Annotated in this window: 186 protein-coding genes and 6 pseudogenes (1 of these 192 cut by a window edge); 100 read left to right on the top strand and 92 right to left on the bottom strand. The window is 71.4% G+C overall.

The window, feature by feature from the left end; all coding sequences use genetic code 11:
- Together ACZ3KP_RS29885 and ligD are read right to left on the bottom strand one after the other, a co-directional pair.
- Window positions 1-51, bottom strand: the 5' portion of a protein-coding gene (locus ACZ3KP_RS29885; protein WP_467503096.1) for a LacI family DNA-binding transcriptional regulator. It extends 975 nt beyond the left edge of the window; the window shows 51 of its 1,026 coding nt (coding positions 1-51); its start codon is at window positions 49-51; the stop codon falls past the left edge of the window.
- 91 nt (window positions 52-142) lie between these two features.
- Entirely contained in the window at window positions 143-1,162 is a 1,020-nt protein-coding gene (ligD, locus tag ACZ3KP_RS29880) for a non-homologous end-joining DNA ligase (protein ID WP_358981853.1), read from the bottom strand.
- A gap of 91 nt (window positions 1,163-1,253) precedes the next feature.
- Here ligD and ACZ3KP_RS29875 point away from each other — a divergent pair, with 91 nt between their 5' ends.
- On the top strand, window positions 1,254-2,318 hold the full coding sequence (locus tag ACZ3KP_RS29875; RefSeq protein WP_467503095.1) for an ATP-dependent DNA ligase: 1,065 nt from the start codon (window positions 1,254-1,256) through the stop codon (window positions 2,316-2,318).
- Window positions 2,319-2,325: 7 nt separating this feature from the next.
- Here the strand turns inward: ACZ3KP_RS29875 and ACZ3KP_RS29870 are convergent, their stop codons facing one another.
- A complete protein-coding gene (locus ACZ3KP_RS29870; protein WP_467503093.1) occupies window positions 2,326-3,516 on the bottom strand; it encodes a zinc-dependent alcohol dehydrogenase in 1,191 nt (396 codons plus the stop codon).
- Window positions 3,517-3,639: 123 nt separating this feature from the next.
- Entirely contained in the window at window positions 3,640-4,104 is a 465-nt protein-coding gene (locus ACZ3KP_RS29865) for a MarR family winged helix-turn-helix transcriptional regulator (RefSeq protein WP_467503092.1), read from the bottom strand.
- A 131-nt stretch (window positions 4,105-4,235) separates the two neighbouring features.
- Here ACZ3KP_RS29865 and pcaH point away from each other — a divergent pair, with 131 nt between their 5' ends.
- Genes pcaH through pcaDC form a run of 4 tightly spaced genes read left to right on the top strand, consistent with a single transcriptional unit; the run spans window position 4,236 to window position 8,073 of the window.
- On the top strand, window positions 4,236-5,009 hold the full coding sequence (gene pcaH, locus ACZ3KP_RS29860; protein WP_467503091.1) for a protocatechuate 3,4-dioxygenase subunit beta: 774 nt from the start codon (window positions 4,236-4,238) through the stop codon (window positions 5,007-5,009).
- Window positions 5,010-5,015: 6 nt separating this feature from the next.
- Window positions 5,016-5,618 (top strand): protocatechuate 3,4-dioxygenase subunit alpha, encoded by a 603-nt coding sequence (pcaG, locus tag ACZ3KP_RS29855; protein WP_358981858.1) that lies wholly within the window; start codon window positions 5,016-5,018, stop codon window positions 5,616-5,618.
- On the top strand, window positions 5,615-6,955 hold the full coding sequence (gene pcaB / locus ACZ3KP_RS29850) for a 3-carboxy-cis,cis-muconate cycloisomerase (RefSeq protein ID WP_467503090.1): 1,341 nt from the start codon (window positions 5,615-5,617) through the stop codon (window positions 6,953-6,955). The genes pcaG and pcaB overlap by 4 nt, the downstream gene beginning before the upstream one ends.
- On the top strand, window positions 6,952-8,073 hold the full coding sequence (gene pcaDC / locus ACZ3KP_RS29845; RefSeq protein WP_467503089.1) for a bifunctional 3-oxoadipate enol-lactonase/4-carboxymuconolactone decarboxylase PcaDC: 1,122 nt from the start codon (window positions 6,952-6,954) through the stop codon (window positions 8,071-8,073). The genes pcaB and pcaDC overlap by 4 nt, the downstream gene beginning before the upstream one ends.
- A 46-nt stretch (window positions 8,074-8,119) precedes the next feature.
- Here the strand turns inward: pcaDC and ACZ3KP_RS29840 are convergent.
- Window positions 8,120-10,799, bottom strand: a pseudogene (locus ACZ3KP_RS29840) (ATP-binding protein).
- A gap of 179 nt (window positions 10,800-10,978) precedes the next feature.
- On the opposite strand from ACZ3KP_RS29840, the gene ACZ3KP_RS29835 reads away from it, so the two are divergent.
- From ACZ3KP_RS29835 to ACZ3KP_RS29825, 3 genes are all read left to right on the top strand, one after another.
- Window positions 10,979-12,259 (top strand): MFS transporter, encoded by a 1,281-nt coding sequence (locus ACZ3KP_RS29835; protein ID WP_467503087.1) that lies wholly within the window; start codon window positions 10,979-10,981, stop codon window positions 12,257-12,259.
- 4 nt (window positions 12,260-12,263) lie between these two features.
- Window positions 12,264-13,406 carry an anhydro-N-acetylmuramic acid kinase gene (locus tag ACZ3KP_RS29830; RefSeq protein ID WP_467503085.1) on the top strand — a complete coding sequence of 381 codons (1,143 nt, stop codon included), beginning with the start codon at window positions 12,264-12,266 and terminating at the stop codon, window positions 13,404-13,406.
- 76 nt (window positions 13,407-13,482) lie between these two features.
- Window positions 13,483-14,595, top strand: a complete 1,113-nt coding sequence (locus ACZ3KP_RS29825; RefSeq protein WP_467503083.1) for a DUF2510 domain-containing protein — start codon at window positions 13,483-13,485, stop codon at window positions 14,593-14,595.
- A 152-nt stretch (window positions 14,596-14,747) separates the two neighbouring features.
- Here the strand turns inward: ACZ3KP_RS29825 and ACZ3KP_RS29820 are convergent, their stop codons facing one another.
- Window positions 14,748-15,362 carry a TetR/AcrR family transcriptional regulator gene (locus ACZ3KP_RS29820; RefSeq protein WP_358981865.1) on the bottom strand — a complete coding sequence of 205 codons (615 nt, stop codon included), beginning with the start codon at window positions 15,360-15,362 and terminating at the stop codon, window positions 14,748-14,750.
- Window positions 15,363-15,509: 147 nt separating this feature from the next.
- Between ACZ3KP_RS29820 and ACZ3KP_RS29815 the strand changes: the two genes are divergently transcribed.
- Both ACZ3KP_RS29815 and ACZ3KP_RS29810 read left to right on the top strand, forming a co-directional pair.
- Window positions 15,510-16,340 (top strand): phosphatase PAP2 family protein, encoded by an 831-nt coding sequence (locus ACZ3KP_RS29815; RefSeq protein ID WP_467503080.1) that lies wholly within the window; start codon window positions 15,510-15,512, stop codon window positions 16,338-16,340.
- Window positions 16,337-17,299 (top strand): DMT family protein, encoded by a 963-nt coding sequence (locus ACZ3KP_RS29810; RefSeq protein WP_467503078.1) that lies wholly within the window; start codon window positions 16,337-16,339, stop codon window positions 17,297-17,299. The genes ACZ3KP_RS29815 and ACZ3KP_RS29810 overlap by 4 nt, the downstream gene beginning before the upstream one ends.
- A gap of 172 nt (window positions 17,300-17,471) precedes the next feature.
- On the opposite strand, the gene ACZ3KP_RS29805 is transcribed toward ACZ3KP_RS29810, so the two are convergent.
- The 3 genes from ACZ3KP_RS29805 to ACZ3KP_RS29795 form a co-directional block, all read right to left on the bottom strand.
- Window positions 17,472-19,520, bottom strand: coding sequence for a phosphocholine-specific phospholipase C (locus ACZ3KP_RS29805; RefSeq protein WP_467503076.1), 2,049 nt, complete (start codon window positions 19,518-19,520; stop codon window positions 17,472-17,474).
- 203 nt (window positions 19,521-19,723) lie between these two features.
- Complete coding sequence (locus ACZ3KP_RS29800; RefSeq protein ID WP_358981869.1) at window positions 19,724-20,179, bottom strand: hypothetical protein; 456 nt, start codon at window positions 20,177-20,179, stop codon at window positions 19,724-19,726.
- 87 nt (window positions 20,180-20,266) lie between these two features.
- On the bottom strand, window positions 20,267-21,202 hold the full coding sequence (locus ACZ3KP_RS29795) for a hypothetical protein (protein ID WP_467503074.1): 936 nt from the start codon (window positions 21,200-21,202) through the stop codon (window positions 20,267-20,269).
- 400 nt (window positions 21,203-21,602) lie between these two features.
- Here ACZ3KP_RS29795 and ACZ3KP_RS29790 point away from each other — a divergent pair, with 400 nt between their 5' ends.
- From ACZ3KP_RS29790 to ACZ3KP_RS29775, 4 genes are all read left to right on the top strand, one after another.
- On the top strand, window positions 21,603-24,653 hold the full coding sequence (locus ACZ3KP_RS29790) for an AfsR/SARP family transcriptional regulator (RefSeq protein ID WP_467503073.1): 3,051 nt from the start codon (window positions 21,603-21,605) through the stop codon (window positions 24,651-24,653).
- A gap of 85 nt (window positions 24,654-24,738) precedes the next feature.
- The gene (locus ACZ3KP_RS29785; RefSeq protein WP_467503071.1) at window positions 24,739-25,404 is read left to right on the top strand and encodes a M15 family metallopeptidase; all 666 of its coding nucleotides are present in this window, start codon (window positions 24,739-24,741) and stop codon (window positions 25,402-25,404) included.
- A 96-nt stretch (window positions 25,405-25,500) separates the two neighbouring features.
- Complete coding sequence (locus tag ACZ3KP_RS29780; protein ID WP_467503069.1) at window positions 25,501-26,016, top strand: RNA polymerase sigma factor; 516 nt, start codon at window positions 25,501-25,503, stop codon at window positions 26,014-26,016.
- Window positions 26,017-26,173: 157 nt separating this feature from the next.
- Window positions 26,174-27,271 (top strand): C40 family peptidase, encoded by a 1,098-nt coding sequence (locus tag ACZ3KP_RS29775; RefSeq protein WP_467503178.1) that lies wholly within the window; start codon window positions 26,174-26,176, stop codon window positions 27,269-27,271.
- A gap of 36 nt (window positions 27,272-27,307) precedes the next feature.
- Here ACZ3KP_RS29775 and ACZ3KP_RS29770 read toward each other — a convergent pair whose 3' ends face one another.
- Window positions 27,308-27,886, bottom strand: coding sequence for a PadR family transcriptional regulator (locus ACZ3KP_RS29770; RefSeq protein WP_467503067.1), 579 nt, complete (start codon window positions 27,884-27,886; stop codon window positions 27,308-27,310).
- A gap of 55 nt (window positions 27,887-27,941) precedes the next feature.
- Between ACZ3KP_RS29770 and ACZ3KP_RS29765 the strand changes: the two genes are divergently transcribed.
- A complete protein-coding gene (locus ACZ3KP_RS29765) occupies window positions 27,942-28,337 on the top strand; it encodes a nuclear transport factor 2 family protein (protein WP_132887224.1) in 396 nt (131 codons plus the stop codon).
- Between the two features lie 151 nt (window positions 28,338-28,488).
- Here ACZ3KP_RS29765 and ACZ3KP_RS29760 read toward each other — a convergent pair whose 3' ends face one another.
- From ACZ3KP_RS29760 to ACZ3KP_RS29750, 3 genes are all read right to left on the bottom strand, one after another.
- Complete coding sequence (locus tag ACZ3KP_RS29760) at window positions 28,489-29,940, bottom strand: amidase (RefSeq protein ID WP_467503064.1); 1,452 nt, start codon at window positions 29,938-29,940, stop codon at window positions 28,489-28,491.
- Window positions 29,941-30,065: 125 nt separating this feature from the next.
- Window positions 30,066-30,572 (bottom strand): LLM class flavin-dependent oxidoreductase, encoded by a 507-nt coding sequence (locus ACZ3KP_RS29755; RefSeq protein WP_467503177.1) that lies wholly within the window; start codon window positions 30,570-30,572, stop codon window positions 30,066-30,068.
- Window positions 30,573-30,624: 52 nt separating this feature from the next.
- Window positions 30,625-31,212, bottom strand: coding sequence for a Dps family protein (locus tag ACZ3KP_RS29750; protein ID WP_467503063.1), 588 nt, complete (start codon window positions 31,210-31,212; stop codon window positions 30,625-30,627).
- A 321-nt stretch (window positions 31,213-31,533) separates the two neighbouring features.
- On the opposite strand from ACZ3KP_RS29750, the gene ACZ3KP_RS29745 reads away from it, so the two are divergent.
- Entirely contained in the window at window positions 31,534-33,276 is a 1,743-nt protein-coding gene (locus tag ACZ3KP_RS29745; RefSeq protein WP_467503062.1) for a pyruvate dehydrogenase, read from the top strand.
- Between the two features lie 17 nt (window positions 33,277-33,293).
- On the opposite strand, the gene ACZ3KP_RS29740 is transcribed toward ACZ3KP_RS29745, so the two are convergent.
- The 3 genes from ACZ3KP_RS29740 to ACZ3KP_RS29730 are packed head-to-tail and all read right to left on the bottom strand — an operon-like array spanning window position 33,294 to window position 35,894.
- Window positions 33,294-34,901, bottom strand: a complete 1,608-nt coding sequence (locus ACZ3KP_RS29740; protein WP_467503060.1) for an MFS transporter — start codon at window positions 34,899-34,901, stop codon at window positions 33,294-33,296.
- The gene (locus ACZ3KP_RS29735; RefSeq protein ID WP_467503059.1) at window positions 34,898-35,638 is read right to left on the bottom strand and encodes a YoaK family protein; all 741 of its coding nucleotides are present in this window, start codon (window positions 35,636-35,638) and stop codon (window positions 34,898-34,900) included. Before ACZ3KP_RS29735 ends, ACZ3KP_RS29740 begins: the two co-directional genes overlap by 4 nt.
- A complete protein-coding gene (locus ACZ3KP_RS29730) occupies window positions 35,619-35,894 on the bottom strand; it encodes a hypothetical protein (protein ID WP_467503057.1) in 276 nt (91 codons plus the stop codon). Before ACZ3KP_RS29730 ends, ACZ3KP_RS29735 begins: the two co-directional genes overlap by 20 nt.
- Window positions 35,895-36,196: 302 nt before the next feature.
- Here ACZ3KP_RS29730 and ACZ3KP_RS29725 point away from each other — a divergent pair, with 302 nt between their 5' ends.
- From ACZ3KP_RS29725 to ACZ3KP_RS29695, 7 genes are all read left to right on the top strand, one after another.
- Window positions 36,197-37,198 (top strand): fumarylacetoacetate hydrolase family protein, encoded by a 1,002-nt coding sequence (locus ACZ3KP_RS29725; protein WP_467503055.1) that lies wholly within the window; start codon window positions 36,197-36,199, stop codon window positions 37,196-37,198.
- Window positions 37,195-38,151 carry a cyclase family protein gene (locus ACZ3KP_RS29720; RefSeq protein ID WP_467503054.1) on the top strand — a complete coding sequence of 319 codons (957 nt, stop codon included), beginning with the start codon at window positions 37,195-37,197 and terminating at the stop codon, window positions 38,149-38,151. The genes ACZ3KP_RS29725 and ACZ3KP_RS29720 overlap by 4 nt, the downstream gene beginning before the upstream one ends.
- A 24-nt stretch (window positions 38,152-38,175) precedes the next feature.
- Window positions 38,176-39,306 (top strand): FAD-dependent oxidoreductase, encoded by a 1,131-nt coding sequence (locus ACZ3KP_RS29715; RefSeq protein ID WP_467503053.1) that lies wholly within the window; start codon window positions 38,176-38,178, stop codon window positions 39,304-39,306.
- A gap of 2 nt (window positions 39,307-39,308) precedes the next feature.
- A complete protein-coding gene (locus tag ACZ3KP_RS29710) occupies window positions 39,309-40,304 on the top strand; it encodes an amidohydrolase family protein (RefSeq protein ID WP_467503175.1) in 996 nt (331 codons plus the stop codon).
- A gap of 5 nt (window positions 40,305-40,309) precedes the next feature.
- A complete protein-coding gene (locus tag ACZ3KP_RS29705; protein WP_467503052.1) occupies window positions 40,310-41,242 on the top strand; it encodes a VOC family protein in 933 nt (310 codons plus the stop codon).
- A 94-nt stretch (window positions 41,243-41,336) separates the two neighbouring features.
- Window positions 41,337-42,308: a fumarylacetoacetate hydrolase family protein gene (locus ACZ3KP_RS29700; protein WP_467503050.1), complete on the top strand. Its 972-nt coding sequence runs from the start codon at window positions 41,337-41,339 to the stop codon at window positions 42,306-42,308.
- Between the two features lie 5 nt (window positions 42,309-42,313).
- Entirely contained in the window at window positions 42,314-43,057 is a 744-nt protein-coding gene (locus ACZ3KP_RS29695) for an SDR family NAD(P)-dependent oxidoreductase (RefSeq protein ID WP_467503173.1), read from the top strand.
- A 67-nt stretch (window positions 43,058-43,124) separates the two neighbouring features.
- On the opposite strand, the gene ACZ3KP_RS29690 is transcribed toward ACZ3KP_RS29695, so the two are convergent.
- Window positions 43,125-44,561, bottom strand: a complete 1,437-nt coding sequence (locus ACZ3KP_RS29690) for an RICIN domain-containing protein (protein WP_467503049.1) — start codon at window positions 44,559-44,561, stop codon at window positions 43,125-43,127.
- A 458-nt stretch (window positions 44,562-45,019) separates the two neighbouring features.
- Here ACZ3KP_RS29690 and ACZ3KP_RS29685 point away from each other — a divergent pair, with 458 nt between their 5' ends.
- Window positions 45,020-47,320, top strand: a complete 2,301-nt coding sequence (locus tag ACZ3KP_RS29685; protein ID WP_467503048.1) for an alpha-L-fucosidase — start codon at window positions 45,020-45,022, stop codon at window positions 47,318-47,320.
- Window positions 47,321-47,585: 265 nt separating this feature from the next.
- Here the strand turns inward: ACZ3KP_RS29685 and ACZ3KP_RS29680 are convergent, their stop codons facing one another.
- The 11 genes from ACZ3KP_RS29680 to ACZ3KP_RS29630 form a co-directional block, all read right to left on the bottom strand.
- Window positions 47,586-48,308 carry a FadR/GntR family transcriptional regulator gene (locus tag ACZ3KP_RS29680; RefSeq protein WP_467503046.1) on the bottom strand — a complete coding sequence of 241 codons (723 nt, stop codon included), beginning with the start codon at window positions 48,306-48,308 and terminating at the stop codon, window positions 47,586-47,588.
- Window positions 48,308-49,312 (bottom strand): aldo/keto reductase, encoded by a 1,005-nt coding sequence (locus ACZ3KP_RS29675; protein ID WP_467503172.1) that lies wholly within the window; start codon window positions 49,310-49,312, stop codon window positions 48,308-48,310. Before ACZ3KP_RS29675 ends, ACZ3KP_RS29680 begins: the two co-directional genes overlap by 1 nt.
- 11 nt (window positions 49,313-49,323) lie before the next feature.
- Window positions 49,324-49,803, bottom strand: coding sequence for a bifunctional 4-hydroxy-2-oxoglutarate aldolase/2-dehydro-3-deoxy-phosphogluconate aldolase (locus ACZ3KP_RS29670; RefSeq protein WP_467503044.1), 480 nt, complete (start codon window positions 49,801-49,803; stop codon window positions 49,324-49,326).
- Window positions 49,800-50,561 carry an SDR family oxidoreductase gene (locus ACZ3KP_RS29665; protein WP_467503043.1) on the bottom strand — a complete coding sequence of 254 codons (762 nt, stop codon included), beginning with the start codon at window positions 50,559-50,561 and terminating at the stop codon, window positions 49,800-49,802. The genes ACZ3KP_RS29670 and ACZ3KP_RS29665 overlap by 4 nt, the downstream gene beginning before the upstream one ends.
- Window positions 50,558-51,601, bottom strand: coding sequence for a zinc-dependent alcohol dehydrogenase (locus tag ACZ3KP_RS29660; protein WP_467503041.1), 1,044 nt, complete (start codon window positions 51,599-51,601; stop codon window positions 50,558-50,560). Before ACZ3KP_RS29660 ends, ACZ3KP_RS29665 begins: the two co-directional genes overlap by 4 nt.
- Window positions 51,598-52,035, bottom strand: a complete 438-nt coding sequence (locus ACZ3KP_RS29655; protein WP_467503039.1) for an RbsD/FucU domain-containing protein — start codon at window positions 52,033-52,035, stop codon at window positions 51,598-51,600. The genes ACZ3KP_RS29660 and ACZ3KP_RS29655 overlap by 4 nt, the downstream gene beginning before the upstream one ends.
- Window positions 52,026-52,925 carry an amidohydrolase family protein gene (locus tag ACZ3KP_RS29650; protein WP_467503038.1) on the bottom strand — a complete coding sequence of 300 codons (900 nt, stop codon included), beginning with the start codon at window positions 52,923-52,925 and terminating at the stop codon, window positions 52,026-52,028. Before ACZ3KP_RS29650 ends, ACZ3KP_RS29655 begins: the two co-directional genes overlap by 10 nt.
- Window positions 52,918-54,243: an L-fuconate dehydratase gene (locus ACZ3KP_RS29645; RefSeq protein WP_467503036.1), complete on the bottom strand. Its 1,326-nt coding sequence runs from the start codon at window positions 54,241-54,243 to the stop codon at window positions 52,918-52,920. Before ACZ3KP_RS29645 ends, ACZ3KP_RS29650 begins: the two co-directional genes overlap by 8 nt.
- 92 nt (window positions 54,244-54,335) lie before the next feature.
- The gene (locus tag ACZ3KP_RS29640) at window positions 54,336-55,379 is read right to left on the bottom strand and encodes an ABC transporter permease (protein WP_467503171.1); all 1,044 of its coding nucleotides are present in this window, start codon (window positions 55,377-55,379) and stop codon (window positions 54,336-54,338) included.
- Window positions 55,380-55,383: 4 nt separating this feature from the next.
- Window positions 55,384-56,946 carry a sugar ABC transporter ATP-binding protein gene (locus ACZ3KP_RS29635; RefSeq protein WP_467503034.1) on the bottom strand — a complete coding sequence of 521 codons (1,563 nt, stop codon included), beginning with the start codon at window positions 56,944-56,946 and terminating at the stop codon, window positions 55,384-55,386.
- 46 nt (window positions 56,947-56,992) lie between these two features.
- Window positions 56,993-58,057 (bottom strand): sugar ABC transporter substrate-binding protein, encoded by a 1,065-nt coding sequence (locus ACZ3KP_RS29630; protein ID WP_467503032.1) that lies wholly within the window; start codon window positions 58,055-58,057, stop codon window positions 56,993-56,995.
- A 525-nt stretch (window positions 58,058-58,582) separates the two neighbouring features.
- On the opposite strand from ACZ3KP_RS29630, the gene ACZ3KP_RS29625 reads away from it, so the two are divergent.
- Together ACZ3KP_RS29625 and ACZ3KP_RS29620 are read left to right on the top strand one after the other, a co-directional pair.
- Window positions 58,583-60,406 carry an alpha-L-fucosidase gene (locus ACZ3KP_RS29625; RefSeq protein WP_467503030.1) on the top strand — a complete coding sequence of 608 codons (1,824 nt, stop codon included), beginning with the start codon at window positions 58,583-58,585 and terminating at the stop codon, window positions 60,404-60,406.
- Between the two features lie 279 nt (window positions 60,407-60,685).
- Complete coding sequence (locus ACZ3KP_RS29620; protein ID WP_467503028.1) at window positions 60,686-62,629, top strand: RICIN domain-containing protein; 1,944 nt, start codon at window positions 60,686-60,688, stop codon at window positions 62,627-62,629.
- A gap of 115 nt (window positions 62,630-62,744) precedes the next feature.
- On the opposite strand, the gene ACZ3KP_RS29615 is transcribed toward ACZ3KP_RS29620, so the two are convergent.
- The gene (locus tag ACZ3KP_RS29615) at window positions 62,745-63,032 is read right to left on the bottom strand and encodes a hypothetical protein (RefSeq protein WP_467503183.1); all 288 of its coding nucleotides are present in this window, start codon (window positions 63,030-63,032) and stop codon (window positions 62,745-62,747) included.
- A gap of 321 nt (window positions 63,033-63,353) precedes the next feature.
- Window positions 63,354-63,656 (bottom strand): annotated as a pseudogene (locus ACZ3KP_RS29610) (carboxymuconolactone decarboxylase family protein); the annotation flags it as partial.
- Between the two features lie 614 nt (window positions 63,657-64,270).
- On the opposite strand from ACZ3KP_RS29610, the gene ACZ3KP_RS29605 reads away from it, so the two are divergent.
- From ACZ3KP_RS29605 to ACZ3KP_RS29585, 5 genes are all read left to right on the top strand, one after another.
- Window positions 64,271-65,554 (top strand): MFS transporter, encoded by a 1,284-nt coding sequence (locus tag ACZ3KP_RS29605; RefSeq protein WP_467503027.1) that lies wholly within the window; start codon window positions 64,271-64,273, stop codon window positions 65,552-65,554.
- 84 nt (window positions 65,555-65,638) lie between these two features.
- Window positions 65,639-66,289: an EthD domain-containing protein gene (locus ACZ3KP_RS29600; protein WP_467503025.1), complete on the top strand. Its 651-nt coding sequence runs from the start codon at window positions 65,639-65,641 to the stop codon at window positions 66,287-66,289.
- 55 nt (window positions 66,290-66,344) lie between these two features.
- The gene (locus ACZ3KP_RS29595) at window positions 66,345-67,409 is read left to right on the top strand and encodes a Rieske 2Fe-2S domain-containing protein (protein ID WP_467503024.1); all 1,065 of its coding nucleotides are present in this window, start codon (window positions 66,345-66,347) and stop codon (window positions 67,407-67,409) included.
- Window positions 67,406-67,576, top strand: a complete 171-nt coding sequence (locus tag ACZ3KP_RS29590) for a hypothetical protein (RefSeq protein WP_165939260.1) — start codon at window positions 67,406-67,408, stop codon at window positions 67,574-67,576. Before ACZ3KP_RS29595 ends, ACZ3KP_RS29590 begins: the two co-directional genes overlap by 4 nt.
- Window positions 67,573-68,511 (top strand): PDR/VanB family oxidoreductase, encoded by a 939-nt coding sequence (locus ACZ3KP_RS29585; RefSeq protein WP_467503022.1) that lies wholly within the window; start codon window positions 67,573-67,575, stop codon window positions 68,509-68,511. Before ACZ3KP_RS29590 ends, ACZ3KP_RS29585 begins: the two co-directional genes overlap by 4 nt.
- Window positions 68,512-68,626: 115 nt before the next feature.
- Here the strand turns inward: ACZ3KP_RS29585 and ACZ3KP_RS29580 are convergent, their stop codons facing one another.
- From ACZ3KP_RS29580 to ACZ3KP_RS29535, 10 genes are all read right to left on the bottom strand, one after another.
- Window positions 68,627-70,771, bottom strand: a complete 2,145-nt coding sequence (locus ACZ3KP_RS29580) for a discoidin domain-containing protein (RefSeq protein WP_467503020.1) — start codon at window positions 70,769-70,771, stop codon at window positions 68,627-68,629.
- 88 nt (window positions 70,772-70,859) lie between these two features.
- Window positions 70,860-72,485, bottom strand: a complete 1,626-nt coding sequence (locus ACZ3KP_RS29575) for a glycoside hydrolase family 13 protein (protein WP_467503018.1) — start codon at window positions 72,483-72,485, stop codon at window positions 70,860-70,862.
- Between the two features lie 30 nt (window positions 72,486-72,515).
- A complete protein-coding gene (locus tag ACZ3KP_RS29570) occupies window positions 72,516-73,397 on the bottom strand; it encodes a carbohydrate ABC transporter permease (RefSeq protein ID WP_467503016.1) in 882 nt (293 codons plus the stop codon).
- The gene (locus tag ACZ3KP_RS29565) at window positions 73,394-74,350 is read right to left on the bottom strand and encodes a carbohydrate ABC transporter permease (protein WP_467503014.1); all 957 of its coding nucleotides are present in this window, start codon (window positions 74,348-74,350) and stop codon (window positions 73,394-73,396) included. Before ACZ3KP_RS29565 ends, ACZ3KP_RS29570 begins: the two co-directional genes overlap by 4 nt.
- Window positions 74,351-74,355: 5 nt before the next feature.
- A complete protein-coding gene (locus tag ACZ3KP_RS29560; RefSeq protein WP_467503013.1) occupies window positions 74,356-75,708 on the bottom strand; it encodes an ABC transporter substrate-binding protein in 1,353 nt (450 codons plus the stop codon).
- A gap of 129 nt (window positions 75,709-75,837) precedes the next feature.
- Entirely contained in the window at window positions 75,838-76,833 is a 996-nt protein-coding gene (locus ACZ3KP_RS29555) for a LacI family DNA-binding transcriptional regulator (protein WP_358987133.1), read from the bottom strand.
- A gap of 66 nt (window positions 76,834-76,899) precedes the next feature.
- Complete coding sequence (locus ACZ3KP_RS29550; RefSeq protein WP_467503011.1) at window positions 76,900-77,715, bottom strand: ABC transporter permease; 816 nt, start codon at window positions 77,713-77,715, stop codon at window positions 76,900-76,902.
- Between the two features lie 18 nt (window positions 77,716-77,733).
- Window positions 77,734-78,597, bottom strand: a complete 864-nt coding sequence (locus ACZ3KP_RS29545; RefSeq protein ID WP_467503009.1) for an ABC transporter permease — start codon at window positions 78,595-78,597, stop codon at window positions 77,734-77,736.
- A 3-nt stretch (window positions 78,598-78,600) separates the two neighbouring features.
- Window positions 78,601-79,788 (bottom strand): ABC transporter substrate-binding protein, encoded by a 1,188-nt coding sequence (locus tag ACZ3KP_RS29540; protein WP_467503007.1) that lies wholly within the window; start codon window positions 79,786-79,788, stop codon window positions 78,601-78,603.
- Between the two features lie 52 nt (window positions 79,789-79,840).
- Entirely contained in the window at window positions 79,841-80,872 is a 1,032-nt protein-coding gene (locus ACZ3KP_RS29535) for an ABC transporter ATP-binding protein (RefSeq protein ID WP_467503005.1), read from the bottom strand.
- 122 nt (window positions 80,873-80,994) lie between these two features.
- Between ACZ3KP_RS29535 and ACZ3KP_RS29530 the strand changes: the two genes are divergently transcribed.
- Window positions 80,995-81,732 (top strand): FadR/GntR family transcriptional regulator, encoded by a 738-nt coding sequence (locus ACZ3KP_RS29530; RefSeq protein ID WP_467503004.1) that lies wholly within the window; start codon window positions 80,995-80,997, stop codon window positions 81,730-81,732.
- 36 nt (window positions 81,733-81,768) lie between these two features.
- A pseudogene (locus ACZ3KP_RS29525) lies at window positions 81,769-82,622 on the top strand (cache domain-containing protein).
- Between the two features lie 90 nt (window positions 82,623-82,712).
- Here the strand turns inward: ACZ3KP_RS29525 and ACZ3KP_RS29520 are convergent.
- The gene (locus tag ACZ3KP_RS29520) at window positions 82,713-83,384 is read right to left on the bottom strand and encodes an MmyB family transcriptional regulator (RefSeq protein WP_467503002.1); all 672 of its coding nucleotides are present in this window, start codon (window positions 83,382-83,384) and stop codon (window positions 82,713-82,715) included.
- A 247-nt stretch (window positions 83,385-83,631) separates the two neighbouring features.
- Here ACZ3KP_RS29520 and ACZ3KP_RS29515 point away from each other — a divergent pair, with 247 nt between their 5' ends.
- Window positions 83,632-84,285, top strand: coding sequence for a helix-turn-helix domain-containing protein (locus ACZ3KP_RS29515; protein WP_467503000.1), 654 nt, complete (start codon window positions 83,632-83,634; stop codon window positions 84,283-84,285).
- Window positions 84,286-84,742: 457 nt separating this feature from the next.
- Window positions 84,743-84,967 carry a hypothetical protein gene (locus ACZ3KP_RS29510; RefSeq protein WP_467502999.1) on the top strand — a complete coding sequence of 75 codons (225 nt, stop codon included), beginning with the start codon at window positions 84,743-84,745 and terminating at the stop codon, window positions 84,965-84,967.
- Window positions 84,968-84,988: 21 nt separating this feature from the next.
- Here ACZ3KP_RS29510 and ACZ3KP_RS29505 read toward each other — a convergent pair whose 3' ends face one another.
- Both ACZ3KP_RS29505 and ACZ3KP_RS29500 read right to left on the bottom strand, forming a co-directional pair.
- The gene (locus ACZ3KP_RS29505; RefSeq protein WP_467502997.1) at window positions 84,989-85,669 is read right to left on the bottom strand and encodes a 4'-phosphopantetheinyl transferase family protein; all 681 of its coding nucleotides are present in this window, start codon (window positions 85,667-85,669) and stop codon (window positions 84,989-84,991) included.
- The gene (locus tag ACZ3KP_RS29500) at window positions 85,617-86,522 is read right to left on the bottom strand and encodes a metallophosphoesterase family protein (protein WP_467502995.1); all 906 of its coding nucleotides are present in this window, start codon (window positions 86,520-86,522) and stop codon (window positions 85,617-85,619) included. Before ACZ3KP_RS29500 ends, ACZ3KP_RS29505 begins: the two co-directional genes overlap by 53 nt.
- A 311-nt stretch (window positions 86,523-86,833) precedes the next feature.
- Between ACZ3KP_RS29500 and ACZ3KP_RS29495 the strand changes: the two genes are divergently transcribed.
- Complete coding sequence (locus ACZ3KP_RS29495) at window positions 86,834-87,955, top strand: ATP-grasp domain-containing protein (RefSeq protein WP_467502993.1); 1,122 nt, start codon at window positions 86,834-86,836, stop codon at window positions 87,953-87,955.
- A gap of 75 nt (window positions 87,956-88,030) precedes the next feature.
- Here ACZ3KP_RS29495 and ACZ3KP_RS29490 read toward each other — a convergent pair whose 3' ends face one another.
- Together ACZ3KP_RS29490 and ACZ3KP_RS29485 are read right to left on the bottom strand one after the other, a co-directional pair.
- Window positions 88,031-90,079: an ATP-binding protein gene (locus tag ACZ3KP_RS29490; RefSeq protein ID WP_467503169.1), complete on the bottom strand. Its 2,049-nt coding sequence runs from the start codon at window positions 90,077-90,079 to the stop codon at window positions 88,031-88,033.
- A gap of 88 nt (window positions 90,080-90,167) precedes the next feature.
- Window positions 90,168-90,668 (bottom strand): cupin domain-containing protein, encoded by a 501-nt coding sequence (locus ACZ3KP_RS29485; protein WP_467502991.1) that lies wholly within the window; start codon window positions 90,666-90,668, stop codon window positions 90,168-90,170.
- A gap of 246 nt (window positions 90,669-90,914) precedes the next feature.
- On the opposite strand from ACZ3KP_RS29485, the gene ACZ3KP_RS29480 reads away from it, so the two are divergent.
- Entirely contained in the window at window positions 90,915-91,901 is a 987-nt protein-coding gene (locus ACZ3KP_RS29480; RefSeq protein WP_467502990.1) for a helix-turn-helix domain-containing protein, read from the top strand.
- Between the two features lie 9 nt (window positions 91,902-91,910).
- On the opposite strand, the gene ACZ3KP_RS29475 is transcribed toward ACZ3KP_RS29480, so the two are convergent.
- Window positions 91,911-92,414 carry a MarR family winged helix-turn-helix transcriptional regulator gene (locus tag ACZ3KP_RS29475; RefSeq protein ID WP_467502989.1) on the bottom strand — a complete coding sequence of 168 codons (504 nt, stop codon included), beginning with the start codon at window positions 92,412-92,414 and terminating at the stop codon, window positions 91,911-91,913.
- Window positions 92,415-92,674: 260 nt separating this feature from the next.
- On the opposite strand from ACZ3KP_RS29475, the gene ACZ3KP_RS29470 reads away from it, so the two are divergent.
- The 3 genes from ACZ3KP_RS29470 to ACZ3KP_RS29460 all read left to right on the top strand — a co-directional run bounded on the left by ACZ3KP_RS29470 (window position 92,675) and on the right by ACZ3KP_RS29460 (window position 96,111).
- Complete coding sequence (locus tag ACZ3KP_RS29470; protein WP_467503168.1) at window positions 92,675-93,211, top strand: NAD(P)H-dependent oxidoreductase; 537 nt, start codon at window positions 92,675-92,677, stop codon at window positions 93,209-93,211.
- 97 nt (window positions 93,212-93,308) lie between these two features.
- The gene (locus ACZ3KP_RS29465; protein WP_467502987.1) at window positions 93,309-94,253 is read left to right on the top strand and encodes an NADP-dependent oxidoreductase; all 945 of its coding nucleotides are present in this window, start codon (window positions 93,309-93,311) and stop codon (window positions 94,251-94,253) included.
- A 178-nt stretch (window positions 94,254-94,431) separates the two neighbouring features.
- The gene (locus ACZ3KP_RS29460; RefSeq protein ID WP_467502985.1) at window positions 94,432-96,111 is read left to right on the top strand and encodes a carbohydrate binding domain-containing protein; all 1,680 of its coding nucleotides are present in this window, start codon (window positions 94,432-94,434) and stop codon (window positions 96,109-96,111) included.
- Window positions 96,112-96,162: 51 nt separating this feature from the next.
- Here the strand turns inward: ACZ3KP_RS29460 and ACZ3KP_RS29455 are convergent, their stop codons facing one another.
- Genes ACZ3KP_RS29455 through ACZ3KP_RS29440 form a run of 4 tightly spaced genes read right to left on the bottom strand, consistent with a single transcriptional unit; the run spans window position 96,163 to window position 102,607 of the window.
- Complete coding sequence (locus ACZ3KP_RS29455) at window positions 96,163-97,413, bottom strand: alpha-L-fucosidase (protein ID WP_467502984.1); 1,251 nt, start codon at window positions 97,411-97,413, stop codon at window positions 96,163-96,165.
- 4 nt (window positions 97,414-97,417) lie between these two features.
- Window positions 97,418-100,462, bottom strand: coding sequence for an alpha-mannosidase (locus tag ACZ3KP_RS29450; RefSeq protein WP_467502982.1), 3,045 nt, complete (start codon window positions 100,460-100,462; stop codon window positions 97,418-97,420).
- A gap of 46 nt (window positions 100,463-100,508) precedes the next feature.
- Window positions 100,509-101,846, bottom strand: coding sequence for a 6-phospho-beta-glucosidase (locus ACZ3KP_RS29445; protein ID WP_467502981.1), 1,338 nt, complete (start codon window positions 101,844-101,846; stop codon window positions 100,509-100,511).
- The gene (locus ACZ3KP_RS29440) at window positions 101,843-102,607 is read right to left on the bottom strand and encodes a DeoR/GlpR family DNA-binding transcription regulator (RefSeq protein ID WP_358985627.1); all 765 of its coding nucleotides are present in this window, start codon (window positions 102,605-102,607) and stop codon (window positions 101,843-101,845) included. The genes ACZ3KP_RS29445 and ACZ3KP_RS29440 overlap by 4 nt, the downstream gene beginning before the upstream one ends.
- Window positions 102,608-102,734: 127 nt before the next feature.
- Between ACZ3KP_RS29440 and ACZ3KP_RS29435 the strand changes: the two genes are divergently transcribed.
- From ACZ3KP_RS29435 to ACZ3KP_RS29405, 7 genes are all read left to right on the top strand, one after another.
- A complete protein-coding gene (locus tag ACZ3KP_RS29435; protein WP_467502978.1) occupies window positions 102,735-103,754 on the top strand; it encodes a carbohydrate kinase family protein in 1,020 nt (339 codons plus the stop codon).
- 70 nt (window positions 103,755-103,824) lie between these two features.
- Entirely contained in the window at window positions 103,825-105,111 is a 1,287-nt protein-coding gene (locus tag ACZ3KP_RS29430) for an ABC transporter substrate-binding protein (RefSeq protein WP_467502977.1), read from the top strand.
- Window positions 105,111-106,067, top strand: a complete 957-nt coding sequence (locus ACZ3KP_RS29425) for a carbohydrate ABC transporter permease (RefSeq protein WP_467502975.1) — start codon at window positions 105,111-105,113, stop codon at window positions 106,065-106,067. The genes ACZ3KP_RS29430 and ACZ3KP_RS29425 overlap by 1 nt, the downstream gene beginning before the upstream one ends.
- A gap of 14 nt (window positions 106,068-106,081) precedes the next feature.
- Entirely contained in the window at window positions 106,082-106,945 is an 864-nt protein-coding gene (locus ACZ3KP_RS29420; RefSeq protein WP_467502974.1) for a carbohydrate ABC transporter permease, read from the top strand.
- Window positions 106,942-109,863 carry a glycoside hydrolase family 2 TIM barrel-domain containing protein gene (locus tag ACZ3KP_RS29415; protein ID WP_467502972.1) on the top strand — a complete coding sequence of 974 codons (2,922 nt, stop codon included), beginning with the start codon at window positions 106,942-106,944 and terminating at the stop codon, window positions 109,861-109,863. The genes ACZ3KP_RS29420 and ACZ3KP_RS29415 overlap by 4 nt, the downstream gene beginning before the upstream one ends.
- 49 nt (window positions 109,864-109,912) lie before the next feature.
- A complete protein-coding gene (locus ACZ3KP_RS29410) occupies window positions 109,913-111,748 on the top strand; it encodes a LamG-like jellyroll fold domain-containing protein (protein ID WP_467502971.1) in 1,836 nt (611 codons plus the stop codon).
- 55 nt (window positions 111,749-111,803) lie between these two features.
- Window positions 111,804-113,477 carry a histidinol-phosphatase gene (locus tag ACZ3KP_RS29405; protein WP_467502969.1) on the top strand — a complete coding sequence of 558 codons (1,674 nt, stop codon included), beginning with the start codon at window positions 111,804-111,806 and terminating at the stop codon, window positions 113,475-113,477.
- 13 nt (window positions 113,478-113,490) lie between these two features.
- Here the strand turns inward: ACZ3KP_RS29405 and ACZ3KP_RS29400 are convergent, their stop codons facing one another.
- Genes ACZ3KP_RS29400 through ACZ3KP_RS29385 form a run of 4 tightly spaced genes read right to left on the bottom strand, consistent with a single transcriptional unit; the run spans window position 113,491 to window position 117,269 of the window.
- Window positions 113,491-113,946, bottom strand: coding sequence for a MaoC family dehydratase (locus ACZ3KP_RS29400; protein ID WP_467503167.1), 456 nt, complete (start codon window positions 113,944-113,946; stop codon window positions 113,491-113,493).
- 14 nt (window positions 113,947-113,960) lie between these two features.
- Window positions 113,961-115,466, bottom strand: coding sequence for an acyl-CoA synthetase (locus ACZ3KP_RS29395; protein WP_467502968.1), 1,506 nt, complete (start codon window positions 115,464-115,466; stop codon window positions 113,961-113,963).
- A 10-nt stretch (window positions 115,467-115,476) separates the two neighbouring features.
- The gene (locus tag ACZ3KP_RS29390) at window positions 115,477-116,352 is read right to left on the bottom strand and encodes an amidohydrolase family protein (protein WP_358985600.1); all 876 of its coding nucleotides are present in this window, start codon (window positions 116,350-116,352) and stop codon (window positions 115,477-115,479) included.
- Window positions 116,352-117,269 carry an SDR family NAD(P)-dependent oxidoreductase gene (locus ACZ3KP_RS29385; protein ID WP_467502967.1) on the bottom strand — a complete coding sequence of 306 codons (918 nt, stop codon included), beginning with the start codon at window positions 117,267-117,269 and terminating at the stop codon, window positions 116,352-116,354. Before ACZ3KP_RS29385 ends, ACZ3KP_RS29390 begins: the two co-directional genes overlap by 1 nt.
- 214 nt (window positions 117,270-117,483) lie before the next feature.
- Here ACZ3KP_RS29385 and ACZ3KP_RS29380 point away from each other — a divergent pair, with 214 nt between their 5' ends.
- A complete protein-coding gene (locus ACZ3KP_RS29380) occupies window positions 117,484-117,903 on the top strand; it encodes a MarR family winged helix-turn-helix transcriptional regulator (protein WP_467503166.1) in 420 nt (139 codons plus the stop codon).
- Window positions 117,900-118,670, top strand: coding sequence for an IclR family transcriptional regulator (locus tag ACZ3KP_RS29375; RefSeq protein WP_467502965.1), 771 nt, complete (start codon window positions 117,900-117,902; stop codon window positions 118,668-118,670). Before ACZ3KP_RS29380 ends, ACZ3KP_RS29375 begins: the two co-directional genes overlap by 4 nt.
- Window positions 118,671-118,736: 66 nt before the next feature.
- Here the strand turns inward: ACZ3KP_RS29375 and ACZ3KP_RS29370 are convergent, their stop codons facing one another.
- On the bottom strand, window positions 118,737-121,403 hold the full coding sequence (locus ACZ3KP_RS29370; protein WP_467502964.1) for an FAD/NAD(P)-binding protein: 2,667 nt from the start codon (window positions 121,401-121,403) through the stop codon (window positions 118,737-118,739).
- A gap of 248 nt (window positions 121,404-121,651) precedes the next feature.
- Here ACZ3KP_RS29370 and ACZ3KP_RS29365 point away from each other — a divergent pair, with 248 nt between their 5' ends.
- On the top strand, window positions 121,652-122,899 hold the full coding sequence (locus ACZ3KP_RS29365; protein WP_467502962.1) for a L,D-transpeptidase: 1,248 nt from the start codon (window positions 121,652-121,654) through the stop codon (window positions 122,897-122,899).
- Between the two features lie 169 nt (window positions 122,900-123,068).
- Window positions 123,069-124,454, top strand: coding sequence for a glycoside hydrolase family 16 protein (locus ACZ3KP_RS29360; protein ID WP_467502960.1), 1,386 nt, complete (start codon window positions 123,069-123,071; stop codon window positions 124,452-124,454).
- Between the two features lie 54 nt (window positions 124,455-124,508).
- Here ACZ3KP_RS29360 and ACZ3KP_RS29355 read toward each other — a convergent pair whose 3' ends face one another.
- Window positions 124,509-125,405 (bottom strand): helix-turn-helix domain-containing protein, encoded by an 897-nt coding sequence (locus tag ACZ3KP_RS29355; RefSeq protein WP_467502959.1) that lies wholly within the window; start codon window positions 125,403-125,405, stop codon window positions 124,509-124,511.
- Window positions 125,406-125,550: 145 nt separating this feature from the next.
- Between ACZ3KP_RS29355 and tkt the strand changes: the two genes are divergently transcribed.
- From tkt to ACZ3KP_RS29290, 13 genes are all read left to right on the top strand, one after another.
- Window positions 125,551-127,641, top strand: a complete 2,091-nt coding sequence (gene tkt / locus ACZ3KP_RS29350) for a transketolase (RefSeq protein WP_467502957.1) — start codon at window positions 125,551-125,553, stop codon at window positions 127,639-127,641.
- Window positions 127,642-127,673: 32 nt separating this feature from the next.
- Window positions 127,674-128,816, top strand: a complete 1,143-nt coding sequence (gene tal / locus ACZ3KP_RS29345; protein WP_467502956.1) for a transaldolase — start codon at window positions 127,674-127,676, stop codon at window positions 128,814-128,816.
- A complete protein-coding gene (gene zwf, locus ACZ3KP_RS29340; RefSeq protein ID WP_467502954.1) occupies window positions 128,816-130,384 on the top strand; it encodes a glucose-6-phosphate dehydrogenase in 1,569 nt (522 codons plus the stop codon). Before tal ends, zwf begins: the two co-directional genes overlap by 1 nt.
- Entirely contained in the window at window positions 130,381-131,316 is a 936-nt protein-coding gene (gene opcA, locus ACZ3KP_RS29335; protein WP_467502953.1) for a glucose-6-phosphate dehydrogenase assembly protein OpcA, read from the top strand. Before zwf ends, opcA begins: the two co-directional genes overlap by 4 nt.
- On the top strand, window positions 131,309-132,985 hold the full coding sequence (gene pgi / locus ACZ3KP_RS29330; RefSeq protein ID WP_467502951.1) for a glucose-6-phosphate isomerase: 1,677 nt from the start codon (window positions 131,309-131,311) through the stop codon (window positions 132,983-132,985). Before opcA ends, pgi begins: the two co-directional genes overlap by 8 nt.
- A gap of 6 nt (window positions 132,986-132,991) precedes the next feature.
- Complete coding sequence (gnd, locus tag ACZ3KP_RS29325) at window positions 132,992-133,870, top strand: phosphogluconate dehydrogenase (NAD(+)-dependent, decarboxylating) (protein ID WP_467502950.1); 879 nt, start codon at window positions 132,992-132,994, stop codon at window positions 133,868-133,870.
- A 6-nt stretch (window positions 133,871-133,876) separates the two neighbouring features.
- Complete coding sequence (locus tag ACZ3KP_RS29320; RefSeq protein ID WP_467502949.1) at window positions 133,877-134,470, top strand: histidine phosphatase family protein; 594 nt, start codon at window positions 133,877-133,879, stop codon at window positions 134,468-134,470.
- Window positions 134,471-134,674: 204 nt separating this feature from the next.
- Entirely contained in the window at window positions 134,675-135,919 is a 1,245-nt protein-coding gene (locus tag ACZ3KP_RS29315; protein WP_467502948.1) for an ROK family protein, read from the top strand.
- A 19-nt stretch (window positions 135,920-135,938) separates the two neighbouring features.
- Window positions 135,939-137,777, top strand: a complete 1,839-nt coding sequence (locus tag ACZ3KP_RS29310) for a glycoside hydrolase (RefSeq protein WP_467502946.1) — start codon at window positions 135,939-135,941, stop codon at window positions 137,775-137,777.
- Between the two features lie 259 nt (window positions 137,778-138,036).
- Window positions 138,037-139,302 (top strand): ABC transporter substrate-binding protein, encoded by a 1,266-nt coding sequence (locus ACZ3KP_RS29305; protein ID WP_467502944.1) that lies wholly within the window; start codon window positions 138,037-138,039, stop codon window positions 139,300-139,302.
- A 20-nt stretch (window positions 139,303-139,322) separates the two neighbouring features.
- Entirely contained in the window at window positions 139,323-140,288 is a 966-nt protein-coding gene (locus ACZ3KP_RS29300; RefSeq protein ID WP_360564602.1) for a carbohydrate ABC transporter permease, read from the top strand.
- The gene (locus ACZ3KP_RS29295; protein ID WP_467502942.1) at window positions 140,285-141,151 is read left to right on the top strand and encodes a carbohydrate ABC transporter permease; all 867 of its coding nucleotides are present in this window, start codon (window positions 140,285-140,287) and stop codon (window positions 141,149-141,151) included. Before ACZ3KP_RS29300 ends, ACZ3KP_RS29295 begins: the two co-directional genes overlap by 4 nt.
- A gap of 27 nt (window positions 141,152-141,178) precedes the next feature.
- A complete protein-coding gene (locus ACZ3KP_RS29290; protein ID WP_467502941.1) occupies window positions 141,179-144,046 on the top strand; it encodes a glycoside hydrolase family 2 TIM barrel-domain containing protein in 2,868 nt (955 codons plus the stop codon).
- Here ACZ3KP_RS29290 and ACZ3KP_RS29285 read toward each other — a convergent pair.
- From ACZ3KP_RS29285 to ACZ3KP_RS29275, 3 genes are all read right to left on the bottom strand, one after another.
- Entirely contained in the window at window positions 143,998-145,923 is a 1,926-nt protein-coding gene (locus ACZ3KP_RS29285; protein WP_467502939.1) for an ArnT family glycosyltransferase, read from the bottom strand. The genes ACZ3KP_RS29290 and ACZ3KP_RS29285 overlap by 49 nt on opposite strands.
- A 179-nt stretch (window positions 145,924-146,102) precedes the next feature.
- Entirely contained in the window at window positions 146,103-147,893 is a 1,791-nt protein-coding gene (locus tag ACZ3KP_RS29280; RefSeq protein ID WP_467502938.1) for a bifunctional sugar phosphate isomerase/epimerase/4-hydroxyphenylpyruvate dioxygenase family protein, read from the bottom strand.
- A gap of 11 nt (window positions 147,894-147,904) precedes the next feature.
- On the bottom strand, window positions 147,905-148,786 hold the full coding sequence (locus ACZ3KP_RS29275; RefSeq protein ID WP_467502937.1) for a shikimate dehydrogenase: 882 nt from the start codon (window positions 148,784-148,786) through the stop codon (window positions 147,905-147,907).
- A 187-nt stretch (window positions 148,787-148,973) separates the two neighbouring features.
- Between ACZ3KP_RS29275 and ACZ3KP_RS29270 the strand changes: the two genes are divergently transcribed.
- The 3 genes from ACZ3KP_RS29270 (at window position 148,974) to ACZ3KP_RS29260 (ending at window position 152,808) form a co-directional block, all read left to right on the top strand.
- Complete coding sequence (locus tag ACZ3KP_RS29270) at window positions 148,974-149,639, top strand: TetR/AcrR family transcriptional regulator (protein WP_358981403.1); 666 nt, start codon at window positions 148,974-148,976, stop codon at window positions 149,637-149,639.
- Window positions 149,640-149,837: 198 nt separating this feature from the next.
- Window positions 149,838-151,199: an MFS transporter gene (locus ACZ3KP_RS29265; protein ID WP_467502934.1), complete on the top strand. Its 1,362-nt coding sequence runs from the start codon at window positions 149,838-149,840 to the stop codon at window positions 151,197-151,199.
- Between the two features lie 319 nt (window positions 151,200-151,518).
- On the top strand, window positions 151,519-152,808 hold the full coding sequence (locus ACZ3KP_RS29260; RefSeq protein WP_467502932.1) for a nucleotide sugar dehydrogenase: 1,290 nt from the start codon (window positions 151,519-151,521) through the stop codon (window positions 152,806-152,808).
- A gap of 37 nt (window positions 152,809-152,845) precedes the next feature.
- On the opposite strand, the gene ACZ3KP_RS29255 is transcribed toward ACZ3KP_RS29260, so the two are convergent.
- Window positions 152,846-153,271, bottom strand: a complete 426-nt coding sequence (locus ACZ3KP_RS29255) for a PPOX class F420-dependent oxidoreductase (RefSeq protein WP_366892601.1) — start codon at window positions 153,269-153,271, stop codon at window positions 152,846-152,848.
- A 207-nt stretch (window positions 153,272-153,478) separates the two neighbouring features.
- On the opposite strand from ACZ3KP_RS29255, the gene ACZ3KP_RS29250 reads away from it, so the two are divergent.
- Entirely contained in the window at window positions 153,479-154,702 is a 1,224-nt protein-coding gene (locus tag ACZ3KP_RS29250; protein WP_467502930.1) for a serine hydrolase domain-containing protein, read from the top strand.
- 10 nt (window positions 154,703-154,712) lie between these two features.
- Here the strand turns inward: ACZ3KP_RS29250 and ACZ3KP_RS29245 are convergent.
- Together ACZ3KP_RS29245 and ribA are read right to left on the bottom strand one after the other, a co-directional pair.
- Window positions 154,713-155,450, bottom strand: a pseudogene (locus ACZ3KP_RS29245) (NAD(P)/FAD-dependent oxidoreductase); the annotation flags it as partial.
- 15 nt (window positions 155,451-155,465) lie between these two features.
- The gene (ribA, locus tag ACZ3KP_RS29240) at window positions 155,466-156,125 is read right to left on the bottom strand and encodes a GTP cyclohydrolase II (RefSeq protein WP_132887117.1); all 660 of its coding nucleotides are present in this window, start codon (window positions 156,123-156,125) and stop codon (window positions 155,466-155,468) included.
- Window positions 156,126-156,163: 38 nt separating this feature from the next.
- On the opposite strand from ribA, the gene ACZ3KP_RS29235 reads away from it, so the two are divergent.
- A complete protein-coding gene (locus ACZ3KP_RS29235) occupies window positions 156,164-156,922 on the top strand; it encodes a creatininase family protein (RefSeq protein WP_467502928.1) in 759 nt (252 codons plus the stop codon).
- A gap of 53 nt (window positions 156,923-156,975) precedes the next feature.
- Here the strand turns inward: ACZ3KP_RS29235 and ACZ3KP_RS29230 are convergent.
- The 5 genes and pseudogenes from ACZ3KP_RS29230 to ACZ3KP_RS29210 all read right to left on the bottom strand — a co-directional run.
- A pseudogene (locus ACZ3KP_RS29230) lies at window positions 156,976-157,902 on the bottom strand (lysylphosphatidylglycerol synthase transmembrane domain-containing protein); the annotation flags it as partial.
- A complete protein-coding gene (locus tag ACZ3KP_RS29225) occupies window positions 157,899-158,846 on the bottom strand; it encodes a methyltransferase domain-containing protein (RefSeq protein ID WP_467503164.1) in 948 nt (315 codons plus the stop codon). The gene ACZ3KP_RS29225 and the pseudogene ACZ3KP_RS29230, both read right to left, overlap by 4 nt.
- A gap of 95 nt (window positions 158,847-158,941) precedes the next feature.
- On the bottom strand, window positions 158,942-160,144 hold the full coding sequence (locus tag ACZ3KP_RS29220) for a glycosyltransferase family 4 protein (RefSeq protein ID WP_467503163.1): 1,203 nt from the start codon (window positions 160,142-160,144) through the stop codon (window positions 158,942-158,944).
- Window positions 160,145-160,149: 5 nt separating this feature from the next.
- Window positions 160,150-160,548 carry a 6-pyruvoyl trahydropterin synthase family protein gene (locus ACZ3KP_RS29215; RefSeq protein ID WP_132887112.1) on the bottom strand — a complete coding sequence of 133 codons (399 nt, stop codon included), beginning with the start codon at window positions 160,546-160,548 and terminating at the stop codon, window positions 160,150-160,152.
- Window positions 160,549-160,697: 149 nt separating this feature from the next.
- Window positions 160,698-161,681 (bottom strand): zinc-dependent alcohol dehydrogenase, encoded by a 984-nt coding sequence (locus ACZ3KP_RS29210; RefSeq protein WP_467502926.1) that lies wholly within the window; start codon window positions 161,679-161,681, stop codon window positions 160,698-160,700.
- A gap of 122 nt (window positions 161,682-161,803) precedes the next feature.
- Between ACZ3KP_RS29210 and ACZ3KP_RS29205 the strand changes: the two genes are divergently transcribed.
- Complete coding sequence (locus ACZ3KP_RS29205) at window positions 161,804-162,607, top strand: CDP-alcohol phosphatidyltransferase family protein (RefSeq protein ID WP_467502925.1); 804 nt, start codon at window positions 161,804-161,806, stop codon at window positions 162,605-162,607.
- A gap of 65 nt (window positions 162,608-162,672) precedes the next feature.
- Here the strand turns inward: ACZ3KP_RS29205 and ACZ3KP_RS29200 are convergent, their stop codons facing one another.
- From ACZ3KP_RS29200 to ACZ3KP_RS29145, 12 genes and pseudogenes are all read right to left on the bottom strand, one after another.
- The gene (locus ACZ3KP_RS29200; protein ID WP_467502924.1) at window positions 162,673-163,395 is read right to left on the bottom strand and encodes a YcnI family protein; all 723 of its coding nucleotides are present in this window, start codon (window positions 163,393-163,395) and stop codon (window positions 162,673-162,675) included.
- A gap of 60 nt (window positions 163,396-163,455) precedes the next feature.
- Window positions 163,456-164,076, bottom strand: coding sequence for a hypothetical protein (locus ACZ3KP_RS29195; RefSeq protein WP_467502922.1), 621 nt, complete (start codon window positions 164,074-164,076; stop codon window positions 163,456-163,458).
- A 553-nt stretch (window positions 164,077-164,629) separates the two neighbouring features.
- Window positions 164,630-164,941: pseudogene (locus tag ACZ3KP_RS29190) on the bottom strand (MFS transporter); the annotation flags it as partial.
- Window positions 164,942-164,950: 9 nt separating this feature from the next.
- Window positions 164,951-166,660 (bottom strand): ABC transporter permease subunit, encoded by a 1,710-nt coding sequence (locus ACZ3KP_RS29185; RefSeq protein WP_467502921.1) that lies wholly within the window; start codon window positions 166,658-166,660, stop codon window positions 164,951-164,953.
- Between the two features lie 3 nt (window positions 166,661-166,663).
- Entirely contained in the window at window positions 166,664-168,178 is a 1,515-nt protein-coding gene (locus tag ACZ3KP_RS29180; RefSeq protein ID WP_467502919.1) for an ABC transporter substrate-binding protein, read from the bottom strand.
- A 40-nt stretch (window positions 168,179-168,218) separates the two neighbouring features.
- Entirely contained in the window at window positions 168,219-168,734 is a 516-nt protein-coding gene (locus ACZ3KP_RS29175; RefSeq protein ID WP_467503161.1) for a GNAT family N-acetyltransferase, read from the bottom strand.
- Window positions 168,735-168,810: 76 nt separating this feature from the next.
- On the bottom strand, window positions 168,811-168,996 hold the full coding sequence (locus tag ACZ3KP_RS29170; protein WP_467502917.1) for a DUF397 domain-containing protein: 186 nt from the start codon (window positions 168,994-168,996) through the stop codon (window positions 168,811-168,813).
- Window positions 168,993-169,862: a helix-turn-helix domain-containing protein gene (locus ACZ3KP_RS29165; protein WP_467502916.1), complete on the bottom strand. Its 870-nt coding sequence runs from the start codon at window positions 169,860-169,862 to the stop codon at window positions 168,993-168,995. The genes ACZ3KP_RS29170 and ACZ3KP_RS29165 overlap by 4 nt, the downstream gene beginning before the upstream one ends.
- 119 nt (window positions 169,863-169,981) lie before the next feature.
- Window positions 169,982-171,340 carry a GH1 family beta-glucosidase gene (locus ACZ3KP_RS29160; protein ID WP_467502914.1) on the bottom strand — a complete coding sequence of 453 codons (1,359 nt, stop codon included), beginning with the start codon at window positions 171,338-171,340 and terminating at the stop codon, window positions 169,982-169,984.
- Between the two features lie 26 nt (window positions 171,341-171,366).
- Window positions 171,367-172,206 carry a carbohydrate ABC transporter permease gene (locus tag ACZ3KP_RS29155; protein ID WP_360564661.1) on the bottom strand — a complete coding sequence of 280 codons (840 nt, stop codon included), beginning with the start codon at window positions 172,204-172,206 and terminating at the stop codon, window positions 171,367-171,369.
- 7 nt (window positions 172,207-172,213) lie between these two features.
- Entirely contained in the window at window positions 172,214-173,206 is a 993-nt protein-coding gene (locus tag ACZ3KP_RS29150; protein ID WP_467502912.1) for a carbohydrate ABC transporter permease, read from the bottom strand.
- A gap of 5 nt (window positions 173,207-173,211) precedes the next feature.
- Window positions 173,212-174,528, bottom strand: coding sequence for an ABC transporter substrate-binding protein (locus ACZ3KP_RS29145; protein WP_467502910.1), 1,317 nt, complete (start codon window positions 174,526-174,528; stop codon window positions 173,212-173,214).
- Window positions 174,529-175,434: 906 nt separating this feature from the next.
- On the opposite strand from ACZ3KP_RS29145, the gene ACZ3KP_RS29140 reads away from it, so the two are divergent.
- The gene (locus tag ACZ3KP_RS29140) at window positions 175,435-176,613 is read left to right on the top strand and encodes an MFS transporter (RefSeq protein WP_467502908.1); all 1,179 of its coding nucleotides are present in this window, start codon (window positions 175,435-175,437) and stop codon (window positions 176,611-176,613) included.
- Between the two features lie 177 nt (window positions 176,614-176,790).
- Entirely contained in the window at window positions 176,791-178,488 is a 1,698-nt protein-coding gene (locus ACZ3KP_RS29135) for a carbohydrate binding domain-containing protein (RefSeq protein ID WP_467502906.1), read from the top strand.
- Between the two features lie 71 nt (window positions 178,489-178,559).
- On the opposite strand, the gene ACZ3KP_RS29130 is transcribed toward ACZ3KP_RS29135, so the two are convergent.
- Window positions 178,560-181,916: a lectin gene (locus ACZ3KP_RS29130; protein ID WP_467502904.1), complete on the bottom strand. Its 3,357-nt coding sequence runs from the start codon at window positions 181,914-181,916 to the stop codon at window positions 178,560-178,562.
- Between the two features lie 907 nt (window positions 181,917-182,823).
- On the opposite strand from ACZ3KP_RS29130, the gene ACZ3KP_RS29125 reads away from it, so the two are divergent.
- From ACZ3KP_RS29125 to ACZ3KP_RS29115, 3 genes are all read left to right on the top strand, one after another.
- Window positions 182,824-184,440, top strand: a complete 1,617-nt coding sequence (locus ACZ3KP_RS29125; protein ID WP_467502902.1) for a hypothetical protein — start codon at window positions 182,824-182,826, stop codon at window positions 184,438-184,440.
- Between the two features lie 86 nt (window positions 184,441-184,526).
- Window positions 184,527-185,021 carry a hypothetical protein gene (locus ACZ3KP_RS29120; RefSeq protein WP_358981383.1) on the top strand — a complete coding sequence of 165 codons (495 nt, stop codon included), beginning with the start codon at window positions 184,527-184,529 and terminating at the stop codon, window positions 185,019-185,021.
- A gap of 100 nt (window positions 185,022-185,121) precedes the next feature.
- Window positions 185,122-186,333 carry a cytochrome P450 gene (locus ACZ3KP_RS29115; RefSeq protein WP_467502900.1) on the top strand — a complete coding sequence of 404 codons (1,212 nt, stop codon included), beginning with the start codon at window positions 185,122-185,124 and terminating at the stop codon, window positions 186,331-186,333.
- A 101-nt stretch (window positions 186,334-186,434) separates the two neighbouring features.
- Here the strand turns inward: ACZ3KP_RS29115 and ACZ3KP_RS29110 are convergent, their stop codons facing one another.
- On the bottom strand, window positions 186,435-186,872 hold the full coding sequence (locus ACZ3KP_RS29110) for a glutaredoxin domain-containing protein (RefSeq protein WP_467502898.1): 438 nt from the start codon (window positions 186,870-186,872) through the stop codon (window positions 186,435-186,437).
- Between the two features lie 79 nt (window positions 186,873-186,951).
- On the opposite strand from ACZ3KP_RS29110, the gene ACZ3KP_RS29105 reads away from it, so the two are divergent.
- The 7 genes from ACZ3KP_RS29105 (at window position 186,952) to ACZ3KP_RS29075 (ending at window position 195,570) form a co-directional block, all read left to right on the top strand.
- Complete coding sequence (locus tag ACZ3KP_RS29105; RefSeq protein WP_467502896.1) at window positions 186,952-189,123, top strand: TerD family protein; 2,172 nt, start codon at window positions 186,952-186,954, stop codon at window positions 189,121-189,123.
- Between the two features lie 291 nt (window positions 189,124-189,414).
- Entirely contained in the window at window positions 189,415-190,500 is a 1,086-nt protein-coding gene (locus ACZ3KP_RS29100) for a fatty acid desaturase family protein (RefSeq protein WP_467502894.1), read from the top strand.
- Window positions 190,501-190,658: 158 nt separating this feature from the next.
- Complete coding sequence (locus ACZ3KP_RS29095) at window positions 190,659-191,861, top strand: L,D-transpeptidase (protein WP_467502893.1); 1,203 nt, start codon at window positions 190,659-190,661, stop codon at window positions 191,859-191,861.
- A 226-nt stretch (window positions 191,862-192,087) separates the two neighbouring features.
- On the top strand, window positions 192,088-192,462 hold the full coding sequence (locus ACZ3KP_RS29090) for an antibiotic biosynthesis monooxygenase family protein (protein ID WP_467502892.1): 375 nt from the start codon (window positions 192,088-192,090) through the stop codon (window positions 192,460-192,462).
- The gene (locus tag ACZ3KP_RS29085; RefSeq protein WP_467502890.1) at window positions 192,459-193,346 is read left to right on the top strand and encodes an NAD(P)-dependent oxidoreductase; all 888 of its coding nucleotides are present in this window, start codon (window positions 192,459-192,461) and stop codon (window positions 193,344-193,346) included. Before ACZ3KP_RS29090 ends, ACZ3KP_RS29085 begins: the two co-directional genes overlap by 4 nt.
- Window positions 193,343-194,335 (top strand): amidohydrolase family protein, encoded by a 993-nt coding sequence (locus tag ACZ3KP_RS29080; RefSeq protein WP_467502888.1) that lies wholly within the window; start codon window positions 193,343-193,345, stop codon window positions 194,333-194,335. Before ACZ3KP_RS29085 ends, ACZ3KP_RS29080 begins: the two co-directional genes overlap by 4 nt.
- Window positions 194,332-195,570 carry a cytochrome P450 family protein gene (locus ACZ3KP_RS29075; protein WP_467502886.1) on the top strand — a complete coding sequence of 413 codons (1,239 nt, stop codon included), beginning with the start codon at window positions 194,332-194,334 and terminating at the stop codon, window positions 195,568-195,570. The genes ACZ3KP_RS29080 and ACZ3KP_RS29075 overlap by 4 nt, the downstream gene beginning before the upstream one ends.
- A 68-nt stretch (window positions 195,571-195,638) precedes the next feature.
- Here the strand turns inward: ACZ3KP_RS29075 and ACZ3KP_RS29070 are convergent, their stop codons facing one another.
- Window positions 195,639-196,004 carry a hypothetical protein gene (locus ACZ3KP_RS29070; protein ID WP_358981338.1) on the bottom strand — a complete coding sequence of 122 codons (366 nt, stop codon included), beginning with the start codon at window positions 196,002-196,004 and terminating at the stop codon, window positions 195,639-195,641.
- Window positions 196,005-196,316: 312 nt separating this feature from the next.
- On the opposite strand from ACZ3KP_RS29070, the gene ACZ3KP_RS29065 reads away from it, so the two are divergent.
- The gene (locus tag ACZ3KP_RS29065; protein WP_467502883.1) at window positions 196,317-197,405 is read left to right on the top strand and encodes a M23 family metallopeptidase; all 1,089 of its coding nucleotides are present in this window, start codon (window positions 196,317-196,319) and stop codon (window positions 197,403-197,405) included.
- Window positions 197,406-197,858: 453 nt separating this feature from the next.
- On the opposite strand, the gene ACZ3KP_RS29060 is transcribed toward ACZ3KP_RS29065, so the two are convergent.
- Both ACZ3KP_RS29060 and ACZ3KP_RS29055 read right to left on the bottom strand, forming a co-directional pair.
- Complete coding sequence (locus ACZ3KP_RS29060) at window positions 197,859-198,527, bottom strand: response regulator (RefSeq protein ID WP_467502882.1); 669 nt, start codon at window positions 198,525-198,527, stop codon at window positions 197,859-197,861.
- Window positions 198,528-198,592: 65 nt separating this feature from the next.
- Window positions 198,593-199,882 (bottom strand): sensor histidine kinase, encoded by a 1,290-nt coding sequence (locus tag ACZ3KP_RS29055; RefSeq protein WP_467502881.1) that lies wholly within the window; start codon window positions 199,880-199,882, stop codon window positions 198,593-198,595.
- A 187-nt stretch (window positions 199,883-200,069) separates the two neighbouring features.
- On the opposite strand from ACZ3KP_RS29055, the gene ACZ3KP_RS29050 reads away from it, so the two are divergent.
- From ACZ3KP_RS29050 to ACZ3KP_RS29040, 3 genes are read left to right on the top strand one after another with little or no spacing between them, the layout of a single operon-like run.
- Window positions 200,070-200,303, top strand: coding sequence for a hypothetical protein (locus ACZ3KP_RS29050; RefSeq protein ID WP_358981333.1), 234 nt, complete (start codon window positions 200,070-200,072; stop codon window positions 200,301-200,303).
- Window positions 200,300-201,049 (top strand): ABC transporter ATP-binding protein, encoded by a 750-nt coding sequence (locus ACZ3KP_RS29045; RefSeq protein ID WP_467502879.1) that lies wholly within the window; start codon window positions 200,300-200,302, stop codon window positions 201,047-201,049. Before ACZ3KP_RS29050 ends, ACZ3KP_RS29045 begins: the two co-directional genes overlap by 4 nt.
- 3 nt (window positions 201,050-201,052) lie before the next feature.
- Complete coding sequence (locus ACZ3KP_RS29040; protein ID WP_467502877.1) at window positions 201,053-203,620, top strand: FtsX-like permease family protein; 2,568 nt, start codon at window positions 201,053-201,055, stop codon at window positions 203,618-203,620.
- Window positions 203,621-203,871: 251 nt separating this feature from the next.
- Here the strand turns inward: ACZ3KP_RS29040 and ACZ3KP_RS29035 are convergent, their stop codons facing one another.
- Complete coding sequence (locus tag ACZ3KP_RS29035) at window positions 203,872-204,921, bottom strand: aldo/keto reductase (RefSeq protein ID WP_467502875.1); 1,050 nt, start codon at window positions 204,919-204,921, stop codon at window positions 203,872-203,874.
- A gap of 75 nt (window positions 204,922-204,996) precedes the next feature.
- On the opposite strand from ACZ3KP_RS29035, the gene ACZ3KP_RS29030 reads away from it, so the two are divergent.
- On the top strand, window positions 204,997-205,533 hold the full coding sequence (locus tag ACZ3KP_RS29030; RefSeq protein ID WP_467502873.1) for a TetR/AcrR family transcriptional regulator: 537 nt from the start codon (window positions 204,997-204,999) through the stop codon (window positions 205,531-205,533).
- Between the two features lie 80 nt (window positions 205,534-205,613).
- Here the strand turns inward: ACZ3KP_RS29030 and ACZ3KP_RS29025 are convergent, their stop codons facing one another.
- Entirely contained in the window at window positions 205,614-209,654 is a 4,041-nt protein-coding gene (locus ACZ3KP_RS29025; RefSeq protein WP_467502871.1) for an NB-ARC domain-containing protein, read from the bottom strand.
- Window positions 209,655-210,240: 586 nt separating this feature from the next.
- Between ACZ3KP_RS29025 and ACZ3KP_RS29020 the strand changes: the two genes are divergently transcribed.
- The 4 genes from ACZ3KP_RS29020 to ACZ3KP_RS29005 all read left to right on the top strand — a co-directional run bounded on the left by ACZ3KP_RS29020 (window position 210,241) and on the right by ACZ3KP_RS29005 (window position 212,868).
- Window positions 210,241-210,381: a hypothetical protein gene (locus tag ACZ3KP_RS29020; RefSeq protein WP_165939255.1), complete on the top strand. Its 141-nt coding sequence runs from the start codon at window positions 210,241-210,243 to the stop codon at window positions 210,379-210,381.
- Window positions 210,382-210,979: 598 nt separating this feature from the next.
- On the top strand, window positions 210,980-211,300 hold the full coding sequence (locus tag ACZ3KP_RS29015; protein WP_467502869.1) for a peptidase inhibitor family I36 protein: 321 nt from the start codon (window positions 210,980-210,982) through the stop codon (window positions 211,298-211,300).
- 588 nt (window positions 211,301-211,888) lie between these two features.
- Window positions 211,889-212,446: a hypothetical protein gene (locus ACZ3KP_RS29010; protein ID WP_467502867.1), complete on the top strand. Its 558-nt coding sequence runs from the start codon at window positions 211,889-211,891 to the stop codon at window positions 212,444-212,446.
- On the top strand, window positions 212,443-212,868 hold the full coding sequence (locus ACZ3KP_RS29005; protein ID WP_467502865.1) for a hypothetical protein: 426 nt from the start codon (window positions 212,443-212,445) through the stop codon (window positions 212,866-212,868). Before ACZ3KP_RS29010 ends, ACZ3KP_RS29005 begins: the two co-directional genes overlap by 4 nt.
- Window positions 212,869-212,898: 30 nt before the next feature.
- Here the strand turns inward: ACZ3KP_RS29005 and ACZ3KP_RS29000 are convergent, their stop codons facing one another.
- A complete protein-coding gene (locus ACZ3KP_RS29000; RefSeq protein WP_467502863.1) occupies window positions 212,899-213,513 on the bottom strand; it encodes a DUF6817 domain-containing protein in 615 nt (204 codons plus the stop codon).
- A 181-nt stretch (window positions 213,514-213,694) separates the two neighbouring features.
- Between ACZ3KP_RS29000 and ACZ3KP_RS28995 the strand changes: the two genes are divergently transcribed.
- Both ACZ3KP_RS28995 and ACZ3KP_RS28990 read left to right on the top strand, forming a co-directional pair.
- Window positions 213,695-214,600 carry a LysR family transcriptional regulator gene (locus ACZ3KP_RS28995; RefSeq protein WP_361342941.1) on the top strand — a complete coding sequence of 302 codons (906 nt, stop codon included), beginning with the start codon at window positions 213,695-213,697 and terminating at the stop codon, window positions 214,598-214,600.
- A 163-nt stretch (window positions 214,601-214,763) separates the two neighbouring features.
- Window positions 214,764-215,447 (top strand): NAD(P)-dependent oxidoreductase, encoded by a 684-nt coding sequence (locus ACZ3KP_RS28990; RefSeq protein ID WP_467502861.1) that lies wholly within the window; start codon window positions 214,764-214,766, stop codon window positions 215,445-215,447.
- Between the two features lie 419 nt (window positions 215,448-215,866).
- On the opposite strand, the gene ACZ3KP_RS28985 is transcribed toward ACZ3KP_RS28990, so the two are convergent.
- Complete coding sequence (locus ACZ3KP_RS28985) at window positions 215,867-216,256, bottom strand: hypothetical protein (protein ID WP_467502859.1); 390 nt, start codon at window positions 216,254-216,256, stop codon at window positions 215,867-215,869.
- A gap of 499 nt (window positions 216,257-216,755) precedes the next feature.
- Here ACZ3KP_RS28985 and ACZ3KP_RS28980 point away from each other — a divergent pair, with 499 nt between their 5' ends.
- The 7 genes from ACZ3KP_RS28980 to ACZ3KP_RS28950 all read left to right on the top strand — a co-directional run bounded on the left by ACZ3KP_RS28980 (window position 216,756) and on the right by ACZ3KP_RS28950 (window position 225,778).
- Window positions 216,756-218,945, top strand: a complete 2,190-nt coding sequence (locus tag ACZ3KP_RS28980) for a PIG-L family deacetylase (protein WP_467502857.1) — start codon at window positions 216,756-216,758, stop codon at window positions 218,943-218,945.
- Window positions 218,946-219,285: 340 nt separating this feature from the next.
- Window positions 219,286-219,690 carry a hypothetical protein gene (locus ACZ3KP_RS28975; RefSeq protein WP_467502855.1) on the top strand — a complete coding sequence of 135 codons (405 nt, stop codon included), beginning with the start codon at window positions 219,286-219,288 and terminating at the stop codon, window positions 219,688-219,690.
- Window positions 219,691-220,355: 665 nt separating this feature from the next.
- The gene (locus ACZ3KP_RS28970; protein WP_467502853.1) at window positions 220,356-221,696 is read left to right on the top strand and encodes an aminotransferase-like domain-containing protein; all 1,341 of its coding nucleotides are present in this window, start codon (window positions 220,356-220,358) and stop codon (window positions 221,694-221,696) included.
- Between the two features lie 52 nt (window positions 221,697-221,748).
- Complete coding sequence (gene dpgA / locus ACZ3KP_RS28965) at window positions 221,749-222,897, top strand: 3,5-dihydroxyphenylacetyl-CoA synthase DpgA (RefSeq protein WP_467502852.1); 1,149 nt, start codon at window positions 221,749-221,751, stop codon at window positions 222,895-222,897.
- A gap of 23 nt (window positions 222,898-222,920) precedes the next feature.
- Complete coding sequence (dpgB, locus tag ACZ3KP_RS28960) at window positions 222,921-223,622, top strand: enoyl-CoA-hydratase DpgB (protein ID WP_467502850.1); 702 nt, start codon at window positions 222,921-222,923, stop codon at window positions 223,620-223,622.
- Window positions 223,623-223,666: 44 nt separating this feature from the next.
- Window positions 223,667-224,980, top strand: a complete 1,314-nt coding sequence (gene dpgC / locus ACZ3KP_RS28955) for a (3,5-dihydroxyphenyl)acetyl-CoA 1,2-dioxygenase DpgC (protein WP_467503159.1) — start codon at window positions 223,667-223,669, stop codon at window positions 224,978-224,980.
- Between the two features lie 150 nt (window positions 224,981-225,130).
- Window positions 225,131-225,778, top strand: a complete 648-nt coding sequence (locus tag ACZ3KP_RS28950; protein WP_467502849.1) for a histidine phosphatase family protein — start codon at window positions 225,131-225,133, stop codon at window positions 225,776-225,778.
- 16 nt (window positions 225,779-225,794) lie between these two features.
- Here the strand turns inward: ACZ3KP_RS28950 and ACZ3KP_RS28945 are convergent, their stop codons facing one another.
- The 4 genes from ACZ3KP_RS28945 to ACZ3KP_RS28930 form a co-directional block, all read right to left on the bottom strand.
- A complete protein-coding gene (locus ACZ3KP_RS28945) occupies window positions 225,795-227,096 on the bottom strand; it encodes a cysteate synthase (RefSeq protein ID WP_467502848.1) in 1,302 nt (433 codons plus the stop codon).
- 129 nt (window positions 227,097-227,225) lie between these two features.
- Entirely contained in the window at window positions 227,226-228,284 is a 1,059-nt protein-coding gene (locus ACZ3KP_RS28940; RefSeq protein WP_467503157.1) for an alpha-hydroxy acid oxidase, read from the bottom strand.
- A 59-nt stretch (window positions 228,285-228,343) separates the two neighbouring features.
- Window positions 228,344-229,459, bottom strand: a complete 1,116-nt coding sequence (hppD, locus tag ACZ3KP_RS28935; protein ID WP_467502847.1) for a 4-hydroxyphenylpyruvate dioxygenase — start codon at window positions 229,457-229,459, stop codon at window positions 228,344-228,346.
- A 211-nt stretch (window positions 229,460-229,670) separates the two neighbouring features.
- Window positions 229,671-230,675 carry an alpha/beta fold hydrolase gene (locus ACZ3KP_RS28930; protein ID WP_467502845.1) on the bottom strand — a complete coding sequence of 335 codons (1,005 nt, stop codon included), beginning with the start codon at window positions 230,673-230,675 and terminating at the stop codon, window positions 229,671-229,673.
- Window positions 230,676-230,686 lie beyond the last annotated feature (11 nt).

Here is a 230,686-nt window from a genome sequence, read left to right as displayed (position 1 = left end):
GGCCCGCGCGGCCACGGCCTCCAGAGTGGGGCGCGACACTGCCTCGGACACCTCGGTCCTCCTCGTCGGCGGCTGCCGATCAGCATAGCCCCGCGTGACAGGAGGTCAGGAAGCGCGGACGGCGCCCGGGACGGCCGGCGCGTCAGGAGGGCTGTTCGGGCCGGGCCCGGCTCGGCTGGACGCGCTTCGGCTCGCCCGGCATCTTCGGGTACTCGGGCGGGTACGGCAGGTCGCCGAGGCCGTGGTCGTGTTCGTCACGGCGGGCGAGTTCCAGGAGCGGGTCGAGGGAGAAGGCGTGGTCGTCCATGTCGGCGTGCACGTCGCCCACCTCGGCGAACCGCGCCGGCATGGTGACGAGGTCGAAGTCCTCCGGGCGGACGTCGTCGACCTCCACCCAGCGCAGCGGCGCGGAGACGGGGGCGTCCGGGCGGGGCCGCAGGGAGTAGGCGGAGGCGATGGTGCGGTCGCGGGCGGTCTGGTTGTAGTCGACGAAGATCCGCTCACCGCGTTCCTCCTTCCACCACTTGATGGTCACCCGGTCCGGCATCCGGCGTTCCAGTTCGCGGCCCACCGCGATCGCGGCGCGCCGGACCTGGGTGAAGGTCCAGCGCGGTTCGATGGGCACGAAGACGTGCAGCCCACGGCCGCCGGAGGTCTTGGGCCAGCCCCGCAGTCCGCCGAACTCGTCGAGGACGGCGCGCAGTTCGTGGGCGGCGCGGACGGCGTCGGCGAAGTCGGTGCCGGGCTGCGGATCGAGGTCGATGCGGAGCTCGTCGGGGCGGTCGACGTCGGTGCGGCGCACCGGCCACGGGTGGAAGGTGAGGGTGCCGTACTGCGCCGCCCACACCACGGCGGCCTCTTCGGTGGGGCACATCTCGTCGGCGGTGCGGCCGCTGGGGAAGGTGATGTGCGCGGTGGGGATCCAGCCGGGCATGCCCTTGGGCGCCCGCTTCTGGTAGAACCACTCGCCCTCGACGCCGTCCGGGTAACGCTGGAGGGTGGTGGGGCGGTCGCGCAGCGCGCGCAGGATGCCGGGTCCCACGGCCGCGTAGTAGCGGGCGACGTCCAGCTTGGTGAAACCGCGCTCCGGGAAGAACACCTTGTCCGGGCTGGACAGCCGTACCGTCCGCCCGGCCACCTCCAGTTCCACCGCATCAGCCATGCGGCCACGGTAGGCGCACCGTCCCCGCCCCGCACATCGGCCCGCGCCGCGCGACGAGCGGGGCGCGGGGAGCGCTCGTAGAGTCGGACGCATGGATCTGCCGGTGATGCCGCCCGTGAAGCCGATGCTCGCCAAGCCGGTGGCGAGGATCCCACCGGACATGCAGTACGAGGCGAAGTGGGACGGCTTCCGCGCGATCGTGTTCCGGGACGGCCCGGAGGTGGAACTCGGCAGCCGCACCGGGAAGTCGTTGACCAGGTATTTCCCGGAGCTGGTGGCGGCGCTGACGGAGCGTGTGCCCGAACGCTGCGTACTCGACGGGGAGATCGTGATCGCCCGGGAGGGCCGGCTGGACTTCGACGCGCTGACCGAGCGGATCCACCCGGCGGACTCCCGGGTGCGGACGCTCGCGGAGCGGACGCCCGCCTCCTTCGTCGCCTTCGACCTGCTGGCCCTGGCCGACCAGTCCCTCCTGGACGTCCCGCTGACCGACCGCCGCGCCCTGCTCACCCGGGCGCTGTCCGGGGTGACGCCGCCCGTGCACCTGGCCCCGGCGACGACCGACGTCGAGGTGGCCCGGCAGTGGTTCGAGCAGTACGAGGGGGCCGGACTCGACGGGGTCATCGCGAAACCGCTCACCCTGCGGTACCGCCAGGACGAGCGCGCCATGTTCAAGGTCAAGCACGAGCGGACCGCCGACGTCGTGGTGGCGGGCTACCGGCTCCACAAGAGCGGCCCGGTGGTCGGCTCGCTGCTGCTCGGCCTGTACGACGACCGGGGCGCCCTCCAGCACGTGGGGGTGTCGGCCGCGTTCCCGATGAAGCGGCGGGCCGAGCTGGTCGAGGAGCTGGAGCCGCTGCGCATGGCCGACGTCTCCGGGCACCCGTGGGCCGCCTGGACCGAGGAGGCGGCGCACGAGTCGGCCCGGCTGCCGGGGGCGCCGAGCCGCTGGTCCGGCAGGAAGGACCTCTCCTGGATCCCGCTGCGGCCGGAGCGAGTGGCGGAGGTGGCGTACGACCACATGGAGAACGGGGCGCGCTTTCGGCACACGGCCCGGTTCCGCCGCTGGCGCCCGGACCGGGCACCGGACAGCTGCACCTACGCCCAGCTGGAGGAGCCGGTGCGGTACGACCTCGCGGAGATCCTGGGGTCGTGAGCTGCGGCTACGGCTTGAAGAGGATCTTGACCGCGCCGTCCTGCTTGCGCTGGAACATCTCGTAGGCGTGCGGTGCCTCGGACAGCGGCAGCCGGTGGGTCGCGAAGTCCGCCACGCCGAGCGGGTCCTCGTCGATCAGGTACGGCATGATCCGGTCGGTCCAGCGGCGGACGTTGGCCTGGCCCATGCGCAGCTGGATCTGCTTGTCGAAGAGGGTGAGCAGCGGCAACGGGTCGGCCATCCCGCCGTACACCCCGCTGAGGGAGATCGTGCCGCCGCGGCGGACCAGGTCGATCGCCATGTGGAGGGCGCCGAGCCGGTCGACGGCGAAGCGTTCCGCGAGCGGTCCCGCGATCTTGCGGGGCAGCAGCCCGGTCGCGGTCTGGGCCAGCTTGGCGGCGGCGCTGCCGTGCGCCTCGGTGCCGACGGCGTCGATCACGGCGTCCGGGCCCCGGCCGTCGGTCACGTCGTGGATCGCCCGCACCAGTTCCTTCTCGTCGTCGAACACCCGCAGGTCGTACGTCTCGACACCCCGGCGGCCGGCCCGCGCCAGCCGTTCCGGCACCAGGTCGATGCCGAACACCCGCTCGGCCCCGCGCGCCTTGGCGATCCGGCAGGACATGTCGCCGATCGGACCGAGACCGAGGACGGCGACGGTGCCGCCGGGCGGTACGGCGGCGTACTCGACGGCCTGCCAGGCGGTGGGGAGCACGTCGGAGAGGTAGACGAAGCGGTCGTCGGGCGGCCCCTCGGGCACCTTGATGGGGCCGTAGTGGGCCTGCGGGACGCGCAGGTACTCGGCCTGGGCGCCGGGTACCGCGCCGTAGAGGCGGGTGTAGCCGAACAGGGCGGCGCCCATGCCCTCGCCGGTGACCTGGGTGACCTCGCACTGGGTCATCAGGCCGGACGAGCACATGTAACAGTGCCCGCAGGCGATCTGGAAGGGCACCACGACCCGGTCGCCCCGGCGCAGGTTCGGCACCTCGGAGCCGGTCTCCTCCACGATCCCCATGGGTTCGTGGCCGAGGATGTCACCCGGGGTCATGAACGGGGTGAGCACTTCGTACAGGTGCAGGTCCGAACCGCACAGGCCGGACGAGGTGATGCGGATGACGGCGTCCGTGGGCTCCTCGATCCGGGGATCGGGTACGTCCTCCACCCGTACGTCCCGCCGCCCCTGCCAGGTGACTGCCTTCATGGCTCGCGCTCCCTCTGTCGCGTGCGCCGGTGGCGGCCACGCGCTCGACTTCACGGCCCCGGCCGGGTACCCGGGCGCTTCCGCCCGAACCGCCCCCGGCCACGGCGAGGGCCGGCAGCGGCATCAGCCCTGGCCGGCCGGCGGCTCCCCGGGGTTGCGCAGCCCCTCCGCCGCGTCCGCGACACGGCGGATGAGCTCGAAGAACTGGGTCTGTTCCGCGGCCGACAGCGGAGCCAGGAAGACCTGGTTCATCCGGGCGGTGCGCACGACGAGCTTGCGGTGGGTGCGCAGCCCGACGTCGGTGAGGCGCAGCAGGAAGCGGCGGCCGTCCTGCGGGTCGCGCACCTTGTCGAGCAGCCCGCGCCGGGTGAGCCGGCTGATGACCTCGGCGATGGTCGACCGGTCCAGGCCCACCCTCTCCCCCACGGTCCGCTGGTCCAGCCCCGGCTCGGCGACCAGCGCGTTCAGGACGGCGAACTGCGGCGAGGTGATCTCCTCCGAGACCATCGTGTTCCACAGCAGGTAGTGGGCCTGCTGGAGGCGCCGGGCCAGGTGCCCGGGGTGGGTGGTGAGGTCCACCGCGGCCATATGCGCTCCCTGCTCCGAGTTGGTTGGTGCACTGAACGATACTCGGCCTTGACGGGTAGCCCAGCCGGTGGCAGCGTGAGAAGCAGATCGCCGAAATACTCAGTGCCCTGATTAATTGAGAGACACGGCTCATGACACTCACCCAAGCCGACATCGACCGCGAGATCGCCGCCGAACACGCCGCCTACGAGAAGCGCGTGGCCGAGGGCGCCCCCGTCGAGCACCACCCCCGGCGCGACTACGCCCCCTACCGGTCCTCCCTGCTCCGGCATCCGAAGCAGCCGCTGGTCGCCATCGACACCAGCAAGGACCCGGAGCTGGTGGAGCTGCACTCCCCCGCTTTCGGGGAGCGGGACATCACCGAGATCGACAACGATCTGACCCGGCAGCACCACGGCGAGCCCATCGGGGAGCGGATCACGGTCTCCGGGCGGCTGCTGGACCGCGCCGGCCGGCCGGTGCGGGGGCAGCTCATCGAGATCTGGCAGGCCAACTCGGCCGGCCGGTACGCCCACCAGCGGGAGCAGCACGACGCTCCGCTGGACCCCAACTTCACGGGCGTCGGCCGTACCCTCACCGACGCCGACGGCGGCTACCGCTTCACCACCGTCCAGCCGGGTCCCTACCCCTGGCGCAACCACCTCAACGCCTGGCGACCGGCGCACATCCACTTCTCGATGTTCGGCTCGGCGTTCACGCAGCGGCTGGTGACGCAGATGTACTTCCCCAGCGATCCGCTGTTCCCGTACGACCCGATCATCCAGTCGGTGACGGACGACGCGGCCCGGCAGCGGCTGGTCGCGACCTACGACCACAGCCTGTCCGTGCCGGAGTTCTCGATGGGGTACCACTGGGACATCGTGCTGGACGGCCCGCATGCCACCTGGCTCGAAGAAGGGCGCTGACCTGCCATGACGAAGATCGACACGAGCAGCCCCGAGCACGTGCTGCCGACCCCGTCGCACACGGTCGGCCCGTTCTACGGCTACGCCCTGCCGTTTCGCGGCGGCGAGGACATCGCGCCCCTCGGTCACCCGGACACGGTCACCGTCCACGGGTACGTCCTCGACGGCGAGGGCGCCCCGCTGCCGGACGCGTTCGTGGAACTGTGGGGCGCCGACCCGGAGGGGAACGTGTCCACCACCGACGGTTCGATGCGGCGCGACCCGGCGAGCGGTGGCCATCTCGGCCGCAACGGCGTGGAGTTCACCGGCTGGGGCCGGATCCAGACCGACGCCGACGGTCACTGGTACGCGCGGACGCTGCGCCCCGGTGCCCGCGGCGCCGGCGCCCCCTACATCAGTGCCTGCGTGTTCGCACGCGGGCTGCTGGTGCACCTGTTCACCCGGATCTACCTGCCCGGCGACGACGCGGCACTCGCCGCCGACCCGCTGCTCACCCGGGTGGGCGAGCGGCGCGACACGCTGATCGCCGCCGAGGAGGGCCAGGGGACCTACCGTTTCGACATCCGCCTTCAGGGCGAGGGCGAGACGGTCTTCCTGGAGTTCCAGTGACAGCAGCGACGAACGGCGGCGCCGACACGGGGCTGCTCGGCCCCGGGTGGTACGGCTCCGCCGCCGCGTCCGCGACCGGTGACGGTGCCTATCTGCGGGCGCTGCTGGACGCGGAGGCGGCGCTCACCCGTGCCCAGACGGCCGTCGGGCTGGCCCCGGCCGGGGCCGCGGCGGCGGTGACCGAGGCGGCCGATCCGGCGCGCTTCGACGCCGGCGCCCTCGCGGAGCGCGCCCGGGCGGGCGGCAACCCGGTCATCCCGCTGGTCGCCGACCTGACGAAGGCGGTCGGCGCGGAGTACGGGCCGTACGTCCACCGGGGTGCCACCAGCCAGGACATCATGGACACCGCGACCATGCTGGTCGCCGCCCGCGCCCTGGACCTGGTGCTGGCCGACCTCGGGCGCGCGGCGGCGGCCCTCGGGAGGACGGCCGCCGAGCACCGGGACACCCCGATGCCGGGCCGCACGCTCACCCAGCACGCCGTACCGACCACGTTCGGGCTGAAGGCGGCAGGCTGGCGTTCGCTGGTGCTCGACGCCCGGGACCGCACGGCACGGGTGCGTGCGTCGCTGCCGGTCCAGCTCGCGGGCGCGGCCGGGACACTGGCGGCGTTCGGGGCGTACGGTGTCGCGGACCCCACCGTGCTGCCCGAGGCCTACGCCCGGGAACTCGCGCTCGCCGCGCCGCTCCTGCCCTGGCACACGCTGCGCACCCCGGTCGCCGACCTCGCCGGGTGCCTGGCCCTCACGGCCGGGGCGCTGGGAAAGATCGCCGTGGATGTCCTGACGCTGTCCCGGACCGAGATCGGCGAGGTCTCCGAGGGCAGCGGCGGAGGTTCGTCGGCGATGCCGCACAAGGCGAACCCGGTGCGCTCCACACTGGTCGCGGCGGCCGCCCGGCGGGCCCCGCAGCTGGCGGCCGTCCTGTACGGCTCCCTGGTCGCGGAGGACGAGCGGCCGGCCGGCGCGTGGCACGCGGAGTGGGAGCCGCTGCGGGACCTGTTGCGGACGGTGGGGGGCGCCGCGCGGGACACGGCGGAGCTGACGGAGGGGCTGCGGGTGCGTCCGGAGGCGATGCGCGAGCACCTCGGGCTCACCGAGGGGCTGATCGTCTCGGAGCGGCTGTCCGCCGAGCTGACCCCCGTGCTGGGCCGGGCCCGGGCGAAGGAACTGCTGACCGAACTCGCCCGCCGCACCCACGCCGAACACCGAACGCTGCGTGACCTCCTCGCCGAGGAAACGGAGTTGCAGGGGATCGACCTGGACGACCTCACCGATCCCGCCCGTTACACCGGTGCCGCCGGTGTCCTCACCGACCGTGCTCTGGAGCGACGTTGACCGAGAGACTGCTCAACCACCGTGTCGAAGGCTCCGCTTCGGCGCCCCCGCTGCTCCTCGGGCCGTCGCTGGGCACCTCGTACGCGCTGTGGGACGACGTGGCACCCGAGTTGTCGACCGGTCACCGGGTGGTCCGCTGGGATCTGCCCGGGCACGGCGGTTCGGAGCCCGGCCTGATCGGGGCGGAAGCGACCGTGGCCGACCTCGCCGGCCTGGTGCTCGCGCTCGCCGACTCGCTCGGCATCGAGCGGTTCGCGTACGCCGGGGTGTCGCTGGGCGGTGCGGTGGGCCTGCACCTGGCCGTCCACCACCCCGAGCGGCTGGAGAGTCTGGCCGCGATCTGCTCCTCGGCCCACTTCGGCGGGTCCGGTCCCTGGGAGGAACGCGCCCAGCGGGTACGCCGGGAGGGAGTGGCGTGGCTGGCGGAGAACGCCCCCTCCCGCTGGTTCACGCCGGGCTTCACCGTGCCCCGGCTGGTGGCGGACCAGCGGACGGCCGACCCGGAGGCCTATGCCGCCTGCTGCGACGCGCTGGCCGCCTTCGACCTGCGCGACCGGCTCGGCGAGATCTCCGTGCGCACCCTGCTGATCGCGGGTCGGCAGGACGTGGCGACCCCGCCGCCGCACCTGCGGGAGATCGCGGACGCGGTACCGGCGGCCACCACCCTGGTCGAACTGCCCGGGGCGGCTCATCTGGCGCCCGCGCAGTGCCCCGAAGCCGTCCTCACCGCCCTGCGCGCCCATCTGGACGGGGGCGCGAGGCGTGGCATGGCGGTACGCCGGGAGGTGCTGGGCGATGCGCACGTGGACCGGGCGCAGGCACGCCAGACGCCGTTCACGGCCCGCTTCCAGGACTTCATCTCGCGCTACGCCTGGGGCGAGATCTGGACCGACCCGACCCTCTCCCGCCGCGAGCGCAGCATGATCACCCTCACCGCGCTGGTGGCCCACGGCCACTACGAGGAGCTGGCGATGCACGTACGGGCGGCCCGGCGCAACGGGCTCACCCCCGAGGAGATCGGCGCGGTGCTCCTCCAGACGGCCGTCTACTGCGGCGTCCCGGCGGCGAACTCGGCGTTCGCGGCGGCCCAGCGGGTGCTGGCGGAAGACGAGGGGTGATCCCGCCGGGGGCGGCTGCGTCGCCGGTCCGCCCGCCCCGCCCCCGTCAGCGCAGGCCCCGCCCCGTGTCCAGCACCTCCCGGGCCTGGGCGACCAGCCCGTCCGCCCCGCAGGACCGGGCCAGCGCGAGCCCGCGGTTCAGCTCGGCCACCGACCGCGCGGCGATCCCGTACTCCACCCGCGCCGCCGCGTGCTCGTACTGGCAGGGCGAGGCCTCCAGGTAGGCCACCGCCTGGGACGCGAGCCGTACCTGCCGCTGCCCGGTCTCCAGCGCGGCGGCGCACCGCAGGGCCTCGCCGATCGCCGTGTCGGTGCCGAACCGCTCCGCCTGGCGCCGGGCGTCGGAGGCCAGCCGGGCCGCGCGTACCGGGTCCTCGCTCGCGAGCGCCCGGGCGAGGTCGAGCGCCCACGGCACGATCACGGGGGTTGAAGTGACCGCGTGCGGCGGCCGCCTTCTCCGCCGCCTCCAGTTCGTTGACGGCCTCCTCCCTGCGCCCGACGGCGAGCAGCAGCCGGCCGCGTACCGACCGGGGGTCCGGCATCACGATGGTGGAGGGGTAGGGCGGTGCGAAGCCGTACTGCTCGGCGGTCTCCCAGGCCTGCTCGACATGGCCGCGGGCCAGCAGCGTGTCGACGAGGTTGCAGGTGGCGGTCCAGTACAGGGGCAGCCCCCGGCCGACCCGCTCGGCGATCCGCAGGGACTCCCGCAGGGAGGTCTCCGCGTCCCGCAGTCGGCCGCGCCTGCGGTGGCCGAGGCCGACGTAGGCATGGGCGAGGGCGAGGTGGCCGCCGCTCCAGCCGGCCGTCTCGTAGGTGCGCAGCGCCTCGTTGTACAAGGCCTCCGCGCGGTCGAGGCGGTCGGTGTAGGCGTAGGAGCTGGCGAGCATCAGCAGGAGTTCGATGCCCCACTCGGTGTCCGTCCAGCCGAGTCCCGGTGCGAGCCGGCCGTTGACGAGGGAACGGTCGCACAGTTCGACGACCTCCTCGGCGCTCTCGCCCTGGATGAGCAGGTCGAAGCCGCGCAGCATGAGCAGGGCGCGCTCGGAGTTGTCGCGGCCGGTGCAGGTGTCCGCGAGTGCGGCGAGGCGTTCGGAGCGGCGCGGGAAGACGGCTTCGCCCGCGATGCCCTCCCACATGAACTGGACCGCCTGCAGCCGCAGTCGGGCGGGCCCCTCCTCCTGCCGGGCGGCCTCCGCCTCGACCGTGCGGACGGCCTCCTCCAGCTGGTCGTTGTGGAGCAGGGCCTGGGAGAGGCGGAAGACGGCGTCGACGCGTTCGGCGCCGGCGAGGCCGGACATGCCGAGCGCGCTCCGCAGATGGCCGATGGTGACGACCGGCTTGGTAAGCAGGGTGGCGCAGCCCAGTTCGTAGAGCACGCGCGCGTGAACCTCGGGTACGGGCGGTTCGCGCAGGGCCCGTTCGAGGCAGCGGCGGGCCGCGTCCGGGGCGCCGACGGCAAGGTGTTCCTTGGCCGCGTCCCGCAGTTGCTCGACGAGTTCCTCGTCGTCGTCCGGGTGCACCTTGAGCAGGTGGCGGGAGGCCTCGGCGATGCCCCGGCCGTCGTCCAGGACGATCTGGGCGGCGATGCCGTGCATGGCGGTGCACATCGCGGGCGGGATGGAGTTGTAGACGGCGGTGGCGATCAGCGGGTGGACGAACTCCAGGTCACCGACGCCGGACGGGGAACCGACCGGGTCGGGCTCGGTGAGGATACGCGCGTTGCGCAGCAGTTCGGCGCAGCGCACGGCGTCGTCGACGGTCATGCTGGCGAGCTGGGCGACGAGGTCGACGGAGATGCCGGTGCCGAGGATGGCGGCGGCCCAGGCGAACCGGGTGGCGTCGACGCCGAGGCCTTCGAGGCGGGTGACGAGTCCCCCGCCTCGGGCGGAGCGGTTCAGGGCGCGCAGTTCACCGGCCCGGGCCTCGACGGGTTCGACCTCGCTGTCCTGGACCTTGGCGAGGAGTTCGACGGTCTCGTAGGGGTTTCCGCCGGTGACGGCCCAGACCTCGCGGCAGAACGGGGCGTCGGCGTGGGCGCCGAGGGTGGCGCGGGTGAGGCCGGCGACCGCGTCCGGGGTGAGGGCGGTGAGGTTGCGCAGCGGCCGGCCGGCGGCGGCCACGGCGTCGAGGAGGCGGGCGCTGTCGCCGCTGACCTCGCCGGGCCTGCGGGCGACCAGGACCAGGACGGAGAGGTCGTCGAGGCGTTCGACGAAGGCGGCGAGCCAGGCCAGGGTCTCCTGGTCGGCCCAGTGCGCGTCGTCGATCAGCAGGACCAGCGGCCAGTCGCGCCTGGCGAGCCTGCGGACGACCGCGACGAGGCCGTCGCGGACACCTTGCGGGTCGGCCTGACGGTCGCCGGGGTCCGTGATACCGAGGGCGGGCCCCGCGATGTCGTACCAGTCGCCGAGGTACTCCCGGGCCTCCTCCGGCAGCAGCGAGACCAGGGCGGGCTGGAGCAGCTGCCGCACCACGTGGAAGGGGACGCTGCGCAGGGTCTCGACGCCGCGGGTGGACCAGACGGTCCAGCCGCGGCGCTCCGCCATCCGGCGGGTCTCGGTCAGCAGCGCGGTCTTGCCGAGCCCGGCGTCGCCGCGCAGGACCAGCAGGTTGCCGCAGGAGGAGGCGTCGGAACCCAGCACGTCGAGTGCCTCGGTGATGGCGGCGAGCTCCTCGTCACGCTCCCAGAGGGGCGCCGTGGCACACCCCGGGGGCTGTTCCTCCGTCATCCCGCTACCTCCCCAAGTCGCCCGAACGACGTACAGACCACGAGCGTAGCCGTCCTGTTGGCTGACCGGAGGCGGGACCGGACAGCTGTTGCCGTGACGGGTGACAGCGGACCGGCGGGCGACGCGGGTCGGCCCCGACCTGCCGCTGCGCAGCGAACGGACCGTCAACGGGCAGGGAAATGAACCTGGTTCATGAAGATCGTGAAGATCGTGCGGCGGCCGGGCGGAACCGGCCGCTCCGGGCGCTGGCCGCGGGCTCGGTCGGCAACTTCATCGAGTGGTACGAGTTCGGTGTCTACGGTTATGTCGCGACGACGGTCGCCGAGCAGTTCTTCACCCCGCAGGGCGGGAGCGCGACCGAGGGCCTGGTGCGCACCTATGCCTCCTTCGGGCTGGCGTTCTTCTTCCGTCCGCTGGGCGCGGCTCTGTTCGGCCGGCTGGCCGACCGGCTCGGGCGGCGGCCCGTGCTGATTCTCGTGGTGGCGCTCATGACGGGTGCCACGGCGCTGATCGGACTGCTCCCGACCTATGCCCGGGCGGGTGCGCTCGCGCCCTGGCTGCTGACGTTCCTGAGGGCTGTTCAGGGCTTGTCGGCGGGGGGTGAGTTCGGGGGCGCGGTGGCGATGCTGACGGAGTACGCGCCGCCCGGGCGGCGGGGGCTGTACGGGTCGTGGCAGTCGTTCACCGTGGCGCTGGGGCTGCTCGGTGGGGTGGGTGTCGCGGTCGGGCTGTCCGGCGGGCTGACGGCGGACGAGTTCGCGTCGTGGGGCTGGCGGCTGCCGTTCCTGCTGGCGCTGCCCCTGGGCGGGCTGGCGTTGTGGTTGCGGGTGGGGCTGGACGAGACGCCGGAGTTCCGGGAGCCGGCCGTGGCGGACGTGCGGGTCTCCGCGGGGGCGGTCGCGCTCGCCGTCGGCCGGGTGACGGGCTGGTCGGCGGCCGGGTACACGTTCCTGGTCGTCCTGCCGTCGTACCTCCAGACCACCCTGCACACCGGTTACCGGGCGGCGCTGCTGGCCACCGCACTGGCGAACGTGGGTTTCGCGGCGGCGATCCTCCCGGCGGGGCTGCTCAGCGACCGGGTGGGGCGGCGGCCGGTGATGCTGGCGGGCGCCGGGCTGGTGGTGCTGCTGGCGTTGCCGCTGCTCGGCGTCCTCCAGGACGCGGGTACCCCGCAGGCGGTGCGGGGGGCGGCCCTGTGCGGTGCGGGTGCGCTGGTGGGGCTGATGGCCGGCCCGGGGCCCGCGCTGCTGGCCGAGATGTTCCCGGCGCGGACCCGGTGCACGGGGCTGGGACTCGCCTACGCCCTGTCCAATGCCGTGTTCTCGGGCTGTGCTGGGCTCATCATCACGGAGGCGGTCAGGCGCACCGGCGATCCGGACGTCCCCGGTTACTACGCGGCGGCGGCCTGCGCGGTCAGCGTCCTGGCGCTCCTCGCGACGCCGAAGCGGAAGGCGGGTTGAGACGGTGCTGGTGATCGGTCTGATGTCCGGGACGTCGTACGACGCGGTGGACGCGGCGGCGGCCGAGCTGCGGCTGGCGGACGGCACGCTGCTGCTGAAGCCGCTGGGCATGGTGAGCACACCGTACGACGACGAGCTGCGCGAGGCCCTGGCGGGAGCGCTGCCTCCGGCCGCCGTACCGCTGGCGCGGGTGTGTCTGCTGGACACCCGGATCGGACAGGCGTTCGCGGCGGCGGCCGTCCGGGCCGACCGTGAACTGTGCGGCGGGCGGGCCGAGCTGGTGGCCTCGCACGGGCAGACGGTCTTCCACTGGGTGGACGGCGGCCGGGTGCACGGCACGCTGCAGCTCGGGCAGCCGGCCTGGATCGCGGAGGCGACGGGGCTGCCGGTGGTCGCCGACCTGAGGCCGCGGGACGTGGCTGCGGGGGGCCAGGGCGCGCCGCTGGTGAGCCTCGTGGACCTGCTGTGGCTGCGCGGCCGGCCGGGTGTGCCGGTGGCGCTGAACCTCGGCGGGATCGCCAACCTGACCGCACCGGACGGCACGGCCTTCGACACCGGGCCGGGGTGCGCGCTGCTGGACGCGGCGGCCCGGGAGTTCACGGGCGGGCGGCTGCGGTTCGACGTGGACGGCGCCCTGGCGGCCCGTGGCCGGCCGGATCCGGCGCTGCTCGAAGAGCTGCTGGCGGAGCCGTACTACGCGCTGCCCGCGCCGAAGACGACCGGCAAGGAGCTGTTCCACGCGGGGTACTGGCGGGCGCCCGAGGGGATGTCGGCCGAGGACGCGCTGGCCACGCTCACCCTGCTGACGGCCCGCACGGTGGCGGACGCCGTGCGCGGCGCGGGGGCCACGGAGGTGGTCGCGTCGGGCGGCGGCACCCGCAACCCGGTGCTCCTCGAGACGCTCCGCGGCCTGCTGCCGGGGACCCCGGTCCGTGTCTCCGACGAACTCGGGCTGCCCGCGGCGGCGAAGGAGGCGTACGCGTTCGCGGTCCTCGGCTTCCTCACCGCGCACGGTCTGCCGGGCACCGCCCCGAGCGCCACCGGTGCCCGGCACCCGAGCGTCCTCGGCTCGCTGACGCCGGGCCGGGACGGGCTGCGGCTGCCGCCGCCGGCGGCGGGTCCGCCGGCGCGGCTGCGGATCGAGTGAGCCCAGCGAAAGCAGCCATCCGAAAGTCGGCGCATCCTCTCATCCGACTTTCACCGACGCCTCATACGGTAGGAGCATGACGCAGGTGACTCCTCCCGGGTGGTATCCCGACCCCGGGCAGACAAGTGACGGTCCGGCCACCGAACGCTGGTGGGACGGCAAGGCGTGGACGGAGCAGACCCGCCCCGCCGGTTCGGGCGCCGACTGGGGTCCCCCGCCGCAGCCGCCGGTCGGTCCGCACCCGGCCGCCGACGGGACGTACCCGGGGGCCGCCGGGGTGTATCCGGCGTATCCTGCGGCCCACCCCGCGTACCCGGGCCATCCGGGCCATCCGGCCGCGCCGCCCGGGGACAGGCACGGGCTGCGGATCGGCATAGCCGTCGGCATCGCGGCCGCGGTGCTCATCGCCATCGGAGTGGGCACCTACGCGCTGACCACCGGCGGCGGTGACAACGGCGGCCAGGCCTCGCAGCAGGGGTCCGGCGGCCCGGGCGGTTTCGGCCAGGGCGGTCCCGAGGGGCAGAACGGGCAGGACGGGGGGCAGGGCTTCCCGTTCGGCGGGTCGGGCGGCGGTTCGGGATCCGGCGGTTCGGGAGGCTCCGGCGGGTCGGACGGCGGCGCGTCGCCCTCGCCGAACCAGTCCGAGGCTCCGAAGGTGCGGGGCGGCGGCAGGGTGCCGGACTCGGTGAACGCCATCAGCCTGCCGGTTCCGGACGGCTGGACCGGACAGGCCGGACAGGTCGGTGCGCAGATCACCTCCGACGACTCCTACAAGTGCCCCGGCGACGCCTCCGACACCTGCACCACCGGGGGCGCCTACTCGGCGCCCGCCGTGGTGCTGGGCACCTCGGGCAGCACGGCCGAGGCCGTCGCCAAGGCGGACATAGCCGCCAGCGCCAAGGAGTCGTACGGCGGCAAGACCTACGGCTCGATCACCTCGCACCAGGTGCTGGCCTCCAAGGCGGTGACGGTGGCCGGGCAGAAGGGCTACATGGTGCGCTGGAAGGTCGTCACCAGCAAGGGCGCCGACGGGTACGTCGAGTCGCTGGCCTTCCCTTCGCCGGCGAACGCCCGGCAGATCGTGGTGGTCCGGTTCGGGGTGGACGTCGGCCAGAAGGAGTCGGTGATCGACACGATCACCCGGGGCATCAAGGTGTCCTCCGGCGGCGGCAGCGGCCAGACCGTCTGACCCCCGCCCGCCGCCGGCACGACGTCGGCCGGGTGGGGTGCCCCTCCGCTCAAAGGGGCACCCCCCCCGGCCGGGGTGCGCGCCGCCCCCGTCCCCACGGTGCGGCGCGAACAGGTCACCGTCCAGTCATCCCGTGGACGGCGGCCTGGGTCCTAGGTCAGTCCGAGTGCGGGCAGCACCACGGCCTCCACGAAGCCCCGCAGGTAGTCGGCGTCGGCGTACTCGCCGGTCAGCACCGGGCGGATGCGCAGGATGCCGAACATCATGGCGGGGACGTACTCGAGGGCGGGATGTCCGGCGGGCACCTCGCCGCGCTCGACACCGCGCCGCAGGATGTCCGCGAGGGCGCACATCTCGGGGTCGACCAGCGCCTCGCGCAGCGCCAGGGCCAGCTCGGGGTCGGAGGTCACCGCGTGACCGAGCGCCTGGAGCAGCCTGGTGTCCTTGTGTGACCAGTCCCCCGCCACGACGGCGACCTGACGCAGGTCGCCGGCGAGCGTACCGGTGTCGATCCCGACGAAGCGCACCTTGCGGTTGGCGCGCAGCGCGGCGGCGACGAACAGCGGCTTGTTCTTCCACTGCCGGTAGAGCGTGGACTTGCTGCACCGGGTGCTGGCGGCGACGCCCTCCATGGTCACGGAGTCGTAGCCGCACTCGCGGATCTGTTCGAGCACGGCGTCGAAGAACTCCCGCTCACGCTCCGGCGTGATCTTGGAGCGGCGCGAGGCGGCGACCGTGTCCGGTCCGTCCGCGGCCTGCGACGTCATGCGCTCTTCTCCTCGCTCCTCGAGAACCTACGACCAGTGTGGCCCACGTCTATCGATACGCCACTGTACCGGTACTCGGCCGTATCGGTACAGTGGCGTATCGGTACGCTTTCGTATCGATGAGTATCGGCAGTGAGGGGGCCTGGGATGAGATCCCAGTCCAAGGGGGCGGAACCGGAGCCGGGCGCGGCAGCCCGGCCGCCGCTCGTCCGTGAGTTCCTACTGGTCGCGGGACTCTTCCTCGTCTACAAGTTCGGGCGGCAACTGGCCACCGGCCACACCGCCGAGGCGCTGCGCAACGCCCACCGGATCTGGGACCTGGAACGGACGCTGCACCTGCCCTCGGAGGTCGGTGTGCAGTCCGCACTGCTGCACGGCGACACCCTCGTCCACCTCGCCAACACCTACTACGCGACGGTCCACTTCCCGGCCACCCTGGCCTTCCTGGTCTGGCTCTACCTGCGGCGCCCCGCGCACTACCGCTGGGCCCGCCGGGTCCTCGCCGGGGTCACCGCGGCCGCGCTGGTGCTGCCCTTCACGTTCCCGCTGGCACCGCCCCGGATGCTGGCCGCGACCGGCCTGGTCGACACCGCCCGCGTCTACGGCCCCTCCGTGTACGGCCCGCCCGCCCGCGACCACCTCTCCAACCAGTTCGCGGCGATGCCCTCACTGCACTTCGGCTGGGCCCTGATGGTGGCGATCGGCCTGATCGTCGCGACCCGGTCCCGGTGGCGCTGGCTGTGGCTGCTGCACCCGGCGATCACCCTCCTCGTGATCGTGGGCACCGCGAACCACTACTGGCTGGACTCGGTCGTCGCCACCGCGATGCTCGGCGTGGCCCTCGCCCTGATCCGTCCCGGGACGTCGGCCGGGGGGACCGCCGCCCCGCCCCGCCCGCACCGCACGGCGGTCCCGGCCGGCCGGGGCACCCGCACCCTCGTCCCGGAAGGGCCCGTGCCGGCGGGGGCGGGCCGATGAGCACCGCAGCCGTCGTCGCCGTCGCCCTCTCCCTGGTCTCGGCGGTCGCCTACGCGGCCGCCGCCGTCGCCCAGGAGCGCCTCGCCGCGAAGACCGCCGGAGCGGGTCTGCTGCGGCTGCTCGGCTCCGGCGCCTGGTGGGCCGCGGTCGGCCTGAACGCGGGCGCCGCCCTGCTCCACGTCGTCGCCCTCAAGTACGGCCCGCTCACCCTCGTACAGCCGCTGGGCGCGCTCACCCTGGTCGCGGCCGTGCCGATGGGGGCGCGGGCGGCCGGCCGCCGGGTCAGCGCCACGGAGTGGCGGGGTACCGCCCTCACCCTGGTGGGGCTCGGCGCCCTCCTCGTCACGGCCTCGGGTCCCGCGCCCCACCAGGTGCTGGGGCTGATCGAGGCCCTCGTGGTGGCCGGTACGACGGCCGCCCTGATCGGCGTCCTGTGCCGCCCCGGCACCCGCCCCGGGCTGCGCCACGCCACCGCGTCCGGCCTCGCCTCGGGCGTGGCCTCGGCCCTCACCCAGACGGTGACGGTGGCGGCGACGGAGCGCCCGGGCCCGCCGCTGAGCGCCGAGGTGGTCGTGGTGGCCGTGCTGGTGGCCGCGTTCGCGGTGGGCGGCCTGCTCCTGTCCCAGACGGCCTACCGGGGCGGCCTGGGCGCCCCCCTGGCGGTGGTCACCCTGTCCAACCCGATGGCGGCGGCGGTGATCGGCCTGGCCCTGCTGGGCCAGGGCCTGCGGGGCGGCGCGGCGGGCATCCTGCTGGCGCTGGCGGGCGCGGCCCTGGCCTCCTGGGGCGTGGTCCTGCTCACCCGGGTGTCACCGGCGAGCCCGGTCGTCGAACCGGACGAACCGCACCCGGTGGCGGCGGTCCTGGCCCTGGAGGAGGCGAGGAGAGCAGCGGAACAGGCCCTGCTCCCCCGGCTTCCCGAACAGAAATCGGAGCCGGGGCACCTCACGGCCCTCTGAGCGGCACTGCCGTCGGCCGAAGCGCCCCGGAAGGGGCGCGGGGAACTGCGCGACCGGCCCCCACCAGGCCGTATCCGCGCGACAACCGCTCCCGCCCCCACGGAGGGCGTGACGCCACGGCCGACGCCCGCCGCTTTCCACGGACGTCGGCCGTATCCGGCTCACCCCCCGGTCACTCCGTGATGATCGCGGGGTCGCTCACACCCGGCTTGCCGTTCTCGACGTGTCCGGCGAACCGCCGCAGGAACGTCCGGTCGGCGTCGGAGGTGACGGTCACGTCGTACCAGCGGTGGCTGTGCGCGAGGCCCACGACGTGCCGCACGGTCGCCCCGGCGCGCACCGTGACCGTGCACGGCCTGCCCCCGTACCCGTCGGTCAGCGTCAGCCGCACGGTCCCGGACCCCTTGTTGGTGAGGGTCAGCTCGATGTCGTCGCCGTGCGGCCGTGCGGTCACCTCGGGACCCGCCGCCTTCCCCGGCCCCCGGAAGCCCCGCAGGAAGCCGTTCGGGCCGTGCACGGTCAGGTCGTACGAGCCGCCCGAGTACGCCGAGTTCCAGGTGTCGGAGACGGACTTGCCGGCCTCGGTGGTGTAGCTCCAGGGCCCGTCGGCTCGGTTGTCGGAGGTGACCAGGAAGGCGGCGCCGGCATGGGCGCCCGACGCGAAGGTGAGCGTGAACTTCCCGGCCGCCGCGTCCAGCGCGCCGTCCACCACCGGGGCGTACCTGAGCGGCCGGGTGGGTCGCGAACCGCGCTCCTGCCTGGGCAGCGTGGGGTTGGCGGGCGGGGTGGGCACGTAGTCGGGGTGCCGGTTCCCGTCCGGCGGCCGGTAGCCGTCGGTGGCCGGCAGCGCGACCGGCTCGGCGTCCTTGCGGGAGAAGTCGAACGCGGCGGTCAGGTCGCCGCTGACCGCGCGCCGCCAGGGCGAGATGTTCGGCTCGTGGACGCCGAAGCGGGCCTCCATGAACCGGATGATCGAGGTGTGGTCGAGCGTCTCGGAGCAGACGTACCCGCCCTTGCTCCACGGGGAGACGACGAGCATCGGCACGCGCTGGCCGAGGCCGTAGGCGCCGGCGGCGTGGCTCGCGTCGCCCTTGAAGAGGTCCAGGGCCGGGTCGACGGTCGACTTGCCCTGGGCGGCGGAGGCCGGCGGGAAGGGCGGGATCAGGTGGTCGAAGAAGCCGTCGTTCTCGTCGTACGTGATGAACACGGCCGTCCTCGCCCACACCTCGGGGTCCGCGGTGAGCGCGTCGAGGACCTGGGAGACGTACCAGGCGCCGTAGTTGGCGGGCCAGTTGGGGTGCTCGGTGAACGCCTCGGGCGCGACCACCCAGGAGATCTGCGGCAGCTTGCCGGCCCTGACGTCGGCCTTGAGCAGGTCGAAGAAGCCCTCGCCCTTGGTGGCGTCGGTGCCGGTGCGGGCCTTGTCGTACAGCGGGTCGCCGGGCTGGGCGTTCTGGTACTGCTTGAAGTACAGCAGCGAGTTGTCACCGTAGTTGCCCCGGTAGGCGTCCTGGATCCAGCCCCAGCCGCCCTTCGCGTCCAGGCCGTCGCCGACGTCCTGGTAGATCTTCCAGGAGACGCCCGCCTGCTCCAGGCGCTCGGGGTACGTGGTCCAGCTGTAGCCGGCCTCGTCGTTGCCGAGGACCGGGCCGCCGCCCTGCCCGTCGTTGCCCGTGTGACCCGTCCACATGTAGTAGCGGTTGGGGTCGGTGGAGCCCATGAACGAGCAGTGGTAGGCGTCGCAGACGGTGAACGCGTCGGCGAGCGCGTAGTGGAACGGTATGTCGTCCCGGTTCAGGTACGCCATGGTCGTGGAGCCCTTGGCCGGCACCCACTTGTCGTACTTGCCGTTGTCGACCGCGGTGTGCGTGTCGCTCCAGCCGTGCGGGAGGTCCTGGATGAAGGCCAGGCCCAGGTCGTCGGCGTCCGGGTGGAACGGCAGGATGTCCTTGGTGCCGTTCGACTGGTGCCACACCGACCTGCCGTTCTGGGTGACCGGACGCGGGTCGCCGAAGCCGCGGACGCCTCTGAGGGTGCCGAAGTAGTGGTCGAACGAACGGTTCTCCTGCATGAGGACGACGATGTGCTCGACGTCCTGGATCGACCCGGTGCGATGGTTCGCGGGCAGCGCGGCGGCCCGCTGGATGCTGCTGGACAGCGCGGTGAACGCCGTGGTGGCGCCCGCCAGCTGAAGGAATCGGCGCCGGTTTACTTCGGTCATGGGTGGGCGACCTCTCATCCTGACGTACGGGACGGCCGGAACAGGGCGGATGCGTGCGGGTGCGAGTGTTCCAAGGGCAGCGAACGTCAGGGAAGGGTCCGGTGGCGCGGATGTGAAGGTCGGCGGTACGTGGGGTGGGGAACGGGTGAGACGTCGGAACCGGTCCCGGCCTCAGGACGGCCGGGACCGGTTCCGACGCGGGGTCAGCTGATGAAGGAGCCCGCGGCGCAGGCGCTCTCCGTCACCCACTGGTGGGACATGATGTTGTCGTTCATGGAGTTGCCGTCGGTGAAGTGGTCCCGGGTGAGGTCGTCCACGTAGAGCTCGCCCGGCTTCAGGCAGCCGTAGCCGCCCGAGTAGTTGGCGTAGTAGTAGAAGGCCACGACGTCCTTGCCGCCGACGTAACCGCTGTTCATCACGGAGGAGGCGACGTTGCCGACGCCCTGGAAGCCGCCGGCGTTGTCGGCCCAGCTGGCGTCGTTGCCCGCGCTGACGCCGAGCAGGCCGCCCGCGCAGTCCCAGTCCCGCCAGGCACGCACGTTGCCGTCGCGGCCCGGCCAGGCCGCGTTGCAGCCGGCGGAGGCCTGCGCGTTCACCGGGAGGGCGAAGCCGACGGCCGCGACGGCCAGGGTGGTGAGGGCGAGGGTCATTTTGCGCATGATGGATCCCGTTCTGCCTCGTCGGAGGCGGTCGGTGCCGGAAGGGGCCGCGGCGGACGCCGCGGTGTCATGGGGTGGTGGCAGGGCTCACGTGCGGGCGGGCACGATCCGTTCGGCGCGCTCCAGCGCCTTCAGGCGCACCTGCCGGTAGGCCTCAAGCCGGGCGCCGTACTCGCCGTCCAGCTGGGCCAGGTAGTGGGCCTCGCGGTCCTGGCCCACGGACCTGAGGGAGACCTGGCGGGCGCAGGTGGCGTCGGCGACCGCGATCCGGGTCTCGGTGGCGAAGCTCCGCGCCTCCTCGGCCCGGGTCTGGACCGCGGGGTGCTGCCGGGTGGCCTGCCGGGCCGCGTCGGGGTCCCGGTAGGGAAGGCCGGCCCGCTTCATGCAGGCCGACCACGCGTGCACGGCGGCGGTGAACCGCCGGTCGCGCAGCAACTTGCCGACGTACAGCGGGCGCAGGTTGCTCGCCGTGGTGTCGAGCCGGAACCAGGTCCCCGGATCGCCGTACAGCTTCCGCTCCGCCTCGCCGTCGCAGCCGCCGGTCTGCTTGCTCACCCTGCCCCCGCCGGGGACCTCGGTGCGCAGCAGCTCGGCCGTGCGGCCGCCGTCGAGCGCGGTGTCGTACGCGGCCCCGCGGGTGGCGCCGAGGCCCTTGCGGTAGGCGAGGTTGGGGTTGCGCAGCCGGGCGCGGTCCTCCTCGGCGGTGATCCGGCTGCCGTATCCGTAGGTACGGGCCCAGCGCACGTCGTCCTGGACGTAGCCGAGCGGCCTGCTCTCGGCCAGGCTCAGGGGGCGGTCCGTCCAGTAGCGGAAGCCGTGGCCGGCCATGCACCGGGCGACCAGGCGCTGTTCGGCGTCCGAGATGCGCAGGTCCTCGGCGTAGGTGAGGTCGCGGGTGCGGTGCGCGGCGGCCGGGGCCGGGCCGGCTCCGGACCCTCCGGCGCAGCCGGTGAGGGCGAGCGCGGCGACGGCGGCGACGGCACTCAGCCGCGCGGCGCTTCGGCGAGAGGCGGTGCGCTTCATCGGGCGACTCCCTGGGGCGTACGGCGGAGCGGTCGGTGCTTACGAGCCGTTGACGCCGCAGCACCGGCGTTCGTATGACCTGCGGTCGCGGCCAATTTCCGGCGCTGCGGATTTCGTGGCGGATCCGCGTGCGCGGTCATACGAGGGCCGGCCGCCGCCGGTCTCCCGCACGGGGGGCGCTGTGGCCACCCGCAGAATCCAGCCAACTGCGACAGGAGGACGGAAGGCTCCCACGACATCGACGGGCCCCGGTCCCGTTCGCCACACCGGGCGTCGCGCCGGTTCCGTCCGGTCGATCCGACGGACGGGTTCCGGACACGGCGGCCCGGATTTCGGCCTGCCCCGACGGTGGCCGCCGATATCGTTGTCGGCATCCGCTGGGAGCGGCGATCGGGGATCGATGTTCGAAGTACGTCTGCTCGGGCCGGTGGAGGTCTGGGAGGGCGGCCGGCGGGTCCCGCTCGGCGGCTCCAGGCCCCTTGCCGTCCTCGCCTCGCTCGTCGTGCACCTGGGCGAGGTCGTCTCCACCGAGCGCCTGGTGGACCTCGTCTGGGACGAGGAGGCCCCGGCCACCGCGGGCGCCCTGGTCGCCACCCATGTCTCCGCCGTGCGCCGCGCCCTGGCCCGGGTGGACGCGGCCGAGGTGATCCGCACCCGGCCCCCCGGCTACCTCGCCGACCTCGCCCCCGCCCAGGTCGACGCCCGCCGCTTCGAGGAACTCCTCGCGGCGGGGCGGTCCGCAGGGCGTACCGAGGAGGCGGCCGGGCTGCTGGCCGAGGCGCTCGGGCTGTGGCGGGGCCGGGAGGCGCTGGAGGGGCTCGGCCAGTCGTTCGCGCGCATCGAGTCGGCCCGCCTCGCCGAACTGCGGCTGGTGGCCGAGGAGGAGTCCTTCGGGCTGGCGCTCGACCTGGGCCGGGCGGACGCCGTGATCGCGCCGCTGCTCGGTCATGTGGCCGCGCATCCGCTGCGGGAGCGGCCCCGCGGCCAGCTCATGACCGCCCTGTTCCGCACCGGCCGCGTCTCCGACGCCCTGCGCGTCTTCCAGGAGGGCCGTACGGTCTTGCGCGAGGAGCTCGGCATCGACCCGGGGCCGGAGCTGCGGGCGGTGCACCAGGCCGTCCTGACCCATGACACCGGTGTGCTCGGCAGCGGACGCCCGGCGCCGGTACCGGTGCCGGCCCAGAGAAGCGGGCGGTCCGGTCCGGCGCCCTCCCATCTGCCGCCCGACATCGCCGACTTCGTGGGCCGGGCGGACCAGGTGAAGTGGGCGACGGAGCTGCTGCGGGGCGTCGGTGACAGCGGCCGGACCGCCCCGCCGATCGGGGTGATCTCCGGGCGCTCCGGCATGGGCAAGACCGCCCTCGCCGTGCATGTCGGCCACCGCACCGCCGAACTCTTCCCGGACGGCCGGCTGTTCGTGGACCTGCGGGCCGCCGACACCACCCCGCTGGAGCCCGCCGACGCACTCGCCCGGCTGCTGCGCGCGATGGGCGTCGAACCGGACACGCTGCCCTCCGGCGTCGAGGAGCTGACCGGCCTGTACCGCACCCACATCGGGCACCGGCGGGTCCTGATCGTCCTGGACAACGCGTCCGGTGAGGCGCATGTCCGGCCGCTGCTGCCGCCGGGGCCCGGCTCGGCGGTGCTGGTCACCAGCCGCCGCAGGCTGGTGGCCCTGGAGGGCGCCGCCCATCTGGACCTCGCGGCGCCCGACGAGGCCGAGGCACTCGAACTGCTGCGCCGCGTGGCCGGCGAGGGACGGACGGGGACGGAACCGGAGCGGGCCGCCGAGATCGTCGCCCTGTGCGGGCGGCTGCCGCTCGCGGTCCGCATCGCCGGAGCCCGGCTCGCCGCCCGCCCGCACTGGGCTCCGGGCCGGCTCGCCGGACGGCTGCGCGACGAGCGCCGCCGGCTCAACGAACTCAGCGCCGGGGACCTGGAGTTGCGCACCAGTCTGGAACTCGGCTACGCCGACCTCGATCCGCAGGAGCAGCGGGCCCTGCGCCGGCTGGCGCTGCTGGAGCTGCCCGACTTCGCGGCCTGGATCGCCGCCCCGCTGCTCGACATAGGGATCGAGGACGCCGAGGAGGCCGTCGAGCGGCTGGTGGACTGCCACTTCATCGATGTCATCGGCGTGGACGGCACCGGCCTGCCCCGCTACCGCATCCACGACCTCGCCCGCGAACACGCCCGTGAGCGCTGTCTGTCCGAGGAGAGCGCCGAGGACCGCGCGGCGGCGGTCCTGCGGCTGGCCGGCAGCTGGCTGGACCTGGCCCGCAAGGCCGCCGCCCGGGGGCCCGGCGGAGCGGTCCGGTACTTCCCCGAACCGGCCGCGGTGCGCCCGCTCGACCCGGAGACCGAGGAGTCGCTGCTCGCCCGGCCCGCGGCGTGGTTCGCCGCCGAGCAGGCCGGGCTGCTGGCCGCCGTCACGCACTGCGCCGAGCACGGCATGGCGCGCGCCGCCCGGGATCTCGCGGGGGCGCTGATCGCGAGTTCGGCCGCGCTGTACAACCAGTTCGACGCCTGGTCCCGCGCCCACACGGCGGCCATGGCGGCGGTGCGGCGCGGCGGCGACGCCGAGGGCGAGGCCTGGCTGCTCGTCGGCCTCGGCCAACTCCGTTACGAGCAGGACAGGTTCGAGGACGCGTACGCCTACTTCGCCGACGCGCTGCGGCTGTTCGAGGACGGTGCGCCGGGCGGCTGTGCGGTGGCGCTCGCCGGGATGGGCACCGCCCGGCGCGAACAGGCCCGCTACCCGGAGGCTCTGGAGCTGCTGGAGGCCGCGCTGGAGCGGTACGGCGACACGGCGGACGCCGGGTCCCGGGCCCGGGTGCTGTACGGCATCGGTTACGTGCACCGCGAGCAGGGCCGGGGCGGACCGGCCCGGCAGGCGCTGTCCGGGGCCCTCGACCTGTACCGGGCCGCCGCCGACCGGCACGGCGAGGGACTCACGCTGCGGTCGCTGGCACTGTGCGACCGGGCCGAGGGACGGTACCCGGAGGCCGAACGGCTGCTGCACGACGCACTGCGCGTCTTCACCGGACTCCAGGACACCTTCGGCGTGATGTACACCGAACAGGCCCTGGCGAAGGTGGAGTTGCGGACCGGTCGCACCGAGGAGGCGGGGCGGCGGCTGGCGCGCTGTCTGGCGGTGGCCCGGGAGCGGCAGGACCGGTTCGGCGAGGCGCTGGTGCTGCGCACGCTCGGGGAGCTGCGGCTGGCCGACGGGGACACCGCGGGCGCCCGCGAGCCGCTGGAGCACGCGGCCGCCCTGTGGGCGGAGTTGGGGCTGCCGCTGTGGCGGGCGCGCACGATGTGGGACCTGGCCCGGGTGTGGTCGGCGGACGGTGACACCCGGGCCGCGCGCGGGGCCCGCGCCGAGGCGCTGGAGGTGTTCCGTTCCCTGGGCGGACGGGAGGCGTGGGAACGGCGGGACGACCTGCTGCCGTAGCCTCGCCGGGACTGCAGAAGTCCTGGTGGTGTGCTTGCAGGGAACCTGCAGAGCATTTGCAGGGGCCGTGGGCACGCTGTTTCTCGTGACGGACATCATCACGCTCTCCGACTCCCGGGTCGCCGAGGTCACCGTGCAGGAGTGCGGTGAACCCCTGGTCGATCTGCGCGACACCCCCGGCCTGCGGATCGACCGCCGCCAGGCCGACGCCGACGGCAGTTACGCGCACCTGCGCCTCTCGGTGCTGCGACGGCTGCTGCGGGCGCAGTCGCTGCTGCCGGCCGGCATCCGGTTCCTGGTGGTCGAGGGCTACCGGCCGCCGGGGTTGCAGCGCCGGTACTTCGAGGAGTACGCGGCGACCCTGCGGGCGGCCCGTCCCGACGCCGGTCCGGCCCTGATCCGCGAGCTGGCCAGCGCCTACATCTCGCCGCCCGAGGTGGCCCCGCACGTCAGCGGGGGCGCCGTGGACCTGACCCTGTGCACCGCGGACGGCACCGAGCTGCCGCTGGGCACGGAGGTCAACGCCACACCGGAGGAGAGCGCGGGGGCCTGCCGTACCGGGGCGGCGAACATCGGAGCGCGGGCCCGCGCGCACCGGGCGTCGATGGACCGGGCGCTGACCGCGGCCGGTTTCGTCAACTACCCCACCGAGTGGTGGCACTGGTCCTACGGCGACCGGTACTGGGCGCTGCTGACCGGGGCGCCGGCCGCCCGGTACGGCCCCGCCACCGCGCCCGTGCGGACCGCCTGACCCGCGGTCCGGCCGCCTGCGCCGCACCCACGACCAGCACCGCACCATCCGACCGACCGACGGGGGACAATTATGGAAAGCCACGGCGGCACGTGTATGCGTGAGCCACGCGAGAGCGTGCGGGAGCACATGAGCCCTGGGGAGTTCGACGCCTCCTTCACCGCCGACATGCCCAGGCTGCGCAGACGGCTGATCGCGCTGACCGGCAACCCGCACGACGCCGACGACCTGCTGCAGGAGACGTATCTGCGGCTGTCCCGGCGGGCCAGGGCCCGTAGCCTGACGCCCCAGCAGCATCCGTACGCCTACACCTGCACGGTCGCGCTGAACCTGCTGCGCGACTCCTGGCTGCACCCCTCCCGTCGTGAGCGCACCACCGACCGGCTGCCCGAGGCGGGCTGGGACGGCGGGCTCGGCACGTACGAGGCCTCGGCCACCGCCCTCGCGCTGCTGAGCATGCTCTCGCCGAAGGAGGCGGCCGCGGTGATCCTCGTCGACCTGGAGGGGCTCACGCACGACACGGCCGGGGAACGGCTCGGCGCCCATCGCGGCACCGTCCAGCGCAACCGGATGCGGGCGCTGGCCAAGATGCGGGCGGCGCTGGCCGGTTGAGTTCCGGGTGCCGCGTCCCGACGGGGGTGGGACGCGGCATCCGGTCAGTTCGTCCGACCCCCGCACCCCGACTGGATGTCGACGAAGGATGTGCATCTTGAGACTCACCACACCCGGCAGGGCGGTCGTCGTCGCGGCGGCTCTCGCGACGGTTCCGCTGCTGTCCGTCACCGCCCACGCCGCCACCGCCCACGCCGTCACCGCCCCGCGTGCCGCCCAGGACGCCACCTGCGGTGTGCTGGCCTCCGGCGCGTCCGCCACCGCCGAGGCCGCCGTCGCGGCGGCCTGCTCACAGATCGGTGTCTGGTACAGCTGGGGCGGCGGCCACGGCGCCACGCCCGGTGCCACGTACGGCTACTACGACGGCTCCGACCCGGACAGCCTGCACGACAACGAACGCAAGGGCTTCGACTGTTCGGGCCTGATGCGGTACGCCTACTACCGGGCCACCGGCAGGGACCTGCTCAACGGCACGGCCGACGACCAGTACCACAGCCCGCAGGCCGCGGCCCGGTTCTCGGCGGCCCAGGGCACGGCTCCCCTGGTCCCCGGTGACCTGATGTTCTGGGGCAGCGGCTACATCCACCACGTCGCCATGTACCTGGGCGCCGGGCAGATGGTGGAGGCGTACGAGTCGGGTACGCACATCCGGGTGACGTCGGTGCGCACCGGGGGCGACTACGCGGGCGCCGTCCGCATCAACCCGTCCGGCACTCCGGTGCCGCCGCCGGCCGACGGCGGCTCGACCTTCGAGACCTGGGGCACGGGGGTGCGGACGCACTCCACGCCGAGCGTGCGGTCCTCGGTCGTGGACACCTTCGCGGGGCCGACCCAGGTCTCGGTGCAGTGCCAGGAGCACGCGGAGACGGTGACCGCCGAGGGGTACACCAACGACATCTGGTCGAAGCTGGCCGACGGTTCCTGGCTGACCAACATCTACATCAAGGGCCCGGCGGAGCTGCCCGGCATCCCGGACTGCGGCGGTGACACCCCGCCGCCGCCGAGCGGGGGCAGCACGGCGTTCCAGACCTGGGGCACCGGGGTGCGCACGCACGACGAGCCCAACGTGAACGCCGGTGTCGTCGACTACTTCGCGCAGCCGACCACGGTGAACGTGGTCTGCCAGGAGCACGCGCAGACGGTCACGGCCGACGGCTACACCAACGACGCCTGGTCCAAGCTGACCAACGGAGCGTGGCTGACCAACATCTACATCAAGGGCCCGGCGTGGCTGCCGGGCGTGGCCACCTGCTGACCCGAGCCCGGCGGACGGGACACCCTGTCCGCCGGGCTATTCACTTTGTTGCCCATCAGTCCTCACCCGTTGCGCCAGTCGCCGCAGCGTCAGGTCCCCCCACTGGAGGTTCTCCCGCTCGAAGGCCATCCCGCGCAGCAGGGTGAGGTACGGGCCGACGCGCTCCGCCTCGGCGAAGAACGCCTCCTCCGAGCGTCCGGCGAGCAGGCGCTGCCGGATCCGTTCGTAGCGGGCCAGTTTGGCGGTGGCCCGTTCCATCCGCTCGGCGACGGCGGCCCGGACCGCCTCCAGGTCGCCGGCGTCCGCGCACTGCACCTTGACCAGCAGTTCGTCGCGGACCGCGGTGGGCCGGGCGAGGGGCTCGGCCGTATAGGCGCGGATCGCCTGGCGGCCGGCCGGCGTCAGCGCGAAGAGCCGTTTGGCGGGTCGGCGTTCCTGCTCCACGACACGTGCGGTGACCAGTCCCTCCGCCTCCATCCGCTCCAGTTCGCGGTAGAGCTGCTGGGGTGTCGCCGTCCAGAAGTTGGCGACCGTCGCGTCGAACCCCTTCGCGAGGTCGTATCCGGAGGCCTCGCCCTCCAGGAGGGCCGCCATCACCGCGTTCCGCAGAGCCATGGGGGCACGCTAGCATGCGGAGATACTCAACTTTTTGACTAGGTGAGGTGGACCCATGCATCCCTTCCGCGAGGCCGTCGAGAACGGCGACATGGACGCGGTGGCCGCGCTGCTGGCCGACGACGTCGTCTTCACCAGCCCGGTCGCCTTCAAGCCGTACCCCGGCAAAGCGATCACCGCGGCCATCCTGCGCGCGGTGTCCCAGGTGTTCGAGGACTTCACCTACGTACGGGAGATCGCCGACCCCGGCGGCCGTGACCACGCCTTCGTGTTCACGGCGACGGTGGCCGGCCGGAAGCTCCAGGGCTGCGACTTCCTGCACTTCGACGAGGAGGGGAAGATCGACGACTTCACGGTGATGGTGCGTCCGCTGTCGGCCGCCCAGGCGCTCTCCGAGGCGATGGGCGCCAGGTTCGGGCAGATCGCCGAGGAGGCCGCCGCCGGACGGTGACCGGGGCGGCCGGGGCAGGATCGTGATCCGTCTCCGAGGGGTCAGCGGATGGTCGTGCCGTGCGCGGTGAACGTGGTCGCGCCGCGCGCCCCGCCTGACGACCACCTCACCGCCCCCTCACGGTCCGGCCACGGACACCCGGCAGTAGGCCCTACTGCGGCGGCTGGAAGCCGCCGATCTTGTGCTCGAGCAGTTCGGCCAGCCGCAGCGGGGTGCGGTCCTCGAACATCGGGCCGATGAGCTGCACTCCCACCGGGAGGCCCTCGGGGGACCGGCCCGCTGGTACGGCGGTGGCGGGCAGGCCGGGCATGGTGGCCAGACCGGCCCAGACGAGCTGGTCGAAGTACGGGTACGCGACACCGTCGATGTCGATTCGGCGTTCCAGCGGATCGGGGTTGTGGTCGTGCGGGAACGCGGGAGTCGGCGTGATGGGACACACCACGGCATCGAACTCGGCGAAGAGCTGCCGCCAGCCGTGACGGTGGAGTTCGCGACGGCTGTTCGCCTCGATCCAGTCGCGGTGGCTCAACACCATCGCGCGCAGCAGCGCCGCATCCAGACTCTGGTCGTCCGCGCTCAGTCCGGCGGCGCGGGTCCGCAGCTGCTCGTAGGAGTCGACGGGGAAACGTGCGACAGAGCCCGAGAACAGCAACTGCCGGTACAGCATGCCGGCTTCGGTCAGGTCGGGCAGCAGCGGAGTGTGCCGTTCGACGCGGGCCCCGCCGTCGACAAGCGCGTCGGCCACCTGGTTCACGCCCGCCCGCACGGCGGACCCGGTCGGAATGAGCGGATGCTCCTCGATCACCAGGACCCGGAAGTCGCCGAGCCGCTCGTGGCGCGCGGGCGGCAGTGTCACGTCGTACGCCACACCGTGCGTCATCGGGTCGGGTCCGGCCATGACGTCGAGCAGGAGCGTGAGGTCGCGGGCGGTGCGCGCCATCGGACCGACGACGGCGAGGTCGGGGTCGGCCGGCAACGGCGGTGCCGGCGGCGCGACCATGCCGCGGGGCGCCGCAAGTCCGAGTGTCGGCTTGTGCGCGTAGATGCCGCAGAAGTGCGCGGGGGTGCGCAACGAGCCGGCGAGGTCGGAGCCGATGGACAGCGCGCCGAACCCGGACGCCAGGGCCGCCGCTGATCCGCCCGAGGACCCACCCGGCGTGCGGCCGTGATCCCACGGGTTGTTGGTGGTGCCGTAGATCTCGTTGAAGGTCTGGATGTCCTGCAGCCCCAGCGGCACATTGGTCTTACCGAGCACCACCGCGCCTGCTGCCTTGAGCCGCGACACCTGGACCGCGTCCTCGATCGGCATGAAGTTCGCCTGCGGCGGCATGCCCCAGGTCGTGGGCAGACCGGCGATGTTGTAGGACTCTTTGACCGTCACCGGAACACCCAGCAGCGGCCGGTCTTCGCCGCGGGCGCGCGCCTGGTCGGCACGGCGCGCGGCGGCCCGTGCACGGTCGAAGTCCGGCACGCAGATGGCGTTGATCACCTCGTCGTCCCGCTCGATACGCGCGATGGCCTCGTCGGTCAGCTCCACCGATGTCACTTCACCGGCGCGCAGGGCGGCCGCGAGTTCTTCTGCGGTCTGAAAGCTCCACTCCATGAATCCGACCGTACTGACCGCTGGGAGAGGTCACGAAATGCCGATTCGCGCAACGGGATGGGTGTCTCAAGCCGATGCCCTGCCGGTACCGGCGTTCGGTCCGGGGCCGGTGGCCGGGCTCCGCCCTACCAGCCACGGCGCCCATGAGTGCGGCCCGTACGTAACAGGGTCACCAACTCACGGCGCAGGGAGCGGTCCTCCTCCGTCTCCACCGATGTGTCCAGTTGCACGATGTCGATACCGGCCGTGCGCAGCCAGGCGATGCGGTCCGCCACCGTGGGGGGCGGGCCGACGAACGCGGCGGCCAGGGAGCGGCGGATGTACGCGGTGATCCCGGCCGGGCCCGGACCGGGCACCGAGCGGCCGCGTTCGCGGTCGCGGTCGAGCTGGACCGCCTCGGTCCAGCGGGCGCTGTCGGTCGCGGTACTCAGCCGGACGGCGTCGTCGGCGATCCGCCGGGCCTTGGCCAGGGCCTGTTCGTCGGTCGGGGCGAGGACCAGGCCGACGGACCGCCGGACGCGCAGCGACCGTCCGTGCCGGGCCGCGGCTGCTCTGATCTCGGCGACACGCAGCCGGGTCGCGGTGAGCGGCAGGGGGGCGACGGCGTACACCTCGGCGTACCGGGCGGCCAGTTCGAGGCCCTCCGCCGCGTCCTGGGACAGCGTCCGCTTCTGTCGGGTTCTCTCAGGCGCGGACCAGAGGAGTGTCGACCAGGTGCTCCGCCAGGAACCAGGCCTGCAGCTCCCCGGTGCGGATCACCTGCGAGACCAGCAGGTCGTTGGTGCCGTCGTCGCCCGTCTCGGCGGCCCGGGCGGCCGCGTCGTGGGCGTCGACCAGGATCGTCTCGTGGGCCTCCAGGAGCCGTGAGAGCATCGCCGGGACCTCCTCGACGCCGTCCGGCGGACGCGGGATCGACGTGATCTCGGCGACGTGCCGCGGGTCGCCCACCGCGACCCCGCCCAGGGTCTGGACCCGCTCCGCGACCGTGTCCACGAGGGCCAGCTGGTCGTCCGCGTGCTTGTCCAGCAGCAGGTGCAGCTGGTAGAAGGTCGCGCCGCGCAGCAGCCAGTGGTGCTTCTTGTAGAGGCCGTAGAGGATCTGAGTGTCCGCCAGGACCCGGTTGAGGCGCTGGCAGGAGTACATGCGCGTCTCGTACGAGAGGCCGAGGGGGAACTGCTTGACGGTCCCGAACTCCTGGATGACCTCGCCCTTCTGGTGCAGCCACGGCTGACTGTGCTGCAGGGCTTTCCCGGACTCGGAGCTGGTGGTCATGGCGCGCCTCCTGGCGGATGTCCGATGCGGCTGGTACGCGAGCGACGCTAGTCGCGGCGGCGGAGGAGGCATTGCCCTGGAGTGCCCGGTCCGGCACCCCTGAGTGCACCCGGTTCACTCCGGGACCGACCGCCGTGCACGCACGGACACGGGCCGTCCGCCGTACCGCTCTACCGTCGCTGTCGCGATGAAGGCGCTGTTGCGGCGTGCGCTGCCGGAGGTGATCCGGTGCGCTGGTGGTCAAGTCCGGTTCTACCTCGGCCGTTACCGTGACCGGCGGCACGGCGGCCCCCGCAGTGCCGCCGGAGGCGAAGGAGTGGCATGGCCAGGCAGACCATCGCGGAGCAGTACGTCGACCTCATGGCGCGCGCCGGCGTGCGCCGTATGTACGGAGTGGTCGGGGACAGCCTGAACCCGGTCGTCGACGCGGTCAGACGGCATGACGCCGTGGAGTGGGTCCAGGTCCGCCACGAGGAGGTCGCGGCGTTCGCGGCCGGCGCGGAGGCCCAGCTCACCGGCCGCCTCGCCGCCTGCGCCGGCTCCTGCGGCCCGGGAAACCTGCACTTGATCAACGGCCTGTACGACGCCCACCGCTCCATGGCGCCGGTGCTGGCGCTGGCCGCTCAGATACCCAGCGGGCAGATCGGCACCGGCTACTTCCAGGAGACCCACCCCGACCGCCTGTTCGCCGAGTGCAGCCACTACTCGGAGCTGATCTCCTCGCCGCACCAGATGCCGCGCGTGGTGCAGACGGCGATCCAGCACGCCGTCGGCCGCCGTGGTGTCTCGGTCGTGGCCCTCTCCGGGGACACCGCCGCCGAGGACACCCCGGACGCGGCCCCCGAACTCACCCTGCCTCTGGACCTGCCCGCCATCCGCCCGGGCGACCGGGAACTCGCCCGCCTCACCGAGCTGGTCGACGCCGCCGAGCGCGTGATGGTGTTCTGCGGCCGGGGCGTCGCCGGTGCGCACGCCGAGGTGATGGCCTTCGCCGAGAAGGTCAAGGCACCGGTCGGTCACGCGCTGCGCGGCAAGGAGCACATCCAGTACGACAACCCGTACGACGTCGGCATGAGCGGACTGCTCGGCTACGGCGCCGCGTACGAGGCCATGCACGAGGCCGACCTGCTGCTGCTCCTCGGCACGGACTTCCCGTACAGCGAGTTCCTGCCCCGCCATGTGCGCACGGTCCAGGTCGACGTCCAGCCCGAGCGCCTCGGCCGACGCACCCAGCTCGACCTCGCCGTGTGGGGCGACGTGGGCGAGACCCTGCGTTGCCTGACGCCCGCCGTGCGGGAGAAGCCGTCGCGCCGGTTCCTCGACCGCATGCTGGAGCGGCACGCGCACGCCCTCGAAGGCGCCGTGAACGCCTACACGCGCAACGTCGGGAACCAGACCCCGATCCACCCCGAGTACGTGGCCGCGGTACTGGACGAAGAGGCCGCGGACGACGCCGTGTTCACCGTGGACACCGGCATGTGCTGTGTGTGGGCGGCGCGTTATCTGACGCCGAACGGCCGTCGGCGCATCCTCGGCTCGTTCGTGCACGGCTCGATGGCCAACGCGCTGCCGCAGGCGATCGGCGCCCAGTTCCTGGACCGCGGCCGGCAGGTCGTCTCGCTCTCCGGCGACGGCGGATTCTCCATGCTCATGGGCGACTTCCTCACCCTCGTGCAGTACGGCCTGCCGGTGAAGGTCGTCGTCTTCAACAACTCCTCCCTCGGCATGGTCGACCTGGAGATGATGGTCGACGGCCTGCCCCCGCACGCCACGAGCTACCCGCACACCGACTACGCGGCCATCGCCACGGCGGCCGGAGCACGGGGTATCCGGGTCGAGAAGCCCGCCGACGTGCGCGGCGCGCTGCGCGAGGCCTTCGCCCATGACGGGCCCGCGCTGGTCGACGTCGTCACCGACCCCGCCGCCCTGGCCGTCCCGCCGAAGATCACCGCCGAGCAGATCAGCGGGTTCGCGCTCGCCGCGAGCCGGACGGTGCTGAGCGGCGGAGTCGGCCGCATGGTCCACCTGGCGCGGGCCAACCTCCGCAATGTTCCTCGTCCTTGAGTGTCTGACCGTGAGGCTCAGGGCCGTACCGCCGGTCCGCCCGAGGTGTCGAAGGCGTGCGTCACCTCGGGCGCGGTGCCCGGGGTGAGCAGTGCGCGGGCCTCCTCCTCGAACCGGCGGTCGGTGGCCGTGAGCCGCACGTGGTGCTGGGCCTGGTGCTCCGCCCAGGAGGACACCAGGTAGTTCTCGACGAACCGCTCCGGGTCGTGGCCGTCCTGGTAGAGGCCCCAGGACAGGGCTCCGGTACGGCGCCGGGAGCGGGCCACCCGGTGCATGCGGTCGGTGAACTCGGCCTGTCGGTCCGCCGGGACGCGGTACACGACGGAGACCAGGACCGGACCGTCGGACTGCCCGGGTTCGAACACCAGGGGAGGCGCGGGCCAGTGGTCCGACGGCGTGGGGTTGATGCCCTCGGCGTCCCGCAGCGGCCAGCGCCGTACGCTGGCCGCGCTCAGCAGCATCACGCCGCCGGCGATCAGCAGACAGGCGCTCAGCCCGAGCCAGTCGGCCACCGCACCCCACAGGGGTGCGGCCAGCGCCTGACCACCCTGGAAGACCAGGAGATAGACGGCCAGTCCGCGGGCTCTGACCCAGCCGGGGAGCCGGGTCTGCACGGCCGCGTTGAGCGTGGCGAGTACGGCGATCCAGGCGAGGCCCGCGGGCAGCAGAGCGAGCGCCGCCAGCCACGGCACATGGACCGTGGCCAGCACCGCGAGCACCCCGGCGAACACCAGGGCGCCGACGGCGAGGGTGGCGTTGGCGCTGAGCAGGCGACGGGCGCGGGGCAGCAGGAAGGCGCCACCGACCGCGCCGGCGCCCACCGCCGCGAGAAGCAGTCCGTAGCCGTTCGAGCCGAGGCCGAGGGAGCGGCTCGCGGTCAGGGGCAGCAGGGCCCACAGGGCGGCGGCGCCGGGGATGAACAGGAGCGTGCGCAGCAGGATCCGGCGGACGCCGGGCGCGTTCCAGACGTAGCGGCGGCCGGCGTACAGGGCGGCCAGCAGGCCTTCGTTCCCGGCGGGCGGGGCGGCCTCCGCCGCGGGGCGCCGCCACAGCAGCAGGACGGCCGCGATGCCCAGGTAGGACGCCGCGTTGAAGGCGAAGACCCAGCCCGCGCCCGCCGCCGCGACCACCGCCCCGCCGAGGGCCGGCCCGACGGCACGGGCCAGGTTCACGTTCACGGCGCCCAGCGCAGCCGCCTGACCGAGCCGTTCCCGCTCCACCAGCTCGGGCTGGACGGCCTGCCATGCCGGGCCCATCAGCGCGGTGCCGCAGCCCAGCAGGAAGGTCAGGAGCAGCAGGGCCGTCGGCGACAGCGCGTCCAGGAACGCGAGCACGGCCAGCGCCCCGGACACCACGAGCATCGCGAACTGCGCTGTCACCAGCACCGCCCGCCGGTCGAACCGGTCGGCGATCACCCCGGAGGGCAGCGCGAGGAGGACGACGGGCAGACCGGACGCCGTCTGCACCAGCGTCACCAGTGCGGCACTGTGACCGACGAGCAGCCACTGGGCGCCCACGGTCTGCATCCAGCTGCCGATGTTGGAGACCAGCTGGGCGATCCACAGTGCCCGGAAGACACGTGCCGCGAGCGGCGCCCACGGGGAGTCGGTGGCGGCGTCGCTCATGCCGCCCCCGATCCGGTCCAGGCGGGGTCGCCGCCGGCCAGTCGGTGCGTCGCCAGGGAGGTGACGAGCAGGAGCAGCAGGGCCAGGCCCAGGGTGAGCACCAGGTGGCCGTGGAGCAGGAGTTCGGTCCCCGCGAACGCACCGAGCAGCATGGCGAGCACGGACAGGATCCGGCGACCGGGCCGGGGCGCGACGCCGCCCGCCGGGGTGGAGTCCGCGGCCAGGCCCGTCAGGGTCAGCGTCAGCACGGTCGTGGTCATGTCGGGGACACCGAGGCGCCGGGCGACCGCGTTCTGCAGGCCCAGAGCGAGCCCGAGGGACACGATCAGGGTGTACTGCACCCCCGTGCCGGACCGGCCGTCGGTGATCGCGGTGACGGCCACCGCGGCGGCGACCAGCACGGTCCCCACGGCCGTCGCCGTCTTCAGCAGGTTCCCACGGTGGGTGGCGAACCGGGTGCCGAGCCGCCCCCCGGCCAGTGCCCCGACGAGGAACGCGGCCAGGGCGACGACGGAGGCGAGGGCGGACAGGTTCGGGGCTCCCGCCAGCGCGAAGGCGAGGAACACCACGTTGCCGGTCATGTTGGCGACGAAGACATGCCCCAGGGACAGATAACTCACCGCGTCGACCATCCCGGTGACCACCGTCAGCGTCAGCAGCAGAGGAGGCAGCGGCCCGTGGCGGTCGTCCTTGGGCGGTACCAGTGTGCGGAGCGCGTCAGTCAGCAGTTTGCGCATGGTGCGCTCCTTCCGATGCGGCAGGGGGCGGGATCACCAGCCGCCCGGGCGCGTCCACGACCTCGGTGCCCGAACCGGTGTGGGGGGCGACGTCCTTGTCGTCGCCGACGACCGTGACCGCACCGTCCCGGACGGCTGTCGCCCCCGCACGGGGGCGGTTCGGGTCTCCGGTGTGGATCTTCGCGTTGCGGACGACGGGTTCTGCGGGATCGTCGACGGCCTGAGGAACCGGACCGCCGACCGGTATCGAGGACACGCTTGCGGGACCCCCTCCGGGATGGGCATGGCGCTGCCGGGGTCCGTGTTCGCCGTCGAAACAGAGGCGGACCGCGACCGCCGAGCCGTCACGCTAGGTCTGGTCCCGGCCGCCGGGTGTCCCGTGCGCGCACTCGCACCTGCCCCGCAGCGCACCGCCGTGCCCGCCCCGCACTTCGTGCCGCAGGCAGTCCCAGGAGACTCGCATGGAAGATAAACGCGGTGGATGCCGATCATCCACAGAATCGATTTCCCTGATCGCAGGGTGCGGGTCCAGATTGGTCGCACCGCAATCAGGAGGACATGTCCGTGAAACCCGAACCCGCGTCCGCGCTTTTCGCCGGACCGTTCGCACTCGCCACCCTCTCGACGCCGAACGGGCCGGAATTCCCGGCCCTGGTCACCCCCGACGGCCAGGCCCTCGATCTGCGGGACGCCTTCGGCGACGACCGGCTGACCGTGCTGGACGTGCTGGACGGCTGGGACACGGCCCTGCCGCGGCTGCGCGCCCTCGCCTCCGACACCGGCCTGACTCGAACGGCCGTCGAGGACCTCCGCGTGCACGCGCCGGTGGCACCTCGCCAGGTCTTCCAGTCGGGCGCGAACTACCGACAGCACGTGATCGACCTGCACGTGGCCCACCGCGCCCCGGGTGACGACCGGCCGGAGAGCGAACGGCGCGCGGAGGCCGCCGAGATCATGGACCGGCGGGCTGCCGAGGACCTGCCGTACGTCTTCACCGGCCTGCCCACCTCGATCACCGGCCCGTACGACGACGTCGTCCTGCCCGGATGGGCCGCGCAGCCCGACTGGGAACTGGAGCTGGCGGTCGTCATCGGCAAGCCCGCCCACCGGGTGCCGGTGGAGGACGCGTCCGAGTACATCGCCGGCTACACGATCGCCAACGACCTGACCGACCGTGCCACCGTGTTCCGCCGGGACATGCCGCAGATCGGTACCGACTGGCTGCGCAGCAAGAACGCCCCCGGTTTCACCCCGCTCGGCCCCTGGCTGGTACCGGCCGAGTCGATCGCGAACCCCGACGACCTGCGCGTCACGCTCAAGCTCAACGGCGACACCATGCAGGACGAGTCCACCAAGGACATGATCTTCAAGGTCGCGCGGATGGTGGCGTACGTCTCCGGGACCGCACGCCTGCTCCCCGGCGACCTGGTCCTGACCGGCAGCCCGGCCGGCAACGGCATGCACTGGAGGCGGCTGCTGCGCGACGGCGACGTCATGGAGGGCTCGGTCACCGGACTCGGACTCCAGCGCACCCGTTGTGTCGCGGAGGGCGCCGTATGAACCGCCAGGACCCCGAGGGCTCGATCGCCGAGGCCGCCAAGGCGTGCTGCAACTGGGGCCGTTGGGGCCAGGACGACAGGCTCGGAACCCTGAACTTCCTCACGGAGGACAAGCGCCGCGAGGGCGCGGCCCTGGTCCGACGCGGCGTCAGCTTCTCGCTGTCGCAGTCCTTCGACATGAACGGCCCCCAGAAGGGCTGGCGGCGCCGCACCAACCCGGTCCACACCATGCTGGACACCGGCACCGACGCGGCCCTCGGCGCCCAGGGTTTCCCACACGGGATCGGCGGCGCCGACGACGTCATCGCGATGCCGCTCCAGTGTTCCACCCAATGGGACGGGCTCGGCCACATCTTCGACCACGGCAGGGCGTGGAACGGCCGCCCGGCCGAGAAGGTCGTCACCTCCGACGGCGACCTCGTCACCGGCATCGAGCACATGGCCCCGCACGTCGCGGGCCGCGGCGTGCTGCTGGACGTCGGCCGGGTGGTCGGCACCGACGGGGAGCTGCCGGACGGCTTCGCGATCACCGAGGACCATCTGACGGCGACAGCCGAGGCGCACCGGGTGACCGTCGGACGCGGTGACATCGTGCTGGTCCGCACCGGGCAGCTGACCCGCGCACGGCGCGAAGGCTGGGGCGACTACGCCGGCGGCAGCGCGCCGGGCCTGTCGTTCACGACCGCCGGCTGGCTGCACTCCAGCGAGATCGCCGCGATCGCCACCGACACCTGGGGCTTCGAGGTCCGCCCCAACGAATTCGACGACGCCTTCCAGCCCCTGCACCAGGTCGCCATCCCGAACATCGGCCTGCTGATCGGCGAGATGTGGGACCTGGAGGCTCTGGCCGAGGACTGTGTCCGCGACGGCGCGTACGCGTTCTGGCTCACCGCCGCACCCCTGCCCATCACCGGAGCGGTCGGCTCCCCCGTCAACCCGATCGCAGTCAAGTGACGCTCGGAACGAAGGAGTTCCCCTATGAACGATCCCCGCACGGTCCTGGTGATCGGCGGTGGCGCCGCAGGCAACGCCGCGACGATCCTTCTGCGTCGCGCCGGCCTCACGGTGGACCTGATCGAAGCCAAGGACGACTGGAACGCCACCGCCGGCTCCGGAATCACCCTCCAGGGCAACGCCCTGCGCGTCCTGCGTGAACTCGGCGTCTGGGACCGGGTCGGCGCGTCCGGCTTCGCTTTCGGCTCCGTCGGCATCACCGCTCCCGACGGCACCGTCCTGCACGTCGCCCATGACCTGCGCACCGGCGGCGACGACCTGCCCGCCACCCTCGGCATACAGCGCCCCCGGCTCCAGCGGATCCTGATCGACGCCGTCCGGGCCAGTGGCGCCACCGTGCGACTCGGGACGACCTGCCAGATCCTCGGCCAGGACCCGGACGGCGTCTCGATACGGTTCTCCGACGGCAGCGAGGGCCGCTACGACCTGGTCGTCGCGGCCGACGGCCTCGCCTCGTCGACCCGCGCGGCGATCGGCATCGGCGACAAGCCCGAGCCGACCGGCATGGCCATCTGGCGCGTCGCCGCCCCACGCCCGGCCGGAGTGACCCGCACCGACCTCGCCTACGGCGGCCCCGCCTACATCGCCGGCTACTGCCCCACCAGCGACACCACCCTGTACGCGTACGTCGTCGAGGCGAACCGCGATCGCGCCGCCGTCCCGCCCGAGACGTACGCCGACGAGATGCGGCGCCTCGCCTCCGCCTACGGGGGGCACTGGCCGGAGATCACCGAGCACATCACCGAACCGGCGAGGATCAACTACACCTGGTTCGACCGGCTGCTGGTGGAGGGCGCCTGGCACCGCGGCCGGGTGGTCCTGATCGGCGACGCCGCGCACTGCTGCCCGCCCACGCTCGCGCAGGGCGCGGCCATGTCCCTGGAGGACGCGTGGGTGCTCACCCAGATGCTGACCGCGTCGGGGTCCTGGGACGACGCGCTCTTCCAGGCGTACCACGAGCGGCGCATGGCTCGCGTCCGACCGGTCGTGGAGGCGTCCGTGCAGCTCGGGCAGTGGCAGCTCGACGGCGTCCGTGACGCCGATGTCCCCGGCCTGATGGGCCGCATGATGACGATGCTGCGGGAGCTGCCGTGACCATGGCCCCCACCGTGGACGTCCACGCTCACGTCCTGCTGCCCGAGGTCGAGGCCCTGGTGGGCGACCTGCCGGGCCTTGCAGAGGCCAAGGCGCTGGACGCCCGGCGCAACGGTCCGGCGGCACTCGCCGTCAGCGGGCCCATGGTGCGCGAGCGCATCCCGAAACTGACCGACCCCGCCGCGCGGCTGGCCGCGATGGACGCCCAGGGCGTGGACGTGCAACTGGTCAGCCCCTCCCCGTCGCACTACCACTACTGGGCGGACGAGGAGACGGCGGAGAAGGTGTACCGGCTCGCCAACGAGGCGACGGCGGCTCACTGTTCCGTCGCGCCCGGCCGGTTGCGCGGTCTGGGCCTCGTACCGTTGCAGCACCCGCGACAAGCCGTGCGCGCACTCGAACACGCCTTGCAACAGGGCCTGTTGGGCGTCGAGATCTCCAGCCACGCACCGGGGCGGGAACTCTCCGACCCGGCGTACGAGCCCTTCTGGACCGGGGCCGAGGAGACGGGGGCGATCGTCTTCCTGCACCCCTTCGGCTGCACGCTCGACGAACGGCTCGACCGCTGGTACCTGTCCAACACCGTCGGCCAGCCGGTGGAGAACGCCGTCGCGCTCTCCCACCTGATCTTCTCCGGCGTCCTGGACCGCCACCCGGGCCTGCGGCTGATCGCGGCCCACGGGGGTGGTTACCTGCCCACCCACATCGGCCGCTCCGACCACGCCTGGCAGGCTCGCTCCGACGCCGGATCCGGCTGCGCCCGGCTGCCCAGCAGCTATCTCAGGCGTCTGTACTTCGACTCCCTGGTGCACGACCCGCACGTGCTGCGGGAGCTGGTCCGCGCCGTCGGGCCCGAGAGGGTGCTGCTCGGCTCCGACTTCCCCTTCGACATGGGCACGGACGATCCGCTGGGCGCCCTGCGCGCGGCGGGCCTGTCCGACACCGACTTCCACGCAGTACGCGGCGGCAACGCGGCCGCCCTCCTCCGGAAGGACTGACCGACATGCGTCTGCTCACCCACCTCCGGCACGTCGACCTCGCCGTGCCCGACTACGACAAACAGCTCGACTTCTACGCCGGCGTCTGGGGCCTGACCAAGGTCGCCGAGGACTCCGGCATCTCCTTCCTCGCCGCCGAAGGCTCACCGGAGCAGTACGTCGTACGACTGCGCAAGGCCGAGGAGAAGCGCCTCGACCTGGTCTCCTACGGGGCCGCGTCCGCCTCCGACGTCGACACCCTCGCCCAGCGGCTGCTCGCCGGCGGCGTACAACTCGTCTCCCAGCCGGGCAAGGTCGACACTCCCGGCGGTGGCTATGGCTTCCGCTTCTTCGACATCGACGGCCGTACCATCGAGGTCTCCGCCGACGTCGAGGTCCGCCGGCACCGCAAGATCGAGGAGAGGGAAGCGATCCCGGTCAAGCTGTCGCACGTCGTGCTCAACTCCCCCGACCTGGACCGCACCCGGCAGTGGTACGAGGAGCACCTGGGCTTCCGGCTCTCCGACACGCTCAACTCCCCGCACATGGGCGACGTCATGCATTTCATGCGGATCAGCAACCAGCACCACTCCATGGCGCTGGCGAAGGGCCCGCACACCGCGCTGCACCACATCTCCTTCGAGATGCGCGGCATCGACGAGTACCTGCGCGGCTCCGGCCGGGTCATCCGTGCCGGGCACCGGAAGATCTGGGGCCCGGGCCGGCACATGGCGGGCGACAACACCTTCACCTACTTCCTCGACCCGCACGGCAACACCGTCGAGTACACGACCGAGCTGGAACTCCTCGACGAGGACACCTGGCACCCGCACGTCTACGACTTCTCCCAGCCCGAGGTCACCGACCAGTGGGGCACGGCGAACCCGATGAACGAACTGGTCGCCAAGGAATCGTTCAACGACGTCGACCGCGGCGTCTTCGTCGCCCCGCCGGTCTGATCCCGTCCCCGCTCCCGGGGGCGCGGCCGGCCCTGTCATCCGCCCTGACTCAGTCCCGCCGCGCCCTCGGGCCCAGCCTGCCCGGAGCCGCACCATGCGTTTCGCCGCCTACGAACACCATCACCGCCGTCGCGTGGCCGTCGTGGACGACGACGGCACCCTGCTGCCGATGCCCGAAGTCACCTCGCTCACCGCCCTGTTGTCGGACTGCGGCGGTCTCCCCGGCCTGCTCACCGCGGGCGCCGCCGCGCACGACGCAGCGCCCGGCCCGCACGTGTCGGAGGTACGGCTGCTGCCGCCGCTCCAGCCCGTGTCCGTACGGGACTTCGTCACCTTCGAGGAGCACGTCGAAGGCGTACGGCGCTCGGTGAGCGGCGCGGTCGGCGTACCCGAGCAGTGGTACGCCGCGCCGACCTTCTACTTCACCAACCCGCACGCGATCCACGGCCCGCACGACGACATCCCCGTCCCGCCCGGCTCACGTGTGCTGGACTTCGAACTCGAGGTGGCCGCCGTCATCGGCCGCGAGGGCCGCGACCTCAGCCCCGAGCGGGCACGCGACCACATCGTCGGCTACACGGTCTTCAACGACTGGTCCGCGCGCGACCTGCAGTCGGCGGAGATGACCGTCGGTCTCGGCCCCTGCAAGGGCAAGGACACCGCCACCACCCTCGGCCCCTACCTGGTCACCGCCGACGAGGTGGAACCGTACCGGGACGCCGACGGTTTCCTGCGACTCGCGGTCACCGCCGACATCAACGGCGAGGTCGTCGGCCGGAACTACCTGTCCAACATGAGCTGGACGTTCGAGGAGATGGTCGCCTACGCCTCCCGTGGCACCCGCGTCGTGCCCGGTGACGTCCTGGGTTCCGGCACGTGCGGCAACGGCGGCTGCCTCGCCGAACTGTGGGGTCTGCGAGGTGAAAGGACCCCGCCGCCCCTGAAGCCCGGCGACACCGTCACCCTCACGGTCGAAGGGGTCGGCACCGTGTCCAACACGGTCGTCCCCGGCAGCGACCCGGTGCCGCTGCCCACCGGTCGGCGCCGCTCCCGGGAGCGGCCGTGAGCGAGGTGGGCGCCGAGCGGCTGCTCGGCAAAGTCGTCGTGGTCACGGGTGCGGCCCGTGGCCAGGGCACCGCGGAGGCGGACGCGCTGACCCGGGAGGGCGCCCACGTGATCGCCACCGACATCCGGCCGGAAGGCGGCTGCCGCCGCCTCGACGTGACCAGCATCCAGGAATGGGCCGACCTCGCCGCCGAACTGAAGGAGTCGTACGGGCAGGTGCACGGGCTGGTCAACAACGCCGGCATCACCTGGCGCGCCCGCCTCGGCGACATCAGGGCCGAGGACTTCGACCGGGTCCACGCCGTCAACGTCACCGGTCCGCTGCTGGGCATCCAGCACCTCGCACCGCTCATGCCCGCCGGCTCGTCCGTCGTGAACGTCGGCTCCTCGGCGGCCCTCACCGCCCACTATCCCGTCGCGTACACCGCGAGCAAGTGGGGGCTGCGGGGGCTGTCCAGGACGGCCGCGCTGGAACTCGGTCCACGCGGCATCCGCGTCAACACGATCCACCCCGGCTACATCGAGACGGAGATGACCGCCTCGGCCGCCCCCGCGTTCCGCGCGGCGAACATCCGCGAGACCCCGCTCGGCCGTACCGGAACCGTCGACGAGGTCGCTCCGCTGGTCGTGTTCCTGCTGTCGGACGAGTCGTCGTTCATCACCGGTGCCGACATCCCCGTCGACGGCGGGATGACCGCGCACGGCGGGGTCAAGTCGGTCTCCGACGCACTGCGCGAGGCGACCTCGTGAAGCGGCTTGAGGGCAAGGTCGCCCTGATCTCCGGGACGGCCCGGCACGGCTCTCGCCCCCGGTCCCGTCAGGCGGCGCGCTTCAGGAACTGTTGGTTGGTGCCGGTGCCGCAGGGCCACTGGATGAGGCGGGCGCCGTTCGCGGTGGAGGCGTCCTTCACGTCCAGGCACTTGCCGCTGTGCCGGGCGACGAGGTGGTAGTAGCCGTTGCCCTTGTCCTGGAAGAGCCACTGCTGGTTGGTGCCGGTGGTGCACTTGTACTGGTTGACGTAGGCGCCGTCCGCGGTGGAGGCGTTCGACACGTCCAGGCACTTGCCGCTGTGCTCGGCGACGATCTGGACGTAGCCGCCGCCGGCGTCGGTGAGCCGCCACTGCTGGTTGAGGCCGCCGTTGCAGTCGTATTGCAGGATGACCGCACTGTCGGCGGCGGAGTTGTCCGAGACGTCGACGCATCGGCCGCTGTGCCGGGCGACGAGGTCGTAGTACGGGCCGCCGCCCATGCCGTTGACCGTTCCGGCCGCCGTGTCGACGGCGATCCCCGGGTACCACGGCAGGTCCATGGTGGTGCTGGTGGGGAAGGTCAGCGGCAGCCAGACGTACTGGGAGTCCTCGACCGTGCCGCCCATGGAGTTGCCCCAGCGGTCACCCATGTACAGGTAGGAGGTGCCCGAGGTGCCCTGGACGGGCAGGACGAAGGCCGTCTGGGAGCCGTAGGCCGTGTCGTTGCCGACGTCGGTCATCGCGGTCCACGGGCCGGCCAGGCTGGTGGCGGTGGCGTACCGCTGCTGGTTGGGCTTCCAGCCGCTGTTGGCGGAGGTGAGCATGAAGTAGACGCCGCCCCGCTTGAACAGCGCCGGAGCCTCGCGGTAGGTGCCGGGCCACGGATCGGCGACCAGGCTGTCGACCCCCGTGTAGTCGGCGGTGAGCTTGAAGATGTCGAGGTCGGCGTTCTCGTTGGCGGAGGCGACCAGGTAGGCCGAGCCGTCGATGTCCTGGTAAAGGGTCATGTCCCGCGAGGTGATGCCGAGCGGCCTGAAGCTGCCCAGGTAGGTGTAGGTGCCGTCGACCGTGTCCGACACCGCGACGGCGACGCGGGCCTGGGTGTAGTCGGTCGCCAGTTCCTTGTGCATCCACATGACGTACTTGCCGGTGCTGCTGTTGTAGACGACCTTCGGGCGCTCGATGTCGGCGGAGGCGAGCTCGGCCGCGCTGTTCTGGGTGAGGACGTTGTTGCGGAACTCCCAGGTCTTCAGGTCCGTCGAGCGGTAGACCGACACGTACTTGAAGGAGTTGTCGGGGTTGCGGTTCTCGCCGAACCAGTAGTAGTAGGTGCCGACCTTGATGACGCCGCCGCCGTGGGCGTGGACCACGGCTCCGGTGGTGTCGGTGAACTGGGTCGCGTTGGTCACGGTCACGGAAGCGGCCTGTGCGGGCGCGCCGGTGGCCAGCAGCCCGGACACGCAGACGAGTACGGCGGACAGCAGCAAGCAGACACGACGGAGCATGGTTCGGCTCCTCTCGGGTGGCGGCTCATCCACCCGGCGACTTGGATAAATGTCGGAAGGTGTGCGTTTCTGCTGGAGCACGGTAGGGCCCGACAGGTGCCTCGTCAACGCTTCGAGCGAACCCGGTCTTTGATCCCTCATGCCTCCACTACGCTTCGATACATCCCATGTCTGGCTCGATCCCCGAAGCACTCACAGGGTTCCCCTGGGCTCTTCGCCGAAAGTTGCGTCATAACCCTGGACAGAAGCGCCATGCGTATTCGTTAATCCATCCAATGTCTTCGGGCGGAGTCGGACGGAGAGCGGGACTCTCATGGCTCCCCGGGCCCACCGGTCGAGCCGTGCCGACGCCTGACCCAGGGGCCGCCGCCCCGGGGCGCCTTTCTGACGATCAAACAGGAGGAACCACGTTGCCGGAATCCCTCTCACGCAGATCGGTTCTCGCCGGAATGGCGGCCATGACGGCGGCCGCCGCGGTCGGCTCCCTCGCGCTGACAACACCCGCGTACGCCGCAACGGCCGCCGCCCCTCTGCCACTGCCTCCCCTGCGCATCCCCGGGACCGACATGGGCCTCGAGCAGCAGCCCGACTCCAAGATCCAGTGGCTGCAGGACGCCAAGCTCGGCATGTTCGTCCACTGGGGCGTGTACTCGGGGCCGGCCAAGGGCGAGTGGTGGATGCACAACGCCCCGATCACGCCCTCCGACTACCAGAAGTACGTCACCGACGCCACGAGCGAGCAGTTCACCGCGGACGCCTACGACCCCACGGCCTGGGCGCAGTTGGCCAAGGACTTCGGGGCGAAGTACGTGACGCTGACGACGCGTCACCACGACGGTTTCGCGCTGTGGCCGCTGAACCACCCCAACAGCTGGAACTCCGGACAGGCGCCGCTGAACCGGGACTTCGTCAAGGACTACGTGGCGGCGGTGCGGGCGGCCGGGCTGAAGGTGGGCCTGTACTACTCGCCGATCAACTGGCGCTACCCCGGCTACTACGACGTGTACGGCACCAATTGCGCGACCAACCCCTGGAACTACACCACCGACCCCGCGCACAAGGAGAACGCGCGGATCATGAAGACCGAGGTGTACGAGTCGATCAAGGAGCTGGTCACCCAGTACGGCGTGATCGACGACCTGTGGTGGGACGGCGGCTGGCTGGCGGAGAAGGGCAGCGACGCCGATGCGGCGTTCTTCTGGGAGCCCGGGCAGTACCGGGACACCGCCAACCAGTGGCCGGTGGACACCGTTTACGGCGAGACCGACGCGTCCGGCAAGCCGCTGGGTCTGATGGGCATGGTGCGCAAGCACCAGCCCGACATCGTCGCCAACCTGCGCTCCGGCTGGCGGGGCGACTACATCAACGACGAGGGTCCCTCGGTGCCCACCGGGGCGGTCCGCACCGGGGACCTCGTCGAGAAGGTCTTCACCGTCGGCAGCTCCTGGGGCTACAACTCCGACGGCAAGGTGATGAGTTACGGCACCGCGATGAGCATCCTGGTCAACTGCTGGGTGCGGAACATGACCGCGATGGTCAACATCGGCCCGGACCGGCACGGCACCGTCTCCTCCGGGCAGGCGAGCCTCCTGCGCCAGATCGGGACCTTCATGACCGCCTGCGGCCAGTCCGTCTACGCGACCCGCGGCGGCCCGTGGAACCCCGTCGACGGCCAGTACGGCTTCACGTACAAGGACAACACCTTCTACGTCCACCTCCTGCCCGGCTACAGCGGCACCTCCTTCACCACCCCCTCGATCGGCGACGCCCAGGTCACCCGCGTCTTCGACGTGCGCTCCGGCGCCGGCCTCCCGTACACGGTCGGCACCGACGGCCGGGTCGCCGTCAGCGGCATCGACCGCACCACCCACCCCCAGGACAGCGTCATCGGCGTCACCCTCGACCGGTCCGTGCAGCCCGCCGACATCGCCGCCGGCAAGACCGCCACCGCCGACAGCGAGGAGACCTCCAAGGGCAACTACGCCGCCGACGCCGTCGACGGATCCACCTCCACCCGCTGGTGCGCGAACAACGGCGACACCGGCCACTGGCTCAAGGTCGACCTCGGCTCCACCCGCTCCCTGACCGGCACCCGCATCGCCTGGGAGCTGGACAAGACCAACTACCGGTACAAGATCGAGGGCTCCACGGACAACACCACCTGGACCACCCTCGTCGACAACACGGCGACGACCAGCACCAGCCAGGTCCAGATCGCCGTCTTCCGGGCGCAGGCGCGGTACGTCCGGGTCACGGTCACCGGTCTGCCCTCCGGCGTGTGGGCCTCCGTCCGCAACCTGGAGATCTACGACCGGCCCTTCACCGCAGACCTGGGCACCTTCAAACTGGTCAACCGCAACAGCGGCAAGGTGATGGACGTCAAGGACGCCTCGACCCTCGACGGCGCCGACATCATCCAGTACCCGTGGGGCGGCACCAGCAGCACCAACCAGCAGTGGAAGCTGGTGCCGAACACCGACGGCTCCTACCGGTTGATCTGCGTCAAGAGCGGCAAGGCCCTGGAGAGCCCCAGCGGCTCCGCCCAGGGCGCCCTCCTCGACCAGGCGACCGACGCCTCGGCCGACAACCAGTGGTGGACCCTGGTCCCCTCCAAGACCGGCGGCTACTACCGGCTCGTCAACGTGCGTACCGGATGGTGCGCCGACGTCAAGGACGGCTCGACCGCCGACAGCGCCTACGTGATCCAGTGGCCCATGAACGACGGCCCCAACCAGGACTGGCAACTCGTCGCGCTCTGAACGGCGAACCGTGGTGCCGGGCCGCACGCCGACCCGGCACCACGCCCGCACCTCCATCGCCTCCCCCTCGGAGCGCGATGTGCGTGGACGCCCAGAACGGCTGCACGGCCGACGGCACGCCGCTCATCGAGTGGCCGCCCACCACCGGCAGCAACCAGGAGTGGCAGATCGTCGCGCTGTGAGCCACCGGGGCGCCGCCTACGGCCTTACCGATCGACTTGCTCCTCGGGCTGAAGGGCGAGGGCCCCGGCCTTTGGGGCCGCCGTCACTCCTGGGCGGTCATGGCCCATGGGAGCGCTTGTTCCGAGCGCAGGTGCGCTCTCAGCCACTGCTCGGTGTTGCTGACGTGCAGGAGCGCGGCGGCCTGGCTGAGAGAGGTGTCGCGGGCGGACAGGGCGCGGAAGATCGCCTCGTGTTCGGCGAGGGTGCGGTCCGAGGCCTGGGTGTCGGCCAGGCCGCGCCAGATGCGGGCGCGCAGGGTACGCCCCGAGATGCTTTCCAGAAGGGTGAGGAGGGTTTCGTTGCCCGTGGCCGAGATGACGGCGCGGTGGAAGGCGGCGTCGTGGGCGTTGAGCCGCTCCACGTCGTCACGGGCTTCGCGCATGGCTTCCAGGTGCCACTCGACCTCGGCCAGTTGCTGGTCGGTGATGCGGGTGGCGGCCAGTGCGGTGGCGACCGGTTCCAGGAGGCGCCGTGTCTCCATGAGGTCCTGCAACGCGGTCGAGTCACCCTGCAGCAGTTCCACCGCACCGCCGAGCCCTTCCAGGAGCAGACTCGGCTGCAGGCTGGTCACATAGGTGCCGTCACCCCGCCGGACCTCCAGGACCCGGGCGACAGCCAACGCCTTGACGGCCTCCCGGGCGAGGTTGCGGGAGAGGCCCAGCTGGGCGGCCAGCTCCGGCTCCGGCGGGAGTTTCGAACCCGGTGGCAGCGCTCCGCTGCGGATCAACTCCCGGATCTGCGCTATGGCCCTGTCCGTCAGTGACATCACGGCCGCCTTCCGGGCCGGTGCGCCGTGGGCACGTCCGGCCTGATGAGTCCCCGGTCGCTGAGATCGTCCCAGAGGGCTTCGGGGACATGCCTGCGGTGGAGTTCCACGTTGCGTCCGACCTGTTCCGCGGTCCGCATGCCGACGGTGACGTTGATGACATGGGGATGGCTGAAAGGAAAGGCGAGCGCCGCCGCCGGCAGGGTCGTACCGTGCGCCGCGCACACCTCGGCGATGGCCCGGGCGCGGGCCACCACGTCGATCGGGGCGTCCTGGTAGTCGTACTTCATACCCTCGGTGGGCCGGTCCTGGGAGAGCAGGCCGGAGTTGAAGACGCCGACCGCGACGACGCTCTTGCCGTGTTCCTGCGCGGCGGGCAGGACGTCGTCGAGGGCGGACTGGTCGAGGAGGGTGTAGCGCCCGGCGAGCATCACCACGTCGGCGGCGGTCTCGCGCAGGAAGCGGGCCAGCATGGCGGACTGGTTCATGCCGGCGCCGATCGCTCCGATCACGCCCTGGTCGCGGAGCTCCGCGAGGGCGGGCATGGCCTCGTCGGCGGCCTGCCGCCAGTGGTCGTCGGGGTCGTGGAGGTAGACGATGTCGAAGCGGTCCAGGCCGGTGCGCCGCAGGGTTTCCTCTAGGGAGCGCAGGATGCCGTCGCGGCTGAAGTCCCATTGGCGGCGCAGGTCGTCGGGTACGACGAAGCCCTGGTCGTCGACGCCCTGCGGGTGTTCGTTGGGGACCAGGAGACGACCCACCTTGGACGAGACGACGTACTCCTCGCGGGGCCGGTCGCGCAGGGCGGTGCCGAGCCGGCGTTCGGACAGTCCGAGGCCGTAGTGCGGTGCGGTGTCGAAGTACCGGACTCCCGCGTCCCAGGCCGCCTCGATCGCGGCCTGCGCGTCGTGCGCCGGGGTGACTTTGTACAGGTTGCCGATGACGGAGGCCCCGAAGCCGAGTTCGGTCAGCTCGACGGGGGTGCTCCCGACTTTCCGGCGCCCCATGCTCGGACGTGTCAACTCTTCTCCTTGGGAAGCGGGGGCGGCGTGAGCGCCCATGGGACGGTCACCTCCTGACGGCGGCCGAACCGCCTGCGATGAAGGAACAGCTTGACCGTGTCGAGGCCGGCCTTCAGCGCGCGCATCAACTCCGTCGCCGTCGCCACGCCCGGTGCGACGGGCACCCCCAACTCGCGGGCCGCGGCGATGACTTCGTCGTCGAAGCCGGGCGAGACGAGGAAGCGGGCGCCGGCCGCCACGGCCCGTTCCGCCTGCTCCGCGGTGAGCACGGTCCCGGCACCGACGGTCAGAGCGCCGTGCGCCGCCATCGCCTTCACGACCCGTTCGACGTCGGGTGTGCGGAAGGTGACCTCCGCACAGCGGGCGCCGCCCGCCGCGAGCGCGTCGGCCAGGGGGCCGGCACTCGCGACGGACGGCACGGTGAGCACGGGCAGCAGACGCGACTCCGCCAGTAGGGCGGCCAGGCCGGTGGTCATCGTCCGAGCCAACCGCCGTCGACGGGCAGGGTGACGCCGTGGACGTAGTCGGAGGCGGGGGAGGCGAGGAAGACGGTGGCGCCGGCGAGGTCGTCGGCGGTGCCCCAGCGACCGGCGGGGATGCGCTCCAGGATGGCCTTGCTGCGTGCCGGGTCGTCCTGGAGTGCCTGGGTGTTGTCGGTGGCGATGTAGCCGGGCGCGATGGCGTTGACGTTGACGCCGTGCGGCGCCCACTCGTTGGCCAGCGCCTTGGTGAGACCGGCGACGCCGTGCTTGGCGGCGGTGTAGCCGGGGACGGTGATGCCGCCCTGGTAGCTGAGCAGGGAGGCGGTGAAGACGACCTTGCCCTGTCCACGGGCCACCATCGTGGCACCCACGGCCCGGGTGAGCGCGAACTGCGCGGTGAGGTTGACCTGGAGCACCAGCTCCCAGTCCGCGTCGGTGTGTTGGGCGGCCGGGGTGCGGCGGATGGTGCCCGCGTTGTTGACCAGGATGTCCACCGGGCGTTCGCGTCCGGCGAGGTCCTCGCCCAGAGCGCGTACGGCCGCCGGGTCGGCGAAGTCGGCGCGGATCGCCTCGAAGCTGCGCCCGGCGGCGAGGACGTCCTTCTCCACCGCGCTGCCGGACTCCTCCAGGTTCGCGCTCACCCCGATGACGTCCGCGCCGGCCTCGGCCAGTGCGCGGGCCATCGCCCGGCCGATGCCCCGCCGGGCGCCGGTGACGACGGCGAGCCTGCCGGTGAGGTCGAAGGCGCTCATACGGCGGCCTCCTGGGTTTCGTCGGTGCAGTCCACGAGGATCTTCATCACGTCTCCGCCGCCCTCCAGGGCCTCGAACGCGGCCGGCGCCTGCGTGAGCGGCACGACCTTGCTGATCAGCCGCTCGGCCGGAATGGTGCCGTCGGCCACCAGCGCCACCGCCTGCTCGAAGTCGGAGCGGTCGTACAACCGGGCTCCGACGAGGGTGAGTTCGCGCCAGAAGAAGCGGTGCAGGTTGACCTCGCGAGGCCGGGGATGGATCGCGACCAGGCAGAGGCGCCCGCGCACACCCAGCACTTCCACCGCGGTGTCCACGCCGCCCGCCGCACCCGACACCTCGAACGCGACGTCCGCTCCCGCCTCCCCGGTCCACTCCCCCACCAGCTCGGCCATGTCTCCGGCGGCCGGGTCCCACACGGTCAGTCCCAACTCCTCGGCGAGCCGCCGCCGGTGGGGGCTCAGCTCCACCACCCGGACATCCGCCCCGGCGGCCCGGGCCACCAGGGCGATCAGAACGCCGACCGGGCCGCCGCCGACCACGACGACCCGCTCGCCGTCGCGCACCCCGGCCCGGCCGACGTCATGCACGGCGACCGCGGTGGGCTCGACGAGGGCAGCCCGGTCCAGGGGCAGGGAATCGGGCAGCCGGACGAGCGTGGAGGCGGGCACCGTCCAGCGCTGCTGCATCGCACCCGGGGAGTCGATGCCGATGAAGTCCAGGTGCTGGCAGATGTGCTGGTGGCCGGCCTGGCAGGCGGGGCAGGTGCCGTCCCAGCGCAGCGGCATCACGGTGACCGCGTCCCCGGGCGCCCAGCCCGTCACGTCGGGGCCGGTGCGTACGACACGGCCGGACATCTCGTGCCCGATGACGGCGGGCGCGGCGACCCGGGCGTCCATGTCGCCGTGGAAGATGTGCAGGTCGGTACCGCAGATACCGACGTAGGCGGGGGCCAGCTCCACCTCACCGGGGCCCGGGGAAGAGGGTTCTGCGGGGGCCGTGTCCAGGGTGCGGGCAAAGAGGTATCGGGCGGCGATTGTCATCGTGTCGTCAGGGTCCCTTCAGCGCGGACGCCGATGGTCAGCAGCAGGTTGGCGTAGGTACGGGTGTCAGCGGTGACGATCGCCAGTGCCAGGTCGGGTGAGCGGGCGGCGTCGTAGAACTCGAAGCGGCCGAGCGCGTGGACCGGGACGGGCGCCAGCATCGTGCGGTACTCGGCGATGGCCGGTGGCTCCGGCTCGCCCTCGGGCGGCACCATCACATGGGCCGCCTCGACGGGCAGGGCGCGCAGCAGCACGTCGAGCACGGTGGTGACGTCGAGCAGCCCGGGGGCCAGGTTGAGGTGGACGGTCCTTGCGCGCTCGCCGGTGGCGGTGCTCGCCGGGTAGTGGCCGTCGGCGAGCAGCACGCGGGCGCCGTGGCCTGCTCCGGCCAGGGATTCGAGGATGCCGGGGTGCAGCAGTTCGGTCAGGAGCATGAGGTTCCCCCCTGTGGGGCGGAGTCGAGGCGGTAGAACGCCGTGGCGGTACCGGCGAGGACCGCCTCCGTCTCGGCGGCGGAACAGCCGGCCAGGAGTTCCTCGACGGTGGCGGCCCAGCGGTTCCAGCCGCCGGCGAGTGAGCAGACGGGCCAGTCGGAGCCGAACATCAGCCGGTGGGGACCGAAGGCGGAGAGCAGGACGTCCCACACCGGGCGGATGTCGTCGATGGTCCACGTGTCGTGGTCGGCCTCCGTGACCAGTCCCGACACCTTGCAGTGGACCTGGGGCTGTCGGGCCAGCATCCGCAACCGCTGTGTCCACTCGGCCAGTTCGCGCCTCGCGATGGGCGGCTTGCCGGCGTGGTCCAGGACGAGCGGCAGATCGGGGAGCCGCTGCGCGAGGAGGATCGCCTGGGGAAGCTGGTGGCTGCGGACCAGCACGTCGTATCCGAGCCCGCGCTCCCCCACCGCTCGCAACCCCCGTTCGACGTCCGGTCGTTGCAGCCAGTCGGGATCGGACTCCCCTTGGACGAGGTGCCGTACGGCCCGCAGATACCGGCCGTCGGGACCGGTCCGCAGGTCGTCGAGTACGTCGCCGACCGCGGGGGACGTCAGGTCCGCCCAGCCGACGACCGCGCCGATCAGCGGATCGCCGCCGGCCAGGGCGAGGAGGTCGCGGGTCTCGGGCACGGAGGCGATGCACTGCACGACCACCGTGCTCGTCAGCCGCCGTCCGGCGATCGACCGGGTCGCTGCCGAGCGCAGGGCGTGCGTTCCGAAACTGCGGCGGATCGGCTCGTGCCCCGGTTCGTCCAGCCAGGGCTGCGGCCGGACGTCCAGGTCCCACACGTGGTGGTGGGCGTCGACGAGGCCCTGGTTGTCAGACACGAGCGGTCCAGACGGGGCCGTCGGGGTAGGCGTACTCCTTGAAGGAGGCGGGGTGCATCTGGGCGCTCAGTCCGGGCAGGGTCGGGGCGAGGTAGTGGCCGTCGGCGATGCGGACCGGGTCGACGAAGTGCTCGTGCAGGTGGTCGACGTACTCGATGACCCGGTCCTCGGTGGTGCCGGAGACGGCGACGTAGTCGAACATCGACAGGTGCTGGACCATCTCGCACAGGCCGACGCCGCCGGCGTGCGGGCAGACCGGTACCCCGAACTTGGCGGCCAGCAGCAGGATCGCGATGTTCTCGTTGACTCCGCCGACCCGGGCGGAGTCGATCTGGACGATGTCCACCGCGCCGGCCTGGAGGAGCTGCTTGAAGACGACCCGGTTGGCGATGTGTTCGCCGGTGGCGACCTTGATGGGGCTGACCGCCTTGCGGACGGCGGCGTGGCCGAGGATGTCGTCGGGGGAGGTGGGTTCCTCGATCCAGTAGGGGTCGTAGGGGGCCAGGGCCCGCATCCAGTCGATGGCGGGCTGGACGTCCCATCTCTGGTTGGCGTCGACGGCGATGCGGATGTCCGGGCCGACGGTCTCGCGGGCGGTGCGCAGGCGCCGGATGTCGTCCTGGAGGTCGGCGCCGACCTTCAGCTTGATCTGGGTGAAACCGTCCGCGACGGCCTCGCGGGACAGGCGGGCGAGTTTCTCGTCGGAGTAGCCGAGCCAGCCGGGGGTGGTGGTGTAGGCGGGGTAGCCGCGTTCCAGGAGGCGGGCGACGCGCTCCTCGCGGCCCGGCTCGGCACGCCGCAGGATCTCCAGCGCCTCCTGGGGGGTGAGGGCGTCGGACAGCCAGCGGAAGTCGACCTGGGCGACCAGTTCCTCGGGGGACATCTCGGCCAGGAAGCGCCACACCGGCTTGCCCGCGCGCTTGGCGGCCAGGTCCCAGGCGGCGTTGACGACCGCGCCGGTGGCCATGTGGATGGCACCCTTCTCCGGGCCGAGCCAGCGCAGTTGGGGGTCGTGGACGAGGGAGCGGGCGAAGGCGCCGAGGTCGGAGCAGACCTCCTCGACCGACAGGCCGACCACGTGCGGGGCGAGGGTGGCGATGGCGGCGGCCTGGGCGTCGTTGCCGCGTCCGGTGGTGAAGGCCAGGGCGTGGCCCTCCAGCCCGTCGCCCGCATCGGTGCGCAGGATGACGTAGGCGGCCGAGTAGTCGGGCTCCGGGTTCATGGCGTCCGAGCCGTCGAGGTGCTCGGAGGTGGGAAACCGCACGTCCAGGACGTCCAGGGCGGTGATGCGGGAGGGTGCGGGCACGGGGGAGGACATGGCGGCAACTCCTGTGGGGAGCAAGGGAGGAGGTTCCCCTTGCGACGAGACGTGAACGCGGCGCAGGTCGGGCGGGCGGTGGGCCGCCCGGGTCACTCCTGGACCTTGCCGCCGGTGATGCGGGAGATGGCGAGGGCGACCAGGATGATCAGGCCGTTGAGGGCGCCGATCCACTGGGCGGGGACACCGCCCAGCGTGAGCACGTTCTGGATCATGAAGAGCAGCAGGATGCCGCAGAACGCGCCGAACATGGTGCCCTTGCCGCCGTTGAGGCTGATGCCTCCGATGACGGCGGCGGCGAAGACGGTGAAGATGTAGCCGTTGCCCTGTGCGGAGGCGACCGAGGCCAGGCGTCCGGAGAGCAGCAGTCCGGCGAGGGCGGCGAGCACACTGCCGGTGACGAGGACGATCCACAGCACGCGGTCGGTGCGGATGCCGGCCGCCTTCGCGGCGTCCACGTTGCCGCCGATGGCGTACAGGGAACGGCCGAAGCTGGTCCAGCCGAGCACCACGATCGCGACGGCGAACAGGGCCAGGCAGATCCAGATGGAGGCGGGCATGCCGAACCATTCGGCGGTGCCGAGGTAGAGCATCGACTGCGGCAGCTGGAAGAAGGTCTGGCCGCCGGAGATGCCGGTGAGGACGCCGCGCAGGACGATCAGCATGCCGAGGGTGACGATGAAGCCGTTGAGGCCGAAGCGGATGATCAGCAGCGAGTTGATCACACCGACGAGCGCGCCGACGGCGAGGGTCACGGGGACGGCCCAGGCGCCGGGCAGCAGTCCGAGCCCGTGGCCCGCGCCGACGGGCACCACCAGCCAGGCGGCGACACCGGGCGCGAGACCCATGGTGGACTCCAGGGAGAGGTCCATCTTCTTGACGATCAGGATCATCGTCTGGGCGAGGACCAGCAGGGCCATCTCGGACATGGTCTGCAGGACGTTGATCAGGTTGTCCGTCTGCAGGAAGACCGGGTTGACGATCTGTCCGACGATCGCGATGACCACGATGGCCGGGACGAGCGCCAGGTCGCGCAGCCGGGCCACGGATATCCGGCCACCGAACAGGCCGCTCCGCTTCGCCTGACGTTCCGGGCCCTTGGCCTCGGCGGCGTCCGCGAGGACGGTTTCAGGCATTGCCTCAGGCATTGAGGTCCACTCCTTCCATCGCGGCCACGAGGTCGTGGTCGTGCCAGCCGCGGGCTATCTCGGTCGTGACCCGGCCCTGGAACATCACCAGGACCCGGTCGCACATGCGCAGGTCGTCCAGTTCGTCGGAGGCGATGAGCACTCCGGTGCCGGACTCGGCGGTCTCCTCGACCTTGCCGAGGAGGAACTCCTTGGAGCGCACGTCCACACCGGCGGTCGGGTTGATCAGGACCAGCAGCCGGGGGTCGTCGGCCAGGGCACGCGCCATGACGACCTTCTGCTGGTTGCCGCCGGACAGCGCGGAGACGGGCAGCTCCGGTCCGGGGGTCTTGATGGCCAGTTTCTCGATCATGCCCTCGGCGAGCCGGTCGCGCCGGCCACGGCTCAGGAACCCGTTGGGACCGAGCCGCTTCGGCACGGACAGGGTGGCGTTGTCCGCGATCGACATGCCGGGGACGAAGCCCTGGTGGTGCCGGTCCTGCGGCACGAACCCGGCTCCGGCGGCGAGCGCCGCGGGCACGCTGCCCGGCCGGGGCCGCCGCCCCCCGATCTCCACCTCACCACCGTCCGCGGCCCGCAGCCCTACGACGGTTTCGGCGACCTCGGTACGACCGCTGCCGGCAGCCCCCGCGAGGCCGACGATCTCCCCGGCACCCACCCGGAAGGTGACGTCCTCATAGGTGCCGCCGCTCAGGCCCGTCACGGCCAGAGCCGCTGTCGCCCGGGAGTCGAGAGCGCTCGCCCGCTCCGCACGGCGGTCACCCGCCGCCTCGCCGGTCATGGCGGCGACGAGCTCGGCACGGGGCAGCTCGGCGACCGGTGCGGTCAGGATGTGCCGGGCGTCCCGGAACACCGTCACCATGTCGCAGATCTCGTAGACCTCCTGGAGGTGGTGACTGATGAACAGGAAGGTCACGCCCTGGCGTTGCAGGTCGCGGATGCGGTCGAAGAGCCGGTTGATGGCCGCCGCGTCGAGCTGGGCGGTGGGCTCGTCGAGGATGATGAACCGGGCCCCGAAGGACAGCGCCCGGGCGATCTCGACGAACTGCCGCTGCTCGACGCTCAGATCACCGGCCGGGGACTGCGGGTCGACGTCCACCGACCAGGCCGACAGCAGCTCCCGCGCTCCGTGGCGGACGCCGGTCCAGCTGATCAGCCGGTTGCGGCCGTGGTGGTGCCGGTTCAGGAACAGGTTCTCGGCGACGGTCAGGGTGGGGATGATCGTCGACTTCTGGTAGACGCAGGCCACGCGCTGCCGCCAGGCGTCGCGGTCGCTGAGCCGGGGGGCGGGCTCGCCGCCGAAGGTCACCGTGCCCTCGTCGGGGCTCTGAAGGCCGGTGAGAACCGACACCAGGGTCGACTTGCCGGCTCCGTTGCGGCCGACCAGGGCGTGGGTCTCGCCGGGCCTGATGGTGATCCGGGCGCCGTTGAGGGCCACGGTCTGGCCGAATCGTTTGACTATGCCCGCCGCCTCGACGACGGGCGGGGCTGCGGGGGCCCGCCCGTCGTCCGCCGGGGCGGGCGCGGGGGTGGCTGCTCGTTCCCCGTCGCTCATTTCAACCGCCTTGGTTCGCTAGCTGCTGGCTCGGCGTACTGCGCTGTCAGCCGATGTTGTTGGCCCACAGGGACTTGTCGTCGGGCTTGATGCTGGGGACCCCGTCGTAGGTGCCACCGTCGGCGGTGACCAGCGGGGCGGAGAGCTGGTCCTCCAGGAGGCCGGCGCGGACCTGGATGATGGTGCTGTCGTGGTCGGTCTTGCCGGGCTTGAACGTCTTGCCGTCGATCGCGGCCTTCAGGTAGTACAGCGCGTACTTGGCGTACAGGTCGGCGGGCTGGGAGACGGTGGCGTCGATCTTCCCGGCGGCGATGTCCTTCATCTCCTCGGGGATACCGTCGTTGGACACGACGAAGACGTGCTTCTTGTCCTGCGGGCCGACCAGCAGGCCCTTCTGCTTGAGGAGCTGGAGGGTGCCGGACAGGGCGAAGCTGGCCTCCATGTAGACGCCCTTGATGTCCGGGTTGGCGGTCAGGTCCGTCTGCAGCTTCTGCACGGCCGTGGCCCCGTCCCAGTTGGTGGCCTCGCCGAACACCTTGATGCCGGGGTAGTTCTTCTTCATGCAGTCGCTGAACGCCTCGGTGCGGTCACGGCCGTTGATGGAGTCCAGGCCGCCCTCCAGCATCACGACCTTGCCCTTGCCGCCCAGCTTGGCACCGAGGTACCGGCACGCCTTGTCGCCGTAGGCCCGGTTGTCGGCCCGCACGACCATGAACACCTTGCCGCTGTCGGGTCGGGTGTCGACGGTGACGACCGGGATCTTCTTCGCCTCCAGCTGCGCCAGGGTCGGCGCGATCGCCGCGGTGTCCTGCGGCGCCATCGCGATGCCCTTCACGCCCTGACTGATGAACGTCTGCGCGTTGGCGGTCAGTTTGGCGACGTCGTTCTGTGAGTTCGTCGTCTTCAGGTCCAGCCCCAGCTGCTTGGCGAACTCGGGCGTGTACTTGATGTACGAGTTCCAGAAGTCGCTGTCGGACCGCGGGTAGTCGACGCCCACGAGCGGCTTGCCGCCCGACGACGCCGCGGTGCCGGAGCCGCCGCTGCACGCGCTGAGCAGCGCCAGTGCCGAGAGGGTGGAGGCGGTGGCACGGAGGGCAGTCTTGAGTCTCATCGGTACTTCCTCGCGCTGGCCCCGAACCGGGGGAGGGGATTGTTTCGCCGGCGTGACTACTGGGTGTCGGGCACCGGATAGATGGGATGTTTATAGGGGTCGGTTGATGGCGTTGTCTAGATGGAGTGGGCGAAATTCCAGACCAAACAGATGCGAGCAATCCAATGACGCTGGCCAGGGAGACCTCGGCCAGATCGATCCATCCCATCTAAGTTGCGCATCTGTGATGCGTTGGCCCTTGCGCACGCACTCTCCGGGTGCTCGTGTCCGACCGGCTGCGTTCCGTCATGCATCCCATGTCTTGGGTCACCCTGTACGGCTGGGTCATGGCCAGCGACCAGCAAGCCTGTGAAACGGCGTCCGCAGCCTGGACAAGGAGTGCGGCCATGGCGGTTAATACATCCCATGTTCAGCGGAGCTGCTTGAGCTCCGACTGGCACGAGCCGCCGTGCTCCGCCGTCGGCGCTGTACTCCGACGAGTGGTTCTTGCACCCCCGTGTCCTTCACCCCTCCAGGAGCCGCACCATGCCCTCCGCCCCCCTCAGCAGACGATCCCTGATCAAGGCCGCGGCGCTGGCCGGCGGTGCGGTGGCGTTCGGTCTGCCACAGACCCTGTGGCCCACCACCGCCGAGGCCTACACCGTCTCCTCGAAGCTGGACTGGTGGTACCAGGCCCGGTTCGGGATGATCATCCATTTCGGGTCCTACTCCCACCTCGGGCAAGGCGAGTGGGCGTTCGACACCCAGAACTGGAGCAAGTCCGCCTACCAGACCCAGGTCACCCAGGGGTTCAACCCGGTCAGCTTCAACGCCGGCCAGATCGCCGATCTCGCCAAGAACGCCGGCATGAAGTACCTCGTGATCACCACCAAGCACCACGAGGGCTACGCGATGTGGGACTCCAACGTCGCGGGCTTCACCGACGTCACCGGCACCAAGCTCTACAACCTGCACGACTACAACGGCTTCCAGCGCGACCTGCTGGGCGAGATGAAGGCCGCGTGCGACGCCCGGGGCATCAAGTTCGGGCTCTACTACTCGATCCTCGACTGGAACCACCCCTCGCAGACCTGTGACAGCGCCAGGGGCTTCTCCACCATGTCGTCGACGACCGCCCGCACCGGCTACATCAACGACATGAAGGCCCAGTTGACGGAGCTGATGAACAACTACAGCCCGGCCCTGCTGTGGTTCGACGGCGACTGGTGCCAGGACCTCGCCACGCCCACCCTCGCCGACTGGTGGAACAAGGCCGACGGCGTGGACCTGTACAACTGGCTGACCACGAACTGGCCGAACGTCGTCATCAACGAACGCGTCAAGCGGGACGACGGCCTCGGTGACTTCGCGGTGGCGGAGTTCGGCATCCCCACCGAGCCCGTGGACCGGCCGTGGGAGTACGGCACCACCATGAACGGCGCCTGGGGCTACGACGCGAGCAAGGAATCCAGCTACCGCTCGCTCAAGACCATCATCCAGGAGCTGGTACTCATCGTCTCCCGGGACGGTAACTACATGCTCAACATCGGCCCCGACGGCGGCCACAACGCGGACGGCACCGCGAACGACGGCCACGTCACCGCCGGGGCGCAAAGCATCCTGAACGGCCTGGCCTCCTGGATGGCCACCTACTCCGACAGCATCTACGGCACCAGCGGCAGCCACGTCAGCACCGAGCCGTCCTGGGGCAAGATCACCAAGAAGAACGGCAAGCTGTTCGCCCACGTCTTCACCTGGCCCACGAACGGCACCCTGGGGATTCCCGCGGTGTCCAACACGATCAACCGCGTCTACCTGATGAACAACCCCTCGGTCTCGCTCAGCTACTCGGTCAGCGGCGGCCGGATCAACGTCCAGGTGCCGGCCACCGCGCCCGACTCCAACGTCTCCGTGGTCTGCGTCGAGGTCACCGGCATGCCGGCCGTCCTCGCCAACGGCGTCTACACCTTCGCCTGCTCCCGCAGCGGCAAGGCCCTGGACGACGCCAACGTCAGCACCGACGGCGGCCAGATCATCCAGTGGACCCTGAACAGCGGCTCAGCGCAGCAGTGGACGGTCACCGACCTGGGCCACGGCTACTACAAGCTGATCTCCGTCCGCAGCGGCAAGGCCCTCGACAACAACAACAGCACCTCCGACGGCACGGCGGTGGTGCAGCGGACCGACGACAGCAGCCGGCAGCAGCAGTGGGCCGTCACCTCGCTCGGCAACGGCGGGTACCAGCTCGTCAACCGCGTCAGCGGCAAGGCGCTGGACAACGGCAACACCACCACCGACAGCAGCCCGATCATCCAGTGGACCCAGAACGGCGGCTCGCCCCAGGTCTGGAACGCGGCCAAGGTGGGCTGAGCACCCGTACCAAGCGCTCGGAACGGAACAGCGCATCGCCGGGGCGGCCTCCGTCTCGGCGGTGCGCCGAGGGGCCTTGCGAAACATGGCATGTCTACGGCGGCACGAACACCAATAAACGGCGTAAACGGTTTCTTCTGCTCCGTTCCTGAGCACATTCGTCCGCTTACCTGTTGACACCGGGCAGCTACATCACCGACCTTCATGCGTAACAATCGGCGCCCGCAGCCGCCTCACCCCCCGACATCACAGAGCCACCCGAAACCCGGGAGTACACCCATGCTGTCAGGAAGAGGATTGTCCCGCCGTACCCTGCTGAGCGCCGCCGGCGCCGCCGTGGCCGCGAGCGCACTGCCCGTGCTGCCCGGCTTCTCCCGCCTGCTCCCCCAGGCGGCCGCCGCGGACATGCAGACCAATCTCAGCAACCTGGTGAACATGCGGTTCGGCATGTTCAACCACTTCAACATGGGCACGTTCACCAACGAGGAGTGGGCCACACCGAACCAGGACCCCACCCTCTTCGCGCCCACGGCGGTCAACTGCGACCAGTGGGCGGCGGCCGCGGCCGCGGCGCAGATGAAGTACGGGGTGCTGACCACCAAGCACCACGACGGCTTCTGCCTCTGGCCAAGCGCCTACAACAGTTACAACGTCGCCCACAGCTCCTACAAGCAGGACATCGTCGCGCAGTACGTGACCGCCTTCCGGGCCCGGAACCTGAAGGTCGGTCTGTACTTCTCCATCTGGGACCGCACCTACAACGTGCAGGCCTACGACACCCGCCACAACGTGGCCGCCGACCAGGCCGTCCAGCCCGGCGACATCACCTACATCCTCGGCCAGATCACCGAACTGCTCACCAACTACGGCACCATCGACATGTTCATCACGGACGGCTACGCCTGGCAGATGGGCCAGCAGGCCGTCCCCTACCAGCTCATCAGGGAACATGTGAAGTCCCTGCAGCCCGACATCGTGATGATCGACCACGGCGGGCTGTCGGTCCCCTTCCTCGGCGACGCCATCTACTTCGAGGAGCCTCTCGGCATCACCTCACCGACCGGCAACACCTATGCCTCGCTGCAGGGCCAGACGATCAGCAACGGTTGGTTCTGGCACCCGTCGACGCCCACGGAGTCGTTGCTGAGCCAGCAGACCATCCTCTCCCATCTGGGGGACCTGGAGCCCAAGTACACCTCGTTCATCCTCAACTGCCCGCCCAACCGCGACGGTGTGCTGGACAACAACATCGTCCAGCGGCTCACCGACGTCGGCAACGCCTGGGGCGGTCCCAACGCCAACCGGCCGCCCCTGCCCACTCAGATGCTCCGCGTCGAACACCCGGTGACCCCCGTGGCCGCCTACGCCACCGCGTACCACACCGGCGAAGGTCCCCTGAACGCCATCGACGGCCTCAGCGACAAGAACTTCGAGACCTGCTGGTCCACCTGGAGCCTGCCGCTGCCGCAGAGCATCACCATCGACCTCGGCGGCGTATGGAGCAACATCTCCAGCCTGGAGTACCTGCCCAAGCAGTGGAACCGCAGCAACACCACCGACGGCGACATCACCGCCTGCACCATCTCCACCAGCACCGACGGTGTCACCTTCACCCAGGTCGCCGCCGCCTCCTGGGCCGGCGACCGCACCACCAAACTCGTCGAATGGCCGGCCCGCGACGCCGCTTTCGTCCGCATCCAGGTCACCGCCGCGACCGGCGGCTACGCCAACATCGGCAACCTGCGCGTCGGCGGCCGCACCGCAACGCCCACCCGGGTCTCCCCCCTCTTCCCCGGCGACGGCACCGTGTACCGCCTCGTCGCCCGCCACAGCGGCAAGGCCGCCGACGCCACCGGAGGCAAGACCGCCGACAACACGCCCGTCATCCAGTGGCCCTGGCAGAACCACTCCAACCAGAAGTGGACCATCGTCCCGGCCGACAACGGCTACTACAAGATCCGCAACGTCAACAGCGGCACCCTCATGGAAATCGGCGGACTCTCCCGCGCGAACGGCGGCACCGCCGACATCTGGAGCGACGCCGGCGCACCCCAGCAGCACTGGGCCGTCACCCCCACCGGCGACGGCTACTACCTCCTCACCAACCGGCTCAGCGGCCTGTCCCTCAACGTCGACAGCGGCTCCACCGCCGACGGAGCCGCCATCAACCAGTGGAACTACACCACCCTCCCCCAGCAGCAGTGGCAGATCATCCCCTCCTGACAAGGGGTCGCAAGAGACGTGCACCGGCGCGCACCGGCGCCGGATGCCCGCCTCGGGTCCTCGAACGCTGGAGCGTGATCAACCAGGTTCTGCCCGGCGAGGGCTCGCAGAGGCGTCACGAGCGCGCGCAGAAGACGATGCCCTTGTGCATGGGGTGCGACCAGTCGACGTTCTTCGACTCGTCCTCGTGCTCGCGGAAGTTGCCGGAGGTGTGGAAGAACTTCTTGGGCACGATCGGCGCACGCAGCGTCACGTCGTCCAGGGCGAGGCGTTCCCCGCTCTCCGAGACCCTGCCGTCACGCTCGAAGTACTCGCGCGTCGAGCCCACTTCCAGGGGAATGACAAGCCGCTCCGCCAGCTCCAGCCGCCCGACGCGACCGTCGTCGAAGGTGATCAGTTTCATGGTGTCCCGCTTTCGGTGTGTGGTGTGTCGCGGTGCTCCGCCTGGTCTGCCTGATCCACCGGGCCTTCGCCCGCGAAGACCCGCAGCTGAAGGGCCAGCAGCGCGTAGTAGCCCACCAGCGCGGTGAGTTCGAACAGACCTCGCTCTCCCCACGCGGCCACCGTCTCGGCGTACTCGCCGTCGCTCAGCGCCCTGGTTCGGGTCAGCGCGGCGGTCGCGAGCAGCGCCGCCCGCTCCGGCCGCGTCCGGCAGGTCCGGCAGTCCGCCGGCGCGCAGGGCGTCCAGCTCGGGTTCGGTCAGGCCGTGCGTCCGGCCGACGGCCTCGTGGGCCGCCCACTCGAAGGCACTCCCCCAGTGGGCGGCGACGACCAGGACGGCCATCTCGCGCACACGGTCGGACAGGATGGACTCGTAGCGCACCGCCGCCCCGACCGCCTGGACGGCCGGCCCGACGGGCGGGCTGAGCGGCGTCGCGTTGAACGGTCCGCGCAGCCGACCTTCCTCGTCGACGAGGGCGAACGCCTGTGGTCCCGCGGCCCGGGGGCCTGCGGTGACGGCCCGGTAGACCTCGCTCTGCTGCTCGTCCAGCTCGCCGGGCAGCAGTCCGGCAAGGCGTGCGGTCATCCGCACTCCCTTCGAGACAGGTCCCGTCGCGATCCTGCTCCGGCCTCACCGGCCGCGCAGGCGTTCCTGCGTCTCGCGCTCACCCGCCTGCCCGGGCCGGGAGCACCTGGGTTGGAGGAGGTACCGGGTTCGGCCGGGTCCGGCGAACGGTGACGGGCTGCTGCCCGCACCGTCGGACGGTGCCCCCGGCGGCAGTGTGCCGCAGGCAGCGGTGACCGCTCGTCCGCACGACGACGGCAGTCCTCGACACCCGTTGCGTGGCCGGCACCGGCACCCCGTACGACCAGGGCCCGGCCCTGTCGCCGGAGTACTGCCGGAAGGCGGGGCCCCGCACGTGCCCGGCATCCAGGAACCGGATGATTCACATCAGCGATCTCGATCGGACGAGGGCTAGGCAGGCCCTGCCCGCTGCCCGATAGTCGTCTCAACCCGACGTCCGAGCCGCACCGTCAGCCGCTGCCCCAACCCCGCCGTACGTCGCGGCGCGCCGGCCCGCCGCGACGTCCGGCCGTCATGGGCGCCGCTGCCGCGAGCCTGCTCACGGGTACCGGGCGGCCCGGCCACCACGGCCGAACCATCCCGCCCCCTCCCGACACGCCACGTGGAGATCCCGCATGCCTGCACCCGTGCCCCCGCCCCCGCCTCCGCCGTCCACGACGGACGCGTCCGTCCCCACCGAACAGGTCGTGACCGGTCCCGGACACCGGCTTCGCCTCACGCTGCTCATGGCCGGCGCATGTCTGCCCATCCTGGGGGCCGTGCTCATCGCCCCCGTCCTGCCGCAGCTGCACGACCACTTCGCCACCGTCCGGGGCGTCGACGTGCTCGTCCCCATGGCCCTGACGATCCCCGCCCTGTCACTGGCCCTGCTGGCCCCCTTCGCCGGCGTCCTCGTGGACCGGCTCGGCCGCAAAGGCCTCCTCGTCACCGCCACCGTGGTGTACGCCTTGCTCGGCACCGCGCCCCTGTGGCTGGACTCCCTCGGCGCCATCGTCGCCAGCCGTGCCCTCGTCGGTGTCACCGAGGCAGCCATCATGACCTGCAGCACCACACTGATCGGCGACTACTACTCCGGCCGGCAACGCGACCGCTATCTCGCGATGCAGACGATGTGCGCCGCGATCTCCGCGACGGCCTTCCTCGTCCTGGGCGGTGCGGCCGGATCGGCCGGCTGGCGCGCACCGTTCTGGGCCTACGCCATGAGCCTGCTCCTCGCCCCCGCCATGGCCGCCTTCCTGCCCCGGCCCCGGTCCGACGAGCACGCCAAGGCCTCCTCCCCCACCGTCTCGAAGCCGATGGCCAGGCGCCCCTTCCCGTGGCGCGCGTTGGCGGGCACCTGCGCGCTGACCGTCTTCGGCGCCGTCCTCTTCTACACCCTCCAGGTGGAGATGTCGTTCCTCCTGGACGACATGGGCGTGAGCAACTCCGGCGTGATCGGACTGGCCACCGCCATCACCAGTGCCGCGATCGTGGTCGGCTCCGTGGTCTTCGCCAAGGCCGGCCGCAGCCCGCAAGCCTGGCTGCCCACCGCCTTCGGCCTGTGCGCCCTCGGCTTCGCGGTGGTCTGGCTCGCCCCCAACCCGGTCCTGCTGACCCTCGGTGCCGTCGTCAATTGCCTCGGTGGCGGCATCATGCTGCCCAGCCTGCTCACTCTCGCCATGTCCAAGCTCCACTACGCCGACCGTGGCCGCGGCACCGGCCTGTGGACGGGTTCCTTCTTCCTCGGCCAGTTCCTCTGCCCGCTCGTGGCCCTCGCCCTCACCTCCGCCGTCGGCACTCTGTCGAACGCGATGGGAGTACTCGCCCTCGCCGCAGCCGCCGCCACCGCCGCGCTCGGCCTCGCCGCCCGGACTCGGACGGCGGCGGTTCCGGAGCCGATGCGACAGATGGCCGACTGACCAGTCCGTCCAGGTCGGTACCGCAGACCTCACCACGCCGGCGGTGCCGACCGCCACTCCTTGCGAACGTCCGAACGGAGAACGATGCTGACCCTGATCGCCGCCGCCCGCCGCAAGCCGGGCATGACACACCGGGCGTTCCTGCACCACCTTCACCACGTGCACGGGCCCCTGTCCGCCGCGAACCCTCTCCGCATCCGGCGTTACGTCCAAAACCACGTGTTCGACGCGTCCTTCGGGACCGAGGGGGACTCGGCCCACCTGACCGAGTTCGGCCGGGACTCCGTCACCGAGCTGCGGTTCGACGACATGGAGGCACTGGCCGCCACGATGTCCGACCCGTACGTGCGTGAGGTCATCGCTCCCGACGGCGCCCGGTTCAGCGACCTGCCAAGTGCCCTGGCCCTGCTGACGCGCACCGAGGTGCTGGTGCCGCCACCGGCGTCCGACGGGGAGGCGGCTCCCGTGAAGGTGCCCCACTTCGTCCACGCGGCGCAGGGACTCAGCCAGGACGACGTCGTCGGCCGGTGGCGGGCCGCCCATGAACAGGTACTCGCCGAAGAGGACTCACCGGCCGAAGCGGTGCGCGGATGTGTCCAGCACCGTCAGGTGCCTGGAGACGAGAGGGCGTTCCCTGCCGGATTGTCACGTGAGGCTCTGACCAGCGTCTTCACAGAAGTCCTTCCGCCTGACAGAAGCCGCCTTGCCGAGCCGATGCAGGCCTCACGACCCTGATTCCAACCACGGCACGCGGGGCGACGACGCCCCGCCGACAGGGACGGGAACCGCCATGCCGCACATCACCGCGTTCGCCAGGAACCAGTGGTACGTCGCCGCCTACAGTCACGAGGTCGGACGGGAGTTGTTCGGGCGGACGATCCTCGGGGAGCCGCTCGTGTTCTACCGGGCCGAGGAGGACGGCGCGCCGGTCGCCCTCAGCGACCGCTGTGTGCACCGGCGTTACCCGCTGTCGGAGAGCGGACTCGACGGCGACCGGATCGTGTGCGGGTACCACGGCTTCACCTACGACCGGAGCGGCGCGTGCGTGTACGTGCCGGGGCAGAAGCGCATCCCGCGCACCGCCCGGGTCGCCTCCTACCCGGTGGTCGAGCAGGACTCGCTGGTGTGGGTGTGGATCGGCGACCCCCAGCTCGCCGACGCGGCCACCATCCCGCGCGCCCGTCACCTCGACTCCCCCGGCTGGACGACCGTCCGCGGCATGGAGCCCATCGACGCCGACTACGGCCTGCTCGTCGACAACCTCCTCGACCTCTCCCACGAGACCTATCTGCACGGCGGTTACATAGGCACCCCCGAGGTCGCCGAGACGCCGATCACCACCGAGGTCGACGAGGGGGCCGGGATCGTACGGGTCAGCCGGCACATGGACGACGCCGAGTGCCCGCCGTTCTACGCCCGTTCGACCGGGATCGAGGGCCGGATCACCCGGTGGCAGGACATCGAGTACCACGCGCCGTGCCTGTACCTCCTGCACAGCCGGATCGCGCCGGTCGGCGTGGTGCCGGAGGCCGACGGCAGCGACCCGAACGGCTTCCACACCGAGATCACCTACGCGATCACCCCGTCCGCGGACGGCAAGGTGTACGACTTCTGGATGGTCTCCCGGGACTGGGCGACCGACGACGCCGAGGTCACCGAGTTCCTGCGCGGCAACAACCACACGGTGGTCATGCAGGACGTGGAGGCCCTGAACCTCCTGCAGCGGACGCTGGGTTCGGAGCGCGCCGGCTACCAGGAGCTGAGCATCAACATCGACACCGGCGGCCTCGCCGCCCGCCGTATCCTCGCCCGCCTGGTCGAGGAGGGCGACAAGCCCGTGGAGAAGGTCCTGTGAGCACGCCGACCGGTGAGGTCTACCGCATCGACTGGCTGCCGGGCACCGACGTGCTGCACGGCACCTGTCACTGCGGGGCCGAGCACACCGCCCAGGACCCGGTCGAGATGTGGGAGTGGATGCTCGGCCACCCCGAAGGACACCAGCCCCCGGAGCGCACCGCATGAGCCTGTACGAAGCCGAACTCGTCGTCAGCGAGAGGGCGCCGGCGGCGGACGGTGTCGTCGCCCTCACCCTTCGGCACCCGGCCGGCGAGGACCTTCCCGGCTGGGAGCCCGGAGCCCATCTCGACGTGGTGCTCGGACCGGACCTGGAGAGGCAGTTCTCGCTCTGCGGGGATCCGGGTGACCGTACCGGGTGGCGGATCGCGGTCCTGCGGGAACCGGACGGGCGGGGTGGATCCGCCTTCGTCCACGAGCGGTTGCGCGTCGGCGACAAGGTGCGGGTGCGCGGGCCCCGCAACCACTTCCGGCTGGAGCCGGCGTCCCGCTACCGGTTCGTCGCCGGGGGCATCGGCATCACCCCGATCCTGCCGATGCTGGCCGCCGCCGAGGCCGTAGGCGCCGAGTGGACGCTGCTGTACGGCGGGCGGACACGTCGGTCGATGGCCTTCACCGAGGAGTTGGCCCGGTACGGCGACACCCGGGTCACCGTCGCCCCGCAGGACGAGACCGGGCTGCTGGACCTCGGCGCGGTGCTGGACGACGTCCCGGAGGACACCCTCGTGTACTGCTGCGGTCCCGGGCCGTTGCTGGACGCGGTGGAGGAGCGCTGCCCGGCGGGTGCCCTGCGGGTCGAGCGGTTCCGGCCGAAGGAGCAGGAGGCGGGTACGGAGCGGGAGTTCGAGGTCGTCCTCGCGCAGAGCGGTCGCAGCGTCACCGTCGTGCCCGGCGTCTCGGTGCTGGACACCGTCCGGGCCGCCGGCGTCGAGGTGCTCTTCTCCTGCACCGAGGGCACCTGCGGCACCTGCGAGACGGATGTCCTCGAAGGCACCCCGGAGCACCGGGACTCGGTGCTCACCGAGCAGGAGCGGGCGGCCGGGGAGACCATGCTGATCTGTGTCTCGCGGTGCCGTGGGGAGCGTCTGGTGCTCGACCTGTGACACCACCTGTGACACCGCGGCCGAAAGCGGGTCGCCCCGCGCTCGGCCGCACCGCGGACCCCTGGGTGCGAGCAGGTCCGGGCGGCCGGGCACGGGGTTTCCGGGGTGGCGGCGGTCACGCGGTCAGGTAGGCCTCCACCTCACTGAACTGCCCGGCCGGCCAGCCGTCGTTGGCGCTGACGGTCAGCCGCAGCCAGCGCAGCCCGGTGCCGCCGGGCAGGGCCACGGTGACGGTGTTGCCGGTGGCCGGGTCGAAGCGGTAGCCCGTCGCGCCCACCACGGTCGTGTAGGACGAGCCGTCGGTGCTGCCGAGCACGGTGACGGTCTGGGTGCGCGCGTTCCAGGCGGCCTGCGGGGGGAGTTTCAGAACCAGTCGGCGGACCGCGTAGGAGGAGCCGAGGTCGACGGTCAGTGACTGCGGGAAGGCGTGGTTGGTCGACTCCCAGTAGCTGTTCGCGTCACCGTCGACCGCCTTGCCGGGGGTGTAGACGTCCTGCGAGCCGGTGGCGGTCGCGGGGCGGCCCTTGGCGAGGTTGCGGGCCGGGTCCGGGTCGGGGTTGCCCTGTCCGGGCGCCGGCCAGGAGGAGCAGTCCGACCAGGTACCGGGCCAGCCGGAGTTGCCACCGCCGTCGGTGAGTGCGAAGGACCCGGAACCGGCCGGGTACGGGCAGTTGTAGACACCGGCCGCGCCGACCCCGGTGGCCGTGACGTCGCGGACGGTCGCGGCGCCCTGGGCCTCGGCCTGGACCACCACCGTGCCGGTGTTGCGGACGGTGGCCCCGGCCACGGTGACGTTCCGGACCGGGTACCCCTGCCCGCCGCCGGAGACGAACTCGAAGGCGCTGTACGGGCTGTCGGAGATCGTGGTGTCGGTGATGTTCACGGTCGCGTTGATGGCGCTGTCGTAGGAGTCGACGCGCAGCGCGCCCATCGGGTGGTTCCAGTTGGGGTTCATCGCGCCGGTGCGGACGAGGGTGTTGCCGTCGACCGTGATGGTGCCGGCCAGGGGACTGAACGGGTCGAGGAACTTCTGGTTGGAGATGGCGATGCCGCTGCCCAGGGCGTTGGTGTCGGAGACCAGGTTGTTCTTCACGGAGATGTCGGTGCCGCCGTAGATCGCGATGCCGTTGGCGAGGTTCGGCTGGGAGATCGTGTTGTTCGCGAAGCTCGAATCGGTGTCGGGCGAGTTCAGCGACCACATGGCGAGCGAGTCGTCGCCCTGGTTGCGCAGGAAGTTGTTGCGGACCTGGACGCCGTGGGCGTTGCCGTTGAGGTTGAGGCCGTCGGCGGTGGTGTCGAGGACGCGGTTGTTCTCGACGACCAGGTTGTCGTTGTTGCCGGTCAGCCAGAACCCGCACTTGAGGTGCTGGATCCACATCCCGGAGACCGAACTGTTCGGTCCGAGAGAGCCGTTGACGAAGTTGTCGGGGCTGGAGTCGACGCGTTCGGTGACCTCGCCGGCGACCGCGAAGTTGTTGATGTGGACGTTCCCCGAGGAGCCGGACTGGTCGATGAACCGGGAGGTGTGCACGACCGAGTACCAGCTGCCCGCGCCCAGCAGCGTCACGTTCTGCAGGCCGCTGAGGGAGGACGTCAGCCTGTAGTCGCCCGGCGGGATCCACACCGTCCCGCCCTGGGCGGCGGAGATGGCGTCCCGGAAGGCCTGGGTGGAGTCGCCGTTGCCGCTCGGGTCGGCGCCCTTGGCGGTGACGGAAACCGAACCGGCGGGCTGCGGGGCGGCCGCGGCGACCTGCTCGAAGTCGGCGACGTCGACGGTGACCTGGGTGCCGGTGGACTCGAAGGCGACCTTGTCGCCCGCCTGGATGTTCTGGCCCAGCAGCATCCGGGCGTCGTCGAAGAAATGGTGCTGCTTCGCGCCCGCGATCCAGCCGGTGTCGACGTAGGAGTACTTCGAGGTGACGGCCAGGGTTCTCGCCAGCCTGACCCCGTTGACGTACACGTTGAGGGTGCCGGTCTGGCCGTCGGGAACGCTGTAGGAGACGTTCACGGCGTCGGACGCCCGGGGTGCGGTGAACTCGACCCGCTGTCCGGAGGTGAGCCGCACGGCCTGGCGGCCGGAGGCCTCGGAGGCGAGGGTGCCCTGGGTGTAGTCGGGGCCGATCTTCGTACCGGTGGTGGTCGCCGCCTCCGCCTCCACCGAGGTGAAGGGGAGGCTCGCACCGGCGGCCGCGTGGGCGGCGGGCGCGACGGCGACGAGCGCGCCGGCCGCGAGTGCTACGGCCGCCGCCACGGCTGGCATGCTCCTGACAGTCCGGTCGATGGTGTGCTGCATGTGCTGATCCCTTCGGGGGGTGGGGGACGGGGACAGCGCGAGCGGTACCGGCGGCTCAGGTCGCCAGCCAGACCGCCGTGTCCTGCGGCAGCCGGCCGGCGTCGTCCAGCGGACCGCTGCCGACCAGGAGTTCGGAGTGGGCGGGGAGTTCGGCGGAGGTCGCGGCGAGGTTGACCACGCAGGTCACACCCTCGGCCCGGGCGAAGGCGAGGACGCCCTCGGGGGCGGGCAGCCAGCTCAGCGGGGAGTCGCCGAAGCGGGGCCGCAGGGCGATGGCACGGCGGTAGAGCGCCAGCATGGAGCCAGGGTCGTCCTGCTGGCGGTCGACGGCGTACGACTCCCAGCCGGCCGGCTGCGGCAGCCACGGTTCCTGGCGGGATCCGAAGCCCGCGTACGGCGCCCCGGCCGACCAGGGCAGCGGCACCCGGCAGCCGTCCCGGCCCGGGTCGGTGCCGCCGGACCGGAAGTACATCGGGTCCTGGACGCGGTCGGCCGGGATCTCCGCCTCCGGCAGCCCCAGCTCCTCCCCCTGGTAGACGTAGACCGCGCCGGGCAGGGCCAGCGAGAGCAGTGCGGCGGCGCGGGCCCGGCGGGTGCCCAGGGCGAGGTCCGTCGGGACGCCGAAGGCCTTGGCGGCGAAGTCGAACCCGGTGTCCACGCGGCCGTACCGGGTGACCGTGCGGGTCACGTCGTGGTTGCACAGCACCCAGGTGGCCGGGGCACCGACGGGCGCGTGCTCGGCGAGGGTGGTGTCGATCGACGCGCGCAGCGCGGCCGCGTCCCAGGGGCAGGACAGGAAGGAGAAGTTGAAGGCGGTGTGCAGTTCGTCGGGGCGCAGGTAGCGGGCGAAGCGTTCGGCGTCGGGGAGCCAGACCTCGCCGACGAAGACCCCGTCGTAGGCGTCGGCGACCGTGCGCCAGTTGCGGTACACGTCGTGGAGTTCGTCGCGGTCGACGAAGGGGTGCGGCCGCGGCTGGGTGGCGAGGTCGGGCAGCTCAGGGTCCTTGGCGAGCAAGGCCGCCGAGTCGATGCGGACACCCGCGACACCGCGCTCGAACCAGAAGCGCAGGATGTCCTCGTGCTCCTGGCGGACGACCGGGTGGGCCCAGTTCAGGTCGGGTTGTTCGGGGGTGAAGAGGTGCAGGTACCACTCGCCGTCGGGGAGCCGGGTCCACACCGGTTCGGTGGAGCCGACGAACTGCGACGGCCAGTCGTTGGGCGGGAGTTGGCCGGCCGGGCCGCGGCCGGGCCGGAAGTGGAACAGTTCACGCTCGGGACTCCCCGGGCCTGCGGCCAGCGCGGCCCGGAACCAGGGGTGCTGGTCGGAGACGTGGTTGGGGACGATGTCGACGATCGTGCGGATGCCCGAGTCCCGCGCCTCGGCGATGAGTTTCTCCGCCTCGGCGAGGGTGCCGAAGGCGGGGTCGATGGCCCGGTAGTCGGCGACGTCGTAACCGCCGTCCTTCATCGGGGACGGGTACCAGGGGCTGAACCACAGCGCGTCGACGCCGAGTTCGGCGAGGTAGGGCAGCTTGGCGCGGACGCCCGCGAGGTCGCCGGTGCCGTCGCCGTCGCCGTCCGCGAAGCTGCGGACGTACACCTGGTAGATGACGGCGGAACGCCACCAGTCGCGCTCGTCGCGGTCCTCGTGGTTCTTCGGGGCATGGCTGGGCTGTCCCACGGTGCGTGCCTTTCTGTCGGAGGTAGGGCGTCAGCCCTTGCTGCCGCCCGCGCCGATCCCGGCGATGATGTGCCGCTGGAAGACGAGGAAGAGCGCGACCATCGGGATGCTGGCGATCACCATCGCGGCGATGAGCACGGTGAGCTGGATGTTCTGCGACAGCTGGACCAGGGCCACGCTGATGGGCTGCTTGTCGGTGTCGGAGAAGACCATCAGCGGCCACAGGAAGTCCTGCCAGACCCCGACCAGGGCGAAGATCGAGACGACCCCGAGCACCGGCCGGGACATCGGCAGCACGACCGACCACAGGACCCGCAGCTTTCCGGCGCCGTCGATCTCGGCGGCCTCCAGCACGTCCCGCGGCAGCTGGTCGAAGAACCGCTTCAGCAGGTAGAGGTTGAAGGCGTTGGCGACGGCCGGGAGCCAGATGCCGAGCGGGTCGTTCAGCAGACTGGTGTGGATGAGGGGGAGGTCGGCGACGGTCAGGTACTTGGGTACGACCAGGGCCTGGGCCGGGACCATCAGGGTGGCCAGGATGCCGCCGAGGACCACCTTCCCGAACGCCGGTCTCAGCCTGGACAGGGCGTAGGCGGCGGCCGTGCAGAACACCAGCTGGAAGGCCCAGGCGCCGGCGGCCTGCACCACCGTGTTCCACAGGTGTTCGGGGAGCTGCATCAGGTCCCAGGCGTCGGTGTAGGCGGACAGGTGCCAGTGCCTGGGGACCAGGGTGGGCGGGGTCCGGGCGATCTCGTCCGGGGATTTCGCCGCGCCGGTCACCATCCAGTACACGGGGAACAGGAAGGCGAGCGCGAAGAGCAGGACGACGGCGGTGAAGACGCTCCAGTAGACGGCCTTCCCGCGCGGGCGGGCCAGGGTCGCCGGGGAGATCAGGGTGCGGGTGGTGGGGCTCATCCGTCCTCCCCGGAGCGGGTCAGGCGCAGGTAGCCGGCCGAGAAGACGCCGAGCAGCACCAGGAGCATCACGCTGAGCGCGCAGGCGCCGCCGAAGTCGTCGTAGAGGAAGGCGTACTTGTAGATCAGGTAGAGCACGGTGACGGTGGCGTTCTCCGGGCCGCCCCCGGTGATGACGAACGGTTCGGTGAACACCTGCATCGTCGCGATGATCTGAAGGAGCATCAGCATCAGGATGACGAAGCGGGTCCCCGGAACGGTCACGTGCCGGACGCGCTGGAGGAGGTTCGCGCCGTCGAGTTCGGCGGCCTCGTACAGTTCGCCGGGGATGGACTGGAGTGCGGCGAGGTAGATCAGCACGGTGCCGCCCATGTTGGCCCAGGTGGCCACGATCACCAGGGAGACGAGGGCGGTGCCGGTGCCGTTGGTCCAGTTCGAGGTGGGCAGGTGCAGGAAGCGCAGGGTCTCATTGGCGAGCCCGGCCCCGGGGTCGTAGAACCACTTCCACAGCAGGGCGCTGACCACCGGCGGGATCATCACCGGGAGGTAGACGACGATCCGGAAGAACGCCTTGGCGTGCCGGAGTTCGTTGAGGACCAGGGCGAGGACGAACGGGATCGCGAAGCCGATCAGCAGGGCCAGCAGCGTGAAGGCGAGGGTGTTGCGCCAGGCCGCGGAGAACTCGGGGTCGTGCAGCACCCGGGTGAAGTTGGCGGTGCCGACCCACTCGGGGGACGAGCCGGGCGTGTACTTCTGGAAGGAGATCACGACGGCGCGGATCGCCGGGTACCAGGAGAACAGGGCGAAGCAGATCAGTCCGCCGAGCAGGAAGCCGTAGGCGCGGGCCTGGTCGACGAGGCGGCGCCGCCTCCGGTCCCCTGTCGGGGGCGGCGCCGGGACCCGTGCGGCGGCGACCGCCGCCGGGGCGGGTGGTCGTGCGGCCGTCTTCGTCATCGCGGTCAGCCCCGGGCCAGGATGCCGTCGATCTTGTCGTCTGCGTTCTTGAGGAGCTGGTCGATGTCGGCGTCCTTCTGGGTGAGGACGGCGGAGACGGTGCCGTCGAGGACGGAGTAGATCTGCTGGGCGTCCGGCGGCTCGATCTTCATCCGGAGGGTCCGGTCGCCGTCCAGGAACGCCTGGTAGTTCTCCACCGGGACGTTGGCGTTGGCCTTCTTGACCTGCTGGTCCTTGGCGTCGGCGGCGCCGGTGAACAGGCGCGGCTCGGGCAGGCCGACCGGTGCGTCGTGCTTCCTGGCGCGGGCGTAGTCGCCGAGGAAGCCGTCACCGGGGGTGAGAAACATGGAGTCGAGCCACTTCAGTCCGGCGCGGATCTGGGCCGGACTGTCCTTCTTGTTGAACATGTAGCCGTCGCCGCCGATGAGCGTGCCCTTGCCACCGGGCATCGGGCCGAGCGCCAGGTCCTTGTAGTTGCCGCCCTTCTCCTTGACCAGGATCGGGATGTTGTCCGGGGCGGCGAGGTACATGCCGAGCTTGCCCGAACCCATCATCTGCTGGACGTCGTTGATGACCAGCAGCTGCTTGCTGCCCATCGAGTCGTCGGTCCAGCGCATGTCGTGCAGGTTCTGGAGGACCGCGTGGCCCTCGGGGGTGTCGACGGTCGCCTTCTTGCCGTCGGCGGAGACGACGTCGCCGCCCTGGGAGTACAGCTCGGCGGTGAAGTGCCAGCCGCCCTGGTTCTGCGCGCTGTAGTCGGCGTACCCGACGGTGCCGTTGCCGAGCGCGGCGATCTTCCTGGCGTCGGCGCGGACCTCCTCCCAGGTGGTGGGCGGCTTGTCCGGGTCGAGGCCGGCCTGCCGGAAGAGCTCGCGGTTGTAGATCAGGCCCATCGAGTAGCCGGTGCGCGGGATGCCGTAGACCTTGCCGTCGACGGTGTAGATGTCGCGCAGTTGCTTCTGGATGGTGCCGTAGCTCTTCAGGTCCTCGAGGTACGGCGTGAGGTCGGCCGCCTGGTGGATGTCCACGACGTGCCTGGCGTCGGTGAAGTAGGTGTAGAAGACGTCCTCCATCTGGCCGCCGGCCAGTTTGGCGTCGAAGGTCTTCGGGTCCTGGCAGGGGAACGCGTCGTGCGCGACGACGTCGATGTCCGGGTGCTGCTTCTCGAAGGCGGCGATGTCCTGCTCGAAGAACGACCGGTCGACCTTGGCGCTCTTCGGCGGTTCGCAGTTGACGGTGATGCGCGTCCCGCCGCTCGCCGTGTCGTCACCGCCCGACCCGCAGGCCGCGGCGGTGAGCGCGAGCGAGGAACAGACGCCGATCGCGACGAGCGCACGACGGTACCCGGTGCTGGACATCGGTGGACCCCCAGAGCAGGAGCGGTGGCGCCGCACCGGAACCGGTGGGCGCCGCACACTCAAGCACCGGCGCCATCTCTCCGCAAGATGTCGCGCAGAATATGTAATTATTCGACAGACGGTCGGATCTCAGGGACGGGGCGCTTGCGCGGTGGAACCGCGCACCACCAGCTCCGGCTCGAAGAGCAGCTCGTCGGGTGCTACGACGGTGCCGTTGACCTGGGCGTTCAGCAGTTCCACGGCTGCCCTGCCCATGGCCTCGATCGGCTGCCGGACGGTGGTGAGCGGGGGCTCGGTGCAGTTCATGAACGCCGAGTCGTCGTAACCGACGACCGACACCTGGGACGGGACGCCCAGGCCGCGGCGGCGGGCCGCCCTGATCGCCCCGAGCGCGAGCGGGTCGCTGGCGCAGATGATGCCGGTGACACCCCGGTCGATCAGGCGGGTGGCGGCCGCGTGGCCGCCCTCGATCGAGAACATGGCCCGGGCGACGTGCGCCTCCGGGAGGTCCCCCAGGGCCTGCGCGGCGGCCAGCTTGCGGGCCGAGGGAATGTGGTCGGCGGGCCCGAGGACGAGACCGATGCGCTCGTGGCCGAGCGAGGCGAGGTGGCGCCAGGCCTGTTCGACCGCCACCGCGTCGTCGCAGGACACGGCGGGGAATCCGAGGTGTTCGATGGCCGCGTTGACCAGCACCACCGGGATGTTGCGGTCGGCGAGCTGCCGGTAGTGGTCGTGCGGCGCGTCGGCCTGGGCGTACAGCCCGCCGGCGAACACCACGCCGGACACCTGCTGTTGCAGCAGCAGTTCCACGTAGTCCGCCTCGGACACCCCGCCCTTGGTCTGGGTGCAGAGCACCGGGGTGAGCCCGAGCTGGGCCAGCGCGCCGCCGATGACCTCGGCGAACGCGGGGAAGATGGGGTTCTGGAGCTCGGGCAGGACCAGACCGACGAGGCGGGCGCGTTCACCGCGCAGCTGGGTGGGGCGCTCGTAGCCGAGGACGTCCAGGGCGGAGAGCACCGCCTGGCGGGTGGCCTCCGAGACCCCGGGCTTGCCGTTGAGCACGCGGCTGACCGTGGCCTCGCTGACCCCGACCTTCTTGGCCACTTCCGCAAGTCGTCGCGTCATGTGCGCAAGAGTAGCGCAATTGACGCAAGCCGTTTGCGTGGCTGAGGAACGGTCTGCGGGCGCGCGTCAGACGCGGCTGCCGGTCGCCGTGTCCGCTGACAGTCTCTGGGCGAGGTAGATCGGGACGACGGACAGCAGGACCAGCATCGCGGCCACCACGTTCACCACCGGGGCCTGTTGCGGACGGGTCATGTTGTCGAAGATCCACAGGGGCAGGGTCTGCACGCCGGGACCCGCTGTGAACGTCGTCACCACGATCTCGTCGAAGGAGAGCGCGAAGGCGAGCAGCCCGCCGGCCAGCAGCGCCGAACGCACCAGCGGGAAGGTGACGTCGACGAAGGCACGGAAGGTGTCGGCACCCAGGTCGGCGGCGGCCTCCTCGTAGCCGCCGGAGGTGCGGCGCAGCCGGGCGACCACATTGTTGAAGACGATCACGACGCAGAAGGTGGCGTGTCCGACGACGACGGTGAACAGGCCGAGTCCCACGCCGAGCGGCTCAAGAACCGTGCTGAACGCCGAGTTGAGCGCGATCCCGGTGACGATGCCGGGCAGCGCGATCGGCAGGACGACCACGAAGGAGAGGGCGTCGCGGCCGAAGAAGCGGTACCGGGCCACCGCGAACGCGACGAGTGTGCCGAGCACCAGGGCGATCGCGGTGGCGCCGAGCCCCGCCCTCAACGAGGTCCACAGCGCCTCGCGGGCCCCGGAGCTGTGCCAGGCGGCCGACCACCAGCGGGTGGTCAGACCGGACGGCGGCCAGCTCGCGCTGCGGTCGGGGCTGAGGGAGTTCACCAGGACCAGCAGCAGCGGGACGTAGATCACGGCGAAGCCGAGGGCGGCGGCGACGCGGAGGGCGGCTCGGGCGGACCGGGAGAGTCGCATGGGAGGTGTCCCCCGTCGTCAGAGGCTGCTCAGCGCGCCCGTACGCCGCATCGCCAGCAGGTACAGCACGATGACGACGACCGGGACGGTGGCGAGCGCGGCGGCCATGGGCAGGTTGAGTTCGATGTTGGCGTAGACGAGGTTGCCGATGAGCTGGGTCTTGCCGCCGACGATCCCCACGGTGATGTAGTCGCCGAGGCTGAGCGAGAAGGTGAACACCGACCCGGCGGCGACGGACGGCAGCACCATCGGCAGGACCACCGACCGGAAGGTCCGCCCGGCGCGGGCGCCCAGGTCCGCGGACGCGTCCAGCAGGTTGTCGGGCACCTGCTCCAGGGCGGTGTGGATCGGAAGGATCATGTACGGCAGCCACAGGTACGTCAGGGTGACCACGGTGGCCGGCAGGCCGAAGCCGGGGCCGCTCAGCCCGAACGGCCGCAGCAGCCAGTCGGCGAGCCCGCCCTCGGACAGGATCAGCCGCCAGGCGTACACCTTGACCAGGTAACTCGCCCACAGCGGGGTGAGGATGGCGACCACGAGGAGCGGGCGGCGGCTGGGCCTGGCGACCCGGGCGGTGTAGAAGGCGACGGGGAAGGCGATCACCGCGCACAGCGCGGTCACCGCGAGGGCGACGCCGACGCTGCGCAGGACCACCTGCCGGAACACGGGGGTGGTGACCAGTTCGTGGAAGTTGTCGGCCGACCAGACCTTGACGACCTGCGAGGTGAAGGAGTCCGTCGTCCAGAAGGCGGAGACGAACAGCACGGCCAGCGAGCCGAGGTAGAGCACGGCCAGCCACAGCAGGGGGGCGGTCAGCAGCAGCGCGAGGCGGAGTCGGGGGCGCCGGTGCAGCGCCCCCGCGGTCCGGGTGAGCACGGTCACGGCTCAGCCCTTGATCTCGGTCCAGGCCTGCACCCACTTGGCGTACGGCACGCACCTGACGTCGGTGCGGCCGTCCAGGCACTGCTCGATGGGCGTGTTCCAGAAGGCGATGTTCTTCCAGTAGCGCTCGTCGGCCGCGTGGTAGGTCGTGCAGAAGTTCCTGTCGCTGGTCAGGTCGCAGGCCTTGGCGTTGGCGGGGGCCTCGCCGAAGTACTCGGCGACCTCGGCGTTGACCTTCGGGGAGGCGATCCAGTTCAGCCACCTGTAGGCGCAGTTGGGGTGCTTGGCCTTGGCGGAGACCATCCAGGTGTCGGACCAGCCGGTGGAACCCTCCTTGGGTACGAAGGCCTTGACCTCGGCGCCCTCGCCGGCGGCCAGGTTGGCGATGACCTGCCAGCTGGTGCCGATCACCGAGTCGCCGCTCTTGAAGGCGGAGATCTCCTTGAGGTAGTCGCTCCAGTACTCGCCGATGTCCGCGTTCTGCTTCCTCAGCAGGGCCACGGCCGCGTCGAACTGCTTCTGGTCGAGCGCGTAGGGGTCCTTGATCTTCAACTCGGGCTTGGTGGCCTTGAGATACAGGGCCGCGTCCGCGATGTAGATCGGCGAGTCGTAGGCGGTGACATGGCCCTTGTACGTCCCGGCGTCGTCGAAGACCGCGGCCCAGGACGTGGGCGCGGGGCGGACCTTCTGGGTGTTGTACATCAGCAGGTTGGCGCCGCGGCCGTGCGGGATGCCGTACATCTGGCCCTTGACCGAGTTCCAGGCGCCGTTCTTCAGACCGCTGAAGACGTCCTTGTAGTTCGGTACGAGGCTGGTGTTGACCGGGGCCGCGTCCCCGGAGGCGATCAGGCGCAGCGAGGCGTCGCCGGAGGCGGAGACGGCGTCGTACTCGCCGGTCTTCATCAGCTTGACCATCTCGTCGGAGCTGGCCGCGACCTTGGAGTGGACCTGGCAGCCCGTCCGCTTCTCGAAGTCGGTGACCCAGTCCGCCTTGGGGTCGTCGGAGCCGTCCTCGACGTAGCCGGCCCAGGCGATCAGGTTCACCTCGCCCTCGGACGTGCCGAGCTTGGCGAGCGGCTTGAGGTCGGGCGGGTCGAAACCGTTCGGGGAACCAGAGTTGCCGGAGGACCCGCAGGCTGTGGCCGCAAGCAGCAGCGCGGCGGCCGAGGTGAGGGGACGGATGAGGCGCACGACGTACTCCAGACGTGGGGAACGGCGGATCCGGACGTGAGGGGACGGCGAGTCAGTCGGGGACGCGGACGGTGTGCCGGCGCTGCCAGCGCAGCCGGACGCGGCTGCCGCGGTACGCGGCGGCGTCCTCGGCGGAGGTGTCGAGGTTCTGCTGGAGCGCGGTGAGCCGGCCGCCGCCGTCCAGGTCGACCAGGAAGCGGGTGGCGTCACCGAGGTAGACCACGTCGGCGACGGTGCCCGGCGCGGTGACGTGGCCTTCCCCGTCCGGGTCGGCGGTCTCCTCGAGGACCCGGATCTTCTCGGGCCGGACGCTGTGGGTGCCGCTCTCCCCGAGCACCCGCAGCGCGGCGTCCCCGGTGAGCAGGTTGGAGGTGCCGACGAAGGAGGCGACGAACGCGGTGGCGGGGCGTTCGTAGATCTCGGCCGGCGTACCGACCTGCTCGATGCGGCCCTGGTGGAAGACGGCGACGCGGTCGCTCATCACCAGGGCCTCCTCCTGGTCGTGGGTGACGAAGACGAAGGTGATGCCGACCTCGCGTTGCAGGGCCTTGAGTTCGGTCTGCATCTGCTCCCGGAGCTTGAGGTCCAGGGCGCCGAGCGGCTCGTCCAGGAGGAGCACGCGGGGACGTCCGACGAGAGCGCGGGCGAGGGCGACGCGCTGGCGCTGGCCGCCGGAGAGCTGGGCGGGGCGGCGGCCGCCGTAGCCCTCCAGACGGACCTCGGCGAGAGCCTTGCGGGCGCGGACCAGGCGTTCGGCCTTGGGGACGCCGCGCACCTTGAGGGAGTAGGCGACGTTCTGCTCGACGGTCATGTGCGGGAACAAGGCGTAGTCCTGGAAGACCGTGTGCACGTCCCGTTCGAAGGGTGCGCGGCCGGTGACGTCCTGTCCGGCCAGTTCGATCACTCCGGAGGTGGGGGGCTCGAAGCCGGCGATCATGCGAAGGACGGTCGTCTTGCCGGAGCCGGACGGGCCGAGCATCGAGAAGAACTCGCCGTCGCGGATCTCCAGGTCGACCCCCGCGACGGCGCTCGTGTCGCCGAACGACTTCCGCAGATCCCGCAACCGGATCGCGCTGCCCCCCATGGCGGGAACCTTCCTGCCGTCCTCCTGCGTTGACCCTGGCGAACGGAAAGATATGAAGTCATAGTTCAAATCTCAAGACCCCGCCAAGGTAAAGCTTGGGTCAACGCATAGGGTGGTGGGCCGTGAGACAGCAGCGGACCGGCGGCGCCCGAGAGGCCGTCTTCGCCCCCGTGGACGGTGGAGCCCGGGTGCATGCCGTGGTGCGCCGGATAGGCGACGCCATCGACCTGGGCCTGCTCGCCGACGGGGAGCAGCTGCCCGGCGAGACCGAGCTGGCCGGACAGCTCGGGGTGTCCACGGTGACCCTGCGGGAGGCCCTGATGGCGCTGCGCCAGCAGGGCCTGGTCGTCACCCGGCGGGGGCGCGGCGGCGGGAGCTTCGTGTCCTCCCCCGAGACGCCCGACCAGGAACGCCTCAGGGACCGGCTGCGCGGCTGGAGCACCGAGGAACTGCGCGACCTCGGCGACCACTGGGCGGCCCTCTCGGGCACCGCCGGGTACCTCGCCGCCGAACGCACCGAGGACCACGATCTGGAGCAACTGCGGCGGACCGTAGCGGAGTTGAGCAGGGTGCCGGATGCGCCGACCCGTGGCCGGCTGTACGGCCGCTTCCACGTCGAGCTGGCGGCCGCCGCCCAGTCGGCCCGGCTGACCCGGGAGCAGGTCGCGCTCCAGACGGAGGTCGGGGCGCTGCTGTGCCTTGTGCTCGGCGACGACGAATATCGTGAAGAGGTGGCGGACCGTCACCGGGACGTGATCTCGGCGGTGCAGGATGGGGCGCACACATCGGCCAGGGAGCTGGCCGAGCGGTGCGTACGGGACACGACGGCACGGCTCATCGCGCTGCGTCTGGCCCGGTAGGCGCCGTGCCCGCTCCCCCGTCCGCGGGAGGGCAGCATGCGCCGCAGCACCGCCCCCTGCGGTCCGGCGGCCGGCACGCTCGACGCCGCCGGGAAGGACGCCGCCGGGGAGTGCACGGCCGGGAAGGACGCCGCCGCGGACTGCACGACCGGGGAGTACGCGGCCGAGAGGGACGTGGCCGCGCGGGTCGGCGGCGCCCTGGAAGCGGTGTTCGACGCCGTGGCCCAGACCCGCGCGGACACCGCGGCGCTGCTGGCACGGGTGATCGCGGAGGGCCGCCGGCCCGTGACCGCGGACCTGGCCGCGCTCCGCCCCGGACTCCATCTTCGGCTGGCCCGGCAGGAGTTGGTGTCCGGCGTCGGTTTCGTGGCGGCGCCCGGCGTGCTGGCCGACGTGCCGGCCTGGCTCGAGTGGTGGCAGAGCGACGCCGGCGGGGACGTACGGCCGCTGCTCCTCGACCTCGATCCGCGGACCTCGGCGTACTCGGACTACACGCACTGGGACTGGTTCGCCCTGCCGCGGAACACCGGGCGGCGGGCGGTGGCCGGGCCGTACGTCGACTACCTCTGCTCGGACGAGTACAGCCTGACGCTGTCGGCGCCGGTAGAGGTGTCGGGCCGCTTCCTCGGGGTGGCCGCGGCCGACGTGTACCTGCGGCACTTCGAGGCGGCCGCGCTGCCCCTGCTGCGGGAACTGTCCGGACCGGCCCGGCTGGTCAACGCCCCGGCCGGGTGGCGGCTTCGACGGACCCGGGACAGCTGGCCGGCGCGCTGGCCAAGGGCCCGGACTTCGCGAGCGTCCTGACGACCGGCCGACCGGACGTCGTCGGCCGACTGCGCCTGACACCCTGCCGGGGCGTGCCCCTGGTGCTGGCCGTGGACAGGCGGTGAGGGGCGACGGACGGCTGGTGGGGGGCCGCGGCGGGAAGGGGGGGTGTCCGGCCCGGCGCCGTCGGCGACCTGAACGCCGGCGGTGCCGGGTCAGCCTTCGGGGGCCGGGACGACGGTCAGATGGGGGCCCAGGCCGCCCGCTCGGCGCGAGCGGCGCGGGGCGGTGACAGGGCGGGGGGTGGCGCGCAGCACCAGGGTGTAACGCGCGTAGCCCATGTCGAGAAGGGTCTTGGGGGTCTCGGCGACCACCCGGCACTCGGTGGCGCCCAGCAGCGGGTCCGGGTGCCGCAGCGGACGGACCGCGCCGTCGAGTCGGGCGCCCTCCTCGCCGACCGCGCGCAACCAGTGCGGCAGCCCCTGCCGGAAGGCTGCCTCCATGATCGGGTCCTGGGCGATCTCCCGTCGGAGCGACTGGAGTTCGTGGTCGTGCGCGTACCGCTCGAGAGCGGCCTTGAACTGCGCCAGCATCGGCAGGCACCAGCCCGCCTCGTGGCCGCCGAGCACCGCGCCGGCGTCGGGATGGAACAGCACGAAGCGGAGGAAGTTGTCACCCGGCATGGCCGTCGGATGCGGGGCGACCGCCTGGAAAAGTGTCTCGAACGCGCCGTTGGCGAGCACCACGTCCCAGCGGTGGTCCACCACGAGGGAAGGGAACGGCAGCGCGTCCAGCAGCAGCGCGTAGTCCTGGAGATACGCCTGGCCCTCAGGACTTGCGGGGACGGGCCGCGGCGCCGGTCGCCGCCCACCTGCCTGATATGCCATCGGGAGGTCACCCCTCTTGCCTATGCGGCCTTCTCGCGGCGATGTGATCCTGCTGCCCCACCTGCAGTCATGTCAACTATCGTGGCATTTCATGCCTGTTGACGGCCGAAATTGGCCACAGTTGTGGCGAGACCTGGATGTGAGTTCGAACGAACCGCTAATCTCCGGGAGGTTCCACGCCGGTGCGTCCACGGCGACCGCTTGTGAGAAACCCCTGATTCCCCTGAGAGACACAGGAGTTCTGTCGGTGACGGATGGCTACCAGGATCCGGGCGCCACGGCGACCGCCCAGCTGCCGGCCGTCGTCGCCCGCGTCACCGCGCTGGCCGACCGGCTCGGCGTGGCGCACCCCGAGGTCTTCGACATCGGCCGGCTCTCGTACGCCAGCGGTGTACCCGAGCCCGTGGTGCGGGCGCTGTTGGGCGGCCGGCCCGCGGGCGAGGAGCCGGACGTCCAGGAACGCTTCCTGCAACGCCTCGACCTGCTGCGCCGCACCCGGCTCAAGCCCAACGGGCGCAAACACACCCAGCAGGAGATCGCGGACGGCGCGGGCATGTCCCGGCAGCAGGCCGGCGCCCTGCTCAACGGCGACCGGCGGCCGACCATGGAACACTGCGACGCCCTCCAGCGCTTCTTCCGCGTGCACGCCGGATTCCTCACCGCCGAGGACTCCGAGGCCCTCGCGGGCGCCCTCCAGCGCGTCGAGCAGGAGTTGCTGCAGAAGCTGGCCGACCGGGAGCGGGCCGCGGCCGCCCCCGCCGAGGACCCGCTGGAACGGCTGCTCCAGGACCACGGGGTGCGGGGCATCGCCTGGCGGGCCGCCCAGTTGCCCACCGACCAGCACCGGGACAAGGTCGCGGAGTGGCTGGACATGCTCCTGGAGAGCGTCCAGCGGCCCTAGGGGCTGGCTGGCGGGTCATGCCGCAGACGCGGGGTCCGGCACGCCCTCCCCCACTGCCCCAAAGGCGTGGGACCCCCAGCGGCGTTGTCGTCGGTCCCCGACGTCCCCCAGCCTCCGGCCGGGAGGTGCCCCCACCGCGTCGCCCGCCACGGCAGCGGCTGATCGGCCACGGCTCCTCCGCCGTGCAGCCGGACGCACCAGACCCCGCTCACCTCGGCCGACGAGTCACCGTTGCTTCCCTGCGACTTGATCCGCCGGACAGCCCTAGTCGCGGAACCGGCCCTGCCCGCTCGGCTCCCGCGCGGGCCTGGTCGCGCGTCCGCTGAGCGGGCGAACCGGAGTGTGGTCGGACCCCGTTGTCAGTGGCGGACGGCAAGCTGGGGGGTGCGCACCGCACCGGCGGTACGCCCGCGCCCTCAGGGCGTGCGACCGCGACGACCGACGGGGAGACCGACCGATGCCCACCGCCGTACTGACCGACCGCGAGCGCACCGCCGTCCAGGCCTATCTGCGGCTGCTCCACACCGTCCGGGCGGCCTTCGACGGACCAGACGGCGCCCGCCCCTTCGTGGTCCCGCCCGCCGTGCTCGCCGAGGCCGAGGCGGCCCTGGCGGGCGCCGGACTCAGGGGCAACGAGGAGGAGTTCTTCCGGCTGCTGCACGACTGGTGCCCGCCCACCTGAGCCGACGGGGCACGGGGCCGCTCAGGCGTGCGGTACGACCACGGCCGAGGTCAGCATGGAGTGCGCCACGCTCCAGCGGCCCTCGAAGAACCCCAGCCGCTGTCCGCCCACCTCCGGCCCGGGGACCAGGAGGCGGGCGCGCAGGGTGCCGTGCGCCCGCCCTCCGGGCTCCGGGACGAGTTCGATGTCGGCCTCCATGAAGTCCAGCCACTTGCCGGTGAGGGGGAACCACGCCTTGTAGACGGACTCCTTGGCGCTGAACAGCAGCCGGTCCCAGTGCACGTCGGGCCGCGCGGCGGCGAGCCGGTCGAGGCGCTCCTGCTCGGCGGGCAGCAACACGGCCTCGGCGACCCCTTCGGGCAGCGGGGCGTGCGGTTCGGCGTCGATGCCCAGGGAGACCAGGTCGGTGGCGCGGACCAGGGCGGCGGCGCAGTAGCCCTCGCAGTGGGTCATGCTGCCGATCAGCCCGTCGGGCCAGCGCGGGGCGCCGCGTTCGCCGGTCAGGACGGGCTGCGGCGAGACCCCGAGCTTCTCCATGGCGCGCCGGGCGCAGGCGCGCACGGCGGAGAACTCACGGCGCCGTTTGGGCACGGCACGCGCGACGAGCGCCGCCTCCTCCGGATAGAGGGGGGCTTCGTGGATCGCGTCGTCACCGAGCATCTCCACGGCCACCACCGACTCCGGGAGCAGCTCCTCGATCACCGGTTCCGACCTCCATCGGCAGAATGCGACGCAGCTCGCCCGGGGGCCGGGAGCGCTTGCGCCACTCGCGGGGATATCCCACGGAGACCTCTTCGAAGCGGACCCCGTCCAGCCAGGTGGTCCGGGGGATGTGCAGATGACCGTAGACCATGGTCGCGACGCGGAACCGGCGGTGCCAGTCGGCGGTGCGGGTGGTGCCGCACCACATGGCGAACTCGGGGTGCCAGAGCACGTCCGTGGGGTGCCGGTCCAGCGGGTAGTGGCCGGCCAGCACGGTCGGCAGGTCCTGCGGCAGGTCGGCGAGCCGGCGCTCGGTGGCCTCGACCCGGGCCCGGCACCAGTCCTCGCGGGTCGGGTAGGGGTCGGGGTGCAGCAGGTACTCGTCGTTGCAGACGATGCCGGTGCCGTGCGCGTAGGCGAGGCCTTCCTCCTTGGTGGCGCAGCCCGCCGGCAGGAAGGAGTAGTCGTACAGCAGGAACAGCGGGGCCACGACGGCCGGGCCGCCCTCGCCCTCCCAGACCGGATAGGGATCCTCGGGGGTGACCACGCCCAGTTCCCGGCAGAGCCCGACGAGGTGCTCGTAGCGGGCGACGCCGCGCAGCGTGACCGGATCCTTGGGGTGGGTCCACAGGTCGTGATTGCCGGGGGCCCACAGCACTTTGCGGAAGCGGCTCGCGAGGGTCTCCAGCGTCCAGCGGATGTCGGCGACGGTCTCCGCGACGTCACCGGCGACGATCAGCCAGTCCTGGTCCGTTTCCGGACGCATCCGCCGGACGAGTTCGCGGTTCTCCGGGTACGAGATGTGCAGGTCGCTGATGGCCAGCAACCGCTCGGTACCGGCCGTGGACTCCACCCCGCACCCCTTCCGATCATGTTGTCGCTCCCACCAGAGCACATTACGTCGCCGGAGGACAAGAGGCCCTGTCGGCCTGCCGTCGGAGCGTCAAGGAAACCGGCGGGGACGGCGCAGGAAAACACGGGTGGACAGGTCGGGGAAATCCGTAACACTCGCGTTGCACGCGGGGCCCCTCGGAAGCCGTATGATCCCCCCAACACCACCGCCACGAACTTCCCTTCGTACAGGGCGGTTTGGTGACCCTCCAACCACCCTGCCCGGGCACGGGCCCGCTGAGCCCTGCCCGAAAACCCCGAAAGGCGGCTTTAATGCGCTCTCGCGTACGCGTCTGGCTCAACCGCACGTACGCGGAGAACGTGTTCTTCATGGAGCAGCTGCGGAGAAATCCCAGCGACCGGGCGGTCGAGATCCACGCCACGCACGGCGACGCCGACTCCCCCGTGCTGGCCGCCGCGGACACCGCCGAGCTGGAGCCGGAGGGACTGTCCCCTGCGGGCTACGTCGAGTACGCGCTCGACCAGTGCCGGCGCCGTGGCATCGATGTCTTCGTGCCCCGGCTGCACCAGTCGACGATCGTGGCCCACCGGGCGGACTTCGAGGCGGCCGGTACGGCGCTGCTCGCGCCGACGCCGGAGGGCACCGCCGTCTTCGAGGACAAGGCGACCGCCTACGACGTGGTCAGCTCGGTGGGGGTCCCGGTGCCGCCGTGGTTCCGGGTCCGCACCGCGGACGAACTGGTGGCCGCCGTCGAGGAGTTGGAGGCGGGCGGGCACAAGGCCTGCTTCAAGCCGGCCACCGGTGCGGGTGGGGTGGGATTCCGGGTGATCACCCGCGCCCCCTTCTCGCTCCTCCACCTCAACGGGTTCCCCGGGCCGCACGTCCAGCTCGACCTGGTCGTGGACGCGCTGCGGCGGGCCGAGGACCCGGTGAACTGGCTGGTGATGCCGCGCCTTGAGGAGCCGGAGGTGTCCGTGGACTGCCTGACCGGGCCGGACAACCGGCTCCGGCTGGCCGTGGGCCGGACGAAGAAGGGCCGTCGGCGCGGCTTCACACTGGACGAGCAGTGGCTGGAGCCGGCGCGGATCATCGCCGAGGGCTTCGGACTGCACTACCTCTCCAACATCCAGTTCCGGATGTTCGGTGACGAGCCGGTGCTGCTCGACGTCAACACGCGCCCCGCGGGCGGCCTGCACCAGCTGTCGTTGTGCGGGGTCAACGCCCCTTGGGCGGCTGTGCAGTTGGCGTTGGGCGAGGACCCCGGAGTGATCGAGCCGCCGTTCCTGGGGCAGGACTACGCGGTGGTGTCGGGGCCGAAGCCGGTGCTGCCGTCGGTGCCCGTGCCGCGCGAGGAGGCCGACGTCATGCCGGCGCCGACGCTGCCCGTGGAAGTGGAGCCGGTCGACGCCGCGGCCGCGGTGCTGCCGCTCTAGGTGTATTGACCCGCACTTGGTTCCCCGAGCCCGCCGGGCGTTCAGTGCCTGACGCCCGGCGGTCCCGTGGAGACCTCAGTCCTCGGTCGGCGAGTCCGGCTGGACCGGTGTCGATGTCGTGGCCGGTTGTCGCAGCAGTTGTTCGATGAGGCGTTCCTTGGCCAGCGTGAGGTGGCGCCGGTAGGTGCCGTAGGGCACGCCGAGCCGTCGGGCGGCGGCCCTGTGGGTGCGGGAGGCCGTGAGGTATGTGGCGGTGAGAGCTTCGTGGGCTTTGACGCCCGCGGGGTCGGTCTGTATCGCGTCGAGGGCGGTGACGATGGCGCCGCGCAGGTCGGCGTACGGGTCGGGTGAGCCGTGCGGCACGAGACGGGAGCGCAGCAGGACGCTGGTGGCGAATGCGCGGGGGGTGTGCCAGGTGCGCAGCGCCTCGAGCACGCCTTCCGCGAACACCGCGCGCGGCAACTGGTCGCCCGGGCCACTCCTGGCGCCGGTCGCGGGCCATGTCGTCACGGGTGCGACCGCTGCGCGAGCCCGGTGCTGCACCCACTGTTCCACTGTCTGCCGTCGCCAGTCCCGGCCGAAAATGTGCTGTCGCCGGCCGCCGACGTCCACGGCCGCGAGCTCCGGCATCCCGGCCTCGGCGAGATAGCGCCCCCACCGCTCGGCGTCCTCGAACACGGTGAAGGTCACCGCGCGTCCGTGGGTCCTCATCTCCTCGCCGATGGTGCGCCGGCTGGTGAGCTCCATCAGGGGTGAGGGCCGCTGCTGCCCGCCGGGTTGCACCGCGAAGCGGCGGATGCCCAGATGCTCGCCCGGCCCGAGGGGGGCGGCCGCGGCCACGAGGTCCCAGACCGCCGCGATCACCGGGTCCGCGGCACGGTCCTCGGCCAGTGGTGCGTCCAGCCTCAGGACGGCCATGAAGGACACGGGCGCGGAGGAGCCTGCGTAGCGGTGGACGCGGAAGGCCTCCGGCTGTCGGCGCACCCAGTGCGCGACCGCTGCCGCCGATGCCGGGCCCTCCGCTTCCTCGGCCATGCGCAACACGGCGGGCACGTCCTTGGGCCGGAGCGCGGTGTCTTCGATGTGCGGGTGCGTCCGGTAGTTGTACAGGGTGTCCGTACTTCCCCGATCACGGAAGAGGAACATCCACTCCGCGACCCGCAGCAGCGCGTCGTCCTCGGCGGCGCCGCGTACGGCCCGCAGGCCCGCGAGCGAGATGCGGACACGGACGTCGTCGTAGCGCTCGGGGTCCCGCCAGCGCAGGTCGGCCTCAAGGGTGGCCCGCACCGCGTCGTGCGGGTGCAGCCCTTCGGGCGTGGCTTCGATGTAGGGCAGTTGGCGCAGCCAGGAGAACACCATGTCGGTGTCCTCGTCGCCCAGCACCGCACGCAGCAGGGGCTCGCGGGTGACGTAGGCCTGCGCGACGACCTCGAGGGCGCGCCGGTGGACGGCGCTGGGCAGGTCGCCCACGAGCCGCTCGACCAGGGTCGTCAGCACGTCGCCGGTCGGCTCCCACGGCGCGCCCGGCGCCGCGGCGGGCACGGAGGCGGCCAGCGAGAGGGCGAGCGGGCTGCCTCCCGCGAAGGCGACGAAGGCTCCGCGCTGCTCGGCGGGGACACCTCGGGCGGCGAGCAGGGCGTGGGACTGGGCGGCGTCCAGCGGCCGCACGGCCAGCGCGGTGAACAGCTGCGCCCATCCAGGGTCCAGCGACCATTCGACGTCGGGGGCGACCCTGCCGGCCAGAATCACGATCGCACGGTCGGCGAGCCGTCGCAGGAACGTCTCGCGCAGCCATGCCTCAAGAGGCCGGCACTGCTCGAAGGTGTCGATGAGCAGCACCGCGCCGGGCTCGGCGCACGCCGGGGCCGCGGCCTCCTCCAGCCGGCGCGGATCGGCGTCGAGGAACCGGCCGTCCAGGTGGACCACGCGGCGGCCGCTGAGTTCGGCCCGCCACGCGGCGTAGCGCAGCAGCGAGGTCTTGCCGATGCCACCGGGACCGTGCAGGTAGGCCACGGGCGGGGTGTCCGCCGCGCCCGACAGCGTCCGGTCGAGCACCGCCCGTTCCGGCTCCCTGCCCACCAGCGCGTCGGCTCGTGCCGCGGCCAGCCGGTCCGCCAGTCCCACCGCTCCCAATCCGCGCTCCTCGCAGATAGCAGTAACAGTCCGCCCGACTCTTGGAGGCGGGCCGCCCGGGCCCGTCGTCCCTGACGGCCTAGAGGAACTCGCTCCGGTAGGTCGCGGCCAGCTCGGCCGCACGGCGGCGACGCTCCATGAGCTCGTCCTGCGACAGTTGCGGCGGCGGCGCGTCCTTGCCCGCGACGACATCGCCGATGCGCAGGAAGTACTCGTCCTGGCCGGCGGGGGTGCACATGCACAGCATGCGGGCCGGAGCACCCGAGACGTTGCGGAAGTTGTGCGGCGCGTTGGCCGGCACGTTGATCGTGGACCCGGCCCGCACCGTGCGCTTCTCGCCGCGGAAGGTGAACTCGATCTCGCCCTCGAGGATCGTGAACATCTCCTCGAAGTCGTGCCGGTGCGGGGGCGGGCCGCCACCGTCGGGCACGCGCATGTCGATCAGGCAGTACCGGCCGTCGGTCTGCTCGCCGGTGACCAGCATGGCGTACGTGTTGCCCACCAGCGAGACATACGTCGTGCCGGGGTCATCCGGGTTCGCCACGGTCAGCGAACGGGACGGATCGTCATCGGGAATCATCGCGGTCGTCTCCTCGAAGGTCGGTCAGGCGGGAACCATCCGCCGGCGTGCCGACGACTTCGCCACCGGGCGGCGCGCCCGGTGGCGCCCGCGTGCACGGCGGCAGCGCGTCCCGCGGCACTCGCGGGCGGAAGATCGTCAACGGCTGGGTCGCAGCCAAGAGTAGGAACAGCCGCGCGAAGGAAGCGTGTACGTTTGCGACACCGAACGGGATCCCGGCGACATCTTCATCGGCGCGGAGGACACATGACCAGCACACCGCGTTCCCTCGGGACGAGCGGCAAGGTGGGCGCGTTCACCGCCGATGCCGACGCCACCGGCTCCGGCCGGGAAACGTGGGAGTTGTTCGTCGACACCTGGAACGACCGCATGGGCGACCTGTACCCCCTCCCGGAGTTCAGCGCTTCCACGGTCGACGGTTTTCAGGGAACCATGCACTCGGTGACCCTGCAGGACACGGTCATCAACGAACTCTGGGGCTCCTCATCCGTGCGCACCCAGGCGGTCGGTACGCACGAGCACGACCACATCAGGCTGTACGTCGGGCTGCGCGGTGCGGTGACCCTGTCGGACCCGCACGACCAGGGCGGCGACGCCTGCATCTCGGCCGGCACCTACTTCATGCACCACGTCGTGACGGAGAACCACTTCCACACCACGCCCGAGATCGGCCACCGCATCTTCATCTTCCCCGGTGACGCCTTACGGTCCCTGGTCGGGGGGAAACCCCGCGCAGGCCGGACCACGTCGCCCGCGGCGCAGGTCCTCCTGGCGCACGCCACCATGGTCCAGCGGACCATGAGCGACCTCGGCCCGGCGGCAGCGCACGCGTCCCGCAACGCCCTGCTCGAACTGGCCAAGGGGCTGGTCCTCGACCACTTCGACGACCGCGAGCCGGCCTTCACCCCGGCGCTGGCCCAAGCGGCCAGGGAACTGGCCGACGCCCGCCTCGCCGACGCCGACCTGTCGCCCGCCGCCGTCGCCGCGCACCTGCACGTCTCCGTCCGCACCCTGCAGCGGGCCTTCGCGAGTCTGGACGAGTCGTTCAGCGCCTACGTTCGCCGCCGACGCCTGGAGGAAGCGGCCGCGGCACTCACCGTCCCCGGGTCGGGTCTCACCGTGTCCGAGGCCGCCGCGCGCTGGCACTTCACCGACAGCAGCCATTTCATCCGCGCTTTCAAGATGCAGTACCGGGAAACACCGGCGCAGTTCGCACGCCGACGGATCCGATGACGCGAGTCCTTACGCTCCGCCTCTGCGGCGGCGAGATGCGGCCGAGCGGGGCGGCGTCGATCGCATGTGGTCGCGCACCGGCGCCAGCAGATCGGCGAGGACCTGGACGTCGTCGGGCGAGAGCGGTGCGAACAAGAGGCCGTTGACCACCTCGACGTGCCCCGGCAGCACCTTCGCGAGCCGTTCCCGTCCGGCATCGGTGAGGGTGACGGTGATGCTCCGCTCGTCGTCCAGTGAGGGAGCGCGGACGACCAGGCCCTCCTTCTCGAGCAGAGCCACCTGGTACGTCAGGCCGCTGCGGCTGTAGACGACGCCGTCGGCCAGGTCGGTCATGCGGTGACTGCCCGTCGGCGAGTCTCCGAGGCGGGCCAGCAGTTGGAACTGCACATAGCTGAGATCACCGGTCTCGCGCAGCTGCTGCTCGACCGCATGCCTCAGCAGGCTGGTCACTTCGACGAGGTCGAAGTAGGCACCGAGCTGCACGGGGTCGAGCGACGGCGGGGAGTCAGGCATGACCGGAGTCTACTGCTTCGAATTCGAAGAGTGTGGCGCGCGGTGTGGGCACTGTTGGGCCCGACTGAGCACCGTGGACCATGGAGATCGGGCAGGGATGCGGCGCAGGGTTGCGGATAGGAGGACGGCGCCGCCGCCCAGGGATCCCGAGGACCGGCCATGAGCATTCCCTGCCTCGCACAACACGAGGACCGGCAGCGACTCGGCAACGCCGCCCTCGGATGAGCACCGCCGCGTGGAGTCCGGTGTCCTTGGCCGTCGTGAGCGCCGGCGCCGGCCATGCGCACCCGGCTCGCCTGCTCGCGGACTGGGCCGCGGAGGCCGTGTGCCGGTCACTGGCGGCCGACGGTGCGCGCGCCGAAGTGGAGGTGCTGGAGCTGCACCGGCTGACCGCCGACCTCGCCCAGCACTCCACCCGGGGCCGCGCCAGCCTCGACCTGCGGGAGGCGATCGCGGCGGTCGTGGCGGCCGACGGGCTGGTGGTGGCGACCCCGGTGCTCGCCGCGTCCCCGAGCGAGGTTTTCGACTCGTTCTTCGCCGTCCTCGGGGACCGGATCCTCTCCGGCATGCCGGTGCTGCTCGTGCTCGACAGCGGCTTCCGCCGGCAGCCGCCCGATCTGGCGCAGTTGATACGCAGGCGCCTGACCGACGTGCAGGCCGACCCCGTGCCCACGGTCGTCGTCGCGGACCCCGCCGACTGGCGGGCCACGGCTCACAGCGATGCGGTGCGGCTGCGCGCCTGCATCGACCGGGCCGCCGCCGAACTCGCCGCCGCGATGCGCTCGCACCGGCAGTGATCGACCACACTTGCTTCGAATTCGAAGTAGCTGTACGGTCATCATCAGTTGCTTCGAATTCGAAGCAACACCGACCATGACGAAGGCGAGAACCGACATGAAGGCAGTGCGTTTCCACGAGTACGGCGACCCCGGCGTCCTGCGTCACGAGGACGTGGCGCAGCCCGTCCCCGGTGCCGGCGAGGTCCGCGTCCGGGTCGCCGCGACCTCGTTCAACCCCGTCGACGGCAACATCCGTGGCGGCTTCATGCGCGGCCCCATACCGGTGGAGCTGCCCCACACCCCCGGCATCGACGTCGCCGGCACGGTCGACGCGCTGGGCGAGGGCGTGGACGGCATCGCGGTCGGTGACCACGTCGTCGGCTTCCTGCCGATGGACAAGCCCGGTGCCGCCGCGGAGTACGTCCTCGCACCGGCCGAGGTCCTCACGTCCGCACCCAAGGGCCTCCCCCTGGCGGACGCCGCCGCCCTGCCCCTGGTGGGCCTGACCGCGTACCAGGCGCTGTTCGACCACGGCGGGCTGACGGCCGGGCAGCGTGTGCTGATCAACGGCGCCGGCGGCGCGGTCGGCGGCTACGCCGTACAGCTGGCCAAGAACGCCGGCGCCCACGTCATCGCCACGGCCGGTCCGCGCAGCAGCGACGCGGTCAGGTCCGCCGGCGCCGACGAGGTGATCGACCACACCACCACCCGCGTGCCGGAGGCGGTGTCCGAGCCGGTCGACGTCGCACTCAACCTCGCCCCGGTCGACCCGGCCGAACTCGCCGCACTGGTCCCCCTGGTCCGTTCCGGCGGCGTGCTGGTGAACACCACGGTGTGGATGCCCGCCCCCGGCGACGAGGAGCGCGAGGTGCGGGGCATCGACCTGTTCGTCCGCAGCGACGCCGAGCAGCTGGCGCAGCTGGTGGCGCTGGTCGACCGCGGCGAGCTGCGCGTCGACGTCGCCGAGCGGGTACCGCTGGCCGAGCTGCCGGCCCTGCACGCGCGGGCCGCCCAGGGCGCGGTGCACGGCAAGGTCGTCGTCGTTCCGCCCGCCGCCTGACGCCGCACCGCCGCGGGAGCACAGCCCGCGGAGACGCGAGGAAGCCACCCCACCGGTCTGGACCAATTTCCGCCTGCCTTCTTGACAGGCGGATTGGTCCATACCAACTTGGTTGCGCACATCCTGCACTCGCACCCTCGTGCACTCCCGAACACCCCCATCCCCTCAGGGAGATCGCGTGCGCAACCCACTCGGACGTCCCAGACACCGGATACTCGCCCTGCTCGGATCCGCCGCCCTCGCGCTCGCCGGGGCCATCGCGCTGCCCGGCACCGCGCAGGCGGCCAACGTCCTGTCCAACCCCGGCTTCGAGTCGGGGAGTCTGTCACCCTGGTCCTGCTCGGGGAACCTCGGCTCGGTCGTCTCCTCCCCCGTGCACGGCGGCGCCAAGGCCCTCGCCGGGGCGGCGAGTTCGAGCGACACCGCGCAGTGCGCCCAGACCGTCGCGGTGCAGCCCAACACCACGTACTCGCTCAGCGGCTGGGTGCGCGGCTCGTACGTCTACCTCGGGGTGACCGGCGGCGCCTCCACCTGGACGACCTCGACGTCCCAGTACAGCCGGCTGACCGTCTCCTTCACCACCGGCGCCACGCAGACCAGCGCCGAGATCTACGTCCACGGGTGGTACGCCCAGGGCACCTACTACGCCGACGACATCAGCCTCGACGGCCCCGGCGGCGGCTCCGACACCCAGGCACCGACCGCGCCCGCGAACCTCACCTCCACCGGGAAGACCTCGTCGAGCGTGTCCCTGTCGTGGTCGGCGGCGACGGACAACGTCGGGGTCACGGCGTACGACGTCTACCGCGGGTCGACCCTGGCGACGAGCGTCTCCGGGACCTCCGCCACGGTGAGCGGGCTGGCGGCGAGCACGGCGTACACCTTCACGGTGAAGGCACGGGACGCGGCCGGGAACGTGTCCGCCGCCTCCAACGCGGTGTCCGTGACCACGAGCGCGGGCACCGGCGGCGGAAGCGGCTTCACACAGGCCGCGCCGTACCTCTTCGAGGGCTGGGGCGACCCGCCGAGCCCGTCCACCGTGATGAGCGCGACCGGCATCAAGAACTTCACCATGGCCTTCGTGCTGGACTCGGGCGGCTGCACCCCGGCCTGGGACGGCAGCAGGTCGCTCACCGGGGGCGTCGACCAGACCGCGATCAACCAGATCCGGGCGGCCGGCGGTGACGTCACCCCGTCGTTCGGCGGCTGGCAGGGCAGCAAGCTCGGCGCCAACTGCTCCTCCGCGAGCGCGCTGGCCGGGGCGATCCAGAAGGTGGTCGACGCCTACGGGCTCAAGTCCGTCGACATGGACATCGAGAACACGGACGAGTTCGAGAACGAGGCCGTGCAGGCGAAGATCCTGACCGCCCTGAAGACGGTCAAGGCCAACAACCCGGGCCTGCGGACGATCGTCACCTTCGGGACGTCCACCACCGGTCCGACGTACTACGGCAACCGGCTGATCGAGCAGGCCCAGTCGATCGGCGCCGACATCGACGTCTTCACGATCATGCCGTTCGACTTCGGCGGCGGTTCCGACATGTACGGCAACACGGTGAACGCGGCCGAGGGCCTGAAGGCCAAGCTCAGGTCCACGTTCGGCTGGGACGACGCGACGGCCTACGCGCACATCGGGATCTCCGGGATGAACGGGCTGTCCGACCAGCAGGAGACCACGACCCCGGCGATCTGGACGCAGATCCGTGACTGGGCGAACTCGCACCACATCGCCCGGCTCGCGTTCTGGGCGGTCAACCGGGACCGCGGCTGCGCGGGCGGCGGCGTGGTGAGCAACTGCTCCGGGATCAGCCAGAGCAACTGGCAGTTCACCTCGATCACGGCCGGCTTCACCGGCTGAGCACCGCAGGCCACGGCGACCCGAAAGCCGCCGTGGCCTGCCTGTTTCCGGTCAGAACCGTCCCGACCCCCGGTACAGCTCCAGCTCCCCGTCCAGTTCGACGGCGAGGACGGTGGCGTACGGGTCGAGGTCGGCCGCGGCCGGCGGGTCGATCCACAGCACGCCGACGGCCTCGTGCAGCCCGCCGACCACCCGGTGGCCGAGCTCGGTGCCGCTGCCCACCACGGTGACCTTCCTGACCTTCGTGGCCAGACCGCGGACCCCGATCTCGGCGCGCGGCGCGTCGAACAGGGTGAGGTACAGGGTGCGCCGGTCGGCGGAGAGGGTGCTGGGCCCGTAGTGGTGCCCGGCGGGCAGCCCGCGGCCGGTCCCGTACACCGCCTCCGCGTGCCGCCGGATCCACTCCCCCAGCCCTTCCAGTCGCTCCACCTGCGGCTGCGGGATGGTGCCGTCCTCCATGGGGCCGACGTCGAGCAGCAGATTGCCGCCGCCCCCGATGGTCTCGGTGAAGTAGCGGATCAGCTGGGCGAGCGACTTGTGGTTGTGGTCGTGGTGCTGGTACCCCCACGAGTCGTTGATCGTCAGGCACAGCTCCCAGGGGCCGTCCGGCGGCACGACGGGGGCGCCCTGCTCCGGGGTGGCGTAGTCGCCCTCGCTGAGCATGCGCGCGTTGAAGACGACCTGCGGCACGTACGAGCGGATCAGCGCGGCGAGTTCGGGGATCCGCCACTGCTCCTCGCTGCGGTCCCACTCCCCGTCGAACCACATCAGGTCCGGCCGGTAGCGGGACGCCAGCTCCGTCACCTGGCCGTCCCGGTAGGCGAGGAAGCGGTCCCAGGCGGCCAGGTCCTCGTCCTCCGCCGCGACTTCGGAGTAGCGGTTGTCCTCCTGCTCGGGCGGCCGGCCCGGCTTGCGCGTGGACGCGTAGTCGGGGTGGTTCCAGTCGGAGTGCGAGTAGTACAGGCCGACCTTCAGTCCCTTCTCGCGCAGGGCGTCGGCGTAGGGGCCGATGTAGTCCCGGCCGAGGTTGAGTTCGCCGAACTCCGTGTCCCACAGGGCCACTCCGTCGTGGTGACGGCTGGTCAGCACGGCGTACCGGGCGCCGGCGCGGGCGAACAGGTCCGCCCACGCCTTCGGGTCGTACGCCGCGCCCGTGAACCGGCCCAGCTGGGACATGTACTGGTCGTGCGGCACGATGTCGTCGTAGAAGGACCAGGACTCCTGGACCCCGTCGACGGCGTAGATGCCCCAGTGCACGAAGATCCCCAACTTGGCTTCCGTGAACCACGGTTGCATGGCCATGCGGTCAGCTCCTGCGCAGCCGGAGGGTGAGGATCTGGAAGGGGCGCAGCTCCACCGCGACGGAGTCGCCGTCGGTGGCCGCGTCCTCCAGCGGGCGCTCCAGCAGGTCGGTCACCTGGGCGCCGGCCAGCGCGAAGCCGGTGCGCAGCACCCCCCGGGCGCGGCCGCCACGGGACTCGTAGAGCCGGACCACCACGTCGCCGGAGGCGTCGTCGGCGAGCTTGACCGCCTCGACGGTCACGCCGTCGCCGTCCACCGACACGACCGGCGCCGGCTCGCCCGCCGAATCCGCCACCCGCAGCGGGAGGTTGAGGGCGTAGCCCTCGGTCACCGCGTCCCCGATGGTGGCGCCCGGCAGCAGGGAGTAGGTGATGCGGTGCCTGCCCTGGTCGGCGCCCGGGTCCGGGACGCGCGGGGCGCGCACCAGGGAGAGCCGGACCGTGGTGGTCGTGCCGCCGTCCTCGCGGACCGTGCGGGAGACGTCGTGGCCGTACGTCGAGTCGTTGATGACGGCGACGCCGTAGCCGGGCTCGCCGACGTGCAACCAGCGGTGGCCGGAGACCTCGAAACGGGCCGCCTCCCAGCTGGTGTTGGTGTGCGTGGGCCGCTGCACGTGACCGAACTGGATCTCGGCGGAGGAGTGCGCGGCCCGGATGTCCACCGGGAAGCCCGCCTTGAGGAACTTCTCGGCCTCGTGCCAGTCGATGTCCGTCTCGAAGTCGATCCGGGGGCTGCCGGCGCGCACGGTGACCGTCTGGACGATCGTGGAGCCGTTGCCGAACGGGCGCGTGACGCGGATCGAGCCGAGCAGCGGGTCCGTGTCGACGACCGTGATCTCCGAGGGCTCCAGCAGGTCGGTGTAGCGGTTCTTGTAGTGCTTGTCGACGTCCCAGGCGTCCCAGTAGTTCGGCAGGTCGGTGTGCAGGCGGAGCAGGTTGCCCTGGCCGGCGAGGACCTCGCGGTTCGCACGGAGGTCGAAGACGGACGACAGGGTGCCGTCCTCGGCGATCTCCACCCGGACGAGTCCGTTGTCGATGACCCGGCCGTCGACCGTCACGGCCGCCGGGGCCTCGGCGGCGGCCGTCAGCGGGGCGCTGCCGCTCGCGGGGACCTCGACGTAGACCGGGGTGCCGGCGGTGTCGCGGACGACCTCGGCACGGGCGTACGGGCTGGTGTTGAAGACCCGGACCGTACCGCCGCCCAGCGCCGTGACCGCCTCGGCGGTGAGCGCCTCCAGCTCCTCGGCGACGCGGGCGTACTCGGCCTCGGCCTCGCGGTGCACCCAGGCGATCGAGGAGCCCGGCAGGATGTCGTGGAACTGGTGCAGCAGGACCGTCTTCCAGAGCCGGTCCAGCTTCTCGTACGGGTAGCGGTAGCCGGGCGCGTGCAGCGCGGCCGTCGTCGCCCACAGCTCGGCCTCGCGCAGCTTGTGCTCGCTGCGCCGGTTGCCCTGCTTGGTGCGGGCCTGCGAGGTGTAGGTGGCGCGGTGCAGCTCCAGGTAGAGCTCGCCGACCCAGACCGGGGCGTCCTCGTACTCGGCGCGGGCCTTGGCGAAGAAGGTGTCCGGGTGCTCGACCTCGACGCGCGGGGAGCCCTCCAGGTCCTTCAGGCGGCGGGCCCGCTCCATGATCTCGCGGGTGGGGCCGCCACCGCCGTCGCCCCAGCCGAACGGGGCCAGGGAGCGGGTGGCGGCGCCCTTCTCGGCGTAGTTGCGGACCGCGCGCGACATCTCCTCGCCGCTGAAGCGGGCGTTGTAGGTGTCGACGGGCGGGAAGTGCGTGAAGATGCGGGTGCCGTCGATGCCCTCCCACCAGAAGGTGTGGTGGGGGAACGTGTTGGTCTGGTTCCAGGAGATCTTCTGGGTGAGGAACCACTCGTTGCCGGCCAGCTTGGCGAGCTGCGGATAGGCCGCGTTGTAACCGAAGGAGTCGGGCAGCCAGACGCCCTTGGTCTCGATGCCGAAGTGCTCGATGAAGAACCGCTTGCCGTGCACGAGCTGGCGGGCGATCGCCTCGCCGCCGGGGAGGTTGCCGTCGGACTCGACCCACATGCCGCCGACCGGGGCCCACTGGCCCTTCTTCACGGACTCCTGGATGCGGGCCCAGACCTGCGGGTAGTTGTCGCGGACCCACTCGTACTGCTGGGCCTGCGAGCAGGCGAAGACGAACTCCTCGTACTCGTCCGCCAGCGACGTCACGTTGGAGAAGGTGCGGGAGGTCTTGCGCTTGGTCTCGCGGATCGGCCACAGCCAGGCCGAGTCGATGTGCGCGTGGCCGACGCCGGAGATGATGTGCGCGCTGGCGTGCGCGGGCTTGGACAGGGCCGGCTTCAGGGCCTCGCGGACGGCGGCCGCGGAACCGGAGATGTCGTCCAGGTCGAGCAGGTCCATCGCGTGGTCGAGGGCGTGCGCGATCTCGTGCCGGCGCGGGTCGTGCTCGCCGAGCTCCAGCATCAGCTCGCGCAGCACCTGGATGTCGAGGTCGAGGTGCCAGACGTTCTCGTCCAGGACGGCGATGTCGGCGCGCTTGAAGGTGTAGAGCGGCTTGTCGCCGGCCGTCAGCACATCACCCAGGAGGGTGGGCTCGCGGAAGTCGTTGGCGAGGATGTCCGGGTTGGACGCGGCCTCCACCAGGTAGTCGATCACCTCACCGCCGGCCGCCGGGTTGGCGATCGGCACGTACTGGTTGAGGGGGTTGACCGCCTTGAGCGGGGTCCCGTCGGTGCGGTGGACCAGGGCCTCGGCCTGGTTGCCCGGCCAGTCGCCGACGAACCCGAGGTCGATGACGGCCTCGACCCGGCGGCCCGCGAACTCCGCGGGCACCTGGCCACGCATCCGGAACCAGGTGGTGCCCCAGGGCGGACCCCACGGGGTGTCCATGGCGAACGGTTCGTAGGGGGCTGCCGCGGCCTCCTCGAAGGGGACCGGCTCGCCGGGGGCCTGCCAGGCGGTCACCTCGAAGGGGACGGCGGCCGCGTGGATCGCGGGCCTGATGCGCTGGTTCTGGAGGCGCTCTACGCGCTCCTCGATCCGGCGGCGTTCGTCGTGCATGGAAGTCTCCAGAAGAGGGGGTGGAAAGCGCTTTCCGGGCGGCTGGCTACTTAAGATACGCGAGGCCGGGGTGGGCGTCGGTGTACCCCTCCAGCAGGCGCCGGGCGACGTTCACCGAGTCGACCAGCGGGTGCAGGGCGAACGCCTTGACGGCCGTCGCACGGGAGCCGGACTCGGCGGCGGCGAGCACCTCGCGCTCGACGGCCTTGACCGCGCAGACCAGGCCGGTGGCGTGGTCGGGCAGCGGGGCGACGGCGACCGGGTGGGCGCCGTTGGCGTCGACCAGGCAGGGCACCTCGATGACGGCCTCGCCGTCGAGCACCGAGAGGGTGCCGCGGTTGCGGACGTTCAGGATCAGGGTGGTGCGCTCGTCGCGGGCGATGGCCCGCATCAGGGCCAGGGCGACCTTCTCGTAGCCGCCGGACAGGTCGTCGGCGTCGCGCTCGCCGGCGCCGGCCGTCTCCCGGTTCTCCGCCATGTAGGTGGCCTCCCGCTCGGCGCGGGTGCGGTCCCAGACGTCCAGGGCCTTCGAGCCAGGGTCCGCGACCGTCTCGTAGAAGTGCGCCTGCTGGTCGCGCAGGAAGGCACCGCGGGTCTTCTCGGCCTGCTGGTAGGCGCGGACGGCCTCGCGGTTGAAGTAGTAGTAGTGCAGGTATTCGTTGGGGATCGCGCCGAGGGACTGGAGCCAGTCGACGCCGAAGAGCTTGCCCTCCTCGAAGGAGCCGAGCAGGTCGGGGTCGGCGAGCAGGCGCGGGAGCTCGTCGCGGCCCGCGACGTGCAGGCCGCGCACCCAGCCGAGGTGGTTGAGGCCGACGTAGTCGATCCAGGCCTCGCGGGGGTTCGCGCCGAGCACCCGGGCGATACGGCGGCCGAGGCCGACCGGGGAGTCGCAGATGCCGATGACGCGGTCGCCGAGGTGGCGGGACATGGCCTCGGTGACGAGTCCCGCGGGGTTGGTGAAGTTGATGACCCAGGCGTCGGGGGCGAGCCGGGCCACCCGCCGGGCGATCTCCACGGCGACCGGGACGGTCCGCAGGCCGTAGGCGACGCCGCCGGCGCCGACGGTCTCCTGGCCGAGGACGCCTTCGGCCAGGGCCACCCGCTCGTCGGCCGCACGGCCTTCCAGGCCGCCCACCCGGATCGCGGAGAAGACGAAGTCGGCGCCGCGCAGGGCCTCGTCGAGGTCGGTGGTGGCGGTCACGGCGGGAGCGTCGGGCACGGGGGCCGCCTGCTCCGCCAGGACGCGGGCCACCGCGGACAGCCGTCCGGCGTCGAGGTCGTGCAGGACGACCTCGGTGACCCGCCCCTCACCGCGGTCGGTCAGCAGTGCGCCGTACACGAGCGGCACCCGGAACCCGCCGCCGCCCAGAATCGTCAGTTTCACGCTTGAGCCTTTCCTGCCAGGACCATCTCGACACCGGCCTCCTCCAGGGCGGCACGGGTCGCCGGGTCGACCGGCGCGTTGGTCACCACCACGTCCAGGTCCTCGGGACCGCAGACCTTCGCCATGCCCGTACCCGGGAACTTGGCGGCGTCGGCGAGCAGGACGACCTTGTCGCTCGCCTTGATCATGGCGCGCTTGACCGGCACCTCCACGACCGTCGTGTCCATCACCTGCCCGCCGGGGCGCACCCCGCTGGTGCCGAGGAAGAGCCAGTCGGCGTGCAGCTGGCGCAGGTTGTCCTCGGTGAGGAAACCGACCAGGGAGCGGTACTCGCGGCGGACCATGCCGCCGAGCAGCACCAGCTCTATGCCCTCGTCGTCGGCGAGCTCCTCGTAGACCACCAGGTTGCTGGTGATCACGGTGAGCCGGCGGCCGTGCAGCTGGCGGGCCAGCCGGTAGGCCGTCGTGCCGATGTCCAGGAGCACCGACTGGCCGTCGGCGACGAGAGCCGCCGCGCGCGCCGCGATGGCGTCCTTCTCGGCCACGCGCACCTCGGCGACCTCGGCGAAGGGCTGGTCGCCCTCCTCCGCGACGGCACCGCCGTGCACCCGCGTGAGCAACCCGTCCTCTTCCAGTTTGAGCAGGTCGCGCCGGATCGTGGCGGGGCTCACACCCAGTTGCTCGGAGAGATCGGTCACGGCCGCGGGACCGCCCGAGCGCAGGGCCCGCAGGATGAGTTGATGTCGTCGTTCTGCCAGCACGCGACGAACACTACTCGTCATCTTCAATCAAATCCATGCTCAGTTCTGCTCGGGTATTGACCAATCTCACAGAGCGGCGCACGATTCCGGTCATCGAAATGACGAGTTTTGACGAGAGGCTGCGCGCGTGGACGACGACAGGCCCGATGTGCTGCTGACCGGGCTGCTCTTCTACGACCTCGTCCTGACGGGGCTCGGGAAACCGCCGACGCCGGGCGAGGAGATCTGGACGGCGGGTATGGGCTGCGGCCCCGGCGGCATCGCGAACCTCGCGGTGGCCGCGTCCCGGTTCGGCCTGCGCACCTCGCTGGCCACGGTCTTCGGCGACGACTTCTACGGCGCGTACTGCCGGGACGTCCTGAGCGACCAGGAGAACGTCGACCTCTCGCTCTCCCGCGTCGCGGACCAGTGGCCCACCCCGGTCACCGTCTCCCTCGCGCACGGCGACGACCGCGCCCTGGTCACCCACGGCTCGCAGCCGCCGTACTCGCAGGACGCGCTGATGGGCGACCCGCCCGAGGCGCGTACCGCGCTGGTGCACCTGGAGGCCGAACCGCGCGAGTGGATCGCCAAGGCGGCCGCGAACGGCACCCAGGTCTACGCCGACGTCGGCTGGGACCCCACCCAGCGGTGGTCCCGCGCCCTCCTCGACCAGCTCGCGCTGTGCCACGCCTTCCTGCCGAACGAGGCCGAGGCGATGGCCTACACCCGCACCGACAGCGCCATGGCCGCGCTGGGCACGCTCGCCGAGCTGGTCCCGGTGGCGGTGGTGACGCGCGGCGGCGCCGGCGCGCTGGCCGTCGACCAGCACACCGGCGAGTACGCGGAGGTCCCGGCCCTCGCCGTGGACGTCCTCGACGCGACGGGTGCCGGGGACGTCTTCGGGGCGAGCTTCGTGGCCGCCTCGCTGGGCGGCTGGCCGCTGGAGGAGCGGCTGCGGTTCGCCGTACTGGCCGCCGGGCTCTCCGTCGGCCGGCCAGGCGGGGCACTCGCGGCCCCCGGCTGGTACGGCGTCGACAGCTGGTGGCGGTCGCTGACCGATCCCGACCTCCGGCGCGCCTACGGCTTCCTGGCCGACCGGCTCCCGGCCGACCCCGGCCCGCCGGTGCGGTACGCCCCCGTGACTCCCCCCGCACGGTCGCACTGACCCCACCCCCCCCACCCCCCCCCCCACGCTCATGTGAAGTCCCGAAAAGATCCGAAAGGCGGTGGGAGCTGTGCGGCTCTCACGAAGAGGCCTGCTGCGCGCGGGCCTGGCCGGTACGGCCGCCACGGCGTTCGGCGGCCTGGCGTCCGGCTGTGCCGTTCCGACCGGTTCCACCGGCCGGAACATGGTCCTGTGGTACTGGGACGGCGGCCTGGGTGACACGGTCGTCAAGAACGCGAAGGCCCGCTACGGGGCGAGCGTCGACCTCAGGGCCGTCAAGATCGGCGGCTACTACCGGTCGAAACTGCTCACCACGATGACCGGACGGGCCCGCATTCCCGACATCGCGGGGCTCAAGGGCGAGGACATGGCGTCCTACCTGCCCGACGCCGACCAGTTCGTGGACCTGCGCACGCTGGGCGCGGACACGTACAAGTCCCGTTTCCTGTCCTGGAAGTGGGAGCAGGGCATCGCCGACGACGGCACGATGGTCGGCTTCCCGATCGACTGCGGCCCGGTCGCGCACTACTACCAGTACGACGTCTTCCGCAGGGCCGGGCTGCCGTACGAACCCGCCGACGTCACGGCCGGGCTGGACACCTGGGAGAAGTTCTTCGCGGCGGGCGAGCGGCTGAAGAAGCGGCTCCCGGGCACGTCCCTGGTCACCGACGTCAACTCGATCTTCGAGAACGTGGTGCAGCAGGGCGGCAAGCGGTACGTCGACAAGGACCGCAACTTCATCGGGGACCAGGACCACGTGCGCCGGGCGTGGGCGCTGGCCGTGGAGGCCAAGCGGCGCGGGATCGTCTCCGACCTGGTCAGCGGGACACCGGACCAGCTCTCCGCGCTCCAGGACGGCAAGCTGCCCAGCCAGCTCAACGCCTCCTGGGCCACCAACGACATCAAGTCGGGCGTGCCGAAGACCAAGGGGAAGTGGCGGGTCGCGCAGATGCCGGTGCGGCCCTCCAACAACGGCGGCTCGTTCCTGTCGATCACCAAGGCCTGCCGGGAGCCCGAGCAGGCGTTCCACATCATCGCCTGGATGCTGGACGCCGCCAACCAGGCGCAGGGCTTCGTCGACGCGGGACTCTTCCCCTCCACCCCGGCGTCGTACGCGATGAAGACGCTGCGCGAGCCCGACCCGTTCTTCGGCGGCCAGGTCACCATGGACGTCTTCGGGCCCGCCGCGCAGAAGATCGCGGTCGCCTACAACAGCCCGTTCGACGTGGCGCTCTCCCAGCCCCTGAAGGACGAGATCAAGAACGTCGGTGTCCTCGGCAAGAATCCCGACCAGGCCTGGAAGGACGCCATGAGCAAATGCCGGCGCATAGCCAAGCACCTGGGGGTGACCTACTGATGGCCACCGCACTGGAAAAGCCCGCGCCGAGCGTGGCACGCCCACCGGCGCCCGGTCCCCGCACGGGGCTGCGCAGGTACTGGCACCTCTACGCCGCGATCTCCCCCTTCTACCTGCTCTTCGTCTGTTTCGGCCTGATCCCGGTCGGCTTCTCGCTCTACGTCTCCCTGCACCGCTGGGACGGCCTCGGCTCGATGGAGTGGGCGGGCCTGTCGCAGTACCAGTACCTGCTGAGCGACACCGACTTCTGGACCGCCGTCGGCAACACCCTCCTCATCTGGGCGCTCGCCACCTTCCCCATGATCTTCCTGGCCATGGTGACGGCCGTGATGCTCAACTCGGCGGTCCGCTTCAAGAACGTCTACCGGTTCGCCTACTTCCTGCCGAACGTCACCTCGGTGGTCGCCGTCGCGATCATCTTCGGCTCGGTGTTCTCGACCAACTTCGGCCTCGTGAACGCCTTCCTCAACGCGGTCGGCCTGGACCAGGTGGCCTGGCTGAACACCCCGTGGGGCATCAAGATCGCCATCGCCACCCTGATGACCTGGCAGTGGACCGGCTACAACGCGATCATCTTCCTCGCCGGTCTGCAGACCGTTCCGGGCGAACTGTACGAGGCGGCCCGGATGGACGGCGCCGGTCCCGTGCAGACCTTCTTCCGGATCACGCTGCCGATGATGCGGCCGGTCCTGCTGTTCGTGCTCGTCGTGTCGACCGTCACGGGCCTGCAGAGCTTCTCCGAACCGCAGGTGCTGCTCCAGACCACCTCCAACGACTCGACGTTCGCGGGCGGTCCGGGCCACGCGGGCCAGACGATGGTCCTCTACTTCTTCCAGCAGACCTTCGACAACAACGACTTCGGCTACGGCGCCGCCGTCGCGTGGGGCATCTTCCTCGTCGTGATCATCTTCTCCATCGTCAACTGGCGCCTGGTGCAGCGCCGGGGCGAAGACTAGGGAGGCCGCACACCATGGCATCCATCCAAGGAACCCGTCGGCCCAGGGCCATCAAGGGCACCCGGGGCCGCGGCATCGCCCTGCACGCCGTACTCGTCGTCGGTCTGCTGCTCTCGGCCTTCCCGTTCTACTGGGCCGTGATCATGTCGACGCACACCTCGTCGGAGATCTTCTCCTACCCCCCGAAGCTGCTGCCGGGCGCGCACTTCCTGGAGAACCTGCGCGGTCTGTTCGACAACATCGACTTCTTCGGCTCGATGTGGAACTCGCTGCTGGTCGCGGGCTCGGTGACCTTCCTGGTCCTGTTGTTCGACTCGCTGGCGGCCTTCGTGTTCGCCAAGTTCGACTTCCCCGGCAAGAACGTGCTGTTCGCGCTGCTCATGGTCATCTTCATGGTGCCGGCGCAGCTGTCCGCGATCCCGCAGTTCGTGATCATGGCGAAGCTGGGCTGGATCGGCTCGATGACCTCGCTGATCGTGCCGGCCGCGGCCAACGCGTTCGGGATCTTCTGGATGCGCCAGTACATGAAGGGCGCCATCCACGACGAACTCCTCGACGCCTCCCGCATCGACGGCGCGCACTTCCTGCGCCAGTACTGGCACGTGGCCCTCCCGGTGGTCCGGCCGGGCCTCGCCTTCCTCGGCATCTTCACCTTCATGGGCCAGTGGAACGACTACGCCTGGCCGCTGATCGCCCTCACCAACCCGGACAACGTCACCCTCCAGGTGGCCCTTTCCCAGCTCAACGGCACCCACGGCACCACCGACTACGGAATGGTCATGACCGGCGCACTCCTCGCCCTCGTTCCCCTGCTGATCGTGTTCGCGATCGGCGCCCGGCAGATCATCGGCGACCTGGCCAAGGGAGCCATCAAGTGACGGACCCGCTGGCGGCCGTCCGCCCCTGGGAGGCACCCGAGGTGACCTCCTGGGGGCGTCTGCCCATGAACGCCGTCGACCGGCGCTCCGGAGCGCTCCCCCTGGACGGCGACTGGCGCTTCCAGTTGCTGCCGGCTCCGGACGCGCCGGTCGGCGGTGCGTGGGCGACGGCGCACGTGCCCGGCGCCTGGACCGTGCAGGACACCGACGACCTGCCGCAGTACACGAACGTGCGGATGCCGTTCCCCGAGTTCCCGCCGCACTCCCCCGCCGCGAACCCGACGGGCGTCTACGAGCGTGAGCTGGACGTCCCCGCCGCATGGGCGGGGCGCCGGATCGTGCTCCAGGTGGGCGCCGCGGAGAGCGTGCTGCTCGTGCACGTCGACGGGCGGCCGGTCGGCGTCTCCAAGGACTCGCACCTCGCCGCCGAGTTCGACCTGACGGCGGTCGTCCGGCCCGGCGAGCGGTCGGTGCTGCGGCTGACCGTGGTCAAGTGGTCGGACGCCACGCACATCGAGGACCAGGACCACTGGTGGCACGGCGGGATCACCCGCTCCGTGCTGCTGTACACGACCGACCCGCTGCGGCTCGCGGACGTGACCGTGCGGGCCCGGCGGGACGGCGAGCTGCGGGTGGACTGCCTGGTGCGCGACGACCGCGGGGCGCTGCCGGGCGGCTGGTACGTCACCGCCGACCTGGACGGCCGGCTCCTCGCGCAGGACGCCGGGTTCGACCGGCGCAACGCCGAGGACGACCGGGTCTCCGACTTCCTGGGCGAGGCCCGCATCCACGCGGTCGTGCCCGAGGTGCGCACCTGGAACGCGGAGGAGCCCGAACTGTACGGGCTGACCGTCCGATTGCACCGCGCGGACGGCACGGTCGCCGACACCTCGTACCACCGCGTCGGCTTCCGCGACGTCGAGATCGTCGGCCGGGACCTGCTGATCAACGGCGAACGGGTGTTCGTCCGGGGCGTCAACCGGCACGACTTCCACCCGCTCACCGGGCGGACGGTGTCGTACGACGACATGCGGGCCGACCTGGTGGTGCTCAAGCGGTTCGGGTTCAACGCGATCCGCACCTCGCACTACCCGAACGACCCCGCGCTGTACGACCTCGCCGACGAACTGGGTTTCTACGTCGTGGACGAGGCGGACATCGAGTCCCACGACCACGCGCACGAGATCGCCGACGACCCGCGCTACCTGAACGCCTTCGTGGACCGGGTCTCACGCATGGTGCTGCGCGACAAGAACCACCCGTCGGTCATCATCTGGTCGCTGGGCAACGAGTCCGACTACGGCGCCAACCACGACGCGGCGGCGGGCTGGGTACGACGGCACGACCCGACCCGGCCGGTCCAGTACGAGGGGGCCGCCAAACGCGGCTGGGCCGACCCGGACGTGGCCTCCGACCTCGCCTGCCCGATGTACGCGCCGCTGGAGGAGTGCGTGGCGCACGCGCTGTCCGGGGAGCAGACGAAACCGCTGATCCAGTGCGAGTACTCGCACGCCATGGGCAACAGCAACGGCACGCTCGCCGACCACTGGGCCGCCATCGAGTCCACTCCGGGTCTTCAGGGCGGGTTCATCTGGGAGTTCTGGGACCACGGAATTCTCCAGCGGGTGAGCGACGGAAGACCGGTCGGGCGCACGGGCGCCGGACTGTATGACAACGGTGTCGCCGCGCCCGGCCACCGCTGGGCGTACGGCGGCGACTTCGGCGAGGCCCTGCACGACGGGGCGTTCGTCGCGGACGGCATCGTCTTCCCCGACCGCACCCCCAAGCCCGCGATGTACGAGCACCGGGAGATCGCGGCGCCGGTCCGCATCCGGTGCTTCAGGCACGAGGGCGTGGTCCTCGCCAACCACCAGCACTTCCGGAGCCTCGACTGGCTGACGGGCACCTGGGAGCTGGCGCTGGCCGACGGCCGTACCCTGACCGGTCCGGCGCGGCTGCCGCAGCTGCGGCCCGGCGAGACCGCGGCCGTACCGCTGCCGTTCGCGGTGCCGGCGGACGGCGGGGAGGCCTGGCTGACCCTGCGGGTCACGGTCGCCGAGGACCAGGCGTGGGCGCCGGCCGGAACGGAGGTCTGCGCGCCGCAGATCCGGATCCGGGCGGCACACGCGCCGGGGCGGCCGGTGGCGGCGGGACCCGCGGTCGAGGTGGACGAGGAGGGGCTGTTGCGGCACCCGCTGCTGACGGCCGCGCCGACGCTCTCGCTGTGGCGGGCGCCCACCGACAACGACGAACTCGGCGGGATGGCGCCGCGCTGGCGGGCCTGGGGGCTGGACCGGCTGGTGCGCAAGGTGGTCTCGGTGCGCAGGGACGGCCGCTCGGTGGCCGTGGTCGCCCAGTACGCGGGCACCGTGGGGGTGGTACGGCACCGGCAGGAGTTCACACCGGTCGAGGGCGGTGTCCGGGTCGACGAGTCGGCCGAGCTGCCCGAGGAGTTCTCGGACGTGGCACGGGTCGGCTCGGTCTTCGAGACGGTGGCCGGGCTCGACGTGCTGGACTGGTTCGGTCAGGGTCCCTGGGAGTCGTACCCCGACCGCGCCGCCGGAGCCCCCGTCGGCCACCACCGGCTGCCGGTGGACGAGCTGTTCACCCCCTACCTGCGGCCCCAGGAGAGCGGCGGCCGACACGGTGTACGACGGTTCACCCTGTCGGCGCCGGACGCCCCCGGACTCGCGGTCGAGCTGGACGAACCCCGCCAGGTCTGCGTCAGCCGCTACCGCGCCGAGGACCTCACCGCCGTCACGCACCACGACGAACTCGTGCCGCGGGCCGGCTGCGTGGTCCACATCGACGCCGCGCACCGGGGCCTGGGTACGGCCTCGTGCGGCCCCGACACCTTCCCCTCCTACCTCGTCGCACCGGGTGTCCACCGCTGGAGCTGGACCCTGCGCGTCCGCTGAGATCCCCCCACGCCCTCCGCCGTCACTTCTGCACACTCACGGAGCACTCGTGTGTACTTCGCATGACCCCCTCCAGGGCGAGGCCGCGCAGGCCGGAGCCGGAAGACGTACCTTCCTCAGGGCCACCGCGCTGCTGGGCGCCGCCGCCACGGCCGCCGGCGCCGGGGTCGCCGTGCCGGCCGTCGCCGAGGCGTCCGCCGGCTCCCGCCGACGGCCCGACACCGAGAGCCGCCGCTTCACCCTCGCGGTGATGCCCGACACCCAGTACCTCTTCGACGGACCGAGCATCGACCCGGCGCCCGTCGAGGCCTCGCTGCGGTACCTGCTGGACCAGGCCGAGGAGGACAACATCGTCTTCCTGTCCCACCTGGGCGACCTCACCCAGAACGGGGCCGTCGAGGAGTTCGACGCGATCAGCAGGGCGTTCCGGATCCTCGACCGGCGCGGGGTCGGCTACAGCGTGCTGGCCGGCAACCACGACATCACGTCGTCCACGGACGACCAGCGGGGCGCGTCGCCCTACCTGGACGCGTTCGGCCCGCAGCGGTTCAAGGACGGCCCGACGTTCGGCGGGGCCTCCCCGGACGGCTACAACACCTACCACCTGTTCCGGGCGGCCGGGCGCGAGTGGCTCGTCCTGGCGCTCGACTGGCGGCTGTCGGCGACAGGGTACGCCTGGGCGAAGGACGTCCTCGCCGCGCACCCGAAGACTCCGGTCGTGCTCACCACGCACGAACTGGTCGTGGACGACGACGAGTTGTCGTCGTACGGGCAGCAGCTGTGGGACCAGCTGGTCGACGACCACGACCAGATCTTCCTCACCCTGAACGGCCACTACTGGCCGGCCGGTCGCGCCACCCGCAAGAACGCGGCGGGCAACGAGGTGCACCTGCACCTGACGAACTACCAGAACCGGTACTTCGGCGGCGCGGCGATGATCCGCCTGTACCACTTCGACCTGGACCGGAACGTCATCGACGTGGAGACGGTCTCGCCGTGGATCCTCGGCCGGGCCAAGAAGGGCCTCAACGAGCTGGAGCGTCAGGAGATCGAACTCAGCGGCGACGCCGACCGGTTCTCCGTCGACATCGACTTCGCGGACCGCTTCGCCGGTTTCGACCCGGTGCCCGCCCGCCCAGCCCGGCCCGCCTCGCAGCTGCTGGTCCGGGGCACGGCCGCGTACTGGCGGTTCGACTCGGCGGTCGCCGGCACCGTCCGCGACCTGTCGGGCAACGGCAACGACCTCACCGTGGTCTCGGTGGGCGGCGGCACCCTCGGCTGGTCGGCGGACCACCACCCGGACCAGCCGGCCCACGGCAGCCTGGAGTTCACCGGGTACAAGTCGCCGCTGAAGGGCGCCTACCTCCAGACGATCAGCAGCGCACCGCTCAACAGGGCCACCTTCGAGGACGGTTACACCATCGAGGCGTTCTTCCGGCTGCCCGCCGACTGGGACCCCGGCCACCACGCGTGGGCCGGCGTCGTCAGCCGCCGGGGCACCGGCGGAGCCGCCGGCAAGACCGGCGACGACCCCGACGAGCCGGTGGCCACCCTCTCGCTGTCCAACGACCGCGAGCCGCAGTGGGCGATGCGCCCGCTCAACCAGGAGGGCATCGCCACCAACTGGGGCCAGGAGACACCGCTGGAGACCTGGTGCCACCTCGCCGTCGTCAACGACGGCAGGCGCACCACCCTGTACGTCGACGGCTGCCCGGTGGTCCGCAACCCGAAGGCCGCCGCGGTGGGCATCACCTCGGTCGGCGAGCCCTGGCTGCTCGGCGGTTACACCTACGCCGACAAGATCGACCAGATCCTGTACGGCCGTCTCGGCGACGTGCGGATCGTCTCCCGGGCACTGCCCGTCTCCTCCTTCATGACCCACTGACTTCATGACCCACCGACTTCATGACCCACCGACTCCCGTGACGAGGATCTTCTCCATGACCGAGCAGCAGCTGCCCACCTGGGCCGACCCTGCCGTCTCCGCCGCCGAGCTGGACGCCCAGGGCATGTCGAGGCGCGGACTCCTGCGCCGCGCGGGCCTGTTCGGCGCCGCGTTCGCCCTCGGCTCCGCCGCCACCCCTGCGTTCGCCGCCTCCCCCGCCCGGCCGCGCCTCGGCGGCGCCGACCCGCGCCTCGCCTACCTGGTCGGCGACCACCACGTCCACTCCGTGTACAGCCACGACGCCAAGTACACGTTCACCCAGCAGGCCCGGGCCGCCGCCCGGTACGGCCTGGACTGGATGGTGTTCAACGAGCACTCCAACTTCGGGCACGCCCACTACGGCGCCGAGCTGGAGCACGCGGAGATCCTCAAGGCCCGCGCGGCGAACCCGCGCCAGTTGATCTTCCAGGGCCTGGAGTGGTACATCCCGGCCGCCGAGCACTGCACGGTGTTCGCCGCGCCCGGCCCGCACGAGACCGACCTGCTGACCCGGTTCGAGCTGGCCTACGACGGCAAGCTGCTCAACTACACCGAGGGTTCCGCCGGCGCGGCCGACACCGCCCGCAACGAGGCCCACGCGGTCAAGGCCATCCAGTGGCTGGCCGAACAGCGCCGCACCGGCTACGTCGACGACGTCCTCGTCCTCGCCAACCACCCGCTGCGCCTCGGCATCGACTCACCGCACGAGCTGCGCAACTGGCGGGACGCGGCCGCCGAGATCATGATCGGCATGGAGGGCGCGCCCGGCGCCCAGGGCGCGGCGATCCCGGGCTGGCGCGGTGCGACCTCGATCCGCGGCGAGTACGAGAACAAGCCCTCCGCCCAGTCCTGGGCGGGCTACCCGGCGGACGCGTACCTCACCTACGGCGGCTTCGACTGGGCGACCGCCACGGTCGGCGGCCTCTGGGACGCGATGCTGTCGGAGGGGCGCCTCTTCACGATCACCACGAACTCCGACAACCACCGCACGGTCTTCGACACCTGGAAGAACGGCGACTGGCCGGCCGGGCAGAACTTCGACAACACCGGCAAGCTGCCCGACCCGGTGAACACCGACACCCCGCAGCCCGGCAGCGACTTCTGGCCCGGCGAGTTCAGCCGTACGCACGTCGGCGTCACCCGCTACGGGTACCGCGCGGTGATGGCGGGCCTGCGCGCGGGCCGGGTCTGGCTGGACCACGGGCACCTGCTCGACGGTCTCGAGGTCCGGCTGAAGCGGGACTGCGACCACGGTGACGGTGTCACCCTCGGCGGACGGCTGCGGGTCCGCAAGGGCGAGCGGCTCACCCTGAACGTGACGGTGACGACCGCGTCCCGGGTCAACGCCCAGGGGATCCTGCCCCAGCTGGCGCACGTCGACGTCATCCGGGGCGCGGTGCGCGGCCCGGTCGCGGACCGCGACACCTGGCAGGCGCCGGACACCAGGGTCGTCCAGACGAAGGACGTGTCCGGCCGCAAGGGCACCTACACCCTGCGCATCCCGGTCACCGCGGGCGACGAGTCGTTCTACGTCCGCCTGCGCGGCAGCGACGGCAACCGCAACGGCACGGGTTACCTGGGCGCGGCGATCGACCCGCACGGCCCGATCCCCCACGAGCCGGGCAACGGCGACCCGTGGGCGGACACGTGGTTCTACTCGAACCCGATCTTCGTGGACGTGGTGGACTGAGCTCGACGGAGCCTTACGCGTAGAACCGCGACAGGCTCTGCAGCACCGCGGCTGGCTTGCTGCCGCCCTCGATCTCGATCGTCCCGTCGACCGCGATCTGGACCCCGCCCGGCACGTCCTCGACCTCCGCCAGGCGGGCGGCCAGCCGGATCCGGGAGCCGACCTTCACCGGCGCGGGGAAACGCACCCTGTTCAGGCCGTAGTTGACCTTGGTGGTGACGCCCTGGACGTCGAGCAGCTCGGTGAACAGGGGGATGAACAGCGACAGGGTGAGGTAGCCGTGGGCGATCGGGGCGCCGAAGGGGCCCGCGGCCGCCCGCTCGGGGTCGACGTGGATCCACTGGTGGTCGCCGGTCGCGTCGGCGAAGGTGTCGATGCGTTCCTGGGTGACCTCGATCCAGTCGCTGGTGCCGAGGTCGCTGCCCGCGAGCTTCTTCAGTTCGTCGAGGCCGTTGACGGTGACGCCCATGTCGCTTTCCTTACTCATGAGGTGGTGCCGTAGCGCTTGCGCACCCGGGACTTGAGGAGCTTGCCGGAGGCGGTGCGCGGGAGTTCGTCCGCGAGCACCACCGATTTGGGGAGCTTGTACTTGGCGAGCCGGCCGGACAGCGAGGCCAGCACCTCGTCGGGGTCGAGGTCGGCGCCCTCCCGGGGCACCACCACCGCGCGCGGCACCTCGCCCCACTTGTCGTCCGGCACCCCGATGACCGCGCACTCCACGATGTCGGGGTGGGCGAGGAGCAGGTCCTCGATCTCGGCGGGGTAGATGTTCTCCCCACCCGAGATGATCATGTCTTTCAGGCGGTCGACGATGTAGACGTAACCGTCCTCGTCGACGCGGGCCGCGTCCCCGCTGCGGAACCAGCCGTCGGCGAAGGAGGCCGCCGTCTCCTCCGGCAACCCCCAGTAGCCGGACATGACATGGGGGCCGCGGACCACGACCTCGCCGGGCTCGCCGACGTCGACCGGGGTCAGGTCGGGCCGTACCACCCGGACGTCGCTGAAGAAGTGCGGTACGCCCGCCGAGCCCGCCTTGCCGATGGCGTGCTCGGCGTCGAGGAAGAGGGTGCCGGGCGAGGCCTCCGTCATGCCGTAGCCCTGGAGGAAGGTCAGGCCGCGCTCCTGGTACGCGGCGATCAGCGGGGTGGGCACCGGGGAGCCGCCGCAGGTGAGGATGCGCAGGGAGGAGAGGTCGGCGTCCGGCCAGCGCGGGTGCCGGGCCACCTGGTCGAACATGGTCGGGACCCCGAACATGAAGGTGATCCGGTGCTGTTCGATCAGGTCCAGGGTCGTGGCCGGGTCGAAGGACTCCACCAGGACGCACGCGCCGCCCTTCAGGAGGACCGGCAGGGTGAGCATGTTGAGGCCCGCCGTGTGGAACAACGGGGCGGAGACCAGGGCGCGTTCGTCGGCGATCAGGTCGGTGTCGACCAGCACGTTGAGCGCGTTCCAGGTCAGGTTCCCGTGGGTGAGCATGGCGCCCTTGGGGCGGCCGGTCGTCCCCGAGGTGTACATGATGACGCAGGTGTCGTCGGGGCCGACGGGCTCGTCGATCGGGTCGTCGGCCGCCCCCGCGAGCAACTCCTCGTACTCGGGGCCGACTTCGATGTAGGTGCGGACGTCGCTGGTGCCGGGCAGGCCCGCGACGAGACCGGTGTGCGAGGGGCCGTAGAGCAGGGCCTTGGCTCCGGAGTCGGCGAGCTGGTAGGCGATCTCGGGGGCCGCCAGGCGGGTGTTGAGCGGGACGAAGACCGCGCCGAGGGTGCCGGCCGCGAACAGCGTCTCCAGGTAGGCGGGGTGGTTGGGGCCGAGGTAGGCGATGCGGTCGCCGCGGCGGAGACCCCGGGCGCGCAGGGCATGGGCGAGGCGGGTGGTGCGGTGGTGCAGGGTGCGGTAGTCGGCCGCCCGGCCGTCGTGCACCAGCGCCGTACGGTGCGGGGTCTTGCGGGCCCGGCGTGCGGGCCAGGATCCCAGTCCCTCGTTGCGCATCTGCGACCCCTTACGGCTTGGTCAGCCCGAGCAGACGGGCGGCGTTCTCCTTGAGGATCTTCGGCCGGACCTCGTCCTTGATCGGCAGCTTCGCGAAGTCGGCGAGCCAGCGGTCGGGGGTGAGGACGGGGAAGTCGGAGCCGAACAGGACCTTGTCCTTGAGCAGCGTGTTCGCGTACTGCACGAGCTGCGGCGGGAAGTACTTCGGCGACCAGCCGGACAGGTCGATGTGCACGCCCGGCTTGTGGGTGGCGACGGCGAGGGCCTCGTCCTGCCACGGGAAGGAGGGGTGCGCCAGGATGATCTTCAGGTGGGGGAAGTCGGCGGCGACGTCGTCGACGTGCAGCGGGTTCGAGTACTTCAGGCGGATCCCGCCGCCGCCCGGGACGCCCGCCCCGATACCGGTCTGGCCGGTGTGGAAGAGGGCGATGGTGCCGGTCTCCTCGATCACCTCGTAGAGGCCGTAGGCCACCGCGCGGTCGTTCGGGAAGAAGCCCTGGATGCTGGGGTGGAACTTGAAGCCCTTCACCCCGTACTCCTCGACCAGCCGGCGGGCCTGCCTGATGCCGGCCTTGCCGCGGAAGGGGTCGACGGAGGCGAAGGGGATCAGCACGTCGGAGTTGGCCGCGGCGGCTTCCGCGACCTCCTCGTTGGGGACCGGCGGGGTGCCGGTGGCGGACTCGGCGTCCACCGTGAAGATCACGGCGGCCATGTTCCGTTCCCGGTAGTGGGCGGCGGTCTCCTCGATCGTCGGCTTCCGCTTGCCCTCGACCTTGAAGTAGGCGGCGGAGGCGTCGTGCAGGTCGTCGTCGAGGGAGGCGTGGCCCCGGGAGGAGACCTCGGCGTGCGTGTGGACGTCGATCGCCGTCAGTGCCTCGATGTCCATCACGCCTCCGGCAGCTTGGGCGCGGGGATGCCCACGGACTGGAGTTCGGCGCCGACCGAGGTGGGGAAGGCGTCGGCGAGGGTCTCCGGGGTCCAGCCGCCGTCGGCGTAGGCCGCCCGGATCTCCTGCGGGTGCGACCAGAGTGCCACCTTGTCGCCGCCGATGCCGATGGCCTGGCCGGTGATCCCCCGGGCGGCCGCGGAGGCCAGGAAGGGGACGACGGCCGCGCAGTCCTCGGGGGTGCCGAAACCCTCGCCCTTGCGCAGGAAGTCCGGGAGCGGCTCGCCGCTTCGCATCGCCTCGACGTAGGGGGCGAAGGCGGGGATGGTCTCGGTCATGGCGGTGGCGGCCACCGGGACGATCGCGTTGACCGTGATGTTCGCCCGGCCCAGCTCCATCGACCAGGTGCGGGCCATGGCCGCGATGCCCGCCTTGGCGGCGGCGTAGTTGGTCTGGCCGAAGTTGCCGCGCTGCCCGGCCGGGGAGCCGACCAGGATCAGGGTGCCGCCCTCGCCCTGCTCGCGCATCCGTACGGCGGCGGCGCGGGCGCAGGTGAAGGTGCCCCTGAGGTGGGTGGTGACGACCGCGTCGAAGTCGTCGTCGGTCATCTTCCACAGCACCTTGTCACGCAGGATGCCCGCGTTGGTGACCAGGACGTCCAGGCGGCCGAACTCCTCGACGGCCCGGTTCACGAGCCGGTCGGCGGCCTCGGCGGTGCCGACCGGGACCACCTCGGCGACGGCGGTGCCGCCGGCCTCGGTGATGGACTTCACGGCCTGCTCGGCGACGGCCTCGTCCACGTCGTTGACGACCACGGACGCGCCGTGGGCGGCGAGGGCGTGCGCGTAGGCGAGGCCGAGGCCCCGGCCGCTGCCGGTGACGACGGCGGCCTGGCCGGTGAGATCGATGGTGGGCACGGCTGGTCCCTTCACGTGGGTCGCATGGGTGCGGCTGCGAGATCGAAGCTAAGAGCAATGATTGTTGACGTCAATAGTTGTTGCCGTCCCACGGGTGCGTCATGCTGGAATCCGTGCCACCGACCGCCCCGTCGCCGGGGCCCGTACCAGGGAGCCCGCCATCGCCCGCCAGCACACCGAGAAGACGCCCGCCATCGACGCCGACGAGCCGTGGATGCGCGGGCTGCACGCGGACACGGGCTACCTGCTGTACCGCCTCGGCCTGCGGTCGGGGCAGTTGTTCAACACGTCCCTGCAGGAGTCGGGGCTGCGGCTGCGCCACTACGCGGTGCTACGGTTCCTCGCCACGTCGCAGGGGGTGCTCCAGCGCGAGCTGAGCACCCGGCTCGGCTACGACCCGAGCGCGATCGTCGGCCTGGTCGACGACCTGGAGAAGCAGGGCCTCGCCGAGCGGCGCCCCGCCCCCGACGACCGCCGCAGCCGGATCGTGGTCCTCACGGAGAACGGCCGGGCCTTCCTGCGGGACACCGACGAGGCGGGCCGGCGGGTGACGAACGACCTGCTGGCCCCGCTCGACCCCGCCGAGCGCGAGGCCCTCCACGCGCTCCTGCTGCGCGTCGCCGACCGGCCATGACCACCGTCGCCCGCTCCGCGCCGGACCGGCTGCTGGCGGTCCTGGCCGCGTTCGACCACGGGCACCCGGCGCTGACCCTGACCGAGATCAGCCGCCGGGCCGGGCTGTCGCTGACCACCGCGCACCGGCTGGCCGGCGCGCTCACCGAATGGGGCGCGCTGGAGCGGGACGCGGAGGGTCTCTACCACGTGGGGCTACGGCTCTGGGAGCTGGCGGCGCTCGCTCCCCGAGGTCTCGCGCTGCGCCAGATCGCGCTGCCGTACCTGGAGGACCTGTACGAAGCCACGCACGAGAACGTGCAGTTGGCGGTGCGGGACGGCACCGAGGTCGTCTACATCGAATGGCTTTCGGGGCGTTCCGCGGTGGGGGTGCACATCCGGGTGGGCGCGCGCTGGCCGCTGCACGCGACGGGCGTGGGTCTCGCGCTGCTCGCGCACGAGCCGCCCGCCTTCCAGCAGGACTACTGTGCGGGCCCGTTGGCCGCCTTCACGCCGTACACCATCACGGACCCGGCCCGGCTGCGCCGCTCCCTGGCCGAGGTGCGCCGGACCGGCGCGGCGGTGAGCAGCCGTCAGGTCACCGACGACGCGCTGTCGGTGGCGTCCGCGGTGCGCGGGGCGACGGGGCAGGTGGCCGCGGCCGTCTCGGTGGTGGTGCCCCAGGCCGACGCCCAGGTCCCGGCCCTGGTCCCGGCGGTCCGCCTGGCAGCCCGCGGCATCTCCCGAGCCCTGGGCTGGCACCCGGAACGCTCGGTCGGCGACGGGTAGCCCCGGCCCCGGACGGGACTGAGGCGCCGTCGGGTGGGACCGGGGACCGCGGGGTGTGGCCGGCGGTCAGGAGGGCAGGGTTGCGCGCAGGCGTTGGTCGCGGGGGGCCTGTTTGCGGTTCAGGCGGGTGTCCAGGAGTCGGCGGGCCGCGTCGCAGCGGCCGGCTGCGACCAGCGCGTACAGCAGGGTCTCCTCGACGACCTCGCGCTGGGCCGCGCTGCCGCCGACCCTGGCCAGCACCGGCAGCAGGGCGTCGAGCTCCCGGGCCGCCTCGTGGAACCGCTCCTCGACCAGTGCCGCGAACGCCTCGCACAGCGGAGCGATCACCTCCCGCTGCACCGGATCGGCACCGGCCGCGTGGTCGCGGAGCCGGTGCAGCGCCGGCAGGTCCCCGGCGGCGGTCAGGGCGACGGCCGCGTGCAGCGCGGTGAACGCGGTGGCGGGCCGCTCCAGCACCTCCCGGGCCACCGAGTCGAGCACGTCCGTCGCCGGCAGCTCACCCTCCCAGCTGTCGCTGAGCCGGGCCCGCCACAGCAGCGACCCCGAGTCCACCAGCGCCCGCATGCCACGCACCCGCCCCGGCGCGAGCTGGCCGAACCAGCGGCGGCGCACGGCGCCCGGGTCGTCGAGGGCGAGTTCGTGCAGGGCGATGTGCCAGGAGAAGTGCGCCCGGTGCACGGCGCCCCGGCCCCGCCCGGCCACCCAGCCGTCGAGCCAGTCCCGGCCCGCCTCGTGCGCCCCGGACTCGTAGTGGACGTGGGCGAGGGCGTGCACCGCGTGCCCGGAGGCGGGCTCGGCGGCCAGCGCTCGGTGGGCCAGCTCCGCCGCCTCGTGCAGCCGCCCCTGCTCCTGGCGCAGGAAGGCCAGCAGCGAGGTGTGGAACCAGTGTCCGTCGTACACGGGCGAGGTCAGTTCGAGCAGCCGCAGCGCGTCGGCGTCCTGGAGATCGCTCACCCCGGAGAACGCGATGGTCGGCACGGCCGCCGCGAGCGCCAGCGCGTCTCCGGGGTGCTCCCGCAGATGCCGTACGAGCGCCCCGTCCCCGTCGTCACCGGTCACCCGGCGCGTCACCACGTCCACGAAGGACCGCTCGCGCTCGTCCGCGCGCTCCCGGGCCGCGCGCTGGGCGTCGGCGAGGGCGCGGGGCACGTCGACGGCGGCGGCGCACTCGTGGCCGAGCAGGGCGAGGGCCGCGTGGCCGAGGGCGAAACCGGGGTCCAGGGCGACCGCGCGGGCGAAGGCGTCCTCCGCGCCGGAGCGCACCTTGAGGACCCGGTCGAGCCCGCTGCGGTAGGCGGCGGCCGCGTCGGCGCGGGTGGACAGGGGCTGCCCGTGACCGTCGACGGGACGCCGCCCGGCCCGCCTGCGCTCCGGTGGCGGCAGCAACTGCTGCGCCAGCTCGGCCGCCTGGACCCGGATCTCGGGTATCGCGGTGGTCTCCCACAGTTCGCCCCGGCGCGGCGCCCCGAGCGTGAACAGGGGCAGCCCGGTACGGCCGCGGGCGTCGAGGAGGCGGCCGCCGCGGGTGGCCGCGCCCATGCCGAGGGGTCCGGGGACGGCCGCGCCCGAGGCGAACAGCCGCTGCCACAGCGGGTCGTCGAGGCGGCGGCCGGGACCGGTGCAGTCGACGACCCAACCGACGTGCAGGGTACGGCCGTCGGAGAGTTCGACCGCGAGACCACCGGTCCCGGTGGCCGTCACCCGGGTGACCGTGCCGGTGTGGACCTGGAGGCGGCGGGCGGTGCGGGCGCGGGAGACGTGTTCGGCGGTGGCGGGGGCCATCCGGTGGCGGTGGGTGTTCCACAGGGCACCCTCGCGGGCCAGGAAGTCCTCGCGCTCCTGCGGGGTGAGACTGCGCCACAGCCGTGCGGTGTGCGGACGGAGACTGTCCAGGGCGGGGCGCCAGTCGCCGTGGGTGCGCACGGAGCGGCTGAGATGGCGCCAGACCACGCGGCGCAGCCGGCCCAGCGAGGTGTCGTCGAGGCCGTCCGGTGCCGGCATGGCGCCGGCCGGGCCGAGGGCGTGCGCCTGGGGCAGCAGTCCGCTGCGGGAGAGGGCGTGCAGGGTGCGTCCGGGCCGGTCGAGGCTCAGCGCGAGGTCGACGGCGGTCAGGCCGGTGCCGACCAGCAGGATGTCCTCGGGGCTGTCCCGTACGGGGTCCAGGGCACCCGGTGCCCAGGGGGCACCGACGAACCGGGGCGAGGTGCGCAGCGCGGCCGGCGCCCAGCCGGCGGTGGCACCGGCGGGACCGGTGGCCAGGACCGCGCCGTCCACCGTCAGGGGTCCCCCGGCGGCGAGGTGGAGCTCCACCCGGCCGTCGGGAGTGCCGGTACAGCTCTGCGCGCGGGTGCGCAGCCGGCGTACCGCGACCGTGCCGTGGGCCCGGACGAGGGCCTGGCCGAGGGTGTCGGCGAGGTAGGCGCCGTAGCGGTAGCGGGTGGCGAAGTCGGCGCCGGTGACAGTGGGTTCGCCGTGCCGGCACAGCCAGCGGACGAAGTGTCCGGGGTCGTCCGGGTAGGCGCTCATGCTGCCCGCGGGCACGTTGAGCCGGTGCCGGGGGTCGCGGGTGGCGTAGGCGGTGCCCCGGCCCGCCTCCGGGGCCGGGTCGATCAGGACGAGGTCGAGCGGAGTCCGGCGGCGGTGCGCGCTCTCGCAGAGCTGGACGGCGGTGAGGGTGCCCGCCGCCCCCGCTCCCACGATGGCCACGCGCTGCCGTGTGCGGACGTCGGTCACGGAATACCTCCGGCGGCTGGGCGGGCCCGGTGTTTCCGGTGCGTTCCTCCCGGGCGTTCACACTGTGTTCAGGATCGGGGGCGCGGACAACCCGGGTTCCGGCCGACTCGGCCGCGTGGAACCCGCCGGTCCCGGCGGCGCCCGCTCCTCATCGGAATCTCAGGGACGACCCCCGTGATTCAAAGAAGCCGCCCAGACAGCGAGCGCAGGATGCCCTGACACAGGTGGACAAGTCAGGAAGGCGTGGCGTGGACGTCCAGCACATATCGAACCGGTACGGACGGCAGTCGGGGACGTGGTCCCGGCGCGGGCTCCTCGCCGCTCTGGGCGCGGTGCCCGCGGGCGCGGCACTGGCCGGATGCGGTTCCTCGGCGGACGCCTCGGCCGCGCCGGACGGCAAGGATGCCACGGCCTCGGCGAAGTCGGCGACCAGGAAGGCGACCATTGCCGTCACCCCCGCCGACGGCACCACCAAGGCCGACTTCTCCAGCCCCGTCCAGGTCACCGTCACCGACGGCACGCTGGCCTCCGTGAGGGTGACCGGCAACGACGGCTCCACGCTGGCCGGGACCCTCAACGCGGCGAGAACCAGGTGGACTTCGGCGGGTAACCCGTACTCGGGCACGAAGTACACGGTCACGGCGATCCCGGAAGACGGGACCGCCAGGACCGCGACCTTCACCACCAGGTCCCCCGGCGAGACCTTCGTGGGGTACTTCACCCCCGAGGCGGACTCCACCTCCGGCGTCGGCATGCCGGTGTCGGTCAACTTCACCCACGCCGTGTCCGACCGGGCCGCCGTCCAGAAGGCGATCACCGTGACCGCCGAGCCCGCGGTGGAGATCGTGGGCCACTGGTTCAGCGACACCCGGCTCGATTTCCGCCCCGAGACCTACTGGGCGCCCGGCACGAAGATCACGCTGGGCCTGCGGCTCAAGGACGTACAGGGCGCGGACGGCGTCTACGGCGTCCAGTCCAAGGACGTCACCTTCCACATCGGCCGTGCGCAGATCAGCACGGTCGACCTGGACACCAAGGAGATGACGGTCAGGCGCGACGGCTCGGTGATCGCCACCTACCCGGTCTCGGGCGGCGACTCCGACCACACGACCTGGTCCGGGATCATGGTGATCAGCGAGCGGTTCAAGCAGACCCGCATGGAGTCCTCGACGGTCGGCCTCGGCGACGAGTACGACATCTCCGACGTCCCGCACGCCCAGCGCCTGACCACCTCCGGGACCTTCGTGCACGGCAACTACTGGGCGCCCGCTTCGGTGTTCGGGCACAAGAACACCAGCCACGGCTGCGTGGGCCTGCACGACGCGAAGGGCGCGAACGACACGTCCGTGGACGGCTACACGTTCTACGACAGCTCGATGCTCGGCGACGTCGTGATCGTGAAGAACTCCGGCGAGAAGACCGTGGAGGCGTCGAACGGCCTCAACGGCTGGAACCTGTCGTGGGCGGACTGGAAGGCGGGCAGCGCCCTCCGGTGAACGACCGGCCGGCTTCGGAGCGTGAACTCGGTTGGTCAGCAAGGTGATTCTTTGTTTTAACTCTTGACGGCCGCAGGCACGGGGAGCACATTGGGCCCACTTTGAGAGCGCTCTCAAGAGCTCTCGAAGACACCCGCGCTCACTCCCCCCGTACCCGAGAGGCACCCCCATGAGCGAAACCTCCGGTATACCCAGACGGCGGCGGGCCCTCGTCGCCGTGCTCAGCACCCTCGGTCTGGCCGCGGCCCTCGCGACCGCCGCCACCCTCCCCGCCAGCGCCTCCGCGCCCGGGGTGCCGTCCGGCTGGAGCCAGGTCTTCCTCGACGACTTCAACGGCACCGCGGGCACCGGCGTCAACACCGCCAACTGGCAGTACGACACCGGGACCTCGTATCCCGGAGGCGCGGCCAACTGGGGCACCGGCGAGGTCGAGCGGATGACCTCGTCCACCAGCAACGTCGCCCTCGACGGCAGCGGCAACCTGAAGATCACGCCGGTCCGCGACTCGGCCGGCAACTGGACGTCGGGCCGGATCGAGACCACCCGTACCGACTTCCAGCCCCCGGCCGGCGGCAAGCTGCGCGTCGAGGCGCGCATCCAGATGCCCGACGTCACGGGCAACGCGGCCCTCGGCTACTGGCCGGCCTTCTGGATGCTGGGCGCCCCGTACCGGGGCAACTACCAGAACTGGCCGGGCGTCGGCGAGCTGGACATCATGGAGAACGTCAACGGCATCAACAAGACGTGGGCGACCATGCACTGCGGCACCAACCCGGGCGGCCCCTGCAACGAGACGACGGGGCTGGGCAATTCGACCGCCTGCCCCAACACCACCTGCCAGTCCGGCTTCCACACCTACACGATGGAGTGGGACCGCTCGGTGAGCCCGGAAGCGATCCGCTTCTACGTCGACGGCGTCAACTACCAGACCGTGACGGCCAGTCAGGTCGACGCCACCACCTGGGCGAACGCCACCAACCACGGGTTCTTCGTCATCCTGAACGTGGCGATGGGCGGCGGCTTCCCGGGCGCCTTCGGCGGCGGCCCCACCAGCGCCACCGAGTCCGGCCACCCGATGGTCGTGGACTACGTGCAGGTCCTGCAGTCCAGTGGGAGCGGTACCACCACCCCGCCCACCGGCAACCGGGACGCGTACAGCCCCATCCAGGCCGAGTCGTACGACAGCCAGTCCGGGGTGACCGCCGAGACCACCACCGACACCGGCGGCGGCCAGGACATCGGGTACGTGGCCAACGGCGACTGGGCGCTCTACAAGGGTGTCAACTTCGGCTCCACGGCGGCCACCCAGTTCTACGCGAGGGTGGCGAGCGGCGCGGCCTCCGGGGTGAGCGGCCTGGTCCAGGTCCGGCTCGACAGCCCGTCCAACGCCCCCGTCGGAAGCTTCGCGGTGGCCAACACCGGCGGCTGGCAGACCTGGACGACGATCCCGGCGAACATCGGCTCGGTGACGGGCACCCACGACGTCTACCTGACCTTCAGCAGCGGCCAGCCGGCCGACTTCGTCAATGTGAACTGGTTCGACTTCGGGCACTGACCCGCGAGGCGGGCACGCGGCGGCGCCGGGGAACTCCCCGGCGCCGTCGGCGTGTCAGCGCAGCTCCGCCCGGAACGCCACCGGGGTCTGCCCGGTGTGCAGCTGGAAGAACTTGGAGAAGTTCGCCGCGTCGGGGAAGCCGACGGCCGCGCCGACGCGGCCGATGGGCAGGTCCGTGTGGGCCAGGAGGCGCTTGGCCTCCAGCACGACCCGCTTGTCGATGAAGCCCTTCGGGGTCTCCCCTGTCGCGGCGCGGACCGCGCGGACCAGGGTGCGCCGGGAGTAGCCGAGGGTGTCGGCGTAGGCGCTGACGCTGTGGTTCGTGGCGAAGTCCTTCTCCACCGCGTCCCTGAAAAGGGTGAATGTCGTATCGGCCTGACGGCGTGCCGCCTCCGCCGAACTGGCCGCGAGGTGGGCGAGGCGCAGCAGCAGCGCGGTGAGGGAGTGCCGCAGCACCGAGGCATGGAGGGCCGGAGGGAGGGTATCGGCGTCCTCGTACTCGCGTTGCAGGTTCGCCAACGCCGCCTGCAACGCGCTGAGCTGCGGTCGGTCGGGGTGGAGCAGAGGTGGCAGGTCGTAGCGGTACAGACCGGTCGCCTCCACGATCGCGCGCGGCAGGAATCCGGGCTGCATGGTCAGGACGGTTCCGCGGTACTCGCAGGTCGGCGAGAAGCGGTGCACCTGACCGGGCCGGATCCAGAGCAGATCGCCGGCCCCTGCCTCGTACTCGGCGAAGTCGATCATGTGGCGGACGGGGCCCGCGGTGAAGAGCATGACCACGTGGAAGTCGATGCGGTGCACCCGCTCCAGGGGGGCGTCGGCGTGCCACCGGCGCCCGGCCCCCATGGGGCCGACCTGCATGCCGACACCGCCCACGCTCAGATCCACCGGGAAGGGGAAGGTTCTGATTTCGTCACCGTCACCCGCCGCGCCGGGCGTTCTGTCCGCCATGTCCTTCTCGTGCCGTCCCTGTCGAAGATCCGTGTCCCACTTTCACCACAGACTGACACACCACGACCTTCCCTCCATTAAGTCAGACTTTTACTTTTGAACGCGTCAGGCCAGCCAGAACGCTTCGAACGAGGACTTCTTGAAGATGAGCACGCAGACAGCAGCCGGCTTCGACGACGACTTCGAGTGGACCGACCTCGACCGGCGCGCCGTGGACACGGCCCGGCTGCTCGCGGCCGACGCCGTGCAGAAGGTCGGCAACGGGCATCCCGGCACCGCGATGAGCCTGGCCCCGGCCGCGTACACGATCTTTCAGAAGGTGATGCGTCATGACCCGGCCGACCCGGAGTGGACCGGCCGCGACCGGTTCGTCCTCTCCCCCGGTCACACCTCGCTGACGCTCTACACCCAGCTGTTCCTCGCCGGGTACGAGCTGGAGCTCGACGACCTCAAGGCCTTCCGCACGCACGGCTCGAAGACCCCGGGCCACCCCGAGTACGGGCACACCGCCGGTGTCGAGACCACCACGGGACCGCTCGGCCAGGGCGTCGCCAACGCCGTGGGCATGGCCATGGCCGCCCGCTACGAGCGCGGCCTGTTCGATCCGGAGGCCCCCGAGGGCACCTCCCCCTTCGACCACATGATCTGGGCGATCGTCTCCGACGGCGACCTGGAGGAGGGCGTCTCCGCGGAGGCCTCCTCGATGGCCGGCCACCAGAAGCTCGGCAATCTCGTCTTCGTCTACGACGACAACCACATCTCCATCGAGGGCGACACCGCGACCGCCTTCTCCGAGGACGTCCTGAAGCGGTACGAGGCCTACGGCTGGCACACCCAGCGCGTCGAGCCCACCGCCGAGGGCGACGTCGACCCACGGGCCCTGTACACGGCGCTGAAGGCGGCGCAGGCCGAGACCGGACGCCCCTCGATCATCGCGATGCGCACGATCATCGCCTGGCCCGCCCCGAACGCGCGGAACACCGAGGCCGCCCACGGCTCCGCGCTCGGTGCCGACGAGATCGCCGCCACCAAGCGCCTCCTCGGCTTCGACCCGGAGCAGTCCTTCCAGGTCGACGCCGAGGTGCTGGCCCACGCCCGCCGCGCCCTGGACCGGGGCGCCGAGGCGCACGCGGCCTGGGACAAGCGCATCGCCGAGTGGCGCACCGCGCGGCCCGCGCAGGCCGCGCTCTTCGACCGGGTCGTGGCCGGCCAGCTCCCCGAGGGCTGGGAGTCCGCGGTCCCCGTCTTCGAGGAGGGCAAGGCGGTCGCCACCCGCGCCGCCTCCGGCAAGGTCCTCCAGGCGCTCGGCCCGGTGCTGCCCGAGCTGTGGGGCGGCTCCGCCGACCTCGCGGGCTCCAACAACACCACCATCGACAAGACGTCCTCCTTCCTGCCCGCGGGCAACCCGCTGCCGGAGGCGGACCCGTACGGCCGTACCGTCCACTTCGGCATCCGCGAGTTCTCGATGGCCGCCGAGATGAACGGCATCGCCCTGCACGGCAACACCCGGATCTACGGCGGCACCTTCCTGGTGTTCTCCGACTACATGCGCAACGCCGTGCGGATGTCGGCGCTCATGCAGCTCCCCGTGACCTACGTCTGGACGCACGACTCCATCGGCCTCGGCGAGGACGGGCCCACCCACCAGCCCGTCGAGCACCTGGCCGCGCTGCGCGCCATCCCGGGCCTGAACGTCGTCCGCCCGGCCGACGCCAACGAGACCGCGACGGCCTGGGCCGAGATCCTGAAGAGGCACGCCACGCACCCGGCCCCGCACGGGCTCGCGCTGACCCGCCAGGGCGTGCCGACGTACGCGCCGAACCCGGACGCGGCCAGGGGCGGCTACGTGCTGCGCGAGTCGTCGACCGAGACCCCGGAGGTGGTCCTGATCGCCACCGGTTCCGAGGTGCACCTCGCCGTCGCGGCCCGCGACCTCCTGGAGGCCGAGGGAACCGGCACCCGGGTGGTGTCGATGCCGTCCGTGGAGTGGTTCGAGGAGCAGCCGCGCGAGTACCGCGAGAGCGTCCTGCCGCCGGCCGTACGGGCCCGGGTCGCCGTGGAGGCCGGGATCGGCCTGACCTGGTACCGGTTCGTCGGCGACGCCGGCCGGATCGTCTCCCTGGAGCACTTCGGTGCCTCCGCGGACGCCGGCACCCTGTTCGCCGAGTTCGGCTTCACCCCCGAGAACGTGGCGGCCGCGGCCCGCGAGTCCCTGGCCGCCGCCCGCACCGCCTGATCGACCAGCCAGAAACAGTTCAGTAGAGGAAGATGATCACTGTGACCGAAGCAACCGCCACCGCGGGAGCACTCAAGCGCCTCTCCGACGAGGGTGTCTCTATCTGGCTGGACGACCTGTCGCGCAAGCGGATCAGCACCGGCAACCTCGCGGAGCTGGTCGCCACGAAGAACGTCGTGGGCGTCACCACCAACCCGTCGATCTTCCAGGCCGCCATCGGCTCGGGCGAGGGCTACGAGGAGCAGCTCGCCGACCTCGCCGTGCGGGGTGTCACGGTCGACGAGGCCGTGCGGATGATGACCACCCAGGACGTGCGGGCCGCCGCGGACGTGCTGCGCCCGGTGTACGACGCGACGGGCGGCCGGGACGGCCGGGTCTCCATCGAGGTCGACCCCCGCCTCGCCCACGACACGGCGGCCACGGTCGCCGAGGCCCGCCAGCTGGCCTGGCTGGTCGACCGCCCCAACGTGATGATCAAGATCCCGGCGACGAAGGCGGGGCTGCCCGCGATCACCGCGGTCATCGCCCAGGGCATCAGCGTCAACGTCACGCTGATCTTCTCCCTGGACCGCTACCGCGAGGTCATGGCCGCCTACCTGGCGGGCCTGGAGCAGGCCGCCGCCAAGGGCCTGGACCTCGCCGCGATCCACTCCGTGGCCTCCTTCTTCGTCTCCCGCGTCGACGCGGAGATCGACAAGCGGCTGACCGTGCTCGGCACGGACGAGGCCCTGGCCCTGAAGGGGAAGGCCGCGCTGGCGAACGCCCGGCTGGCCTACGAGGCGTACGAGGAGGTCTTCGCCGGCGCCCGCTGGACCGCACTCGCCGGCGCGAAGGCCAACAAGCAGCGTCCGCTGTGGGCCTCCACCGGGGTGAAGGACCCCGCGTACAAGGACACCCTGTACGTCGACGAGCTGGTGGCACCGGGCACCGTCAACACCATGCCCGAGGGCACGCTGAACGCGACCGCCGACCACGGTGACATCCACGGCGACACGGTGACCGGCGGCTACGCGCAGGCCCGCGCGGATCTCGCGGCCGTCGAGAAGCTGGGCATCTCCTACGACGAGGTCGTGGGCAAGCTGGAGGACGAGGGCGTCGCCAAGTTCGAGGTGGCCTGGCAGGAGTTGCTGGACGCCGTCACGAAGTCCTTGAACAGCAAGGGAGTCGATGCGTAATGAGCGAGACAGCCAAGGACGTGCGGGTGCCGGTGGCGCCCGCCGCGGACTGGGACAACCCGTTGCGCGACGCGCGCGACCGACGGCTGCCGCGGGTCGCGGGACCGTCCGGTCTGGTCATCTTCGGCGTGACCGGCGACCTGTCCCGCAAGAAGCTGATGCCGGCCGTCTACGACCTGGCCAACCGCGGACTGCTGCCGCCGGGCTTCTCGCTCGTCGGCTTCGCCCGCCGGGACTGGGAGGACCAGGACTTCGCCCAGGTCGTCCACGACGCGGTGCGCGAGCACTCCCGGACCCCGTTCCGCGAGGAGGTCTGGCAGCAGCTCGCCGAGGGCATGCGGTTCATCCCCGGCGACTTCGACGACGACACCGCGTTCAAGCAGCTCAAGGCGGCCGTCGACGAGCTGGACAGCTCCCGGGGCACCGGCGGCAACTTCGCCTTCTACCTCTCGGTGCCGCCGAAGTTCTTCCCGAAGGTCGTCCAGCAGCTGAAGAAGGTCGGTCTCGCCACCCCGCCGAAGGGGGCCTGGCGGCGGGCGGTCATCGAGAAGCCGTTCGGCCACGACCTGGCGTCGGCGCAGGAACTGAACGCGGTCGTGCACGACGTGTTCGATCCCGACCAGGTGTTCCGCATCGACCACTACCTGGGCAAGGAGACCGTCCAGAACATCCTGGCGCTGCGCTTCGCCAACCAGATGTACGAGCCGATCTGGAACCGGTCGTACGTCGACCACGTCCAGATCACCATGGCCGAGGACATCGGCATCGGCGGCCGCGCCGGCTACTACGACGGCATCGGCTCGGCCCGTGACGTCATCCAGAACCACCTGCTCCAGCTGATGGCGCTGACCGCCATGGAGGAGCCGATCGCGTTCGACGCGGACGCGCTGCTCACCGAGAAGCTGAAGGTGCTGAAGTCGGTGCGGCTGCCCGACGACCTGGGCCGGCACACCGTGCGCGGCCAGTACGCCGCGGGCTGGCAGGGCGGCGAGAAGGTCATCGGCTACCTCGACGAGGACGGCATCGACCCGAAGTCGAAGACCGACACCTACGCGGCCGTCAAGCTGGGCATCGAGAACCGCCGCTGGGCGGGCGTCCCCTTCTACCTGCGCACCGGCAAGCGGCTGGGCCGCCGGGTCACCGAGATCGCGGTGGTCTTCAAGCGGGCCCCGCACTCCCCCTTCGACTCCACGGCCACCGAGGAGCTCGGCGCGAACGCGATCGTCATCCGGGTCCAGCCCGACGAGGGCATGACCGTCCGGTTCGGCTCCAAGGTGCCGGGCACCTCGATGGAGATCCGGGACGTGACGATGGACTTCGCGTACGGCGAGTCGTTCACCGAGTCCAGCCCGGAGGCGTACGAGCGGCTCATCCTGGACGTGCTGCTCGGCGACGCCAATTTGTTCCCCCGTCACCAGGAAGTGGAAGAGTCCTGGAAGATCCTCGACCCGATCGAGACGTACTGGGCGAAACACGGCAGGCCCGCGCAGTACGAGTCGGGCAGCTGGGGACCCAAGGAAGCGGACGAGATGCTCGCACGAGACGGACGGAGCTGGCGCAGGCCATGAAGATCGACCTGACCGACACCACGGCAAGCAAGATCAACAAGGCGTTGGTGCAGGGCCGCCGCGCCATCGGAACCCCTGCGGTGGGCATGGTCCTGACGATGGTGATCGTCACGGACGAGGAGAACGCCTACGACTCGATCAAGGCGGCCGAGGAGGCCTCGCACGAGCACCCCTCGCGCACCCTCGTCGTCATCAAGCGGCACGCCCGCACCCTGCGCGACCGGACCACCTCCCGGCTGGACGCCGAGGTCCGGGTCGGCTCCGAGGCCGGCACCGGCGAGACGGTCGTGCTGCGCACCTACGGCGAGGTCTCCGACCACGCCGCCTCGGTGGTGCTGCCGCTGCTGCTGCCGGACGCCCCGGTGGTGGTGTGGTGGCCGGTGGAGGCCCCGGACACCCCGTCCAAGGACCCGCTCGGCGCGCTCGCGCAGCGCCGGATCACCGATCTGTACGCGGTCGAGCGGCCGATGCAGGTCCTGGAGACCCGCGCCCGCAACTACGCGCCCGGCGACACCGACCTCGCCTGGACCCGGCTCACCCTGTGGCGGTCCATGCTGGCCGCCGCCCTGGACCAGGCCCGGGTCACGGTGACCTCGGCGGCCGTCGAGGCCGAGGCCGACAATCCCAGCGCCGAACTCCTCGCCCGCTGGCTGGAGGCGCGCCTCAAGGTCACGGTGGACCGCGTGGTCTCCGAGGGACCGGTCGTCACGGCGGTGCGCCTCGGCACCGCGAACGGCGACATCGTCATCGACCGCCCCGAGGGCCCGCTCGCCAGCCTGACCCTGCCGGGTCAGCCGCCGCGCACCCTGGCCCTCAAGGTCCGCCCCACCTCCGAACTGATCGCCGAGGAACTGCGCCGCCTCGACGCCGACGAGATGTACGCCATCGCCCTGCGCGCCGAGGGCACCAAGGAGACCGTCTCCCATGCCTGACACCCCCGAGCTCACCCACCGGCCCGAGTGGGCCGCCCTGGAGGACCACCGCGGCCAGGGGCAGCCGGTCCTGCGTGAACTGTTCGCGGCCGACCCGGCGCGCGCCGAGCGCTACGTCGTGCGGGTCGGCGACCTGTACATCGACTACAGCAAGCACCTGGTCACGGACGAGACCCTGGCCCTGCTCCAGGAACTGGCCACCGCCACCGACGTGTTCGGACTGCGGGACGCCATGTTCCGCGGCGAGAAGATCAACATCACCGAGAACCGCGCGGTGCTGCACACGGCCTTGCGTGCCCCGCGCGACGCGGTGGTCGAGGTCGACGGCGAGAACGTCGTACCGCGGGTGCACGCGGTCCTGGACAAGATGAGTGCCTTCGCCGAGCGGGTCCGCTCGGGCGAGTGGACCGGCCACACCGGCAAGCGCATCCGCAACGTCGTCAACATCGGCATCGGCGGCTCCGACCTGGGGCCCGCGATGGCCTACGAGGCCCTGCGCGCCTTCACGGCACGGGAGTTGACGTTCCGCTTCGTGTCCAACGTGGACGGCGCCGACCTGCACGAGGCGACCCGTGACCTGGACCCGGCGGAGACCCTGTTCATCGTCGCCTCCAAGACGTTCACCACGATCGAGACGATCACCAACGCGACCTCGGCCCGCACCTGGCTGCTGAACGGCCTGGGTGATGGGGGCCCCTCCCATTCGAGCGAATTCGAGAATGGGGGAGAGAAGGCGGTGGCCAGGCACTTCGTGGCCCTCTCCACGAACGCCGAGAAGGTGACCGACTTCGGCATCGACCCGGACAACATGTTCGAGTTCTGGGACTGGGTCGGCGGCCGCTACTCGTACGACTCCGCCATCGGCCTCTCCCTGATGATCGCCATCGGCCCGGACCGCTTCCGCGAGATGCTGGACGGCTTCCACCTGGTCGACGAGCACTTCCGCACCGCGCCCGCCGAGGCCAACGCGCCGCTGCTGCTGGGCCTGCTGGGCATCTGGTACGGCAACTTCTTCGATGCCCAGTCGCACGCGGTGCTGCCGTACTCGCACTACCTGTCCAAGTTCACCGCCTACCTCCAGCAGCTGGACATGGAGTCCAACGGCAAGTCGGTGGACCGGGAAGGCCGTCCGGTTCAGTGGCAGACGGGTCCCGTGGTGTGGGGCACGCCCGGCACCAACGGCCAGCACGCCTACTACCAGTTGATCCACCAGGGCACCAAGCTGATCCCGGCGGACTTCATCGGCTTCGCCGAGCCGGTCGCCGAGCTGAGCGGTGAACTCAGGGCGCAGCACGACCTGCTGATGGCGAACTTCTTCGCGCAGACGCAGGCGCTGGCCTTCGGCAAGACCGCCGACGAGGTCCGCGCGGAGGGCGTGGCCGAGGAACAGGTCGCGCACCGCACCTTCCGCGGCAACCACCCGACCACGACGATCCTGGCCCGCGAGCTGACCCCGTCGGTCCTCGGCCAGCTGATCGCCCTCTACGAGCACAAGGTGTTCGTCCAGGGCGCCGTCTGGAACATCGACTCCTTCGACCAGTGGGGCGTGGAGCTGGGCAAGGTCCTCGCCAAGCGCATCGAGCCCGCCCTGACCGAGGGCGCCGCCGTACCCGGCCTCGACCCGTCCACCACCGCCCTCGTCTCGACGTACCGCACCCTCAGGAAGTGAACTGACATGCAGCTCGGACTCATCGGCCTCGGCAAGATGGGCGGCAACATGCGCGAGCGCATCCGCCGCGCGGGCCACACCGTCATCGGCTACGACCGCAACCCCGACGTCTCCGACGTGAAGTCCCTCGAAGAACTGGTCGAGAAGCTCGACGCGCCGCGCACGGTGTGGGTGATGGTCCCGGCGGGTCACGCCACCCAGTCCGTCGTGGACGAGCTCAAGGACCTGCTGTCCGAGGGCGACACGGTGGTCGACGGCGGGAACTCCCGCTGGACGGACGACGAGAAGCACGCCGCCGAACTCGGCGTCAAGGGCATCGGCTTCGTGGACGCGGGTGTCTCCGGCGGTGTGTGGGGCCTGCAGAACGGCTACGCCCTGATGGTCGGCGGCCACAAGGAGCACGTCGAGCGGCTCCACCCGATCTTCGAGGCGCTCAAGCCGGAGGGCCCCTACGGTTACGTCCACGCCGGCAAGGTGGGCGCCGGGCACTTCTCCAAGATGGTCCACAACGGCATCGAGTACGCCATGATGCAGGCGTACGCCGAGGGCTGGGAGCTCCTGGAGAAGGTCAAGTCGGTGGACAACGTCCGCGAGGTCTTCCGCTCCTGGCAGGAGGGCACGGTCATCCGCTCCTGGCTGCTCGACCTCGCGGTCAACGCGCTGGACGACGACGAGCACCTGGACAAGCTGAAGGGCTTCGCGCAGGACTCCGGCGAGGGCCGCTGGACCGTCGAGGCCGCCATCGACAACGCGGTGCCGCTCCCGGCGATCACCGCCTCCCTGTTCGCCCGGTTCGCCTCGCGACAGGACGACTCCCCGCAGATGAAGATGGTCGCGGCGCTGCGCAACCAGTTCGGCGGCCACGCCGTCGAGTCGAAGGAGTAGGCCGCCGTGGGGGACCTTCTTCTGGTCCGCCACGGTGAGACCGAGTGGAGCGTGTCGGGCCAGCACACCAGCTGGACCGACCTGCCCCTCACCCAGCACGGTGAGGAACAGGCCAAGTCGCTCGCCCCGCTGCTCGCCGACCGGACCTACGCACGGGTACTGGCCAGCCCGCTGGACCGCGCGATCCGCACGGCCGAACTGGCCGGCCTCACCGGGATCGTGCCCGACCCCGACCTGCACGAGTGGGACTACGGCGGCTACGAGGGGATCACCACGGCGGAGATCCACCGCTCCCGCCCCGACTGGTACCTGTGGACCGACGGCGTACCGCCGGGCCCGCAGGGGCACCCCGGCGAGTCGCCCGAGCAGATCGGCGCCCGCGCCGACCGGGTGCTCGCCAAGCTGGACACGGCGCTCGCCGGGGACGGCGGCGATGTGGTGCTGGTGGCCCACGCCCACTTCCTGCGCGTGCTGACGGCCCGCCGACTGGGGCTGCCGCCCGCCGAGGGCCGGTTGTTCCAGCTGGCGACCGGGACGGTCAGCCGGCTCTCCACGGAGCACGGGTGGCCCGTGATCACCGAGTGGAACCGGATGCCCTGATCGACGCCTGAGCGGCCCGCCAGTGACAACTGGCGGGCCGTTTCCATGTCTTGAACGCCGACCGGTACGGCGGGCCGGCCCGGCAAGTTTCTACGGCCCCTTTCCTAACCCCTTGTCGAAAGTCCTGCCGAGCCATAGCCTTGCGCCGCGCCGGTGCCGTCGTCCGACCCGGCCGGGTCGTGACGGGATGGGAGGGGCAGCCGCGTGAAGCGCACATCGCGTGACATCCGCACCGCGAACCGCTACGAGGTGCTGCGCCAGATCATCGCCCAGTCCCCCACCTCCCGGCAGACGCTGGCCGCCGCCACCGGACTGAGCGTGGCCACGGTCGCCACGCTCGTCGGGGAGCTGCTCGACCTGCGGATGATCACGGAGGTCGGCTTCGAGGACTCCGCGGGCGGCCGCCCCCGCGGGCTGGTGGCCGTCAACACGGCGGGCGGCGCGCTGATCGGCGTCGACATGGCGGAGACCTACGTCCGGGTGGAGCTGTTCGACCTGGGGCTGAACGTGCTGGTCCGGGCCGAGGAGGACATGCGCTCCGGCGAGCACCGGCCCGAGCAGGCGGTCGGCCAGGTCGCCACGGCCGTCGGCTCGGTGGTGGCCCAGGCCGGGGTCGAGGGCGCACGCGTGCTCGGTGTCGGGGTGAGCGTGCCGGGCCAGGTGGACCGGGACACCGGGGTCGCCGAGTACGCGCCCAACTGGGACTGGCACGACGTCCCGTTGCTCGACCTGCTCGCCGAGCACATCGCCTACCCCCTGTACCTGGACAACCCGTTGCGGGCGAGCGCGGTGGCCGAGCTGTGGTTCGGGGCCGCGCGCGGACGCGAGGACGCCGTGGTGGTGAACCTCGGGACCGGGGTGGGGGCCGGGCTCGTCCTGGCCGGCGGGCTGTACCGGGGGGTGAGCAACAGCGCCGGGGAGTGGGGGCACACGACCCTCGTCCTGGACGGGCGGCTGTGCCACTGCGGCAACCACGGCTGCGTCGAGACCTACGTCGGCGCTCCCGGCATCATGCTCAACCTGCGCGAACTCAGCCCCCGCAGCACGCTGTTGCACCCCGAGGACCAGACGGCGACCATCGACGCCCTGTCCCACGGGGTCGCCGCGGGCGATCCGGTGGCCGTCAAGGTGGTCCGGGACACCGCCCGCTATCTGGGCGCCGGCGTCGCGGACCTGGTGAACCTGTACAACCCCGAAGTGGTCGTGCTCAGCAGCTGGGTCGCCAGGAAGCTGGGCGCACCCCTGCTGGACGAGGTCCGCGAGGCCGTCCGGCGGCACGCGCTCAGAAGGCCGTTCGCGGCCACCGAGGTCCTCCTCTCCCCCATACCCACCGATCCGGTGTGCCTGGGCGCGGCCACGTTCGCGCTGGAGGGCGCCCTGCAGTCGGTGGGACAGCGAACCCCCAGACGCACCACCCCCGTGAGGAGCCGTACCGCACGACCCGCATGACGACGGAAGGGATGCCGTTTTGACCCGCACCAACAGACCGGTCCTCGCCACGGCCGCGGCCGCACTGGCCGTGACCGGCGCCCTGATCAGCTCCCCGGCGGCGAACGCGGCCGGCGGCGCCCCCGCTGCCGCCGAGGTCTCGCCGCACGCGGCCCAGACCATCGACGACATCGGCGCCTCGGGCGCCTGGTGGGTGAACGACCTGCGGCACTTCGACCCAAAGGTGCAGGCCAGGGTGGCGAGGCTGCTGTTCTCGAAGCAGGGCCTGGCGATGTCCTCGTACCGCTACAACATCGGCGGGGGCGGAGCCGCGGTCACCACCCCCGCCCGGGCCGCCGAGGACTTCCTCGACCCCGACGGCTCCTACGACTGGAGCAAGGACAAGGGCGGCCGGACGTTCCTGCGGTACGCCGCGAAGTACGGCGTCAAGGACCTGATCGGCTTCGTCAACAGCGCGCCCGCCCGGTGGACCACCAACGGGCAGAGCTGCGGCGGCCAGTTGAAGGCGGAGCACGTGGGCGACTACGCGAAGTACGTCGCCGACGTCACCGACCACTTCGCCCGCCAGGGCGTGCGGCTGGACTACATCAGCCCCTTCAACGAGCCCGACAACGACTTCGGCTCGTGCGGCCAGGAGGGCATGCAGGTCACCGTCGACCAGCGCGACGACATCGTGCGGGCGCTCGGCGCCGAGCAGCGGGCCCGGCACCAGAAGACGTCCATCATCGCGGACGAGTCCAGTCAGACCACCCAGTTCGTCTCCGAGCTCCCGCAGTGGATCTCGCAGCCCGGCACCGCGCAGTACGTGTCGGCGCTGGCCCACCACACGTACAACAACCCGAACGACGGCCAGCTCGGCAACGTCTACGAGACCTCGCGGTCGGTCGGCAAGAAGTCCTGGGCCTCGGAGATCTGCTGCTTCGGCAAGGGCTCGACGGGCTGGAACCAGGAGTACGACCCGACCATCGACAACGCCCTGCTGATGTCCCGCATCATCTACAAGGACTTCGCGAGCGCCCACGACTCCGCCTTCCAGTGGTGGGTGGCCCTGGCCAGCGGGTACGGCACCTCCCCCACCGAGAAGAACGACGTCGGCTGGAACGACGGCCTGATCTACTACGACCCCGACTACGCCACGAACGGCAACCAGACGCTGTACTTCACCAAGCGGTACTACGCGCTCGGCCAGTACAGCAAGTTCGTCCGGCCGGGCTCGGTGGCACACAACGTGACCGGGGCGCCGGACGGGGTCGAGGTGTCCTCCTACGACCGGAACGGCACGTGGGTGGTCGTGGTCAACAACCACAACGCCACGGACACACCGCTGAGTCTGCACTTCAACAGCAAGGCGCCGGTACGGGCCAGGCAGGCGGTGCGGACCTCGGCCACCGAGGACTGGGCCGACGTGGCGAAGCCGACGGTAAGTTCGGGCACGGTCTCCGCGACCCTGGCCGCCCGCTCGATCACGACGTACGTCTTCGACCAGAAGGGCCACGGCGGTTCCGCCGTCACCGGCGTGCTGGTCGGCAAGCAGTCCGGCAAGTGCCTCACCGCTGACGCGTCGGGGGCCGCGCTGGCCACCTGCACGGGCGCGGGCGGCCCGTCCTGGTCGTACGACGCGGACGGCACCCTGAAGGGCGCGAACGGCTATCTGACGGCCTCCGGTTCGGCCCTGGCCGCCACCGCCGAACCCACCGGCGACGCGAGCCAGCGCTGGCTCCTGAACGCCAACGGGCAGATCCTGAGCGAGGCGTCGGGCAAGTGCCTGGACGTGAGCGGGCAGGCCACCGCCGACGGCAGCAGGGTGATCCTCTACAGCTGCAACGGCGGCACCAACGAGGCCTGGATCAGGCAGTAGCGAGCACCGCTCCCACCAACCGAGGGCCGCCGGCCCCTCCCTGACCGGCGGTCCTCAACTGTCCCTGCCTTCCCCTCTGTTCGTCATTCCGAACCGGGTACAACGTTTCGCGCAGACTTCGTCCAACCTCTTGCCGAAGCATTAGCCGAAGGTTAACGTCCCGCTCCGCACCGCAATTTCGGCCATCTGGCTCGCGAGGTGTTCCAGGCCCCGCACAGCCGTAGCACCACGGCCGCTCTCGACAGACAAGGACGTCAGCATGTCGGCACTGAGCAACAACAACTGGTCCCGCCGGTCTCTGTTCCGGGCGGCCGCGGGCATGGCCGCCGCCGGCACCCTGGCCGCGTGCGGCAGCAACAACGGCCGAGGCGGCGGCAGCGGCTCGGGCACCCAGCTCACGCAGTACTTCCACGCCTACGGCGAGGCGGGCACCGAGCAGGCCCTCAAGCGGTACGCGGCGGCCTACAAGAAGGCCGACGTGAGCACCAGCTGGATCACGGGCAACAACTTCGAGTCCGCGCTCTTCGCGGCCCTGCTCACCAAGAAGGCCCCCGACGTCTTCGAGTTCCACCCGCAGCTGCAGCTTGTCAAGAGCGGTCAGGTGGCGGACCTCAGCGACCTCATCGACCCGGTCAAGGACGACTTCAACCCGGCCGACATCAAGTCCCACACGGTCGACGGGAAGATCTACGGGATCCGGATGATCGACGACCCGCAGTTCTTCTACTACCGCAAGTCGATGCTGGAGAAGGCGAAGGTCGACGTCCCGACCACGCTGGACGAGCTGATCGAGGCCGCAGCCAAGCTGACCACCAGCAAGGTCAAGGGCGTCTTCCTCGGCAACGACTTCACCGCGATCCAGAACACCCTCATCTGGTCGGCCGGCGCCGACACCCTCGACGCGAAGAACCAGATCGCCTACCACACCCCGGGCGTCATCGAGGGCCTGAAGAAGCTCAGGACCCTGTTCACCAGCGGCAACGTGCTCCTCGACGCCCCGACCGACTTCTGGGACCCCTCCTCGCTCAACCAGGGCCTGTGCGCCATCCAGTGGGGCGGCATGTGGTCCATGCCGGCGATGCAGAAGGCCCTCGGCGACGACCTCGGCATCTTCCCGTTCCCGAAGATCGGCAGCGCAGGCAAGCAGTCCGTCTACAACGGCGGCTGGTCGATCTTCGTCAACGCCAAGGGCAAGAACGTCGACGCGGCCAAGGAGTACGTCAAGTGGCTGTGGATCGACCAGAAGCAGTACCAGGAGGACTGGGCCACCTCGTACGGCTTCCACATCCCGCCGCGCACCTCGATAGCCCAGTCGGCCACCAAGCTGAAGTCGGGCCTGCCCGCTGAGGGCGTCAAGCTCTTCACCGACTACGGCCACTTCGACAACATCGGCTTCGACCAGACCATGATCACCGCCTTCAACGACGTGATCGCCTCCTCCGTGCGCAAGAACGGAGACCCCGAGGCCGCGCTCGACGCCTGCGACAAGAAGGTCAGCGTCGAGCTCAAGAAGCTGTTCGGATAGGCCCCCGGGAAGACCAGGACATGTCGACCACCACCACACGCGGGGTCGCCCAGCCCGCCCCGGCCAAGGCCTCCCCGGCCCGGCCGCGGCGGGGCCTGCGCGGCAACCCGACGTTCAACTTCTGGCTCTTCACCGGTCCGTTCCTCATCGGCCTGGTGATCTTCGTCTTCGTGCCGATCGTCTGGAGCTTCTGGCTCAGCTTCTTCGACGCCCGGTACACCGTCACGCCCAGCCATTTCATCGGCTTCGACAACTACAAGCAGATCCTGACCAACAGCAACTTCCCCGCCTCGCTGGTGACGTTCACCGTGTTCGCCGCGTTCATCGTGCCGACCACCTGGGCACTGTCGCTGGGTCTCGCGCTGCTGGTGAACCAGCTGCGCTTCATGCGGGCGTTCTTCCGGTCGGTGTTCTTCCTGCCCACCGCCGTCTCCTACGTGGCCGCGGCGCTGATCTGGAAGATGTCCATCTTCAACGGTGTCCGGTTCGGCCTGGCGAACACCGTCATGAGCTGGTTCGGCGTGGACAGCATGTCCTGGATATCCAACCCGAGCCCGCCCTGGTACTGGCTGGTCATCGTGACGCTGCGGCTGTGGATCCAGGCCGGCTTCTACATGATCCTGTTCCTGGCGGCACTGCAGAACATCCCGCCGGAGCTGTACGAGGCCGCCTCCATCGACGGCGCCAAGCGGGGCTGGCAGACCTTCCGGTACATCACGCTGCCCCAACTGCGCGCCACCTCCACCGCGGTGATCCTGTTGCTGCTCATCGCCGCGTACCAGGCGTTCGACGAGTTCTTCAACATCATCGGGACCAAGGCGACCTGGGCGCAGACACCGCTCATGGAGCTGTACAAGACGGCCCTGGGCACCGACCAGGACTACGGCGCCGGGAGCGCCGGCGCGGTCATCCTGTCCGTGCTGATCTGCATCGTCACCCTGGCCCAGGGCAAGATCATGGGCTTCGGCGGAGGGGAGGAGAAGTGACCGTCACCGCACCGCAGGTCCGCAAGGGCCGCAAGAAGCGCTCAGGCCCCCTCGGCAACACGGGTCTGTACATCGCCGTCAGTGTCGCCGCGTTCCTCTTCCTCATCCCCTTCTACCTGATCTTCCGCAACGCTCTCTCCACCGACCCGGAGATCACGGGCGAGAACTGGAAGCTGCTGCCCTCCTTCCAGTGGGGCAACATCTCCGAGCTGTTCGACGACCCCACCGTCGAGTTCGCCCACTCCATGTGGAACTCCACGGTGATCGCCGTCCTGAGCACCGTCGGCACGCTGTTGTTCTGCTCCCTGGCGGGATACGGTCTCGCCCGCATCCCCTACCGGCACGCCAACAAGGTCTTCTACGCCGTTCTGGCGACCCTGATGGTCCCCACGGCTGTCACCTTCGTGCCCAGCTTCGTGCTGGTCTCGTCCCTCGGCTGGATCGACACCTACCGCGGCATGATCGTCCCGGGTCTGTTCAGTGGTTTCACCTGCTTCCTCTTCCGGCAGTACTTCCTGGGATTCCCCAAGGAACTGGAGGAGGCGGCACGCGTGGACGGGCTCGGCTACTGGGGCGCGTACTGGCGGATCGTCGTCCCCAACTCGCTGAACTTCTTCGCGGCGATAGCCACGATCACGTTCATCAGCGGCTGGAACGCCTTCCTGTGGCCGCTGGTCATCGGCCAGGACCCGAACGCCTGGACCGTGCAGGTCGCGCTCTCCTCGTTCATGACCAACCAGACCGTGAACTTCCACCTGATCTTCATGGCCGCCGCCATCTCCATCCTGCCCCTGGTGTTCGTCTTCCTCTTCCTCCAGCGCTGGCTGGTGCAGGGGATCGCGCAGACCGGCATCAAGGGCTGACACCGCACTCTCACGACCTGGAGACCGATGTCATCGCGCACCTCCGCCACCGACTACGTCGAGGACGTCTCCCCGGGCTCGGGGGCCCTGCCGCCCCGTGCCTGGTACCCACGCTCGGACGCCGCGTCGCTCTCCCTGAACGGCGGGTGGCGTTTCCGGCTGTCGCCGGCCGCCGACGCCGAGGACGACGCGTTCGCCGAGCCGGGGTACGACGCCGGCGGCTGGGCGGAGGTCTCGGTCCCGGGGCACTGGGTGCTCCAGGGCCACGGCTCGCCGATCTACACGAACCACCTCTACCCGTTCCCGGTCGACCCGCCCCACGTGCCGACCGAGAACCCCACCGCTGACCACCTGCGGTTCTTCGACCTGCCGGAGGGCTGGGACGTCACCGACGGCGGCGCGGTCCTCCGCTTCGACGGGGTCGAGTCCTGCGCCCGGGTCTGGCTGAACGGCACGGACATCGGCGAGTTCAAGGGCTCCCGGTTGCCGCACGAGTTCGCGGTCGGCCATCTGCTGAAACCGGCCGGCAACGTCCTCGCCGTCCGGGTCCACCAGTGGTCGGCCGGCTCCTACCTGGAGGACCAGGACCAGTGGTGGCTGCCCGGAATCTTCCGGGACGTGACGCTGCTGCACCGCCCGGCGGGCGGCGTCCTCGACTTCTTCGTGCACGCCTCCTACGACCACGCCGCCGGCACCGGCACCCTGCGGGTCGACTCCGACGTGGCCGGCCGGGTCACCGTGCCCGGCCTCGGCATCGACATCGCAACCGGCGAGTCGGCGACCGTCCCGGTCGAGCCGTGGACGGCCGAGACCCCGACTCTGTACGACGGGCTGCTGGCCACTGAGGGCGAGCGGGTGCCGTTGCGGATCGGCTTCCGGACGGTGGAGTCGGCCGGGGGACTGATCAAGGTCAACGGGAAGGCGGTCCTCTTCAAGGGCGTCAACCGGCACGAGTGGCACCCGGAGCACGGGCGCGCCCTCGACCTGGAGACCATGCGGGCGGACGTGCTGCTGATGAAGCGGCACAACGTCAACGCCGTCCGCACCTCCCACTACCCGCCCCACCCGGCCTTCCTCGACCTGTGCGACGAGTACGGCCTGTGGGTGATCGACGAATGCGACCTGGAAACCCACGGCTTCACCGAGCAGGCCTGGCGGGACAACCCGGTCGACGACGACCGCTGGACCCCAGCCCTGCTGGACCGGGCCGCCCGGATGGTCGAACGCGACAAGAACCACCCGTCGGTGGTGATCTGGTCGCTGGGCAACGAGGCGGGCACCGGGCGCGGGCTGACCGCGATGGCCGAGTGGATCCACGGCCGGGACGCCTCGCGCCTCGTGCACTACGAGGGTGACATCGACTGCCGGGACACGGACGTGTACTCACGGATGTACCCCGAGCACGCCGAGGTCGAGCGGATCGGCCGGGGCCTCGACGGCGGCACCCGCAAACGCCGTGCGCTCCCCCTCATCCTCTGCGAGTACGCCCACGCCATGGGCAACGGGCCCGGTGGCCTCGCCGACTACCAGCGGATCTTCGAGTCGCACGACCGGCTCCAGGGCGGTTTCGTCTGGGAGTGGATCGACCACGGCATCGAGGACGAGCGGTTCGGCTACGCGTACGGCGGCGACTTCGGCGAGGAGCTGCACGACGGGAACTTCGTCTGCGACGGCCTGGTCTTCCCCGACCGGCGGCCCTCCCCCGGCCTGCTGGAGTACAAGAAGGTGATCGAGCCGGTCGGCATCGACGGCGACGGCGACGGCGACGGCACCACCGTTCGCGTCACCAACAAGCAGGACTTCGCCGATCTGTCGGCGCTGGCCTTCGCGTGGTCGTACCAGGTCGACGGCGAGACCGTGGAGTCGGGCAGCCTGGCCGTACCGGCGCTGGCGGCGGGTGAGTCGGCGGAGCTGAAGCTGCCCGAGCCGCCCGCGACGGACGGCGGCGAGACGCAGTGGACGGTACGGGCCCTGCTGGCCGCCGACACCGCCTGGGCGCCGAAGGGCCATGTCGTGGCCTGGGGGCAGTCCGCTCCGCGTGCGCGGCGGGCACCGGCACTGGTCGCGTCCGGTGGGCCGGTGGCGTCGGGCGAGGGGCTGATCGCCCTCGGTCCGGCGGTTTTCGACGCCCGCACCGGCACGCCGCGGAGCATCGGCTCGGTCGAGGTGACCGGGCTGCGCCTGGACGTGTGGCGGGCGACGACCGACAACGACGACGGTGCCGCCTGGCAGAGCGATCCGCGCTACGCCGAGCTGTGGCGCGGATTCGGGTTGCACCGCATGCGGCACCGCCTGGACGCGGTGGAGCAGGCGGGCGACGCGCTGACCGTGCGGACCCGGGTGGCGCCGGCCGGCCGGGAGTTCGGTCTCGCGACCGTCTACCGCTGGACCTCGGACGGCGACCGCCTCAGGCTGACCGTCTCCGTCACCCCGGACGGTGACTGGACGGTGCCGCTGCCCCGGCTCGGCATCCGCTTCGGACTGCCGGCCGCCGACCGGGTGCGGTGGTTCGGCGGCGGCCCCGAGGAGGCCTACCCTGACACCAAGTCGGCTTCAATGGTGAGCCGTTGGGAGTCGACGGTCGACGAGCTCCAGACTCCGTACGTCCGTCCGCAGGAGAACGGCGCCCGCGCCGACGTCCGCTGGGCGGAGCTGGGCGGCCTGCGGATCGACGGCGACCCGGAGTTCTGGCTGACCGCCCGCCGCTGGACCACCGAGCAGCTGGACGCGGCCGCCCACCGCACCGACCTGACGCCGTCCGGCACGGTGTGGGTCAACCTCGACCACGCCCAGCACGGCATCGGTTCCGCGTCCTGCGGCCCCGGCGTGCTGCCGCGGTACCGACTTCACGCCGAACCGGCGGAGTTCTCCTTCGTGTTCACGGACGTCGGCTGACCGGTGCCGCCGTGCCCGGCGGCCCCGCACCGGTACAGGACGTAGCGCGGGACACGGACGGGTGAGCAGTGATCGACGGCCCAGCGGACCAGGGCCCGGCCGGGGGTCTTCGCGCCCAGCGCGCGGGGGGTGACGTCCGCCTTGGTGAGCAGGACGTAGCGGAGCCGGCCGGTGTCGATCAGGTGGTGGAAGGCGGCGGCCGTGGGGTACGGCACCCGGGCGGTGAAGCCGCCGAGCGGGAGGACGGAGGCGTTGTCCGAGAGGATGTACGGCGCCGCCATCTGCCAGCGGGGCACCGCGGCGAGGTAGCGGGCGCCGTCGCGGTGGGCGGTGAGGTAGGCGTAGACGCGCTGCTGGGCCGGGTCCAGGGCGAGGGCGCCGTTGCGGGTCGCGATGGATCCGGGGCCGATCCGGCCGAAGCCGCCGGGCTGGTTGTAGCGCAGGGAGGTCGCGGACGCGGACCACACGGTGGGCACGACCAGGACCGCGGCCAGAGCAACGGCCAGGGCGGCCCGGCGCGGACGCGACCCGCCGACGGTGAACAGGGCGAGCGCGGGCAGGGCCAGGACCACGGCAACGGCGACCGACCAGGCGAAGAACCGCGGGTAGTACAGGGTGAGGGCCGCGCACCAGCCGACGTTCACCGCCAGGACCGCGCCCAGCACGCTCCGGCGCCGCACCCGGGTCACGGCCACCGCGGCCATGGCCGACAGGGCGACCGCCACCACGCCCATGTAGTAGGTGTGTCCGGTCACGCTGCCGAGACTGAAGACCAGGAAGAACGTCACCAGCCAGACGCCCCACAGCAGGTAGCCGGCCAGGAACGGGTCGGTGCGCCCGGGCCTGCGGCGCCACACCGCGTAGGCACCGGCGGCCAGCCCCAGCGCCGCCAGCGGGTACAGCCAGCCCGTTTGGCTGGCGAGCCCGGGGCTGAACATCTTCCAGACGCTGTTCCCCATCCCCACCGGTGCCCTGCTGTGCGCCTGGTCGGCGACGATGCTGCCGGTGCCGGCCGCGTCGACGCCCAGCGCGTGGAAGCGCGTCAGGAAGTTGTAGCCGACGACCAGGGCGACCGGCGAGTTGTCGGTCGTGCCGTCCAGGTAGGGGCGGGCGGCGGCGGGGGTGAGACCGGCGGCCAGCATCCAGGACAGGGACACCGCCAGCATGACCGTGCCGGCCACGGCGAGGTCCCGGATCCGGCGGCGCAGCGTGGTGGGCGCGGCCACCAGATAGGTCACGGCCAGCGCGGGCAGCACCGCCCAGGCCTCCAGCATCTTGCACTGGAAGGCCACCCCGACCCAGACGCCGGCCAGCACGAGGGTGCGCAGCCGGGCGTGGGCGGTGGCCCGCTGGGTGGCCTCGGCGGCCAGCAGCAACAGCAGGACGAACGGCGCGTCCTCGGTGACCGACCGGCCCAGGCCCACGGTCACCGGGGTGAGCGTGAGAAAGGCGGCGGCCAGCAGCCCGGCCGGTACGCCGGCCCAGCGTCGTACCACCACGTGCAGCAGGACCACCGAGGCCACGCCCTCCAGGGCCTGCGGGACCACCAGGGACCACGGGTGGAAGCCGAGGACCATGGCCGACAGGGCCTGCGGCCACAGGAAGCCGGGCAGTTTGTCCAGGGTGATGGAGCCCGCCGGGTCGAAGGAGCCGTAGAGGAAGGCGACCGGGTTGTCGGTCATGCTGCGTACGGCGCTCGCGTAGAAGGAGTGGTAGGCGCTGTGCCAGATGCCCCAGAAGAAGAGCAGTGCGGCGACGGTGGCGATGCCCGCGAGGATCGGGCGCTCGTAGCGCTGGGTGCGGCTGCGCGCCGGGGCCGACCGCGGTGGCGGTCCCTCGACAGGGACCAGCGGCTCGGCGCTGACAGGGCTCGGCATCGCGGACGGCCTCCAGGACTCCCGTATCCAGGGCTCCCGGAACGCCCTGGACTGCTACGGCCTGTAGGACGACTGGATCCCGGCCGACGTCACGTCCGGAATGTCAAGGAACATGCAGGATGTTCGTGAGGATCGGTCATGGAAGCCGTAAGAATCCCACGCCCCGCCCGCGCCCGGCTTCAGCGGGCCGATCGCCCGGCGTGCTGGGCCGCGAGCCGCACCGGCGCGTTCTGCGCGCCGTACCCACGGTAGCCGGGATCGCGCTGGACCAGTTCGAAGAACACCCGTCCCACGGTGTGGGTGTAGCAGTGCCGAAAGGCCCCGCCGGCGTCCCGGTCGTAGAGGATGCCGAGGTCCCGGTACGTCTCCACCTCGCCTTCGGGGAACTCGAACCGGGCGGCGAGGTCGTCGTGGTAGTTGCCGGGGACGGGCAGCAGGCCCCCGCCGGCCGCCCGGAAGGCGCGGGCCGCGGCCACCACGTCGTCGGTGGCCAGGGCGATGTGCTGGGCGTGGAGGGTGTCGTCGGCGGGGGCCGCACCCACTCCGAGGGCGATCCGGACGCCGCCGTCGGCGCTGGTGACGGCCCGGGAGCGCAGCAGCCCGTAGGGGTCCGCGACATCGATGCTCTCCTGGGCGTGCAGGCCGAGGACGGCGCGGTGGAAGAGCGCCGCCTCGTCGTACTGGTGCCAGGGCTGGACCAGGGCCACGTGGTCGACCCGGGCCGCGGCCCGAGCGGGCTCGTGCGCCACGGCCACGAAGTCGTCCCGCCAATCCCGGAGTTCAGGTCCGCGACCGGTGGCGCAGAAGAACAGTTCCGTGCCGTCGGGCGCCGCGACCGCGTCGAGCGGGGCGTCCTCGGGGGCGCGGCGGCGGGGCAGCACGGGGGCGAGCAGTGCCTCGGCGCGCCGGGCGGCGGCCCGCGGGTCCGGTGACTCCAGGCCGATCGCGGCGAGCCCGGTGCCGTCGCGGCGGGCGGCGGGACCGGTGTTGACCAGGATCCGCGCGTCGCCCAGCTCCCACAGGTCGACGGGCTTGCTGCGGTGCCGGGCGGTGCGGGCGAAGCCGAGGGCGCCGAGCAGTGCCGCGACGGGTTCCGCGTCCGGGGTGACCAGTTCGGCGAACGCGATCCCGGTCGGCACGACCGGCGCGGGCAGCTTCCCCACGCCGACCTCCTCCTCGAGCGCCAGCAGGGAACGGCGCGCGTCCACGGCGGTCGGCCCGGCCTCGGCCTGCCGGAAGACGTCGTTGAACACTTCGAGGGAGAGCGGTCCGTCGTACCCGGTCCGCAGCACATGGCGGACGAGCCCGGCCACGTCGAACCCGCCCTGGCCCGGGAAGCAGCGGTGGTGACGGCTCCACTGGAGCACGTCCATGCCGAGCAGCGGGGCGTCGGCCAACTGCAGGAAGAAGATCTTCTCGCCGGGGATGTCCTCGATGCCCTTCGGGTCGGACCCACGGGAGAGGATGTGGAAGCTGTCGAGACAGGTCCCGAGAGCGGGATGCCCGGCCGCCTCGACGATCCGCCAGGCGTGGTCGTACGTACTGACGTTCCGGCCCCAGGCGAGCGCCTCGTAGGCGACGCGGACACCGGAGTCAGCCGCGAGGTCGGCGAGCCGGGCCAGCTGTGCGGCGGCGAGATCGTCGTCGTCGATGGCGAGCGGGGAGACGGAGGAACAGACGAGCACGGTGTCGGCTCCCAGTTCCCGCATGAGGTCGAACTTGTGCCGGGCGCGGCGGAGGTTGCGCGCGAACTCGTCGGCGGGGACGGCTTCGATGTCCCGCATGGGTTGGTAGAGGTCGATCGTGAGCCCGAGATCGGCGCAGCGGGCCCGTATCTCACGAGGAGACAGCGGACTGGCCAGCAGGTCGTTCTCGAAGATCTCCACCCCGTCGAACCCGGCCCGGGAGGCAGCGGTGAGCTTCTCGGTGAGCGACCCGCTGAGCGAAACGGTGGCAATGGACGTACGCATGGCCTTCTTCCTCACACGACCTGTCCCGCCGACCGCTCGGCCAGCTCCCCGATGTCCGCCAGCATCCGCGAGGCATCCGCCTCCCTGCCCGTGAACAGCCGAAACGCGTCGGCGGCCTGGAACACGGCCATCCCACCCCCGTCCAGCACGGCACACCCCAACTCCCGAGCGGTCCGCACAAGTTCCGTCTCCAGCGGCCGGTACACCACCTCGGCCACCCACAGCTCGGGCCGCAGCAACTCCGCGGGCAGCGGCAGCCCCGGATGCGCGGCCATCCCCGTCGGCGTCGCATGCACCAGCCCGTCGGCCCCCGCGAGCACCTCCGGCAACCGCTCCGGTACCGCGGCCACCGCACGCCCCGCGCCGAAGTGCCGGTTCAGGGCCGCCGCGAGATCGACGGCCCGGTCGGCGAGCGCGTCCACGACGGTGACCCGTTCCGCCCCCAGGGTGAGCGTCGCGTGCGCCACCGCGGCCCCCGCGCCCCCGGCGCCGATCTGCACCACCCGTTCCAGCGGAGCGTCCCGCAGCCCCCGCGCGAACGACGCCGCGAACCCGGTCACGTCGGTGTTGTGACCGACCGCCCTGCCGTCGGCCTCGAAGACCACCGTGTTGACCGCGCCGAGCGCCTCGGCCCCCGGGGAGAGCGCGTCCAGGTGCTCGATGACCAGCTGCTTGCACGGATGCGTGATGTTCAGCCCGTCGAAGCCGAGGTCGCGTGCCGCCCGCACCAGGTCGCCCACGGCCTCGGGGGCCACGCCGAGCACGTCGACGTCGATCAGCCGGTACAGGTACCGCAGCCCCTGGCGGTCTGCTTCGCGCTCGTGCAGGGCAGGGCTGAGCGAAGGGCCGACACCGGCGCCGATCAGCCCGACGAGATAAGAGTCCTTGGCCACGCGGCCCTCCCGAGCGGAATCACACTGCACGAATCACACATGCACGAATCACTAATGTACGAACTAGTACGTTAGCTATAGCACCGGAGACCACGACAGGGGAAGACCTCTCCGGGAACGCCGGCGGCACGGGCTTCTAGAATCTCCGCACCGGCCACCCCTCCGAAGGCACCCGATAGGAACCCCGATGACCAGCGTCGACGAACCGGCACAGACCAACGGGCGGATCCGTGACGCCGCCCGCACCCGGGCCGAGATCCTCGACGTGGCCACCCAGGAGTTCGCCCGGGCGGGCTACGACGGTGCCCGGGTGGACGAGATCGCGGCCCGCACCCGTACCACGAAGCGGATGATCTACTACTACTTCGGCGGCAAGGAGCAGCTGTTCACGGCGGTCCTGGAACGGGCGTACGGCGTGATCCGCGAGGCCGAGCAGCAGCTGGACGTGGAGCATCTGGACCCGGTCGCGGCGATCCGCCGGCTCGCGGAGCTGACCTTCGACCACCACGAGCAGCATCCCGACTTCATCCGCCTGGTCAGCATCGAGAACATCCACGGCGCCGAGCACATCGCGGCCTCCGAGGAACTGGGCAGGATCGGCTCCCCCGCCCTGGAGGTGATCCGCCGGATCCTCGCCGCGGGACAGGAGTCCGGCCTGTTCACCGCGGACGTCGACGCCGTCGACCTGCACGCGATGATCAGCTCGTTCTGCTTCTTCCGGGTGGCGAACCGGGCCACCTTCGGCGCCCTGTTCGGCCGCGACCTGGTGGACCCCGCGCAGCGCGAGCACTACCGGGCCATGCTCGGCGACATGGTGATCGCCTACCTCACGGCGGAGCGTGCGGCGGACTGACCGTCGCGGCCGGGGGTTCCGGCGCAGCCTCTTGACAGCGGGGAAACGCGGGCGCAACATCCGTACCCATCGCGACTAACTACCCAGTGGGTTAATTATCACCGGCCCCCTGGTCCGCCGACCCGTCATCCCTGGGCACCGGCCTTCTCCCCCGCCGCTCACTCCGCCTACGTTGGAGTTCCCCGAAGGAGCACCGTCGTGTCCGTCCCCGCCCCGCCCGCCGCCACCGCCGTGCCGCCCGGCGGCCAGCCGAAGAAGGCCGCGCTGGCCGCCTGGATCGGCAGCGCCCTTGAGTACTACGACTTCTTCCTCTACGGCAGCGCGGCCGCGCTGATCTTCCCGAAGGTCTTCTTCGACGAGTCGGACCCGGCCGACGCGACCCTGCTCTCGCTGGCCACGTTCGGGGTCGCGTACGCGGCCCGGCCGGTCGGCGCGCTGTTCCTCGGGCACTTCGGGGACCGTATCGGCCGTAAGAAGATCATGGTCTTCACGCTGGTCCTGATGGGCCTGTCGACGTTCCTGATCGGCTGTCTGCCGAGCCGCGCCCAGGTGGGGTCCCTCGCCCCGGTGCTGCTGGTGCTGTGCCGGGTGCTCCAGGGCATCTCGGCCGCCGGTGAGCAGGCCAGCGCCGGTTCGATGAGCCTGGAGCACGCGCCACCGGACCGGCGCGGCTTCTTCACCAGTTTCACCCTCAGCGGCACCCAGGGCGGTCAGCTGATCGCCACCCTCGTCTTCATCCCGGTCTCCCAGCTGCCCGACGACCAGTTGCTGTCCTGGGGCTGGCGGGTGCCGTTCTGGGCGAGTGTGGTGGTCGCCGGGGTCGGCTGGGCGATCCGGCGCAGGCTCCAGGAGACCCCGGCCTTCGCGCAGCAGGCGACCGGCGAGGGTGTCGAACGGCTGCCGCTCGTGACGCTGCTGCGGCACCACTGGGCGGACGTGCTGCGGGTGATCGGCGGTGCGCTGATCGCGTCGGTGAGCACGATCTTCACGGTGTGGGCGCTGGCGTACGCGACCAGCGACTCGGTCGGCATGTCCAAGACGTCCATGCTCTGGGTGGGCGCGCTGGCGAACCTGGTGGCGCTGGGCGCGATACCGGCGTGGGCCACGCTGTCGGACCGGATCGGCCGGCGGCCGGTGTACCTGATCGGCGCGGTGGGCAGCGCGGTGGCGATGGCCGGCTACCTGTGGGCGATCTCCACCGGCTCGTACCCGCTGGTCATGCTTCTCGGGGTCGTCGCCTTCGGTGTCGTCTACAGCGCCGCCAACGGCATCTGGCCGTCCTTCTACGGCGAGATGTTCTCCACCCGGGTGCGGCTGTCCGGCATGGCGATCGGCACCCAGATCGGGTTCGCGGTGGCCGGGTTCGCGGTGACCTTCGCGGCGCGGATCGCGGGTCCCGGCGGTGACGACTGGTCGGCGGTGGCCCTGTTCACGGGCGCGTTGTGCGTGCCGCCGGTGATCGCCGCGCTGACCGCCCGGGAGACCCACAGGGTGCCGACCGAACTGCTCGGCGAGCGGCCGGAGACCGCGGCGGCGCGACCGGCGACGGTCTCGGCCTGAGCACGCCGCCGGCGGGGACGACTACGCGCGGGGGGCACGGTCGGCAGCCTTGCTCCACATGGGGGAACCGGCACATTGCTCCATGCGGGTGCGGCACGGCCAAGTCCGCTCCCCCCACGCCGCTCCGGACGTCGCGAACAGGTGGTCGGTTTCGCCTGGTTCGAGGCAGGCTCGGGCGGAAGCTCTCGACGTATTGCTTTACAGTCGGAAACGGCGGCACGGACGGGGAACGTCCGGGCGCATCGGATCCGTACGACGCTTGCCGTCGAGGGCGGAGAGAATCCCTATGCAGGTCGAAAAGGCCGTACCGCTCGGGGGCTTGAGCGCATCGATCGGGGACGGGGAGCGGACCGACGGCTTCGAACTCGCCGTCATCGGGCTCGGCCGTGTCGGGCTGCCGCTCGCGCGGGAGGCGTCGGCGGTCGGGCTGCGCGTGGCGGGTCTCGACGTCGACTCAGGGATCGTGGCGGGCCTCGACGCCGGCCGTTCCCATGTCGAGGACGTCTCGGACGACGACGTCGCCCGGATGCGGTGGGCCGGGTTCACCCCGTTCACCGACGACGCGTGTCTGGCCCGTGCGCAGACGATCGTGATCTGTGTGCCGACCCCGCCGGACGGGGACGGCGGACCCGACCTGGGCGCGGTGACCTCCGCCGCCCGGTCCGTGGCGGGCAGGCTGCGCCGCGGACGGCTCGTGATCCTGGAGTCCGCGACCTGCCCGGGCACCACCGAGGAGGTCGTGAAGCCGCTCCTGGAGGAGTCGGGGCTGCGGGCCGGCGACGACTTCGCGCTGGCCTGCTCCCCCGCGCGCACCGACCCGGGCAGCACCACGCACGGGCTGCGCGAGACACCGAAGGTGGTCGGCGGCTGGACCCCGGCGTGCGCGGCGCGGGCGGCGGCCTTCTACGGCAGGATCGTCGACACCGTCGTGCAGGCGAAGGGCATCCGCGAGGCCGAGACGGCCAAGCTGCTCGAGAACACCTACCGGCACGTCAACATCGCCCTGGTCAACGAAATGGCCATCCTCTGCCGTGAGTTGGGGATCGACGTGTGGGACGCGATCCGGTGGGCCGGCACCAAGCCGTTCGGCTTCCAGGCCTTCAGGCCGAGTGCCGGGGCGGGCGGCCACTGCCTTCCGATCGACCCCGACCACCTGTCGTCCCAGGCGGGTTCGTCGGGCCACGAGTTCCGGTTGGTGAAACTCGCCCGGGAGATCAACGCCCACATGCCCCAGTACGTGGTCCGGCGCGCCCAGGACCTGCTCAACCACGAGGGACGGGCCCTGCGCGGCTCGCGGGTGCTGCTCCTGGGCGTCACCTACAAACCGGACGTCGCCGACCAGCGGGAGGCACCGGCGCCGCCGGTGGCCCGGCTGCTGCGGGAGCGGGAGGCCGAGCTCGCCTTCCACGACCCGTTCGTACCGGCCTGGTTCGTGGACGGCGAGGCCGTGCCGCGCGTCACCGACGTGCTGGCCGCGGCGCGCTCGTACGACCTGACCGTCCTGCTCCAGGACCACTCCGCGTACGACCTCGGTGCCCTCGGCGACGCGGCCCGGCTGCTCTTCGACACCCGGGGACGGATCTTCCGCCCCGGTGTCGAGGTCCTGTAGCCCGCTCCACCTCCGCCACCCGCCGCTGCCGCGCCCCCTACGCGCGCGGGATGCCGTACGCCCGTTCCACGCGGAGTCGGAGTACCAGGCGGCGGTCGCGGACCATCGCGGCGCGGTAGTCGTCCCAGTCGGGGTGTTCGCCCTGGACGTCGCGGTAGAGGCGGATGAGCTCCTCCACCGTCTCGTCGTGGGGGTCCTGGGCGACCGGTGACAGGTCGGCGGTGCCCTCGGCGACCGTGTAGGCCCAGCGGTCGGGGCTGGTGACGTGGTAGGAGGCGCGGGGGTCGCGGCGCAGGTTGCGGGTCTTCGCGCGGTCGTCCGTGATCGACACGCGCACGGTCCGTTCGTCGGGGTAGTAGGCGTGGCTGACGTTGGACAGCTGGGGGCGGCCGTCGCGCTTGAGGGTGACCAGCACCCCGGCGTGGCCTTCGGCGAGCAGCTTCAGAAGTGTGTCCTGGGTCATGACAGGGGCAACCGCGGCGCTCCGGCCCGGCATTCCCGCCGTCACCCGGGGCACACGCGTTCGGGGCGCCCGCACGTCGGGTGCCCGGTGTCCCTTCTATAGCGTCCGTCACACCGCACGCGGATGAGCGCGACCATTCCCCTCTTCCTGCGCGACGATGAGGTCCAGGTCGGACCGCACCGCGGACGACACGACCGGAGGAGAGCGATGGCACAGCTGCGACAGGAAGTCGACCCCGGTGAGGTCGGGCTGGACGCGAAGGCGCTGGACCGCCTCGACCAGCACTTCGCCCACTACGTCGACGAAGGGCGCCTGCCCGGCTACCTGGTGGCCGTGGCGCGCGGCGGCCGGGTCGCCCACCTCACCACGCACGGCCTCCGGGACCGCGCCGCGGGGCTGCCGGTCGAGCCGGACACCATCTGGCGGGTCTACTCCATGACCAAGCCGGTCACGGCGGTCGCGGTCCTGCTGCTGGTCGAGGACGGGCAGCTGTCGCTGGACGACCCGGTCGACCGCTACCTGCCGGAGTTCGCCAACCCCCTTGTGTACGTGAGCGGTTCGGGTGCGGACATGGTGACCAGGCCCGCCGACGGGCCGATCCGGATCCGCCATCTGCTCACCCACACCGCCGGGTTCACCTTCGCCTTCTACCACGCGCACCCGGTGGACGCCCGCTACCGGGAGGCGGGCCTGGAGTTCTCGGTGCCGGCGGGCGCGGACCTCGCCGAGACGACCGCCGTGTACGCGCGCATGCCCCTGCAGTTCGAGCCGGGCACGCAGTGGAACTACTCGGTCGGCTTCAACGTGCTCAGCCGGGTCGTCGAGGTGGTCTCCGGGCAGCGGCTCGACGAGTTCTTCGCGGACCGGATCTTCCGCCCGCTCGGCATGCCGGACGCGGGCCTGCACATCGTCCCCGAACAGGCCGACCGGCTTGCGGAGTTGTACGGGGAGACGGGCGACGGCGGCATCGAGCCGGTCCCCGGGCTGCCGTTGCGCGGCCGCCCCCGCATGCTGTCCGGCAGCGGCGGCCTCGCGGCGACGGCGTACGACTACCACCGTTTCATGGAGATGCTGCGCCGGGGCGGCGAGCTGGACGGCGCCCGGCTGCTCTCCCCCGCCTCGGTCGGGCTGCTCTCCCGCAACCACCTGCCCGGCGGCACCGACCTGCGTGCCTTCGGCGCCCCCGCGCACCAGGAGCCCGGCAACGACGGCCTGGGCTTCGGCCTCGGCGTCTCGGTCGTGATCGACCCCGCCCGCACCCTCTCGCCGAGCAGCCCCGGCGCCTACGGCTGGACGGGGGCCGCCACCACCGCCTTCTGGGTCGACCCGGCGCACGACCTGACCGTGCAGTTCCACACCCAGCTGCGGCCGAAGACGCTGAAGGTCTTCCCGGAACTGCGAAGGCTGGCCCACGAGGCGATCCTCGACTGACCCCTACCCCTCACACGAGGTGGGTCTCCGGGCGCGGGGCGTCCGCCGCGAACCGGTCGGCGCTCAGGGGCCGGACGTCCAGGAAGGGTGCCCTGCCCAGGTACAGGTCGCGGATCACCTCGCCGATCAGGGCGTTGTGGTCGGGCGTGTTCTCGTACAGGCCCGACCGGCCTCCGGTGCGGCGCGCGTCGAGCAGGGCCGGGGCGCGTCGCCGCTTCGCCTCGTACAGGCGGGGGATCCAGCGGTCGCGGGCGTCGACGGCGAAGCCCGGCCGTTCGTCGGGGTCGGACATGCCGAACGGCAGGCCGGGGCCCTCGGCGTGGAAGTACAGTCGACGCCGGCCGTCGCGCCGACCGCCCGCGACCAGGGGCCGGCCGCACAGATCACCGTGCCGGTGCCGATCCGGCCGAGGCCGGTGTGCACGGCGGTGACGTAGGGGCCGTCCCGTTCGATGCCGGGGACCTCGGTGTGGCGCAGTATCCGGGCGCAGTGGCCGTCCGTCGGGGAGCAGGCGGCGGCCAGCAGCCCTTCGGTGTTGATCAGCGGGGCAAGCCGGGCCGCCTCCTTCGGGGTGAGCATCCGGCTGGGGACGCCCAGGTGATTCCGGAGCCGGACGCTCGCCTCGAAGGAGGCGACCCTTGAGTTCGTCGGAGAACTGGGCACGCACTCCGCCCGCGGCCTTCGCGGTGGATCCGGCGTCCAGTTCGTCGCGTTCGACGAGGACGACGTCGCGGACGCCGGCGCTCGCACGCCACCCGGTACCTCAGGACCAGTGGGCCACCGCGTCGAGGTGGGGCAGCACGTGGTCCAGCCGCTCCCGCTTGGTGCGCAGGTACGTGATGTTGTTCTCGCACGGCTCGATCAGCAGCGGGACCGTCTCGGCGACCTCTATGCCGTGCCGTACCAAGGACTCCCGCTTGCGCGGGTTGTTGGACATCAGGCGTACCGAACGCACCCCGAGGTCACGGAGCATGCCGGCGGCGACGCCGTAGTCCCGGGCGTCGACCGGCAGGCCGAGCGCGAGGTTCGCCTCGACGGTGTCCAGGCCCTCCGCCTGCAGGGCCATCGCGCGCAGCTTGGCGAGCAGTCCGATGCCGCGGCCCTCGTGCCCGCGCAGGTAGACGACGATCCCGCTGCCCTCGGAGACGACCGCGCGCAGCGCGGCCGCCAACTGGTCGCCGCACTCGCAGTGCTGGGAGCCGAACGCGTCCCCGGTGAGGCATTCCGAGTGCAGCCGGGTCAGCACCCGCTCGCTGCCGATGTCGCCGTAGACCAGGGCCACTTGCTCGTCACCGCGGTCGTGGTCCAGGTAGCCGATCGCCTGGAATTTCCCGTACACGGTGGGCAGCGGTGCATTGACGACGCGTTCCACGCCCGAACGCCGTGGGGACTTCGTGCCGAGTACGCCGATGTTTTCTGTCATGATCTGATTCCTAAGCAGAGACGAAAGGCCGTGAAAAGATGAGTGGTTCGGGCGCGCGTACGGCGGCGAACGGTCTGTTGCCGGCGGACACTACGGAGGAGGTACGGACCAGGGGGGCGGGCGTTTCAACACAGGTCGCCGTCCTTCCCGTGGGGAGCTTCGAACAGCACGGCCCCTACCTCCCGCTCGCCACGGACACGCTGGTCGCCTGTGCCGTGGCCCGGGAGATCGCCGCCGCGTACCCGGTGCACCTCCTTCCTCCGGTGACCATCTCCTGCTCGCACGAGCACGCGGCCTGGCCCGGGACCGTCAGCATCTCCTCGGTCACCCTGCACGCGGTGGTGAACGACATCGCCGCCTCGCTGCGCCGCTCCGGTGTCGAGGCGCTGGTCGTGGTCAACGGCCACGGCGGCAACTACGTGCTGGGCAACGTCGTGCAGGAGGCGTCCGCGCGCGGCGAACGGCTGGCGCTGTACCCGGCCGCGGAGGACTGGGAGACAGCGCTCAGCCGGGCCGGAGTGGAGACCTCGGCGCTCACCGACATGCATGCCGGGGAAATCGAGACGTCCATTCTGCTGCACGCTCATCCCGAATTGGTCCGCCCTGGTCACGAGTCCGCCGATTTCACCGCTGACGACCGTCGTCATCTCCTCACCCTGGGAATGTCCGCCTATACCGAGTCGGGCGTCATCGGCCGCCCTTCCCTGGGATCGGCGGAAAAGGGGAAGGAACTCCTGGCGGGACTCGTCGATTCGTTCGGGGCGGTTTTCGAACTGCTCGCCCCGGGACGGGAATAGCGCAGCCCGGTGTACCAGCGGACGACCAGGACCACGAGGCCCGGCAGGGCGGCCACGAAGCTGAGGACGCCGTAGACGACGGCGGTGGCGAGCCCGCTGTCCGCGCCGAGGCCGGCCGCCGCGAACGCCCAGGCGGTGACGCCCTCCCGGGGGCCCCAGCCGCCGACGTTCAGCGGCAGCCCCATGGCGACCAGGGCGAGTACGCAGATCGGGACCAGCGCCGCGACGGAGGCGTGGGAGCCGGCCACCCGCGCGGAGACCACGAACATCCCGACGTGCCCGGCGAGGATGACCGCCGAGGACAGGGCGACGCCCGGCCCGTTCTGCGGGGACAGCAGGGCGCGGCGGGCTTCCGCGAGGGTCGAGCGCAGGGCGCCGACGCGCTTGCCCGGGGCCCGGTTCATCCACAGGGCGACGACGATCGCGCACGCGCCGGCCACGCCGGCCGCCGCCAGCGGGGCGAAGCTGCGGACGTCGTCGCGGACCGGTGAGGGCAGGATCAGCAGGGCGCCCGCGCCGAAGACGGCCAACGCGAGCTGTCCCGCGGCCCGTTCCAGGACGACCGCGCGGACGCCGCGTCCGATGTCGCCCTCGCTCTGTCCGTGCCGCACCGCCCGGTGCACGTCACCGAGCACCCCGCCGGGCAGGGCCGCGTTGAGGAACAGCGCCCGGTAGTAGTCGCCGACGGCGGGTCCGAGCGGCAGCCGCAGACCGAGGCTGCGGGCCACCAACTGCCAGCGCCAGGCGCTCAGCACGGTCGTGACCGCGCCGATCGCCAGGCCCATGAGCAGGGTCGGCGTATCGATGCGGCGCAGTCCGTCGACGAAGACCCCGGTGCCGAGCCGCCACAGCAGCACCGCGAGGATGGCGACCCCGCCGAGGGTGCCCAGGTGGGTGCGCACGGCACGCAGGTCCGGACGCCGGAGCACGGTCACCGGGGCGACCGGTGCGCTCTCGCGGACCAGGGCGGGGGTGGTCATGCGGTGCCTCCGGTCGGGCGGGCGAGGGCGAGCAGGTCGCTGTGGTGCAGGAGGACCCGCAGTTCCCCGGCCGCGTTCGCGGCGAGCCGGTCGGCCAGGTAGGCGTCGGCGCGCTCGGCGAGTTCGGGGCGCTCCTCGACGGCGGCGCCGACCCAGCCGCGCAGCCACTGCTCGGTCAGCGCCTTCTCGGCGGCACCGAGCCGCCAGGGGCTGGGGTGCACCTTCACGGTGGCGCCGCGGTCGGCGAACGCCTCGCAGGCGGCGGTGACCGCGTCCGGTCCGAGCATTCCGCCGCGCCGTTGGTGGGCGTTGAACGCCTCCGCGATCTCCTTGTCCAGCGGGTGGGACGGGGTCAGGTCGACGCGTCCGGCGACGGACAGGGTCAGCAGCGCGGGGCAGCCGGCCCCGGTGCAGGCCTCGGCGAGGATGTCGACCTCCTCGCGGGTGAGCACGTCGAGCAGGGCGGAGGCGGTCACCAGCGAGGCGCCCTTGAGCGCGTCGGGGGTGAGCCGGGCGACGTCGCCGCGCCGGGTCTCCACGGTGACCCGGCTGCCGTCGGCGGCGGCCCGGGGCGAGGCGACGGCGGCGAAGTGCAGCAGGTAGGGGTCGCGGTCGTGCAGGATCCAGTGCTGGGCGCCGTCCAGGCGGGGCGCCAGCCAGCGGCCCATCGAGCCGGTGCCGCAGCCCAGGTCGTGCACGACGATCCCGCCCGCCTTGCCGGGCAGGTTGGCCAGCCGGATCCGCAGCGGGTCCAGCAGATCGTGCGCCCGGGCCGCCGCGTCGGCGCCCTCCCGCAGTTGCAGCCACTCGGGCGCGTACCGCGGCGGCTCCTCGGGGTCGGTCTCGCGCAGTCGCAGGGTGGCCCGCTCGCCCGGTCGGGTGACGGGGCCGGCGCCCGGGATCACCTCGGCACGCGCGGGGTCCTTGGAGGCAGCCGCGTCCATTCGCTCTCGTCCCACCCCTGCATCCGTAGCATCCGCGGGTCCCGGCTGCGCGGGGATCGCGCCGACCGGAGTAGTGGTCGTGGTCTCGCCGGTGGTCATGCCGCCCTCCGGGGTTCGTCGGGGAGCCGCAGCAGGACTCCGGCCAGGCTGCGGGCGGTGGTCGCCCAGCCGTCGAGGGCCGCCCGCCGGCCGCGCGCGGCGGCCTTCAGGCGGCGGCGCACGTCCGCCTCGCCGAACCAGCCGCGCAGTTCGGCGGCGAGCGCGGCGGGGTCCTCCGGCGGCACCAGGATGCCGGGCACGCCGCCGTCGGGGGCCCGGCCGACCGCCTCGGGCAGGCCGCCGACGTCGGTGGCGAGCACCGGGATGCCCCGGGCGAGGGCCTCGGTGACCGCCATGCCGTAGGTCTCGGCGTACGAGGTGAGGACCATCAGGTCCGCGGCCGCGTAGCTGGCGTCCAGGTCGGCGCCGGAGCGCGGGCCCGCCAGGTGCAGCCGGTCCGTCAGCCCGTGCCGCGCGATGAGGGACCGCAGGTGGGCGACGTACTCGGGGTCCTGGTTGAGACCGCCGACGCAGGTGCAGGTCCACGGCAGGTCCCGGACCGCGGCGAGGGCCTCCACCAGCCGGTGCTGGCCCTTGCGGGGGGTGACGGCGGCGACGCACACCAGGTGCGAGACGCCGTCGGTGCCGCCGGCGAGGGGGGCGATGTCGGCGCCCGGCGCGGCGACGTGGACGCGGTCGGGGGCCAGCCCGTGGTGCGAGACCAGTCGTCGTACCGCCCAGTCGCTGGTCGCGATCACCGCGGGTACGGCGCGCAGCACCGCGCGTTCCCGGGCGTCCAGGTCGGCGGCCACGGCGCGGTCGAGGCCGGTCTCGTCACCGAGCGGCAGGTGCACCAGGACGGCGAGCCGCAGCCGTTCCGCCTCGGGGACGACGATCTCGGGTACGCCGCAGGCGACCAGGCCGTCCAGCAGGACGACCGCGCCGTCGGGCAGTTCCCGCAGGGTGCGGGCGAGGCCGTCGCGGGCGGCCTGCTCGGGGCGCGGCCAGGAGCCGGCCACCGCGTGCCGGGTGACCTGCCAGCCGAAGCCGGGCAGGTCCAGGCAGACCCGCCGGTCGTAGGCGTTGCCGCCGCTCGGCTGGGCCGGGTCGTCGACACCGCCCGGCATGAGGAAGTGCACGGTGCGCAGGGACATGGGGAGGATCCCGATGTTCGCGGGGGCGTTGTGGCCCGGGAGGTCGGCGGTGGCCGCGCGCTGCGCGGGCACGTAGGTGAGGGCCGGCGGGCGGCCGATGGCCATGTCGGTCACAGGGCACGCTCGTAACTCGCCCAGGCGACGTGGGACTCGTGGAGGGTGACGGTCAGTCCGGCGAGGCCCTTCGCGCCCTCGCCGAGGGCGCCCTTCTCGATGCGTTCGGCGAGCCGGTCCGCGATGACCTTGGCGAGGAACTCCGTCGAGGTGTTGATCCCGGCGAAGTCCGGCTCGTTGTCGAGGTTTCTGTAGTTCAGCTCACTGACCACGGCGCCCAGTTCCTGGGTGGCGAGGCCGATGTCGACGACGATGTTGTCGTCGTCCAGCTGTTCACGGCGGAAGGTGGCGTCCACGAGGAACGTGGCACCGTGCAGTCGCTGCGCGGGCCCGAACACCTCGCCGTGGAAACTGTGAGCGATCATGATGTGATCGCGGACGGTGATGCTGAACAACGGACGACCCTCCAGGTGCGGCGCGTCTGGTCCCCCGGCGGAACCCTGCCGGGGGACCCACTAATACGGCTCTCGACTTCCCCGTGTTCAGTCCACTCTCACTCTTTTCTCAGGTCAGGACCTCTTGGGGGGCCGCGTTTTACACCGCGTCAGCCTGCCTCGGCGTAGCTGACCCGGTGACAGAGGGCCGGGATCTCGCCGGAGGCGAGCCTCGGGAGCACCTCGGGCAGCTCCTCGAACGCGCTTTCGCCCGTGATCAGGGCGTCCAGGGCCGGGTCGGCCAGCAGGTCCAGGGCGACGGCGAGGCGGTCGGTGTAGCTGCGGCCGGCCCGCGCGGCCGGGGAGACGGTGCCGACCTGGCTGCTGCGCACGGTGAGGCGGCGGGAGTGGAAGGCCTCGCCGAGCGGCAGGGCGACGCGCCGGTCGCCGTACCAGCTCAGTTCGACGACCGTGCCCTCCGGGGCGAGGAGTTCCAGGGCGCGGGTGAGGCCCCCTTCGGTGGCGCTGGCGTGCACGACCAGGTCGCAGTCGCCGAGGGCGTCCTCGGGGGCCGCGAAGGCGACGCCGAGCGCCTCGGCGGTCCTGGCGCGGGCCGGATCGGCGTCGACAAGCTGGAGCCGTACGCCGGGGAAGCGGGCGAGCAGCGCGGCGACCGAGCAGCCGATCATGCCGCCGCCGACGACCGCGATCCGGTCGCCGACCAGGGGCGCGGCGTCCCAGAGGGCGTTCACGGCGGTCTCGATCGTGCCCGCGAGCACCGCACGCGCCGGTGGTACGTGCTCCGGTACCACCGTCACCGCGCTCACCGGTACGACGTAACGCGTCTGATGCGGGTACAGGCAGAACACCGTACGCCCGATCAGCGGAGCGGGGCCCTCCTCCACGACGCCGACGCTGAGGTAGCCGTACTTCACCGGCCCCGGGAACTCGCCCTCCTGGAAGGGCGCCCGCATCACCGCGCGTTGGCTCTCCGGGACACCCCCGCGGAACACCAGGGTCTCGGTGCCCCTGCTGACCGCCGAGTACAGCGCGCGGACCAGCACCTCGCCCTCGGAGGGCGCCGCGAGGGTGACGTCACGCAGCTCTCCGTGGCCCGGAGAGCGGAGCCAGAACGCGCGGGCCGAGCGGTTCATCGGCATCCTCCTGAACGATCGGGAAGTTGTTCACGTACCGAGGTGTGCACAGCGAACACGTGCACAGGCCGCGCACAGTACGCGGCGTTGATCGACTCTGTCACTCGGCCGGAGGACGTGCGGTGGCCCTGAACAACACTTACGAAGCCAGGCTGGTCCAGCAGGAGACCGCGGTGGGAGCGGGCGTGCAGATCCTGTTGCTGGCGCTGCTGGGCTCCGCGATCGGCATGGGGCCGGCGGGCTGGCTGACGGGCCTCGCGTTCGCGACGGCCACCTGGGCGGTCCTCTCCAGGGCCCTGCACCGCACCCGGCCGCGTTCCTTCGGCCCCGCCAACCGGGTCACCCTCGGCCGCGCGATCCTCGTGGGCGGGGTGACGGCCCTGGTCGCCGACTCCTTCGAGAGCTCCCCGCCGGTCACCCTCCTGGTCGGCCTGACCGCCGTGGCGTTGATCCTCGACGGCGTCGACGGCAAGGTGGCCCGCCGCACCGGTACGTCGACCGCGCTGGGCGCCCGCTTCGACATGGAGGTCGACGCGTTCCTGATCCTGGTGCTGAGCGTGTACGTCTCCACGCAGCTCGGTCCCTGGGTGCTGCTGATCGGCGCCATGCGCTACGTGTTCGTCGCGGCGGCGAAACTCGCCCCCTGGCTGAACGCGCCGCTGCCGCCGTCGATGGCCCGCAAGACGGTCGCCGCGATGCAGGGCATATGCCTGCTGCTGGCGGGCGCGGACCTGCTGCCGTTCGCGGGCAACCTGGCCGTGGTGCTGCTGGCGCTGGGCTCCCTGGTGTGGTCCTTCGGCCGGGACGTGGCCTGGCTGTGGCGCAACGAGCGGGGTACGGCGGCCGCGGCGGCGGCCGGGGCCGAGGAGACCGGCGCGACGGTGGCGGCGCTGGAGCGGGAGCTGCTGGAGCTGGCGGTGCGGTAGCCGGCGGAGCACGACGGAGGGGCCCGGACCGGGGGATGGTCCGGGCCCCTTCTCACGCCCGTGGGTTACGAGCGTGCGCCGCGCGTCCGGACGAACGTGAACGCCGCGGCCGCCAGGCCCAGGGCGCCGACGACCAGGCCCGCGATGCCGAGGCCGCGGGCGGTGGAGTCACTGGCGTCGGCGGACGCGGTGGTCGTCTTGGCGCTGCCGCTCTTCGCCGCGGGGGCCGCCGAGGCCGCGTCGTCGGCGGCCGTCAGCTTGAGGGCGGGCGCGGGGTTCTCCGGCTCGTCGTCGCCGCTCTGGGGCACCTCGATCCAGCGGACGACCTTGCCGTCGGAGTAGGTCTGCAGGGTCTTGAAGGTCAGTTGGTCGGTGTCCTCGGGCAGTTGGCCGAAGGCGACGTCGAAGTCCTGGTACTGGCCGGGTCCGATTTTGCCGCCGGTCCAGGTGATCTCGGAGGCGGCCTCGGTGATGGTGCCGTCGTCGGTCTTGACGGGCTTCTTGAGCTTGGTGGTGGTGACCTTGGCGGTCCAGCCGGCCTGCGGGGTGACGAGGACGCCGAGCACCGGATGGTCGGTGGGCAGGACGACCTCGACCTTGGTGGTGGAGGCGGTGTCCTCCTCGTTGGGCACCCGGAAGGTCAGGACGCCGTCGGTGGCGCCCTTGGCGTAGCTCTCGGGGTGGACGGTGACGTGCGCGGCGGCGGCACCGGCGGCGGCGAGGACCGAGGCGGCCGTGAGTGCGGTGACGGTGGCGGCACGGCGCAGGGCGGGGCGGGGTGTGGACATGAGTGAGTGGATCTCCGTACGAAGGAGGGAAAAGAAAGGGAAGGGGAGGCTGGTGCGGTGTCAGACCGCGTACGGGATCGCGCTCGGCGGCCCACGCCGGCTCACCGCGTGCCGCAGGGTGAGCAGCCGGGGGCGGACGGGACGGGCGGGAGCGGGCAGGGGGTTGTCGGCCGGCGCGGGCAGCGGGGCGTCGTGCCACCAGGCCGCGAGGCCGGGGACGAGGGCGGCCGTACGGCGCAGCAGCGACCACAGGGCGGCCTCGCCCCGCCGCAGCCACCAGGAGGCGACCAGCGCGGCGAGGACGTGGGCGAGGGTGGCGTGCGCGGTCAGGAGGTGCGCGTGCTGCGCCGTCCCGGCGACCATGGCGTGACCGTCCGGCGGCATGCTCATAGGCATGCCGGCCATGGGGGCGGGGCGCCCCGGGGTGATCCCGCGCGCCGCGTCGAAGCCGACGTGCAGACCGCCCTGGGTCAGGAGCATGCCGGCGCCGATCTCGGGCAGTCCCCGCTCGCGTCCGGCGAGGGCGCGGCCGACGGCGAAGACCGCGCCGAACGCGGCGAGGTCGGCCCAGAGCGGCGGCATGTCGCCCATGGCGAGGCCGTGCCCGGCGGCGGCCAGGAGTACGCACACCGCGGCGAACACCGCGGCACGCAGGCTCCGTACCGCCGGTGACGCACTCATGGTGAGCGATCCTCCCACGCCAGGGTGATACGCACGGCGCACACACCCCGTTCAGCCACAAGGCAACCCGGGAGACGGCACCCCTCAGGCGCGCAGGCGCGGCACCCCTCAGGCGCGCAGGGACGACGCCCTTCAGACGCGCGGGGGTGACGGCGGCCCCTCCGGCGCGCGGACACGGCGCCCCTCAGGCGCGCGGACACGGCGCCCCTCAGGCGCGCGGACACGGGGACTCCTCAGGCGCGCGGGCGCGGCACCCCTCAGGCGCGCAGGCGCGGCACCCCTCAGGCGCGCAGGCGCGGCACCCCTCAGGCGCGCAGGGACGGCGCCCCTCAGGCGCGCGGGGGTGACGGCGGCCCCTCCGGCGCGCGGACACGGCGCCCCTCAGGCGCGCGGACACGGGGACTCCTCAGGCGCGCAGGCGCGGCACCCCTCAGGCGCGCAGGGACGACGCCCCTCAGGCGCGCGGGCGCGGCACCCCTCAGGCGCGCGGGCGCGGCACCCCTCAGGCGCGCGGGGACGGCGGCGGCCCTCAAGGGCGCGGGGACGGCGCCCCTTAGGGGCGCGGGGAACTGCGCGACCAGCCCCCGCGCACCCGCACCCGGGACCGGGCCGTCGCCACCCCTCCCGCCCTCGGCGACAGCACCACCGCCACAGCGGTCACCCCGGCCGGCGGCAGCCACGCCGTGTCCAGCGGCGTGCCGGTCCCCGCGTTGCCGAGCCGGACGATCAGCCCCGAGACCGAGGAGAGCGCACCGGTGTAGAGGCCGAGGCGGCCGTCCTCGGCGAGGTCGGGCACCCGGGCACGGGCGACGGGGGCGACGAGCATCCGGCCGAGGGTGAGCAGGACGACCAACAGGGCGGCGGGGCAGCGGGCTCATGCGGACTTCCGTGACGCCCGGGCGCCTTCGGCGGACGCGGCCGCGGTCACGGCCAGCGCGCCCAGCAGGGCGAGTACGGCGGCGGGGGCGAGGACCGCCCAGGGGGCGCGCTCGGCGTACGGCTGGTTCTCGGCGAGGAGCCGACCCCACTCCGGGGACGGCGGCTGGGCGCCGAGCCCGAGGAAGCCGAGCGAGGCGAGGGCGAGCGCGACGCCGGGGAGCCGGAGCAGGGCGTGCCGGACGACGGGCGGCAGGACGGCGGGCAGCAGGTCACGGCGGAGCAGGTACCGGCGCCCGGCGCCCAGGGCGGCGGTGGCGGTGACGTGCAGGGTGGCGCGTTCCTGCCGGAGCAGCGCGGCGGTGTGGGCGGCGAGCGGCGCCCAGGCGACGGCCGCGACGGCGCCGGCGGCGGTGCCGGGTCCGCCGCCGGCGACCGCCGTGACCAACAGCGCGGCCAGGACGGGCGGGACGGCGTTGACGGTGTCGACGAGCGGTCCCGAGAACCTGGGCAGCAGCCCGAGGAGCACTCCGGTGAGCAGGGCGGCGGCGCTGATCGCCAGGGCGAGCAGCAGGGTGCCGAGGGCGCCGTGCGCCACCCGGGCCAGCAGGTCGCGACCCAGCGCGTCGGTCCCGAACGGGTGCCCGGGGGAAGGGGGTCGGAGCCGTTCGGCCGTGTCGAGGGCCAGGGGGTCGCGGGGCAGTCCGGTGACGACGACCGCGAGGAGTACCGCGGCCAGGGCGACGGGGGCGGCCCGGCGGGCGGGTGCGGCGGGCCGCTGCAGGGCGGGCAGCGCCCCGTCGCGCAGGGCGGGCCCGACGAGCAGGTGTACCAGGGGACGGATGGCGAGCGCGGTGGCCGTGGCGAGCAACAGGAGGGCCAGGGTGCCGGCCTGGAGGACGGGCAGGTCCTGGGCGAGGGCCGCCTGGAGGGTGGTGCGGCCGAGTCCCGGGATGTCGAAGACCTGCTCCACGGCGACGGCTCCGCCGGTGAGGCCGACGACGAACAGGCCGAGGTTGGGCAGGAGTCCGGGCAGGGAGCGCCGCAGTGCCTGGCGTGCGACGCGGTGCCGGGGCATGCCGCGGGCGGCCGCGGCCCTGGCCCAGGGTTCGGCGAAGGCGCCGGGCAGCAGGTCGTCGAGGAGCCGGCCGAGGACGGCGCCCGCGGGCAGGCCGAGGGCCAGGGCGGGCAGCAGCGTCCACCGGGGGCCGTACCAGCCGAGGGCGGGCAGCCAGCCGAGCTGGACGCCGACGACGGTGGCGAGGACGGAGGCGGTGAGGAACTCGGGCAGCGTGGCGAGCACGGCGGAGCCGGTGCCGCCGGAGCGCCGGGTGCCGCCGGTCCGCAGCGTGCGGGCGCACACCAGGGAGGCTGTGCAGACGGCGATCGCGAGGGCGACCGTCATCAGCAGCAGGGAGGCGCCGAGCGCCGGGAGGACGGCCGGCGTCACGTCCCCGCCGGAGATCCACGACCGTCCGGCGTCACCGTGCGCCAGCCCGCCCGCCCAGTCGGCGAGGAGGTGGAACGGGCCCTTGTCCAGGCCGAGTCGGGTACGGATGTCGGCGAGCACCTCGGGCGTGGGGTCGCGGTCCTGGGAGCGCGCCTTGAGGACGGTGAGCGCCGGGTCGGTGCCCGCGAGCCAGGGCAGCACCCCGATCCCGCACACCAGGACGATCGCGAGCACGGCCCGCCACAGCAGGGTCGGCATGGGTCAGCGCCGCGTCCCGGTCCCGACGAGGACCCGCTCGTACGGGTCGAGGCGCACGCCCTTCACCCCGGCGCCGACGCCGGTGATCACGCGCTGGTGGACCAGCGGGACGACGGCGTCGGTCCGGAGGATCCGCGCCTCGGCGGCCAGCGCCGCGTGCTGCCGCTTCCCGGTGTCGGCGGTGGCCTCCGCCTCGGCCACGGCCCGGTCGACCCCGGTGTCGCACAGCCGGGCGAGGTTGTAGCCGCCGTCGCAGGTGTGGTCGGAGGCGAGGACGGCGACCGGGTCGCCGGTGTCCACGAGGGTGTTGCGGGCGAGCACGAACGCGTCGAACTTCCCGGCGAGGGCGTCGCTCTCCAGCCGTGAGTAGTCGCGTACGACGAGCCTGACGGCGAACCCCGCCTTCTCCAGCTGCTGCTTCAGCACCTGGGCCACCTCGGGGAGTTCGGGCCGGTTGTCGTAGGTGGCGAGGGTGACGGCGGTGCCGTCGGGCCGCGTCGCCCTCGCGCGCCCCACGGGCCGGCCGCGCCCCGCCGCGGCCCAGGTCACGGCGGGCCCGTAGATCCCGGCTCCGGCGTCGGCGTGCCCCTCGTACACGCCCTTGGCGAGTGCGGAGGTGTCGACGGCGGCGCGGGCGGCGGCACGCAGTCCGGCGCTCGTGAAGGGACCGGACCCGGAGTTGAGGAGGAGGCTGGTGGTGCGGGTGGTGGCGGTCTCGCGCCGCATGTCCGCGTCCAGGGTGGCGGCCTGGGCCACCGGGATCGCCTCGGCGATGTCGACGTCGCCGGTGCGCAGGGCGTTGGCGCGGGCGGTGCCGTCGGCGACGAAGCGGACGTCGAGGCCGGCGGTCTGGGCGCGGCCGCCCCAGTAGTCGTCGTACCGGTCGAGGGTGGCGGCGGTGGAGCCGGTGACCTCGGTGAGTTCGAAGGGACCGGTGCCGGCGCCGACCGGGTCGACGCCGCCCTTCGCCCCGTAGGCCTTCGGGGCGAGGACGGCGAGGCCGGGGCTGGACAGCCGCAGCGGGAGTACGGGGTCGGGCGCGCCGGTGGTGACGCGCACCGCGTGGTCGCCCCCGGCCTCGGCGGTGAGGGTGACGCCGGCCAGGGCGGCCGGGGCGGGCTTCGCCCGGGTGGCGTGGGTGAGGGCGGCGGCGACGGCGGCCGGGGTGACGTCGGTGCCGTCCTGGAACTCGGCCTCGCGCAGGGTGAACACCCACCTGCGCGGCCCTTCCCTGCGCCAGGACTCGGCGAGGGCGGGTGCGGCGGTGCCGTTGGCGTCGAGCGAGGTCAGCCCTTCGGTGACGCCGAGGCGGGTGAGGATCGTAGCGTCGTCGCCGTACGGCGAGAGGCGTTCGGCGGGCGGGAAGGCGAGGGCGACCCGGAGCCGGGTGCCGTCGCCGCCCGCCTTGCCTTCGGCGGCCGGACCGGCGCCCGACTCGGCGAAGCAGCCGGTGAGCAGCGGGGTGAGCAACAGGGCGGTGAGTAGCCGGGGACGGCGCGTGGGGCGCGGGAGCGACATGTTCCTCGGTTCGGTGCGACGGGGGTGCGGACGAAGACGATCACCACCCTACATGACAATCATTTTCATCAAGCCGTCGCACCGCCCCCGGCATCGGCACCTCGAAGTGCACGATCCCCTGCCCTCCGCCCGGCTCCTCGCGCTCGTCGAGCACGACCTTCCCGAGGGACCGCCAGAACGCCTCGGCGCCGGGCACGGCGGGGTCGGTGTGCAGGTACACGGCCCGGTACCCGCCGTCGGCGACGGCGAAGTCGACGAGTTCGGCGACCAGTCGCCGGGCGATTCCGTGCCGCCGGAACTCGGGCCGCACGTACAGCCGCCGCAACTGAGCGGTCTCCCCCGACGGGTACCGGTCGGCCAACTCCCGCGGGTTGGGCGGATGGGCGGGGCCCCGCGAGTCGAGCGCCCCGCTACCGACCACCCGCCCGCCCCCGTCGACCGCTACCAGCAGCGTGTGCCGAGGGGAGGCGAGGTAGGCCGCGGCGGGATCGACGATGTCCCCGTGCCACCGGGGCACGTACCCGGTCCCGAAGTCCCGGTAGACGGTGTCGAGCATGACGGCCCGCGCGCCGTCGAGGTCGTCGGGGGTCGCCGCCCTGATGCTGATGCCATGCACTTGCGCATCATATGCATTAACGCCTGGCGGACCACCCCACGAACTCCGCCCAACCGTCCCGGCCCACGGCGAAGTGCGGGCGGGACACATCCTTGGAGTCCCTTATGCAGACGGCCTGTTCGGTGACAGCGACCTCGATGCAGCTGTCTCCCTGGCTGCCGCTGTGGCTGGACTTGAACCAGGCGAGTTCCGTGGTGCTCATAGTTCTCCTCGCAGTCGCTTCAACAAGCCCTGCGATTCTGTGGGATTGAGGGCCTGCGAGCGCAGTGTGTCATAGCGCTGCTGGAGCAGGCTCACCTCTTTCACGTCACCGATCAGCCGCCCGTTCTGCTGCCCTTCGGAGTACGCGAAGCGCCGCCCTTCCGGCGTTTCCAAGAGTTGCAACGGCCCGTCGAGACACGCATGCAACCCCGCCCCCAACGGCACGATCTGAAGCGTCACGTTACGCAGTGCGGCCCGCTCCAGCACGTGGTCGTACAGGGCGCGCATCTGCTCGGCGCCCCCGAACCGCCGCAGGAACACGTGCTCTTCGACGATGAAGCTGAACGGCACCGTCGGCCGCTCGTACAGCATGCGCTGCCGCTTCATCCGCACGTCGAGCAGGTTCTCCAGCCCCTCGTCCGTGACCACCGGAATGGTGCCGTCGAACACGGCCCGCGCGTATCCGTCCGACTGGAGCAGCCCCGGCACCAGCCTGCACTCGTAGGTACACAGGCTGACCGCGATCCGCTCCAGCCGGGCCCATCGCCGGAACCACGCCGCCAGCCCGGTGTCGCCGCGCGTCAGGAACTGGGCCGCCTTCCGTAACGCCCCGGTGTCCCCGAGCACTTCCTCGGCCCGCTCCACCAGCGCCCGGTCCGGCATCCGCCTTCCCAGCTCCACGGACGCGACCGTGTGCTTGGAGTACCGCACCAGCTCGGCGAACTCGGCCCTGCTGTACCCGGCGTGCTCCCGCAGGGCGTGGACGACGGCCCCGAAGGTGCGCAGGCTGTCGGAGGGATCGGGTTCGCGCTCCACCTCGCAGCCCGTCACGTCGTCGCCGTCACTCTCGTCCACTTCGTCGGTCATCCGCGGCCACCTCCAGGTACGTTCCCGCGATCAACTCACCCAGAGTGACGGAGAGCTCGGCGTACTGTCCACGGAATGTGCTCGTACGCTGACGCAGCGTACGCGGGACGTGGTCGGCGTCAGGCCGCCTTTCTGGTCCGGGTTCGGTGGGCGCGGATGATGTCCGCGTACCGGTGGCCGCTGCCCTTGATGGTGCGGACCTGGGTGTCGTAGTCGACGTGGACCAGGCCGAAGCGCTTGGCGTAGCCGTACGCCCACTCGAAGTTGTCCAGCAGCGACCAGGCGAAGTAACCCGCCAGCGGAGCCCCCTTGCGGGCCGCCGAGGCGCACGCCGCGAGGTGGCCGACCAGGTACTCCTGGCGCTCGGGGTCGTCGATCGTGCCGTCGGGGCGGACCACGTCCGGGTAGGCCGAGCCGTTCTCGGTCACGTAGATCTTGCGGGCGCCGTACTCCTCGGTGAGGCGCAGCAGCAGCGTCTCGATGCCGCTCGCGTCGATCTCCCAGTCCATGCCGGTGCGCGGCACGCCGGGGCGGTGGACCGAACGGGCGTAGGGCGCGGGGCCGTCCGGGTCGTTCTCGACGTACGCCGGGAAGTAGTAGTTCAGGCCCAGCCAGTCGAGCGGGGTGGCGATGGCCTCCAGGTCGCCGGCGCGCTCGGGGAGTTCGACGCCGTAGGTCTCGACCATGTCGGCCGGGAAGCCGCGGCCGTGCACCGGGTCCAGCCACCAGCGGTTGACGTGCCCGTCGTGGCGGCGGACGGCCTCCGCGTCCTCGGGACGGTCCGTGGCGGCGAACACGGTGGAGAGGTTGTTGACGATGCCGACCTCGGCGCCGGGGGCGGCGGCCCGGATCGCCTGGGCGGCCAGGCCGTGGCCGAGGAGCAGGTGGTAGGAGGCCCGGACGGCGGCCGTGAGGTCGGTCCAGCCGGGGGCCATCGTGCCCTCCAGGTGGCCGATCCAGGCGGAGCAGGACGGCTCGTTGAGCGTGGTCCAGAGCTTGACCCGGTCACCGAGGCGCTCCGCGACCACGGAGGCGTACGCGGCGAAGTGCTCGGCGGTCGCACGCTCGGGCCAGCCGCCCCGGTCCTGGAGGGCCTGCGGCAGGTCCCAGTGGTAGAGGGTGACCGACGGGGTGATGCCGGCCGCCAGCAGGGCGTCGATCAGCTCGTCGTAGAAGTCGAGCCCCTTGGCGTTGACCGGGCCGTCCCCGCCGGGCCGCACGCGCGGCCAGGCGACCGACAGCCGGTAGGCGTTGGCGCCCAGTTGCCGCATCAGGCCGATGTCCCCGCGCCAGCGGTGGTAGTGGTCGCAGGCGACGTCGCCGTTGTCGTCGCCTGCGATCTTCCCCGGGGTGTGCGAGAAGGTGTCCCAGATGGAGGGTGCACGGCCGTCCTCGGCGACGGCTCCCTCGATCTGGTACGCCGCGGTTGCCGTGCCCCACAGGAAGTCGTGCGGGAGTGCGGCGAGGTCGATGGTCACGTGGGTCCTCTCGGAACTGGGCGGGGTCACTTGACGGCGCCGGCGGTCAGCCCGGCGACGAGGTAGCGCTGGAGGAGCAGGAAGCCGGCCACGACGGGAACGCTGACCACCAGCGAGGCGGCCATGATCTGGTTCCAGTACACGTTGTTGAGCGTGGAGTAGCCCTGGAGGCCGACGGCCAGGGTGCGGGTGGTGTCGTTGGTCATCACCGACGCGAACAGCACTTCGCCCCAGGCGGTCATGAAGGCGTAGACGGCGACCGCGACGATGCCGGGGATCGCGGCGGGCACGACGATCCGCAGCAGCGCGCCGAGCGGCCCGCAGCCGTCCACCAGCGCCGCCTCGTCCAGATCCCGCGGGACCGAGTCGAAGTACCCGATCAGCATCCAGATCGAGAACGGCAGCGAGAACGTCAGGTAGGTGAGGATCAGGCCGCCGCGGGAGCCGAACAGGGCGATGCCGGTGGCGTTGCCGATGTTGACGTACAGGAGGAACAGGGGCAGTAGGAAGAGGATGCCCGGGAACATCTGCGTGGACAGCACGGTGACCGTGAAGACGCGTTTGCCGCGGAACTCGTAGCGGCTCACCGCGTAGGCGGCGAACACCGCGACGACGACCGAGCAGACGGTGGCCGCGACCGACACGATCAGCGAGTTCACGAAGTACCGGGCGAGCGGGATCGTCGACCAGATGTCGATGTACGGGCGGATCGTCAGGCCGCTCGGCAGCCAGCGGAACTTGCCGGTGACGTCCGAGAGCGGCTTCAGCGAGCTGGAGATCATCACGTACACGGGGACCAGCACGAACCCGGTGAGCAGCGTGAGGAAGATCCGCCGGGACCAGAGAAAGGACCGTGGCGGGGCCATGGGCGAGCTAGACATCCGAGGTCCTCCGTCCGCGCGAGGTGAACACCAGGTACCCGCCGGTCACCACCAGCAGGAAGAGCAGCAGGAGCACGGACATGGCCGAGCCGGTGCCGAAGTTCCAGGTGACGAAGGAGGCCTGGTAGATGTGGACCGAGATGAGGTCGGCGGCCTCCGGCGCGGACTTCCCGAACAGCACGTACGGCGTGTTGAAGTCGTTGAACGTCCACAGGAACAGGACCAGGACGAGCACCTGGTTGACCGGGCGCAGCGACGGCAGGGTGATCCGGCGGATCTGCTGCCACAGGCCCGCGCCGTCCAGGGCGGCCGCCTCGTACAGCTCCCGGGGGATGTTCTGGAGGCCCGCCATCACGATCAGGAAGGCGAACGGCCAGCCCTTCCACACCGACACGATGAGCAGGGCCCAGAAGCTGTTGTCGCCGATCAGCCAGAAGGAGGGCTTGTCGGTGAGGTGCAGCTGGTCGTGCAGGACGTGGTTCACCAGGCCGTTGTCGTGCTGGAACATGAACACCCAGGTGATGACGGCCGCGTAGACGGGAAGTGCGTACGGCACCAGGAACAGGGCGCGCAGCAGGCCGCGGCCCCTGAAGGTGTCCTGCATGAACACCGCGGCCGCGGTGCCGATCAGCCAGCACAGGCCCACGGAGAGCAGGGTGAAGGCGACGGTGACGACGAACGAGTGCAGCAGGGCCTTGCCGATGGGGGCGTTGAACTCGACCGAGAGCTTGTAGTTGTCGAACCCGGCCCAGGGAGCGGTGGTCCAGTCGCGGATGTAGAACTGGGTGAGCTCCTTGAAGCTCATCACGACGCCGATGACCATCGGGACGAGATGGACGAGGAGTTCGAGGAGCAGGGCGGGCAGGAGCAGCAGGTAGGGCAGTCCGATGCGGCGGATCCGCCCGGGGCGGCGGCCCGAGCCGCCCGCCGCCCCGGGGGAGTTCACCCGCGCCGGTTCGTGCACAGCGGTGGTGGTGGTCGTCATGGTGCTCAGGCCGCCGGCATCTGCTGCTGGGCCTTCTCCAGCTCGGCCTTGACGGAGTCGGTGGTGATGGCGCGGCCGGCGGCGGCGTCGGCGAACAGGTTCTTCACGGCCGTACCGACGGTGGTCTCGAACTGCGACTCCGCCGCCACCTGGGGCAGCGCCGCGGCGCTGGTGGCGAGGGTGTTCTTCAGGACGGAGTTGGCGGGGGTGCTGAAGGCCGCGGCCCCTTGGGCGGTCTTGACCGGCGGGATGGAGCTGTAGGCGGTGTTGAGAATCTTCTGCTCGTCGTCGCTGGTCATGAACTTCACGAACTCGGTCGCGCCGTCGAGGTTCTTGGTGTTCTTGAAGACCGCCAGGTTGATGCCGGCGACCATCGAGTTGACCTGGGTGCCGGTGCCGGGGGTGCCGGACTGCACGGGCACCGGGGCGATGCCGTAGTCGCTGTCGCTCATGCCCTGCGACGTGAGGTTGGAGGAGGCCGACTGCCACAGCAGCATGGCCTGCTTGCCCTTGGCGAAGTCGCTCACCGACTGGTTCTGCGCGTACTCGGCGTCACCGGTCGGGATGACCTTGTCCTTGGCCATCAGGTCGACGTACTGCTTGACCGCGGCGACGATCTTGTCGTTGGTGAAGTCCGGCTTGCCGTCGGAGGTGAAGAAGTCGGCGCCGTGCTGCTTGGCGAAGACGAAGACGTGGTGGATGTTCTCCGAGACGTTGCCGCCCTCGGCGCCGAGCACCGACTTGCCCTTCGCCGATATCTTCTTCCCGTCGGCGATCAACTCGTCCCAGGTGGCCGGGGGCTTGGCGATGCCGGCGTCGGCGAAGATCTTCTTGTTGTAGTAGAGCGCGTACGCCATCGAGTACAGCGGTACCGCGGCCGGGTCCTTGCCCTCGGCGCCGGTGGAGCCGAGGGCGGAGTCGACGAAGCGGTCCTTGCCGCCGATCTTCGCGAAGTTCTTCGCGTCCCAGGGCAGCAGCGCACCCGTCGCCTGCAGCGAGGCGCTCCAGGTGTTGCCGATGTTCAGCACGTCGGGGCCCTGGCCCGAGGTGGTCGCGGTCAGGATCCGGTTGAGCAGGTCCGACCAGGGCACGACCTCCAGCTTGACCTTGATGCCGGTCTGCTTCTGGAACTTGTCGAGCTCCGGCTGGAGCACCTTCTTGTCGACCTCGATGCTGGCGCCCTGGTTGGAGGCCCAGTAGGTGAGCGTCTTCGGGGAGTCGTTCGACCCGCCCCCCGTGGACGAACCGCCACCGCAGGCCGTGGCCGCGAGGGCGAGAGACAGGGTGACGGCGCCTACGGCCGCGGCTCGGATGCTGCGCATGGCTCCAGCTGTGCCTTTCCGGGAGTGGAGAACCCCGAGAGGGCTTCACGCGGGTCGGCTCCCGAAGCCCCTCACGGCTTAATTTAGGACGTGAGTTAATACTCCGATCAGGGGCGCGTCAAGAGATCCGGCACGGCCGCCGACGCAGGCGGCCGGGGGAACAGCCGGTTCCGGGGCGGAGGGCGGCGGCGCCCGGGGGTGTGACCTGGGCCGAAGCGGCCCGATGGGGGCGCGGCGGCGGCCGGACGCCGTTCCGCAACGGTTGTGTCTCGACGTGACACCGGCAGACAGGTCACGGTTCGCGCCCGGCGGGCGCCGGAGCCGTCCGGGCCGTCCGGGCCGTCCACAGCGACCAGGAGCGGGTCCCGGACCCCCTCCCGCGGACCGAGCCCTTTCACGGCACTTCGCTTTCGAGCCGGGACACCGGTTTCGCTCCTTTTCTCCACCCTCGGGGAATTGCACGCCTCATTGCCCCGGCATTTTCCGGACATTCACCCGGCCGACGCCGACAACTCCGCGTGAACAGACGGCGCTTTCCGCTTCGGCGGCCAAGGCCGCCGCAACTCCAGCGATTGGCCGAAAACCAGGCTTTACAGCTCTCCGTGGGACATCGGGACGACCCGTCCAGGCCCGGCACCTGCGGGAGTTGGTGTGGAACATGTGTGGACCTTCCGTGAAGTGCCGTTCTGAGCTGAGAAATTAGGACCCCGCCACGGTCACGGCGGGCACGCAATGGCCGGGAAGTGGCCCGTGCCGGTGGCCGGTGGACGCTCTCCCGGCGGGAGAGCGGGCCTAATCTGATGCGGGAGCGGGATGAATAGGACCGGCAGGCGCACGGATTGGACTGGATTGGACACGGAAAAGACGCGGAGAGCGCCGTTCGCCGCGCTGCGCCCGGGTGCCGGGATGCCGGTCGCCGCACAGGTGCTCATCGCGGGAACACTGTTCTCCCGTCTGGGTGACACGCTCGCCTCACTGGGTCTGGTGCTGCACGCGGCGGACCGGGACATCCGGTTCGGCGTGACCGAGGTGATGCTCGCCGAGCTCATTCCCACGGTGCTCGCGGCGCCGTTGATCGGTTCCGTGGTGGACCGGTTCAGTGCGCGAGCGGTGTGCCTGTGGGCGTTGCTGGTCCAGGCCCTCGCCCTCGGTGCGGCCACCGGGATCGGCGGGTTCCACGTGAAGGTGGCGCTGATCGCGCTGTCGTGCCTGGCCGGAGTGGCCTCGGTGGCCGCCGGGTTCAAGATGCTGCCCGCCGTGGCCGGCGAGAAGCACACGGGCCGGGCGAACAGCCTGCTGACTGCGGGCCTGTCCGTCGCCGGGCTGGCGGGTCCTCCCCTGGCCGGCTTTCTGAACTCCCAGTGGGGCACGCCCGTGCTGCTCGCGGTGGACGCGGCGTCCTTCCTCGTCCTGGCGGGCTGCACCATGCTGGCCGTTCCGGGCACCGTGGACGTGGCGATCGGCCGCCGTCCCGCCACCAGGCTCGCGGACGGCTACCGGGCGCTGCGCGACGCGCCGGTGGTGGGCACGCTGATGCCGGCCCTGGCCGCGGCGATCCTGGCCACCAGCATCGAGAACGTCGCGGGCGTCTACTACCTGCGGGACGTCGTCCATGGCAACGACACCGTCTTCGGCCTCTTCCTGGCCACCTGGGCCCTTGGCTCCGTGCCGGGCGCGCTGCTGGCGGGCCGCGCGGGCTGGTCGGACCGGCACACCCTGTTGATCGTCGGCGGCATCATGGGCATGGGGCTCGGCCTGCTCTTCGCCGGCCTCCTCCCGGTCGCCGCGGTGATCTTCCCGCTGTTCCTGCTGGCGGGCTTCGGCAACGGCGCCTGCAACGTCGGCCTGCGCAACGCGGTGCACTCACGGGTACCGGCCGAGGTGCACGGCAGCGCCTGGGCCTGCTTCCAGGCGCTGTCCCGCAGCTGCATCGGCCTCGGCTATCTGCTGGGCACGCCGAACTCCCTGGTCTCCAGCCGGGGTCAGGTGATCGTCTCGGGTGTCATCCCGCTGGCCGCCATGGCCTGGGCGGCCCTGGTGATGTTCCGCCGGGGCGAGACGGCCGTGCCGGAGCGGTCCGCCTGAGAGACGGAGCGGCCGATCGGCGGGCGGAGCCGGGCGACCGATCGGCGGGCAGAGCCGGACTCTCGTTGGTCTAGTCCTCTTGACGGAGGGGACTTCCGGCGCTTTGGTATGTACCAAACCGCTCCGGCCCACCCCCACCCCTCCGCCCCGATGGGCGTCCCGAAAGGGGCGAATGTCATGTCCTTGGCAAGAATGGCAGCCTCCGCGTGTGCGCTCGCACTCGCGGCCACCGGCGTCACCGTGGCGCTGGCCCCCGCCGGCAGCGCCGCGGCGAACAGCGTCTACTCCGTGGCTCCCTACGTCGACATGTCGAACGGTCAGGAAGGACTGCTCGACACGGCCGTCACCGGCCACGGGCTCAAGGCCTACACGGCGGCCTTCGTGCTCGGCGAGGGCTGCACCCAGATATGGGGAGACACGCTCCCCGTCGGCAACGACCCCTACACCGACCCCGAGATCGCCAGGGCGCGGTCCGAGGGGGCGTCCGTCATCGTCTCCTCCGGCGGGGCGAGCGGCGAACCGCTCGCCTGGACCTGCGCCACCCAGAGCAGCATCGACGCCGGATACCAGGCGATCATCGACGACTACGGCGTCACCCAGCTCGACTTCGACGTCGAGGGCGCGGCGATCGCCGACACCGCCGCCGCGGCCCGTCAGATGCAGGCGATGAAGGACCTGAAGGCGGCCAACCCGAACCTGCGGTTCTCCATGACCCTGCCGGTGCTGACCAGCGGGCTGACCGCGGACGGCGTCAACATCCTCAAGGCCGCGAAGAACGCGGGCCTCAGGATCGACGTGGTCAATCTCATGACCATGGACTACTACGCGGGCACCGGCACCGAGATGGGCCAGGCCGCCGTCTCCGCGGCCCGGGCCACCCTGGCGCAGATGCAGTCCGTCGACCCGGGCTACACCTACGCCGACCTCGGCATCACGCCGATGATCGGCAAGAACGACGACGGGTCCACCTTCACGCTCGCAGACGCCCGGACGGTGGAGAGCTTCGCCGCGCAGAACGGTGTCGGACGGCTGTCGTTCTGGTCGGCCAACCGGGACCAGCCCTGCGGCGGCACCGCCAACTCGCTGCCCACGTGCAGTGAGATCAGCCAGAACAGTCTCGCGTTCACCGACGCGTTCGTGCCCTACCAGGGCGGCTCGGGCGGCGGAGGCACCACCACCGACTTCTCGCTCGCCGTGTCCCCGGCCAGTGCCTCGGTGGTACGGGGCGGTTCGGCGACCGCGAGCGTCACCACCGCCGTCACCTCCGGCAGCGCCGAGTCCGTCGCCCTCTCGGCCTCCGGCGCGCCCTCCGGTGTCAGCGTGTCCTTCAGCCCCGCGTCCGTGACGTCCGGCGGCGGTTCGACGCTGACCGCGGCCGTCGGCTCGTCCGTGGCCGCGGGCAGCTATCCGATCACCGTCACCGGCACCGCCGCGAGCGGCAGCCACAGCGCGACCTACACGCTCACGGTCACCACCGGCGGCGGTGGCGGCGGCGGCTCGCTCACCAACGCGGGCTTCGAGACCGGCTCCCTCTCCCCCTGGACCTGCACGGGCGGCAGCTCGGTGGTGTCCGCTCCGGTCCGCAGCGGGAGCCACGCTCTGCAGGTCACCCCCAGCTCCAGCGGCACCGGCGAGTGCGACCAGACGATCACCCTGTCCCCCAACACCGCGTACAAGCTGACCGGTTGGGTGCAGGGGCCGTACGCGTACATCGGTGTCAGCGGTGGTGCCACCGCGAGCACCTGGTCGAACGGCACGAGCTGGAACCAGCTGTCGGTGAGCTTCACGACCGGCAGCAGCGGCACGGTCACCGTCTTCGTCCACGGCTGGTACGGCCAGTCCGCCGTCGACGCCGACGACTTCACCCTCTCCTGACAGCACCGCCGCCACGGCGCGGGGCCGGTTCCCGGACGCGCTCCCGGGAACCGGCCCCGCCGCTCGGCCCGTTACCGCCCGAAGCCGTAGGCGAACAGGTGGCCGCTGCCCGTCGCGCCGGTCACCGGCAGGGTGACCGAGGCCACCTGCTTGGCCGCGTCCAGGGGGACCTTCGTGGCGAAGACATAGGTCTTCACTCCGTCACGGCCCCCGCTGCCCGTGTTCCGGTAGGCCGTCGCGACGGCCGTCGTGTCACCGGCGAGCGGCTTGCTGGAGCCGCCGTTGAGGGTCCAGTCGGAGAAGCCGACCGTCGCCTTCGAGGTGGTGCCGTCGGTGTAGGTGACGGTGACGGTGCCGGACACCCCGCTGCCGTCGGTCGGCGCGTTGGCCGCGGAGCCCAGCAGGCCCAGCGAGGCACCCGAGGTACCGGCCGGCATCGGGATGGTCTGGCCGGCCATCTCCAGGTTGTCCGGCTGACCGGAGGTGATCGTCGGCCAGCTGTAGGAGACGCCGTCCACCGTGAGGGTGGAGCCGCTGCTGACGCCCGCCGCCGACAGCGCGTTCTGCGAGTAGGCCCAGCCACCGCTGTCGAACCCGCCGGAGAACGTGGCACCGTCGGGGTAGACGCCCTCGTTGGTGTCATAGGGCCACAGCTCCCCGGCCCTGGCCACGGCCACCCGCAGGGTCGCCCCCGGCAGTGCCGCGCCGGTGCCGTGGTCGGTCAGCGCGAAGGTGACCGGGTACGCGCCCTCGTCGGCGCCCGCCGTCACGCGCACCTTCGCCTCGGCGCTGCCCGAGGCGGGCACGGTCAGCGAGCCGGACGCCGTGTCGAGTACGACGCCGGAGGGTGCCGTCGCCCTCCAGTCGACCGTGACGGCCCGGCTGCCCAGGTTCGTCAGGTGGAGGGTGCCGTCACCGGCCGAACCCGGCTGGAGGACCAGTCCGTTGCTGGGGCCGGTCGCCGCCAGCACCCGTCCGCCGCCGGTGGTGTCCGAGGGCGGTACCGCCGCCGGACCGGACGCCCAGGAGGTGTCGGGTGCGGTGCCCAGGGTGAAGTCGAGCGTGCCGGCCTTCTCGAACTGCCCGTACGTCAGCCAGGAGGTGTCCCAGGCCTTGCCCTTCACGTGCAGCGCCTGCACGTACGGCGCGTCGGGCGCGGCCCGCGGCGCGCTGATCCCGACCGTCTTGCCGCCGGCGACGTGCACCCGGGCCACCGGGAACACCGGGCTGCCGAGCACCAGGGTGTCCGTGCCGGGGGTCTCCGGGTACATGCCGAGCGCGGACCAGACGTACCAGGAGCTCATGGCGCCGAGGTCGTCGTTGCCGAACGAGCCGACCGGGGCGTTGAAGTACAGGTTCTGCTGGGCCTCGCGGACGGCCTCCTGGGTCTTCCACGGCTCGCCGGTGTAGTCGTACTCCCAGGGGATCTCCACGCTGGGCTCGTTGCTCAGGTCGGCGTCGGTGTTGCCGGGGTGGGTGATGTCGTCGAGCAGGCTGTCCAGGTAGGACGAGTACGCCCCGGCGCCGCCGCGTGCCTGGATGAGCTGCTTCAGGTTGAACGGGACCATCGGCGTGTACTGGGCCGACGTGCCCTCCACGAAGCCGTTGGAGGTGCCCGGGGTGAAGCCGCCCGCGAACTGGCCGTCCTTGTTCTTGCCCCGCATGTAGCCGGTCTGTGGGTCGAAGACGTTCATCCAGTCCTGGGCGCGGGTGGCGAACTTCTCGTACACCGCGGTCTTCCCCAGTGACTTGGCGAAGGCGGCGAGGGCGTAGTCGGCGGAGTCGTACTCCAGTTGGGTGGAGACCGGGCCGTAGAAGTTGCAGCAGTTGTAGTCGTTCTCGTCCAGCGGGAGGTAGCCCTTGGCGTCGCGTACCGGCTCGCCGGGGCGGTCGTTGTTCGGGACGGTGGCCTCGTGCTGGAGTGCGGCGAGGGCCTTGCCGGTGTCGAAGTCCCGCGCGCCGAAGGCGTACGCGTCCGCGATGATGCCGGCGGCCGGGTCGCCGACCATCACATAGCTCTCGCCGTTGTTCGAGGCCCACTTGGGCAGCAGACCCGTCTGGTCGTAGCCGTTGAGCATCGAGGTGACGACGTCACTCGCGACCTTCGGCTCGACCAGGGCCATCAGCTGGGTCTGGGAGCGGTAGGTGTCCCAGCCGGAGTAGTTGGCGTACTGGGCCCGCTGGCCCTTGGCCAGTGTGTGGACCTGGTCGTCCATGCCCATGTACTGGCCGTTGGCGTCGGAGAAGACGTTCGGGTGCAGCAGCGCGTGGTAGAGCGCGGTGTAGAACTGCGTCCGCTGGTCGGCTGAGCCACCGCCCACCTGGATCTTCTTCAGTACGGTGTTCCAGGCGTCGTGGTTGGCCTTCTCGACGGCGCCGACGTCCCAGTTCCTGATCTCCCTGCCGAGGTTGTCCGCCGCGTTGGCGTCACTCGTGTACGAGATGCCGACCTTCGCCGTGACCGTGCGGTTCGCGGTGGTGTCGAAGGTGAGGTACATGCCGTTGGCGCCGGTCGTGGGCGGCTGGGCCGTCGCGGACGACCGGGACGCGGCGCCCCCGTGGACCGTCGGGGCCGGTTTCGCCGGGACGGTGAAGTGCTTCTCCTTCAGCGGCTTCGACGTGGACTGCGGCGGGGCCTGCCGGACCTTGCCCGCCGTCAGCGACCTGGCGTCGGGAGTGACGGTGCCGCCGACCCAGGTGCCGCTCGCCGTGAACGCCCGGTCGAACTTGACGTCGAAGTGCAGCGTGTACCGGTTGCCCGCGCCGCAGAAGTGACCGCTGTCGATCGCGCCGCTGATCTCCTTGCCGTTGACCACCCGGACGCGCGTTCCGTCCACCTGGGTGGCGGCTCCGCTCAGCTTGAACAGCAGGTTCGCCTGCTGTCCCGCGGGGAAGGTGAAGGTGCCGAGGCCGGCGCGGGTGGTGTCGGTGAGTTCGGTGGTGACCCCGTCGGCGTCGGTGACCTTGTAGGACCCGATGCCGGCCCGCTCGTCGTCGTGGCTGAAGCCGACGGACGTGCTGCCGAGGTTGCCCGACAGCGCGCCGGTCACCGGCAGCACGGGCAGGTCGCCCGCGACGGGGCAACCGGGTCCCGACACGTGGGTGAGGCTGTAGCCGGAGATCTTCTTGTCGGCGTACTCGTAGCCGCCGCCGTCGGGGCGGTGCGGTGTCGTGTCGGGGCCCCACTGCACCATGCCGGCCGGCATGTCGGGGCCGGGGAAGGTGTCCACCGCACCGGAGGTGCCGATGAGGGGGTTGACGAGGGACGCAGGGTCCTTGACGAGGGCCGGGGCGGCGGCGCTCGCGGCGTCGGCGCTTCCGATCGCCGGAAGCGGGAGGACTGCCAGGCCCAGGACGCAGACCACGGCGAGGCGTTGCCGGAATCTCGGGCGGGCGGGTGGTGCGGCTGAACGTCGGGGTCTCACCATCGGTTGCCTCCGCAGCAGTTCGTGCTTCGCATATCAGGCGTCGAGTTTGACAACGTTGCCAGGCACGAGAGTTGAGTGAAACGCGTGCGCTCGGGGCGTGTCAACGAAGCCAGCGAAACTTTCTGCGCGCGAAGTTCACGGGGCGCCAGGCGCCAGCCACGAGCGGAACGGACCGAACCACCCTGACCCTGACGGAAGTTCACGGCCGACGGTACCAGCGTGGAGTTCCGCACGCGGACAGCGCGGATCGCGAACGGCCGCTATTCACGGGCGGGGATAACCACTCGGCTGTCACGGCAATCAATTGACTGTCGATTACCGGATTTTGACCGAGCATTGTCTGGAACTTTTTCGAATTCAGAGGCGCGTTGTGTAGGGCGAAAACAGTCGCGACGCGCACCCCGTCGCGAGTCGCCGCTAGCGTGACTACACAACTCACGTGCTGCACAGTGCACTTGACTGCTCACCAGCGACGACGTCGGGTGCGCGCCGACCGCGCGAAGCGGCCCCGAAGGGGATCGATCAGCTTCCCTGTGAGAAAGCTATTCGCTTCCATTGACCTGAACCCGTCAACTCTGCTTTGCTTCTCGGCGTCTGACCACGCATCACCATTCCGACGGCAAGAAGCCGTAGTGCGAACGCTTCTCGCCGCCTTTCCACCAGTCGGTTCCAGGACGAGAGTTCCCCGCGGATCGCAACGCCGTGCGTGAGTTCCCCAACTGCCCAGGTCTTCGCCCGTGCAGTCACCCGGTGCCGCTCGGGCCTCTCCTCCTGCTCTGCGACGAGACGGGCGTCAACGCCGACGACCGGAGCCGGCCGCCGGTGATGCGCCTCGTCGACGTTCCATGCAACTCACCTCCGCCGAACCGACGGCGGAGGCCCATGCGAAGAAAGGGCCCCATCACCCATGGGCACTCCCCACCTGCGCGGCGCAGCCCGAGCGACCCTGACCGGTCTCGCGTCGTTGTCCCTCGTCACCGCTGCGGCACTCGCCTCCGTACCCCAGGCGGCAGCGGCCCCCCAGGCCACGGGCCACACGGCGAGATCCAACCCCTACAGCCCCGCCTACCAGCACCCCTACCGGCACGGTGTCATACCGACCATCCAGGGGAACGCCAAGATGAAGTCCTGGGCGGCCGGCCACCCGGCCGCCGCCGCGGCGACCGGGCCGCAGACGCTGTCCTACGGCGGCGGCATCGACGGCATCGGAGTCCAGAGCGGCCACTCCAAGGTCTACCTGGTCTTCTACGGCTCGCAGTGGGGCACCCAGAGCACCAACGGCAGCGGCGACGCCACGTTCTCCGGCGACCCGGACGGCGCGGCCCCGGTCACCCAGGAGATGTTCAAGGGCATCGGCACCGGAAACGAGCGGTGGTCCGCGGACCTCACCCAGTGGTGTGACGGGCCCAACGTGTCGTCGGGCGCCACCAGTTGCCCGTCCAACGCGAACTTCATCCCGTACCAGAGCGGCGGCGTGCTGTCCGGCGTGTGGTACGACAACTCGGCGGCCTCGCCGAGCGCCGCGACCGGGCACCAACTCGGCGCCGAAGCCGTCAAGGCTGCCGGGCACTTCGGCAACACCACCGCCGCGTCCAACCGTGACGCCTACTACATCATCCTCTCGCCGCACAACACCAACCCGGACAGCTACCAGGGCCAGTACTGCGCCTGGCACGACTACAACGGCGACAGCACGCTCACCGGCGGTCCGGTCTCCTCCTCCTACGGGGACATCGCGTTCAGCAATCAGCCGTACAACATGGACTCCGGCTCCGGCTGCGGCGTCGGATTCGTCAACTCGCCCGGCACGCTCGACGGCTGGACCATGACGCTCGGCCACGAGTGGCACGAGATGATGTCCGACCAGAACCCGGCCGGCGGCTGGACCAACCACACCGGCAGCTCGTACGACGGCCAGGAGAACTCGGACGAATGTGCCTGGCTCTCGCCCGGCAGCGCGGGCGGGGCGGCCAACGTCGCCATGGGCACCGGCACCTTCGCCGAGCAGGCCAGCTGGTCCAACGACACCAACAACTGCGCCATCTCCCACGCGATCGTCGGCGGTGGCAGCAGCGGCGGTGGCGGTGGCGGCACCCTCACCAACGGCACCTTCGAGACCGGCAGCCTGTCGAGCTGGACCACCAGCGGCAGCACCTCCGCCACCGCCTCGGCGGCACACAGCGGCGGCTACGGCGCGATGGTCGGCTCGACCAGCCCGACGAACGCCTCCTCGGTCTCCCAGTCCTTCACCGCGCCGTCCGGCACCAGCAAGGTCTCCTTCTGGTACGACGTCACCTGCCCGGACACGGTGTCCTACGACTGGGCGACGGCCACCCTCCAGGACACCACGGCCGGTACCACCACGACGCTGCTCGCCAAGACCTGCACCCAGGGCGCAGGCTGGAAGCAGGTCTCCGGCACCGTGACCGCGGGCCACGCGTACACGCTCACCCTCACCAACAACGACGACGACTACGCGGGTGACGCGACCTACACCTACTACGACGACGTGACCGTCTCCTGACCCCTCGACCCGTAGGTGGGGGCGGCCGTCGGCCCGCCCCCACCCCCGTCCGACCGCCCCACCGGGCGGCATCCACCGGAGGGCCCGTGTTCCGTTCGCCGGTCCGCACGTTCCCCGCCCGGCGCGCACTGCGCGCCGGGCTCGCCGTCCTGGCCGCGGCGGCCACGACGGCCGCCCTGGGCGGCTGTTCGCCCGGCCGCACCGGATCGGCGGTCTCCTCCCCGCCGTCGCGTGCTCCCGCCTCGTCCGGGTCCTCCACCCGGTCGGTCGTCCTCGACGAACGGGCCCGCGGGACCACGGTCCGGGTGACCACCGGCACGCTCGTCGTGGTGCGCCTGCACAGCGCCCACTGGTCGACCCCGGCCGGCTCGGACCCGCGGGTGCTCACCCCCCTCGGCGGCGGAACCACCGCCACCGCGACCTGCCCGCCCGGCCGCGACTGCGGCGTCTCCTCCGCGCGGTTCACCGCCCTGCGGCCCGGCACAGCTCGAGTCACCGCCGGACGTGACTCGTGCGGGGAGGCCATGCGCTGCCCACCGGGCCAGGGGCGCTACGACGTCACCGTGACAGTCACCCGGTAGCGCTGCGGGACTGGCCGAAAGGGTTATTGGCAGCCGCTGACAATAAGGTGCTACGGTCGAAATGCCGGAAGATCGCGTTCCGAGGTCCAGGAGGAGGACCATGAACGTCACCGCCGAGCGTTCCCGCCTACCCTTCGCACGACCGAACGTGCTCGAACTCGCACCGCTGTACGAGGTGCTGCGCCGAGAGGCGCCCATCACCGCGGTCACCACCCCGGCCGGGGATCCGGCCTGGCTCGTCACCCGCTTCGACGACGTACGCGACCTCCTGAGCGACAAGCGGCTCGGCCGCTCCCATCCCGAGCCGGAACGGGCGTCCCGCATCACCACGGCCGCGGTGCAGGAGGGCCCCTCGGGCAACTACGCCACCGAGGAGGCCGACCACACCCGGATGCGCCGGCTGCTCACCCCGGCCTTCTCCGCCCGCCGGATGGTGACGCTCTCCGATCACGTACGGCACCTCGTGGACGGCTGCGTCGACCGGCTGCTCGCCGAGCGGTCCGCCGCCCCGGACGGGGTGGTCGACCTGCATGCCGGGCTGGCCTTCCCGGTGCCGGTCGCGGTCATCTGCCGGCTGCTCGGCGTGCCCGAGAGCGACCGCGACCACTTCGCCTCGCTGTCGGAGCGCATGGCCGACCACTCCATCGGCGACGCGGCCCCGCGGGCGCGGGACGAGTTCAACGAGTACATGATCACGCTCGCCGAGGCCAAACGCGCCCGGCCGGGCGAGGACGTCATCTCCGATCTCGTCCGCGCCCAGAGCACCGACGAGGCCTACGACTACGACGAGATGATCCGGCTCTGCGTCGGGCTGCTGTTCGCCGGGCACGAGACCACCGTCAACCGCATCGGCCTGGGCACGCTCTTCCTGCTCACCCACCCCGAGCAGTGGCGGGCGCTGACCGCGGACCCCGCGGGCCGGGTGAACGCCACCGTCGAGGAGATCATGCGCCTGGGCGCCCCCGGTGACCTGGGCCTGCTGCGCTACGCCCACACCGACGTCGACGTCGACGGGGTCACGATCCGACGCGGCGACGCCGTGATCCTGTCGATCAACTCGGCCAACCGGGACGCGTCCGTCTACCGCGACGCCGAGACCTTCGACCCCGACCGTCCGGAACGCAACCATCTCGGATTCGGCCACGGTCCGCACTTCTGCATCGGGGCGAGCCTGGCCCGCACGGAACTGCGCGTCGTCTTCGCGGCGATGGCCGAGCGCCTGCCCGGCCTGCGCCTCGCCAAGGACGTCGACGACCTGGAGGTGCGCCCCACCCTCACCGGTGGCGTCAGGGAGCTTCCCGTGACCTGGTGAGGTCGGTGTCCTCGCCGACGTGGGCGGTGAGCCGGTAGGCCTGCCCGTAGTACGGCTGGAGCGGGAGCTGGGCGTCACTTCCCGAGCGACAGCCGCTCCGGTCACGCGGAAGCAGCGAGCTGGGCGCGCACCCATCCGGGATCGGGGTTGGTGTGCGGCCGGCCGGCCACCACGACGGTCGGCACCGTCTCGTCGCCGTCGTTGGCCGCTCGCACCGCCGCGGCGCCTTCCGGGTCGCGCCAGATGTTCACCCAGTGCAGCCGCCGGGCGTCGCGGCCCAGGCGGAAGCGCAGGCGCATGCAGTAGGTGCAGCCCGGACGCCAGAAGACGACCGGCCGGCCGTCGGCCGCGCTGCGCCGCCGTGCCTCCGCCGCACTGGTCGACCTAGGGAAGACCAAAGGCGAGTTGACCCCGGCGAGCACCAGGAACACCAGCAGGATCGCCGCGGCTGTGCCGGTGTCCCCCTTGAGGACCGGCCCCGTCGCGAGGGCCGAGCCGCAGACCACGAACAGCGTCGGCAGGATCCACAGGCGCATCATGGTGACGCAGGCTACCGATGAGCCGCACCCCTCGGAAACTCCGGTGCGCCCGCTCGGGCGCCTCTGCGATCATCCCCGGATGGCGCACAGTCTCGAATCGCTGGTCATCCGGCACACCCACCGTCTTCCCTCCCCCGGCGGCTCCGCCGGTCAAGGAGCCGCCGCGGCCCGGCAGTTCGACGCGGCGCTGACGTCCGTGGGCTTCAAGCTCTCGGCGGAGCTGCTGGAGCGGCTGTCGGGGCTGTCCGAGGACGCGGTCGTGAACACCGCCAAGCGGACGCTGCGCACCGTGAGCGAGATGGTGGGCGACCACGTCCGGCACAACGCGTACTTCATCGACTTCCCGGCGAACGTGCCGGACACCGAGGAGTTCTGGACGCGGTGCGTGGCGCGGGCGCTCGGCGACGAGAAGTCGCGCGACAACGTGCTGACCCAGCTGCGGGACGGGGTGCTGAACCTGCTCAGCCTCCCCACCTACGGCCGCTACCAGCACACGTACGAGGAGATGCTCGCGGCCCAGGACGAACTGATCGCCTCGGCGGGCGACCGGGTCACCGTCCTGCACCTGGGCCGGGACCTGGATGACGAACTCACCGAGCTGTACCTGGCCCTGGCCGGCAGCACGACCCCGCTGAACGAGGACGACCTGCGCGACCTCAGGACCCTCGCCGAGCGGTGCGCGCTCGGGCCCCAGCCGGAGGCGATCCCGGTCCGGGAGAACCGGGCCGTCGTCAACGCGGGCCGGCTCGGCGCCGGCGCGGACCTCCTCCTCGACACCGTCACCGACGTGCTGCGGCTGGCCTGCGCTCTGTCGGGCGGCGACGTGACGCTGCGGGAGCCGACGCGGTTCCGGGCGCTGTCGCGGCCGGTGCGCCGGGCACTGCTCGCGGGGCTGGACGCCGTGGTCGCGGCGAACCCCGCGAAGCTCGCCGACGTGGCCACGCACCGGGAGCCGTTCAAGCGGCTCGGCGAGCGTCTCCACCCGCACGAGTACCCGCGCCGGCCGCACGCCGCCGAGGTGTTCGCGGTCGCGCGCGGCGAGAAGGCGGCGCCCTCCTTCGACAGCCGCTTCGAGAAGCTGCTCGACGCGTACGACGTCCGTGGCGCGGTGGATCTGCTGACGTCCGCTCCCGGCAGGCTGTTCCGCTCCCTGGACCTGCTGCTGCGCATCGCCGCCGACCAGGAGGAACGGGACGCGGTGGTGGCCGCCGCCGTTCGGGTCGCGCCCGATGTCTCCGGCCGGGTGGTGCTCTCGGTGCGCGAGCACCTGCACAACCGGGAACGGGAGAGCGAGCGGCCCAGGGTCTTCGTCAACCGCCGGGGCCGCGCCTGGGTGACCCACGACTACCGGCCGCCCGTGCCGGACGCCGACCGCGACCGGCTGATCGCCGCCCTCGACGCCGAGCTACGCCGTCGGCTCCCGGCGCCGGACCGGCTGCTGGTCGACCCCGACGTCCTCGACGTGGCGCTGCCGCTCAGCGGCCGGGCGACCGCGGCCGGGCTCGGCGTGCTGCCGCGCGGGTCGCTCTCCACGGTCGACGGCGATCAGCTGCGCTTCTTCGTGTACTGGAAGCAGGCCAGGGCCCGGACCGACTTCGACCTGTCGGCGCTGCTGCTGCACGCGGACTACAGCACCGATTCCTGGCTCTCCTACACCTCGCTCAGGGCCGTGGGGGGCGAGCATTCGGGCGACGTCACCGAGGCTCCGGACGGGGCCTCGGAGTTCATCAACCTGTCCCTGGACCGGGTGCGCAGCGCCTTCGTCGTCCCGCAGGTCAACATCTTCGCCGGCGAGAACTTCGAAGAGGTCGAGGAGTCGTTCTTCGGCTTCATGCTGCGCGACGGCGAGCAGAAGGGCAGGCCGTTCGAGCCACGCACCGTGCGGATGAAGTCGGAGCTGCGCGGGGTGGGCCGGGTGGCGCTGCCGCTGGTGTTCCGGCGCGGGGACGACGGCCGGTGGCGCGCGAAGTGGCTGCACCTGTACCTGAAGGGCCTCTCGACGGAGAACAGGGTCGAGGAGAACCGTGCGTCCGTGTCGACCCTGGTGCGGGCCGTCGTGGAGCGCGAGCAGTTGACGGTGGGATACCTGATCGGCCTGATGTCCGGCGACACCACCACCGTGGACCTGTGGGACGGCGAGCGGGTCCCGGACGCGCCCGTGACGTACATCGGTCTCGAACGTCCCGAGGGACTGCATCCCGACTCGCGGACCATCACCGTCGAAAACCTGCGCGACCTGATCCCGGACTGAGTGCTAGCGTTGACCGCGGCGAGGCCATGAAGGGGCTTCCTTCTCAAACTCCTTTACAGATACCAGTTCCTTCGCTTTCCTCGCCGTCGACCTCGACCGGGAGGCGCCCTGTGGGCGCCTCCCGGTTTCTTCGTTCCGGGAAGCCTGCGGAAGCGGCAGCGGCGACGCCCGAAGCCGAGGTCAGCGGAGTGGAAGTGGTGACAGCCCCCCGGACACCCGGAGGCGTTCCCCCTGCGGATCCGGTGGCTGGCCCCGTGTCGGCGCAGTGCCGCCGTAACCAGACTCGGCGGCATGACGTTCTCCACCGACGCTCCCCTCGCGTCCGCGACGCCCGCCGCCCCCGCGCGGCCCTCCGGTCCCGGCAGTGATTTCGCCGGGCTCTCCCGACGCATCGGCGAGGCCGGCCTGCTGGACCGGCGCCCGGGCTACTACACCGTGCGGCTCGGCCTGGTGATCGCGGCCCTGCTGGGCGGCTGGGCGGCCTTCCTCGCGCTCGGCGACACCTGGTGGCAGCTGGCCGTCGCCGCCGCGCTGGCCCTCGTCTTCGGTCAAGTGGCTCTCGTGGCCCACGACCTGGCGCACCGGCAGGTCTTCCGGCGACGCCGCCCGAGCGAGACGTGGGGCCGCCTCTTCGGCAACCTCGGCATCGGAATGAGCTACGGATGGTGGATGAACAAACACACCAGGCACCACGCCAACCCCAACCACGAGGAGCTCGATCCCGACGTCGCTCCCGACATCCTGGTGTGGTCCACCGACCAGGCCCGCGAGAGCAGCGGCCCGGCCCGGCTCATCGGCGCCCACCAGGCGTTCCTGTTCTTCCCGCTGCTGACCCTGGAGGGCTTCAACCTGCACGTGTCGAGCATGCGGGCGCTGCGCTCGCCGTCCATGAAGAACCGGGCCCTGGAGGGCACGCTGCTCCTGCTGCACCTGGCGGCCTACCTGTCCGCTCTGTTCCTGGTGCTCTCCCCCGGGAAGGCAGTGGCGTTCCTCGCCGTACACCAGGGCCTCTTCGGGGTCTACCTCGGCTGCACGTTCGCCCCGAACCACAAGGGCATGCCCACCTTCACCGGCGACGAGCGACCCGACTTCCTGCGGCGCCAGGTGCTCACCTCCCGCAACGTGCGGGGCGGCCGGTTCACGGACATGATGCTCGGCGGCCTCAACCACCAGATCGAACACCACCTGTTCCCGAGCATGCCCACCCCGCATCTGCGCCGGGCGCGGGTGATCGTGCGGGAGTACTGCGCGGAGATCGGTGTGCCGTACCACGAGACCGGCCTGCTCCAGTCCTACCGCGAGGCCCTCGGGCACCTGCACCGGGTGGGCGCGCCCCTCCGGCGGGGGCGCGGGGCGGTTTCGCCGGGTGATCACTGACGCATGCGCCCGCCGGCACGGCGAGATTCGTCACTACGTGGCATTCGCCATAATTCGCCCCCTTCAGGACGGACAGATGTAAATGTAGTTCTTCGAAACAACGACCAGAGGCATGGGAGATACGTTTGTTCACGGTACGTAAGCGAAGCACGGGGCTGATGGCTGCGGCCGGCGTACTCGGCGGCGTACTCGCACTCGCCCTCGGCGGTACCAGCAACGCCGCCACCGGCGGCAACGACGCCGGGAGTGGGCAGAGGACGTCCGCCTCGGCACAGCCGGCGGGCGCCCAGGACACGTCCGACGCCCGAATAAGGATCACGCCCGGCCAAGGTGCCCACGGCGTCGGGATCAACAGTCCTGTGGAGGCCACCGTCAGCGACGGCACCCTCACCAAGGTGACCATGACCGACGTCGCGGCCGGTACCGAGATCCCGGGCACCGTGTCCGCGGACGGCACGTCGTGGAAGCCGGACGGCCCGCTCCAGCTGGCCACCAGGTACCAGATCGCCGCGGAGGCCGCGGACGCCCAGGGCCGTCCCGTCACCGGGTACGCCACGATCACCACCGTCTCCCCCGCCAACGACTTCGTCGGGCACGTCTCCCCCGAGGACGGCTCGACCGTCGGGGTGGGCATGCCGGTGACGGTCACCTTCGACAAGGCGATCCGCGACAAGGCCGCCGTGGCGTCGGAGATCCAGGTCAGCACCAGCAGCGGTCAGCGCGTCGTCGGCCACTGGCTCAACGACGGCCGCCTGGACTACCGCCCCGAGAGCTACTGGACGCCCGGCTCCACCGTCACCGTCAGGCTCACCCACCAGGGTGTCCACAAGACGGTCACGTTCAAGATCGGCCGGAGTCAGGTCAGCACCGTCGACGCCGCCACGAAGCAGATGACCGTCGTGCGGGACGGCAGGACGATCAGGACCGTCCCGATCTCGTCCGGCAGCCCGGAGCACCCGACGTACAGCGGTCAGATGGTCATCTCCGAGAAGTTCCGGCAGACCCACATGAACGGCGCGAGCGTCGGCCTCATGAAGAACGGCAAGCCCGCGTACGACATCGACGACGTAGCGCACGCCATGCGCCTGACCGACTCGGGCACGTTCATCCACGGCAACTACTGGGCGGCCGACTCGGTCTTCGGCAAGGCCAACACCAGCCACGGCTGCATAGGCCTGAACGACGTCAAGGGCGGCGGCGACGGCAGGCAGCCCGCCGCGTGGTTCTTCGACAACTCCATCCCCGGTGACATCGTGATCGTCAAGAACTCCGCCGACAAGACCGCGCCGGCCCCGGACAACGGCCTCAGCGACTGGAACATGCCCTGGTCCCAGTGGGTCTCGGGCGGCACCACCGGCTGACAGCGCGGCGCTGCGCGCGGTGCACCCGACAGGCGCACCCGAACCCCTCCCGCCAGGCGGCGGCCGACCGTGTCGGCCGCCGCCTCGTCACTCACCCGTACGGAGCAAATACGTACCGTGATTCCCTTGTCCCCGTTGGCCCGTCCCCCGTTCGGAGTTGCGTCCGCACGGGGGACATGAGGCCGTGGGAGTCGTGTCCTGCTGGATCCCACCCACAGGAGGAGACATGGGCACGAGGAACACGAACAGCACGAACAACACGCAGAACACGAGGACCGACGGCCGGTCGGCCGACAAGCTGAGCGTCGTCTTCACCGTCCGCGTCATCGAGGGCGGCGAGCAGGGCTTCCTGGAGGCGTACGACCAGCTCCGCGAGTCCGTCGCCCGGACCCCCGGCCACATCGTCGAGCGGCTGGGAGCACCCGTGGACGACTCCCGTCAGTGGGTCATCACCAGCGAGTGGCAGACGGCCGCGCACTTCTTCGCGTGGCAGCAGAGCGCGGAGCACCGCGCACTGGTGGCTCCACTGCGCCAGTGGGTCGACTCGACGCAGTCGCTGCGGTTCCGAGTCGTCAAGGAGACCGAGGGGGTGGCGGCATGACGCGCACCGCCAACGGCCCCGTCGCCGTACTCGGGCTCGGCACGATGGGCACCGGCCTGGCCACCCGCCTCCTCGACCGGGGACTGCGGGTGCGGGTCTGGAACCGTACTCCGGAGCGGGCCGCACCGCTTGCCGAGGCAGGCGCCTTCGTCGCCCCGCACCCCGCCGAAGCCGTCGCGGGCACGAGCGCCGCGATCTGCGTCGTCGCCGACGGCGAGGCCCTCGGCTCCGTGCTGCACGGACCCGACGGCGTCCTGTCCAGGGGCCCCTACCCCGGGGTCCTCGTCTGCGCCAGCACCGTCTCCCCCGACGAGGTGCTCCAGATCGCCGGTGACATCCCCTCGGTCGTGGACGTCGGCATGCTCGGCAACCGCGACCACGCCCGTGACGGCGAGCTCCGGCTCTTCGTCGGCGGCGAGGAAGAGGCGTTCAGCGCCTGCCGCCCGCTGCTGGAGGCGCTGGGCAAGGAGGTCGTCCATCTGGGCGCGCTCGGCTGCGGCATGCGGATGAAACTGTGCCTCAACCTCCTGATGGGCATAGAGGTGCAGGCCCTGGCCGAGGTCACCGAACTGGCGACCGCCTGCGGCCTGGACCGGCAGGCGGTCCTGAGGACCGTCGCGGGCAGCGGCTTCGCCTCTCCGGTCATGGCGTTCAAGGCGAGGCGCCTGGGTTCCGGCCGCTTCGAGGAGCCGGACTTCCGGCTGCGGCTGATGGCGAAAGACCTCATGCTCGCTACCAAGCAGGCGGCGGCGGTCGGCCTGAGCCTGCCGCTCACGACCGCCGCGGCCGAGACCCACGTCCGTGCCACCGAGCAGGGACTGGGCGACCAGGACTGTGCCGCGGTCACCCGCGCACTCACACCGAAACCGGGCAGCGACACGTGATCATCGACATCCACGGGCATCTCTCCCCGCCGGAGGCGGCCGAACGATTCCCCATGCCCCCGAGCCTGACCGACGTCGACGGCATGCTCGCCGCCCGCGCCGAGGCCGGCATCGACCTCACCATCATCGGCAGCCCCGTGGGCGCCGGAGCGATGGCACGGGTACCGGGCGTGGACAACTACGCGCAGCCACGAGACCGGCTGCGGAGTTTCCACGCCTGGATGTCGGGGCTGATCGCCAGGTTCCCCGACCGGTTGCGCGGCTACGTGTACGCCAACCCGTTCGGGGACGACGATCACCTCGACGGGGTGCGGGAGACCCTCGCGGACCCGGCCTTCGTCGGCCTGATCACCACGTCCAGCGTCCACGGGGAGCTGCTCGGCTCCCCGCGCGCCGACTCGTTCTTCGCGCTGGCCGCGGAGGCGGGGGTGCCGGTCCTGGTGCACGCCCCGGCCGAACCGGTCGGCACGGAACGGGTCGACGAGATCGGCTTCGTCGAGCAGATCGGCCGGTTCGGCGACGTCACCATGGGCATGGCCATGATCGCCTTCGCGGGGTGGCTGGACAAGTACCCCGAGCTGCGGTTGATCGGCGCGACCGGCGGCGGCGCGATGGCGCTGCTGCCGGAGCGGCTCCAGACGGCGGCGCGCCCCCGGCACTGGGCCGGGGGCGCCCCGCCCGCCGGCCGGCCCGGGGCGGCCGGCGTTCCCTCCGCCCCCTCGGCGGCCCGGGGGCCGGCGGCCGACCCGGCCGCTGCGCTGCGGCGCATGTACGTCGACACGAGCCCGTTCAGTTCGGCGCACCTGAGCCTGAACGCGGAGGTGCTGGGGCCCGAGCGGATGCTCTTCGGCACCGACTCACCGCCGCTGGCCGTGCCGCTGGAGGAGCAGCTCCGCATGATCGAGAAGCTGCCGGTCGACAGGGCGGCGCAGCAGCTCATCCTCGGCGGCAACGCCGAGACCCTCTTCGACCTCAGGAGTCGTCCGTGACCACCACGCAAGAGGCCGTCACCGCGGCCGAACGCTGCACCCCGGAGTTCCGGCGGGACCCCCACGGCGTCTACGCCCACCTCCGCGACGCGGCCCCGGTCTGCCCCATGAGACCGCCGCACGGCAACGAGACGTACCTGATCACCCGGTACGAGGACGCGCGGGCCGCGCTGGCGGATCCGCGGTTGAGCAAGGACATGTACGGGGCCATGGACGCCTACCGGAGGATCTTCGGTGACTCGTCCGTCGCGCTGGACGACAACATGCTCAACTCCGACGCGCCCAAGCACACGCGGCTGCGCAGGCTGGTCAGTTCCGCGTTCACCGCTCGGCGGGTGGCGGCACTGCGGCCGAAGATCCAGGACATCGTCTCTGGCCTGCTCGACGCGTGCCCGGCCGGGGAGCCCTTCGACCTGTTGCCGGCCTTCGCGTTCCCGCTGCCGATCATCGTGATCTGCGACCTGCTCGGCGTACCACCCGAGGAACGGTCACGGCTGCAGAACCTGTCCTCCACGGTGGCGCAGAGCGGCTTCAATGAGGAGGCCAAGCGGGCGCAGCAGAAGGCGGAGGAGGACCTGCACGCGTACTTCTCGGATCTCATCGCGGCCAAGCGGAGGGATCCGGGTGACGATCTCCTGAGCGCGCTCACCGCGGTCCGGGACGAGGACGGCGGGCTGACCGGGAACGAGCTGGTCTCCACGGCGTTCCTGCTGATGTTCGCGGGGCACAAGACGACCGCGTACCTGATCGGCAACGCCGTGCACCACCTCCTGTCCCACCCCGAACAGCTGCGCGCCGTGCGGGAGGACCCGGAACTGATGCGTGCCGCCGTCGAGGAACTGGTGCGCTACGACGGCTCCGTGGAGACCGCGACGTTCCGTTACGCGACCGAGGACGTGGAGTACGGCGGGACCCGGATCCCGAAGGGCGCCCTGGTCCAGATCGCGCTCAGCGCGGCCAACCGCGATCCGCTGAAGTTCGACGCCCCCGACGAGTTGAACGTGACGCGTCCGGGCAACGCGCAGGACGCGCACCTGGGGTTCGGGCACGGCAGCCACTACTGCCTGGGAGCCCCGCTGGCCCGGCTGGAGACCCAGCTGGCGCTCACCGCCCTGTTCGACCGGTTCCCGAGCACGACCCTGGCCGACCCGACCGCCGCACCACGCTGGCTGGAGGTACCCTTCCCGGCCTTCCGCGGCCTCGCGGAACTCCGGGTCATGCTCGACCCTGCGTAGGCATGACCTGGTGGCGCCGCCTGGCCGAGTGGACCGAGGGTGAGGCGGCGCCGCGGAGGCCGCCCTGGTCAGGCGAGATCGGTCAGTTCCTCCGCGAACACCTGCGACAGAGGCTGCGGTCCCACGTACTGCTGGCAGTTGCACTGACCAGCTTCGTAACGCAGCGGCTTCTTGTTCTCGTCCCAGGCCACCGGCACCTCGACGCGCTCGTGGCACTGGCCCTGCTTGTCGTGTTTGGCGAGATGGTGCGTGCATCCGCACACTGGCTCCGGGGACTTGTTCGCTGCTTCGACGGCCAGACGTTCCTGTCGCGCCGCCTCCAGCAACTGCAACTTGCGCTCATGCCGATGACGCAGTGCGGTGCGGACGTTGTCGGCCACCCAGGCGAAGCCACCCGTCCAAAAGACGATGAGAACCCACCAGAACCAGTCCATCCGCTTTCCCCTCCCCCTGTGATGCCCGAACCAGCATAGATGGCTCACCGGAACCACAGCGCTTGGCTGCCTGGGTCGGTCACGACCTGATCACCACCGTGCTGCACAACCTGGCAGCCTTCCAGATCGTCTTCCAGACGGCACCGCCATCAGCTACTTCACGATCTTCAACACAGTGGCCCTGGGGGCATGCACTTGGGCGACGATTACAGGTCCGGCCGAACGGGGCAGTCGGCGGCCGACCTCCTGTTCACCTTCCTTACCACCGAGCGTGCACACCGGGAGTCTCTCGCCCCGCGTGTGGTCGCCGCCGTGGGACGTGAGCGGCTCGACCAGATCATGGACGGCACCCGCGAACGCGTCGGTGAGATCACCTGCGTACGGGACAATCCCGACGGGCTGGTGATCGAAGGCACCAAGGGGCGCGCCCTTGCCTTCGCCACCACAAGCGACGGCCATGTGCTCGACGGGCTGTTGATCTCCCCGGTCTCGTATCGCGTGCCGCGCCTGCGCATCGCGCACGGGGCGCGAGCCGCCCTCGTGTGGACCGTGTGGGTGCTGCTCCTCACCGAGCGAATCGACGCGTGCTGGCAAGCCCCGTCCCGCATCGCCTGGTGCGGCCGCCTGCTCATCGTCGCGGCCGGCTACCTGCTCATGGAGGGCTGGCACGCCCCGGCCCGGCTGCCGTGGTGGATACGCCGGGCCGTGGAGGCCGGCGCGCTCGTGGCCCTTGCCTCCGCGTGCCGACTGCCGGGGCTGCCCACGTCGGGCGGCGGTGGGGCCGAACTGGTCGTAGGCGCAGCCCTGACCGCCGTCTTCGGATGGTTCCTGGTCCGGGCGCGGCACCATCGCTGGGGGACCGCCGTGTCTCGGCCTCTCACCTTCCCCCTGCGAGACGGGCATTGGTACATCGCACAAGGCGGCGGGGCCCGCCTGAACCATCACACGCCCTTCCCCGAGCAGCGCGGCGCCCTGGACGTGATCCAGATCGGCCCGGGCGGTGCGCGAGCACGCGGCGCAGGTATGCGCGGAGGAAACGAGAGCCATCTGGTGTACGGGCGGACACTGCGCGCCCCGTGTGACGGCACGGTCGTCTCCGCCGCCGGTCACATCGACGACCAGGAACCCGGCAGCGTCCGGTACCAGCCCCCCTACGGCAACCACGTATTCATCGACACCGGCACGGAGATCGTCAAGCTCGCTCACCTGCGCCGCGGCACCGTGACGGTGAAGACGGGCGATCCCGTGCGCGTCGGGCAGATACTCGGCGAGGTGGGCAACTCCGGCAACAGCACGGAGCCCCACCTGCACATCCACGCCGAACGCGACGGCCTCGGGCTCGATCTGGAGTTCAAGGGCATCACGGGCCCACTGTTCCGGGGCCGGACCATCCGCATGTAGGCCTCGGCCTCCTTCATCACAACAGTTACCGAGGTGGATGCCGTCGACGAGGGCGGGTTGGCGCATGACGGCGAAGCTGTGGGTCATGAACCCGGAACCGATGACCAGGATGCCCTCCGCGTGTGGACACAGTCCCGCTGCGGGTACGGCTTACCGGTGTACTGCCTGCTGAGCCGGTCGATGCCGGTGAGGTCCTTGTCCTCTCGGATCTCGGCGATTCGGCCGATGACGCTGACGTGGTTGTACCAGTCGGCCTCGTCCAGCACCGTGAGGGTGAGAAACCGGCTGACCGTCCGATCGGAGCGTGGCGATGACCGCCGGGCCAAGCGCGCTCGCAGGGGCGCCGTGCAGATCGCGATTCCCGGCGACCACGCACCGGGCAGGACGCCGATGCAGGGCGTCCGGGCCGGCCGGCTCAGCCCGGCGGCTGAGCCGCGTCCTCAGCCTCTCGGGTCAGTACCACTGCCCCCGTCGCCTCGTGTCCTCCAGGTAGTGCAGGACCGCCGCCACCCGGCGGTCCACCTGGTCCGCCGGGGAGAGGTCGAGCTTGGCGAAGATGCTGCGGATGTGCTTGTGGACCGCGCCGTCCGTGACCACCAGGCGCTCCGCGATCGCGCTGTTGCCGAGGCCCTCGGCCATCAGCGCGAGGACATCCCGTTCACGCGGGCTGAGCCGTTCCAGCCGGGTGTCCTGGCGGGAGCGGGTGAACAGCTGGGCGACCACTTCAGGGTCGATGGCGGTCCCGCCGGACGCCACCCGGTGCAACGCGTCGAGGAACTCCTCGACCCGGCCGACCCGTTCCTTGAGCAGGTAGCCGACTCCGCCCACCCCGCCCGTGAGCAGCTCGGTGGCAAAGCTCTGCTCGACGTACGCGGACAGGACGAGAACGGCGAGGTCGGGGCGGCGGCGCCGGGCCTCCACCGCCGCGCGGATGCCCTCGTCGGTGTGCGTGGGCGGCATCCGTACGTCGAGGATCGCGACGTCCGGCTTGTGCTCCTCGATGGCGTCCAGGACCTCCTCGGCCGTTCCGGTCCTCGCCACCACGTCGAGGCCCTCGGCACCCAGCAGCAGGGCGAGCCCCTCGCGCAGCAACGGGTCGTCCTCGGCCATCACGATTCGCATGTCGGCAACCAACTCATCTGTAGGACAGGGCACTTCGGTGGACCGGCCCGCGGGCTTCCAGAACGTCACGTACCGCAGGGCAGGTCCACGTCGAGCACCGTCGGCCCGCCCGCCGGGCTGGTCACGCGGAGCGTACCGTCATGGGCCGCCACCCTCCGACGCATGCCGGTCAGCCCGGAGCCGCCCGCTTCGTCGGCGCCGCCCCGCCCGTCGTCCTCGATCCGCAGACGCAGCCGGCCGCCCCGCGCCCGCACGGTGACCGCCGCCCCGCTCGCCCCGCTGTGCTTGGCGATGTTCGTCAGCGCCTCCGCGACCACGAAGTACGCCGTGGCCTCCACGGACGCCGGGCACCGATCCGACGCCTCCACATCCGTCCGGCACGGCACCGCGCACTCGGCGGCGAGACCCGACAGCGCCCCGGCCAGCCCCCGGTCGGACAGCACCGGCGGGAGGATCGAGCGGGAGACCGCGCGCAGTTCGGCCAGTGCCTGCTCGGCGGCGCTCTGGGCACGTTCGAGGAGTTCGTCGGCGCGCTCCGGATCCCGGGCGGCCATCCGCCGGGCGGCGCCGAGCAGCACCGTCACCGTGACCATCCGATTCTGCGTCCCGTCGTGCAACGACCGCTCGATGCGCCGCAGTTCGGTGGCGTGGGCGTCGAGCGCGGCGGCCCGGGTCGCGGTCAGCTCGGCCACCCGCAGGGACAGGTCGGTGTCCGGCCCGGCGGCAAGCAGCGTCCGCCCGGCACGGGCCTGAAGACGCGCCATGCCGGGCGTCAGGCCCAGGACGACGGCGATCCAGCCGACGCCGACCAGGCTCACCGACAGCGCCTCCGGCCAGGTGCGCGCCGCCCCGAACCCGAAGGACGTGCTACTCGTGTCCGCCGGCGCGAACGGCCACACCAGCGGAAAGAGGGTGTCCCGGAACGCGGCCAACGGCAGCCACACCCCGAGCAGCCCCAACAGGAACCCGAGGCTGCCGTGACGCAGCGCCCACCGCAGCTCGCGCCGGGTGGTGGGGTCGGTGAGGGCGGCCCGCAGCGTCGGCGGCGGGTCGGGAGCGACGATCTCGGGTCCCCAGCGGGCCAGCCGCCTCCGCTCCCGCTCGGCCAGCGCGTGCAGGGTACGGACGGCGACCGACGCGAGCAGCAGGCCCACGCCGGCCGGCGTGGTCACCGCGGCGACGGCCGCCAGCACCAGCACGCCCAGCGCCATCACCGCCGTGCCGAGCCCGCCGACGAGCTGCCCGAGCGCGGCACCGGAGGCCCGCAGGGCCCGGACGGCGATCTCCCGCGGACGCTCGGCGCCGGGGTCGACGTCCGCGGTGTCCGCGGTGCCGGTGGGCTCGGTGGTCGTCATGCTCACTCCGCTTCTGACGTACGCCATCGACCTTAGGGCAGGCCCACTTCGCCGTAAGTACAGCAGGCTGTACTTACGATCCGGCTGTTGGCGGGATCGGCCGAGGGGGGCGCGGTCCGTAGCGTCGGAGACCTCAGCCGGGACGCCGGCCGAGACATCAGCCGAATCCCCGCCGAAGGAGCCCGCGATGGCGACCATCGACCCCCACCGACCGAGCGCCCACGACGCCCCCGCCCCGTCCGTCACCCGCGGCGATGTCACCCGTGTCTTCCTCTGGCTGGTCCTGGTGATCAGCGCAGTCGCCAACATGGTCGCCTCCTACGCCGCCGCCGGTGTCGCCGTGAACCTCGCCTGCGGCACGGTCACCGGACTCGCGGCCATCACCCTCGTCCTGCGCCGTCTGAAGGGCGGCCGCCGGTGAACCTCGCGTCGACCGCCGTACGGGTCACCGCGCCCGCCATCGCGCTGGAGCGCGTCACCAAGATCTACCCGGGCGATGTGAAGGCCCTCGACGAGGTGTCCCTGACCGTCCGGCCCGGCACCTTCCTCGCCGTGATGGGCCCCTCGGGCTCCGGCAAGAGCACCCTGATGCACTGCGCGGCGGGGCTGGACTCGCCGACCTCGGGCAGCGTCCGCATCGACGGACACGAGATCGTCGGCCTGAACGAGACCCGCCGTACCGAACTGCGGCGCGAGCGCGTCGGGTTCGTGTTCCAGGCCTACAACCTGATCCCGTCCCTCACCCTCGAGGACAACATCACGCTGCCGCTGCGACTCGCCGGCCGGGCCCCGGACCGGGAGTGGATCGCGGCGCTGGTGGAGCGCGTCGGCCTGGCCGGCCGGCTCGGCCGACGCCCCGCCGAACTCTCCGGCGGCCAGCAGCAACGCGCCGCCGTGGTAAGGGCGTTGGCGGCCAGGCCAGCCGTCGTGTTCGCCGACGAGCCGACCGGCGCACTGGATCTGCGCAGCGCGCACGAGGTGCTGGAGCTGCTGCGCGCCCTGGTCGACGAACTGGGCCAGACGGTGATGATGGTGACCCACGACCCGGCCGCCGCGTCCCGCGCCCACCAGGCTCTGGTGATGGCCGACGGCCGGGTCGTCGAGGCCCTCGATCACCCCACCGCGCCCCAACTGGCCGAGCGACTTGTCGCGTTGGGAGACCGCTGACCGATGTCCCAGCACTTCCGCACCCCTTCCCGCCTCCCCCTCCTCCCCATCGCCCTGCGTATGGCAGCGCACCGGCTCACCGCGCTGCTCGCCGTGGTGTGCGCGGTACTCGGCGGGGCCGCCCTGATCACCGGCACCGGTGTGCTGGCCGAGTCCGGGCTGCGCTCGCGGCTGCCGCCGGGACGGCTCGGCGGCGCGGACATCGTCGTCGCGGCCGACCAGGAGTATCACCCGGACGGCGATCTGCCGCTCGCCCTCCCGGAGCGCGCCCGGGTCCCGTCGTCGCTGGTCGACCGGCTCTCGGGCCTGCCCGGGGTGACTGCCGTGGTGGGCGACCTCGGCTTCCCTGCCGCGCTGGTCGACGCCCGTGGAGGGGTCGTACCGGCCGCCGACGACCCAGCGGCGGCCGGACACGGCTGGTCCTCCACCAAGCTGCTGGCCCACCCACGCGTCAGCGGCCGCGCGCCGGCCGGGGTGGACGAGGTCGCCGTCCCGGCGGCAGCCGGGCTGCACACCGGGGACCGCGTCCAGGTCGTGGTGGGCGGTCGCCCCGCCGTGCGCTGTCGCGTCGCCGCGGTGGTCGACGCACCGGGCGCGGGCGTCTATTTCGCCGACGCCACGGCCGCACGGCTCGCGGGCCGCGACGCCGCGCGCCGATACGACGTGATCGGCATGCGCACCGCACCCGGAACCGGCGAGCGGGTCGCCGACGCGGTGCGCGGCCGGGTGGCCGGCACAGGGCTGACCGTCCGCACCGGTGCGGACATCGGCGAGACCGTGGCGCCGGGCGTCGGCACGGCCCGCTCGCTGCTGGTCCTGCTGGCCGGTTCGCTGGGCGGAATCGTGCTGCTGATCACCGGGTTCGTCACGGCGGGCGCGCTGGGTGTGTCGATCGCCGGGCAGCGCCGTGACCTGGCGCTGATGCGGGCGGTCGGGGCGACCCCGCGACAGATCCGCCGACTGGCCGCCGCGCAGTCCTCCGTCGTGGCCGCCGTGGCCCTGGCCCCCGGAGTGGCCCTCGGCTACCTCCTCGCGGGCCGCTTCCACGACATGCTCGCCGACCGAGGCGTCCTGCCCCCCGAACTCCCCCTGACCGTCGGGCCCTTGCCTGCCCTCGCCACCCTCCTTCTGCTCGCGCTCACCGTGCAGGTCTCCGCCCGGTGCGCGGCCTGGCGAACATCCCGGATGCCGGCGACGGAGGCCGTCGCCGAGTCCCGCAGCGAACCGCGCAAGCCGTCGAAGGCCCGTACCCTCACCGGAGTTCTGCTGATCGCCGCCGCGTGCGCGCTGTCCGTCACCCCGCTGCTGACCCGTACGGTGATCGGCGCGTCGGCCACGTCCATCGCCGGGATCGTCGCCGCGATCGGCCTGGCCCTGTGCGGCCCGGCCCTGGTCCGGTCGCTCGGCGAGCGGGCCGTACGACGGCTGCGGCCTGGGACGCCCGCTCCCACCTGGCTCGCCCTGGCCAACGTACGGGCGTACGCACTGCGGATCGCCGGAGTGGTCAGCCCGCTGGCGATGGCGGTCGTGTTCGTCCTGACCTACACCCTCGCGCAGACCACCGTCCTCGCGGCGACCGCACAGGACACCCGCACCGGCACACTCGCCGAGTACCGGCTGAGCGCACCGGCCCTCGGTGGCCTGTGGGCCGGCGCGCGGGACGCCGTACAGAAGCTGCCCGGAGTGCGGTCCGCCGCACCCGTCGGCTCGACGACTGTCATCTGGCCGTACGAGATGTTCGGCGAACCCGATGTGGAGTCGGTGCCGGCACTGATCGCCACGCCGGACGCGGCCGGGGTCCTCGACCCCGGGGTGCGGGAGGGCGGCCTGGCCGGCCTGACCGGCGCCACGGTCGCGGTGAGCAGCGAGGTCGCCGGTGCGCGGGACGCCGGACTCGGCCGGCGGATCCGGCTGGTCCTCGGCGACGGGACGCGGACCGAGGCGCGGGTGGCGGCCGTGTACGACCGGGGCCTCGGCTTCGGCTCGCTGATCGTCTCCGGGGACCTCGCGGCCGGCCACACCACCTCCGGCCTCGCCCAGAGCCTCCTCGTCCGCACGGACGGCACCGCGACGGCGAGGCGCGCACTGGCCGGTCTGACGGCGTCCCGCCCAGGCCTCGTCCTGGAGCACACGTCCGGATCGTCCGGAACGGCCTTCGGCGGCAAGCAGGACACCCCGCCCGAGGTGTGGATCAACCTCGCGACGATCGTCGTACTCCTCGGCTACCTCCTCCTCAGCATCGCCAACAAGCTGGTCGCCGCCACGGCGCAGCGCCGCACAGAGATCGCCGCGCTGCGGCTGGTCGGCACGACGCCGCGGCAGATCCGGGCGATGATGCGCCGCGAGGCGACCGTGATCGCCGCGGCCGCGCTCGTCTCCGGCCTGCTCCTCTCCACCCTCCCCCTCGCCCTCCTCGGCCAGGGCTTCCTCGACCGCCCCTGGCCGGCGGGCCCGGCCTGGCTGCTCCCCGCCATCGCGGCGACGATCGCGACGACGGCCTTCCTCACGATCGAACTCCCCACCCGCCAGGCCCTGCGCACGCCCCCGGCGGACGCGATCCGGGCGGTGTGAGGATCCGAGGGCCGCCCGGACCCCGCCCATCACGAAGACCCGGCGCGTGGGAGCCCTGGGAGATGCCGACGAGTGAGACTCCGGTGCCGGCGATCAGGAGGGTGCCGTAGATCACCCAGCCGGTGTCCATGACGGCGCCGAGGGGGAGTTGGCGACGCGGGTCCTGCCATACGGCGGAGGTGCCGAACTCGGCGCCCCGGACACGAGCGGCCCGAGAAGGACGAGGGGCGTTCCGGAGCGGACGACGGGGTTCATGCGAGAGCCATTCCGGGCACGCGTCGGCGGATGGCCTCCAGCTCGGCTTCGTCCGAGACGCCCTGCCAGTCGTGGCGGGGGGTGTAGGGGGCTTCCAGGGCACGCACGTCGTCGTCGGTGAGCTCGATGTCGAGGGAGGCCACGGCCTCGTCGATCTGCCGGACCGAACCGGCGCCGACCAGCGGAGCGGTGACGACCGGCTGGCGTCGCAGCCAGGCGAGCGCGACCTGTGCGCGGGTGATGCCGTGTGCGGCGGCGACCTTCCCGACGGCGTCGATGATCGCGTGGTTGGACGCCTCTTCGGCCGGCGAGTAGAGCAGGTCCGCGTAGGCGCCGTCCGTCCCGGAGCGCACCGTCGAGCGGGCGTCGTCCCAGGCGCGGGCGAGGCGGCCGCGGGCCAGCGGCGACCAGACGATCGTGCCGACGCCCTCGTCCAGGCACAGCGGGATCATCTCCCGCTCCTCCTCACGGGCGAGCAGGTTGTAGTGGTCCTGCATCGACACGAACCGTGCCCACCCGTGCTCCTTCTGCAGGTGCAGCGCCTTCGCGAACTCCCAGGTGTGCATGGACGAGGCGCCCAGGTAGCGGACCTTGCCGGCCTTCACGAGGTCGCTGAGCGCTTCGAGGGTCTCCTCCCAGGGGGTGGCGTGGTCGTTGCGGTGGATCTGGTAGAGGTCGATGTAGTCGGTTCCCAGACGTCGCAGCGAGTGGTCGACCTCGGTCATGATCGCCTTGCGTGACAGACCGCGGCCGTTGGGTCCCAGCCGCATCGGATGGCGCAGCTTGGTCGCGATCACCACGTCGTCGCGGTCGGCGAAGTCCTTCAGGGCGCGGCCCAGGATCTCCTCGCTGGAACCGTTGGAGTACATGTTCGCGGTGTCGAAGAAGTTGATCCCCGCTTCCAGCGCGTGCTGGATGAGCGGGCGTGCGTCCTGTTCGCCCTTCGACCAGACGGGGTGCCCGCGGTCGGGTTCTCCGTAGGTCATCGCGCCGATCGCGATCGGGGACACGTCAAGGCCGGTCGTGCCGAGCTTGATGTATTGCATGACGCTCCTTAAAGTATGTGGAGAGCTCTCCGGATAACGTAGTGGAGAGCTCTCCACTTAGCAAGGTGAGGTCCCGTGGTCCGTTCGGACGCCCGTGAGAACAGGGCGCGCATCCTCGCCGCCGCACGCGAAGCACTCACGGCGGACGGCAGCACGTCGATGAACCAGATCGCCCAGCGCGCGGGAGTGGGCGCGGGCACCCTGTACCGCAACTTCCCCACCCGCGAGTCGCTGGTCCTGGCCGTCTACCAGGACGAAGTGGCACGCATCACCGGCACCGTGCAGGACCTGCTGGCCCAGATGCCGCCACTGGAAGCGCTCCGCCACTGGACGACCGACCTCGTCGAGGCCATGCGCAGAAAACACGGCCTCGGCGACGCACTCGGACCAGGCGCGCACCAGGCGATCAGCGAACAGAGCTACGGCCCGGTCATCGCCGCGATCACCCGCCTCCTCGACGCCGGCAAGAAGGACGGAAGCATCCGCCCCGACGCCGACCCGGGAGACTTCCTCCAGCTCACCGGTGCCTTGTGGCGCGCCGCGTCCAGCCCCGAGGACCGGGCGCCCCACATGCTCGCGCTCATCCTCGACGGACTCCGCACGCACCGGTGAACGACGCACACACGACAGGGGCGTCAGGTGATCGGCCCTTCCGTGGAAACGGATTGGTCAAGCCGGGTGCTCTGATCCGCTCATGCCCGCGAGAGCGGCGAGGGCGGCCCGGCGGTGTTGCCGTGGTCGCCGTTGCTGGGCCACCACCGGTGGATGTCGAGTACGGCCTGGATCAGTGGTGCCGCGGTGTCCTGCCGATGGTGCAGGGGCAGGTCGGCGACGAGGGAGAACAGGCCGGGCCTGCCGGTGGCGGCGGCGTCGGCGAGGGCGGTGCGCCAGTAGGCGGGCCAGGGGTCGGGGTGCAGGGCGTCGGCCGCGCGGGCGAGTGCTCGACTGGCTTTGGCGCGTTCGGGCGCGCTGGCGTGCTGTCGTACCGCGTTCGCGGCCTGGTCGAGGAGCGCGGGCGTCAGATGCGGTGCGATGCGGGAGATCGTTTCCGGGAAGACGCCGTGGTGCCAGCCGCGATCGCCGTGGACGAGGTGCAGGAGCCGGTCCAGGAGTTCGGCGGCCCGGGTCGGGTCCAGGTGGGGGGCGAGTGTGGCAAGGGGCCCGTCCAGTTCGTACGCACTGGTGAGGGTGCGCAGGTAGGAGACCGTCTCGTCCAGAAGTCCGGGGCGGGTGGCGGGGTCGGCGTACGCGGCCAGGTCGGCGAGGACGTCCGCGGTCTGATAGCGGGCGCCGAGGGTGCGAGCGAGCCGGGCCGCGTACTGCCGTGCGTCGGGGTTCAGGTAGGGGGCGACGGTGCTGAGGCCGGCGTGGCCGTGGCGGGACGCCCAGTCCATGTCCCAACGGAAACTGAGCGCGGTCAGGCAGTCCAGCGCTGCTTCGAGGACGGGGCCGCGTCGGCGGGCCGGCAGGTAGGCCAGCAGGCAGGAAAGCCGTCGCAGGCGCTCGACGTGGTCGCCCTCGTCGCCTTGGTCGCCTTGGTCGTCCACGGCTGGCAGCGGGGTCGGATGGCCGGGGAGCAGAGGCAGTCTGTCCTCGTCGGGCACGCCGGCGGCCGCCCGCTCCAGCGCGTGGAGTCCGTCGCAGGGCACGTCGTCTTCGTGGTCGTGCGGAATGAGTGCGGCCATGGCCGCTTCCCGCAGCAGGACGGCGCGTCGTACCGGTGCGGCGTAGGGGATGAGGTCGGCGAGTGAGGAGGCCTGCCGGCAGGGGCCGTGTGCGGTCCGGGCGAGCCGACTGGCCTGGTCGATCAGTGTGTCGGGCAGGGGCTGCGGGTCCTGCGGAGGGGGGTGGTGGAACGCGGGCCGGTCCAGAACGCATGCGAGGTGGAGCGCCGCGCCGAGCTGCTGCAGGTCGGTGGCGGACTCTACCAGCGACCGGTAGCGGTGGTGCGGGTGGTTTTCCGAGGTGGCGAGGTCGCGGGCTCGCCGCAGCAGTTCCTCACGGTCGGGTGGTGCCGCCCTGGCCGCCAGCAGTACCAGGAGCCGGGCATGCGGCTCGGGGCCGACGTCGGCGGGGATGACCCGTACCGCGTCGGCGATCAGGGCGTCGGGCAGGTGGGGAGCCAGCTCGGTGAGCAGGCTGACCCGCTGCTCCCCGTGGTCTTCGGTGGAGACGAAGCCGAGGATGCGGCTGAGGGTCGCGGACGGCTGGCCGGGGGCCAGGTGTACGAGAGCTCGCGTCGACGGCCCCTGCTTGTCGAGCATTCGGGTGCCGAGGAAGTGGCGCAGCAGCCCGGGCGTCAGGTGCGGGGCGAGCTGATTCAGGGCGTCTTCGGGTGGGTTCGCCTCGCCGACGTGGTCGATGACGCGGCGCAGTAGATGTTCGGGCAGGAACCTCGCGATCTCGCACGCCGTCCAGACAGCGGAGGCCCGATGCGCGCGGAACAGGGCGTCGAAGGTGTCTTCCAGCAGCCGCGTCCTCCTGGGCTCGGGCATCAGCGGCAACAGGGCTGCGATGCCCCCACGTCTGAGATCCACCTTTTCGGTTCGCAGGATCTGCAGGGCTTTGTCCAGCAGCTCGGGCCGTTCCTCAGCGGGAAGGTGAGGAATCGCGGCGGCGAGTAGGCGGGCAGCCGTGACCGGGCTCGCTCCGTCGAGCGTCTGATCCAGCAGGCCGCGGAGCTCGTCACCGGGCAGATAGGGGGCCAGTTCTTCCACGATGAGGCGGTTGAACCGCTTCTCCTGCGCGGGGTCGTAGGCGGCGAGTCGTTCGGCGACCAGCCGGGCGCGTTCGTCCGGTTCGGAGGCCGGCAACACCGCGCGGAGGGCTTTGCTCTCTTCCGTGGAGTACCGGTCGGTCCGGGCGAAGGCCAGCACGTCCTCATAGAGGGCCGGCAGCTCCGGCAGGGCCGCGGTCATGGCCTCCAGGTAGTGATGCGCGGACCCGTCTCGTCTACGGGCTCCGGCGCGCAGCTCCTGCAGCGACCGTTCGGGGAACCACCTGGCCACGTGTCCGAACAGCCAGGCACGGATCTCCTGAGATCGCTGACGGTCGGTGTCGGCCGCCTCCAACGCCCGCTCCAGATAGAACTCCCGCCGCTCGGGCAGGGCAAGGCCGACCAGCCAGACCAGCGAGAACGCCCGGCGCATCGCGTAGTCGATGCCTTCGGCGGCCTCCCCGGCCAGTTCGACCAGGTGTGTCTTCCGGTGTTCCGGCAGTCCACGGAAGCGGGCGAGGCGACGCAGCGCATCTGACCGTTGCTCCGCGTCAGGGATCATCTCGGCGTACGCCTGTGCCCTGTCGAAGGTCCAGATTCGACGCCGGGCCAAGGCGGCCAGAATGCCGGCCGGGACAGTCCCGGCGAGGCTGACGATCGAACTCCTGATCAGGGCGTACCGGAATTCCAGCGCTATGCCCTCGGCCTGATCGGCGGGCGATGCGGCCCGGTCGGTGATCTGCTGCGCTCGTCCGCGCGCGAGATCCAGGTCCAGGAGGTACTCGGCCGTGCGTTCGGACCGCTCGTGCAGCGCGAACCAGGTGTTGGTCCGACCGCCGGGACCGGACTCGGCGGCCAGCAGCCGATACAGGAGATCGTCGCGCCCAGCCTGCACGAGATGGTCGGTCACATGCAGTAACCCGTAGAGGTCGTCGTCGGACGGCCGGGCCGGTGGACCGAAGTGGGAGATCGCCTCGGCGAGCCCCCCGTCCAGGCCGCCCCACCTCCGTAGGAAGGCGGCAGCGAGGCGGCCGTGCAGGTCGGGCAGCCGCCGGGCGGCCCGGAACCGCGTGTAGTCGTAGAGAAGATCATGCAGGGCAAACGTGCCGTCGGCGGGTCGGTAGGTCAGCAGTGACCGCTTGGCCAGGCGCGCGATCGCCAGCCGTGATTCGTCCGGGTCCAGGCCTTGCTGTCCCCAAAGACGTGCTGCGACCGAGACCGGCACCGGGCCCCGGCCGGCGAACACGGCCAAGTCCTCGTACAGCTCCCGGGTCGCCGACGGCAGGCCACCGGTGCTCGCCTCGACGGCGGCCAGCAACGAGGTGTGCCGATAGTCCCGGAACGTCACCGCCAGCGCGTCGGGCCGGGGCTTGCGGAGCAGGGTCACCAGACTGGTCCACGGCTGGCCGTCGCCGACCATACCGCCGCAGATCGCCACGGCCAGCGGCAACCCACCGCACCGGGCGAGGACTTCGTCCGCCTGTCCAGGCAGCTCCGCTTCCGCGATGCCCGCATAGGCGGCCAGCATCGACCGAGCCTGCGCCGGGTCGAGCGGCGCGACGAGGAGTTTTCGCTGCCCGTGCGGCACGGTCTCGTGGTCTCGCGTCGTCACCAGCAAGGCGCTGCCCGGCCCGAACACATCCAGCGCCACACGCTGGTCATTACCGGTCACGTCGTCGATGACCACCAGGCACCGGGCCGACGCCAGCCGACGCCGCAACGCGTTCACACCGGCCTCGACGTCGTCGCCCGCGATGGACACACCGAGCACGGCCAGCAGTTCCGCCTGGCACCCGGCCGCCGACCGGCCACCCGCCGACAGCCACACGACACCGTCCGGGAACGCAGAGGCGACACGCCGGTCCCGCGCAGCGGCCTGAGCCAGGAAGGTCTTGCCCGACCCGCCCATGCCGACCAACGCCACGATCGGCGCGTGTCCTGCGGTGCAGGCGTCTTCCAGCAGCGCATCCACGATCTGGTCGTGCGGGACCTGCCGGGCCAGGAACGTCCCGGGCAACGGAGGGGGCTCCGCGAGCCCCGCCAAAGTGCCGCAGGGAGCTGGGGCGTGCCACGAGACGGGCCGCCCACCCCCTCGGCTGCCCTGCCGGCGCTCATCCCGGGCCCGCTGCCACGTCTGCATCCACCGACCGTCGCTCGGGGCCCTGAACCCAGGAGTCTCCGTACGGGCTTTGGCCCGCAGGAAGACCAACAGCCAACGCGCCGTTTCAGCGCCGGACGGGACGTTCTCGCCCTTGAGCCAGGCGGACCACGCCGACGGCCCCACCCTCACCGGCGGCCTCTGCGCGGCCGCCTGCCGCACGACCACCTTCCCCGTCGGCCGACCGGCGGCATGCCACAGCTCCTGCAGCCCCTGTACCCACTGCGCGGTCGCGTCCAGCGGCTCACTCACACCCATGTACCCCGCCATCCGGTTCCGATCCGGAATCGATCCGGAAAACCCGACCACGTCCGAACTCCAGGGTCACGACGCCCACTCCGAGCAGCGGCGAGCTCCGGGCATCGCCGGAAAACCCTCCGGACGGGCCTCATCGACGGTGACCGGCCGATCGTCCGGCCAAGGCCGCCAACCCCCAGGGGGCACCGTGTTCCAGCGTCCATCACTCAAGCACCCGTACCTGCGCGGCCTCGTCCGCACCGCGACGCAGGCCGCCGTCCGCAGCGCCGCCACAGCGGCCGGCTCCGCGCCCGTCGCACTGGCCATCTGGTGGATCACTCACCGGTAACGCCGGACCGCACGTCGGTGCCGGTGACGCGCACCACGGCGTGCGTTCCTTTCGAGGGATCTCGGCCACCGGGGATCGCCTCCTGGACGGCTGTGGGTCACAGGTTCCGACACCGCTCGGCGGTGCGGTCACGCACATCGTCCCCGGTGCCCGCGGCTTCGGGAACCCTCCCGACGCGGGCGAGCTGTGCCGGGGACTCCCGTCAACCGGGCCGGGTCCGCGTGATGACCCACGCCAAGGCAGCACAGCAAGACAAAGCGGCGGCGCGGCTCGTGGCACCCGGTACCTCCCCGAGATCGAAGCCGGCTCATTGTCCGGAGCTTGTTGCCCGGCATCCGACCCCCGATCCCGGACAACGAGATGGCAGTACAAACAAGGCACCGGCTGATGCGGACTTCGCTGCGCCGGCTCACCATCACCGTTCGGACGACCGGACGGCAACAGGATCGGGAACCGACTCTCGCGACGCCGATCTGATGACCCGAAACCACCGAGAGGATGTCTCGTGCTCAGCACACGAACGGCGAGTACCACACGCAGCAAGCTCGCTGTCGGTTCCGCCTTGGGCGCCGCAGCACTTGTCCTGACCACCATGGCGATGGCAGACACTGCCGAGGCCGCGGACTGCTCCTCCGGGGCGCTGTGCGCCTACACCTCGACGTACGAATCCGGATCACGTGGGGCGGTCTACGAGGACAACACGGATCTCACCGGGTATTCCCAGTTCCGCGGGGCCGAGTCGCTGTGGAATGCCGGCACCTCCTGCAATGTACGGGTCTACAGCGAGCGCAACTACACAGGCCACTACTGGACACTGGCCCGTGGCACGGGGATGTACTCGCTCAACGACGTGGCTGACAACCCGGAATGGGGCACGGCTCTGTACCACCACGTCTACTCGAACAACTGGTGCGTGTGAGCCGAGCCTGCGCACGGCTCGCGGAGGTCGTCGCCACCGCCGCCGTGTTCACGGCCGGCTGTTCGTTCTCGGACGGCGGCGATCGAGGACAAGTGCCGCTCGACCCGCGACCGCTGTCCGCCGTCCTGGTCACTTCCGTGGCGGACACCGCTCGTCTGCGAGAGCAGGAGGAGTCCGCCGTCGCTCACTGCATGGCACGTCGCGGCTTCAGGTACGTGCCGGAGCGAACGACGGTGAGCGAGCGTACGGTGACCACCAATCCGTACGGCCTGCTGCGTGAGAAGCAGGCGCACCAGGACGGTTACGGCGTGGTGGGCGAGATCCTCAGCGGGACGGGCAACCGTCCTCCGCCGGCCGTTCACCACTCCGCTGGCTGGACAAAGGCGCTGGAGGGCACGCACGTGGAGAAGTTCACCCTTTCGACCGGAGTGGTTCTGACCTACCGGCCCGACGGGTGCGCCTACCGGGGCCGGAATCCCAGACGATCCCTTCGGAGCACTCGGCGTGGCGCGCTTCCGCCGGTCGCTGGCCTGGCACATTGCGCGCAGACCGGGCGGATTGGTGGCCCTGGCCATCCAGTACGGGCACATGCGCACCACAATGAGTGCCGGCTACGCCGCCCGCGGCCGCGGCGGCATCCACGAGCTGCTCGACATCGAAACCGCCCGGGCTACCGCCGACACTCTCACCACCCTCCACGACGATCTCGCCACCGGAACCGGGATCTCAGGGCCGGCCGCCCGGCGAGCGATCCACGCCGCGACCCAGGCCCCCACCTTCGCCGGGTCCATCCGCACGCACCGCCAGGCCCGGGACATCCTGGGCAACCCGGCCCTGACCGTCTACGACAACCCGCACTCCTTGCTGATGTGCGTCTACAACCGAGACCGCGCCTTGTGCCACCGCCTCGATGTCACCGACGCCCCGAGCCTCGACCGCTGCCAGCCGTCGTGTTCGAACATCGCTCGCACCGACCGCCACGCCGACGAACTCTTGCAGCGCGCACAGACGTTGGAGAAGCAGGCCGCCTCGGAGGCGGTACCTGGCCCGCTCGCCGACCGGCTCACCCGCCGCGCCAACCATCTCCGGTCCCTGGCCGACCGCCACAACCACGACCGCATCAACTCCCAGGAGCCGACCGCATGAACCCCGTCGCAGACGAGCGCGACCGCATCCGTGCCGCGATGGACCGCATCATGCGCGGCACACCCGAGCTCTCCAACGGAGCCCTGACGATCGTCGCCCTCGCCCTCGAAGCCGGCGTCCCGCGCAACGCACTCACCCAGCGGCACACCGACCTGAAGAACGAGTTCTACGACAAGGTCCGCGCCCGCGGCGGCACCCCGGACAGCGAACAGCGCCTGCGCAAGCGGATCCGCCGCCTCAAGGAACTGCGGGCTGCCGACGCGGAGGAGATCGCCCAGCTCAAGGCCGACGTCGAGGCCCTCATAGGCGCCCTGCACCAAGCGACTGTCGAGAACCGTCTCCTACGCGAACAGATCGCAGAGCAGCATCCAGCAGTCCGCGCCCTGCCCTACCAACTACGGCCAGGGACCCCCCACCCGTAAGGTCACCACAGCGGCCGGTTGTCCACCATCTCAGCGCTGGTCAGCGCTCCACGCTGACAAGCCAGAACTGGCGTGTTGGTTCGTCGGCTGGGAGGCAGGAGTAGCAAGCGCCGTGCGGCACTCAAGCCAGGCGTCAGCACTCAGCAAATCCTGGAGTCTGGTGAACAGGGCGAGCAGCTGAGGGCCCCACTTGTCGCGGAAGGCGGAATCGACGATCGCGAGATCGAGTTCGTTGGCCGCCGACAGTTCGGTGAAGTCCCGGCGCAGCTGTGGCCCTGGAACGCGGGAGCGGCCGGTGAACCTGTCGTGGAAGGCAGCATCGGCCTGGTTGAGAGCCGGGTACGTTGCCTTCCGGTCGCATGAGGCGTACAGGTACACGATGGCCTCGGCCTCGGCGCCAATCACCGCCGCAAGGTCATTGCGACGGTCCAGTGGCAGCAGTGCTGTGGGGAAGCCGTCCGTGCCGTAGAACGCGTGACACAGACCGGCGAGTTGGAGGGCCGGACGGGCCTTCCACGTCGCCAGCCGCGCCTGTACACGCTGGAGGTGGGTAAGGAGAGTGCCGCCGGGGTGGGCGATGCTTTCTGCGCCGAACTCACGCAGCAGGGTGACAGCCCGGTCAGTCGTGGCAGGGAGAGCAGGCACAGTGTCCGTGTCCCTTCGGTAATGGGGTTGGTCGGCACCCGTACAGCGCCTTCGCCGGTCCGGATCCGTACGAAGGCACCGGACGGGTTGCCGCCTGGGCCCTGCAATGATCTTCTGACACTCCAACACCCCAGTCAATCCTGGGAATTACTCCACTTACCCAAGGTATAGCTTGGGTGCTATGACTCTGGATGACCTGCGCGTGTTCGTAGCCGTGTGTCGGGCAGGAAGCCTCAGCGCCGTGGCCCGTGACCTGTCGTGTACCCAGTCCGCAGTGAGCCAGCACGTCAAGCGCCTGGAGCGGGAAACGGGCATGAGCCTGTTGGAACGCCAGCCACGCGGGGTTGTTCCCACAACGGCGGGGCGCATCCTGTGCGATGCCGCCGCCGACGGGATCGCCGGGCTCGATCTTGCGCTGCGCCGCCTGGGCGACCTCGTGAACGGCGAAAGCGGTTCCGTGCGGATCACGACCGGCGGAACGACCGTCCGGCACTTCATGGCCGAAGCGATCGTCTCCTTCCGCCGGCGCTACCCGAAGGTGAGCCTGGAGTTCCAGACCGAGACCTCCAGCCGCGGATGCTTCGACGCCCTCCTGGCCAGCAACCTCGACCTTGCCTGGATCACCGTCGGCGCCCCGGTGCGCGGCATCGAGCAACGCCCCGTCGCCGACCTGCCCTGGGTGCTCGCCATGCGGTCCGACGATCCGCTCGCGGCCCGGCCGCACATCGACGCCCCTGACCTCACGGGCATCCGCCTCATCCGACTGCCGTCGAACTCCACCTCCGGCGCCCATTTGGACACCGTCTTCGCCGAACTGGGGATCCGGACCGGGTCGGACACAAGCGTCGCCGACTGGGACACAGCTCTGCTCCTTGCCGAACTCGGCCTGGGCCACGCCGTCGTCCCCGCCGTACCGGGTCTCCCGACACCTGGTGACGCCAGCCCCCTGCGTCTCATCCCCATTCCGGCGCTGCCGCCACTGTCGGTCGGCTGGGCCGTACGCCGCTGGGACGCCCTCTCCCCGCTCGCTCGGAGCTTCGCCGACACGGTCGCTGCAAGTTGCACAAAGACGCACATCACGGCGTGAGCACGAAGACCGAGCTCGGACTGTCTCAAGGTTCACCACCCAGCAGTCGCTCCTGAGGCCTTCGCCAGTAGGCGCGGGGTCGGAGGGGCAGCGCCGGGGTGTTTCACCGCCGACTCCTGGATCACATAAGGTTCACATTCACGGAAGGGGATTCGTGGCCCGAATGCGAGTTCTGCTGCTGGACGCGGCTCCTGGGAACCTGCTCGATCGTGAGCTGGAGTGCCTGCTTGGGCACGGGCTGGCCGTCACGCTGAACCTCCGGCGCATAGCCGATGCTGCGAGCGCGCGGGCTGCGTGGACGGGCCGGGTGGACTTCACCGACTTCGATGCTTTCGAGGAGTCGGCACTGATAGCCGAGATCATCCGCGGTGGAATCGGTTATCACGCGGTGAAGTCCCGGGCCGGCGTCCCGTTGCGCGCTACGTTCCTGGCAGCAGCGACCGATCCAGCACTGACCAACCGGCTCCGGGTGATCGGCCGGGCCGGGGCGGGCACCGACCACGTCGACCTGGCCGCTGCCGCCCGCCACGGCGTCACCATCACCCACACTCCGGGCTCCAATGCGACCGCGGTCGCGGAGTTCGCCTTGGCCCAGCTGCTTGCCCTGACCCGGAACCTGTCAGAGCACAACGAGGCCGCGCACCGCGGGCGCTGGAACGGACCGGCTGCCCCCGCGGTCGAGCTGTCGGAGCTGACCCTGGGCGTTCTCGGGCTCGGGCGGATCGGCCAGGCGCTGGCCGAGCGGGCGGCTGCCCTCGGCATGACCGTCCAGAGCCTCTCCCGTCACCCGGCGGGGGCGGCGGCGCTCCGTGCCGAGTCCCTCGGCACCCTTCCCAGACGTCGCTGAACCCGTGATCGAGCAGATAACTCGTCAGGTTCCGGTGCTCCGGCATGATGAAGATGTCACTTGCGGAAGTCAAGCCGTGCACCAGCAGCACCGGATCGGCGCACTGGGCACGGCGGAAACGGGTGAGGCTCAGACTCAAGCCATCCTCGGTGGTGAACGGATGATGGGATATCTCCGCATCCGACACGCCCTCGAGGGAAAAACGCGGGATGCTCTGCTGCGCCATGCGCCCCCCCTACTGTGCCTTCCGCTCCGACAAGCGGTGAGCGGGTTCGTCGGTCCAGGAACAGCCTGGCAGGGAACACCCGCCGGGTATGCGGCGTCCCGAGAGGTCGGCAAACCCTCGGCAGGACACCATCCGTCGGTCCGGCCGGACGGTGGGTCAGACCCCTCGGACGGTGCCGCCGTCCTCCTCACCGTCAGACGTACTCGCAGTACACCGGGCTGCCGTTCGTCTCCACCGGCACGCCAGGGACCGGCCCGTCGTTGGAACCGCCGCTGACGTACACGGCACTCACCCAGCCGAGCCACCCCTGCGGGGAGACGATCTCCACCCAGTAGTGGTTGTGGTAGGGCCCGTCGGAGACGTTGTCGCCCCAGCGCTGGCAGTAGGCCTGCACGTTGACGTTGGTCAGCAGCTCCGAGGTGGCCAGGTCGCACGTCGTGCTCGCACACTGGCGCACGTGCACCTGGGCGGCCCAGATGTGGACCGTTGACGTGGTCGCAGCGGCCTGGGCAGGGGCGGCCGTCAGGCCGAACAGGGCGGTGATCCCGAGCAGGGTGGCGAGCAGGACCCGTACGGAGAACAAGCGATTCAAGATCTGCGAAGACACAGGTGGTGTCCCTTCCTTCTGAGGGTCTTCCGGCTGTGGTCCGGAACACCGGCAAGGCGGAGCCGTCGGCGGGAGAGCGGTCGGCGCCGACCGCGTCACTCATGGGACGGGCTCTCCCGGACCGTCGTATGAGCGTCCGAGCCGTTGCGGCCGTCGTCGTCCGTCGCGCAGACCCGTCGACAGGGCAACGCCCGCGTGTGGCGGGGGCAGTTGGGCCGCCCCGTCATACGGGAACGGGCCGCGTCCCGTCCGGCAGGGCCACCGCCGGACCACCTGCCGGGAGCCGCACGCCCGGGGGTTGAGGTCCGAGTCGACGTCCGCCATCAGTGCTCACCGCGATCGTCTTCTGGCCTGCATGTGCGAGAACGGCGGAAGGGGAACCAGGCTCGGGATTTGCACATCTAGTGGGGTGGCTCATCCCGGTGTGAGTGTTTGTCGTATCTGGGGCGGTGCCGGACGCCATCGAGGAGTGGCCGTGCGTTCGCTCACCCATATGGACAGGCGGCAACTGCTCAAGGCGGCCGGTGCGGGTGCCGTCGTCATGGGAGCAGGTGCCGGACTGTACACCTGGCCGACAACGGACGGTGGCGCGTCGAATACGTCGGCTGCTCCGGTGTTGGTGAAGCAGGCCGCCGCGGCCGGGGCGAAGGGGGCGTTCCTTCACATCATGGCGCACCCCGACGACAACCTGTACTTCATGAATCCGGACCTGGAACAGTCCATACGCAGCGGGGCGCCCTCGGTCACCGTCTGCCTGACCGGCGGCGAGTCCGACGGCCACAACGTCCTTTTGCATGACCCCATCGCCGGCAAGGTCCCCTACGACCGCGAGAAGTACGTGCGGGCCCGGATGAACGGCGTGCGTCGGGCCCATGCCCTCATGGCCACGGGCGACACCGAAAGCCCCTGGGACGTGGACGCGGTATCGCTCATTCCCGGCTTCCAGGTGGAGGTGCAGACGCTGCGCGCGGCCCCGGAAAACCAGCTGGTGTTTCTGGAACTGGTCGAGGCCCGCTCCCTGTTCGCGCCCAAGAAGAACAGTCTGCGGGGTCTGTGGCTGGGCGCGGCTGACACCCTCACCACGCTCCCGCCGACCCGTACTCCCGTGCGAGAGCGCTACGAGTACACCCGGGGCCAGCTCATCGACTCGCTGACAGCGATCATGGAACGGGTCCGGCCCACAGTCGTACGCACCCTGGACCCCAACGCCGTCCACAGGGCTGACAAGCCGCCGCTGTACTCCCGCGACCTGCGGCTGCGCGGCTTTCACTACCACGACCACCAGGACCACACTGCCTCCGCCCACTTTGCCCAGGCGGCGCTGGCCCAGTACTGGGGGCGCCAACACAGCCGTCCGGTGGCCGTCGAAAGCTACCTCGGCTACGAGAATGCTGCCCTGCCCCACAACATCGACCTCAAGACCACCAAGCGCAAAGGCGATCTGCTGTCGGTCTACGGTTGGGCGGACCGCAAGGACTGCGGCGACAAGGCCGGCTGCGGTGACCGCAAACTCGGCGGCACAGCCCTCACCGGCCTCTCCAAGAACTGGACCCGCTCCACCTACCAGCGCACCCCCGGCTCCAACTCCTGGCTGCTCCCGCTCAAGGACAACCGGTTGGCGGCCTTCGCGGTCCTGGACGGCACGGCGCGCTGCTGGGTGGAGACTGATCCGGGCGGCGGCACATTCGGCGGCCCCCACGACCTGGGCGGGAAAATGTTCGAAGCGCAGCTCTTCGCCTTGCGCCACGACGATGGAAGGATTCAGCTCTTCGCAGTCCATACGGTCCTGCCGAGCGGCAAGCGTGCCCACCGTCGCGAGCTGATGACTGCGATCCAGTCCGGTACCGGCGACGAGGGTGTGCCCGTCTTCGGGCCGTGGGAGTCGCTGGGCGCGCCGGACCCCGCCCCGGTCAAGTCACTGGAGATGGGCTACCCGGCCGCGGTCGCCGACAAGGACGGAGTGGTGCACGTCTTCGCACGCAACTGGGACGGCGGTGTGAGCCACCGCAGCAGCGTCCGCGGCGGGAAGTGGACGGACTGGCGGCGGGTGGAGTGCCTGCCCAGGAAGTACCCGCAGGTGGTGGACGGACTGGACGCCTGCATCGACTCCGCCGGACTGATCCACCTCGTCGCTCCCAACGCCAAGTCCGTACTGCACTGGGTGTCCACGAAGCCCGGGGAACTCCCACGGCCGGTCCCGGCGGTCGGTCTGCCGCAGCCCGCCGGGCCTGTCAGCGTGGTGCCGCTGGCGGACGGGGGCATACGGATCGCCTACCGGTTGCCGATCACCGCGCAAGTGCTGCTCGCCGACTGGGAGCGGCACAGTGGCGGTTGGCAGGTCATCGGGAAGGCCGAGCCGATCGGCGGCTATGGTCGGGTCAGCGTCGCGGCCGTCGGTCCCCAGGGGCGGCGGACGGTGCTCGCCGGGCGCGACGACGAAGGCATGGTGCGTGTCGCCACGGCCGACAGGGAGCCGGGGCGCTGGCAGACGGGGAAGGTGCTGCACACGGCGGCACCAGCGGTGGCCCGGGACGCGAACGGGCGTGCCGTGGTCGCGGCCCTCGGTACCGATGCGCGCCTCTACATCGCCCGACAGGCCTCAGGCACCGATTCGAGGGGACCCGACTCAGCCTTTGATCCCTGGTCGGCCGCGGCCGGACGGTAGGCCGCACACGCGGTCCGGGCAGACGTGTCCGGCCACACAGCCGCGCATCGGTCGCAGACGGTCAGGCGCCGCCAGACTGCAGCACGAGGCGGTTGCGGAACAGCCGAACCGGCCGGCGGCCCGAAGTGTTACGCCGCCTCCCCTGAGCGGGTGGGGACCGGGGTGTTCCGCGCCAGCGGACAGATTTCCAGGGCGAAGCGCGCCAGCGCTCGCACCTCCACGCCCGCCGGGTCACGGTTCGGCTCCCTGCCGATCGCCGCGGTCAGCGCAGAACCCGGCCAAGGCCGCGGCAGGACAGCGGATCCACCGCCTGGAACCCGACCCTGCCGCAGCCCCCATCGTGGCCCGGATCTTCCAGATGTACATCAACGGCATAAGCGACAAGGCCATCGTCACCACCCAGCTCTTCGACATCGCCAAGAAGATCCGCCAGCAGCGCTCCCGCATGCCGCAGCGCCTCGAACGCCTCGGACGACAACAACAGGGCAGCGAGCGTACGCACTGCGCGGGCGGGTGCGATGTGAGACGTGCAGGCGCAAGAGACGTGGTGTGCCAGGCTCTGGACCGATGGATCGCGAAAGTCTTCGTCCCCGACCGGCTCGCCGCCACTTTCACCGCCCTCGCCCAAGCCAGCGTGGCTGCACATGCGGCCGAGACGCTCACGCCGGAGCAGCCCCAGGAGGAAACTCCCCTCAGCGCCGACCAGATCCGGGAGATCACTGAGAAACTCGGACACATCCCATAACGCGTGCAGGCCGTCGGCGCAGAGCAGACGAACCCGCTCCAGGAAGCGCTCGGGATCACGATCAGTGGGCCCGTCGAGTCCTTGAGGGCCTTGTTCAGTGCCTCGACTTCTCCGCGGTCCTCGAAGGAGGTACGGGGAAGGTGGTCGGAGGCGAGGGGGCCGATGCCGCACAAGATGTCGTCGTTCGCCGACGCCACAGCGGCTCCTATCAGCAACCGTGGCCTCGTCGAGGGTCACGTGCCCGGTCGGCCACCGGTACTCACCCTGAGCTTCGGAGGCCGCCGCCGCTGCCTGACCATGTGTCACCCGAACCACATCTCTTGACATTTGCTCAGTCCGCCGTCCTTCACCCTGTTCACCCCGGGGCCGGCTCCAAACCGCCGAAGCCGATGTGGGCGGATCTTGAGCAGCTGCCGACCTGCTCGAAGTGCAGTCCGAAGAGCTCGGTGATCGCAAGTGCGACCTCGGATAAGGAGTTGGGGACGGCCCACGGCAGCCGTCCTAGGGAGCGGGCCGATGGGAGGTGATCGGCGCGATCGGCGCTCCACCATGATCAGAAGCCTCTATGCCACCGGATGACCTGCTGGTAGCCTGCCAAAAAATCTTGTTCCTACGAGATCATAGGCAGGCGGCCGGTCCATGGCCTGCCTGCGGGAGGTGCCTACGTGGCAGCCAACCATCTGTTAAAGGAGGAGCTGCACGCCAGCGTCTCCGATCCGGTTCTCGACACGATGAACTTCCTCAACGGGATCACGCACCGCTACCCGGAGGCGGTCTCCTTCGCCCCCGGCCGCCCCTACGACGGATTCTTCGACACGGAAGAGATCTTCGAGCACATCCGCCGCTACCTGGACCACCTGGCGAAGACCGGGTACTCGCCGGCCGAGATCCGTGACGCGGTCTTCCAGTACGGACCGACCAACGGGCAGATCCGGGAGCTGATCGCCGACTCGCTCCGCAAGGACGAGGACATCGACGTGCCGCCCGAGGCCATCGTCGTCACCGTCGGGTGTCAGGAAGCCATGCTCCTGACACTGCGCGCCCTCATGGCGAGCCGGGACGACGTGCTCCTGGTGGCGAGCCCCTGCTACGTGGGCATCACCGGCGCGGCAAGGCTTCTCGACATCGACGTCACTCCCGTGGAGGAGCGGGCCGACGGGCTGCACTGCGATGACGTGGAGGCCTCCATCCGGGCCATGCGGGCCCAGGGACGTCGACCGCGGGCGCTCTACCTGGTCCCCGACCATTCGAATCCGTCCGGTGTCACCCTCTCCGTGGAAGCGCGCAGAGGGCTGCTCGACCTCGCCGCCCGAGAGGACTTCCTCCTGCTGGAGGACAGCCCGTACCGGATGGTCAGCCCCGGCCGCCAGGTTCCCACGCTCAAGTCCCTCGACCGTGACCGCCGCGTCGTCCACCTCGGCTCCTACTCCAAGACGCTCTTTCCAGGCGCGCGGGTGGGCTTCGCCATCGCGGACCAGGTCGTCGTCGACCGGGACGGCAGCACGGGTCTGCTGGTGGACGAGATCACCAAGATCAAGAGCATGGTAACGGTGAACACGTCCGCGCTCGGCCAGGCCGCCGTGGGCGGGATGCTGCTGGCGGCCGACGGCCGCACCGCCGACATCAACGTGGAGACCTCCCGCTACTACGGCGACGCGATGCAGGCCGTCCTGCGGGAACTGGACGAGGCCTTTCCGGAGAACGAGCGCACGGCACTCGGCGTGCGCTGGAACCGGCCCACCGGTGGTTTCTTCCTGACTGTGGACGTCCCGTTCCGCGCGGACAACGTCGCACTGGAACGTTCGGCGGAGGAGTTCGGCGTCATCTGGACGCCCATGTCCTACTTCTATCCCCAGGGCGGCGGAGCCAACAGCATCCGTCTGTCCATCAGCTACCTGACCGAATCCGAGATATCCGACGGGATCGGGCGCCTGGCACGTTTCATCAGGGATGAGACCGCCGCCCATGACCCGTCGCAGCCCACAAGGAACCCGACACGTTGTTGAACGCCCAGTCACTGATCCGCAGCAAGCCGCGTATGTGGGGGTGGACCTTCCGATGACCGCCACGTTGAACCCCCGGTATGCCGAACTCCTCGAGCCGTCGATACCCTTCCCCGGCCCGGCACTGACCGCCCCGCGCATCGCGGGCGTCGCGACGGCCGTGACGGGGACGTCGTACACCCAGCAGGAAATCCTCGACCTGTTCGAGATATCGGACCCCAAGGTCCGGTCCGTCTTCCTCAACAGCGCCATCGAAAGACGCTTCCTCTCCCTGCCTCCGCGCGACCTGCACGGCGCCCTCCGTTCCGAGGCCCAGGGCGAACTCCTCGACAAGCACAAGAAGCTCGCCCTCGACATGGGGTCCAGGGCGATCCGCAAGTGCCTGGCCGACACGGGCATCGACCTCGACGATGTCGACTACTTGTGCGTGACGACCACGACCGGCTTCCTGACTCCCGGTCTGAGCGCCCTGCTGATCCGCTCCCTGGGGCTGCAACCACAGACGAGCCGGGTGGACGTCGTGGGCATGGGCTGCAACGCCGGCCTCAACGCCCTCCAGGCAACGGCAGCTTGGGCCACCGCACATCCGGGCCGGGTGGCCGTCATGCTGTGCGTGGAGGCCTGTTCCGCCGCCTACGTCATCGACGACACGATGCGGACCGCCGTCGTCAACAGCCTCTTCGGGGACGGCGCCGCCGCCGTCGCCCTGGTCGCCGATCCGTCGCAGCCCCCGCCGCCCGTCGGCGCGCGCCGCGGGTTCCACGGTCCGCGGATCCTGGGCTTCTCCAGCCACCTCATCACCGAAGCGATCGACGCCATGCGGTACGACTGGAATGACGCGCAAGGCAAGTTCAGCTTCTACCTGGACCCGCAGGTGCCATACGTCGTGGGTGCGCACGCGGAGCAGGTCGTCGACCGTCTGCTGGCCCCGGCCGGCCTGCGCCGCTCCGACATCGGCCACTGGCTGGTGCACTCCGGCGGCAAGAAGGTCATCGACGCGGTACGGATCAACCTGGGTCTCACACGCCACGACCTGCGGCACACGACCGGGGTACTGCGCGACTACGGCAATCTCTCCAGCGGCTCGTTCCTGTTCTCCTACGAGCGGCTGCTCGGCGAAGACGCGACCACACCCGGCGAGTACGGCGTCCTAATGACGATGGGGCCGGGCTCCACCATCGAGACGGCGCTCGTCCAATGGTGAATGAGGAGCAGGTGAAGGAAACCATGACCGATTCAGGCACGACCTCCGCGGCTTACGACGCCGCCACCGCGACGCTGACCGTCGACGGCCGCCTGCCCTTGTCCTCCGCCGCCGTCGCCGCCGTCAACACGGCCTGTGACGCTGCCGAGGACGGGCGCACCGCCGCCCACCTGACGCTGCGGCTCTCGGGCGCCCCCGCGGCTTCACCGGTCGAGGAAGTGACGCTCTCCCTGGTGAGCAAGTGGGAGCGGGCGCTGCGCCGGCTCGAACGCCTGCCGGTGGCAACCTTCGCGACGGCCGAGGGGCCGTGCGGCGGTCTCGCACTCGACCTCCTCCTGTGCGCGGACCGCCGCATCGCCGACGGCGCCGTGAGCCTGGTGATGCCCCTCAGGAACGGGGCGACCTGGCCGGGCATGACGCTGTACCGGCTCGGCAGGTCCCACGTCGGTGCCGCCGCGGTCCGCCGCGCCGTCCTCTTCGGCACCGCCATCGGTGCGCAGGAGGCCGTGGCCCTCCAGTTGGTCGACGTCCTGGCGGAAGACGTCGAGGCCGTACTGGCGGCGACCGTCGCAACGACCGCCTCCGTGCGGGGATCCGAGCTGGCCATCCGGCGTCAGCTGCTCTTCGACGCCTCGACAACCAGCTTCGAAGAGGCACTCGGCGCCCATCTCGCGGCATGCGACCGGGCGTTGCTGCAGGCGGCCGCGTCCGAGGCGGCGGCGTGAACGTCGACCACGTCTCGGCCCGACCACACGTCAAAAGCTCGGCCGTGCCGGCCGACCCGGACTCGGCCCGGCTCGCGCTGGCACGCGCGGCCGAGACCGCCTCGGCCCTGCTCGCCGACCTCGGCGAGCCGGCGGACCGGTCCCCGGAACAGTGCGCCGAGGCCGCCGCGGCGGTCGACGCCGCCAGGGCACTGCGTGCGGCGTTCATGGACGCACACGCGGAGGCGGTCTACGACGAGCTCACGGACCACCGGTCCCGCCACCTGCGGCTCGCCGAGCTGGTCCGGGAGGCAGCGGTGCGCTTTCCTGGACTCGTGCCGACCGCGGAGCAGCTGGCCGCCGAGCGCACCAGGGCCCAGGCGCACAAAGAGGGCCACGAGATCGACCAGGGCATCTTCTTCAGCCGAGTGCTGCGCTCCCCCACGGCGGGGGCGCACCTGCTCGACGCGATGTTGAAGCCCACTCCCGCCGCCCTCGCGCTGCTGCCGGAGTTCACCCGCACCGGCACGGTCCGGTTGCGGTCCGTGACGGTGGAACGCCGCGGCGCGGTCACCCATCTGACCATGTGTCGCGAGGACTCCCTGAACGCGGAGGACGACCAGCAGGTCGACGACATGGAGACGGCTGTCGATCTGGTCCTCCTGGACCCGGGCACCGAGGTCGGCGTGCTGCGGGGCGGCGTCATGTCGCATCCCCGCTACCGTGGCCGGCGGGTCTTCAGCGCCGGCATCAACCTCAAGGCGCTGCACGGCGGGGGCATCTCGCTCGTGGACTTCCTGCTGCGGCGGGAACTGGGCTACCTGCACAAGCTGATCCGGGGTGTGAGGCCGGAAGGGGCGGCGGACTGGCGCCGGTCCACCGTCGACAAGCCGTGGGTCGCCGTCGTGGACGGTTTCGCCATCGGCGGCGGTGCCCAGTTGCTCCTGCTCTTCGACCACGTCATCGCCGCTTCGGACGCCTATGTGAGTCTGCCCGCAGCGCAGGAGGGCATCATCCCGGGCGTGGCCAATTTCCGGCTGACGCGTTCGGTCGGGCCCCGGCTGGCCCGGCAGATCATCCTGGAGGGACGGCGCGTGCACGCGAGCGAGCCGGCGGCCCGGCTCATCGTCGACGAGGTGCTGGAGTCGGCCGCGCTGGACGCGGCTGTGGCCGAAAGCGCAGAGCGGCTTCGCGGCACCGCCGTCCTCGCGAACCGGCGCATGCTCAACCTGGCCGAGGAGCCGGTCGACCAGTTCCGTTCCTACATGGCCGAGTTCGCGCTCCAGCAGGCGCTGCGACTGTACGACGCGGACGTGCTCGACAAGGTCAGCCGCTTCTCGGGCGCTTCGGTCGGGAAGGCGGCCCCGGCCCGGAGCTGACGCATCCGCCCGCGCGCGGGCGGCTCACCCGTTCGGGGAGCCGCCCGCGCCGGCGGGTACCGGACCGCCGCCGCACGCCGGGCCGTGGCTCGGCTCCCGCCGTCACCGGCCCTCGCAGTCGGGCCCCACGTGCAAGGAAATTCGAGAAACATGGTTGCCGCAAGCTCACGGGGTCGCAGGATCGTGCTGTGGCGTCACGGTCAGACCGTCTGGAACCGGGAACAGCGTTTTCAGGGGACCACCGACATCGAACTGAACGCGGAGGGCATGGCGCAGGCACGGCGCGCCGCACGCGTGCTGGCGGCCCTCTCCCCCGATGCCGTCATCACCTCCGATCTGAAGCGGGCCGTCACCACCGCGCGCCCGCTGGCCGCGCTGACCCGCCTGGCGGTCACCCCCGAGGCGGGGCTCCGCGAGGCGTACACCGGCCGGTGGCAGGGACTCACCCACGACGAGATCGTGGCCGCGTACGGCGAGGAGTACGCGGCCTGGAGGAAGGGTGAGCCCGTGCGTCGCGGCGGAGGCGAGCTGGACACCGAGGTGGCCGAGCGGGCGACCGCCGTCGTGGAGCGCCATGCCGAGCGGCTCCCGGACGGCGGGATGCTGGTCGTCGTGAGCCACGGCGGCACCATACGGGCAACCGCCGGCCGTGTTCTCGGCATGGATCCGACAGATTGGATGTCGCTGGCAGGTCTGTCGAACTGCCACTGGCACGTGCTGAGCGAGGAGCCGTCCGGGTGGCGGCTGTCGGTGCGCAACGCGGGCGCTCCGCAGGAGACGGAGTTCGGCGAGGGCTGACGTCCGTGCGTTCGGTCTATCGGGTCCGGTCGGGGAACAGACCGGCGATCCGTGCCACGAGGTCTTCCGCCGTGTCGTTCTGCAGGTCGGCCACCAGGGTCGGCTCCGCTTCGTACAGGGAGTGGTCCCGTGCGAGGCGCGCCCGGCCCCCACCCGTGATGTTCAGCAGGATGTGCTCCCGTTCGGGAACCCGGCCGTCGAGGACCGCCTTGCGGAGCCCGGCGAGCGCCACCGCAGAGGCCGGCTCGATGTCGATGGACTCGGCTTTCCCGAAGACGTCCCTTTCGTACTCCGCCGCGTCCTGCTCGACGGTCAGCACGTCGCCGGAGCTCTCGGTGAGCACGTCGTAGACGCCGCAGCGGACGGCGTACGGGGGGAAGCGGTTGGTCAACTCGTCCGCGAAGACGGTTCTCGTCGCGGCCCGCGCGTCGTCGGCGCCGCACGGTGTGAGCTGTCGCGTCCCGGACTTCCAGGAGTCGGCGAGTGGAGCAAACGACGCGTTCTGGCAGAGCAGGAGCCGCGGCAGCTCCGTACCGTGGCGCCCTGTGCCGAGGAGTCTGGTCGCCGCCTCGTGGACGGCGATGGCGCCGGCTCCGCTGCCGACGGCCTGGACGTAGACCCCGGGCAGCCGGCCCATGGCTTCCACAGCCGCGTACAGGACCGTCGCGAGTCCGTCGCGTCGGCCGATGTTGCGCACTCCGCCTTCGGCCTGGAAGCCGGGGAGCGCGGCCACCGACTCGGCGAGGGCTATCGCGTCGGAGTAGTCGGCGCCGTCCAGCACCACGAGCCTCACCGCCGGGTCCAGCGGTGCCCGGAACCTCATCCTGTCCAGACCGCGGCGGGGCACGATCAGGAGGCACGGTCGCCGGTGGCGCGAGCAGATCGAGGCGAAGGCCGCAGCGGTGTTGCCGGCCGAAGCCACGACGAGCACCGGCGGATCCGACGGCAGACGCCCCAGGACCGCCCACGCCTCCAGCTCCTTGAACGTCGCCGTCTCGAGGAACGCGCCGCGCTCCGGCCAGTACCCGTTGAAGGCGATCCAGAGGTTCGGCAGGCCGAGCTGGACGGAGAGTTCCTCGCTCTGGAACACGGCCGTTCGGGCCGTCGTCGGGAACATCCTGGTGACCGGGAGCCAGTCCCGGTAGCGGAACAACCCCTCGGTATCGGGCCGCGGCGTGAACTCCTTCACCTCGTAGTCGGACCGGAGCAGCGCCGGCCCGTGATCGCGGCTGCACGACAGTGTCATGCCGTCGTCCTGACCGCGCTGTCCGCACAACGGACAGAACACCGTGTAGTGGCGGCTCACCCGTTTCTCCATTCCGCGTTTCCTTTCTGAGGGCCGGCACCGGCACGTCCTCCGCAGACGCATCGGTCCGGTGATCCGTCGTCCCGGCCGCCACGGGTCGCACGTGCCGACCGCCGTCACCCGTCCGCCGGAGCACTCTGGCTAGCCGGCCCGCAGTACGGTCCGGATCTCCCTGGCGGCCTTCACTCCGTCGCATCCCGCGAGGCCGAGGGCGTCACGCAGTTCCTCCGCCAGCAGGTCCAGGACGCGGCCGACGCCCCGCTCCCCCGCCGCGGCGAGCCCCCACAGCACCGGGCGCCCCACGAGGACGCCGTCGGCTCCCAGCGCGAGGGCGCGCAGTACGTCGGTGCCGCTGCGGATGCCGCTGTCCAGCAGCACATGGCAACCACCGCCGACTTCCGTGGCGATCTCCGCGAGGACGTCGACGCCGGTGACCGCGCCGTCCAGCTGCCGGCCACCGTGGTTGGACACGACGATGCCTTCCGCGCCGACATCGACGGCGCGTCTCGCATCCTCCGGTGCGAGCACCCCTTTGAGAACGATCGGCAACCTCGTGCGGCGCCGCAGTTCCTCAATGTCCGCCCAGGTCAGGGAGGAGCTGAAAGCCGATCCGGTGTGGGAGGCCAGCGCGGATCCGGACGCCGGCGCCCGATGAGCCTCGGAGCCCGATCCCCACGCCAGGTTGGCAGCCTGCACCCCCGGGGGCAGGGTGAACCGGTTGCGGATGTCCCGCAGCCGACGTCCCATCCAGGGCACGTCGACGGTCGGCATCAGCGCCGCGCACCCCGCGGCCTCCGCGCGTTCGACCAGCTCGAAGGTCCTCTTCCGGTCGCGCAACCAGTACAACTGGAACCAGACGGTGCCGCCGATCCCGGTGATCTCCTCGATCGAGCAGCTGCTCAGGGTGCTGGCGGTGAAGGGCACTCCGGCCGCCTTGGCCGCCCGCGCGGCCGCCAGTTCGCCTTCCGGGTGAACCAACTTGTGGTACGCGATCGGGGCGACGGCCACCGGCATGGCGTGCGGCACCCCGAACAGCGATGTCCGCGGGTCGCAGTGCGCCACGTCGCGAAGGACGCGCGGTACGAGGGCGATCCGCCGCAGTGCCGCACGGTTGGCGGCCAGTGTGACCTCGCCGCCACTGCCACCGGAGACGAAGTCCCACACGTCCGCGGGCAGGACTTCCCGTGCTGCCTGTGCCATGTCCTCCCAGCAGTGCACGCGGTCGACGTCCCACGGCCCGGTGGCCCGCACGGCGCGCGTCACAGGGACTTGTTCTGGTTCGCGAGGCGCTCCATCTCCACCGCCTCGTACAGGGCCTTGATGTTGGCGCTGCCGAAGGTCTCGGCGCCGCACCTCTCGATCACCTCGAAGAAGAGGGTGCTCCGCGGGTGGGTTGAGCGCGCGAATATCTGGAACAACTGCCCGGCGTGGTCCTCATCGACGAGGACGTTCAGCTCGTGCAGGCTCTCCAGGGAGTGCTTGGTCAGGGAGATGCGCTGCTCGAGGAGGCTGTAGTACGCGTCGGGCGTGGTCAGGAACTCCACACCGCGGCCGGCCAGAGCCCCGACGGACCGCACCACGTCGTCCGCGGCGAAGGCAACATGCTGCACGCCCGACCCGACGTGGTTCTTGAGGAACTCGTCTATCTGACCGGGGTCCGCCTCGGGGTCGGGCTGGAGGATCGTGAAGGTCACCTCACCCGACTTGCTCTGCACCACCTTGGACAGCATCGCTTGAGCGCCGACGACGATCCGTTCCGCGAAGATCTCGTCGAACCCGAACGACTTCTCGTACAGCTCCACTATCGCGTCCAGCTCGCCGACGTTCGCACACACGGCGAAGTGGTCGATCTCCAGGAGGCGCAGCCCGTCTGCGGCCGCGGTGTGACTCGGCTCCCCGACGCCGGGGAGCCGGCGGAATCCGGCGGGCAGTCCGGCCTTCTGGCCCGAACGCCGCTGCACCAGGGTGTGCACGACGTCGCCGAACCCGGAGACGGTCGCGCTGATCGCGACGTCGTCCCCCGCGTGCTCCACGGGTTCGGCCAGGGCCTGAGCGCCGTTGTCGATGGCCTGGCGGAACGCCCCGCGCACATCGCCCGTGCGAAGAGCGATGTCGGCGATACCGTCACCGTGGGCGAACACGTAGTCGAAGGCGGGATGCTGTTCCGTCGTCGCCTCCGTCAGGACGAGCCTCATCGCGCCCTGGCTCATCACCGTGGCCCGGAAGCCCTGCTCCGGGGAGCCTCCGGCCGCGACCTCCACGAACCCGTAGGAGTCACGCCACAGAGCGACCTGCTCGTCCAAATCGCGGACGTACATCTCGACGTAGTCCAGCTCGAAGTCGTCGACAATTGTGTTGACCTGGGGAGACGTCATGGAAACTCCAGTTCTCTTGAATGACGAGACAGCATTTGCGAGAAGAAGAAGGGACAAAAGCACTCCCGATGTCAGGACTGCGCCCAACATGCGTGCGGCAGTGGCAAGGGGGGTGGCGCCGGGTGTGGACGCGCCCGGCAGGAAGGCCAGGCCGTACGGGGGCAGGGCGCACACGCGGCGCACGCGTCCACGCCCTGTCCCTTGCGGCAGGTCAGTATTCGTCGACCGGCCTGCTTCCGGGCCTCAACCGGTCCCGGAGTACCCGGCCGATGTGCTCGAGCGGCTCGGGTTGCATCATGCCGACGTGATCACATTCAATCACGTGTTCGTCAACTCCGCCTGTGACATGGGGAGTCCACACCTCATGACCGGTCATCGGCATGGGGTTGTCGACACCCGCGCGGAAGAAGAGGAGGTCTCCTTCCACGACACCCGGTGCAAGGGACCGGGCGAGCCTGCGGTTGTTCTCGATCACGTCGATCAGGCCCGCTGCCCGGTCGACGTCGATGTCGAGGCTCCGTGCCACCTCACCCATCTGGTCGGCTGCGTAGGCTTCGAGCAGGTGCGAGACCCCATCGGGGTCGTCGCCCATGGCCTCGTCGTCCGGGAGGGGGAGACCGGCGGCCTCGGCTAGGGCTCTGATGAGACTCTGCCGGTCGTCCTCCACGTCGGACGCCTGCGAAGACGGCGGATAGGCGTCGACGACCGCGAGGAGACCAACCTCCTGCTGCTGCCTCTGGAGCTCCTCGGCCACCGCATGAGCGACGAGCCCTCCGAAGGACCACCCCAGGAGGCGGTACGGCCCGGCCGGCTGGACGGAGCGGATGACCTGCGCGTACCCGGCGGCCATCTCCTCGACCGTGGCGGCGGGTTCCCCAGCGCCCACGCCTCGGGACTGCAGGCCGTAGATCGGCAGGTCCGCCGGCAGCTCCTTGAGCAGGCCGGCATAGCACCAGCTCAAGCCCGCCACGGGGTGCACGCAGAAGAGGGGGCTGTCCGAGCCCTGTCGACGCAGGGGGAAAAGTGTGTCGAACGGGTCCGAGACATCACCTTCGTCGAGCCGGTCCACCAGCCCCGCCACCGTCGGGGCCTCGAACAACGACCGGATGCTCACCTCCACCCCGAGGACCGTCCGGATCCGGCTCACCAGCCGCGTCGCCAACAGCGAATGCCCGCCCAACTCGAAGAAACCGTCGTCGACCGACACCGACTCCACGCCCAGGACCT

The sequence above is a fragment of the Streptomyces sp. NPDC020958 genome (genome assembly GCF_055562175.1).
This window is presented reverse-complemented; position numbering and strand designations above follow the sequence as displayed.

Coding starts and splice junctions, on each gene's coding strand:
- ACZ3KP_RS29010 (WP_467502867.1), top strand. CDS start 211,889: ATGCGCACCACAATGAGTGCCGGCTACGCCGCCCGCGGCCGCGGCGGC.
- ACZ3KP_RS29220 (WP_467503163.1), bottom strand. CDS start 160,144: ATGGCCATCGGCCGCCCGCCGGCCCTCACCTACGTGCCCGCGCAGCGC.
- ACZ3KP_RS29725 (WP_467503055.1), top strand. CDS start 36,197: ATGTCCGTGAAACCCGAACCCGCGTCCGCGCTTTTCGCCGGACCGTTC.
- ACZ3KP_RS29615 (WP_467503183.1), bottom strand. CDS start 63,032: ATGAAACTGATCACCTTCGACGACGGTCGCGTCGGGCGGCTGGAGCTG.
- ACZ3KP_RS29095 (WP_467502893.1), top strand. CDS start 190,659: ATGGCTGCGGCCGGCGTACTCGGCGGCGTACTCGCACTCGCCCTCGGC.
- ACZ3KP_RS29110 (WP_467502898.1), bottom strand. CDS start 186,872: ATGATGCGCCTGTGGATCCTGCCGACGCTGTTCGTGGTCTGCGGCTCG.
- zwf (WP_467502954.1), top strand. CDS start 128,816: ATGAGCGAGACAGCCAAGGACGTGCGGGTGCCGGTGGCGCCCGCCGCG.
- ACZ3KP_RS29105 (WP_467502896.1), top strand. CDS start 186,952: ATGGCGCACAGTCTCGAATCGCTGGTCATCCGGCACACCCACCGTCTT.
- ACZ3KP_RS29305 (WP_467502944.1), top strand. CDS start 138,037: ATGTCGGCACTGAGCAACAACAACTGGTCCCGCCGGTCTCTGTTCCGG.
- ACZ3KP_RS29595 (WP_467503024.1), top strand. CDS start 66,345: ATGCCGCACATCACCGCGTTCGCCAGGAACCAGTGGTACGTCGCCGCC.
- ACZ3KP_RS29765 (WP_132887224.1), top strand. CDS start 27,942: ATGCATCCCTTCCGCGAGGCCGTCGAGAACGGCGACATGGACGCGGTG.
- ACZ3KP_RS29405 (WP_467502969.1), top strand. CDS start 111,804: ATGACCGAGCAGCAGCTGCCCACCTGGGCCGACCCTGCCGTCTCCGCC.
- ACZ3KP_RS29770 (WP_467503067.1), bottom strand. CDS start 27,886: ATGGCTCTGCGGAACGCGGTGATGGCGGCCCTCCTGGAGGGCGAGGCC.
- ACZ3KP_RS29390 (WP_358985600.1), bottom strand. CDS start 116,352: ATGGACATCGAGGCACTGACGGCGATCGACGTCCACACGCACGCCGAG.
- ACZ3KP_RS29235 (WP_467502928.1), top strand. CDS start 156,164: ATGAGTGGTTCGGGCGCGCGTACGGCGGCGAACGGTCTGTTGCCGGCG.
- ACZ3KP_RS29115 (WP_467502900.1), top strand. CDS start 185,122: ATGAACGTCACCGCCGAGCGTTCCCGCCTACCCTTCGCACGACCGAAC.
- ACZ3KP_RS29720 (WP_467503054.1), top strand. CDS start 37,195: ATGAACCGCCAGGACCCCGAGGGCTCGATCGCCGAGGCCGCCAAGGCG.
- ACZ3KP_RS29035 (WP_467502875.1), bottom strand. CDS start 204,921: ATGCAATACATCAAGCTCGGCACGACCGGCCTTGACGTGTCCCCGATC.
- ACZ3KP_RS29675 (WP_467503172.1), bottom strand. CDS start 49,312: ATGGGGCGCCGGAAAGTCGGGAGCACCCCCGTCGAGCTGACCGAACTC.
- pcaH (WP_467503091.1), top strand. CDS start 4,236: ATGACACTCACCCAAGCCGACATCGACCGCGAGATCGCCGCCGAACAC.
- ACZ3KP_RS29560 (WP_467503013.1), bottom strand. CDS start 75,708: ATGTCCAGCACCGGGTACCGTCGTGCGCTCGTCGCGATCGGCGTCTGT.
- ACZ3KP_RS28990 (WP_467502861.1), top strand. CDS start 214,764: ATGCGAGTTCTGCTGCTGGACGCGGCTCCTGGGAACCTGCTCGATCGT.
- ACZ3KP_RS29090 (WP_467502892.1), top strand. CDS start 192,088: ATGGGCACGAGGAACACGAACAGCACGAACAACACGCAGAACACGAGG.
- ACZ3KP_RS29300 (WP_360564602.1), top strand. CDS start 139,323: ATGTCGACCACCACCACACGCGGGGTCGCCCAGCCCGCCCCGGCCAAG.
- ACZ3KP_RS29600 (WP_467503025.1), top strand. CDS start 65,639: ATGCTGACCCTGATCGCCGCCGCCCGCCGCAAGCCGGGCATGACACAC.
- ACZ3KP_RS29750 (WP_467503063.1), bottom strand. CDS start 31,212: ATGACCACCAGCTCCGAGTCCGGGAAAGCCCTGCAGCACAGTCAGCCG.
- ACZ3KP_RS29800 (WP_358981869.1), bottom strand. CDS start 20,179: ATGCGCAAAATGACCCTCGCCCTCACCACCCTGGCCGTCGCGGCCGTC.
- ACZ3KP_RS29250 (WP_467502930.1), top strand. CDS start 153,479: ATGGCACAGCTGCGACAGGAAGTCGACCCCGGTGAGGTCGGGCTGGAC.
- ACZ3KP_RS29780 (WP_467503069.1), top strand. CDS start 25,501: ATGCGTGAGCCACGCGAGAGCGTGCGGGAGCACATGAGCCCTGGGGAG.
- ACZ3KP_RS29630 (WP_467503032.1), bottom strand. CDS start 58,057: ATGAGACTCAAGACTGCCCTCCGTGCCACCGCCTCCACCCTCTCGGCA.
- ACZ3KP_RS29050 (WP_358981333.1), top strand. CDS start 200,070: ATGGCGACCATCGACCCCCACCGACCGAGCGCCCACGACGCCCCCGCC.
- ACZ3KP_RS29680 (WP_467503046.1), bottom strand. CDS start 48,308: ATGTCACTGACGGACAGGGCCATAGCGCAGATCCGGGAGTTGATCCGC.
- ACZ3KP_RS29285 (WP_467502939.1), bottom strand. CDS start 145,923: ATGCCGAGCCCTGTCAGCGCCGAGCCGCTGGTCCCTGTCGAGGGACCG.
- ACZ3KP_RS29745 (WP_467503062.1), top strand. CDS start 31,534: ATGGCCAGGCAGACCATCGCGGAGCAGTACGTCGACCTCATGGCGCGC.
- ACZ3KP_RS29710 (WP_467503175.1), top strand. CDS start 39,309: ATGGCCCCCACCGTGGACGTCCACGCTCACGTCCTGCTGCCCGAGGTC.
- ACZ3KP_RS29620 (WP_467503028.1), top strand. CDS start 60,686: ATGCTGTCAGGAAGAGGATTGTCCCGCCGTACCCTGCTGAGCGCCGCC.
- pgi (WP_467502951.1), top strand. CDS start 131,309: ATGCCTGACACCCCCGAGCTCACCCACCGGCCCGAGTGGGCCGCCCTG.
- ACZ3KP_RS29625 (WP_467503030.1), top strand. CDS start 58,583: ATGCCCTCCGCCCCCCTCAGCAGACGATCCCTGATCAAGGCCGCGGCG.
- dpgB (WP_467502850.1), top strand. CDS start 222,921: ATGACCGATTCAGGCACGACCTCCGCGGCTTACGACGCCGCCACCGCG.
- tal (WP_467502956.1), top strand. CDS start 127,674: ATGATCACTGTGACCGAAGCAACCGCCACCGCGGGAGCACTCAAGCGC.
- ACZ3KP_RS29360 (WP_467502960.1), top strand. CDS start 123,069: ATGAGCGAAACCTCCGGTATACCCAGACGGCGGCGGGCCCTCGTCGCC.
- ACZ3KP_RS29130 (WP_467502904.1), bottom strand. CDS start 181,916: ATGGTGAGACCCCGACGTTCAGCCGCACCACCCGCCCGCCCGAGATTC.
- ACZ3KP_RS29290 (WP_467502941.1), top strand. CDS start 141,179: ATGTCATCGCGCACCTCCGCCACCGACTACGTCGAGGACGTCTCCCCG.
- ACZ3KP_RS29170 (WP_467502917.1), bottom strand. CDS start 168,996: ATGAGCACCACGGAACTCGCCTGGTTCAAGTCCAGCCACAGCGGCAGC.
- ACZ3KP_RS29400 (WP_467503167.1), bottom strand. CDS start 113,946: ATGGGCGTCACCGTCAACGGCCTCGACGAACTGAAGAAGCTCGCGGGC.
- ACZ3KP_RS29495 (WP_467502993.1), top strand. CDS start 86,834: ATGCGCTCTCGCGTACGCGTCTGGCTCAACCGCACGTACGCGGAGAAC.
- ACZ3KP_RS29810 (WP_467503078.1), top strand. CDS start 16,337: ATGAGCACCGCAGCCGTCGTCGCCGTCGCCCTCTCCCTGGTCTCGGCG.
- ACZ3KP_RS28940 (WP_467503157.1), bottom strand. CDS start 228,284: ATGGCACAGGCAGCACGGGAAGTCCTGCCCGCGGACGTGTGGGACTTC.
- ACZ3KP_RS29380 (WP_467503166.1), top strand. CDS start 117,484: ATGCGCGGGCTGCACGCGGACACGGGCTACCTGCTGTACCGCCTCGGC.
- tkt (WP_467502957.1), top strand. CDS start 125,551: ATGAGCACGCAGACAGCAGCCGGCTTCGACGACGACTTCGAGTGGACC.
- ACZ3KP_RS29870 (WP_467503093.1), bottom strand. CDS start 3,516: ATGAAGGCAGTCACCTGGCAGGGGCGGCGGGACGTACGGGTGGAGGAC.
- ACZ3KP_RS29835 (WP_467503087.1), top strand. CDS start 10,979: ATGAACCTGGTTCATGAAGATCGTGAAGATCGTGCGGCGGCCGGGCGG.
- ACZ3KP_RS29815 (WP_467503080.1), top strand. CDS start 15,510: ATGAGATCCCAGTCCAAGGGGGCGGAACCGGAGCCGGGCGCGGCAGCC.
- ACZ3KP_RS29760 (WP_467503064.1), bottom strand. CDS start 29,940: ATGGAGTGGAGCTTTCAGACCGCAGAAGAACTCGCGGCCGCCCTGCGC.
- pcaG (WP_358981858.1), top strand. CDS start 5,016: ATGACGAAGATCGACACGAGCAGCCCCGAGCACGTGCTGCCGACCCCG.
- ACZ3KP_RS29550 (WP_467503011.1), bottom strand. CDS start 77,715: ATGCGACTCTCCCGGTCCGCCCGAGCCGCCCTCCGCGTCGCCGCCGCC.
- ACZ3KP_RS29225 (WP_467503164.1), bottom strand. CDS start 158,846: ATGGACGCGGCTGCCTCCAAGGACCCCGCGCGTGCCGAGGTGATCCCG.
- ACZ3KP_RS29165 (WP_467502916.1), bottom strand. CDS start 169,862: ATGACCGACGAAGTGGACGAGAGTGACGGCGACGACGTGACGGGCTGC.
- ACZ3KP_RS29510 (WP_467502999.1), top strand. CDS start 84,743: ATGCCCACCGCCGTACTGACCGACCGCGAGCGCACCGCCGTCCAGGCC.
- ACZ3KP_RS29395 (WP_467502968.1), bottom strand. CDS start 115,466: ATGCGCAACGAGGGACTGGGATCCTGGCCCGCACGCCGGGCCCGCAAG.
- ACZ3KP_RS29280 (WP_467502938.1), bottom strand. CDS start 147,893: ATGCGTACGTCCATTGCCACCGTTTCGCTCAGCGGGTCGCTCACCGAG.
- ACZ3KP_RS29145 (WP_467502910.1), bottom strand. CDS start 174,528: ATGCGCAGCATCCGAGCCGCGGCCGTAGGCGCCGTCACCCTGTCTCTC.
- ACZ3KP_RS29685 (WP_467503048.1), top strand. CDS start 45,020: ATGACGGCGGCCGCCGCGGTCGGCTCCCTCGCGCTGACAACACCCGCG.
- ACZ3KP_RS29865 (WP_467503092.1), bottom strand. CDS start 4,104: ATGGCCGCGGTGGACCTCACCACCCACCCCGGGCACCTGGCCCGGCGC.
- ACZ3KP_RS29660 (WP_467503041.1), bottom strand. CDS start 51,601: ATGACAATCGCCGCCCGATACCTCTTTGCCCGCACCCTGGACACGGCC.
- ACZ3KP_RS29270 (WP_358981403.1), top strand. CDS start 148,974: ATGACCAGCGTCGACGAACCGGCACAGACCAACGGGCGGATCCGTGAC.
- ACZ3KP_RS29425 (WP_467502975.1), top strand. CDS start 105,111: ATGGCCACCGCACTGGAAAAGCCCGCGCCGAGCGTGGCACGCCCACCG.
- ACZ3KP_RS29735 (WP_467503059.1), bottom strand. CDS start 35,638: ATGCGCAAACTGCTGACTGACGCGCTCCGCACACTGGTACCGCCCAAG.
- ACZ3KP_RS29450 (WP_467502982.1), bottom strand. CDS start 100,462: ATGCACGACGAACGCCGCCGGATCGAGGAGCGCGTAGAGCGCCTCCAG.
- ACZ3KP_RS29255 (WP_366892601.1), bottom strand. CDS start 153,271: ATGACCCAGGACACACTTCTGAAGCTGCTCGCCGAAGGCCACGCCGGG.
- ACZ3KP_RS29715 (WP_467503053.1), top strand. CDS start 38,176: ATGAACGATCCCCGCACGGTCCTGGTGATCGGCGGTGGCGCCGCAGGC.
- ACZ3KP_RS28995 (WP_361342941.1), top strand. CDS start 213,695: ATGACTCTGGATGACCTGCGCGTGTTCGTAGCCGTGTGTCGGGCAGGA.
- ribA (WP_132887117.1), bottom strand. CDS start 156,125: ATGACAGAAAACATCGGCGTACTCGGCACGAAGTCCCCACGGCGTTCG.
- ACZ3KP_RS29790 (WP_467503073.1), top strand. CDS start 21,603: ATGTTCGAAGTACGTCTGCTCGGGCCGGTGGAGGTCTGGGAGGGCGGC.
- ACZ3KP_RS29195 (WP_467502922.1), bottom strand. CDS start 164,076: ATGAGTGCGTCACCGGCGGTACGGAGCCTGCGTGCCGCGGTGTTCGCC.
- ACZ3KP_RS29085 (WP_467502890.1), top strand. CDS start 192,459: ATGACGCGCACCGCCAACGGCCCCGTCGCCGTACTCGGGCTCGGCACG.
- ACZ3KP_RS29060 (WP_467502882.1), bottom strand. CDS start 198,527: ATGCGAATCGTGATGGCCGAGGACGACCCGTTGCTGCGCGAGGGGCTC.
- ACZ3KP_RS29355 (WP_467502959.1), bottom strand. CDS start 125,405: ATGGCGGACAGAACGCCCGGCGCGGCGGGTGACGGTGACGAAATCAGA.
- ACZ3KP_RS29135 (WP_467502906.1), top strand. CDS start 176,791: ATGTCCTTGGCAAGAATGGCAGCCTCCGCGTGTGCGCTCGCACTCGCG.
- opcA (WP_467502953.1), top strand. CDS start 130,381: ATGAAGATCGACCTGACCGACACCACGGCAAGCAAGATCAACAAGGCG.
- ACZ3KP_RS29475 (WP_467502989.1), bottom strand. CDS start 92,414: ATGCCTGACTCCCCGCCGTCGCTCGACCCCGTGCAGCTCGGTGCCTAC.
- ACZ3KP_RS29635 (WP_467503034.1), bottom strand. CDS start 56,946: ATGAGCGACGGGGAACGAGCAGCCACCCCCGCGCCCGCCCCGGCGGAC.
- ACZ3KP_RS29175 (WP_467503161.1), bottom strand. CDS start 168,734: ATGCTCGACACCGTCTACCGGGACTTCGGGACCGGGTACGTGCCCCGG.
- ACZ3KP_RS29585 (WP_467503022.1), top strand. CDS start 67,573: ATGAGCCTGTACGAAGCCGAACTCGTCGTCAGCGAGAGGGCGCCGGCG.
- ACZ3KP_RS29455 (WP_467502984.1), bottom strand. CDS start 97,413: ATGGCCATGCAACCGTGGTTCACGGAAGCCAAGTTGGGGATCTTCGTG.
- ACZ3KP_RS29700 (WP_467503050.1), top strand. CDS start 41,337: ATGCGTTTCGCCGCCTACGAACACCATCACCGCCGTCGCGTGGCCGTC.
- ACZ3KP_RS29640 (WP_467503171.1), bottom strand. CDS start 55,379: ATGCCTGAAACCGTCCTCGCGGACGCCGCCGAGGCCAAGGGCCCGGAA.
- gnd (WP_467502950.1), top strand. CDS start 132,992: ATGCAGCTCGGACTCATCGGCCTCGGCAAGATGGGCGGCAACATGCGC.
- ACZ3KP_RS29875 (WP_467503095.1), top strand. CDS start 1,254: ATGGATCTGCCGGTGATGCCGCCCGTGAAGCCGATGCTCGCCAAGCCG.
- ACZ3KP_RS29805 (WP_467503076.1), bottom strand. CDS start 19,520: ATGACCGAAGTAAACCGGCGCCGATTCCTTCAGCTGGCGGGCGCCACC.
- ACZ3KP_RS28945 (WP_467502848.1), bottom strand. CDS start 227,096: ATGGAGAAACGGGTGAGCCGCCACTACACGGTGTTCTGTCCGTTGTGC.
- ACZ3KP_RS29155 (WP_360564661.1), bottom strand. CDS start 172,206: ATGGCCCCGCCACGGTCCTTTCTCTGGTCCCGGCGGATCTTCCTCACG.
- ligD (WP_358981853.1), bottom strand. CDS start 1,162: ATGGCTGATGCGGTGGAACTGGAGGTGGCCGGGCGGACGGTACGGCTG.
- ACZ3KP_RS29480 (WP_467502990.1), top strand. CDS start 90,915: ATGACCAGCACACCGCGTTCCCTCGGGACGAGCGGCAAGGTGGGCGCG.
- ACZ3KP_RS29485 (WP_467502991.1), bottom strand. CDS start 90,668: ATGATTCCCGATGACGATCCGTCCCGTTCGCTGACCGTGGCGAACCCG.
- ACZ3KP_RS29040 (WP_467502877.1), top strand. CDS start 201,053: ATGTCCCAGCACTTCCGCACCCCTTCCCGCCTCCCCCTCCTCCCCATC.
- ACZ3KP_RS29670 (WP_467503044.1), bottom strand. CDS start 49,803: ATGACCACCGGCCTGGCCGCCCTACTGGCGGAGTCGCGTCTGCTGCCC.
- dpgA (WP_467502852.1), top strand. CDS start 221,749: ATGACCGCCACGTTGAACCCCCGGTATGCCGAACTCCTCGAGCCGTCG.
- ACZ3KP_RS29140 (WP_467502908.1), top strand. CDS start 175,435: ATGCCGGTCGCCGCACAGGTGCTCATCGCGGGAACACTGTTCTCCCGT.
- ACZ3KP_RS29015 (WP_467502869.1), top strand. CDS start 210,980: ATGGCAGACACTGCCGAGGCCGCGGACTGCTCCTCCGGGGCGCTGTGC.
- ACZ3KP_RS29210 (WP_467502926.1), bottom strand. CDS start 161,681: ATGAACCGCTCGGCCCGCGCGTTCTGGCTCCGCTCTCCGGGCCACGGA.
- ACZ3KP_RS29005 (WP_467502865.1), top strand. CDS start 212,443: ATGAACCCCGTCGCAGACGAGCGCGACCGCATCCGTGCCGCGATGGAC.
- ACZ3KP_RS29465 (WP_467502987.1), top strand. CDS start 93,309: ATGAAGGCAGTGCGTTTCCACGAGTACGGCGACCCCGGCGTCCTGCGT.
- ACZ3KP_RS29070 (WP_358981338.1), bottom strand. CDS start 196,004: ATGGACTGGTTCTGGTGGGTTCTCATCGTCTTTTGGACGGGTGGCTTC.
- ACZ3KP_RS29150 (WP_467502912.1), bottom strand. CDS start 173,206: ATGACGACCACCACCACCGCTGTGCACGAACCGGCGCGGGTGAACTCC.
- ACZ3KP_RS29655 (WP_467503039.1), bottom strand. CDS start 52,035: ATGCTCCTGACCGAACTGCTGCACCCCGGCATCCTCGAATCCCTGGCC.
- ACZ3KP_RS29375 (WP_467502965.1), top strand. CDS start 117,900: ATGACCACCGTCGCCCGCTCCGCGCCGGACCGGCTGCTGGCGGTCCTG.
- ACZ3KP_RS29740 (WP_467503060.1), bottom strand. CDS start 34,901: ATGAGCGACGCCGCCACCGACTCCCCGTGGGCGCCGCTCGCGGCACGT.
- ACZ3KP_RS29570 (WP_467503016.1), bottom strand. CDS start 73,397: ATGAGCCCCACCACCCGCACCCTGATCTCCCCGGCGACCCTGGCCCGC.
- ACZ3KP_RS29200 (WP_467502924.1), bottom strand. CDS start 163,395: ATGTCCACACCCCGCCCCGCCCTGCGCCGTGCCGCCACCGTCACCGCA.
- ACZ3KP_RS29795 (WP_467503074.1), bottom strand. CDS start 21,202: ATGAAGCGCACCGCCTCTCGCCGAAGCGCCGCGCGGCTGAGTGCCGTC.
- hppD (WP_467502847.1), bottom strand. CDS start 229,459: ATGACGTCTCCCCAGGTCAACACAATTGTCGACGACTTCGAGCTGGAC.
- ACZ3KP_RS29565 (WP_467503014.1), bottom strand. CDS start 74,350: ATGACGAAGACGGCCGCACGACCACCCGCCCCGGCGGCGGTCGCCGCC.
- ACZ3KP_RS29580 (WP_467503020.1), bottom strand. CDS start 70,771: ATGCCAGCCGTGGCGGCGGCCGTAGCACTCGCGGCCGGCGCGCTCGTC.
- ACZ3KP_RS29535 (WP_467503005.1), bottom strand. CDS start 80,872: ATGGGGGGCAGCGCGATCCGGTTGCGGGATCTGCGGAAGTCGTTCGGC.
- ACZ3KP_RS29180 (WP_467502919.1), bottom strand. CDS start 168,178: ATGTCGCTCCCGCGCCCCACGCGCCGTCCCCGGCTACTCACCGCCCTG.
- ACZ3KP_RS29690 (WP_467503049.1), bottom strand. CDS start 44,561: ATGCTCCGTCGTGTCTGCTTGCTGCTGTCCGCCGTACTCGTCTGCGTG.
- ACZ3KP_RS29645 (WP_467503036.1), bottom strand. CDS start 54,243: ATGTCCTCCCCCGTGCCCGCACCCTCCCGCATCACCGCCCTGGACGTC.
- ACZ3KP_RS29055 (WP_467502881.1), bottom strand. CDS start 199,882: ATGACGACCACCGAGCCCACCGGCACCGCGGACACCGCGGACGTCGAC.
- ACZ3KP_RS29605 (WP_467503027.1), top strand. CDS start 64,271: ATGCCTGCACCCGTGCCCCCGCCCCCGCCTCCGCCGTCCACGACGGAC.
- ACZ3KP_RS29555 (WP_358987133.1), bottom strand. CDS start 76,833: ATGACGCGACGACTTGCGGAAGTGGCCAAGAAGGTCGGGGTCAGCGAG.
- ACZ3KP_RS29125 (WP_467502902.1), top strand. CDS start 182,824: ATGGGCACTCCCCACCTGCGCGGCGCAGCCCGAGCGACCCTGACCGGT.
- ACZ3KP_RS29665 (WP_467503043.1), bottom strand. CDS start 50,561: ATGAGCGCCTTCGACCTCACCGGCAGGCTCGCCGTCGTCACCGGCGCC.
- ACZ3KP_RS29185 (WP_467502921.1), bottom strand. CDS start 166,660: ATGCCGACCCTGCTGTGGCGGGCCGTGCTCGCGATCGTCCTGGTGTGC.
- ACZ3KP_RS29520 (WP_467503002.1), bottom strand. CDS start 83,384: ATGGCATATCAGGCAGGTGGGCGGCGACCGGCGCCGCGGCCCGTCCCC.
- ACZ3KP_RS29100 (WP_467502894.1), top strand. CDS start 189,415: ATGACGTTCTCCACCGACGCTCCCCTCGCGTCCGCGACGCCCGCCGCC.
- ACZ3KP_RS29825 (WP_467503083.1), top strand. CDS start 13,483: ATGACGCAGGTGACTCCTCCCGGGTGGTATCCCGACCCCGGGCAGACA.
- ACZ3KP_RS29820 (WP_358981865.1), bottom strand. CDS start 15,362: ATGACGTCGCAGGCCGCGGACGGACCGGACACGGTCGCCGCCTCGCGC.
- ACZ3KP_RS29705 (WP_467503052.1), top strand. CDS start 40,310: ATGCGTCTGCTCACCCACCTCCGGCACGTCGACCTCGCCGTGCCCGAC.
- ACZ3KP_RS29420 (WP_467502974.1), top strand. CDS start 106,082: ATGGCATCCATCCAAGGAACCCGTCGGCCCAGGGCCATCAAGGGCACC.
- ACZ3KP_RS28950 (WP_467502849.1), top strand. CDS start 225,131: ATGGTTGCCGCAAGCTCACGGGGTCGCAGGATCGTGCTGTGGCGTCAC.